The sequence below is a fragment of the Pectobacterium sp. PL64 genome (assembly GCF_022477975.1).
GTDB lineage: Bacteria > Pseudomonadota > Gammaproteobacteria > Enterobacterales > Enterobacteriaceae > Pectobacterium > Pectobacterium jejuense.
The window spans coordinates 4,031,889-4,262,574 of record NZ_CP092070.1 but is presented as its reverse complement, the minus strand read 5'-3'; the positions used below and the strand labels follow the sequence as shown (position 1 = coordinate 4,262,574).

Sequence of the window (230,686 nt, the reverse complement as noted above, 5' to 3'; positions counted from 1 at the left end):
TTGGCGGATAATGCGCTGAATTTCTTCGCTGCTCATGTCCGGGCGTAACGTATCGCGCTCCAACGGCTGCTTGCTCATCGGTGCCATCGGCAGATGGATCAGGACTTCTCGCCCTTGCTGGTGGGCTTTGGTCGCCATTTCACGGGCGTACGGCGCGTTGGGTAATACCGCGATGGAAATCGCCGTCGGCATCGCCAGAATCTGATTCTCATTATGCGGGCGATAGCCGAAATCATCGATGACGATGGAAAGTTTCCCGGCCAGTGCCAAAGGAGACAGGGCGAGCAGACTCAACGCCAACAGCGGTGTTTTGGTTAAATAAGACAAGACTACCTTCCCAGCCAAGGTTGTGGATTGACCGCCTGACCCTGGCGACGGATTTCAAAATACAGTCCAGGCTGACTCTGCCCACCGCTGGTGCCGACCAGCGCAATGGGTTGCCCTGCCTTGACCTGAGCGCCAACGGAAACCAATGCGCTCTGGTTATAACCGTACAGGCTCATATCGCCTTTACCATGCTGCACAACCACGACCAGGCCGTAACCCTGTAGCCAGTCGGCCATCAGTACGGTTCCGTCGGCGATCGCCTTCACTTCCGTTCCTTCCGGTGCGGTAATCACCATGCCCTTCCAGCGCAGTTCGCCCTGCAACGGCTCCCCGAAACGATGCTCAATACGTCCGTTAACCGGCCAGATGGCTTGACCTGAAGGTCGCCCTAAACCGCCGGTTCGGGCCATGAGTGAGCGTTCACCTTCAGTCGGTTTGTAGCTGCTGCCGCTGCGTTTGGCCTGCTCTTCTTTCGCGCGAACTTTAGCGGCCTCGCGCGCTTCCCGTTCAGCACGGGCTTTCGCTTCTCGCTCAGCGCGGGCGATCTGATCGCGTAACCGAGTTTCATTCTGGCGCAGTTCTGTCAACTGTTGCTGATCTTTTTCCAGCGAGCTTTCCAGCGTCGATAGCGTTTTCTTCCGATCGGACTGTGCCTGCTCCAGCGTCTGCTGTTGTTGCTGTTGGTCGCCCAGCAGCGTTTTTTGCTGTGCCTGCTTTTGTTCCAACTGACGCTTTTGGTCAGCCAGTTCTACGCGCGTTTGCTGCAATTCGTGGATAGATTTCTGCCGCGCTTCATTCAGGTAGCCGAAGTAGGCGAGGATGCGCTCGTTGCGCTGACTTTCTTCTCCGCTCAGCATTAATTGCAGTGCGCTGTGCTGCCCTTGCCGGAAGGCGGCGTCAAGCTGACGGGAAAGTAACGTTTGTTGCTTATCCTGCTGAGATTGCAGTTTTGCGATAGAGGCGCTGAGGCTGGTTAATTCTTTATTGAGCGTGGACAGCGTATTGCGCGTTTCATGCAGTTGACGACTGGCCTGAGAGATGGATTGCTCCTGCTTTTTCAACTGCTGGACTAAGGCACTACGCTGCTTTTGTTGTTCTTGAACGCTTTTTTCTTTCGCGGCGATATCTTGTTGCAGGGTCTTAAGCTGTGCCTGATTATCTTCAGCCTGGCTGAGCGCGGGCAACAGCAAAACGCCAACGCAGAGTGCGCTGACGCAGCGGGTGAGCAGCCTTTGTAATGCGGATAAATGGCAATCGGCGCTACATGCCACTCGACTCTGTACAAATAACGCGTTTTTACTCATAGCGGTGAATTATTCCACGATGAACAGCGGCTTACCAGTTGTCTGTTGTCTGATTTCTATTTCCAGACGTGACAAGCATGGCACAAAGGTGGGCGTCTGGGCGCATCAATATATAGATAAATGGAAAGCTCGCCGCAGATTCGATACGCTATATTGGCTTACTGGCTGTAATTGCCGTATCGCGCAGGTATACTCAGGAACCTTATATTTTTGTTGCTTAACTGATCCGGGAGTCGTTACACCCCATGCAAGAGATTATGCCATTCGTTAGCAAGAACCCTATTTTGAGCATCGCCTGGGTTGCGCTGTTGGTTGCGGTAATTGTACTTACTGTGAAGCGAGTAAACTGTCGAACGTAAAAGAAGTGGTTCGCGGTGAAGCGATCCGACTGATTAATAAAGAAGATGCTGTCATCGTTGATATCCGTAACCGTGACGACTATCGCCGTGGCCATATTGCCAACGCATTTAACCTGTTGCCGAACGACATTAAAAACGGCAGCGTAGGTGAACTTGAAAAACATAAATCGCAGCCGATTATCGTGGTATGCGCCAACGGTCTCTCTTCACGCGAAGCCGCCGAGAATTTGCACAAAGCCGGTTTTGAGCGTGTGCAGGTACTGAAAGACGGTCTGGCTGGCTGGAGCGGTGAGAATCTGCCTTTAGTCCGCGGCAAATAAAACAGTTTGTGGTAAAACTATCCGCATCGTGCCAAGTGTATCAATCATACACAGCGAAAATGGCGGCGATTTTGCAGGATAACCAACAGGCTGATTGCAGTACTACCGTTATTGCAACTACAGTGATTGCAGTATGACAATGACAGAAATGTGCTGACGTCCGCCCACTTATGACGACGGAAGACGTCAAGAGAATCTAACAAAAGGGTATTACTTAACATGTCTGAACAAAACAACACAGAAATGGCTTTCCAAATCCAGCGTATCTACACCAAAGATATCTCTTTTGAAGCGCCGAATGCGCCTCAGGTGTTCCAGCAGGAATGGCAGCCGGAAGTAAAACTGGATCTGGATACGGCCTCTAGCCAACTGGCTGATGATATCTATGAAGTCGTACTGCGTGTGACCGTAACGGCTTCTCTGGGTGAAGAAACTGCATTTCTGTGTGAAGTTCAGCAAGGTGGTATCTTTACCGTTGGCGGTATCGAAGGAACTCAACTGGCGCACTGCCTGGGCGCATACTGCCCGAACATTCTGTTCCCTTACGCGCGTGAGTGCATCACCAGCCTGGTTTCTCGCGGTACCTTCCCGCAACTGAACCTGGCACCGGTTAACTTTGATGCACTGTTCATGAATTACCTGCAGCAGCAGACCGAAGGTGAAGGCGCTGCGCAGCATCAGGATGCCTGATGAACGCGTCTGACGCTTCAATGACCGTCATCGGTGCCGGTTCGTACGGCACCGCGTTGGCCATTACGCTGGCGCGTAATGGCCATCGAGTCGTGCTGTGGGGTCACAACCCTGTGCACATTCAGGCGTTACAGGCCGCTCGCTGTAATCAGGCATTCCTGCCGGATGTGCCTTTCCCCGATTCGCTACAGTTGGAAACCAACCTCGCGCAGGCGCTTGCTGCCAGCAGAAATGTGCTGGTCGTTGTGCCGAGCCATGTGTTCGGTGATGTCCTGCGTCAATTGAAACCTCACTTGCGTGCCGATGCACGTATCGTGTGGGCGACCAAAGGGCTGGAAGCGGAAACGGGACGCTTGTTGCAAGATGTCGCACGCGAAGCGTTGGGCGAAACCATCCCGCTTGCGGTGGTATCCGGCCCGACATTTGCCAAAGAATTAGCGGCGGGTATGCCGACGGCGATTGCGCTGGCATCAACGGACAGTGAATTCGCTGACGACCTACAACGGCTGCTGCACTGTGGGAAGAGCTTCCGCGTTTACAGCAACCCCGATTTTATCGGCGTGCAGTTGGGCGGCGCGGTGAAAAACGTCATTGCTATCGGTGCCGGGATGTCTGACGGCATTGGGTTTGGCGCTAATGCGCGTACTGCATTGATCACCCGCGGGCTGGCGGAAATGACCCGGCTTGGCGCGGCGCTGGGTGCCGATCCTACTACCTTCATGGGGATGGCAGGGCTTGGCGATCTGGTGTTGACCTGTACTGATAATCAGTCCCGTAACCGGCGCTTCGGCATGATGCTGGGGCGGGGAATGGATGTACAGAGCGCGCAGGATAGCATTGGTCAGGTTGTTGAAGGGTATCGCAATACGAAAGAGGTGCTGGCATTAGCACAGCGCTACGGCGTTGAAATGCCGATTACTGAGCAACTCTGGCAGGTGCTGTATTGTGGGAAAGACGCCCGAGAGGCGGCGCTGAGCCTATTGGGGCGTACGCGTAAAGACGAAACCGCCAAGTTATAAAACACGTCGTTCCATATTCTAAATAATTCGAGTTTCAGGCAGGCGGCAAGGGAAGGAATCCCGATGAGCTTACTCAGGTAAGTGATTCGGGTGAGTGAACGCAGCCAACGTACATGAAACTTGAAGTATGACGAGTATATGCTGAGCTTCCTAATCTGGGAGGCTCATAGTATCTTCATTTTCTTGTATACGAGCAGTGGTGCTAATAAGCCCACTGTTTGAGAACAGATATACGTTGTGGTGTGTGGTATCTCGGAGAGTAAGGCAATGTCGACAGAAGAACTGGAACTGGTCTGGACCAATATCAAGGCAGAAGCGCGCAGTCTCGCGGACTGTGAACCGATGCTGGCCAGCTTTTTTCATGCCACATTGCTGAAGCACGAGAATCTGGGCAGCGCATTGAGCTACATGCTGGCGAACAAGCTGGCGAATGCGATCATGCCTGCGATCGCCATTCGTGAAGTCGTGGAAGAAGCCTATCGCGCCGATCCGCAGATGATCGTTTCTGCCGCGCGTGATATTCAGGCCGTCTGCCTGCGCGATCCGGCGGTAGATAAATACTCGACGCCACTGCTCTACCTGAAAGGGTTTCATGCATTACAAGCTTACCGCATTGGCCACTGGCTTTGGTCGCAGGATCGTAAAGCGCTGGCGGTCTATTTCCAGAATCAGATCTCGGTTTCTTTCGGTGTCGATATTCACCCAGCGGCGAGAATCGGCTGCGGGATCATGCTCGATCATGCGACGGGCATTGTGATCGGCGAAACGGCTGTCGTTGAAAACGACGTTTCCATTCTGCAATCTGTGACGCTGGGCGGTACAGGTAAAACGAGCGGCGATCGTCACCCTAAAATTCGCGAAGGCGTGATGATTGGCGCAGGCGCGAAAATTCTGGGGAATATTGAGGTTGGCTGTGGCGCGAAAATTGGCGCTGGTTCTGTCGTGTTGCAATCGGTGCCTCCACATACGACGGCAGCTGGTGTTCCTGCTCGTATCGTCGGCCGCCCGGAAAGTGATAAACCTGCTATGGATATGGACCAGTATTTCAACGGGATCAATCGCGGCTTCGAATATGGCGATGGTATCTAATCCTACTTCGTAGGCGATTCACCGTTCTGTTTATCTATCTGGAACGTGTCCCAATCAGAATATAAGCCACCGATAAATAAGGTGGTTTTTTGTTATTTCGGCTAAGAAACATCTGAAAGCACCTCTGAACCCACTATCTATTTAAGTACAGTTACTGTTTATCCCTTCATAATATACCCGTCATACTTCAAGCTGCATGTGTGTTGGCTTTCCTCGCTCACCCCAGTCACTTACTGGAGTAAGCTCTTGGGGATTCGCTGTGTCGCCGCCTTCATGCAACTCGAATTATTTAGTGTATAGGCTGCTTTAGTTTCCCATCTATATGGGCAGATTACGTAAACTGAACTATATATTTTGGTAACAACCAAAACAGTTTTGTTTGGATCACCTTTGTTTGAATGGAATCGTGACGCTGTTACAGAGAACCTTATATGTATTTTAAGCGAATTTTAATCACGTTAAGTTTGATTACACTACCCATTGTTCCTTTTTTAAGCTACGCAGCAGAAAGCATAAATAATGTAGGGATAAATAATACGAGTAGCACGGCAAATCTCGCACCTGCCGCGGTTGATTCCAGTGAGTCGGCGTCGGATAAGCAGGATGAAAGCTGGTGGCAGAGAAGTAAAAATAATCTGTCTACGACCTGGAATTCGCCGCAGAGCCACGATATTTATATCCCGACGATCACCTGGCATAACCGCTGGACGTACGATAAAGAAAAGACCGACAGATATAATGAAAGGCCATGGGGGGCGGGCTATGGCGTTTCCCGTCTGGATAAAGATGGGGATTGGCACGGGCTCTATATCATGGCGTTCAAAGACTCCTATAACAAATGGGAGCCTATCGGTGGCTACGGCTATGAAAAGCGCTGGCGGCCAACCAGCGATCAGGATTTTCAATTGGGTCTGGGTTTTACGGCTGGCGTAACGATGCGTGATAACTGGAATTACATTCCGATTCCAGTCTTGTTGCCTATGGCATCAATAAGTTACAGCAAGCTCTCTTTCCAGGCGACTTACATTCCCGGAACATACAATAACGGTAATGTGTTCTTTGCCTGGTTTAGATGGCAGATTTAATTATTTTTCCATCTCTAAGTATTTTGGTGGATAGACGAAAGTCCTAATTACGTTATCAACGATCCCATACTTTGGGATCGTTGTTGCTGCGTTGATGGTCTGCATATTGATGATATATATTAACACGAAGAGCCAAATTATCCCCTCAATGCTTCCCTAACTATTTATATCTAATAATACTATTATTATTTGCATTATAAGACTCAACCATTGTATTGATTATATCAATGAAACTATAATCAAAAATTAATTTTTGTATTTTATAATGATAAATATCATGCTATGAGTTGGTTTTATTCACGTTAATACGATTTTCCTACGTGGACGGATAACGTAGTTATGTTACTTATAATGATATTTATTTTTATGATCTCATGGACTAAGTTAGATAAAAGGATTTTATATGGCGAATAATATTTACTTAACGTTAACGGGTAATCAGCAGGGGAAAATCTCTGCTGAGTGTGGCACTGTTGACTCGATTGGGAATAAGTATCAGATAGGACATAAAGACCAAATTTTTGTGTTGCAATTTGATCACGCTATCAGCCGAAACCAAAATATTAATCATCAACCTATAACGTTTTGTAAGCCTATCGATAAGTCCTCTCCGCTTTTGGGAAATGCCATCTCAAACAACGAAAAACTCGAACTTTTGTTCGACTTTTACCGTACGGCGCAGACTGGCACACAGGAGAAATATTATTCTGTCAAACTCATTGGGGCAGTGATAAGGAACATCGCTGTTTCCTATCCACATGCTTTGACCCATGCAGAGAACCAGCCAGAAGAAATGATATCTGTTGCGTATCAAAGCATCGATTGGCAACACCATATCGCAGGAACGGGTGGTTACAGTTTATGGGAAGAGCAAGTGTACTAATATAAAGGGTACGATTATGGCAGATGATAGTATCGTACGAAATAAATTTTGTGATCTTTCTAAGATTAGATTTAGAAAATGGGATGAGATTGACGTTATTTTCTGGAAGTTTGGCAAAAGTAATCCTGAAAGGAAGAGTGGAGGGTATTACTTAAACGAATATAAAGATGCCTATATTCAGTACAACAAAGAAAGAATAATAAAGTATGCTAATCAGGCTGGCATTCTTCCTGAGTTGCTCGGTGGTGTTGCCTGGATTGAGTCAGGCGGAATGCCAGAAGAATATAAGTTTCAGGTTTTTGAGATAAAAAGGTTTCTGGGACTAAAGTCGTCTCCCGAAAATAAAACCTCTTTTGGCTCTGTTGCTATGCAAATTCAGGTTGCCGCTAGAACGTTGGGATTAGACCCTGATATTTTGACAACGCGAGATCAACTTGAATTAGCAACTTGCTTGATGGAGGACGATTTTAACCTCTGGCTTGTCGCACAGCACCTAAGAGATATGATTCTCTATGATTATCCGAGTGTAGCTGCACTTTACTTGACTGATGAACAGTACATGATGGCGGGAATTCGTTACAACCGGGGTATACAAAGAAAGCTGAGTGAGTTTATTCATTTTATCGACGCTAGGCCGGAACGTGGTTCTATAGAATTCGACTACATTTCTTATGGCGTACGGTTACTACAGATTAGAAACCATGTAAGAAAACTGCTGGGACTGAATACCTGAATGAATATAAGCAAGGAAAAGATCGTCGATGCTATCTCTATGGCGGGGTATGTTGTATTCGCCTATTTTGCGATGGGCTTACTCTCGATCAACAAATACGACTGGATGATGGAGTCGGGAGACTCTATCTGTAGCATTCCCCATCAGTCTCTCAGTAACCGTATCTTACAGGCGGGTGTGGCGGCTTTATTTTTACTAACGCCCTTATTCATTGCCTTGGCACGCAATATTTACATGAAAAATCGCTATAAAACAGTCTACTACACGGCTGGGATACTGTGTGTCACGCTGTATGGTGGGTGGATTTTCTTTGGTCAATTCGCTTTATGCTAATTGACTGATTCCATCAAAATGGCCGATATCATTGTAATTAATGACCATTTTAAAATCAGTGTTCAATGCCTTATAAATATCAAGGTAATAGCGGTTTACTCTCAGAAGATAAATGTATGAGTATCTGATGCTTTCATTTGTCCATTATTCACCCTCATGTAAACCACATTGACTGAAATTCATTCAGTCATCTCCGTTACAATGGCGATACTTTTTTCCTAAGCGGATGTTGTTGTGCCATTACTTACTATCACCACTATTTTGTGGGCATTTTCATTCAGCCTGATTGGCGAATATCTGGCGGGTCAGGTTGATAGCTGGTTCTCTGCGATGTTCCGTCTGACGGCCGCAGCCGTGGTGTTTTTGCCATTCTTACGCCTGCGGGGTTACACGCCGCGCGTCATTTTCTTGTATATGTTAGTGGGTGCTTGCCAACTGGGTATCATGTACCTGTTCGTATTCCAGGCTTACCTGTACCTGACCGTACCTGAGTTCTTACTCTTCACGGTGATGACGCCGCTGTACGTGACGCTGATTTACGATCTGCTTGCCCGACAGCGCCTGCGCTGGGGTTACGTGATGAGCGCACTGCTGGCAGTATTCGGGGCGGCGGTGATCCACTATCACGGTGTGAGTGAACATTTCTGGTGGGGATTCCTGCTGGTCCAGGCGGCGAACGTGTGTTTTGCCGCGGGTCAGGTGGGTTATAAGCGCCTGATGGAGCTCTATCCGGTGCCGCAGCACTGTGCGTTTTCCTGGTTTTATCTGGGGGCGGCGATCGTGACGATAGCCGCGTGGCTGCTCTTCGGTAATCTGGATAAATTACCCACTACAACCTTGCAGTGGGGCGTGCTGGTCTGGTTGGGGATTGGCGCTTCTGGCCTGGGCTATTTTATGTGGAACTACGGCGCAACTCAGGTCGATGCCGGAACGCTTAGCATAATGAACAACTTTCACGTGCCGACTGGGTTACTGGTCAACTTCGCTATCTGGCATAAAACGCCAGACTGGCTGAGCTTTATCGTGGGGACGATAATTATTACGTCCTCACTGTGGGTACACCAGCGTTGGGTCGTGAAGCGTCCTTTACAAAAGGTAAGTGCTCACAAGCGTGCTGACGTGCCGAACGAATAAACGCATCAATCACCGGTTGGCGCTGCTCTCCGTCACGGACGGCGGCGTACAACCGGCTCCACAGCCCGTCACCCAGCGATTTAGTCACAATCAGACCCTGACGCTCGAAGCTTTCCACCACCCAGTGCGGTAGCGCGGCGATGCCCATGCGGGCTGCGACCATCTGAATCAGCAGCAGCGTATTGTCCACGCTTTTCAGTGCAGGGCTGACGCCTGCCGGTTGCAAAAAGTGACGCCAGACGTCCAGCCGTTGCCGCTGTACCGGATAAATCATCAGGGTCTCGGCGGTGAAATCCTCCGGTTCGATCTTCTCTTTTCCTGCCAGCGGATGCTCAGGAGCCAGCACTAGCCTGACTTCAAAATCAAACAGAGGCGAATAGTGCAGTCCACTGCGCGGCATGATGTCGGAGGTCATGACCAGATCCAGCTCGCCTTGTTGCAGTGCTGGCTGAGGATCGAACGTTACGCCCGATTTAAAGTCCATCGCAACCTTTGGCCAGTGCTGATGGAACTCATCTAGCGCAGGCGTCAGCCACTGAATACAGCTATGACACTCAATGGCCAGGCGCAGCGTGGTTTGGTGCGGTTCATGGCACGACTGCAACGCCTGCTGGATTTGCGGTAACACCTGCTCTGCCAGCTGCAACAGAATTTCTCCCTGAGGCGTAAAGCGCAACGGCTGGCTTTTACGCACGAATAGCCTGAACCCAAGGCGCTGTTCCAGATCGCTGAACTGGTGGGATAACGCCGATTGAGTTTGGTGAAGTGCAGAGGCAGCGGCGGCTAACGATCCGGTATTGCGCAGTGCTTGCAGCGTTCGCAGGTGTTTGAATTCGATCATGAGAGTCCTTCACAGTGACAGTGAATAAATTGCGCTTGTGCTTACTACACTACCTGCGGATTATGGATGTGTAAACATCTGGACGGCTAAATGAGGAATTAACGATGGCGATTGTGAATCACACACTGGGTTTTCCGCGCGTTGGATTACGCCGTGAACTGAAAAAAGCGCAGGAAAGCTACTGGGCTGGTAACGCGACACAGGAGGAGTTGCTGACCGTTGGCCGCGAGCTACGTGCGCGTCATTGGCAACAACAGAAGGATGCTGGCGTTGATCTGCTGCCAGTGGGTGATTTTGCCTGGTACGACCATGTGCTGACGACGAGTCTGCTGCTGGGTAACGTACCTGCACGCCATCAAAATGAAGACGGCTCGGTCGATCTGGATACGCTGTTCCGTATTGGGCGCGGACGTGCGCCAACCGGTAAACCTGCTGCGGCGGCAGAAATGACCAAGTGGTTTAACACTAACTATCACTATATGGTGCCGGAATTCACCAAAGGGCAGCAGTTCAAGCTGACCTGGACACAGTTGCTGGATGAAGTTGATGAAGCACTGGAGTTGGGCCATAACGTGAAGCCTGTTCTGTTAGGCCCGGTTACCTACCTGTGGCTGGGCAAAGTGAAAGGCGAGCAGTTTGACCGTCTGTCGCTGCTGCAGGACATTCTGCCGGTTTACCAGCAGGTGTTGGCTGAGCTGGCGAAGCGCGGTATTGAGTGGGTGCAGATTGATGAACCTGCCTTGGCGCTGGAACTGCCGCAAGAATGGCTGGCCGCATTTAAACCCGCTTACGATGCACTGCAAGGTCAGGTGAAACTGCTGCTGACGACCTACTTCGATAGCGTTAGCCAGAATTTGGAAACGATCAAAACGCTGCCGGTTCAGGGGCTGCATATCGATCTGGTTCACGGTAAGGATGATGCCGCGACGCTGAGCGCCCAACTGCCTGCTAACTGGGTCCTGTCTCTGGGTGTGATTAACGGTCGTAACGTATGGCGTGCTGACCTGAGTAGCTGGTTCGAGCGTCTACAACCGCTGGTGGGGACGCGCGATCTGTGGTTGGGCAGCTCATGTTCACTGCTGCATAGCCCTATCGATCTAAGCGTGGAAGTGCGTCTGGATGATGAAGTGAAGAGCTGGTTTGCCTTTGCCATCCAGAAATGCGCGGAGTTGTCACTGCTGTCTCAGGCACTGAACAGCGGCAACGGGCAGGCACTGGAAGCCTACAGCGCGCCGATTCGCGCTCGCCGTACCTCGACGCGTGTGAATAACGCGGCTGTGACACAGCGTCTGGCGGCGATTACCGCGCAGGACAGCCAGCGTCAGAACGTGTATTCGGTTCGTGCTGATGCTCAGCGCGAGCGCTTTAATCTGCCAGCATGGCCGACGACTACGATTGGTTCTTTCCCGCAAACCACCGAAATCCGTGGCCTGCGTCTGGACTTCAAACAGGGTCGTCTGGATGGCAATAACTATCGCACCGGCATTTCCGAGCACATCAAGCAGGCCGTGGCTGAGCAAGAGCGTCTGGGGCTGGACGTGCTGGTGCACGGTGAAGCCGAGCGTAACGACATGGTGGAGTACTTCGGTGAGCATCTGGATGGGTTCGTCTTTACCCAGAACGGTTGGGTGCAGAGCTACGGTTCTCGCTGTGTGAAACCGCCAGTCATCATTGGTGATGTGAGTCGTCCTGAAGCGATCACCGTTGAGTGGGCGAAATACGCACAGTCTCTGACCGACAAGCCAATGAAAGGCATGCTGACAGGTCCGGTGACGATCCTATGCTGGTCTTTCCCGCGTGAAGACGTTACGCGTGAAACCATTGCTAAGCAGATTGCACTGGCGCTGCGTGATGAAGTGGCAGATTTGGAAGCCGCAGGCATTGGTATCATCCAGATTGACGAACCGGCGCTGCGTGAAGGTCTGCCGCTGCACCGCTCTGACTGGGATGCTTATTTGGCCTGGGCGGTGGATGCCTTCCGTCTGAACGCCGCGGTGGCGAAAGATGATACGCAAATCCATACCCACATGTGTTATTGCGAGTTCAACGACATCATGGACTCTATCGCGGCGCTGGATGCCGACGTGATTACGATTGAAACCTCGCGCTCCGATATGGAATTGCTGGAGTCGTTTGAAGAGTTCGAATACCCGAATGAAATCGGCCCGGGCGTTTATGACATCCACTCCCCGAACGTACCGAGCGTGGAATGGATGGAAGCCCTGCTGAAGAAAGCGGCGCAGCGTATCCCCGCTGAACGCCTGTGGGTGAACCCAGATTGCGGTCTGAAAACCCGTGGCTGGCCAGAAACGCGTCAGGCTCTGGCGAATATGGTTCAGGCAGCACAGCGTCTGCGTGAAACCCAGTAATGTTTCATTCCTGATGGCTTAGGGGTTGTGGTCTAATGCCGATCGTTTAAGGGTCGGTTGACCGCTCCTGTCATGGGTATAAAAAAGGTTCATGACCATCATGAACCTTTTTTTATGCAACTTTTTTCTGTTGATTCGTCTCAGCCACTTTCTTCTTTAACTGACTTTTCGTACACAACGAAAAATCACGATAGATATTTAAGTTGTATTTAAAGTGAAACTTATTATAAATTCTACGTGAAATGCGTCTTATTACTATTCTTGTAACGATTAGCTTGCTTCTCCTGCGCTAAGTTTCATCACTAGACCTACTACAAGGAAATACACTATGAGCCAGAGTCTTGATTCCACCAAACTTCTCGCGGCGCTTGACAACGTAATGGTCATCTCCACCACCGACCTGCAAGGCACCATTACCTATGTCAACGACTTATTCTGTAAGCTGACGGGTTACAGCCGTGAGGAATTGCTGGGCCAGCCGCATAGCATCGTGCGTCATCCTTCTGTACCGAAAGCGATCTACAAAGATATGTGGGATACCATCAAAGCCGGTAACATCTGGACAGGCATCATTCCTAACGTCGGTAAAGGCGGAGTACTGTATGTGGTTGACACGACGGTGCAACCGTTATATGACGCGCAGGGCAACATCAATTCCTATATCAGTATCCGGCGTGTGATCAATGATTTGATGGATGACTTCGAATCTGTGGAAGCTTCCAAAGAGCAGTATGACGATTACTACGCTAAGTAAAAGTTATGGCTGATCTCATCGAACGTATCTTGATTGGTTACGGTTCGGAATCAGGCAACGCCCGGGCGCTGGCCATAAGCCTGGGCGAGCAAGGAGCCTTGCAACCCTTCCGCCCACAGGTGATGGAACTGAATGACGTTCTGCAGGAACAACCGGGCGAACGTGATGTTCTGCTGATTGTTTCCAGTTCCTTTGGCGATGGCGAACCGCCCGCTAATGCTGAACGTTTCCTCGAACAACTCGACCATTATTCCTCTGTCGATACCTTGTGTTACGCTATTTTTGGCCTCGGCGATACCGCTTATCCGCGCTTCTGCGGCTTCAGTAAACTGCTGGATTCGACGCTGGCGGCACGTGGTGCGCGTGCCATTATTAATCGTGTTGATGCGGATGCCAACTATCAAGGCTTCTTTAGTAACTGGTTGTCGGTGGTGGAGAAAGTATTGCACGGTGATGAGCAGGCCGGGCGCGATCTGCTACTGCAAGTTACCGCTTATGGCGAAGACAATGCGTTTAGCGCCCCCGTGTTGGAACGTCGTCGCCTGAATATTGATGCACCGTACGCCTGGCATGTGCGGCTGAGTATTGCCGACAGTGGTATTCGCTATCGCGCCGGCGATACGCTCTATTTGCAGCCGGAAAATGATCCTGCATTGTTGTCGCAGCTGGCCGCATGGTTTGACTGTGCCGATGCGGCTGAGGCGCTACGCGACAAAGAACTGCGCCAGATTAGCAAAACTGTGCTGCGTGAACTGGCGCGACTGTCTGCTAACGACGAGCTGAAAGGAATGCTGAAAATCAGCCAGCGCAAGGCGCTGGAAGCGTACTTGTACGGTGCCGATTTGTTGGATGTACTGACGGATTTTTGCACGCCAGAAGCCGTATCGCTGGAAGCGTTGGCGGGGATCCTCTCACCCTGCATGCCGCGCGCCTACTCGATTGCCTCGTGCGCTGATGAGCAGCGGGTGGATTTATGTGTACGAGAAGTATGCTACGAACGTGGCGGCCGTAGGCGCAAAGGGGTTGCGACCGGCTGGCTGTTGGGTGAGCACCAGCAGATGCGTATTTTCAGCCGTGCGAATCCTGGTTTCTGGTTACCGCCGGACATCAGCACCCCAGTACTGATGATTGGTACTGGTACCGGAATCGCGCCGCTGCTCGCACTGCTGTGTGAGCAGGCCACACTGGAAACCTCACGCGAAACCTGTCTGATCTTTGGCGAAAAACATCGTGAAGGGGATTTCCTGTACCAGGATGAACTGGAGTCACTGTGCGAACGCGGCGTGTTGGGAAAACTGTTCACCGCGTTTTCACGCGACAGTGCCAGTAAATACTATGTGCAACATGCCATCCTTGAGCAGGCGGAGTATATTGGCGATATGCTGCGTCGTGGGGCGCACATCTATCTCTGTGGTAACCGGCAACATTTAGAAAGCGCAGTTGAGGAAGCTCTTACAGAGGTCTGTACGCGCGAAGGGTTAACGGCCGAGAGGTTGTGGTCGACGCTGACACAGCAAGGTCGCCTCCATCTGGAGCTTTACTGAGTTCGCTGCGTTACTAGCATACCGAACAACATACATCATGCTTTATCAGGCCAGCTCGCCCCTTAATCGCAAGAGGCGCGTTGGTCGTGAGCAATTGTGGAAACTGAGAAATGATTAAACCCGAACCGATTAGTTTTTCTGAGGCTGAACGCTTGAGCCAGATTTTCGACGCTGAAAACCGCGAAGAATGGCAGCGTACCTCACGTATTCTGGATAAGCTCGCGTTACAGCCGGATACGGTGATTGCCGACATTGGTGCGGGAACCGGCTATTTTTCACAACTGTTTGCTGAACGCGTGCCGCAGGGGAAAGTGTATGCCCTCGACACTGAACCCAATATGCTGGCCTATATGGAACGCCGTTTTGCGCAAGAAGCGTTCACTAATATCGCGATTCAGCCTAGCCAACACGGTAATCCGCAGTTACCGGCAGGGCTGGATGTGGTCTTTCTGGCAAATGTTTATCGCTTTATTCGCGATCGTCAGGCATTTTTAGCGCAGTTGTACCAGCAGTTTGAGGCGCGCACGCGCGCTATGTTTGTCGATTTAAAACATGAGCAGGCGCAGGTATCGCCGCCGCAGGTAGTGACGGAAATAGAGGCGGCTGGATTTAAGGTGATCGAGATGGATTTGGCTTCTTGTCCTAACCACTATATTTTGCAGTTCAGTAAGTGATTAGCTTTCAATTCAGCGGGCGCTGTTTTGATGAGATCGTGAAGAGTGTACATCTTGCGTCTACGGAGTTAAGTGTCGCTAAGCGATCTCTGGTGGTAACTGCATTATCGAACTGAAATGACTTTAGACCACCAAATTTTCCCGATGCAGAGGGGAAACTAAAAATGCATCGGGAGGCGTTTTCACATTAATGTATTGTCCTGAGCATTGAATTATTTTAAGTCTATTTACCCTTCCTTTAATAAACCCTCCCCCTTGTTTATCTGCATCAGTAGGTAGGCTATTCATCGAGCATGAATGTTTTTTCGTAGGATTAAAATTTCATATTTGAAATATTTAAATGACTCAGTCATAAAGCTAATAAATCTTGTGCCGATAAGGTAAACGGCATGGAAGCGGCTCTGGGTTTATCAATAGAGCGAGGTTGTTTGTATTTTTTAACGTTTTACTTATGTTGAAAGTGCACCTGCAATTACCCTCTTATGGGTATATTTAAAATACTCATAAAGCATATTTAATTTCCCGAAAAAAAACGATTATTCCCCACTCTGCGGCGTCATTAGACGATAGCTGTGCGCAGTAGTCATTATTATGTATTACCTAAAAGGAGTAAGACATGAGTTTAGCGAATTGGCGTATTGGCTATCGATTAGGTGGCGGGTTTGCCATCTTGATTCTGATGTTATTTACCGTGAGTATTTTTTCTTTGTCTAAACTGTCCTCTTTCCAGGATGGTGCCAGAGATATTGTCAAAGAGGTTTATCCGCAAACGGTAGATGCGAATGATCTCATCGATAACGTGAATGGGCATTTTGTCGCTTATTTACAGATGCTGCTGGTATCCGGTCAGGAACAGCGTCAGGGATATGTCGATCGGATTATGGCGTACCGCAAGGAAATTAGCCGTCTGCTCGACAATCTGGAAAACAATGCCTCAGGTGAGCTTTCCCGCAAGCAAGTGGGGGTTGTCCGTGGGTTTCGTGCCGAGTTCATCAAGTCTGGCGATAAAATTATTAGTGATGCGCTGGCGGGTAATAACGACGTCGCTGTCGCGGAATTCAATAACACCCTGAACGTCATTCAGCGCAATTACCGTGACTCGGTGAAGCAGTTGGTGAATTACCAAAATGATGCGATGGATAATTCTGTCGAGACCATGGCTGAGGTATACAGCAACACCCGCATGATTTTGCTGCTTATTTTGGCGCTGGGTGCCGTATTTGGGGCGCTGATTGCCTGGGCTATCACGCGCAGCGTAACCCGCCCAATAGATCAGGCTTTGCAAGTCGCGGACAGAGTGGCGCAGGGCGATCTGACTTCACGTATCACGGTGAGCAGCAAGGATGAAACTGGGTTGCTGCTGCAATCGCTGGATCGCATGAACACCAGCCTGAGCACGATTGTCGGGCAGGTGCGTGATGGCGCGGAAACGATCTCGACAGCGGCGTCACAAATCACGGCCGGTAATCAGGATCTGTCATCGCGTACCGAAGAGCAGGCCAGCTCGCTGGAAGAAACCGCCGCCTCAATGGAGCAACTGGCATCTACCATTAAAAACACCGCGGAAAATACCCAGCAGGCAACGGAGATTGCCAATAAGGCGACCGGTGCTGCGAAACAAAGCGGTGATGTCATGCTTTCCGTGACGCAAAAAATGCGCGGCATTCGTGATTCATCCCAGCGTATGGCGGAAATCATCGGCGTGATCGACGGTATCGCTTTCCAGACCAATATTCTGGCGCTGAACGCAGCTGTTGAAGCCGCGCGTGCAGGCGAGCAAGGGCGTGGTTTTGCTGTGGTGGCGGGGGAAGTCCGTTCACTGGCACAGCGCAGTGCGACTGCCGCGCGGGAGATTAAGGATTTGATCGACGATTCCGTGAGTAAAATTCGTGAAGGCATGGAGCTGGTTGATACTGCTGAAGAAACGATGGGTGGATTAACGGCCCACGTGAAGGACGTACACGACATTATCAGCGAGATTTCGCAGGCCAGTCGTGAACAGAGCGACGGGATTAACCAGATGAATCTGGCGATTGGGCAGATTGATGCTACGACCCAGCAGAATGCGGCTCTGGTTGAAGAATCGGCCTCTGCGGCGCTGTCTCTGCAATCACAAGCTTCCGTTCTGGCAGAAGCGGTGAGTGCATTTAAAATACAGTCGTACAGCAGTCACGCTGGGTCTTATGCGCCGATGTCGATGAGCACACCTAGGCTGTCTCTGGCGTTGGCGAGCAAAGAGTAAATGACTGCCATCATTTGACGGCGTTGTAACGTAGCGCCTATTGCCACAGGGAGGCGACAGCCTCCCTGATTCTTTTCATGTGCTACGTAGCGTAAATACATTTTTTCCCCTTCTTATTCAGTTTGTTATCCTTTACTAAGAAATATTCCCACCTCTTTATTTCTAATATCAACTATATCTGACTATCCTTTTATGTAATTGGGGCGTTATTTCTGTTAATGGCTCGTAGATTAATATGTGTTTTTTTCGATCGAAATTTACTATTTGATAGTCAGTGGCTATTTATTATTTATTTTTGAATGATTTAAACGATCAAATGATAAAGATCATGGGCGGTGTGCCGATAAGATGGATAACACAGGAGCGGCCATGTCTGCATGAGTGTGGAGAGGGAAGACCATTATTATCACCTCAATAACGTCTCTGCGGTCTTATCCGTTGTATTTGTAGCACTGTTAGATTTATTTCCACTTTTGCACCTCAACACCCGAGGGAAACTATTTGATTTTTGATAGCGCCTCTCATACTGAGAGCGTGCGTAAAATGCCTACCTCAAGGTATCTCTGGCGCGTCAGAAGGTCTGTTCGCCTTCGGATCGCCAACCATTCTCCGCCCTGTGGTTCCATCAATCTGCGACATGTGCGCAATTGACATTGCTATGCATTATCTAAAAGGAGTGAGACATGAATTTAGCGAATTGGCGTATCGGCTATCGACTGGGGGCTGGGTTTGCCGTCCTGATTTTGATGTTGTTTGTCGTGAGTATTTTTTCCCTGTCCAAGCTATCCGGTTTCCAGGATGGTGCCAGAGGCATTGTGAAAGAGGTTTATCCACAAACGGTTGATTCAAATAGCCTTATCGATAATGTAAACAGCATTCTGGTGGCCTATCAGCGGCTGATGCTGGTTTCAGATGAGGATAAAATCAAGGAAAACGTCGATCGTGTGAACACATTCCGCCAGGAGATTGGCCGCCTGCTGGATAAGCTGGAAAGCCAGACGGTTGAAGAGCGTTCAATCTCTCAGCTGCGTGCTATCCGCACGATCCGTGCCGAATTTTTGAAATCCGGTGACAAAATTATCAGCGAAGTGGTAGCAGGCAATCGAGAAGCGGCGATTGAGGAGTTCAACAACAACCTGAATGTTGTCCAACGTCAGTACCGTGATGCGGTAAGACAATTGGTTAACTATCAGGATGATGCGATGGATACCTCTGTTGAAGCCATGGCTGAGGTGTACAGCGACACCCGCATTATTCTACTGCTCATTCTAGCGCTGAGTGCCGTGCTTGGTGCGCTGATTGCCTGGTCAATTACGCGTAGCGTAACCCGACCGATACAGCAGGCTTTGCAAGTGGCAGACAGAGTGGCACAGGGCGACCTGACCTCACGTATCACTGTTACCAGCAAAGATGAAACCGGATTGCTGCTGCAATCGTTGGATCACATGAACACCAGCCTGAGCACGATTGTCGGGCAGGTGCGTGACGGGGCGGAAACGATCTCGACGGCGGCCTCGCAAATTGCCGCAGGTAATCAGGATTTGTCATCGCGTACCGAAGAGCAGGCCAGCTCGCTGGAAGAAACGGCGGCGTCGATGGAACAGCTGACGTCTACCATCAAGAACACGGCGGAAAATACCCAGCAGGCAACCGACATCGCGAATAAGGCCTCTGGTGCGGCTAAGCAAAGCGGCGACGTTATGGTTTCTGTGACGCAGAAAATGCGCGGCATTCGCGATTCATCCCAGCGTATGGCGGAAATCATTGGCGTGATTGACGGCATTGCGTTCCAGACCAATATTCTGGCGCTGAACGCCGCGGTTGAAGCCGCGCGGGCGGGCGAGCAAGGGCGTGGTTTTGCAGTGGTGGCAGGGGAAGTCCGTTCTCTGGCACAGCGCAGTGCGACCGCCGCGCGTGAGATCAAGGATTTGATCGACGACTCTGTGAGTAAAATTCAGGAAGGCATGTCGCTGGTGGATACCGCTGAAGAAACGATGAGCGGATTAACGGGCTATGTGCGGGATGTGAATGAGATCATCAGCGAAATCTCGCAGGCCAGCCGTGAACAGAGCGATGGGATTAACCAGATGAATCTGGCAGTGGGACAGATTGATACCACGACCCAGCAGAATGCGGCGCTGGTTGAAGAGTCGGCCTCTGCGGCGCTGTCTCTGCAATCACAGGCCTCTGTGCTGGCGGAAGCGGTAAGCGCGTTTAAGTTGCAGTCATATGGCAGCGGCAAAACTGCGTCTTATGCATCGGCACCAACGCGTACGCCAACGCTGTCTTTAGCGCCTGCATCGGCGAAAAATAAGGGCAATGACGGCGACTGGACGACGTTCTAAGGCTGTCTGTCTCTGTAAAGTCGTCAAAAGGTAAAATACCAACGCCACCGTTATTCGGTGGCGTTTTAGATCGTGGAATAAGATGTAAAACGAGTGACGGCGTTACGCCACGCCGTTTTTCTGGAACCATGCCAGCATACGCTGCCAGCCGTCGCGTGCGGATTCTTCATGGTAGCTGGGGCGATAATCGGCATGGAAAGCATGCCCGGCATCGGGGTAGACGATGATGTCTGCCGCCGCGTTGGCGGCACGCAGCGCCTGCCGCATAATATCGACCTGTCCTAACGGAATTCCTTCGTCTTTCGCGCCGTACAATCCCAGTACCGGGGCTTCTAATTCCGTTGCGACATCGACCGGATGTTTAGGGCTATTCAGCGTTTTCTCACCTGTACACTTGCCGTACCAGGCAACGGCCGCCTTGAGCTGTGGGTTGTGTGCGGCGTAGAGCCAGGTGATGCGTCCGCCCCAACAGAAACCCGTTATCGCCAGTTTACTCGCGTCGCCGCCCTGTTTAATCGCCCAGTTGGCCGTGTGATCGAGATCGGACAGTACTTGTGTATCGGGCACCTTATACACCAGCTCGGTCAGGATTCGCTGAATATCGTTATATTGGCTGGGGTCGCCCTGACGAAAATACAGCTCTGGCGCAATGGCCATGTAGCCCTGCTTGGCCAGCCTGCGGCAAACGTCCTGAATGTGTTGATGAACGCCGAAAATCTCCTGGACCACCAGAACGATAGGAAGTGGCTTCTCATGATTTTCCGGTCTGGCGATATACGCGGGTAGCTGCTCACCCTGAGAAGAAATGGTGGTTTCGCTGGCAATGATACCGACAGAATCCGTGGTAATGATGGAGGCGGTCTGCGGTTCTACTGCCGGGGATAGCCCCTGAGGAAGATGTTTGAAGGTCGTCTGTTCATCAGTCTTCATTACGCGCTCTCCTGTTACCGGTTAGCCGGATTTCATGTGAAAGAGGGGTTTCGAAATCGCTATGATAAATACTATCAATGATTAAAGAATCTACACTAGAAGACAATTAATCGGCAAAAATGAATTCCTTACCCAATAAATAGTGATTTAAGTCACATTTTTTATGTATGTTGATATTTGTTTCTTTTTCATCGGTGACTCTCGTCACTTAAAAAAACGTAATGATGCGCTAGAGTCTTTTTATTGAACGGACGCTGACCGGCTGCGACAGGCAGCATAGAGGAGGCGTCCGGCGCGATTTCTCTGAATACCCAATTGATTGCCCGGGAGGCAGTTATGTCTACATCTGATGTGTTCCATCTTGGTCTGGTCAAGAACGATTTACAGGGCGCGACGCTGGCTATCGTCCCCGGCGATCCTGAGCGTGTTGAAAAAATTGCTCGCCTGATGGATAACCCGGTACATCTGGCATCACACCGTGAATTTACGTCCTGGCGTGCAGAGTTGGATGGCAAGGCGGTGATTGTTTGCTCGACCGGTATCGGCGGCCCGTCAACGTCAATCGCAGTAGAAGAATTGGCACAGCTCGGTATCCGTACTTTCCTGCGCGTCGGTACGACGGGTGCGATTCAGTCCGGCATCAATGTCGGCGATGTGTTGGTGACCACCGCGGCCGTTCGCCTTGATGGGGCGAGCCTGCACTTCGCGCCAATGGAATTCCCAGCTGTTGCCGATTTCGGCTGTACCACCGCGCTGGTGGAAGCGGCTAAGGCATCGGGTGCGGCGTTGCATGTGGGCATCACCGCGTCTTCCGATACGTTCTATCCGGGTCAGGAACGCTATGACACCTTCTCTGGACGCGTTGTCCGTCGCTTCCGCGGCTCGATGGAAGAATGGCAGAGCATGGGCGTGCTGAACTATGAAATGGAATCCGCCACGTTGCTGACCATGTGCGCCAGCCAGGGGTTAAAAGCGGGCATGATCGCGGGCGTGATCGTGAACCGTACCCAGCAGGAAATCCCAGATGCGGCGACCATGAAGCTGGCCGAAACCACCGTCATCAAGGTGTTGCTGGACGCGACTCGTCGTTTGTTAGCTGCTGAATAAGCACAAAAATTGATGGTATTTTGGGCTGGTCATCATCGATGCCAGCCCGTATCCTGATATACCCGTCATTCTTCAAGCTGCATGTGCGTTGGCTGCGTTCACTCACCCGAATCACTTACTTGAGTAAGCTCATCGGGATTCCCTCGCTTGCCGCCTTCCTGCAACTCGAATTATTTAGGGTATACACTGAATAACTCAAGTTGCCTTGCTCGCCTTTCAACCTCGCAAGGAGATGTATGACCGAACCAACGTTGCTTCATCCCTCTTTATTACCGCTGGACGGCGGAATCAACTTCCGCGATTTAGGCGGCAACCGCGCTGCTGATGGGCGGCTTATCCGACACGGTAAACTTTTTCGCTCCGGTTCGCTGGATCTGCTGAGTCAGGCTGACTGCGAACACCTTGCTGGCGTGCCGATTTCTCACGTGGTGGACTATCGGGATGCCGATGAAATTGCGCAGAAGCCCGACGTCTTGTGGACGGGGGCTAATTATCACGCTTACCCAGCCAACCCATTGCGCCATGAAGTGACGGCTAATCTGGATTCATTGGGATCCGATGTGCTGGCAGCGTTTGATTCCCGTGCGTTTATGTTGGAACTCTACCGCCGTCTGCCTTTCAATAACTCAGCCTATAAACAGCTGGTATCACTGCTATTGCGGCCGGATGAGGGCGGGCTGGTACAGCACTGCGCCGTCGGTAAAGATCGCACCGGTATTGGTTCGGCGCTGGTGATGTTTGCGCTGGGGGCAGATGAGCAGACGGTGATGGAAGATTACCTGCTCACCGAGACGACGCTGACGCCGTTCCGCCAGCAGCTACTGACACATCTGTCGGCAACGCTGAATGAGAAAGCGCTGGGACAGTTCTCTTATGTGCTGTCGGTGCAGGAAGAGTTCATCGTGACGGCGCTACAGGCCATCTACGAACGACACGGCTCAATTGATAGCTGGCTTGAAGTGGAATACGGTCTGGATAATCGTGCACGGAATTATTTGCAGGATAAATACTTGGTTGCAGGATAACTATCTGGCGTAAGGTACTCACAGCGGCTTTACGATCTATCCATTATCACCGCGTGACTGATTTTTCCACAAAAGAGGCCGGTCAGTTGACCGGCCTTTGTTTTTGCTGTGTATAGTTTTGCTGTCTGTGTAGTTTTTGCTGACTGCGCAATTAGCCCGTATTACGCATACCTGCGGCGACACCCGCAATAGTCACCATCAGCGCCAGCTCCAGATCGGCATCCGGTTTTTCCTGCTGACGTGAACGATGCAGCAACTCGGCCTGCAATACGTTCAGGGGATCGGTATAGACGTTACGCAGGGCGATCGACTCGGCGATCCACGGCAGATCTGCCATCAGGTGATCGTCGTTGGAGATCGCTAGTACAACGTTAATATCGGCGGCCAGCTGATCGCGCAGCTGTTTCCCTAACGGCCACAGCTTCTCTTCGACCAGACGCTGATCGTAATACTCTGCCAGCCACAGGTCGGCTTTGGCGAACACCATCTCCAGCATGCCGATACGCGTTGAGAAGAACGGCCAGTCGCGACACATGGCTTCCAGCTGTTCCTGCTTACCGTCATCCACCACTTTCTGCAATGCGGCACCCGCACCCAGCCACGCTGGCAGCATCAGGCGGTTCTGCGTCCAGGCGAAAATCCACGGGATAGCGCGCAGGCTTTCCACGCCGCCGTTCGGACGACGCTTGGCCGGACGGGATCCCAGCGGCAGTTTACCCAGTTCCAGCTCCGGCGTTGCGGCGCGGAAGTAAGGGACGAAATCCGGGTTCTCACGCACGTAGCCACGGTACATATCGCAGGACACGCGGGACAGCTCATCCATCACCTCGTGCCATTCCTGTTTTGGTTCCGGCGGTGGCAGCAGGTTTGCTTCCAGAATTGCACCGGTATACAGCGCCAGGCTGCTGATGGTGACTTCCGGCAGGCCATACTTAAAGCGAATCATCTCGCCCTGTTCCGTCACGCGCAGGCCACCTTTCAGGCTACCCGGCGGTTGTGACAACAGCGCAGCATGAGCCGGTGCGCCACCGCGACCGATGGAACCGCCGCGTCCGTGGAACAGCGTCAGTGCGATACCCGCTTTCTCACAGGTTTTGATCAGCGCGTCCTGTGCACGGTATTGCGCCCAGGAAGCGGCCATCACGCCCGCGTCTTTTGCGGAGTCGGAATAGCCGATCATGACCATCTGCTTGCCTTGAATAAAGCCGCGATACCAGTCGATGCTCAGCAATTGCTTCATGACATCATCGGCGTTGTTCAGGTCGTCCAGCGTTTCAAACAGCGGCGCGACCGGCAAGGCAAACGGGCAGCCTGCTTCTTTGAGCAGTAGGTGAACGGCCAGCACATCGGAAGGCGTACGCGCCATTGAAATAACGTAAGCGGCGATAGAGCCCTGTGGCGCTTTGGCGATAACTCGACAGGTATCCAGCATTTCTTTGGTATCCGCACTCGGTTCCCAGTAGCGCGGCAGAAGCGGGCGCTTGGAGCTCAGTTCACGGATCAGGAAGGCTTGCTTGTCGGACTCTGACCAGCTTTCGTAGTCGCCCAGACCCAGATAACGGGTAATCTCAGCCAGTGCTTCGGTGTGGCGGGTGCTTTCCTGACGGACATCGATGCGGACCAAAGGCACGCCGAAGCAGCGCACGCGGCGCAGCGTATCCAGCAGGCGACCGTCGGCGATGATGCCCATGCCGCAGGTTTTCAGTGATTGGTAGCAGGCGTGGAGCGGTTCCCAAAGCTGTTCGTTGGTAATCAGCAGATCTTTCGGCGGCAGACGTTCTTCGCCCGTCAGGCGCGCTTCCAGGTAGCTCAGCGTACTGCTCAACTGCGAACGCAGTGATTTCATGATGGCACGGTACGGTTCCTGCACCTCGCTGCCACCGGCCAGTTCCAACAGCTCCGGCGTACATTCGGACATCGACAGTTCGGAAACGAGCACCTGGATATCACGCAGGAACAGATCGGCCGCTTTCCAACGGCTGAGTAGCAGAACATGGCGAGTCACTTCTGCCGTGACGTTCGGGTTACCGTCACGGTCGCCGCCCATCCAGGAGGTAAAACGCACCGGAACGGCGTCAACGGGCAGACGGTAGCCGAAAGCCTGTTCCAGCTGTTCATCCAGCTCGCGTAAAAACGCGGGTACGCCTTCCCACAGACTGTTTTCCACCACGGCGAAGCCCCATTTGGCTTCATCTACCGGGGTAGGACGAATTTTACGGATTTCATCGGTATGCCAGGACTGTGCGATCAGCTGGCGCAGGCGGCGCATGATCTGATTACGTTCATAATCAGCCAGATCGTTATGGTCGAGCTGCTTGAGGCAGGTATTCACTTCCACCAGCTTGTGGATCAGCGTCCGGCGGGTTAATTTCGGTTGGGTGTGCGGTCAACACCAGTTCGATCGACAGCGACTCCACGGCATCGCGGATATCGCGTTCGGTCAGATCTTTGCTTTCCTTCAGGCGCTCAAAGGCGTTGGAAAGCAGTGCCGGGTTACTCGCCGCTTCACCATGCGGTGAAATCGTATGGTATTGCTCGGCGGTATTGGTCAGGTTAAGGAACTGGCTGAATGCGCGGGCAACGGGCAACAGTTCATCGTTAGACAGGTTTTGCAGCGTGGTCAGCAGCTCCTGACGATGTTTTTCATTACCTGCGCGGGAAGACTTTGACAACTTGCGGATTGTTTCGACTTTATCAAGGATGTTCTCACCCAGTGCTTCCTTGATGGTATCGCCGAGAAGCTTGCCGAGCATACTGACGTTACTGCGCATTGCGGAATATTGTTCGTTCATAGTTACCCTGACCATCCCTACTATTTTTGTAAGTTTATTTCACTTGACATATTTTGACGCACTGCCTCCATCTAGCCACGATAAGGCGGGTTCGTCAATTGACGATTCTTTCTTCTCCTTATTCTTTGTACTTGCATTGAGGCGGGCTTGGCAATTTGTGAAATTTAATTACAGGGGCGCGGATATTAGGGCAACTAATACACTCGTCATACTTCAAGTTGCATGTGCGTTGGCTGCGCTACTCGACACACTTGAGTGTGTCTCGCCCCGTTGGGGCCGCTGCAAGCAGCGTTCAAACCTGCCTCTGGCAGGTTTGTCAGTCACCCGAATCACTTACCTGAGTAAGTTCATCGGGATTCCTTCACTTGCCGCCTTCCTGAAACTCGAATTATTTAGAGTATCGCGGAGGGGGGATGGCGGGGCGCAGCGGCCCCGCAGGTGCGGTTACGCCTGTTTGGACGCTCTGACGACCAGAATATAAGTCAGCGTGAAAGAAAGCACGATGGCGATGGCCATGCCGGATACCGCGTAGCTAAAGTACGGACCGATATAGGCTGGCAGGCTGAAAATACTCGACAAGATATAGCCATACAGTCGGACACCGAAGTACGCGATAAAGGCCGACGCGATGGAGCTGGCAATAGTTGCGGAGATAAACGCTTTTTTATACTTGGTCAGTACGCCGAAGAGTGCAGGTTCGGTAATACCGAGCAGCGCGGAAACCCCAGCAGACAGCACGACAGATTTGTCCTGACGGGTTTTGGCATGGAAGTAGATGGCAAACGTGGAACCCGCAATCGCCATATTAGCCATACACATCATTGGCATCAGCATATCAAAGCCCTGATTGCTGAAATTTTGCAGCGCAATGGGCGTCATCGCGTGATGCATGCCAGTCAGAATCGCGACAGGCCGAATCGCACCGACCACGAAACCAGCAAAAATAGACGACACATCGAACAGGCTCTGAATAAACAGTGCCAGCAGTTTACCGAGGTAGATCCCGAATGGCCCGATAACGGTGAGCGACACCAGTGCGGCGATAAACAGCGTCAGCGTTGGGGTAAACACGGTTTTCAGCACCGAAGGCATGATGCGGTCGACCCAACGATGGATATAGCTCAGTGCCAGCACGGAGAAAATCACCGGGATGACGCTGGCGGCGTAGTTAAACACTGGAATGGGTAGCACACCGATGAAGTAAAAGGCGCTGACTGCATTAGGGCTATTGCTGGCTAGTGCCTTCGCCGCTTCTATCAACGACGGGTACATCAGGCAGGCTGCAACGGCCGCTGCCAGATATTCGCTTGTTTTAAATATCCTGGCTGCGGAGATGGCGAGGAAGAAAGGTAAGAAATAGAACACACCGCTGGCGATCAGGTCGAGGACGATCACGGTATCGGTTTTGGCAGAGACCACTTTCAAGGCGATCAGCCCTGCCAGCAGCCCTTTGATCATCCCGGCACCCGCGATGGCAGGGACGATCGGACCAAATACGCCGGAAACGGTATCCATGAACAGCGAAATCAGACCCTTCTTCTGCTTCTGCACGTCTGGCTGCGATGTCGCTGTAGGCGAAAGCGTTGTGGAGGAAAGCTGGGCGTTCAGCAGTTCGTAATACTCATTGACCTGCGGCCCGATAATAATCTGAAACTGTTCACTCTGGTGTTGTGCACCTAATATACCGGGCAGATTTTTTATCGCCTCGGTTTGCACTTTACTTTCATCAATTAAATCAAACCGAAGCCGCGTCATGCAGTGCCAGGCTTTATTAATGTTTTCGCTTCCGCCAACCAGTTTAATGATTGACTGAATAACGTCATTTTTTCCCATGAAATAAACTCCCCGCATAGCCTTATGTTATTTTTGGCCGAATTATTTCCACCGATAGTAAAAACTTAAAGAAGAAAAAACAAACCAATAAAACATGAAGTTCGTCACATGGTTAGTCTATAATGGGATGTTTGTTGCCATTATTCGATAATTGGTCTGGTTTTTTTATCAATTAGATGGCTTTTTCAAACCAAAATAAATCTTTTAAATAAGAGGTTTACAATAAAAGAAAAAATAAGTAGAAAACAAAAAAAGAAACTGATTTTAGACTGTGTTTTTGCCGGGTGACGTTATTCCGGTAAATGCTCTGGAGGATATTTTTGTGTTGCCGACAATCATTACTGACATTGAATGTCTTGTTACCCGCCCCGACCGCCATAATTTAGTGACGGTGGTGGTTCACACGGATAAAGGCGTGACGGGTTATGGATGTGCGACCTTCCAGCAGCGCCCGCTGGCCGTCAAAGCGATGGTGGACGAATACCTCAAACCGCTGCTGCTAGGACGAGATGCTAACCACATTGAAGATCTGTGGCACATGATGATGGTCAACGCCTATTGGCGTAACGGGCCGGTGATCAACAATGCGGTGGCGGGCGTCGATATGGCGCTGTGGGACATCAAGGGCAAGCTGGCGGATATGCCGCTCTATCACCTGTTTGGTGGGAAATCCCGCGATGCCATTGCCGCTTACAGCCATGCAGCCAGCGATACGCTGGACGGGCTGTATCAGGAAGTGGATCGGCTGTATGCGCAGGGCTATCGTCATATCCGCTGCCAGCTAGGATTTTATGGCGGTAATCCCGATGCGCTGCACAGCACGCGTCAGCCAACGGAGGGTGCCTATTACGATCAGGAACAGTACATGGCTAACACGCTCGCCATGTTCCGTGCGCTGCGTGAGAAATACGGCGATCGCTTCCACATCCTGCATGATGTCCATGAGCGTCTGTTCCCGAATCAGGCCGTACAATTCGCCAAAGCGGTAGAAGTGTATCGCCCCTATTTTATCGAAGACATTTTGCCACCTGCGCAAAATGAGTGGCTGGCGCAGATCCGTAGCCAGAGCGCGGTGCCGCTGGCGACCGGAGAACTATTTAATAACCCCGCCGAGTGGCAGAATCTGGTGATTAACCGTCAGGTTGATTTCATTCGCTGCCATGTCTCACAGATTGGCGGGATCACACCAGCGCTGAAGCTGGGCGCGTTCTGTCAGAACTTTGGTGTGCGGCTGGCGTGGCACTGCCCGCCGGATATGACGCCCATCGGCGCGGCGGTCAATATTCATCTGAATATCCATTTGCACAATGCTGCCATTCAGGAATTTGTCGCTTACCCGGAAAATACCCGCAAGGTCTTCCCGCAGGCGGTGGAGCCGGAGAAGGGCTATCTGTATCCTATTGAGCGCCCCGGTATCGGCGTTGGGATCGATCTGGACGCGGCGCGGCAGTTTCCCGTCGTCTATCGTCCGCACGAGTGGACGCAGAGCCGCCTGCCGGATGGCACGATGCATACGCCTTGAGTCTTACGGCGACTGGCGGAAGGTTAAGTTATCGCGGTTGAAGGGGATGACATAGGTGCAGGCGTAGTTAATGTCGATGATATCGCTCGATTCGTACACGCGACCACCCTGTAAAATGCCGCGATTAAGAATATGCATCGCCGCCGTGCCTTTCTTGCAACCCAGCAGCTCAGCCTGTGCTTTGGTGACGTTAACCGCCTGATAATGCGTCAGGTAGTGTGAAATCGCATAGCCCTTGCTGAGCACATACTGCTGAATCGAGCTTTCAATAATCTTTTGGTTCATATCCGGGAAATCCGCGGCGGGCATCTTCGATATCTCGATCTGTACCTTACGGTTATCGACGTAGCGTAATCGGCTGAATTCCCAGATGAACGTATTTTCGCTAATAGCAAAAACCTGCTGCTCTTCCCGAGTCGGCAGCCGCTTATGCAGGCTAAGCAGACGGAATGAAATCTGATTAAATTTCTTTTCGGTGATTGAGTTATACACCAGCGGATTGCTGCGTACGCCCTGATTAATGAAGTTACCCGAGCCCTGCACCATATGGATCGCGCCGATGCTGGCGAGCTTTTCCAGCGCCTGACGGATGGTAAAGCGCGACACGCCGTATTCTTCCGCCAGTTGGCGTTCCGGCGGCAGCTTTTCCGGCAGCGGATCGGTGTGCTGATAGATTTTGCTCAGTAAATCCTGCGCGATGAAGTCTTTCTTTTTCATGAGCTATCTCAACATAGCCTTGCCAGCGTGGCTGACAAGGCCGCTTGCATCGGATCAGTGGTGACAGAAGTGATGAATCACCTGCGAGATCAGCTCCCGCGTCGGTTTGATAAACTTGGTATCAATATATTCATCCGGCTGGTGCGCCTGTTCGATCGATCCCGGCCCCAGAACCAGCGTCGGGCACAGTGTCTGAATAAACGGTGCTTCAGTGCAGTAGTTCACGATTTCCGTTTTCGTCCCCAGCAGCTTCTCTACGACTGACACCAAACGGTGATCGGGCGGGCACTCATAGCCAGGAATCGGAGGATGCAGCTCGCTGATGGTCAACCGACCCGGCCAGCGCTGGCTGACGGGCTCAAGCGCTTCTGACAGCAGTCCGTCCAAATCGTTAAGCGTAATGCCCGGCAGCGGACGGATATCCATATGCAGCTCACAGCAGCCGCAAATGCGGTTAGCGGCATCGCCGCCGTGAATATGACCGAGGTTCATGGTCGGGTGAGGAATGTGGAAAATCGGGTTGTGATAGCGTTCCTGTAGCGTGTTACGCAGCACCAGCAGGTGAGAGATGGCTTCGTGCATCAGCTCAATCGCGTTCACGCCGCGCGAAGGGTCGCTGGAGTGACCAGACTGCCCCTGAATGCGGATCGCGTTGGACATATGGCCTTTGTGGGCGCGCACCGGTTGCAGCGACGTCGGTTCGCCGATGATGGCGCAGTCCGGGCGAATCTGCGTGGATTCGGAGAAATACTTGGCACCAGCCATTGTCGTCTCTTCATCTGCCGTTGCCAGCACATAGAGCGGTTTCGTTAGCTTGGTCGGATCGATATCGCGTAAGGCATCCAGAATAAAGGCAAAGAAGCCTTTCATATCCGCCGTACCTAAGCCGTACAGCTTGTTGTCATGTTCGGTCAGCGTGAACGGGTCGCGTGTCCAGCGGCCGTCGTCGAACGGGACGGTGTCGGTGTGGCCTGCCAACAATAAGCCACCTTTTCCTTCACCAATCCGCGCCAGCATATTAAATTTATTGAGGGTGCCGGGGACCGGTTGGACTTCCACGTGGAAGCCAAGATCGCCGAACCAGCCTGCCAGCAGGTTGATTAACGTATGATTACTTTGATCGAGCGCGCTGTCGGTGGCACTGATGGACGGTGTGGCGATCAATGCCCGATATAGCTCAATAAAAGGGGGTAAATTCATCTTCACTGTTGACAGCCTCTGGTTAGGATAGTATCAATATTCATGCATTTATTTTGAATAAAAATACAATAATGCTCGGCGAAAGGAAACCCAAAGGTACGGCGATGGCGATTCGTCACTTTCACTGAGTTTCGCGGGTGAACAGCGTACCGACGCTGGTGAGCCCTGTTACCTGTTCCATAGATAAGTAAGAAGGTATACGGATCCCATGCTGAATACGCTGATTGTTGGTGCAAGTGGTTATACCGGCGCTGAGCTTGCGCTCTACCTGAACCGTCACCCACAGATGAACATAACCGCTTTGATGGTTTCTGCGCAAAGTGTCGATGCAGGAAAATTGATTTCTGATTTACATCCGCAGCTCAAAGGCATCATCGATGTTCCGGTAAAACCGCTGACCGATGCGGAAGAAGCGGCGAAAGGCGTGGATGTCGTTTTTCTGGCGACCGACCACAAAGTCAGCCACGATCTGGCCCCTGTTTTTCTGGCGGCAGGCTGCACTGTTTTTGATTTGTCCGGCGCGTTCCGCGTACAGGATGCCGAATTTTATCGTCGTTACTATGGCTTTGAGCATCAACACCCTGACTGGCTGGCAAAAGCGGTTTACGGACTGGCCGAATGGCGTGCTGAAAGCGTAAAACAGGCGCAGCTGATTGCCGTGCCGGGCTGTTATCCAACAGCTGCGCAGCTGGCGCTGAAGCCGCTGCTGGACGCTCAACTGCTGAATCCGGCGCAGTGGCCGGTGATTAACGCTGTAAGCGGCGTGAGCGGGGCGGGACGTAAAGCGTCTATGACCAACAGCTTCTGCGAAGTCAGCTTTCAACCGTACGGCATTTTCAACCACCGTCATGAACCTGAAATTTCAACGCACCTCGGCACGCCAGTGATCTTCACGCCGCATTTGGGCAACTTCGCTCGCGGTATTCTGGAAACCATCACCTGCCGCCTGCAACCGGGCGTCACCCAGCAGGATGTCGCCGAAGCCTATCACAATACCTATCACGATAAGCCGTTGGTTCGCCTGTATGAGAAGGGTGTTCCGGCGCTGAAATCCGTTGTCGGCCTGCCGTTCTGCGATATCGGTTTCTCCGTCGATGGTGAGCACCTCATCGTGGTGGCAACCGAAGATAACCTGCTGAAAGGCGCGGCGGCACAGGCTGTGCAATGCATGAACATTCGTTTTGGTTTCCCTGAAACCCAATCGTTAATTTAATGACTACTGGTCCCGACATTTCGAGGCGCGAAGCATAATGAATCCGTTAATTATCAAATTAGGTGGCGTTTTACTGGATAGCGAAGAAGCGCTGGAGCGTCTGTTCACCGCGCTGGTGGCTTACCGTCAGGAACATCAGCGTCCGCTGGTGATTGTGCACGGCGGTGGCTGTCTGGTGGATGACCTGATGAAGAAGCTGGCGCTGCCAGTCGTGAAGAAAAACGGCCTGCGCGTCACGCCAGCCGATCAGATCGACATCATCACCGGTGCGCTGGCAGGTTCCGCCAACAAGACGCTGCTGTCATGGGCGAAGAAGCATGATATCAACGCAGTCGGCCTGTGCCTGGGTGATGGCGGCAGCACGACGGTCACGCAGCTCGATGAGTCTTTGGGCTTTGTGGGTAAAGCGGAAGCGGGATCGCCTGCGCTGCTGAACACGCTGCTGTCTGCGGGTTACCTGCCTGTCGTCAGCTCCATCGGTATTACGGCGCAGGGCGATCTGATGAACGTCAACGCCGACCAAGCGGCGACGGCACTGGCGCAAACGCTGGGCGCGGATTTAATCCTGCTGTCTGACGTGAGCGGCATTCTGGATGGTAAAGGCCAGCGTATTGCCGAAATGACGGCAGAGAAAGCCGAGCAGCTGATTGCTCAAGGCATCATCACCGACGGCATGATTGTTAAGGTTAACGCTGCGCTGGATGCTGCACGTGCGCTGGGGCGTCCGGTTGATATCGCCAGCTGGCGTCATGCTGAGCAGCTACCTGCGCTGTTCAACGGCGTGTCGATTGGTACACGTATTCTGGCGTAAGTCGTTTCTGGGTATGGCATGATGCGATACCAACATGAATTAAATTCTGGGAGTAATCGTTATGGCTTTGTGGGGCGGTCGGTTTAGTCAGGCAGCAGATCAGCGTTTTAAACAATTTAATGACTCACTGCGGTTTGATTACCGTCTGGCGGAACAGGACATCGTAGGCTCGATCGGCTGGTCGAAAGCGCTGGTGACGGTCAATGTGCTCAGCGAGCAGGAGCAGCAGCAACTGGAACAGGCGCTGAATGCGCTGCTGGTTGAGGTGCAAGCTGATCCTGAGATGATCCTGCAAAGCGATGCAGAAGACATTCACAGCTGGGTTGAACAGCGCCTGATTGAGAAAGTCGGCGATTTAGGTAAAAAGCTGCATACCGGTCGTAGCCGTAACGATCAGGTCGCGACTGACCTGAAACTGTGGTGCAAAGCGCAGATTGCAGAACTGCTGCTGTCGGTACGCCAGCTGCGTCAGGCGCTGGTCACGACGGCGGAAGCCAATCAGGATGCGGTGATGCCGGGTTACACTCACTTGCAGCGCGCACAGCCGGTGACGTTTGCACACTGGTGCTTGGCTTACCACGAAATGTTAGCGCGTGATGAAAGCCGTCTGGAAGATACGCTGAAGCGTCTGGATGTCAGCCCGCTGGGCTGTGGTGCGTTGGCGGGAACGGCTTATCCGATCGACCGTGAGCAACTGGCAGGCTGGCTGGGATTTGCCTCGGCCACGCGTAACAGTCTGGACACGGTTTCCGATCGCGATCATGTACTGGAACTGCTGTCCGATGCCTCGATCGGCATGATCCACCTGTCGCGTTTTGCCGAAGATCTGATCTTCTTCAACAGCGGTGAAGCGGCGTTCGTTGAGCTGTCTGACCGTGTGACATCCGGTTCTTCCCTGATGCCACAGAAGAAAAACCCGGATGCTCTGGAGCTGATTCGCGGTAAATGTGGTCGCGTACAGGGTGCGTTGACCGGCATGATGATGACGCTTAAGGGCTTGCCGTTGGCGTATAACAAAGACATGCAGGAAGACAAAGAAGGGCTGTTTGACGCGCTGGATACCTGGCACGACTGCCTGATGATGGCGGGTCTGGTGCTGGAAGGCATTCAGGTTAAACGTCCGCGCTGTAAAGAAGCGGCCGAGCAAGGCTACGCGAACTCAACAGAGCTGGCGGATTATCTGGTCGCGAAAGGCGTTCCGTTCCGTGAAGCGCACCATATCGTAGGTGAAGCGGTGGTTGAAGCCATTCGTCAGGGCAAAGCATTGGAAGCGTTGCCGTTGGCCGATCTGCAAAAATTCAGCGCTGTGATTGGCGAGGATGTGTACCCGATTCTGGCGTTACAATCCTGCCTGGATAAGCGTGCTGCACAAGGTGGCGTGTCACCGCAGCAGGTTGCTAAAGCGATTAGCGATGCGAAGCAGCGCTTAGCTTAAGTCGCCCATCTCTGTTCTGTTCCCCCAACGTGGTGTTTCGCGTTGGGGGGATTTCTGCGTTACCGATCTGATTCTTCTGCAAATTATCATCTATCCATTTTCATATGGAATACGGCTCGCATTTTTCTGCTCAGCGTCTTCCCCGCCAGAATTGTTTCTGGACATCCATACAGTATCATTTTACCTTGACCGACAGCGTGAAAGGCCTGCGGAGGCAAAGTGGATATCAGCATATTTTATGGTCTGGGCGGCAGTGCAGTGGGTCTGTTGGTCGGGTGGTTAATTGCCAGCCTGATTCATCAGCAGAAGCTGTCGCGGCATGACACCGAACAGCAGTTGCTGGCGCAGACATTGCAGCAGGCTCAGCAATCGCTCAGCGAACAGCAGCAGGCAAAGCAGCAGGACGAACAGCGGCTACGGCAAAATGAGCTGGAGCTGCGCACGGTTCACGCTCAGCTCTCTGCCAGCCATGAAAAGCTGCAACAGCTTAATGAACTTCGCGCGGAGTGCGTGCAGCTCAATCAGGAACTGCGAACGCTACGTGAAATCAACAGCGCACAGGAAGCGGAATTGCGGGAAGTTACCATTCGGCTGGAAGAAACCCGTATGGCGGCGGAAGAGAAGCAGCGTCTGCTGGCAAACAGCGAACAGCGGTTGACGACGCAGTTTGAGAATCTGGCGAACCGGATTTTTGAACACAGCGGCCGCAAAGTGGATGAACAAAATAAACAGAGTCTGGATAAGCTGCTGATGCCGCTGCGTGAGCAGCTTGATGGCTTCCGCCGTCAGGTGCAGGACAGCTTTGGCGCGGAAGCGCGCGAGCGGCACACGTTGGCGCATGAAATCCGCAATCTGCAACAGCTGAACGCGCAGATGGCACACGAGGCCATCAATCTGACGAAAGCGCTGAAAGGCGATAACAAAACGCAGGGTAACTGGGGCGAGGTGGTGTTAAGTCGCGTACTCGAAGCCTCCGGCCTGCGTGAAGGATATGAGTACCAAACACAGGTCAGCGTGCAGACGGGGGCAAATAGCCGCCTGCAGCCGGATGTCATCGTGCGCTTACCGCAGGGCAAAGATGTCGTGATCGATGCCAAGATGTCGCTGGTGGCTTACGAGCGCTATTTCAATAGTGACGATGACGCAGAGCGTAGTGTGGCGTTGAACGAGCATTTGCTCTCGGTTCGCAGCCATATTCGGCAGTTGAGCAGCAAAGATTATCAGCAGCTTCCGGGCTTGCGTTCGCTAGACTACGTGCTGATGTTTATTCCGGTCGAGCCTGCTTTTCTGGTTGCTATCGATCGCCAGCCCGAATTGATCAACGAGGCGCTAAAGCACAATATTATGCTGGTCAGCCCGACCACGCTGCTGGTGGCTTTACGCACCATCAACAATTTATGGCGCTATGAACAACAGAGTCGCAATGCACAGCAGATCGCTGAAAAAGCGTCGCGGCTGTACGATAAACTGCGGTTGTTTGTCGATGATATGGAAGCGCTGGGGCTGAGTCTGGATAAAGCTCAGGGCACTTATCGTCAGGCGATGAATAAACTTTCCTCTGGGCGTGGTAACCTTATTGGCCAGGCTGAGGGGTTCCGTGCGCTGGGTGTAGAAATCAAACGCACGATTAGCCCGTCATTAGCAGAAAAAGCAACGGCCCATGAGCACGCTGAACGCGATGAATTACTGGATTCCGTAGCACCCGACGCTGTTTCGCCCACCGTGAAAACGGAGGGCGAAGAAGGGGAAATCCCTTTCGCTACCCGTACTGATTCGTACTAAATAGGTATGAATTTCGTGGGCTTGGGCACCATGCTATGCGAAATTAGTGCAGTGGGGTTTTTATACGGGTCTGGTACACTCTCACCATTAATGGGTAGACCCGAAATTTGACTGAAATAGTAGGCGGATAAGATGGCAAGTGAGCAGGAGAAAACGGCCGACTTTGGTTTTCGGACTGTCGCTAGGGATGAAAAAGAAGTCATGGTGGCTGAGGTTTTTCATTCTGTAGCAGCAAAGTATGACTTGATGAATGACCTGATGTCCTTTGGTATCCACCGTGTCTGGAAGCGTTTCACTATCGAATGTAGTGGCGTAAGACGTAACCAGCGAGTTCTGGATCTTGCCGGAGGCACAGGGGATTTAACCGCCAAATTCTCCCGCATGGTTGGCGAAGGCGGTGAGGTCATTCTGGCGGACATCAACGCATCCATGCTGAAAGTGGGCCGCGAAAAACTGCGTAACAAAGGCATTATCGACAACATCAACTACGTGCAGGCCAATGCTGAAGCGCTGCCGTTCCCTGATGACTTCTTCGACTGCATTACTATCTCCTTTGGTCTGCGCAACGTGACGGACAAAAACAAAGCGCTGCGCTCAATGTACCGCGTGCTGAAGCCGGGTGGTCGCTTGCTGGTGCTGGAGTTTTCCAAGCCGATCATTAAACAGCTGAGCACCGTTTACGATGCGTATTCATTTCATATCCTGCCGAGGATTGGCGAAGCCGTGGCGAGTGATGCCGGGAGCTACCGCTATCTGGCGGAATCTATCCGCATGCACCCCGATCAGGAAACGCTGAAAGGGATGATGATCGATGCTGGTTTTGACAGTGTTAACTATTTCAACCTCACCGGTGGAATCGTTGCGCTGCATCGTGGGTTTAAATTCTGATTGGAAACGCCAATGCTGATAACGTCTTTTCTGACTGCTACGCTGGAAACCGCGCTGAATCAGCTGCTTTTTCACGATACGGTTTCTTGCGATCGCAGCATGAAGTCCGCTCGCCAGCGCTTACAGGGAAAAACACTCCAGATCGAGCTGGCTGAACTGGATATGCCCTTGGATGCTGGTGTTTAACGAACAGCGGCTGGACGTGATCAGCCAATGGGGCGAGCCAGCGGATTGCTGCCTGAAAACACGCGTTCCGGTTCTGATGAAATTACGCGATCGTCAACAGCTATCGTCGCTGATGCGCAGCGGCGAGCTGGTGATAGAAGGCGATATTCAAGTTGTTCAACAGTTCATCGTGCTAGTTGATCTGGCGGAGTTCGATCCGGCGGAGTGGTTGTCCCCCTATCTGGGCGATATTGTTGCTCAGGGGCTTACCCAAACGGCACAGAAAACCCTGAGTTTCCTGAGACGCTCATTACATCAGCAGCAACATTTCTTGTCTGAGACGCTAACGGAAGAGTGGCGACTGGCTCCGGGAAAACTCGAAAACGCCTGGTTCCATGAGGAAATTGTTGCGCTGGATAAATCCGCCGATACGTTGTCCGAACGGCTGGCGAAGCTGGAGGCTTTACGATGACGCCCAGTGAATTACGCCGCCTTTACGGCATTGTGCGTGTGCTGTTGAGTTATGGTCTGGACGAACTTATTCCTAAAATGCGTTTGACGCTACCGCTACGTGCGGGCCGTCGTCTGCTGTTCTGGTTACCCAATCGTCACCGCACTAAGCCTTTAGGGGAACGTCTGCGTTTGGCGCTTCAGGAACTGGGGCCCGTGTGGATTAAGTTCGGACAGATGATGTCTACACGCCGCGATCTGTTCCCACCGGCTATCGCCGATCAACTGGCGATGTTGCAGGATAAGGTTGAGCCGTTTGATGGCAAATTGGCGCGCGAGCAAATTGAGCTGTCGATGGGCGGAATCCCTCTTGAAGAGTGGTTTGATGATTTTGACATCAAACCGCTAGCTTCTGCCTCGATTGCACAGGTGCATACCGCATGCCTGAAAAGCACGGGGAAAGAGATCGTTATCAAGGTTATTCGCCCGGATATTTTGCCTGTCATCAAGGCGGATATGCGCCTGATGAAACGTCTGGCGGGGTGGTTGCCCCATTTGTTGCCGGATGGTCGTCGCCTGCGTCCGCGCGAAGTGGTGCTGGAATATGAAAAAACGCTGCTTGATGAGCTGAATTTGCTGCGAGAAGCGGCAAACGCTATCCAGCTGCGGCGTAATTTTGAGAACAGCCCGATGCTGTATGTGCCGGAAGTTTATTCGGATTACTGTAGCGAAGGCATGTTGGTGATGGAGCGAATCTACGGCATTCCTGTTTCTGATGTCGACGCGCTGACAGCCAATGGCACGGATATGAAGCTACTGGCAGAACGCGGCGTTCAGGTTTTCTTCACACAGGTGTTCCGCGACAGTTTCTTCCACGCGGATATGCATCCCGGCAATATCTTTATCAGCTACGAGCACCCGGAAGATCCGCAATACATCGGTATTGATTGCGGTATCGTTGGTTCGCTGAATAAAGAAGATAAGCGCTATCTGGCTGAGAATTTCATTGCCTTCTTCAACCGCGATTATCGCAAAGTTGCCGAACTGCATGTGGATTCGGGCTGGGTGCCTCCAGACACCAATGTTGCAGATTTTGAGTTTGCTATTCGTACGGTCTGTGAGCCGATCTTTGAGAAGCCGTTGGCAGAAATTTCGTTCGGCCATGTATTATTGAATCTGTTTAATACGGCGCGTCGCTTCAATATGGAAGTACAGCCTCAGCTAGTGCTGCTGCAAAAGACGCTGTTGTATGTCGAAGGCGTGGGTCGGCAGCTTTATCCGCAGCTCGACCTGTGGAAAACCGCCAAGCCGTTTCTGGAAAACTGGCTGAAACAACAGGTTGGTTTGCCCGCGGTTTTCCGTGCGCTCAAAGAAAAAGCACCGTTCTGGGCTGAAAAATTGCCGGAAGTCCCTGAATTATTTTATGACGGGTTACGTCAGCATAAGATGTTAAAGCAAAGCGTCGATCAGCTGGCTTATGAGTTGAAGACGCAGCAGTCTCGTCAAGGGCAGTCACGATATCTTTTGGGTATTGGCGCAACGCTGCTAATCAGTGGTAAACGTTGTTACTGATCAGCCGTGTTGAAGCCGATATGGTTCCCGCGGGGCTGATGGCAGCAGGAATTGTTGCCTGGATTATCGGCTGGCGTCGAACTCGTTGAAGCAGATCATGATGCACGCCAGAATTACCCGATATAATTACGGGAATTCTGTCGTTCCCCTTTTTGAAAAGAGGTAAATGTTATGGGTGGTATTAGTCTCTGGAACCTGTTGATTATCGCAGTCATCGTCATCTTACTGTTCGGAACCAACAAGCTGAGAACGCTGGGTTCGGACCTGGGTGCATCCATCAAAGGCTTTAAGAAAGCGATGGGTGACGATCAGCCATCTACTGGCGCAGACAAAACGCAGCCAGATGCCGATTTCTCTACCAAGTCTATCGCTGACAACCAATCGGACGTCAAGCCGGGCGAAACGAAGAGCCAGCATAAAGAGCAGGTGTAATCTGTGTTCGATATCGGTTTTGGTGAATTGCTATTGGTGATGGTTCTCGGCCTGATTGTTCTTGGGCCGGAGCGTTTGCCTGTGGCAGTCAGAACGGTTGCAAGCTGGATCAGGACGCTGCGTTCGCTGGCGTCTACGGTTCAGAATGAGCTGTCGCAGGAGCTGAAACTCCAGGAGTTTCAGGAAAGCCTGAAGAAAGTCGAAAAAGCCAGTTTGCAGAATCTGTCGCCTGAGTTGAAAGCCTCAATGGATGAACTCAAAGAAGCGGCAGAAGCGATGAAACGTGGCTATACCGAGACAGTGTCGCCGCAAAAGCCAGATGACCATCAAACGTCCGAAGGGAATCGCGCGACGGTGGAACCACAGCACAACACCCCGCTGAGCGATCCCGAAGCGGCCTACGATGGGGTGATTGAAGCGGAAACCGCAGTACGTCCGGCAGCCAGTCAGCCTAAACCTGAAAGCGCTACTGTGGCTGAACATCACCATGATGGTCACAACGCCGCGAGTGATGACGCTGTCAGCAGCGATAATGTCAAACCTGAGCAGTCCCAGTCTTCTGCTGTTTCTGCCCGTCAACCGAGTGATAGTCGTTAGTTTATGGCCGATGAAGAGACTCAACCGCTAATTAGCCACCTGATTGAGCTACGTAAGCGGCTACTGAACAGCATTATCTGTGTGCTGGCGGTATTTATTGCGCTGGTGTACTTTGCCAACGACATTTATCAACTGGTTTCCGCACCGCTCATTGAGCAATTACCTGTGGGTGCCAGCATGATCGCGACCGATGTCGCCTCACCTTTTTTCGCACCGATAAAACTGACGATGATTGTCTCAGTGTTTGTCGCTGCGCCGCTGGTGCTGTATCAAGTGTGGGCATTTGTGGCTCCAGCCCTGTATAAACACGAGCGTCGCTTAATGATGCCGCTGCTGGTCTCCAGCAGTCTGCTGTTTTATATGGGCATGGCGTTCGCGTACTTTGTTGTGTTCCCGCTGGCGTTTGGCTTTTTTGCGAAAACCGCCCCCGTTGGCGTGCTGATTGCGACGGACATCAATAACTACCTCGATTTTGTTATGGCGCTGTTCATGGCGTTCGGGATATCGTTTGAAGTGCCAGTTGCCATTGTGCTGCTCTGCTGGAGTGGTGTGGTGACGCCGGAAGAGCTGAAAAGAAAGCGCCCTTATATTTTGGTCGGCGCGTTCGTTGTCGGTATGTTGCTAACGCCACCGGATGTTTTCTCGCAGACGCTGCTGGCGATTCCCATGTATCTGCTGTTTGAAATCGGAGTCTTCTTCTCGCGGTTTTATGTTGGCAAAGGCCGACGCGCTGAAACCGAAGAGCCATCGCAGTAACGAACGGTTTCCTGCGGTAGGACGGTAAAATGACCTCTCTTTGAGAGGTCTTATTTTTTTATTCGCCGGCGTGAAATCGGCGAACGGTCACGGGCAGGTGAGAGTCATGTTTGATATCGGTGTCAACCTAACCAGTTCTCAGTTTGAAAAAGACAGGGAGCAGGTCGTCCTCCGGGCAAAGGAAGCGGGTGTCAGTGGCATCTTGATCACCGGAACAAACGCTCAGGAAAGCCATCAGGCCATGTTACTGGCGCAAGCCTATCCCAATTACTGTTGGTCAACGGCGGGCGTTCATCCGCATGATGCCAGCCAATGGAATGACGCTATTGCCGAACAGATTCATCATATGGCAAGCGCCGACTGCGTGGTTGCCATCGGCGAATGCGGGCTGGATTTCAACCGTAACTTTTCGACGCCAGAAGAGCAGGAACGGGCATTCAGTGCGCAGCTAGCGATAGCGGCCGAACTGTCCATGCCCGTTTTCCTTCACTGTCGTGATGCCCATTCTCGCTTTATCTCTCTGCTGACGCCGTGGTTGAGCCAGTTACCTGCCGCTGTCGTTCACTGTTTTACCGGCAATCGTCATGAGTTGGATGAGTGTCTGGCTGCGGGGCTGATGGTCGGCATTACCGGCTGGGTTTGCGATGAACGTCGCGGGCTTGAGCTGCGTGCCTTACTGCCGCATATTCCTGCCGATCGGCTGTTGGTGGAAACCGACGCACCTTATCTGTTACCCCGGGATTTACGCCCTAAACCGGCTTCCCGCCGTAACGAACCCTGTTATCTGCCTCATATTATTCGCCAGATTGCGGAGTGGCGTGGAGAAGATGCCACATGGTTGGGACAGACAACAGATGAAAATGCCCGCCGGGTATTCCGGCTGGCCTGATTCAGGAGAATAATGACATGAGCACTGCTTTTCCCGGCACTTTCCCCGGCCGACGTATGCGTCGCATTCGCCGCCATGATTTCAGCCGTCGTCTGGTTGCTGAAAATCAGCTGACGGTGAATGATTTGATTTATCCCGTTTTCGTGATGGAAGGGACAAATCATCGTCAGGAAGTTCCCTCAATGCCGGGGGTATACCGGATGACTATCGACGTGCTTCTGAAAGAAGCCGAAGAGATCGCTAAGCTAGGCGTTCCGGTACTGTCGCTGTTCCCCGTTATTGAAGCGGATAAGAAATCGTTATATGCCGAAGAAGCCTATAACCCAGATGGTCTGGTTCCTCGCACAATCCGCGCGTTGAAAGACGCGGTCCCAGAACTGGGTTTGCTGACGGATGTGGCGCTCGATCCCTACACCACGCACGGGCAGGACGGGATTATCGATGCGGATGGCTATGTGATTAACGACGTTACCAAGGAGATTTTGGTGCGTCAGGCGCTGTCCCACGCAGAAGCCGGAGCCGAAATTATTGCGCCTAGCGACATGATGGACGGTCGCATCGGTGCTATTCGCGACACCCTTGAAGCGCAAAACCTGATCAACACCCAGATCATGGCGTACTCGGCTAAGTATGCGTCGTGCTATTACGGGCCTTTCCGTGACGCCGTGGGCTCAGCGGGCAATCTCAAAGGTGGCAACAAGAAAACCTACCAGATGGACCCGGCCAACAGCGATGAAGCCTTGCAAGAAATTGCGCAGGATTTGCAGGAAGGTGCGGATATGGTGATGGTTAAACCGGGGATGCCTTATCTGGACGTGGTGCGTCGCGTCAAAGACACCTTCGGCGTGCCGACGTTTGCTTATCAGGTATCTGGTGAGTATGCGATGCACATGGCGGCGATTCAGAATGGCTGGTTGCAAGAACAACCGGTGGTGATGGAGTCTCTGCTGTGCTTTAAACGCGCGGGTGCCGATGGGGTGCTGACCTATTTTGCTAAGCGTGTCGCACAGTGGTTGCACGATCAGCATATGCAGCGCTAAGCTTGTTCTCATCCGGCGCGCTGTAAACGCGCCGGGTAGGGCAAACAGACAAGGAAGGTCGGACTACGTTTTTCGAAGGGCTATGTTTTCAACGGATTAGGCTTTGCGAAACTCGCGGTTATCAATGCTCTGTCTGACCTGTTTATTCAACATATTCAGCAACAGCATTGAGCGGGCTTCGCCGTCAGGTTCGGTGTAAATAGCCTGAAGACCAGAGAAAATACCATCGGTAATGACCACGCTATCGCCGGGCTGTGGCGTCAGTGGGTCAATGATTCCCTGAATAGGGCGAAGTGACAATTCATCGATAACCTGCTGCGGAATGGTCGCAGGCAGTGCACCGAATCGCACAAAGTTGCTCACCCCACGCGTCGCGCTGATGGTGGTGGTGTGGATGCGTTCGGGGTCGAACTCCACAAACAGGTAGTTCGGGAACAGCGGCTCACACACTTCCGTTCGTTTACCACGAACGATCTTATCCAGCGTGATCATCGGGCTCACGCAGGTGACATCCTGACGTTCCAGATGCTCTTTCGCTCGCAGCAGTTGACCACGTTTACAATACAGTAAGTACCAGGCTTCCATAATTTCGCAGACTTATGATTCCGACGAGCAAGCATAACAAAAGCGAGCACGGATAAAAAATTTTCGGCAGATATTTTTGTTACCACATTTTGGCGATCGGATTCTTGATAGTGAGCAGATTCTTACCATAAATAGGCGCTGCGGGAAGCGACAGGTTGGCGAAGAGACTTTATAATAGCCAGAACGATAGACTGCCCCCGATGAATAGCATGAAATACCGTGACTTACGCGAATTCCTCTCACTGCTGGAAGAGAGAGGGGAGTTGAAACGCATTACCCAGCCCATCGATCCCTACCTTGAAATGACGGAAATTGCCGACCGAACGCTGCGTGCGGAAGGCCCTGCGCTCCTGTTTGAAAACCCCAAAGGCTATGACATGCCAGTGCTGTGCAATTTATTTGGCACGCCGAAACGTGTTGCGTTGGGAATGGGGCAGGAAGACGTCAGCGCATTGCGTGAGGTGGGCAAGCTGTTGGCGTTTCTGAAAGAGCCGGAGCCGCCCAAAGGGTTTCGCGATCTGGTAGATAAAATGCCGAAGTTCCGTCAGGTACTGAATATGCCGACGAAACGCCTGTCTTCTGCGCCGTGTCAGGAACAGATTTGGCAGGGGGATGACGTTGACCTGCGCCGGATTCCGGTGATGCAGTGCTGGCCGGAAGATGCCGCACCGCTGATTACCTGGGGGCTCACCGTAACGCGCGGGCCGCATAAAGAACGGCAGAATCTGGGGATCTATCGCCAGCAGGTGCTGGGTAAAAACAAACTGATCATGCGCTGGCTATCTCATCGCGGCGGCGCACTGGATTTTCAGGAGTGGTGTCAGGAAAATCCTGGGCAGCGATTTCCCGTGTCTGTCGCATTGGGCGCTGACCCTGCGACGATCCTCGGTGCGGTGACGCCTGTCCCTGATACGCTATCGGAGTATGCCTTTGCGGGTTTGCTGCGCGGGCATAAGACTGAAGTGGTGAAATGTCTATCGAACGATTTGGAAGTTCCCGCCAGTGCGGAAATTGTTCTGGAGGGCTATATTGAACCGGGAGAAATGGCAGCGGAAGGGCCGTATGGCGACCATACTGGCTATTATAATGAAGTCGACCATTTCCCGGTCTTTACCGTCACGCATATTACTCAGCGCCAGAATGCCATTTATCACTCGACTTATACTGGCCGGCCACCGGACGAACCTGCTGTTTTGGGCGTGGCGTTGAACGAAGTTTTCGTGCCGATCCTGCAAAAGCAGTTTCCTGAGATTGTTGATTTTTATTTGCCACCGGAGGGTTGCTCTTACCGTCTGGCGGTCGTTACCATGAAGAAACAGTATCCGGGCCATGCTAAACGCGTCATGATGGGCGTTTGGTCTTTTTTACGCCAGTTCATGTATACGAAATTTGTCATTGTCTGCGATGATGACGTTAATGCGCGTGACTGGAACGACGTCATATGGGCGATCACGACGCGTATGGATCCGGCGCGCGATACGGTATTAGTAGAAAATACGCCGATAGATTACCTTGATTTTGCCTCGCCGATTTCTGGCCTTGGCTCCAAAATGGGTCTGGACGCCACCAATAAATGGCCTGGCGAGACGCAGCGCGAGTGGGGTCGCCCCATCAAGAAAGACCCACAGGTTTGTGCCCGTATTGATGAAATATGGGATGAACTGGCCATTTTTAGTGACAGAGAGCCTCGGCGTTAAGGGCTGCTGCTCTGTTCTCAGTTTTGCTTTTATGACCCTATAGAGGGAATGCATGACAACATTGAGCTGTAAAGTGACTTCGGTCGAAGCCATAACCGATACGGTTTATCGCGTTCGTTTGTTACCTGAAGCGCCGTTTTCCTTTCGGGCTGGCCAGTATTTGATGGTGGTGATGGGCGATCGAGATAAACGTCCTTTTTCACTGGCATCAACCCCGATGGATAAAAACTTTATTGAGTTGCACATTGGGGCGTCCGAACTGAATCTTTACGCGATGGCCGTGATGGAACGCATTCATAAGGAAAAATCCCTGACGGTCGATATCCCGCACGGCGAAGCCTGGCTGCGGGAAGAGAGCACGCGCCCTTTGGTGTTGATCGCGGGCGGAACCGGATTTTCGTATGTGCGTTCTATTCTGCTGACCGCGCTGGCGCAGCAACCCGAGCGCGATATCGCTATTTACTGGGGTGGACGTGAATCCCAGCATCTGTATGACTTAACCGAGCTTGAAGGCTTTGCGGCCAAGCACCCGAACCTGCGCGTAGTGCCGGTAGTCGAGCAGCCGGAAGCTGGATGGGATGGCAGAACGGGGACCGTTCTGAGTGCGGTATTACAGGATTACGGCTCACTGGCAGAGCAGGATATCTATATTGCCGGTCGCTTTGAAATGGCGAAAATTGCACGTGAGCGTTTTTGTAACGAGCGCGGCGCGCTGACAGCACATATGTTCAGCGATGCGTTTTCGTTTATTTAAAGCCGTCGATAGCAGTAAGACATAAGCAGTAAAATAAAAATCCCACGGCTGTGGGATTTTTGGTTTCTAGTCGTGCTCTGCCAGAGCTTTCCTGTGTTTAGGCGCGCTCAAATACTGTCGCAATGCCTTGTCCCAGCCCGATGCACATCGTCGCCACGCCAAATTGAACGTCGCGGCTTTCCATCAAATTAATCAACGTAGTAGAGATGCGTGCGCCTGAGCAGCCAAGCGGGTGACCCAGCGCAATCGCACCGCCATTGAGATTGACCTTTTCATCCAACTGTTCCAGCAGCCCCAGATCTTTAATACAGGGTAGCGTCTGGGCGGCAAATGCTTCATTCAGTTCAAAGAGGCCAATATCGGCCAGACTGAGTCCTGCCCGTTTCAACGCCAGTTTGGTCGCTGGGACGGGGCCGTAACCCATAATCGAAGGATCGCAGCCAACGACGGCCATCGCCCGAATGCGAGCCCGTACGGGTAAGCCTAATGATGCCGCGCGGGATTCGCTCATGATCAACATGGCTGCGGCGCCATCTGACAACGCCGAGGATGATGCGGCTGTCACCGTACCGTTAACCGGATCGAATGCCGGTTTGAGTGTGGCAAGGCTATCGACGGTGGTGTCCGGGCGAATGACCTCGTCATAATCGAAGCGTTGCAATGTGCCGTCTGCGTCATGTCCCGCCGTGGGGACGATTTCATGGCGGAATGCTCCTGACTGGGTGGCGCTGTGGGCGCGTTGGTGTGAGCGCGCGGCGAACTGATCCTGCATCTCACGACCAATATTGTGCATACGCGCCAGCATCTCAGCCGTCAGCCCCATCATACCTGCAGCCTTCGCCGTGGTGCGACTCAGTCCCGGATGAAAATCGACGCCATGATTCATCGGCACATGCCCCATATGCTCGACGCCGCCAATTAAGCAGACATTTGCGTCGCCCACCATAATGGCACGGGCGGCATCGTGGAGCGCCTGCATGGAGGAACCGCACAGCCGATTAACCGTGGTCGCAGGGACATTCATCGGAATTTCTGCCAGCAACGCGGCATTACGGGCTACGTTGAAGCCTTGCTCCAGCGTTTGCTGCACACATCCCCAATAGATATCGTCGATCTCACGGGCGTCCAGCGCCGCGTTACGGCTGAATAGGCTACGCATCAGGTGTGCGGACAGGTCTTCGGCTCTCACCTGACGGAAGGCACCACCTTTGGAGCGTCCCATCGGCGTACGTACGGCATCAACAATCACTACCTTTTCCATATTTCCTGTCCTCATGCCGGTTGACCGTAAGAAACGTCCGCGTGTGGCGCGACCGATGGGTAATAGCCTTCATTGCTTTTGGCTTTTTGCTGCAAGCCGTCTGGCACCTGATAGATGGCGCCGAGGTGAGCCAACTGCTGTGCCATCTCGACATAGCGTTCGCTACCTAAGGTATCCAGATAGCGACAGGCGCCGCCGTGGAAGGGAGGGAAACCTAAGCCGTATACCAGCGCCATGTCCGCTTCGGCGGGGCTGGCGACGATACCTTCTTCCAGACAGCGCGCGACTTCGTTAATCATCGGGATCATCATGCGAGCGATAATCTCTTCTGCGCTGAACGTTTTTTTCGGCTGGCTGATGTCCTGAAGGATCGCATCTACAGCCTCATCCTGTTCTTTACGTAGCTTCCCCTTGCTATCGGTTTGATAACGGTAGAAGCCGTGACCATTCTTCTGTCCGAAACGCTGGTGTTCAAACAGCACATCAATCGCATCGCGATAGTCTTTCGCCATGCGCTGTGGGAAGCCCTCTGCCATCACGGCCTGAGCGTGGTGAGCGGTATCAATACCGACAACGTCCAGTAGATAGGCCGGACCCATCGGCCAGCCGAATTTTTTCTCCATGACGTTATCGATATCGCGGAAATCGGCACCGTCTCTGAGCAATAGGCTGAACGCAGCAAAGTAGGGGAACAGCACCCGATTCACGAAGAATCCGGGGCAGTCGTTCACGACTATCGGCGTTTTGCCCATCTTGCTGGCGTAAGCCACCACGCTGGCGATGGTGCTGTCGCTGGTTTGAGGGCCGCGAATAATTTCGACTAGTGGCATGCGGTGTACCGGGTTGAAGAAGTGCATCCCGCAGAAATTTTGCGGTCGTTTGAGCGATGCAGCCAGTGAAGCAATCGGGATTGTTGAGGTATTCGAGGCCAGAATCGTATTCTCACTCACGTGCGATTCGGTTTCTGCCAACACGCTGGCCTTAATTTTCGGGTTCTCAACCACGGCCTCAACGACGATGTCAGTGCGCTCGAACCCGGCGTAATCCAGCGTTGGCTGAATACTGGCCAGAATCGTCGCCATTTTCATTCCGTCCAGCTTGCCGCGCTCCATTTGTTTATTCAGGAGCTTAGCTGCTTCATTCATCCCCAGCGCGAGCGGCTTCTCGTTGATATCTTTCATCCGAATCGGCACGCCTTTGAATGCAGATTGATAGGCAATGCCGCCGCCCATAATACCGGCCCCCAGCACGGCGGCCTGCTTCGGTACGGATGTCTCGCCAATCAGCTTCTTCGCTTTGCCTTTAACATATTGGTCGTTGAGGAAAATGCCAACGAGTGCGCGAGCTTCGTTTGAACGCGCCAGTTGAACGAAGTGTTGCGTCTCAAGCTGCAATGCGTCGTCGCGCGTCATGGTTGCGGCGGCTTCGATGGTTTTTACCGCTAACATCGGTGCCGGATAGTGCTTACCCGCAGTTTGTAGCACCATCGCTTTAGCGGTGGTAAAGCTCATCATGGCTTCGATCTTATTGAGCTTCAGCGGTTCAAGTTTCGGACGTCGGTAAGCCTGCCAGTCCAGTGAGCCGTTAATCGCCTGTTTCAACATCTTGATGGCGGCGGGAACCAGCTTGTCATTGGCGACAACGGCCTGCACCAGCCCCACTTTTAAGGCATCGGCTGCACCGATGTCTTTGCCTGCGGCGATAATCTCCAGCGCGCTGTCCGCACCCAGTAGGCGCGGCAGCCTGACTGTGCCGCCAAAGCCCGGCATGATCCCCAATTTGGTCTCAGGCAATCCGATACGGGCATCCGTCGTCGCTAAACGAAAGTCGGTTGCCAGCACACATTCACACCCGCCACCCAACGCATAGCTATTAATCGCGGACAGCGTGGGAACGGGCAAATCTTCAAGGCGGCTGAAAATACGGTTGGCGAAGACAAGCCATTCATGCAGCTTTTCAGCCGGTGCGGCAAAAAGAGAAAGGAATTCTGTGATATCGGCACCGACAATAAATGCCGGTTTATCAGAACGTAGCAGTAAGCCCTTCAGGTTCGGCTGTTCTGCCAGAACGTCCAGCGCTTTACCCAGGCTGGCAACCGTGCGGGTATCTAGCTTGTTTACGGAGCCAGGGGCAGAAAATACCAGCTCGGCAATGCCGTCCTCAAGCCAGTTAAGGTAGAGGGATTCACCTTGATAAAGCATGTTTATCTCCGCTGTTTGTGTGAGTGATCTGGTATGACCAGATAATCGAATTGTGGTTTTAATGTTAACGTTTTGCAAACGAGAGATTAATTTTTTGCCGAATCGATCACAAAGCACCGGACGCTGCCCTTGGGGAATGCCTGTGTTAAAATGGAGAGATCATGTCGTGACGTACAAGGATACTCATGGAAAAGCTGGCTTCTTTATATCATCACCATCTGGCTACGCTGCAAGCGCGTGCTCAGACGGTTTTAGCGCGCCATCAGCTTGACGCATTACTGATTCACTCTGGTGAGCTGTTGACCGTTTTTCTGGACGATCACGACTATCCTTTTAAAGTTAACCCGCAATTTAAAGCCTGGGTGCCCGTCACGCAGGTGCCGAACTGTTGGCTATGGGTTGACGGCGTTAATCCGCCGAAGCTGTGGTTCTACTCGCCGGTGGATTACTGGCATAACGTTGCGCCCGTCCCCGAGAGTTTTTGGACTGAAGACATCGATATTACCGTGCTACGGAATGCCGATGATATTGGGCAACTGCTTCCCTCGCAGCGTGAGCGTGTTGCCTATATCGGCTATGCCCCGCAGCGTGCACAGGATTTGGGGATTCGTGCAGACAATATTAACCCTCAGGGCGTGCTGGATTATCTGCATTACCATCGGGCTTATAAAACCAATTACGAGCTGGCCTGCATGCGTGAAGCGCAGAAGACTGCCGTTATTGGTCATCGGGCGGCGCATGAAGCGTTCCTGTCCGGGATGAGCGAATTTGATATTAATCTGGCGTATCTGACGGCCACCGGTCATCGGGATATCGATGTTCCTTACGGTAATATCATTGCGCTAAATGAGCACGCCGCGGTGTTGCACTATACCCAGCTCGATCACCAGGTGCCTTCCGATGTCCGCAGCTTCCTGATTGACGCGGGTGCGGAATATAACGGCTATGCCGCCGATCTTACGCGTACCTATTCCGCACAGAGCGATGGCGCGTTTGCTCTGCTGATTAAAGATCTCAATCAGGAAATGCTTTCATTGATTGATACCGTTAAGACGGGCGTGCGTTATACCGATTACCATCTTCAGATGCATCAGCGGATTGCGAAGCTGCTGAAATCACATCAACTGGTGCGGGATATCAGCGAAGAGGCCATGGTGGAGCAGGGGATGACATCGCCTTTCCTGCCGCACGGTCTTGGCCACCCGCTGGGCTTGCAGGTGCATGATGTCGCCGGATTTATGCAAGACGATTGCGGCACACATCTGGCGGCACCGTCGCATCATCCTTATCTGCGTTGTACTCGCGTGCTTGAACCGGGCATGGTCATGACGATCGAACCGGGCATCTATTTCATCGAATCCTTGCTTGCTCCGTGGCGTGAGGGAGAATTGAGTCAGCACTTTGACTGGCAAAAAATCGATGCGTTGAAACCGTTTGGTGGTATCCGTATCGAGGATAATATTGTCATTCATGACGGGCGCGTGGAGAACATGACGCGCGACCTGAATCTGGCCTGATGCAAGCGTATCCCATTCCTGCTGCGCCAGTGAGCTTCAGCGAGGAGATCAAGAAAAGCCGCTTTACGACGATCCTGGCGGCAACGCCAGGAATCGACGCGGCGAAAGCGTTTATCCAGCATGTCAGGGAAGAGCATGCTTCGGCGGGTCACCACTGTTGGGCGTTTGTTGCGGGTGCGCCTGACGATTCCCAGCAGCTTGGTTTTTCTGACGATGGCGAGCCTTCCGGCACGGCGGGTAAGCCGATGCTGTCGCAACTGATGGGAAGCGGTATTGGTGAGATTACGGCCGTGGTCGTACGCTACTATGGCGGAATCCCGCTGGGCACGGGTGGGTTAGTGAAGGCGTATGGTGGTGGTGTTCAGCAAGCGTTGAAGCTGCTATCGCTGCAAGAGAAAGTATTGCAACAAGAGTATGGCTTACAATGTGACTATGCACTGTTGCCCCAGGTGGAATCCCTGATCTTCCAGCTTGGTGGAAAAGTTCTGCATAGTGAGTATGGCGTGGACGTCGTATTGCGCTTCTCTATCCCCGTTAGGGGAACCGAGGAGGCGGCAATGAAATTACGTGATTTAAGCCGCGGCGCGTTGCATTTATTGCCGATTCCATAATAATCCCAGCGCTTTTTATGAATCATTGAGGAATTCCCTGCGATGCACTTGCGCGCCATAACCCGTATTGTCGGCCAGTTGGTTATCCTGTTTTCCGGGACAATGGTTATTCCCGGACTGGTGGCATTAATTTACCGCGATGGCGCAGGCCGGGCGTTTACGCAGACATTTATTGTCGCGCTGGCGATTGGCATCATGCTGTGGTTACCAAACCGAAAACAGAAGCATGAACTGAAATCTCGCGAAGGGTTCCTGATCGTTGTTCTCTTCTGGACGGTGCTGGGAAGCGTCGGTGCGCTGCCTTTCCTGTTTGCGGAACATCCTAATCTGGGCGTAACGGATGCTTTTTTCGAATCGTTCTCTGGCCTAACGACAACGGGTGCCACTACGCTGGTCGGGTTGGATTCTCTGCCTAAAGCCATCCTGTTTTATCGACAAATGCTGCAATGGTTTGGCGGGATGGGGATCATCGTACTCGCCGTTGCCATCCTGCCGATTCTTGGTGTTGGTGGGATGCAGCTTTATCGCGCGGAGATGCCGGGGCCGTTGAAGGAAAACAAAATGCGCCCGCGTATTGCCGATACGGCAAAAACGCTATGGCTGATTTATCTCTTACTGACGATTGCCTGTGCCGTCGCGCTTTGGCTGGCTGGAATGCCAGTATTCGATGCGATTGGCCACAGCTTCTCAACGGTGTCCGTCGGCGGGTTCTCTACCCACGATGCCAGTATCGGCTACTTCAATAGTCCAACGATCAACACCATCATCGCGATATTCCTGCTGATTTCCGGCTGTAACTTTGGCTTGCACTTTGCCCTGCTGAGCGGTCGCAGCCTGAAGGTATACTGGCGTGACCCGGAATTCCGCATGTTCATCTTTGTTCAGCTGTCGCTGGTGGCCGTGTGTACGATTGTCCTGTGGTTCCACCACGTTTATGACAGCGGGATGCAGACGATCAATCAGGCGTTTTTCCAGGTTGTCTCTATGGCGACAACGGCAGGGTTTACCACGGATAGCATTGCATCGTGGCCGCTTTTCCTGCCGGTTTTGCTTCTGTGCTCTGCATTTATTGGCGGGTGTGCGGGCTCAACTGGGGGCGGCTTGAAAGTGATTCGTATCCTGCTGCTTTTCCTGCAGGGATCGCGTGAGCTTAAGCGTTTAGTGCATCCGAATGCGGTTTATACGATTAAGCTGGGTCATCGGGCGTTGCCTGAACGCATCCTTGAAGCCGTGTGGGGATTCTTTTCCGCATATGCGCTGGTTTTTATTGTCAGCATGCTGGCTGTCATTGCGACAGGCGTTGATGATTTCTCCGCGTTTGCGGCGGTCGCGGCCACATTGAATAACCTGGGGCCGGGGCTGGGTGTTGTCGCTGAGAATTTTACCTCGATGAATGATACGGCGAAATGGATTCTGATACTGACAATGCTGTTCGGTCGTTTGGAAGTCTTCACGCTTTTAGTGCTGTTTACGCCAACCTTCTGGCGGGAATAGTCTCCATAAGGATAAAGAACAATGAAAGCTTTGATCGTGTTTTCGAGTCGGGATGGGCAAACAAGAGCGATTGCCTCCTATATTGCGAATACGCTGAAGGGAACCCTGGAGTGTGATGTTGTTAACGTACTCAATGCGAATGATATCGATCTGAGCCAATACGATCGGGTTGCGATTGGGGCATCGATTCGATACGGGCGCTTTCATCCGGCGGTAAATCAATTTATCCGTAAGCATCTGACTGCTCTACAGCAGCGACCCAGCGCATTCTTCTCCGTGAACCTCACTGCGCGTAAGCCAGAAAAGCGCACAATACAAACCAATGCTTATACGCGTAAGTTCCTGCTGAATTCTCCCTGGCAGCCAGATTTGTGCTGCGTATTTGCTGGCGCCCTACGCTACCCACGCTACCGCTGGTTTGATCGGGTAATGATTCAACTCATTATGCGTATAACTGGGGGAGAAACAGATAGTACTAAAGAGATTGAATATACAGACTGGCAGCAGGTTTCCCGTTTCGCTCAGGATTTCGCTCAATTAGCGGCGAAAAATCCGGCATAACGGCGTCTTTTAATTCGCTTTGCTGAAAAAATCCCCACTCGGTAATTTTTTTGCATTTAGCACTTGTCAGTGGCCGAGAAGTCCCTATAATGCGCCTCCACTGACACGGCAACAGCGACACGCGGTTGTGGTGACAGGAAAAAGATTCAACGAAGGCGGTCAGTAATGACTTGACTTCACAGCGGAAAAGCATAGTATATGCAGCCCGCGCCACCGATGAAGTGGCACTGCTCTTTAACAATTTAATCAGACAATCTGTGTGGGCACTCACAAGACCGTATCTTAACGATATAAAAAAGTCTTGAAGAGTGAACAACAGTAAAATTCATTACGAATGAACAGTTTTAATTCTTTGAGCATCGCTGACGAGTTCAGCAAATCAAACAAATCTTAAATTGAAGAGTTTGATCATGGCTCAGATTGAACGCTGGCGGCAGGCCTAACACATGCAAGTCGAGCGGTAGCACAGGGGAGCTTGCTCCTTGGGTGACGAGCGGCGGACGGGTGAGTAATGTCTGGGAAACTGCCTGATGGAGGGGGATAACTACTGGAAACGGTAGCTAATACCGCATAACCTCGCAAGAGCAAAGAGGGGGACCTTCGGGCCTCTCGCCATCAGATGTGCCCAGATGGGATTAGCTAGTAGGTGAGGTAATGGCTCACCTAGGCGACGATCCCTAGCTGGTCTGAGAGGATGACCAGCCACACTGGAACTGAGACACGGTCCAGACTCCTACGGGAGGCAGCAGTGGGGAATATTGCACAATGGGCGCAAGCCTGATGCAGCCATGCCGCGTGTGTGAAGAAGGCCTTCGGGTTGTAAAGCACTTTCAGCGGGGAGGAAGGCGATAAGGTTAATAACCTTATCGATTGACGTTACCCGCAGAAGAAGCACCGGCTAACTCCGTGCCAGCAGCCGCGGTAATACGGAGGGTGCAAGCGTTAATCGGAATGACTGGGCGTAAAGCGCACGCAGGCGGTCTGTTAAGTTGGATGTGAAATCCCCGGGCTTAACCTGGGAACTGCATTCAAAACTGACAGGCTAGAGTCTTGTAGAGGGGGGTAGAATTCCAGGTGTAGCGGTGAAATGCGTAAGAGATCTGGAGGAATACCGGTGGCGAAGGCGGCCCCCTGGACAAAGACTGACGCTCAGGTGCGAAAGCGTGGGGAGCAAACAGGATTAGATACCCTGGTAGTCCACGCTGTAAACGATGTCGATTTGGAGGTTGTGCCCTTGAGGCGTGGCTTCCGGAGCTAACGCGTTAAATCGACCGCCTGGGGAGTACGGCCGCAAGGTTAAAACTCAAATGAATTGACGGGGGCCCGCACAAGCGGTGGAGCATGTGGTTTAATTCGATGCAACGCGAAGAACCTTACCTACTCTTGACATCCAGAGAATTTGCTAGAGATAGCTTAGTGCCTTCGGGAACTCTGAGACAGGTGCTGCATGGCTGTCGTCAGCTCGTGTTGTGAAATGTTGGGTTAAGTCCCGCAACGAGCGCAACCCTTATCCTTTGTTGCCAGCGATTCGGTCGGGAACTCAAAGGAGACTGCCGGTGATAAACCGGAGGAAGGTGGGGATGACGTCAAGTCATCATGGCCCTTACGAGTAGGGCTACACACGTGCTACAATGGCGTATACAAAGAGAAGCGACCTCGCGAGAGCAAGCGGACCTCATAAAGTACGTCGTAGTCCGGATTGGAGTCTGCAACTCGACTCCATGAAGTCGGAATCGCTAGTAATCGTAGATCAGAATGCTACGGTGAATACGTTCCCGGGCCTTGTACACACCGCCCGTCACACCATGGGAGTGGGTTGCAAAAGAAGTAGGTAGCTTAACCTTCGGGAGGGCGCTTACCACTTTGTGATTCATGACTGGGGTGAAGTCGTAACAAGGTAACCGTAGGGGAACCTGCGGTTGGATCACCTCCTTACCAAAAAGATGTGTGTTGCGTGAAGTGCTCACACAGATTGTCTGATGAAAATAACGAGCAGAAATACCTTAATAGGCTTGTAGCTCAGGTGGTTAGAGCGCACCCCTGATAAGGGTGAGGTCGGTGGTTCAAGTCCACTCAGGCCTACCAACTCTTCCGTGAGTGGTATCTAAGGTATCTGTAAGCAACGATGGGGTTATAGCTCAGCTGGGAGAGCGCCTGCCTTGCACGCAGGAGGTCTGCGGTTCGATCCCGCATAGCTCCACCATCACTACCTGCTTGATAAAAAATTTCAGAGTGTACCTGTATAGGTGCACTGCGAAGTTTTGCTCTTTAACAATCTGGAACAAGCTGAAAATTGAAACATGACAGCTGAACATGCATTGATGCCTGCGGGTATGAATGGCGTGTCAGTATGTTAATGAGTCTCTCAAATAATCGCAGCGCGAACAGTGACTTTGAGTTATCAAAGACACCTTCGGGTTGTGAGGTTAAGCGACTAAGCGTACACGGTGGATGCCTAGGCAGTCAGAGGCGATGAAGGGCGTGCTAATCTGCGATAAGCGTCGGTAAGCTGATATGAAGCGTTATACCCGACGATACCCGAATGGGGAAACCCAGTGTGTTTCGACACACTATCATGACATGAATACATAGTGTACATGAGGCGAACCGGGGGAACTGAAACATCTCAGTACCCCGAGGAAAAGAAATCAACCGAGATTCCCCTAGTAGCGGCGAGCGAACGGGGAGGAGCCCAGAACCTGAATCAGTTTGTGTGTTAGTGGAAGCGTCTGGAAAGTCGCACAGTAAAGGGTGATAGTCCCGTACACAAAAATGCACAAGCTGTGAGTTCGATGAGTAGGGCGGGACACGTGACATCCTGTCTGAATATGGGGGGACCATCCTCCAAGGCTAAATACTCCTGACTGACCGATAGTGAACCAGTACCGTGAGGGAAAGGCGAAAAGAACCCCGGCGAGGGGAGTGAAATAGAACCTGAAACCGTGTACGTACAAGCAGTGGGAGCCTACTTGTTAGGTGACTGCGTACCTTTTGTATAATGGGTCAGCGACTTATATTCTGTAGCAAGGTTAACCGTATAGGGGAGCCGCAGGGAAACCGAGTCTTAACTGGGCGTTAAGTTGCAGGGTATAGACCCGAAACCCGGTGATCTAGCCATGGGCAGGTTGAAGGTTGGGTAACACTAACTGGAGGACCGAACCGACTAATGTTGAAAAATTAGCGGATGACTTGTGGCTGGGGGTGAAAGGCCAATCAAACCGGGAGATAGCTGGTTCTCCCCGAAAGCTATTTAGGTAGCGCCTCGTGAACTCATCTTCGGGGGTAGAGCACTGTTTCGGCTAGGGGGTCATCCCGACTTACCAACCCGATGCAAACTACGAATACCGAAGAATGTTATCACGGGAGACACACGGCGGGTGCTAACGTTCGTCGTGAAGAGGGAAACAACCCAGACCGCCAGCTAAGGTCCCAAAGTCATGGTTAAGTGGGAAACGATGTGGGAAGGCATAGACAGCCAGGATGTTGGCTTAGAAGCAGCCATCATTTAAAGAAAGCGTAATAGCTCACTGGTCGAGTCGGCCTGCGCGGAAGATGTAACGGGGCTAAACCATGCACCGAAGCTGCGGCAGCGACACGTTAGGTGTTGTTGGGTAGGGGAGCGTTCTGTAAGCCGTCGAAGGTGGCCTGTGAGGGCTGCTGGAGGTATCAGAAGTGCGAATGCTGACATAAGTAACGATAATGCGGGTGAAAAACCCGCACGCCGGAAGACCAAGGGTTCCTGTCCAACGTTAATCGGGGCAGGGTGAGTCGACCCCTAAGGCGAGGCTGAAAAGCGTAGTCGATGGGAAACAGGTTAATATTCCTGTACTCGGTGTTACTGCGAAGGGGGGACGGAGAAAGCTAGGTTATCCGGGCGACGGTTGTCCCGGTTTAAGCGTGAAGGTGGATGACTTTGGTAAATCCGGGTCATTGTTAACACTGAGGCGTGATGACGAGTCACTACGGTGATGAAGTAACCGATGCTACGCTTCCAGGAAAAGCCTCTAAGCTCCAGGTAACATCAAATCGTACCCCAAACCGACACAGGTGGTCAGGTAGAGAATACTCAGGCGCTTGAGAGAACTCGGGTGAAGGAACTAGGCAAAATGGTGCCGTAACTTCGGGAGAAGGCACGCTGATGGTAGGTGAAGTGACTTGCTCATGGAGCTGAAATCAGTCGAAGATACCAGCTGGCTGCAACTGTTTAATAAAAACACAGCACTGTGCAAACACGAAAGTGGACGTATACGGTGTGACGCCTGCCCGGTGCCGGAAGGTTAATTGATGGGGTCAGCCGCAAGGCGAAGCTCTTGATCGAAGCCCCGGTAAACGGCGGCCGTAACTATAACGGTCCTAAGGTAGCGAAATTCCTTGTCGGGTAAGTTCCGACCTGCACGAATGGCGTAATGATGGCCAGGCTGTCTCCACCCGAGACTCAGTGAAATTGAACTCGCTGTGAAGATGCAGTGTACCCGCGGCAAGACGGAAAGACCCCGTGAACCTTTACTATAGCTTGACACTGAACCTTGAGCCTTGATGTGTAGGATAGGTGGGAGGCTTTGAAGCGTGGACGCCAGTCTGCGTGGAGCCAACCTTGAAATACCACCCTTTAATGTTTGATGTTCTAACGTGGACCCGTGATCCGGGTTGCGGACAGTGTCTGGTGGGTAGTTTGACTGGGGCGGTCTCCTCCCAAAGCGTAACGGAGGAGCACGAAGGTTAGCTAATCCTGGTCGGACATCAGGAGGTTAGTGCAAAGGCATAAGCTAGCTTGACTGCGAGAGTGACAGCTCGAGCAGGTGCGAAAGCAGGTCTTAGTGATCCGGTGGTTCTGAATGGAAGGGCCATCGCTCAACGGATAAAAGGTACTCCGGGGATAACAGGCTGATACCGCCCAAGAGTTCATATCGACGGCGGTGTTTGGCACCTCGATGTCGGCTCATCACATCCTGGGGCTGAAGTAGGTCCCAAGGGTATGGCTGTTCGCCATTTAAAGTGGTACGCGAGCTGGGTTTAGAACGTCGTGAGACAGTTCGGTCCCTATCTGCCGTGGGCGTTGGAAGATTGAGAGGGGTTGCTCCTAGTACGAGAGGACCGGAGTGAACGCACCACTGGTGTACGGGTTGTGATGCCAATTGCATTGCCCGGTAGCTAAGTGCGGAAGAGATAACCGCTGAAAGCATCTAAGCGGGAAACTTGCCTCGAGATGAGTCTTCCCTGGGCACTTGATACCCCTGAAGGGCCGTTGAAGACGACGACGTAGATAGGCTGGGTGTGTAAGCGTAGCGATACGTTGAGCTAACCAGTACTAATGACCCGAGAGGCTTAACCTTACAACACCGAAGGTGTTTTGTGGGCGACTCATAGAAACGTGTTTTGATTTTAGCTTGTTCAGAGATTGGTTCTGATGGTTGTGTGCACTAAAAAAAGTGAAACATAACGGTTGGAATGAAACAGAATTTGCCTGGCGGCGATAGCGCGGTGGTCCCACCTGACCCCATGCCGAACTCAGAAGTGAAACGCCGTAGCGCCGATGGTAGTGTGGGGCTTCCCCATGTGAGAGTAGGGAACTGCCAGGCATCAAATTAAGCAGTAAGCCGGAGCAATCTGGTGGTTGTAGAGAAATTCGGTGGAGCGGTAGTTCAGTTGGTTAGAATACCTGCCTGTCACGCAGGGGGTCGCGGGTAAGCGTAATTTAGGGGCGTAGCTCAGTTGGTAGAGCACCGGTCTCCAAAACCGGGTGTCGCGAGTTCGAGTCTCTCCGCCCCTGCCAAATAAGACCCTTCACGTTATCGTGAAGGGTTTTTTTTTGATCTGTACTTTATGCTCGATCCTGTCTCGTCTCCCTCTTTTCAATTTCTCCGTTATTTCTCCCCTGTAGATATCTAATTAACCTAACGTGTTGTTATTTAATAGATAAAATTCTCTGATGTGCTGTTGATAGATCGTGCTGATTTAGCTGTAAATATGCACAAAATCACCGTAATACCAGGTTGTGAACTTGCTCATTCATCTTGTTCGATATTTGAACTAAAACTATCTACAACCTGAGTGGAGGGAAATTATTTTTCATAATGATCCTTCAGGTTGCATTCACTTGTTAGTGATACCTGCCAACATCACATCGGTAGCGCTACAGCAGAAATTCTTAGCGCTATGCTGTACCTGAAATCTGACTAAGTAGCTGTAAGACTACACAGAAGGAGTTTAAGTATGTACAGACGTTTACTGGTAGCTGTTGCTGTAAGCACTGCGTTATGTGGTGCCGTACAGGCAAAACCCTTAACGGTTGGGTTTTCCCAGATTGGTTCAGAATCAGGATGGCGCTCTGCGGAAACTAAAGTGTCAAAGCAGGAAGCCGAGAAGCGTGGGATAACGTTAAAAATAGCTGATGCTCAGCAGAAGCAGGAGAATCAGATTAAGGCTGTGCGGTCATTCATCGCTCAGGGCGTAGATGCCATATTTATTGCGCCAGTTGTCGCGACAGGTTGGGCGCCAGTCTTACAGGAAGCTAAAGAAGCAAAAATCCCAGTGTTCCTGCTTGATAGAACGATTGAGGTTAGCGATCCATCGTTGTACACCGCTGCTATCGCCTCTGATAGCGTCTATGAAGGAAAAGTGGCAGGGGAGTGGCTTGTGAAAGAAGCCGCTGGCAAACCTTGTAATGTTGTTGAGTTGCAGGGAACGGTTGGGGCTAGCGTTGCGATAAACCGTAAGAAAGGATTTGCTGACGGTATAGCTTCAGATCCACAGATAAAAATTATTCGTTCACAGTCGGGAGATTTTACTCGCAGTAAGGGTAAAGAAGTCATGGAAAGCTTTATTAAAGCTGAGCAGAACGGAAAAAATATCTGTGCGGTTTATGCACATAATGATGACATGGCAATAGGTGCTATTCAGGCAATTAAAGAAGCAGGTCTGAAACCTGGTTCACAAATAAAGGTTGTCTCCATTGATGGTGTCCCTGATATTTTCAAAGCTATGATGAATGGTGAAGCTAATGCCACCGTTGAATTAACACCCAATATGGCTGGGCCTGCTTTTGATGCTTTATTAGCGATGAAGAAAGACGGGAAACAGCCTGAAAAATTCATTCAAACCGAATCGCGTTTATTACTACCTGACACGGCAAAACAGGAATATGAAACCAAGAAAGACCTTGGTTATTGATATTTATATTGTGGATTTATCATTGATATAAATTTTGCTAAATACCTGGCAGAAATATGAATATGGGAAAGTGGGCTTGCGATGTTTTCTACACCGTTTCATCACGGGGCAGTGAATATTGTCAGCCTACTTACCATAATATTGCTCAGGTGTGATGTAGCCTTGTTAAGTTGTCGCATAGGTGATGCTGATGGAAACGACACGGTTGTTAGATATTCGGGGCATGAGCGTTGAGTTTCCGGGAGTAAAAGCATTAGATCAAGTGGACTTCACGCTTAATCGCGGCGAAATAGTGGCGCTATTAGGTGAGAATGGTGCAGGAAAATCAACCTTAATTAAGGCGTTGACCGGCGTTTACCATCGCTCAGCGGGTGAAATTATCCTCGATGGTATGGCGATTAATCCTGTAAATACGGCCCATGCTCAGTCATTGGGTATTGGTACTGTCTATCAGGAAGTTAATCTATTACCGAATCTGTCAGTGGCGGCAAATCTATTTATTGGCCGTGAGCCCACACGTTGGGGCATCGTGGATCAACATAAAATCCTGCGTCAGGCTGAAGCCCTCTTATTGAATTATGGACTGATGATCGATGTTAGCCACCCGCTTGGTAATTACTCCATCGCAGTTCAGCAAATTGTCGCTATCGCCAGAGCTATCGATCTTTCCGCTAAAGTTTTAATTCTTGATGAACCGACCGCAAGCCTTGATGCAAAAGAAGTTGATATGTTACTGGATATATTGCGGAAGTTGCGCGATCGCGGAATCGGTATGATATTTGTGACGCACTTTCTGGATCAGGTTTATCGCATTAGCGACAGAATTACCGTTTTGCGTAATGGAAGGTTAGTGGGGACATTGCCTGCCGCAGAATTACCACGTATTGAATTAGTCCAAATGATGCTGGGACACAGTTTTGATGAAACGTTATTGAAGCGTGGCGAACATAGTGACGTCTCAGGTGAGCCCATCGTGCAGTTTAAACACTATGGTCGGCGTGGCTCGATTAATGACTTCGAGCTTTCCGTGCGCCCGGGAGAAATTGTTGGCCTCGCTGGTCTACTGGGTTCCGGCCGGACAGAAACCGCGCAGCTGATATTTGGTATTAACGTGCCTGATGCCGGCGAAGCCAGAGTGGATGGCAAACAAGTCAGCATTCGCACGCCGCGTGCAGCAGGAAAGCTCGGCTTTGGCTATTGCCCTGAGGATCGCAAGACTGACGGCATTGTCGGTGCGGCAACAGTACGAGAGAACATCATTCTGGCACTTCAGGCGCAGCGCGGCTGGCTGAAGCCTATTTCCTTACGTGAACAAACCCGTATCGCTGAAAAATTTATCAGCCTATTAGGGATTCGTACGCCCAGTCCAGAGCAGGAAATTCAGTATCTATCGGGTGGAAATCAGCAAAAAGTCCTGCTATCGCGCTGGCTGGCAACAGAACCACGCTTCTTAATTTTGGATGAGCCAACGCGAGGAATCGATGTTGGTGCGCATGCTGAAATCATTCGCCTGATCGAAAAACTGTGTGAACAGGGGATGGCGTTACTCGTGATCTCTTCTGAACTGGAAGAACTGACTGGTTATGCGGACCGCATCATTGTGCTGCGTGACAGGCAGCACGTTGCACATCTTGAACATCATGAGATCTCGGTTGCCGCAGTGATGCAGGCAATCGCAGTACAAACGGGAGCAGCTGATGACAGACAATAACGTCAAACCTGCCAAAAAAGTCCGCCTAACGTTCACCAAAGGAGTGCCACAGCTTCTGGCGCTCGTTGCCATCTTGCTGATTGATAGCATGGTCGCGCCCAACTTCTTCTCCCTCCATATTCAGGATGGGCGCTTGTTCGGTAGCCTTATCGACATCCTTAACCGCAGCGCGCCCGTTGCGCTGCTGGCATTAGGTATGACGTTAGTGATTGCAACTGGCGGAATCGATTTATCAGTTGGCGCGGTAATGGCGATTGCAGGCGCGACGGCCGCAACGCTGACTGCTGCTGGTCATCCGCTGCCTTCTGTATTGCTGATTGCGCTATTGGTTGGCGCACTGTGTGGGCTATGGAACGGCTTTCTGGTTGCGGTGTTACAGATTCAGCCGATTGTGGCGACGTTAATGCTGATGGTTGCTGGGCGAGGCATTGCTCAGCTGATTACCGAAGGTCAAATTATCACGTTTGATAATGCCGGGTTGGCTAAGCTGGGCAGCGGAACCCTGTTCTATCTCCCCATGCCAGTGATTATTGCCAGCGTGATGCTGCTGGCGTTGTGGATTTTGACGCGTAAAACGGCGCTTGGGCTATTTATCGAATCTGTCGGTATTAATTTGCGATCGGCTCGCAACGCTGGCGTGAGTACGAAGCTGGTATTGGTCGCAGCTTATGTCATATGCGGCGTGTGTGCGGCCGTAGCGGGCGTTATCGTGACGGCAGATATCCGTGGGGCGGATGCGAACAACGCGGGCCTCTGGCTGGAATTAGACGCGATTTTGGCTGTGGTGATCGGTGGCGGCTCTCTACTTGGCGGCCGTTTTAATTTGCTGCTCTCTGTCGTCGGTGCCTTGATTATTCAGAGTATGAATACTGGCATCCTGCTGTCTGGCTATCGGCCGGAATTCAACCTGGTTCTAAAAGCACTCGTTGTTCTGCTGGTTTTGGTTATGCAATCTCCGCGTATTTCGTTACATCACCTGTTCAGGAGGAAAACATAATGTTGAAACGCCACTTCCCCCTGTTGATGACGATTCTGGTCTTTATTGCTGGCTATTTATTCTGTCTCAGCCAGTTTCCCGGCTTTGCTTCGACGCGAGTGTTCTTTGATTTACTGACGGATAACGCCTTTCTGGGGATCGTGGCAGTGGGGATGACGTTTGTCATCCTGTCCGGTGGGATCGATCTCTCTGTAGGGTCAGTCATTGCATTTACCGGTGTGTTACTGGCCAAATTGATCGGTACGTATGGCATTGATCCTTTCTTTGCGTTCGCAATAGCGCTGGTGATGGGCGCCATGTTTGGTGGGTTGATGGGATGGATTATCGACACGCTCAAATTGCCTGCCTTTATTATCACGCTGGCGGGGATGTTCTTTGTCCGAGGAATGAGCTTTATCGTTTCACAAGAGTCGATTCCGATCGATCATCCGGTCTATAGCCAACTGGCGGGTTTAGCATGGCGCATGCCGGATGGGGGACGATTTACCTTTCTAGCGCTAGTGATGTTGATTGTGGTGCTGTTGGGGATTGTGATAGCGCATCGAACTCGTTTCGGTAACCGTGTTTATGCGATTGGTGGTAGCAGCTATTCAGCAGAACTGATGGGGGTACCCGTCAGGCGGACGACGATTCATATCTACATGCTTTCCAGTACGTTAGCGGTGTTGTCAGGTATTGTTTTCTCTCTCTACACCTCAGCGGGTTATGCCCTGGCGGCAAGCGGTGTGGAATTGGACGCCATCGCTGCCGTTGTCATCGGCGGCACACTACTGACCGGCGGTGTCGGGACCGTATTGGGCACCCTGTTTGGCGTACTGATTCAAGGGCTGATTCAAACGTATATCACGTTTGATGGCACCTTGAGCTCATGGTGGACAAAAATCGTCATTGGTTTCCTGCTGTTTGCTTTCATTGGGTTACAGAAGGCGTTAAGCACATTCTGGTTGGCCAGACGTGCTTAAGTTGGTTGTGAGCAAAATAGCTCATGGATTAATCACAATAGGTGTTTTCAGCAACTGACGAATCATTGTCTGCTGATCGCTGTTTTGTAACCAAACGGCATAAAACGGGCGCACGACGGGCTGGCTGTCGCCGACTATCCGCAGGTTAGAATAGGTTTGTAACCAATGGCTGGGTAAAAACGCGCAGCCGCCAGTTGTTTCAAGCAGTTGGCGGGTCAACTGGGCCGATGTTGTTGTCAAAACGGGAAGCTGATCGCTGGCTAATAGGCGATGTTCCTGCTGATGAAAGTCTGCGCCCCACTCCAATTTTATATAAGGCAGTTCCTGTCCAGGTGGGTGCGCTTCTGCTGCAAACAGCGAAAGGGAGAAGTTGCCCAGCAGCTGGCTTGCCAATTCTTCCATTTTTGGCTGTTCGGTCGTAATCAACAGATCCAACTGACGCTCATGGAGTTGTTTTACCAGCGAGTGACGTAAGGCAATGCGCGCTTCTAGCTGGAGCAACGGGCGCTGTTGATACAGCGATTGTAGCCAGGGCGTCAGATAGGCCTCCCAGAGTGACGCAGTTGCTCCAACCGAAAGCAGGCTGTGTTGCTGCGAGCGTGCGACCTCCTTTTTAGCAATCTGCCAGGTACCGATAAGGCTTTCCGCATAGGGCAGAAGCCGTTCACCGGCGGGGGTCAGGCGTATGTTGTTACGATGGCGTGTGAACAGGTTGGCACCAAGCTGCGTCTCTAACTGGCGAATCCGAAAACTCACCGCTGACTGTGTGAGATACAGGGATTCTGCGGCACGGCCAAAGTGTCTTGTCCTGCTGACTTCCAGAAAGGTTTTTAGTAATTCGGTATCCACGCCCATCTCCAAAAAAATTTTGTCGTAATGATTTAAATGTTTTGTTTTACACAATGTCAAGCCTATCTAATACTCCGCGCCATAAACAACACGACCATAGAAGAATTAGGAGCGTGTAAGATGGCAGAAAGCTTCTCTACCACTAATCGTTTTTTTGATAACAAGTTCTACCCGCGTGGTTTTTCCCGACATGGCGACTTTACGATTAAAGAAGCACAATTGTTGGAGCGCCACGGTTACGCGTTTAACGAGCTGGATTTGGGTAAACGTGAACCGGTGACTGAGGAAGAGACATCGTTTGTTGCAATGTGCCGCGGCGAACGTAAAGCGGAGACGGAACTGGAAAAAATCTGGTCCAAATATCTGGATCGTATCCGTCGTCCTAAACGCTTCCATACGTTGTCTGGTGGTAAGCCGCAGATGGATGCAGTGGAAGAATACACTGAAAGCGATGATTAATTAAGAATGGGGCTAGCGCCCCATTTCCTTTTGTGGCGAACAAATGTCATGCTCTCGCTATTCAAGGCTTTTGTGGAGTTGGATGAGCAATCGATCCATACAGCGATAGCTCAGCGCTTCGGCAAGGTGTTTTCTTTCAATATTATCCCGACCGCCGAGGTCAGCGATCGTGCGCGCGACTTTCAATATCCTGTGCCATGCACGTACGGATAAGCCAAGTTTGTTCATCACCTCTTCCAAATAGGTCGCATCAGCCATCTCCAATCCGCAGTGTTTTTCTATTTCACGTGAAGTGAGTAGTGCGTTGATTTTATTTGCCCGCTTCAGCTGTATCTGCCTTGCAATCAGCACGCGATCGCGAATTGTCGCGCTGCTTTCGCCTTGATAATGCTGCTGAGATAAAACCCCTGGTGGTAGCAAAGGGACTTCGATTGAAAGGTCAAAGCGATCCAAAAAGGGACCGGAAAGTTTGCTGAGATAGCGCAGTATTTGTTGTGCTGGCAACCGGTTATGAACGCCCTGATAGTGTCCTGAGGGACTGGGATTCATTGCGGCGACGAGCTGCACCCGTGCTGGGTAACACACTTTAGCCCGAGTACGGGAAATGATAATTTCACCGGACTCCAAAGGCTCTCGTAGTGAGTCCAGTACGCGTCGCTCAAACTCCGGTAATTCGTCCAAAAATAGTACACCGTTGTGGGCGAGCGAGATTTCTCCCGGTTTGGGCAGCGACCCTCCGCCCACGAGCGCCGCCATGGAGGAACTATGGTGAGGCGCTCTGAATGGTCTGGCTCGCCAGCGCGTCATGGTGGCATCAATGTTGATTAGGCTATTGATGGCGGCGCTTTCCAGCGCTTCTTCATCGCTTAATGGCGGCATCAGATTGCCTAATCGGCTCGCCAGCATGGTTTTCCCGGTTCCCGGTGGCCCCAGCAAGAGCAGGTTGTGACCGCCTGCCGCCGCGATTTCCAACGCGCGTTTAGCCTGCTCCTGACCGATGATATCTTTCAGATCGAGCGTATCTTCCTCGATCGGTGGAATGGGCATTATGTCAGAGCAACTGAGCAATTCCTCTTCTCCACTGAGAAAAGCACACACGTCCAACAAATGCCCGGCCATCAGCGCTTCGCCCTGCGGTATCAGCGTCATCTCCCGTTTATTATCATCTGGCAGGACAAGCTGACGGCCTGCTTTTATGGCTTCCAATGCGGCGGGAATTGCGCCATTGACGCCACGTAAGGTGCCAGACAGGCCGAGTTCGCCAAGAAATTCGTAGCGGCTTAGCTTTTCACCATCGATTTGTTCTGAGGCCGCCAGAATCGCCAGAGCAATCGGCAGATCGTAGCGTCCTCCTTCTTTTGGCAGGTCTGCGGGGGCGAGGTTGACCGTGATGCGCTTTGCTGGAAACGTAAATCCGCAATTGATAAGTGCGCTGCGCACGCGATCGCGTGCTTCCTTGACGGTGGTTTCTGGTAAACCCACCAGCGTTAGGGCCGGTAGCCCGCTGCTGATGTGAACTTCGATATAAACGTCAGGCGCTTGTACGCCAATCATTGCCCGAGTATAGGTAACTGCCAATGACATGCTATTTCCCCTTTGCTGATGGCTTGCATCATGTCTGGCAAGGGAGAAGAAGTAGAGGCTGTCGTCGTCAGTTTGCGTAACGGCGTCATGGAATAATGCTCTGTTTCAGTAATGAGTAAAATTTGTGCGCGATGCGCCGCAATTATCTAAGGTGAACCGATCGCTTAACGCTATCCGCCGATCGACGACTCTCGTTTCCATCTGTCACGTTTCTTGTACAACGCTCATTTTTACGCCAACAGGCGAAAATAATTTGATGCGCTTCTACCTTATGATTACGTTGTATTTTTTCTCGTATCATAGGTAATCCTTACGGGTGGCAATGAAAAAAAATGGTTGTCAGGCTATGTCTTACTGTGATAACTCTGTAGGCATTCGTTCGACAGAAGATTAATGAACAACCTATTATGAAAGCCCTATCCCTAGTGATTAGCCTAGTCGTGATTAGCGTGGTGGTGATTATTATCCCACCGTGCGGGGCTGCACTTGGACGAAGAATGGCTTAGAAATCAAGGCCTAATTCAAGAAAACCCCCGCACCGAAAGGTCGGGGGTTTTTTGTTGGGCGTAATCTATAACGGAAAGGAACAGAAAATGAACATCAGCATAAAATTCTGTTATTCCCATAAGATGTCGGGGAAATAACTATGAATGGAGCACAGTGGGTGGTTCAAGCGTTGCGAGCGCAGGGAGTGGAAACCGTTTTTGGTTATCCAGGGGGCGCGATAATGCCAGTCTACGATGCACTTTATGACGGCGGCGTTAAACACCTGCTGTGTCGCCACGAGCAAGGCGCGGTGATGGCGGCGATTGGCTATGCCCGCTCCACGGGTAACGTGGGTGTCTGCATTGCGACATCCGGCCCGGGGGCAACGAACCTGATCACCGGTTTGGCCGATGCGCTGCTGGATTCTGTGCCTGTGGTCGCGATCACCGGACAGGTTGGATCGGCACTGATTGGTACCGATGCTTTTCAGGAGATCGACGTGCTGGGGCTGTCGCTGGCCTGTACGAAACACAGTTTTCTGGTTGAGTCTCTCGAATCACTGCCGGAAGTGATGGCAGAAGCGTTCGCGATTGCCAACAGCGGCCGCCCAGGTCCTGTTCTGGTCGATATTCCTAAAGACATTCAACTGGCGGTGGGGGATTTCACTCCGAACTTTGCGCCTGTTGCTAACGATGTTGATTTCCCCGATCAAGATATCGCGCAGGCATATGCCCTGTTGGCGAAAGCGCAAAAACCGGTGCTGTACGTTGGCGGTGGTGTTGGTATGGCGAATGCGGTTCCGGCACTGCGTGAATTCCTGAGCGTAACGGATATCCCGTCCGTTTCGACGCTGAAAGGGCTGGGTGCCGTGGATGCCAATCATCCCTATTACCTCGGTATGATTGGTATGCACGGCACGAAGGCGGCGAACCTGATTGTGCAGGAGTGCGATTTGTTAATCGCGGTCGGGGCGCGTTTTGATGACCGCGTGACGGGCAAGCTGAACGCCTTCGCACCTCATGCCAGCGTTATTCACATGGATATCGACCCAGCGGAATTGAGCAAATTGCGTCATGCTAATGTGGCGCTGCAAGGCGATCTGAACGCGATATTACCGGCGTTGCAACAGCCGCTGAACGTCAGTGCGTGGCGTGAGCAGGCGACCATGATGAAGGCGGAATACCCGTGGCGTTATGATCATCCCGGTCAGGCGATTTATGCGCCTGCACTGCTGAAAACGATCTCTGAACGAATGGATGCGGACACGGTGGTTACGACCGATGTGGGCCAGCACCAGATGTGGGCTGCACAGCATATGACGTTCAGCCGTCCTGAGAATTTCATCACCTCCAGCGGCCTCGGCACGATGGGCTTCGGCGTACCCGCTGCGGTAGGCGCACAGGTTGCGCGCCCGGATGACATGGTTATCTGTATTTCCGGCGACGGTTCTTTCATGATGAACGTTCAGGAGTTGGGCACCATCAAACGAAAACGGCTGCCGTTAAAGATCGTGCTGCTGGATAACCAACGGTTAGGTATGGTGCGTCAGTGGCAGCAGTTATTCTTTGATGAACGCTACAGTGAAACCGATCTCTCCGATAACCCTGATTTCCTGACGCTGGCAAGCGCGTTTGATATCCCCGGCCAGCGCATCACCCGCAAAGATCAAATTGATGTCGCGCTGGATGCCCTGTTTAACAGCGAAGGACCCTATTTATTGCACGTATCGATTGATGAATACGAAAACGTTTGGCCGCTGGTTCCGCCGGGGGCGGGTAACGAAACGATGCTTGATAAAACCAAGTAAGGCTCGATAAAACCAAACAATGGCCGACTTACACAGAATAAGTGCTGGAGACAACAGAATGACACACCATCAACTTTCGATTCAGGCGCGCTTTCGTCCCGAGGTTCTGGAGCGTGTATTGCGTGTTACCCGCCATCGCGGTTTCAAAGTTTGCGCGATGAATATGGTGCAAACCACCAATGCCGATCACATTAATATTGAACTGACCGTTGCCAGCCATCGCTCGGTGGATTTATTGTCAACGCAATTGAGCAAGCTGTTGGATATTGCCTGCGTTGATATTCAACCGATGACGACATCACAGCAGATCAGCGCCTAACGCAAAAGAATAAGGAAAAAAAGAATGACAAAAAAAGCGGATTACATTTGGTTCAATGGCGAGATGGTTCCATGGGCTGAAGCAAAAGTACACGTGATGTCGCATGCCCTGCATTATGGCACCTCCGTCTTTGAAGGCGTTCGTTGCTACAATTCACATAAGGGCCCGGTGGTTTTCCGTCACCGTGAGCACATGCAGCGCCTGCGTGATTCGGCAAAAATTTACCGTATGCCCGTCGCGCAAAGCGTAGATGAGCTGATGGAAGCCTGTCGTGAAACGCTGCGTAAAAATAACCTGACCAGCGCGTATATTCGTCCACTGGTGTTCATTGGTGATGTGGGTATGGGCGTTAACCCGCCAGATGGTTATCAAACCGACGTCATCATCGCGGCCTTCCCGTGGGGCGCGTATCTGGGTGAAGAGGCGCTGGAAGCCGGTATTGATGCGATGGTGTCGTCCTGGAATCGTGTGGCGGCGAATACCATTCCAACCGCTGCGAAAGCGGGTGGCAACTATCTATCCTCCCTGCTGGTGGGTAGCGAAGCACGTCGCCACGGCTATCAGGAAGGGATCGCGTTGGATGTCCACGGCTATGTTTCCGAAGGTGCGGGCGAGAACCTGTTTGAAGTGAAGGACGGTATTATCTTCACGCCGCCGTTTACCTCTTCGGCGCTGCCGGGCATTACACGTGACGCCATCATCAAGCTGGCGAAAGATGCGGGATATGAAGTGCGTGAGCAGGTGCTGTCCCGCGAGTCACTGTATCTGGCCGATGAAGTCTTCATGTCCGGTACTGCGGCAGAGATTACCCCCGTGCGCAGCGTAGACGGCATTCAGGTCGGTGTTGGCAAACGCGGCCCAGTTACCAAAGCCTTGCAGCAGGCGTTCTTTGGCCTCTTTACGGGTGAAACCGAAGATAAATGGGGCTGGTTGGATCCGATCAATCAGTAAGCAGTCAAGACAGACAGTCAGGCGGTGATACGTTCCGTCATCGCCCAATTCGTAATTTTTGGAGTAACAGAGCATGCCTAAGTACCGTTCAGCCACAACCACTCACGGCCGTAATATGGCTGGTGCCCGAGCCTTGTGGCGCGCCACCGGGATGACCGACGACGATTTTGGTAAACCGATTATCGCGGTGGTCAACTCCTTCACCCAATTCGTGCCAGGCCATGTGCACTTGCGCGATCTGGGTAAACTGGTTGCCGAGCAGATCGAAGCCTCCGGCGGCGTCGCGAAAGAATTTAACACCATTGCCGTTGATGACGGTATCGCGATGGGACACGGCGGCATGCTCTATTCTCTGCCTTCCCGTGAGCTGATCGCCGACTCCGTGGAATACATGGTCAATGCCCACTGTGCGGATGCCATGGTGTGTATTTCCAACTGCGACAAAATCACTCCGGGGATGTTAATGGCGTCGCTGCGCCTGAATATTCCGGTGATTTTTGTTTCTGGAGGCCCGATGGAAGCAGGGAAGACCAAGCTTTCTAACCAAATTATCAAGCTCGATCTCATCGATGCCATGATTCAGGGTGCAAACCCTAACGTCAGCGATGCCGACAGTGAGCAAATTGAACGCTCTGCCTGCCCGACCTGTGGTTCCTGTTCAGGGATGTTCACGGCGAACTCCATGAACTGCCTGACCGAAGCCTTGGGGCTCTCTCAGCCAGCCAATGGTTCCTTGCTTGCGACACATGCCGATCGTAAGGAGCTGTTCCTGAACGCGGGTACGCGCATCGTAGGTCTGGCGAAGCGTTATTACGAGCAGGATGATGCAAGCGTATTGCCGCGCAACATCGCTAACAAAGCCGCGTTTGAAAACGCCATGATTCTGGATATCGCCATGGGCGGTTCCACCAATACCGTATTGCACCTGCTGGCCGCGGCGCAGGAAGGTGAAATTGATTTCACCATGTCAGATATCGACCGCCTTTCACGTAAGGTGCCACACCTGTGTAAAGTCGCGCCTAGCGGTCAGAAATACCATATGGAAGACGTACACCGTGCTGGTGGGGTTATCGGTATTTTGGGCGAGCTGGACAGAGCCGGCCTGCTGAACCGTGAAGTTAACAACGTGTTGGGTAAAACGCTGCCGGAAACGCTGGAAGCCTACGACGTGATGCTGACGAAAGATGAAAGCGTGAAACGTATGTATTCTGCTGGCCCGGCGGGTATCCGTACGACCAAAGCGTTTTCTCAGGATTGCCGCTGGGATTCACTGGATACCGATCGTCAGGAAGGCTGCATCCGCTCGCGTGAATATGCTTACAGTCAGGATGGCGGGTTGGCCGTGCTGTACGGCAACATTGCGCTAGATGGTTGCATCGTGAAAACCGCAGGCGTTGATAAAGATAGCCTGATTTTCCGCGGCCCGGCAAAAGTCTATGAAAGCCAGGATGACGCGGTAGAAGCGATTCTGGGCGGAAAAGTTGTCGCGGGCGATGTGGTCGTTATCCGTTACGAAGGACCGAAAGGTGGGCCGGGCATGCAGGAAATGCTGTATCCGACCACTTACCTGAAATCGATGGGCTTGGGTAAAAGCTGTGCACTGATCACGGACGGCCGCTTCTCTGGTGGTACGTCGGGGCTGTCTATCGGCCATGCGTCTCCTGAAGCCGCAAACGGTGGCACCATTGGTCTGGTGCAGGATGGCGACATGATTGACATTGATATCCCGAACCGCAGCATCGTGCTGGACGTCGCCGATAATGAACTGGCAAGCCGCCGCGAAGCGGAAGAGGCGAGAGGCGAGCAGGCCTGGACGCCACATAATCGTGAACGTCAGGTGTCTTTTGCGCTGCGTGCGTACGCTAGCCTGGCAACCAGCGCAGATAAGGGCGCTGTGCGGGATAAAAGCAAGCTGGGAGGCTAATGCTGATGGCTGTGTCACAACCTCTTCCTGCCGCGCCGGGAGGCGCGGAGTACCTGCGGGCGATCTTGCGCTCGCCAGTGTATGAAGTCACACAGGTCACTCCGCTGGAGAAGATGGAAAAGATCTCTTCGCGGCTGGGTAATGTCATTCTGGTAAAACGTGAAGACAGGCACGCGGTGCACAGCTTCAAGCTGCGTGGCGCGTACGCGATGATGGCCGGTCTGAGCGATGAGCAAAAATCCCACGGTGTGATAACGGCGTCAGCCGGTAACCATGCGCAAGGTGTTGCGCTCTCTTCCACCAAGCTGGGGATTAAATCGCTGATTGTGATGCCGGTGGCGACGGCTGATATCAAGGTCGATGCGGTGCGCGGTTTTGGCGGCGAAGTGCTGCTACACGGTGCCAACTTTGATGAGGCTAAGGCGAAGGCGATTGAGCTGTCACAACAGCAACATATGACCTTTCTGCCGCCGTTCGATCACCCTGCGGTGATTGCGGGACAGGGCACGCTGGCGATGGAGTTACTACAGCAGGATGCGCATCTGGATCGCGTGTTTGTGCCGGTCGGCGGTGGTGGTTTGGCGGCGGGGGTTGCCGTACTGATCAAGCAGCTGATGCCGCAGATTCAGGTGATCGGCGTAGAAGCCGAAGATTCCGCCTGTCTGCGTGCGGCGCTGGATGCCGGGCAACCGGTCGATCTGCCGCGTGTCGGGCTGTTTGCCGAAGGCGTGGCGGTGAAGCGCATTGGCGATGAAACGTTCCGCCTGTGCCGGGAATATCTGGATGATGTGATTACCGTCGACAGCGATGCCATCTGTGCGGCAGTGAAAGATCTGTTTGAGGATGTTCGCGCAATCGCTGAACCGTCCGGTGCGCTGGCGTTGGCGGGGATGAAGAAATACATCCAACAACATCAGATTCAGGGTGAACGTCTGGCGCATATTCTGTCCGGCGCGAACGTCAACTTCCACGGGTTACGCTACGTTTCCGAACGCTGCGAGCTGGGTGAACAGCGCGAAGCCTTGCTGGCCGTGACGATCCCCGAGAAACAGGGAAGCTTCCTGAAGTTTTGCCAACTACTGGGTGGTCGTTCCGTTACCGAATTCAACTACCGCTATGCGGATGCCAAAGATGCCTGCATTTTTGTCGGTGTGCGTCTGACGCGTGGTTATGCGGAGCGGCAGGAGATTATCGCCGAGCTGTCCGCGGACGGTTATGAAGTGGTGGACTTGTCCGATGATGAAATGGCGAAGCTGCACGTTCGCTATATGGTCGGCGGACGCCCTTCCAAACCGCTGCAGGAACGGCTGTACAGCTTTGAGTTCCCAGAATCACCGGGCGCGTTACTGAAATTCCTGCATACGCTGGGGGCGCACTGGAATATTTCTCTGTTCCATTACCGCAGCCACGGCACGGATTTTGGTCGCGTGCTGGCTGCGTTCGAGTTAGATGCAGGCGATCGGGAATTCGAGCAGCACCTTCAGGCGCTCGGCTATGAATGTCACGATGAAACCAATAACCCTGCGTTCCGCTTCTTTCTGGCGGGTTAAGCGCTGAGTGTTCCCCTAACGCCGCCGATGGTGTTTCACCGTCGGCGGCGTTATCTTTATGTCATCTGACAGCAACAGGAATAGCATTTCTTTATGGCAACGCAGTTCACGGGTTTTTCTCAAGCGGGTTTAACGTTTCTTCAGCAGGTGTCTCAAGACGTTGTTGAATAAATCTAATTATAGTTTGTTATTATTATTTTTAAATTAATTGTTTATTTTCCTAATTTCTTTAAATCTTGCTAATAATTATTTTCTAGGTATATTTGGTGAATAGTGGAATAACACATGGAGACCGAGTATGAAAAATAAAAAAACTTGCCATTCAGTTAAATGAACAATTAAAGAATAGCCTTATTAATAGTTCGTTACCTCCTGAAGAAATACTCGCATTGATGATGAAACTATGCCTTTCTTTGATGCAGGTGACTCAAAGTAATTTGGTGGAAATGAAGACGTCAGACGGGCGAAAGCTTTCACTCAAGCTTGATACACCATCGGTGCATTGATCATATTTATTCTTAGAGGCTGCTAAAAATGTCGAGTATTATCTATTTAGAGTTGACGGGTGATAAACAGGGGTTAATTTCTTCTGGCTGTTCAACATTACAGTCAATTGGTAATAGAAGCCAAATTGGTCATGAAGATCAAATTCAAGTATTAAGTTTAAACCATTCAATGAGTCATGATGATAATCTATCTTGTCATCCCGTTGAAATAGTTAAGCTTATCGATAAGTCGTCACCGTTGCTTGGTGTTTCGACCTCTTCCAATGAAAAGCTAAGTGCAAATTTTTTTTTGTATAGGATAAATGCTGCTGGGCAATTAGAGCTGTTTTATGTCATTAAATTAACCGATGCCCGTATTGTTGATATTTCTTGTAGCTATCCGCATTCGATTAATGATAATGACGTCATGCCATATGAAAAAGTTTTATTGAAGTATGGCTCTATATCATGGGATCACAAGGTTGCGGGAACATCAGGTTATAGTATCTGGAATGATAGTGGCATTTAGTTTTATTTGGAAATAAAACATACAGCCATTGATAATTATGTTATTTGTGGCTGCTTTTATTAGCTAATTCATCACTAACCGAAAGATATGCTAATTAACTTCGCACATTGATGCTTCGTATTAATAAAAAGGAATTTGCTCAATGCTAAGAGTACCTCAAGGACAAATAACCTTTGATGGCGAAGGGGATGATATCCCTGGTAGCCGTTTTTTTAGCCGAGTCGTTCATTGGCCAGGAAATGCCAAATCTGGTGTGACGCTGGGGCGAGGCTATGATATGGGGAAGAGAACCAAGGGCGAAATTTATTCGGATATGCTCAGAGTTGGTATTGGGAGTGAAAAAGCGAGTTTAATAGCGACGGGGGCTGGGTTAAAGGGCGGTGCCGCCGCCACTTTCGTGAAAGAGTACAAAGAAAAAATTGGCGTGATTACACATCAACAGCAGGTGGATTTGTTTAATATTATTTATGGTGGGTATATAACAATAGCGAAAAATCGATACGCAGATCGTTCCGCTAATATACCTGATAGGGCGAATTGGAATGAGCTTCACCCCGCTATCAGAGATATTCTGGTGGATCTGGCCTATCAAGGGATGGAGGGGAAGAAAACTATCCCTGTGGCGGCAAAGAATGATATCGAACTGTTAATAAAGTTAATAGAGAGTGAGCCTGAGTTGCTAAAATATGAGGTTGGAAGAAACCGAGCGGGTTATTTAAGGATGAGGAAATGAAAAATATCTACTTCTGTCTGTTGATGTTATTTGCTGTAAACGGTATATCCCCTGCATTTGGTGAGATTTATTGGAGTAAACTGGAATTAATGGAGAAAACGTTATGTAAAGATATAATGAAAGGGGAAAACTATCATGAACTTTATATTTGTACTGACCGAATGCTTGCTGATTCGACGGAAAAACTAGAGAAAAAAAATAAAGAAGCAATAGACTTTCTCTCAACACTCATAACTATAGAGGGTGAGGACGATGCCGTTAAGCTTTTCAAAGCAGATCAAGCCGCGTGGAAAAATTATGTTGTCCATCGTTGTGCGTATAGAGGGCACCCATATATTAAAGATAGCCCCGTTTATTTATCAAATAAAGATCTTTGCGAGGCGGTAGAAAACTACAGACGGATCGAGTCGATAGACGGTGAGCTCAATTTCCCTTAATTACTCATCCTTTGGATAAGTGTGTCACGCCGCCGATGGTGTTTCGCCGTCAGCGGCGTTATCTTTATGTCATCTGACAGCAACAGGGATAGCATTTCTTTATGGCAACGCAGTTCACGGGTTTTTCTCAAGCGGGTTTAACGTTTCTTCAGCAGGTGCGTCAGTACAACGATAAAGCGTGGTTTGACGAGCACCGTGCGGTTTACGATGAGCAACTGGTTGGGCCGTTTCGCACGCTGGTGGATGAGCTCAGTTTGACCATGTTGCAGATTGACGACCATTTTGAAACGCGTCCTGCCATCGGCAAAACGCTCTCCCGTATTCACCGCGACACGCGTTTTTCTCACGATAAATCCCGCTATCGCAGCCAAATGTGGCTCACTTTCAAACGTACTCGCAAAGATTGGACGGACGCGCCGGTGTATTTCTTTGAGATCACGCCGGATACCTGGCGTTACGGGCTGGGCTATTACAGCGCGACGCGTAATACGATGGACCTGTTCCGTCAGACGCTGCGCGGTAATCCGTCGCAGTTTCTTGAAGTTGCAAGCTGTCTGGGAAAGACCTTCACGCTGGAAGGCGAAAGCTACAAACGCCCGCTGATTAAAGGTCAGGAGCCGGAGTTGGCTGATTGGTATAACCGTAAGTCGTTTGCCGCGATAGATACCCGACAGGATATGGACGCGCTGTTTTCCGGCGATCTGGTGAAGGTTCTGTCACAAGGTTTTACCCAGCTTGAACCGCTCTATCATTACCTGATGAACGTCGAAACCATGAAGAAAGCCGCGCAGGAAACGGAGTCCGATACGCGGGCCTTTTCGGCGGATAAGTGGTTTGAACGCTAGAACCAGAGCTAGTCAACACTACGGCGTTTTCTGCGGCTCCAGTGGCGTTTTATCGCGCTCTAACAAATAGTTAAACAGGTAACCTTCTTCCCGATTGCTGCCGAAGGTGGCGATTTGCAGATGATCATCGTCAATGCAGGTGAGCAGTATTTTCACCTGCTGGCCGAAGCTGCTTTCGCCTTTGCCAATCGCCTGGATATCGCTCATCTGACGAGCCGTGAAGGTGGAATCATCCAGCTTGTTTCCGTAGCGGAATGCAATGGATGCGCCGCCTTCAATCTTGCCGCGCTGGTTGGTCATCGTCAGGCTGACGGCGTGGTAGGGTGCTTTCTGATCGTACATTTCCCGAAAATATTCCCCCAGATCGCGGTACTCCTCGGCGGAAAGCCCTGACATCACATACTCATAGCTGAATGAGCCGTGGAAACAAGCGGTGCTTTTCACGGGCGTAATCGGCGATGGGAGTGCGTGCTGTGCGATGTCATTCAGATAGCGCAGCCGGTTTAACTGCTGCTGATAGCGTTGGCGCAAACAGTCTTCGTCTTTGCACTGGTCGCGTGTGGTCAGCCAGCTGCGCTGAAACTGGTTGAGCGTTTTTTCCCACGGTGCGCTGTTGTCGTACGCCGTCAGGAACGCGCGGGAGGTCTTCCAGGCCTGTGCCAGTTCTTCATCGAGCTGCCCGAGCAATGGGCTGGCACAAATCAGCTTTTCCTGAACTGAAGCTGCTTTGTCGCAGGAGAAGCTGGCGGCTTGCGCATTGTGGCTGATGGAAGCAAACGTCACCCCTGCGGCGATGAGGGCAGTGAAGGCTATCTTCATGGCGTGTCCTGTAATATGTCCCAAAAGGCGGCAATCAGCGGTTCGCTAAGCCGTTTTTTCTGTACGCACACGCCGAGTTCAAGCGGCTCCATCACCTGTTCGACAAAGACGGACACGCGGTTGCGTACCGGTTCCGGGCTGTTTTCCAGCACGACGTTGGGTATCAGCGCGATGCCGCAACCTAGGGCGACCATCGATACCATCGCTTCATGCCCGGAGATGGTGGCGTAAATTTGCGGGTTGGTGATGTGGTTGCGTCGAAACCACAGATCGATACGTTTACGCACCGGGCCGTGTTCTGGCAGGATGAACGGAATCTGTGACCAGTCTGGGTCTGCCTGCCGTACCAGCGACTGCACGGGACAGGGAAGTGCCGGGATAATCAACGCCAGAGGCAGTTTATCGAGCGGCATGAAGTCAACGCTTGCCGGGAGTGCTTCCGGGCGTCCCGCTATCCCCAAATCCCCATCGTTCGACTGAATTTTCTCAACAGCATCGGCGGCATCGCCCGTCGTCAGCTTAATTTCTACCAGCGGGTGCAGTGCCCGAAAGCGATCCAGAATCGGCGGCAGGTGGCTGTAGGCGGCGGTGACGGAACAGAAGATCCGCAGCTCGCCGCTTAATGATGGTCCATGCTGGTCTATCGTGTGGCGTAGCTGCTGGTATTGCAGCAGCGTTTGCTGGGCGAACTGCTTCAGATGTTCTCCGGCATCGGTGAGCTGCACGGTGCGGTTATCGCGTAGAAACAGCGTCTGTCCTAAATCCTCTTCCAGCCGCTGAATTTGCCGTGACAGCGTGGACGGGCTGATGTGCATCGCCTTGGCGGTACGGCCAAAGTGTCGACTTTCCGCGAGGTGCAGGAATAATTTGAGATCACGTAAATCCATGCGATACAGGCCCCGTTTTTTATCTTGCAGATAGTGCAATGTGACGTTGTTAATATATCAATTTAAGCAACGCAATTCCTGTCATATGATGGGGTCATAGTGAATTCCCATCTGGTGGGAATCCTTTCTCGAATAATAGACAAACAAAACCGTATACGGAGCACGACATGGCTAACTATTTCAACACATTAAACCTGCGTCAGCAGCTGGATCAATTGGGCAAGTGCCGCTTCATGGGGCGTGATGAATTTGCCGATGAGGCGAGCTACCTGAAAGGGAAAAAAGTGGTGATCGTCGGCTGTGGTGCTCAGGGTCTGAACCAGGGTCTGAACATGCGCGATTCCGGTCTGGATATCGCTTACGCCCTGCGTGCTGAAGCGATTGCCGAAAAACGCGCATCATGGCGTAAAGCGACCGAAAACGGCTTCACCGTTGGCACCTACGAAGATCTGATCCCACAGGCTGACCTGGTGGTTAACCTGACGCCGGACAAACAGCACTCTGCAGTAGTTCAGGCGGTACAACCGCTGATGAAACAGGGCGCTGCGCTGGGCTACTCTCACGGTTTCAACATCGTTGAAGTGGGCGAGCAAATCCGTAAAGACATCACCGTTGTGATGGTGGCACCGAAGTGCCCGGGTACGGAAGTACGTGAAGAATACAAACGTGGTTTCGGCGTACCAACGCTGATCGCGGTTCACCCGGAAAACGATCCGAAAGGCGAAGGCATGGCCATCGCTAAAGCGTGGGCTGCGGCTACCGGTGGTCACCGCGCTGGCGTTCTGCAATCCTCTTTCGTTGCAGAAGTGAAATCTGACCTGATGGGTGAGCAGACCATTCTGTGCGGTATGTTGCAGGCGGGTTCTCTGCTGAGCTTCGACAAACTGGTTGCTGAAGGCACCGATCCAGCTTATGCAGAAAAACTGATTCAGTTCGGCTGGGAAACCATCACCGAAGCACTGAAGCAGGGCGGGATCACGCTGATGATGGATCGCCTGTCTAACCCAGCAAAACTGCGTGCTTATGCACTGTCTGAGCAGTTGAAAGGCATCATGGCACCGCTGTTCCAGAAACACATGGACGACATCATCTCCGGCGAATTCTCCAGCGGCATGATGGCTGACTGGGCGAACGATGACGTGAAACTGCTGACCTGGCGTGAAGAGACCGGTAAAACGGCATTCGAAAACGCACCGCAGTTCGACGGTAAAATCGCTGAGCAGGAATACTTTGATAACGGCGTGCTGATGGTTGCGATGGTGAAAGCGGGCGTTGAGCTGGCGTTTGAAACCATGGTGAGCTCTGGCATCATCGAAGAGTCGGCTTACTACGAATCACTGCATGAGCTGCCGCTGATCGCCAACACCATCGCGCGTAAGCGTCTGTATGAAATGAACGTGGTTATCTCCGATACCGCAGAATACGGTAACTACCTGTTTGCTAACGCTGCCGTGCCATTGCTGAAAGATGCGTTCATGGCATCCCTGCAGCCGGGCGACCTGGGTAAAGCGGTAGCGGGTACCGAAGTGGACAACGCGCAGCTGCGTGATGTTAACGAAGCGATCCGTAACCACCCAATCGAAACCGTAGGCCACACGCTGCGCGGTTACATGAAAGACATGAAGCGTATCGCCGTTGCGGGTTAATTTCCGTCGGTGATCGAAATAGAAGAGGGCACAGCATTAGCTGTGCCCTCTTTTTTTATCAACGAATGCTTTTATCGCCGGGCTTTTGTAGCAATAGCAAACGTATGTGTTTTATCAAACGGACTTGTATTCGGCTTCCGCCTGATTGAAGCGGTCAGTAATCGCTTTTGATGGCGCTTTACCCAGCAGGCTGACGATGAAAATGGTCAGGCTGTTGAAGATGAAGCCAGGGATGATTTCATACAGACCCAGCCAGGCGTAATGTTCCCAGATCAGCACTGTAGCCGCACCTACGATCATACCGAATAGGGCACCGTTGCGCGTCATGCGCGGCCACAGCAGAGAAATCAAAATCACCGGCCCGAATGCGGCACCGAACCCGGCCCAGGCATAGCTCACCAGACCCAGCACGCGGTTTTCAGGATTAAACGCCAGCGCGATGGAGATGATAGCCACTAACAGCACCATGGCGCGTCCCACCCAGACCAGCTCTTTCTGGCTGGCATTTTTGCGCAGGAAGGGTTTGTATAAATCTTCGGTGATGGCGCTGGAACACACCAGCAACTGGCAGCTTAGCGTACTCATCACGGCGGCCAGAATCGCAGACAGCAGCACCCCGGCAATCCACGGATTGAACAGCAGCATCGACAGCTCGATAAAGACGCGCTCGCTGTTTTGCGTCACGTTACCTGCCTGATCCGGGTTGTTGTGGAAGTAAGCAATGCCGAAGAAGCCTACCGTCACGGCACCGGCCAGACAAAGAATCATCCAGGTCATACTGATGCGGCGTGCGCTGTGGATTGTGTGGTGTGAATCGGCGGCCATAAAACGCGCCAGAATGTGCGGCTGACCGAAATAGCCCAGACCCCAGCCCATCAGCGAGAGGATAGCGACAAAATTCAGCCCTCTGAACATATCCAGGTTGGCCGGGTTTTTCGCTTCAATCACCATCAGTGAGCTATCAATTCCTCCAAGAGACAGGATGACGATCACTGGCGTCAGAATCAGGGCGAAAATCATCAGGCTGGCCTGAACGGTGTCTGTCCAGCTCACGGCCAGAAAGCCGCCGATGAAGGTATAGGCAATGGTGGCTGCTGCTCCGGCCCACAACGCGGTGCCGTAACTCATACCGAAGGTACTTTCAAACAGGCGTGCCCCCGCAACTACGCCGGATGCACAATAGATGGTGAAGAAAATCAGGATCACTAACGCGGAAATCACACGCAGTAATTTACTGTTATCTTCAAAGCGGTGGGTGAAATAGTCAGGCAGGGTGAGCGCGTTGTGGTTTACCTCAGTGTGTACTCGCAGGCGTCCGGCGACCCATTTCCAATTCAGGTACGCGCCTAGCGTCAGGCCGATCGCGATCCAGCTTTTAGAAATCCCGGCGATGAAAATAGCGCCTGGTAATCCCATGAGCAGCCAGCCGCTCATATCGGAAGCGCCAGCCGACAGTGCGGTGACCACGCTGCCCATCCGACGTCCGCCCAGAATGTAATCGCCAAAGTTATTGGTGGCGCGGTAGGCAAACAGGCCGATGAGGACCATCCCGAAAATATACAACAGAAACGTCACCAGCATAGGTGTGCTTATTGTCATTCAACTCTCCACATTTTTTTCGTGCCGCTATCGCGGCGACGCTGTGTTTTATTGTCATCACTCAGGCCGGAACGAGGTCTGCCGGTGATGATGGTCTGCAACCGATCCATTTGTTAACAAGGTTGCACAAAGTTGCAACATGGTTGATATTGACGTTATCCCAATGTGCATCTTTGCATGACAGGAGTGGACGCTATGGGCTCTACCACGATGGGTGTAAAACTCGATGAGGAAACGCGCGAACGTATCAAGGCGGCAGCACAGCGTATTGATCGTACACCGCACTGGCTGATCAAACAGGCTATTTTCCATTACCTCGAACGCCTCGAAAGCGGCCTCGACACTCCTGAAACACCGCAATGGGCGAATGTCAGCCACATTGAAGCGGAAGAGATTATGCCGCAATCTCAGGAAGAAGAAACCCACCTACCCTTTCTTGATTTCGCCGAGCACATTCTTCCGCAGTCCGTTATCCGCGCAGCCATTACTTCTGTTTACCGCCGACCCGAAAGTGAACTAGTGCCTATCTTGCTCGAACAGGCAAGACTTACCGATGAAATGTCGCAGTTAACGCAGAAACTGGCTTATCAACTGGCAGAGAAATTACGCGGCCAGAAAGCCGGAAGTGGGCGTGCGGGCATTGTGCAAGGGCTGCTACAGGAATTCTCACTTTCTTCTCAGGAAGGGGTGGCGCTGATGTGCTTAGCCGAAGCGCTGCTGCGTATTCCTGATAAATCCACGCGCGATGCGCTGATCCGCGACAAAATCAGTCGGGGAAATTGGCAGGCGCATCTTGGTCACAGTCCGTCACTTTTTGTGAATGCTGCAACCTGGGGGCTGCTGTTTACCGGAAAGCTGGTGGCGACGCACAACGAAGTGAACCTCTCTAATTCGCTGAACCGTATCATCGGGAAAAGCGGTGAGCCGCTTGTCCGCAAAGGTGTCGATATGGCTATGCGGCTGATGGGGGAGCAGTTTGTCACCGGAGAAACTATCGGCGAAGCGCTGGCGAATGCCCGTGAACGGGAGGGTAAAGGCTTCCGTTACTCTTACGATATGTTAGGTGAAGCGGCGCTGACAGAACATGACGCTGCCGCGTATCTGACGGCCTATCAGCAGGCGATTCATGCTATCGGCAAAGCCTCAAACGGGCGCGGGATTTACGAAGGGCCGGGCATCTCCATCAAGCTATCGGCGCTGCATCCCCGCTATAGCCGGGCACAGTATGATCGCGTGATGGAAGAACTTTATCCGCGTTTGTTGACGCTGACGCTGCTCGCGCGCCAATACGATATCGGGATCAATATTGACGCGGAGGAAGCCGATCGGCTAGAGATCTCGCTCGATCTGCTGGAAAAACTCTGCATGGAGCCGCAGTTGGCGGGGTGGAACGGCGTTGGGTTTGTCATTCAGGCTTATCAGAAACGCTGCCCGTATGTGATTGATGCACTGATTGAGCTGGCACAGCGCAGCCGTCGACGGCTGATGGTTCGTCTGGTGAAAGGGGCGTACTGGGACAGTGAAATCAAGCGTGCGCAGGTTGACGGGCTGGAAGGCTACCCGGTCTACACGCGTAAGGTCTATACCGATGTGTCGTATCTGGCGTGCGCTCGGAAGCTGCTGGCCGTACCGAATCTGATTTACCCGCAGTTCGCCACGCACAACGCGCAGACGGTAAGTGCGATCTACCACATGGCGGGCAACAATTATTATCCCGGTCAGTATGAGTTCCAGTGCCTGCACGGAATGGGCGAACCGCTCTATGATCAGGTGGTGGGCGCGGTTGCTGATGGCAAGTTGAACCGTCCGTGCCGTATTTATGCCCCGGTCGGAACCCATGAAACGCTATTGGCTTATTTGGTGCGACGCCTGCTGGAAAACGGCGCGAATACCTCGTTTGTTAACCGCATTGCAGATACCTCAATGGCGCTGGAAACGCTGATTGCCGATCCGATTCGTGGCGTAGAGGCGCTGGCAAAAGTGGAATGGATCATGGGCGCACCGCATCCTAAGATTCCTCTGCCGCGTCAGCTATATGGGCAGGAACGGCAAAATTCGAGCGGACTGGATCTCTCAAACGAGCACCGGCTGGCTTCGCTCTCCAGCGCGTTGCTGAATCATGCGTCACAGCCGTGGTATGCCGCGCCAATGATTGAGGGGGAAAGCGAGGCGAGTGAAGAAAGGCCTGTCGTGAATCCCGCGGATGTGCACGATGTGGTGGGCTACGTTCTAGATGCCTCGGTGGCGGATGTTGAGCTGGCGGTAGATGCCGCGGTACATGCTGGCACCATCTGGTTTGCGACGCCACCCGCAGAGCGTGCCGCGATATTGAATCAGGCCGCCTCGCTGATGGAAGCGCAGTTGCAAAGCCTGCTGGGGCTGCTGGTGCGGGAAGCGGGTAAATCCTTCAGTAACGCGATTGCGGAAGTACGCGAAGCGGTGGACTTCTTACGTTATTACGCGGCTCAGATTCGGGACACGTTCACTAACGATACCCATCGTCCGCTGGGGCCGGTGGTTTGCATCAGCCCGTGGAATTTCCCGCTGGCGATCTTCACCGGTCAAATTTCTGCCGCACTGGCGGCAGGAAACAGCGTGCTGGCGAAACCGGCTGAACAGACGCCGCTGGTTGCGGCACAGGCGGTACGTATTTTACATGAAGCGGGCATTCCTCTGGGCGTGCTGCAACTGCTGCCCGGACAGGGAGAAACGATTGGTGCCGCGTTGGTGAACGATGAACGAGTACGCGGCGTAGTGTTTACCGGGTCGACTGCCGTTGCCAAAACCCTGCAACGCAGCATCGCGGGCAGGCTCGATCCACAGGGGCGTTTGACGCCGCTGATTGCCGAAACGGGTGGCCTGAATGCGATGATTGTCGATTCGTCTGCGCTGACGGAGCAGGTGGTGAATGACGTTATCGCCTCTGCGTTCGACAGCGCCGGACAGCGTTGCTCGGCGCTGCGTCTACTGTGTCTGCAAGAGGATATTGCGGATCGCACCTTGGATATGCTGCGTGGCGCGATGGCGGAATGCCGAATGGGGAATCCTGAACGGTTATCGACCGACATCGGCCCGCTAATTGACGCGGAAGCGAAAGAGAACGTGGAGCAGCATATTCAGACGATGCGGGCAAAAGGCCATACGGTATTTCAGGCCGCGTATTCGCAGGATGAGGAGACGTGGCGGCACGGGACGTTTGTGAAACCGACCCTGATCGAACTGGGCAAGATAGACGAGCTGAAAAAAGAAGTTTTTGGTCCAGTTTTACACGTAGTTCGCTATCAAAGCCAGCAGTTGGATGCAGTGATTGAGCAGATCAACGCGGCGGGATACGGTCTGACGCTGGGTGTGCATACCCGTATTGATGAGACTATTCAGCGTGTGACGGGCAAGGCGAAGGTGGGTAATCAATATGTGAACCGCAATATGGTTGGTGCCGTTGTTGGTGTTCAACCGTTTGGTGGGGAAGGTTTATCAGGAACCGGACCAAAGGCGGGCGGGCCGCTTTATCTGTACCGCTTGCTGACACATCGGCCGGACGACGCGCTTGCGGCAGAATTCTCACAGCAGAACCGCGAGCAGGCGCTGGATGCGTCTGCCCGATCGTCGCTGCTAGCGGGGCTACAGGCGCTGGAAGACTGGGCGATTGCTGGGGAACGTGACGGGCTCGCGACGTTATGCCAGCGCTATAGAGAATATAGCGTTAGCGGGACAACCCGACTGCTGCCCGGCCCGACAGGGGAAAGTAATTCCTATGCGCTGCTACCGCGTGAGCGGATTCTGTGTCTGGCGGATAATGAGGACGATCGCTTGATTCAGACGGCGGCGGTGCTGGCAACCGGCGGGGCGTTGCTATGGCCGGAAGGTGAGCAGGAGAAAACGCTTTATGGCCGTTTACCCGCAGGCGTGCAGTCGCATATTCAGTTCACGCCTGACTGGCAGCGGCAAGACGTGTCTTTTCATGGCGTCATTTATCATGGGGACGCCGATCGGTTACGGCAACTGAGTGAGGTGCTTGCAGAGCGCGATGGCCCAATTATCCAGCCGTTAGGCTATGCGCAGGGCGATACCCATGTTCAGTTGGAACGTCTGCTGACCGAACGTTCTCTGAGTATCAATACCGCGGCCGCGGGCGGCAATGCCAGCCTGATGACGATAGGCTAATCAGGCAGTTAATAGAAAAAACGCGCCAAACCAGAAGGTCGGCGCGTTTTTCATATTCGGGGCGTCGGCGTGGCGACTGAGTTACGGTACAACTTAATTGCGGTACAACACCTTGATTACATGGTAACCAAACTGGGTTTTCACCGGACCAAACGGCTTCAGCAATTCGCAGGAAAACACTGCCTTATCGAAAGCGGGCACCATGTCACCTTTACGAAACTCACCTAAATCGCCGCCGTTGCGTTTTGACGGGCAGGTCGAGTGCTTCTGTGCCAGTTTCTGGAAGTCTGAACCTTTTTCCAGTTGCGCAAGAATGTCATTAGCTTCCTGCTCAGTGTCTACCAGGATGTGTAGGGCTGCTGCGGTATTTGCCATGTTGTTACCTTTTTTGCAAAAGAGATTCCGACGCGCAATGTAACATTTGCAATGCAAGATGTGGACTGCGACATGCTTTCCTTAATAACAAATCCCTGGTCAAGATCGATACGGCTTTCTGCTACAATCGCCTTCCGTTTTATGAGTGAGCAAGATCGTTATGCGCTTAAACCCCAGCCAACAACACGCCGTCGAATTCGTCACCGGACCCTGTCTGGTGCTGGCGGGCGCAGGTTCAGGCAAGACCCGCGTTATCACCAACAAAATCGCGCACCTTATTCGCCAGTGTGGCTATCAGGCTAAGCACATTGCCGCCGTGACGTTTACCAACAAAGCGGCGCGAGAGATGAAGGAGCGCGTGGCGCAGACGCTGGGGCGTAAAGAAACGCGTGGGCTGATGATTGCGACCTTCCATACGTTGGGGCTGGAGATCATCAAGCGTGAATACGTCGCGTTGGGAATGAAATCTAATTTTTCCCTGTTTGACGATCAGGACCAGATGGCGCTGCTGAAAGAGCTGACGGAACAGTGGCTGGAAAACGATAAAGTTCTGTTGCAACAGCTGATCTCGACGATCTCAAACTGGAAAAACGATCTGATCGATCCTGCCGGAGCGGCAGCAACCGCTCGCTCCGAACGCGACAAGCTGTTTGTGCATTGCTACTCGCTCTATCACGACCACCTGCGTGCCTGTAACGTGCTGGACTTCGACGATCTGATTTTGCTGCCCACGCTGTTGCTGAAGCAGAACGCTGAGGTGCGTGAACGCTGGCAGAACCGCTTACGCTACCTGCTGGTGGATGAATATCAGGACACCAACACCAGCCAGTATGAGCTGGTTAAGCTGCTGGTTGGCACCCGCGCGCGTTTTACCGTCGTAGGCGATGACGATCAGTCAATTTACTCCTGGCGTGGTGCGCGGCCGCAGAATCTGGTGTTGCTACAGCAGGATTTCCCCGCGCTTGACGTGATCAAGCTGGAACAAAACTACCGCTCGTCCGGGCGCATTCTGAAAGCCGCCAATATTCTCATCGCCAATAACCCGCACGTTTTTGAAAAGCGGCTGTTCTCGGAACTGGGTTACGGCGATGAACTCAAAGTGATTACCGCCAATAACGAAGATCACGAAGCGGAGCGGGTCGTTGGTGAACTGATTGCCCATCACTTTATTAAAAAGACCCAGTACGGCGACTATGCCATTTTGTATCGTGGTAACCATCAATCGCGTCTGTTTGAAAAGATGCTGATGCAGAACCGTATTCCGTATCGTATCTCCGGCGGCACGTCGTTTTTCTCCCGACCTGAAATCAAAGATTTACTGGCTTACCTACGCGTACTGACCAACCCAGAAGATGACAGCGCATTCTTACGTATTGTGAATACGCCCAAGCGTGAGATTGGCCCGGCGACGATGAAGAAGCTAGGTGAGTGGGCAGGGCAGCGCAATAAAGGCCTGTTCAGCGCGAGTTTTGATCTCGGGCTAAGCCAGTCTCTGACCGGTCGTGGGCTGGAATCCCTGCAACGATTTACTCAGTGGCTGGCGGAAATCGCCCGTCTGGCAGAGCGTGAACCGGTCGCCGCCGTGCGGGATCTGATTCATGGGCTGGACTACGAAAGCTGGCTGTATGAAACCTCGCCGAGCCCAAAGGCTGCAGAAATGCGGATGAAGAACGTCAATCAGCTATTTAGCTGGATGACGGAAATGCTGGAAGGGTCCGATCTGGATGAGCCTATGACGCTGACGCAGGTGGTGACGCGTTTCACGCTGCGGGACATGATGGAACGTGGAGAAAGTGAAGAGGAACTGGATCAGGTTCAGCTAATGACGCTGCATGCGTCCAAAGGCTTGGAATTCCCGTATGTCTTTCTAGTTGGGATGGAAGAAGGTCTGTTGCCGCACCAGAGCAGTATTGATGAAGATAACGTCGACGAAGAGCGTCGTTTGGCATACGTGGGAATTACGCGTGCTCAGCGTGAACTGTTCTTCACATTGTGCAAAGAACGTCGCCAGTATGGCGAGTTGGTGCGCCCCGAACCGAGTCGTTTCCTGCTTGAACTGCCGCAGGATGATGTGGTGTGGGAAACAGAAAGAAAAGTGGTTAGCGCACAAGAGCGTATGCAGAAAGGTCAGACGAACGTTGCCAATATTCGAGCGATGCTAGCGAAAGCAAAAGGGGAGTAAAGCGCGCTCCCCTATATGTTCGTTAAGCTGGGGTTTCTTCCAGCATCAGCGGCCAGTGTACGTAGCTTTGCCAGCGACTTTCCTGTTCCAGCATTTCTGCCCGTAACGGATGCTGAGCCAGCCAGCCAGCAGGCAGAATCAAACGTAACGCTTCGCTTTCTACGCGCAACCGTACGGCTGGCAGCGTGTCATCGCGGCGGCGGCTGGCAAAAATAATTGCCAGACGAAGCAGACGGCACAGGCGCTGTGCCTGACTGACCGGCAGCGCATTTTGCTGACTGAGCGGCATTAGATCGACAGGGTTAATCTGGTTTTGCAGGAGTGTGGCTAACAGTTTCTTCTGGGCGGGCGTAAAGCCGGGGAGATCGCTATGGCGAATCAAATAGGCTGCATGCTGGGGCGACTGGCGAAAATCGATGCTCAAACCGATTTCGTGTACCAGACAGGCGCTGCGCAGTAACTCGCGACATCTGCTATCTAACTGCCAGTCACGGGCAACCTGTTGTAGAAAGTTGTCCGCCAACGCACTGACGCGTTTCGCCTGTTCGGTATCCAGCAGATAACGGCGTTGCAGGGTTGCTAATGTACGGTGACGAATATCCTGGTCGACGGGCAGATGCAGCATGCCATAGACCAGTCCTTCACGCAGTGCGCCTCCGGCCAGCGTCATCGTTTTGATGTCGAGCTCCTGGAAGATCGCCAGCAGAATGGCTAATCCGCTGGGGAAAACCAGCGCGCGTTCCAGCGTCAGGCCTTCAATTTCCAATTCTTCCAGCTTATCGCATTGAATCGCATGCTCTTTAAGCTGTCTGAGCTTCGGCAGAGTAATGTATTCATCCATTCCCTGCGCGACCATAATTTCCTGTAGCGCCTGGACTGTGCCGGAAGCACCAACGCAGATTTGCCAGCCCTGTTCGCGCAGAGAGGCCGCGACAGGACGCAACATTTCACGCGCCGCCTGTTCAGCGCGTTCAAAGTTACCGGCTTCCAGATTGCGGTCACTGAAATAGCGATCCAGCCACGTTACGCATCCCATCGGGAGGCTGATCAACTGCGTTGTTTTTGCACCGATTCCCGTTGCCAGTTCGGTACTGCCACCGCCAATATCCACGACTAAACGCGCATCCGGGCCGCCTGTCGTATGTGCCACGCCTTGATAAATCAAGCGTGCTTCTTCTTCACCGCTGATAACCTGAATCGGCAAGCCCAGAATTTCCTGAGCCCGTTGCAGGAACTCGTCAGCGTTCGTTGCCAGTCGCAGGGTTGCGGTAGCGACGACGCGCACCTGATCCTGCGGAATGTCCTGCAACCGTTCGGAGAACAGTTGTAGACACTGCCAGCCACGCTGCATCGCTTCCTGCGAGAGCCGATTCTGTTTATCCAGCCCTGCCGCAAGGCGGACTTTACGCTTTATTTTCGCCAGCGTCTGAATGCTGCCTGCGGTTTCCCGGGTGACCAGCATATGGAAGCTGTTCGAGCCGAGATCGATGGCAGCGTAAAGTGAAGAAGAGCTCAGCATCGACGGTTAGTCCGCTCGTTTACGGTTATTACGGGGCGCTCCGCTGCGGCGTGGCGCATTGTGTCGGCGCGGGCCATTATTGGAACGCGGTGGACGTGTTAAACGCTTCGGCGCAGGTAAATCACTCATCAGCGCGTCGCTGTTGTATTTGCTGACCGGGATACCGTGACCGATATAGGTTTCGATAGCCGGGAGATTCAGCGCGTACTCTTCACAGGCCAGACTGATAGAGAATCCGCTTTGCCCCGCACGACCCGTACGGCCAATACGGTGAACGTAGTCTTCACAGTCATCCGGCAGATCGTAGTTAAAAACGTGGGTCACAGAAGGAATATGCAAGCCGCGTGCTGCAACGTCCGTTGCCACCAGAATATCCAGATTACCCTGGGTAAATTCTTCCAGAATACGCAGACGTTTTTTCTGTGCGACGTCGCCCGTCAGCAGCCCAACGCGATGGCCATCGGCAGCCAGATGGCCCCAGATGTCTTCACAGCGATGCTTGGTATTCGCGAAAATAATGCAGCGGTCCGGCCACTCTTCTTCCAGCAGTGTCTGGAGCAGGCGCATTTTTTCTTCGTTGGATGGATAAAACAGTTCTTCTTTAATGCGGTGGCCGGTTTTCTGTTCCGGTTCAACTTCCACGTACTCGGCGTTATTCATCTGTTCAAACGCGAGTTCACGCACCCGGTAGGAGAGCGTAGCGGAGAAGAGCATGTTCAGGCGCTGTGCCGCTGCGGGCATGCGGCGGAATAGCCAGCGAATGTCTTTGATGAAGCCGAGATCGTACATGCGATCGGCTTCGTCCAGCACGACGACTTGAATCGCGGCCAGATTGATGTGGTTCTGCTTGGCGTAATCGATCAGACGGCCAGTGGTGCCGATCAGAATATCAACGCCGCTTTCCAGCACTTTAAGCTGTTTGTCGTAGCCGTCGCCACCGTAGGCTAAACCTAATTTTAGCCCAGTTGCATGAGACAGCGCTTCTGCATCAGAGTGAATCTGGACAGCCAGTTCACGAGTTGGTGCCATAATTAAAGCACGTGGCTGATTCGTCTGACGCTCTGCGTTTGCAGGGTGTGAAAGCAGATAATGGAAAGTAGACGCGAGAAAAGCCAGCGTCTTGCCGGTACCGGTTTGCGCCTGACCCGCAACATCACGCCCTGACAGAGCCAATGGCAGAGCTAACGCCTGAATAGGCGTACAGTTATGAAACCCTTTACTTTCAAGAGCTTCAATAACCTGCGGGTGCAGGGCGAAGTCGGAAAACTTCTGTTCAGTTAAGTGTGTTTTGCTCATAGTGTGGTAGAATATCAGCTAACTATTGCTTTACGAAAGCGTATCCGGTGAAATAAAGTCAAGCCGTTGTTGGTTAATGCTACACCAACACGGTAGAAATAATCCTGCGGAGTAAAATATGAGCGATAAAATAATTCACCTGACTGATGACAGCTTCGGCACGAAAGTATTGCAAGCTGAGGGCGCTATCTTGGTTGATTTTTGGGCTGAGTGGTGTGGTCCTTGCAAAATGATCGCTCCTATTCTGGATGAAATTGCTGAAGAGTTTGAAGGTAAACTGACGGTTACCAAACTGAATATTGACGAAAATCCGGCTACTGCGCCGAAATATGGTATCCGTGGTATTCCTACTCTGCTGCTGTTTAAAAACGGCGAAGTCGCTGCGACGAAAGTCGGCGCACTGTCGAAAGGGCAACTGAAAGAGTTCCTGACGGCGAATCTGTAATTAGCTTGATACCCTAAAAAGGGTGTCGCCGGCGGGCGCAATTGGGCAATATGTAATTCTCATATTGACTGCTTGCCGCTCGTCGGGAAGCGTGTTAGATTCTTCATCACTGCATATCGTACTTGCCTATGTTTAAGCCCTTAGGCTTAAGCCTGAAAGTTAGAGTCTAAAGCATTATTCTGTGTCGAAATCGAAAAAATCGTTGTTTTACAAGGTAATTGTTCTACAAGACGATTGTTTTACAACACGTTTGTAATCCGATTTGGGCAGTCTGCTAGTTTTACAATAATTGGTTTTATGTGTCTTCGATCTCCTGCCGTTGATTTATGCGGATATCGTTTATGCGGATGTTGTTTTGCGCGGATTTAATGCGCTTCAGGTGTGAAACCAGACAGGAATCCGGTGGTTGAAGGCTGTTATAGAGGCACGGATGATCCTGCCATACCATTCACGTTATAGTTCGAGATTTACCCCGAGTTAAAGAACCCACCACTATGAATCTTACCGAATTAAAGAATACGCCAGTTTCTGAGTTAATTACTCTTGGCGAAAATATGGGACTGGAAAACCAGGCCCGCATGCGCAAACAGGATATTATCTTCGCTATTCTGAAACAGCATGCCAAAAGCGGCGAGGATATTTTCGGCGATGGTGTGCTGGAGATATTGCAGGATGGCTTCGGCTTTCTCCGCTCCGCAGACAGCTCCTACCTCGCAGGCCCCGATGATATCTACGTTTCTCCCAGCCAAATCCGCCGTTTTAACCTCCGCACTGGTGACACCATTTCTGGCAAGATTCGTCCGCCGAAAGAAGGTGAACGCTACTTTGCGCTGCTGAAAGTTAACGAAGTCAACTACGACAAACCCTGAAAACGCCCGCAACAAGATCCTGTTCGAAAACTTAACGCCGCTGCACGCAAACTCTCGTCTGCGTATGGAACGGGGTAACGGTTCGACAGAAGATCTGACGGCGCGTGTGCTGGATCTGGCTTCGCCGATCGGCCGTGGTCAACGTGGTCTGATCGTTGCACCGCCAAAAGCGGGTAAAACCATGCTGCTGCAGAACATCGCACAGAGCATCGCTTACAACCATCCTGACTGCGTGCTGATGGTGCTACTGATTGACGAACGTCCGGAAGAAGTTACCGAGATGCAACGTCTGGTGAAAGGTGAAGTGGTAGCGTCAACGTTTGACGAACCGGCTTCCCGTCACGTTCAGGTTGCCGAAATGGTGATCGAAAAAGCGAAGCGTCTGGTTGAGCATAAGAAAGACGTTATCATCCTGCTGGACTCAATTACTCGTCTGGCACGTGCCTACAACACCGTGGTTCCGGCTTCGGGCAAAGTGTTGACCGGTGGTGTGGATGCCAACGCCCTGCATCGTCCGAAGCGTTTCTTCGGTGCGGCGCGTAACGTTGAGGAAGGCGGTAGCCTGACCATCATCGCCACTGCGCTGGTTGATACCGGTTCTAAGATGGACGAAGTGATTTACGAAGAATTTAAAGGTACAGGTAATATGGAACTGCACCTGGCGCGTAAAATCGCAGAAAAACGCGTGTTCCCGGCGATTGACTACAATCGTTCCGGTACGCGTAAAGAAGAACTGCTTACCACCTCTGAAGAATTGCAGAAGATGTGGATCCTACGCAAGATCATCCACCCAATGGGTGAGATCGACGCGATGGAATTCCTCATCAACAAGTTGGCGATGACGAAAACCAACGATGAATTCTTCGATATGATGAAACGTTCATAAATCCGGGCGTTCATCCATTACGGATAACTCGGGGAACGCCACGCTGGGTCGTGGCGTTTTTTTATCCCCTGATTGATCGGATGTGAAGGGGCTTTCTACTAAGAAGTCTCGGTTATCACTCAATTTGTACTGGCGATCAGCGTGGGCGATAGGATATAAGGCGTAAACCGAGTCTATACTGAACAGCTACAGCGCAGCTGTTAACGGTGAACTTACTCACTATGAGTACCGAACTACTATTTATTTTCTTGTTTTCTCTGGGCTTTCTTTTTTTTGCTCGCAGCATTGCGGGTAAAATAGGGCTTGTCGATCGTCCTAACTACCGTAAACGCCATCGGGGTCTTATACCTCTGGTTGGTGGTATCTCCGTGTATGCGGGTATCTGCTTTACCTACTTCATTACCGATCAATATATTCCCAATTTTCGTCTTTACCTGCTGTGCGCGGGTGTGCTGGTGTTTATCGGCATGCTGGACGATCGTTTTGATATCAGTGTGAAAATTCGTGCCGTTGTGCAGGCGTTTGTTGCCGTGGTGATGATGTCTTTCGCTGGCTTGACGATACACAACCTGGGATTCATTTTCGGTCCGTGGCAGATGGGGCTGGGGCCGTTTGGCTATCTGGTCACGCTGTTTGCGGTTTGGGCAGCGATTAACGCGTTCAATATGGTGGACGGGATCGATGGGTTGCTCGGCGGGTTGTCCAGCGTCTCATTTGGGGCGATGGGCATTTTGCTGTACCTGAGCGGCCACACGAATCTGGCATTGTGGTGTTTCGCCATGATTGCGGCGACGCTGCCTTATATTCTGCTTAACCTCGGCATGTTTGGGCCACGCTACAAGGTTTTCATGGGCGATGCGGGTAGCACGATGATTGGCTTCACAGCCATCTGGCTCCTGATTCAAACAACGCAAGGCCCGCAGCATCCGATTAATCCGGTTACGGCACTGTGGATCATCGCTATCCCGCTGATCGATATGATCGCCATTATGTATCGGCGCTTGCGTAAAGGGATGAGCCCGTTCTCGCCTGACCGACAGCATATCCATCATTTAATGATGCGTGCTGGCTTCTCTTCCCGTCAGGCGTTTGTGCTGATTACGCTTGCTGCCGCCTTGTTGGCCGCGGTCGGTGTGTTGGGAGAATATTTCTTTTTCATACCAGAATGGTTAATGTTGGCATTATTCTTGCTTGCATTTCTACTGTATGGCTACTGCCTGAAACGAGCATGGCGGGTCGCCCGTTTTATCAAACGAATCAAACGCCGTATGCGGCATTCTGATGAGCAAAAGCAGTCATCCTGACCAAATAATTTTGGGGAAGTAATGAAATCAGAGAACTTGTCTACCGGGAATGCGTTGATTGATAACGAATTAGATATCCGTGGGTTATTTCGCCTGCTGTGGCGTGGAAAGGTATGGCCGATAGCAATCGGCCTGCTTTTTGCCGTTGTGGCACTAGGCTATTCCTATCTTGTTAAACAGGAGTGGAGCGCGACAGCGATTACCGACAAGCCGACGGTCAATATGCTGGGTGGGTATTATTCGCAGCAGCAATTCCTGCGTAACCTCGACGCCCGCTCTTTTTCCGCGCCTCAGCCAGAACAACCGTCTATTTCGGCCGATGCTTATGACGAGTTCATCATGCAATTAGCGGCTTACGATACCCGCCGCGATTTCTGGTTGCAGACTGACTATTATAAGCAGCGTCTGGAAGGCGATGAAAAAGCCGATGCGGCTTTGCTAGATGAATTGGTTAACAACATTCAGTTTACGCCGCGCGACGACGGGAAAAAGACCAATGATTCCGTGAAGCTGGTGGCAGAAACCTCTAAAGATTCCAACACGTTGCTTCGTCAGTATGTGGCTTTTGCCAGCCAGCGTGCAGCAAGTCACCTGAATGAAGAGATTAAGGGTGCCTGGGCGGCCAGAACCATTTTCATGAAGTCGCAGATCAAGCGTCAGGAAGCGGTAGCAAAAGCGATTTACGATCGCGAAGTCCGCAGCGTTGAACTGGCGCTGAAAATCGCCCAGCAGCAAGGTATTAGCCGCAGTCAGACTGATACGCCCGCAGACGAAATCCCCGCATCGGAAATGTTCCTGCTTGGCAGGCCGATGCTTCAAGCCCGACTGGAAACATTGCAGACCAGCGGCCCGCACTATGAACTGGATTACGATCAAAATCGCGCGATGTTAGCGACGCTGAATGTTGGCCCAACGCTTGAGGCCAGTTTCCAGACGTATCGTTATTTACGTACCCCGGAAGAGCCGGTGAAGCGTGACAGCCCACGCCGGGCATTCCTGATGGTGATGTGGGGTGCGATTGGTGCGCTCGTCGGCGCGGGTGTTGCCTTGGCTCGCCGTCCGCGCTAACCAGCTTGCTGATTCGCGTCTGATGCTCAGCGAGCGTCTGCGTCTAACCTGATTAAAGAGATTCAATGTGAAAGTATTGACTGTTTTCGGCACCCGGCCGGAAGCCATAAAAATGGCACCGCTGGTTCATGCCCTGGCTCAGGATGGAGCCTTTGAATCGAGAATTTGCGTAACAGCCCAGCACCGGGAGATGCTGGATCAGGTGCTGCGTTTGTTCGATATTACGCCGGATTACGATCTGGATATTATGCGGCCGGGACAGGGACTCAGTGAGATATCCTGCCGGATTTTATCAGGACTTGAACCCGTTATGGCGGAGTTCAAACCGGATTTGGTGTTGGTACACGGCGATACCACCACGACGTTGGCAACCAGTCTGGCTGCTTTTTATCAGCGTATCCCCGTCGGCCATGTAGAAGCGGGATTGCGTACTGGTAATCTGTACTCGCCCTGGCCGGAAGAGGCTAACCGCAAACTGACCGGGCATTTGGCGATGTACCATTTCGCCCCGACGGAAAATTCTCGCCAAAATTTACTGCGTGAACACCTGTCTGACCGACATATTTTTGTGACGGGTAATACGGTGATTGATGCGCTGTTCTGGGTGCGCGATCGTATTCTCGGGGACGCCGTGCTACGTCGCAGCCTCGACGAGAAATATGCTTTTTTAGACGATAACAAGAAGCTGATTCTGGTTACCGGACACCGCCGTGAGAGTTTTGGCGGCGGTTTTGAGCGCATTTGCAGCGCGCTGGCGGATATCGCCCGTCGACACCCTGAAGTACAAATTGTGTATCCGGTTCACCTGAACCCTAATGTCAGCGAGCCCGTGAATCGTATCCTGAGCGGCATTGATAATGTGATGCTGATTGCGCCGCAGGACTATCTGCCTTTCGTGTATTTGATGAATCGTTCTTACATGATTTTGACCGACTCAGGCGGTATTCAGGAGGAAGCGCCGTCGTTAGGCAAGCCTGTATTGGTGATGCGTGATACGACAGAACGGCCGGAGGCGGTGGAAGCCGGTACGGTCAAACTGGTAGGAACAGAAGTAACCAGCCTTGTTGAGGCGGTATCTATGCTGTTGACGGATGAAGAGGCGTACCAGGCAATGAGCCGTGCCCACAACCCTTATGGTGATGGACAAGCCTGTCAACGCATCGTTGATGCTTTAAAAAATCGCCAGGAGCGATTTTAAACGCCGTCCCGCGGCGACCCGATTTACAGAATGCAAACGGTGATAATGGAATAGAAGAGTAAAGCGTTTGCGCCAGGGACAAAAACGTCAGGAACGTTTTTGAACGTCGCTAGCGACGGCCCTGAAAGGGTGAATCTCAGGATGAGATTCATATCTGCGCAAGCCGAGCGTACAGGGATGTATTCACAGCGTCTTTACGATCTATCCATTATCATCGCTCAATGCATCTCTCAGTATCCGAGAAATAATTATGGTGACACTATGAGCTTTACTACCATTTCCGTAATCGGTTTAGGCTACATCGGTTTACCCACTGCTGCGGCGTTTGCGTCGCGCCAGAAAAAAGTCATCGGTATCGATGTGAACAAACTGGCGGTCGAAACCATCAATCGCGGCGAAATCCATATCGTCGAGCCCGATCTGGATGCGTTGGTCAAAGTGGCAGTGGAAAATGGTTACCTCCAGGCGCTGACAAAGCCTGTGCCAGCCGACGCTTTCCTGATTGCCGTTCCTACCCCCTTCAAAGGCGATCACGAACCCGACCTGGCCTACGTTCAGGCGGCTGCGGCGTCTATCGCGCCTGTTCTGAAGAAAGGCGATCTGGTGATTCTGGAATCGACATCCCCCGTGGGTGCAACCGAGCAAATGGCCGAGTGGCTGGCCGATGCACGAGCGGATTTGACGTTTCCGCAGCAGGTTGGGGAAACGGCGGATATCAATATAGCCTATTGTCCTGAACGCGTGCTGCCAGGGCAGGTCGTGGTCGAACTGATTAAAAACGATCGCGTCATTGGCGGCATGACCCCGGTGTGCTCTGCACGCGCCAGTGAATTATACAAAATCTTCCTCGAAGGTGAGTGTGTGGTTACTAACTCCCGCACCGCCGAAATGTGCAAGCTGACTGAAAACAGCTTCCGCGACGTCAATATTGCTTTCGCCAATGAGCTCTCGCTGATTTGTGCCGAACAAAACATTAACGTATGGGAACTTATCCGATTGGCAAACCGCCATCCTCGCGTCAATATCCTGCAACCCGGCCCTGGCGTCGGTGGGCACTGTATTGCGGTCGACCCCTGGTTTATCGTGGCACAGAACCCGCAGCAGGCCCGGTTGATCCATACCGCCAGACTGGTGAACGATGGCAAACCGCTTTGGGTGGTGGATCGCGTAAAAGCGGCAGTGGCGGATTATCTGGCGCAAACGGATAAACGCGCCAGCGAAGTCACGGTGGCCTGCTTTGGGCTGGCGTTCAAGCCCGATATTGACGATTTGCGTGAAAGCCCAGCGGTAGGGATTACGTCCATGATCGCACAGTGGAATACCGGCGTGACGTTAGCCGTTGAACCGAATGTCAAACACCTGCCGTCCGTGTTGGCCGGACAGGTAAAACTGGTCGATACCAGCAGTGCATTAAAAGAGGCCGATGTGCTGGTAATGCTGGTCGACCACCGTCAGTTTAAAGCGATTAACCCAGAAGATGTGAAACAACAGTGGGTTATTGATACCAAAGGAGTATGGCGTTGAAACGTATTTTAATTACCGGTGGTGCAGGATTTATTGGTTCGGCGTTGGTCAGATATATTCTGACGGAAACGCAGGACAGCGTCGTCGTTGTCGATAAGCTGACCTATGCAGGGAACCTGTCTTCGCTCGCTCCCGTTGCTGATAGCTCACGCTTCGCGTTCGAGCAGGTTGATATCTGCGATCGTGCCGAGCTGGATCGTGTCTTTACGGCTTACCAGCCTGCGTTGGTGATGCATCTGGCGGCAGAAAGCCACGTCGATCGCTCTATCGATGGCCCAGCGGCATTTATCGAAACCAATATTGTCGGCACCTATACGATGCTGGAAGCGGCACGTCACTACTGGCAAAATCTGGCTGATGCGGACAAGCGTGCGTTCCGTTTTCACCATATCTCTACCGATGAAGTGTTTGGTGACCTGCACGGGACGGAGGATCTGTTTACAGAAACCACGCCTTATGCGCCAAGCAGCCCTTATTCCGCATCGAAAGCCTCCAGCGACCATCTTGTTCGCGCCTGGCTGCGCACCTACGGGTTCCCAACCGTTATCACCAACTGCTCGAACAACTACGGTCCTTACCATTTCCCAGAGAAGCTGATTCCGCTGGTGATCCTGAATGCGGTCGCGGGCAAACCGTTACCAGTTTACGGTGACGGCGCGCAAATCCGTGACTGGCTGTTTGTCGAAGACCACGCTCGCGCACTGTACAAAGTGGTGACGGAAGGCGAAATCGGCGAAACGTACAACATCGGTGGTCACAACGAGCGCAAAAACATTGAAGTCGTGCAGACCATTTGTGCGCTGCTGGAAGAGCTGGCGCCGAATAAGCCCGCTGGCGTAGCGCATTACCGCGATCTCATCACCTATGTGAAAGACCGCCCAGGCCACGATATGCGTTACGCGATCGATGCCGGGAAAATTGAACGTGAGCTGGGCTGGCGTCCAGAAGAAACGTTTGAGACGGGCATGAGAAAAACCGTCAGCTGGTATCTGAATAACGAAAAATGGTGGCGCAGCGTGCAGGATGGTTCTTATACCGGTGAACGTTTAGGGCTGAACGACTAAGCTCGTGCCAGACGTTGAAAAACTAGAAGTTGAAAAACCGAAAGTTGGAAAACCAGATGGTGGAAAAGAAAGGAGCGACACGATGACCCATCCGATATCAATTGGAAAGGGAGAGATTCGCGCCACGGTCGAACCGCTGGGCTGGGAGAGCGAATTCTTCCAGATTGACAGCGGTAAGCTGAATTTTTCGCCATCTGCGCCTGCGTTGACGCTCGATGCGCTGAACGCATTTACGCTGACACAGGCTAAAATTTCAGCGGACAATCTGGTGCTGGCAGATGCGCTTGCCGATCTTGGGTTTCGATTGGTGGAAGGCGAGGTCGATCTCAGTTTGCCGCTGCAACGGACTACGGTTGTTACGCCGCTACCGCGCTGGCGTGAAGCCACACCCGACGATATCCCTGCACTGAGGGACGCAGCGTCACGTGTTTTTGCGCTGAGCCGTTTTCGTTCTCCGTGGTATCAACCGGAGGATAGCGGACGTTTCTATGCGCAGTGGATTGAGAATGCCGTGCGCGGTACGTTCGACCACTGCTGTTTGCTGGTGGAAGATGCCGCTGGCAACCCACAGGGATGGGTCACGCTACGCAGAGTGAATGACGTGGATGCCCGTATCGGCCTACTGGGCGTGTGGCCGGGCGTTATGGTACGGGGCATAGGTTCACAGCTGATGGCGCTGGCGGAAGCGTGGTGCCGACAACAAGAGTTGATATGTCTTCGGGTCGCGACACAGGTTAGCAATGTGGCGGCGCTTCGTCTTTATCTTCGCCGTGGTGCCACGATTGAGAGCACGGCGTATTGGTTATACAGGTGATCACATGATTCCATTTAATGCGCCACCAGTTGTTGGTACAGAACTCGATTATATGCAGGCTGCCATGAGCAGCGGTAAATTGTGCGGTGATGGTGGGTTTACCCGTCGCTGTCAGCAGTGGCTGGAACATTATTCCGGTAGCAAAAAAGTCCTGCTCACGCCTTCCTGCACCGCGTCGCTTGAGATGGCCGCTATTCTGCTGGACGTTAAGCCTGGTGATGAAGTGATCATGCCGAGCTATACCTTCGTGTCTACCGCCAATGCCTTTGTACTGCGCGGTGCGAAGATCGTGTTTGTCGATATCCGCCCGGATACCATGAACATTGACGAAACGAAGATCGAAGCGGCCATTACGGAAAAGACGCGCATTATCGTGCCGGTTCACTACGCAGGTGTAGCCTGCGAGATGGACACGATTATGGCACTGGCGAAGAAATATGATTTATATGTCGTGGAAGATGCCGCGCAGGGCGTGATGTCGAGCTACAAAGGCCGTGTTCTGGGCTCTATCGGCCACATCGGCTGCTTCAGCTTTCACGAAACCAAGAACTACACCTCGGGCGGCGAAGGCGGAGCCACGCTGATTAATGACGCAAGGCTGGTGGAGCGTGCGGAAATCATTCGTGAAAAAGGCACCAACCGCAGCCAGTTCTTCCGTGGGCAGGTGGACAAATACACCTGGCGGGATATCGGTTCAAGCTACCTGATGGCGGATATTCAGGCTGCCTACCTCTGGGCACAGCTGGAATCGGCGCGGCCGATCAACGAGCGTCGCCTGAAACTGTGGCAGAACTACTACGCGGCATTCAAATCGCTGGCCGATGCCGGGCGAATTACCCTGCCGACCGTGCCTGCCAATGGGATTCACAACGCGCACATGTTTTATATCAAACTGCGCGATCAGGACGACCGCAGTGCGTTTATCAATTACATGAAAGAAGCCGAAATCATGACGGTCTTTCATTATATCCCGCTGCACAGTTGCCCGGCCGGTCTGAACTTCGGCTGTTTCTCCGGTGAAGACCGCTACACCACGCAGGAAAGCGAGCGGCTGGTGCGTTTACCGCTGTTCTACAACCTGTCAGACGTTAATCAGCGGACGGTGATCAATACCATTCTGAGCTTCTTCTCCTGATATGTCGTTGGCGAAAGCATCGATATGGACGGCAGGCTCCACGCTGATAAAAATCGGCGCGGGGCTGGTTGTCGTCAAACTGCTGGCGGTCGCTTTTGGCCCTAGCGGTGTGGGAATGGCAGGGAATTTCCGTCAGCTTATTACGGTTCTAGGCGTGTTAGCTGGTGCGGGGATCTTCAACGGCGTCACCAAATACGTGGCGGAATACCAGCAACAGCCGGAACAGCTCAGGCCGCTGCTCGGTACGTCAGTCACGCTGGTGCTGGGGTTCTCCACGCTGCTGGCGATTCTCTTTCTTTCCGCTGCAACGCCTATCGCCAATCTGCTGTTTGGGCATGATGACTATCGCGATGTGGTGCGTGCGCTGGCGTTTATCCAAATGGGTATCGCCTATGCCAACCTGTTTCTGGCGATTCTCAAGGGCTATCGGGATGCGATAGGCAACGCGCTGGCTGTGATCGGCGGCAGCTTGATCGGGCTAGCGGCCTTTTGGCTCTGCCTGCAACTGGGCGGTTATGTTGGCGCACTGGCAGGGCTGGCGCTGGTGCCCGCGCTGCTGGTGATTCCAGCAGGCATCATGCTATATCGGCGCACTCCGCTGTCGCTGACATCGCTGAAACCCGCGTGGGATCGCGCGATCGCTGGGCAGTTGGGCAAATTTACGCTGATGGCGTTGATGACCGCGGTGACGCTGCCCGTTGCGTACATCATGATGCGTAACCTGCTGGCGGCACATTATAGCTGGGATGAAGTGGGTATTTGGCAGGGCGTCAGCAGTATTTCCGATGCTTACCTGCAATTCATTACGGCCTCTTTTACCGTGTATTTGTTGCCAACACTCTCGCGTCTGACGGATAAAGCCGCATTGTCGCAGGAGATTGTCCGCTCGCTGAAGTTTGTGCTGCCCGTTGTGGCAGGCGTCAGCTTTTGCGTGTGGCTGCTGCGAGATTTTGCCATCTGGCTGCTGTTCTCCAGCGAGTTCACGGCAATGCGAGATCTCTTCGTTTGGCAATTGGTAGGCGATGTAATGAAAGTGGGCGCTTACGTCTTTGGCTATCTGGTCATTGCGAAAGCGGCGTTGCGCTTTTATCTGCTCACGGAAGTGAGCCAGTTTCTCCTGCTGACCGGGTTTTCCCACTGGCTGATTCCGCTTTATGGCGCACAAGGTGCGGCGCAGGCCTATATGGCAACCTACCTGGTCTATTTTTTGCTTTGTTGTTGCGTATTCATTATTTACCGTAGGCGAGCATGACGACACTGATTCATGTATTGGGATCTGACATCCCGCATCATAACCAGACCGTTTTACGTTTTTTTAACGACGTACTGGCGACGGAACTCCCCGAACAGCAGATTCGGCATTTTATCGTGGCTTCTCGCGACGGCATTTCATCGGCTGATTTTCCCGCGCTGCGTATCGAAACCTGCGTGGATAAGAAAACGCTGGCTGAGGCAGTCATTGCCAGAGCCAAAGCGAACCGCAAGATGCGCTTTTTCCTGCATGGGCAGTTTAATCCCACGCTGTGGCTGGCGTTGCTGAGCGGAAAAATCAAATCCGAGCAAGTTTACTGGCACGTCTGGGGCGCGGATTTGTATGAAGAGGCGAGCAGCCTGAAATATCGCCTGTTTTATCTGCTGCGGCGTATGGCGCAAAAGCGTGTCGGACACGTGTTTGCTACGCGTGGCGATCTGGCGTGGTATCAGCAGCGTTCACCTCGCGTGCCGACGTCATTGCTGTACTTCCCAACGCGAATGAATCCGGCGCTAACGGACATGCTGGTGGATAAACCGCTGGCAGGGCCGATGACGATTCTGGTCGGCAATTCTGGCGATCGCACAAATCGCCATCAGGAAGCGCTGCGGGCGATTCACAAGCAGTTCGGAAAAAATGTGCGGGTGATTGTGCCAATGGGCTACCCCGCGAATAACGACTCCTACATCGCGCAGGTGGAAAAGGACGGTTTGGCGCTGTTTGGCGTGAAAAATTTCCAATTGCTAAAAGACCAACTGGCATTTGATGATTATCTCAACATGCTGCGCACCTGCGATTTGGGCTATTTTATTTTCGATCGCCAGCAGGGAATCGGGACGTTATGTCTGCTGATTCAGTTTGGCGTGCCGTTCGTGATCAGCCGACAAAACCCGTTCTGGCAGGATCTGACGGAACAAGGGCTGCCCGTGCTGTTTTACGGTGACGAGCTGGATGAAGCGCTGGTGCGTGAAGCGCAGCGCCAACTGGCATCAGTCGATAAGCACCAGATTGCGTTCTTTAATCCCAATTATCTGCAAGGCTGGCGCGATGCGCTGGCGTTGGCGACGGGAGAACCAACATGACGCTGGGGCAATTTGGTGGGCTGTTTGTCGTCTACCTGATTTCAGTCATCTTTATCCTGAGCCTGACCTGGATGGAGTTTCGGCGGGTGCGTTTTAATTTTAACGTGCTGTTTTCCCTGCTCTATTTACTGACGTTCTATTTTGGTTTTCCGTTTACCTGTGTGCTGGTATTCCGGTTTGGCGTCGAAGTGGTTCCCGTACAGTTTCTGCTTCAGGCGATGCTGTCTGCGACGGCGTTCTATGCGATCTATTACGTCAGCTATAAGACGCGGTTACGCCAGAAAACCTCCGCGCCACGTGCGCCACTCCTGACGGTGAACCGGGTTGAAGCCAATCTGACCTGGCTGCTGCTGGCGTTGATTGCGGTCGCCACCGTCGGTATTTTCTTCCTCAACAATGGTTTCTTGTTGTTTAAGCTGCGTTCTTACAGCCAGATATTCTCCAGCGATGTATCCGGTGTGGCGTTGAAACGCTTTTTCTACTTCTTCATTCCGGCGATGCTGGTGGTGTATTTCCTGCGCCAGACGCAGCGTGCGTGGATAATGTTTCTCATCGGAACGGTCGCGTTTGGGATGCTGACGTATGTGATTGTTGGCGGAACGCGCGCGAATGTGATTATCGCCTTCGCCCTATTTCTGTTTATTGGCATTGTGCGTGGCTGGATTACGCTCTGGATGCTGGTTGCGGCTGGCGCGTTCGGGATTGTCGGGATGTTCTGGCTGGCGCTGAAACGCTATGGGCTGGACGTCAGCGGTGATTACGCCTTTTATACCTTCCTCTATTTAACCCGTGACACCTTCTCGCCTTGGGAAAATCTGGCACTGCTGTGGCAGAACTACGACAAGATTGATTTTCAGGGACTGGCGCCGATTGCCCGTGATTTCTACGTCTTTATTCCCTCCTGGCTATGGCCGGACCGTCCGAATCTGGTGTTAAACAGTGCGAACTATTTCACCTGGGAAGTATTGAATAACCGCTCTGGGCTGGCGATCTCCCCCACGCTGTTGGGCTCGCTGGTGGTGATGGGCGGGGTGCTGTTTATCCCGCTCGGCGCGATTGCGGTAGGGCTGGTTATCAAGTGGTTCGACTGGGTGTACGAGTTAGGTAAGAACGACAGCAATCGCTATAAGGCCGCTATTTTACAGGCGTTCTGCTTCGGGGCGGTGTTCAATATTATTGTGCTGACGCGTGAAGGCGTCGATTCTTTTGTTTCACGTGTGGTGTTTTTCTGTCTGGTATTTGGTCTGTGTCTGCTGGTTGCCAAGCTGCTCTATTGGCTGCTGGAAAGCGCCGGACTCATCCGGCAGCGTCTGATGCGTATGCGAGCCACGCCGATCGCGCCGACATCCAACACCGTGGATCCTGTAATAAAGGAGCAGGTATGACAGCGTTAAAAACCACAGAGACTATTCCTCTGTATACCATTCGTGGTTTGCCCATTCACGGCTTTCGCAATATGGCGCAGTTTGTTGATTACCTGTTTGCAGGCGAGCGGGTTGAAACGGGCACGCTCGTCGCGATTAATGCCGAGAAAGTGCTAACGGCGGAAAAAGACGTGGCGCTGCGCACGTTGCTCGATCGCGCAGAGTACAAGTATGCGGACGGCATCAGTATCGTGCGCTCCATTCGTCGCAAGTACCCGCAGGCTGACGTCACCCGAATTGCAGGCGCAGACCTGTGGGAAGCGCTAATGGAGCGAGCGGGCAAAGAAGGAACGCCGGTTTTTCTGGTGGGCGGCAAACCTGATGTGTTGGCACAAACGGAAGCGAAGCTGCGTGCGCAGTGGAACGTGAATATTGTCGGCAGTCAGGATGGCTATTTTGCGCCAGAGCAGCGCGATGCCCTATTCGAACGTATCCGCGCTAGCGGTGCACAGATTGTTACCGTCGCGATGGGGTCGCCACGACAGGAAATACTGATGCGCGACTGTCGTCACCACTATCCCGATGCGCTGTATATGGGCGTGGGGGGAACCTATGATGTCTTTACCGGACATGTGAAGCGCGCCCCGCTCGTGTGGCAAAACTTAGGGCTGGAATGGCTGTATCGTTTGCTGTCCCAGCCGAGCCGTATTTTTCGGCAGTTTAAGCTGTTGAAATATGTCGCCTATCACTATAGCGGTCGTCTGTAGTTTTATTGCATTGGCGCGTTAAACGCGCCAACCTTTCCCCGCAGTATATAAATCCGATTTCTTATTCCTATTCGATTTTAATTGTCTGTTTGCCAGCCAATCAGAAATACAGAATTCTATCTTTGGCGTATTCGTCATCCCTGATGTGTTATTCAAACCCACATTACGGTATTTTCATGCCGCTAATTTGGGGCAGGGGTACGTTCTTTCTCATCGGTAGTCGGCAGTATTTCTGAAATAAGAACAATAATCGGCAGCAGCCGGGATAAACACAACATAAAGACAGAGGATATATGGCAGAAGATGTAAAGCAGGAAAAACTCCATCGAGGGCTAGAAGCCCGGCATATTGAGCTGATTGCGCTGGGTGGCACGATCGGCGTCGGGCTGTTTATGGGCGCGGCTAGTGCGCTGAAGTGGGCGGGGCCGTCAGTATTGCTGGCTTATATTGTCGCTGGGATCTTCGTTTTTTTCATCATGCGCTCAATGGGCGAAATGCTGTTTCTGGAGCCGGTTGCGGGATCGTTTGCCGTCTACGCGCATAAATACATGAGTCCCTTTTTCGGGTATCTCACCGCATGGGGCTACTGGTTTATGTGGATGGCGGTCGGGATTTCGGAAATTACCGCCATTGGTGTGTATGTCCAGTATTGGTTCCCCGATTTGCCGCAATGGTTACCGGCTATTGCCGCGGTTGCGCTGGTTGCGGGGGCAAACCTTGCGGCAGTGAGGCTGTATGGCGAAATCGAATTCTGGTTCGCGATGATAAAAATCACCACTATCGTCGTGATGATTGTCGTCGGTGTCGGCATTATCTTCTTCGGCTTTGGTAACCACGGTCAGGCGACCGGATTCAGCAACCTGACCGAACACGGCGGTTTCCTCGCGGGAGGCTGGAAAGGTCTGCTGTTCGCACTCTGTCTGGTCGTGGCGTCTTATCAGGGCGTGGAACTGGTCGGCATTACGGCGGGCGAGGCGAAAAATCCGCAGGTGACGCTGAAGCGCGCGATCAACAACATTCTGTGGCGCATCCTGATTTTCTATGTGGGCGCGATCTTCGTTATCGTCACGATTTTCCCCTGGAATGAAATCGGCACGTCCGGTAGTCCGTTTGTGATGACATTTGCGAAAATTGGTATCACCGCGGCGGCAGGAATCATCAACTTTGTGGTGCTGACGGCTGCGTTGTCTGGCTGCAACAGCGGCATGTATAGCTGTGGACGTATGCTGTATTCGCTGGCCAACAACCGTCAGCTCCCTGCCTGGTTAGGTAAAGTGACAGCCAGCGGCGTACCCGCTGCAGGCGTCATGATTTCTATTCTTTGCCTGATGGCTGGGTCGGTGTTGAATTACATCATCCCTAACCCAGAAAAAGTGTTTGTGTATGTCTATAGCGCCAGCGTGCTGCCGGGTATGGTGCCGTGGTTTGTGGTGTTGATTAGCCAACTGCGTTTTCGTGAACAGCATCGCGCAGCGCTGGCCACACACCCGTTTAAATCGATATTGTTCCCGTGGGTAAACTACCTGACGATGGCATTTTTGCTGTGTGTGCTGGTGGGCATGTACATCAATATCGATACGCGGATGTCTTTACTGGTCGGTATCGCCTTTTTAGCCGTGGTCAGCCTGTGTTATTTCGCGCTGGGACTGGGCAAAAAAACGTCGCTGACAGGGAGTAAGTCGTAGTATTTGGGGGCGGGAAGGGCGGAACTGTGTGTTATTTAGCTTGGAATGAGCAAATCCTAATCAAACGCATCATTTCGATAAAAAAGCACTAGACAGCCAGTCGCTAAGCCCGTAATATCCCGCCCCGCAACGGCGCTAAGCGCCCGTAGCTCAGCTGGATAGAGCGCTGCCCTCCGGAGGCAGAGGTCTCAGGTTCGAATCCTGTCGGGCGCACCATTATATTTTTATGAAGTATGTTGTGTGCAAGAGCTGCGGTGGTACACTTTTTTTCGTAAAGAAAGTATCCCGTAAAAAGGAAGTACCGCGTAATAAGTAGTTGATGTAAAGTGTGGTGATGGTGGCTATAGCTCAGTTGGTAGAGCCCTGGATTGTGATTCCAGTTGTCGTGGGTTCGAGTCCCATTAGCCACCCCAGATTTTGCAGCTAGAGTAGTTGATTGACGGTTTGTGAGTTATGCGAAGGTGGCGGAATTGGTAGACGCGCTAGCTTCAGGTGTTAGTGTTCTTACGGACGTGAGGGTTCAAGTCCCTCTCTTCGCACCACACAAACGAGAACATCAGTGATGTTCAAAAAAGCAGTACATTCGGCGAGTAGCGCAGCTTGGTAGCGCAACTGGTTTGGGACCAGTGGGTCGGAGGTTCGAATCCTCTCTCGCCGACCAATTACAAAAAAAAGCACATCGAAAGATGTGCTTTTTTTTCGCCTGTACTTTGTCTTCCCTTGTGAAAGCCTTGTCGGATTCATCAACCCGACAAGACGTTGTTGTTCCCTGCGGTATCGTGCGTTACGGCGCGTAATGCACTGGCGCTAGCGCGCTGCTATCGATACTTTTTCGCATTGATTTCAGTGCGGTATCAAAAGGGCACAGCGTGCCTTTTTCTGTCTGCTGGCAGCCCTGAGAAGTCAATTCCTCTTTCAGTAACGGCTGCCGATCGTCAAGCGGCGTCAGTGAACGAATCTGATCCAGCGACTGCGTCTGGAAATAGATACGCAAGAAACGCTGCTGAGTGGTGGTATCTCGCCAGCGTTCGAATACCAGACTACCTGCGGGCGGAATGTTATCGGCGGTATCGCCGGGTAGCTGCCAATGAAACTGCAATAGCGTGCGCAGATAGGCGATGTTGGTGTCGTGAGCGACATACAGCAAGTAAGGGGTGGCTGGTGGCTCGCCTTGTGACGTGTCCTGCTCTTCTGAAGTCCCCTGTGCCAGAGCCTGTGCGATTTGCTGCATGAATAGCGAACCGCCGCGCTGTGCAATATAAGGAACATCATTGGTGAAGTCGTATTTAGCGATCATCGGCGCCATCAACGGGGTGAGATCTTGTGTGTTGCTGACGTGACCAAAAACGACCTGTGTCTGCGGCAGATTCTCGCTGTATTCCAGCAGGAAAACCTCACTCATATTCGCCAACGTATTCAGGCCGCTGATAGAAATTGAACCGTCTTTATCCTGTTTTATCGCCCACGGCTTATCGAATACCGGACACGGTTTATCCGCTTCGCATACGACCTGCTTCAACAGCTCGATACTGGGCTTAAGACGCTCATAGGCGATATTCAAATCACCTCCTATGGCTTCCAGCACCGCAGCCTTTGCCCGTTCGGGGTCAAGCGTGCCAATGCCCATTTTATCCCCGTGGAACAGCGGATCCTGCTTTTCATCCTCAACGGCATGTGTTGCAACGCCGCAGCCCGGAAACATGCCATCCATATAGGCTTGTGCCGTTGCGCGGGTGCGTTGTAGCGGACTCGCGAGCACATAAATCTGCTGTTCCGTCGGGCAGCCTGACGCGAACAGATGCTGTTGACGGTAATAGTCACCCTCGTAGCGGCCTTTTAATACGGTGGCGGCATAGCCATGTCCGGTTAATTCACCTTCCCGCGTGACCCACTGAGGCCATTGCCGCGCCGTGCCGGACTCCAACGCCGTCGTGTTGGATTCTGTTGGAGGACGTACGCCATGACGGCTGACTTCAACGACCTTTTCCAACTGGTAGCGATCCTGCGCCTGAGCCTGAGTAGAGAATGCGGAAATAATGATCATGGTAATCAATAAGCTACGGGGAGTACGTAATGTCGTGTGGGAAAGCATGATAATCCTTTGGCTGCGCTCATACGGATAAGGAGTTTCATTGTAGGAAGAGGAAAGTGACAAATGGGTTTTTCAGCAGAAGGGAGAGTGTTAGCGAACATTTCTACATGCATAGTTTGCAATCAAACTTTTTGATCTAAGATAGATCCCAAAGGTATAAAGCGCATAATTTCCGCATGTTATATTTTTAAAAATTAAAAAGACGACATAAATCCCGCCTGATAAATCCAACACTAACGAGTTAACTATGGCATCACATCTTATTGATTTTCTTCTTATAGGGAATAATTTTGGCACGCCTGAAATGCGCGGCGTCTGGTCCGAGCATAACCGCCTGACTAAACAGGTCGAAGTCGAAGTTGCCCTGGCGCTTGCCGAGGGTGAACTGGGTGTCATTCCGCTGGATGCGGCAAAAACCATTGCAGAAAACGCTGACGCAAGTGCGCTTAACGTTGAAGAGATTGCAAAAGATGCTGCGCGCATGAAGCACTCTCTGATGCCGACGATTGCCGCGATTCAGAAACAGTGTGGTGCCGCAGGTGAATTTATTCACTATGGTGTGACCACGCAGGACATCGTTGATACCGCGACAGTGTTACAGCTGAAACAATCTTTTGATATTGTCGTTAGAGATACACAACTGCTGGCCGTTGAGTTGAAACGTCTGGCAAAGAAACACCAGCATACGCTGATGGCCGGTCGTACCCACGGTATGCAGGCGTTGCCCACCACGTTTGGCTTCAAATTAGCCGTCTGGTTGGATGAATTTATCCGTCACCTCGAACGCCTGAGTGAAATCAAAGAACGTGTGTTGGTTGGCAACATCAACGGTGCTATCTGCACCTATGCCTCTTTTGGCGAGAAAGGGCCGGAAATCGAGCGTCTGACGCTGGATAAACTGGGGCTGAATACGCCGAATATCGGCTGGCAGTCTGCCCGCGATCGCTTCTCCGAATATGCTTCTGCTACGGTTCTGATCAGCGGTACGCTGGGCAAAATCGGTAATGAGCTGTACAACCTGATGCGCACCGAGATTAACGAAATCGAAGAGCCGTTCTCCGAAGGGAAAATCGGTTCTACCACGATGCCGCATAAACGCAATCCAGCTGCGCTGGAAGGGCTGGCGAGCCTGACGGCTCCGCTGTTTAAGAGCGCTGCACTGATTCATGAATCGATGAAAGTTGAGCATGAGCGTGATGCGATGAGCTGGCGTGCGGAGTGGATTGCACTGCCGGAGATCAATATCTATCTGTCCGCTCAGCTTCAGAATGCGCTTGGCATCCTGCGTGGCATGTCCGTCAACGAGAAGCAGATGCTGGCGAACCTCGATCTGCAAAATGGCCTGCTGCTGTCTGAGAAAGTGATGTTCGAGATTGGCAAACGTCTCGGCAAGCAGACTGCTCACCATCTGGTTTACGAGTGCTCGATGCAGGCATTTGAGCAGAATCAGTCCTTTAAATCGGTACTGCTGGCCCATCCGGTGCTTTCTGAACAGGTGACCGCCGCCGATCTGGACGAGTGGCTGAATCCGGCTAACTACGTTGGCAGTGCGCCGCAGAAGGTTGATGACGTGATTCGCTATGCGGATAACTCCGGCCTGCTGCCAGCATAAGGTGACATCATGAGTATCGTATTTCGTCAGGCTACGCTTGCGGACGATGAAACCTATCTGGCACTGGCGCTGGCGGCATTTGAGCCAATTCGCCAACTGGGTATCAACTTTTCCGCCGCCCATGCGGATATCGACATGGTGCGTACGCATATTGCCTCACACGGCGTTTATGTGATGGAAAAAGACGGTGAGATGGTGTCGTCATTTACCATCCGCTATCCGTGGGGGCCGGAGCCGGGCCCGTTCGGTCTACCGCATCTGGGCTGGTTTGCGACGCACCCTGGCTATAAAAAACAGGGGCTGGGTAAGCAAATGATGAGCTGGCTGGAGGAAGAAATTCTGATTAACCAGCTCAAAGCGCCTGCCGTGTCGCTTGGTACCGCGCAAAACCACCCGTGGCTGATTGAGATGTACAGAAATTATGGTTTCAAGGAAGTCGGGCAGACGAATCTGGGAAAAGGACACCTGACAATCTGGATGGAAAAAATCCTTGATAACCAATTGTATGACCAGTGGAAAGATAAAAAATTAAAAAGAGAGGCAGTAAAATGATGAAAAAAGTAACGTTGTCTGTTCTGGCGCTGACGACCGCCTTTCTTGTTGCTGGCTGCGATTCTGGGAAGAGCGGCTCTGAGCAGGAAAAAGTATTGAAAGTGGGTTCAACAGGCCAAAGTTATCCAAGTGGCTTCAAGCAGGATAACAAGCTGGTCGGGTTTGACGTTGAAGTCACGGAAGCCATCGCGAAAGATCTGAACTACAAAGTTGAGTGGGTCACCGCCGATTTCAGCGGCCTGATGGGTCAACTGGAAGCGAGAAAACTGGATACCGTGGCGAACGTGGTAGCGATTACTCCAGCGCGTCAGGAAAAATACAACTTCGCTCAACCGTACAGCTTCTACGGCAGCCAGATTGTGACGCACAAAGACAACGCGGACATTAATACACTGGCTGACCTGAAAGGGAAGACGGTTGCCGGGGTTCTGGGTTCTAATCACGTTAACAACCTGAAAAAAGCGTTTGCTGACGGCAGCGTGAATATTCGTACCTATGAAACACGCGATGGCGCGATGAACGATGCGCTGTCTAAACGTGTTGAAGGCTACGTGAATTCACGTCCGATTCTGTTGGCAGAAATCAATAAGCGTAACCTGCCGTTCAAACTGGTCGGCGAGCCGCTGGTGATTGAAGAAGTAAGCTTCCCGTTCCATAAGGACGAGAAAGGTGATGCATTGCGTAAACAGTTCGATGCGGAATTGACGAAAATGCGTGCAGATGGACGCCTGAAAGCGTTCTCCGAAAAATATTTTGGTGAAGACATCACGGTATCACCGGCTAAATAACCTCACGCCGTCATTCTGGCGAGCCGTTATGTAGCCAGATGATTTGTTATGTAGCCAGATGGTTCGTTATATAGCAAATAGTCATAACCCTGTTCCACCGGCGCAATATGGCCGGTGGATGCATTAATGGTATTACTCATGAATATCGATCTTGCCTACCTGTTAAAGGTCTTTCCCCAGGTATTAATGTATTTGCCAACCACGCTGTTCCTCGCCGTGGTTTCGATGTTTTTTGCTATGGTTCTCGGCCTTCTCCTGGCGTTAGTGCGTGAAAGCAAGATCGTCGTGGTAGTAAAAATCGTCGAACTGTATATCTCGCTGTTCCGCGGTATTCCGTCGCTGGTTCAGCTGTTTATCATCTACTTCGGTCTGCCGCAGCTATTCCCTGGCTTATCCAATCTGGATGCGATGACGGCCGCGATTATTGGCTTTAGCCTGAAAACCTCCGCCTATATGGCTGAGATTTTCCGTGCGGGCTTGTCCTCGGTGGATTTCGGCCAGACGGAAGCGGGCTTATCCATCGGCATGAGTAAAGCGCAGGTTTATCGCCGCATCGTGTTGCCTCAGGCCATGCTGAATGCGCTGCCCGCGACGGGGAACACCTTCATTTCCCTGATTAAAGATACCTCGGTGGCGTTTGCGCTGGGCGTCTCCGAACTGTTCGCGGAAGGCAAGATGATTGCCGCTGAATCTCTGCGTTTCTTTGAGACCTTCCTGGTTGTGGGTCTGATTTACTGGATGGTGATTGTTGTTTACGCCTGGCTGCAAAAACAGCTGGAGAAGAAACTGAATCACTCGCTACAGCGATAAGGGGCTGACATGATCAGTGTAAAGAATCTTTCTAAACGCTTTGGCGATCAGGTGGTGTTGGACAACATTAGTCTGGATATCGCGAAAGGCGAAGTCGTGGCGATTATCGGTCCATCCGGTTCGGGTAAATCCACGCTGTTGCGCTGCCTGAACCTGCTGGAAACGCCAGAGTCGGGCACGATCGAAATTGGTGAACAAACGCTGGATACGCGTCGTTACTCCACTAAAGAAGCCTATGCGCTACGCCGTCAGACGGCGATGGTATTCCAGAGTTACAACCTGTTTAAGAACAAGACGGCGCTCGAGAACGTGACGGAAGCACTGATTGTCGTGAAAAAAATGCCGAAGCAGCAGGCGAATGAAATCGGCCTGGCTTTGCTGGAGCAGGTCGGCCTGCTGCCGCAGGCGGCACAGTATCCGGTGACGCTATCCGGCGGACAGCAGCAGCGCGTGAGTATTGCGCGTGCGCTAGCGGTGGATCCGAAGGCGATTTTGTTTGATGAACCGACCTCGGCGCTTGACCCAGAAAGGGTCCACGAAGTGCTTCAGGTAATTCAGAAGCTGGCGAAAAATGACACCACGATGGTGATCGTCACCCATGAAATGCAGTTTGCGAAAGAAGTGGCAGACCGGGTGATCTTCATGGCAGACGGTCATATCGTTGAGGAAGGTCCGGCGGAGCAGGTGATTAGCTTCTCGGATAACCCGCAAACCCAGCGTTTCCTGCGTCAGTTGACCAAGCTGCCTGAGCCGCTTGAGTACGATATTTAACGCATACGTAGACACACCTGCACGCCTGAACAAGGCAGCCCTGTCAGGCAGGGCACGATAATGTGGAGCAAGTATTCATGAGAACAGCACCTCAGCACGAGCCTCTGGCTCAGTTTATTCAGGCGTTTCGCCACGATTTACACCGCAATCCTGAACTGTCGAATCAGGAGTTCGAAACCACGAAGAAAATTCGTGCGGTATTGGAAAAAGAGGGGATTCGTATCCTCGACCTGCCGCTGAAAACTGGTCTGGTTGCAGAAGTCGGCAGCTTACAGGATGGCCCACTGGTCGTGGTACGTTCTGATATCGATGCCCTGCCGATTGAAGAAGAGTCTGGCGTAGAATTTACCTCGCTCAACAAAGGCGTGATGCACGCCTGCGGTCATGATTTTCACTCTTCCGCTGCGCTTGGCGCGGCGATTCTGCTGAAGAAAATCGAGCCGGAGTTGAAAGGCACCGTGCGAATTTTGTTCCAGGCCGCTGAAGAGACCGGGCTAGGCGCGCCGGAAGTCATCGCTGTTGGTGCGTTGGACAATGCGGTAGCGATTTTCGGCATTCACAACGATCCGACGCTGCCCGTTGGCGTCATCGGTGGGAAAGATGGTGCATTGACGGCGGGCGTTGACCGCTTTGAGATCAAGATCGCAGCGAAAGGCTGTCATGCCGCGAAGCCGCATGAAGGTAACGATCCGATTATCATTCTGGGTCAGCTGATTTCTGCGGTACAGACCATTATCAGTCGCACGGTATCGTCCGACAATAACGCGGTGGTGTCGATTACGCAGGTTCATAGCGGCAGCACCTGGAACGTTATTCCGGACACTGCCTATGTAGAAGGCACGGTCAGAACGTTCAATCAGGACGCGCGTGATTTGATTGAACAGCGTTTTCGTCAGATCGTGGCGGGTATCGCCAGCACCTTTGGCGCAGAAATTGAGTTCCTGTGGCATGCAGGGCCGCCGTCGGTGATCAACACGCCAGAGTGGGTTGAGTTTGCGCTGAATGTGGCGAGTGACGAAGGGTTTGAAGCGCGCCGCGTGGAAGCCAGCCCTATTGGTGAAGATTTCGCGTTCTATCAGCAGAAACTGCCGGGTACGTTCATGATGGTCGGCTCCGGCGGACCGTATGCGCTGCACCACCCGAAATTCCGCGTCGATGACAGCGCGCTGTTCCCGACCGCGCACTATCTGTATCAGGTGGCGAAGCAGAGCTTAGAGCAGCTGTCCTCCCGCTAATCTCCTCTCATTAAATTAACTCTGTCCGCGTCGGGAAACCGACGTGGACATTTTTTTGCCTATTAATGGCTCAGGATCTGATCCAGAAACTGGCGCGTGCGGGGGTGTGATGGCGTGTTGAAGAAGTCCTGCGGCGGGGCGGATTCAACGATGCTGCCGTCTGCCATCAGAATCACCTTGTCTGCGACCGTTTTAGCAAAACCCATCTCATGGGTGACGACGATCATCGTCATGCCGGATTCCGCCAAATCGAGCATCACATCCAGCACCTCTTTAATCATCTCCGGGTCCAGCGCAGAGGTGGGCTCATCAAACAGCATGATTTCCGGCTGCATACACAGCGCCCGGGCAATGGCCACACGCTGCTGCTGGCCGCCGGAGAGCTGTAGCGGGAATTTATGCGCCTGATTGGCAATATGCACCTTTTCCAGATAGTGCATCGCTAAATCAATGGCTTCCTGCTTCTTACGCTGTTTGACCAATGTCGGGCCAATCGTCAGATTATCCAGCACGCTCAGGTGGGGAAACAGGTTGAACTGCTGGAACAGCATACCGATGCCTGAGCGCACGCGGTTGATGTTCTTGATGTTGTCATTGACCTCAATGCCATTCACGCGGATGTGCCCGTCGTGGTGCTCTTCCAGTCGGTTAATGCAGCGGATAAGCGTAGATTTGCCGGAGCCGGAAGGGCCACAAATCACTACACGCTCGCCTTTCTCCACGTTCAGCGTCACGTTATTCAGCGCCTGAAACGCACCGTACCATTTGCTGACGGCGTCGATCTCAATAATAACGTCGTTGTTTGTCACTATGCTGTTTATAACTGTATTGCCTGTAACTAACGTGTCTGCGGCTAAGTTCATGATAACAAAGCTCCTGTCGGTGTTTTCATCAACGGCTATCGCTTAACCGCGATACGTTTCTGGGTTACGGCTGGCATCGATGCGTTTTTCCACCCACAGCGCGTAGCGTGAGAGCAAAAAGCCAAACAGCAGATAGATAGCCGAGATGAAAAGGTACGTTTCAATGTAATAGCGCCGCCATAGCGGGTCTTGCATCACTGAACTGGTGGCGGTGAGAATGTCGAACAGCCCGATAATGATGACGAACGAGGTATTCTTCATGGCGGCGATAATATGGTTGGTCATGGCAGGCAGGCAGATACGCAGCGCCTGCGGCAGGACGATTTTGGTGGTCGTGTGCCAATAACCGAGATTGAGCGCCATCGCCGCTTCGTATTGCCCGCGTGGTACAGACTGTAAACCGCCGCGAATCACCTCAGCCTGATAACAGGCGAAAAACAGCGCGATACCAATGATGATGCGCAGCAGTTTGTTGATTTCCATCCCGGCGGGCAGGAACAGCGGGAATACGTTAACGGCGACGAACAGGATCGTGATAAGCGGTACGCCGCGCAAACCTTCGATAAAAATAACCGACAGGCCGCGTAGAAAAGGCAGCGGTGAGCGCCGCCCCAGCGCCAGCAGAACTGAAACCGGCATACCGATGACGACGGTTCCGCTAAACAGCAGAATCGTCAGCGGCAGTCCGCCCCATTCGCTGGAAGGTACGTAAGGTAGGCCAAACACGCCGCCGGACATCAGGATGGCGATGCCGACTACCGCGACGATCCACAGCGGTAAAAGGATGCGCGAGTGCCAGAAGCGCGGCATCAGCGACAGGCCAAGAGCCAGAAACCAGATTCCCATCGCCAGCACCAGACGCCAGTGTTCATCGTAAGGATAAAGGCCAAACAGAATAGGGCGATGTTTTTCCACGATCACCGCCCAGCAGGCGCCAGCGGCCGCACGGCAGATGTCCGGGTCAGCGGCGTACCACACGGCATCGAGAATACCCCAGTGCAGCAAATTATTGCCGACGTTCCACATCAGGACTGCCAGTAATAGCGTGAGCACCGTTTGCGGTACGCTGCTAAACAGGTGGCGACGCAGCCACAGCAGCGGCGTACGCAGTCGGCTGGGAACGGCGGAGAGTGACAGGGCCGGAAATAACATACGGTGCTCCTCAGCGCTCTTTGATGGCGACGATGCGGTTAAACAGGTTCATCAACAGCGATGTCACGATGCTGACCGTCAGGTAAACCACCATCATGATGGCAATCACTTCGAGCGCCTGACCGGTCTGATTCATCAGCGTATTGCTGATGTTCGCCAGTTCCGGATAACCGACCACGACCGCGATCGAGCTGTTTTTTGACAGGCTGACATATTGGCTGGTCAGCGGTGGAACGATGACGCGCATGGCCTGTGGGATAATGATGTGGCGCATCATGTGCCACGGCGAAAAAGACAGCGCACGTGCCGCTTCCAACTGGCCTTTAGGGATAGACTGAATCCCCGCCCGCACGATTTCTGCGATAAACGCGGAGGAATAGAGCGCAATGCCGAGCAGCAGCGCTGTAAATTCAGGGCTGACGGTAAAGCCGCCGCGAAAGTTAAAACCGCGCAAGATCGGGCGATCGAGCTCTGCTGGTGCGCCGGAAAGCCACCATACCAGCAGCGGTAGCCCGATAAGGGCTGCCAGCGTCAAACGGCCTGTCGGCAGAGAACGTCCTCGACTTTCCCGAACATAGCGCGCTACACGGGTCAGAATTAGGCTAATCAGTACGGCGGCGAGCAGGGCGATTCCCGTCCACAGCCAGCCGTGGTGTGCGGCGGGAATGGCAAAAGACAGCCCGCGATTGGTCAGGAATCCCAGATTACCTAGCTCAATAGCATCCCGTGGTGAGGGTAAGTTGCGGATCACCACTGACCAGAAAATCACCTGCAAGATCACCGGAATATTGCGCATTAGCTCGATGTATCCTCCGGCGAGCCGCGCCAGCAACCAGTTGCGAGATACACGGGCGATGCCGACGGAGAAACCCAGCAGCGTGGCGAGCACGATGCCGCACAGCGTGATGTACAGGGTATTCAGTAACCCGACGCTCAGCGCGCGCAGGTAACTGTCGCGTGGGGTAAAGGCGATGAGCTTTTCACCGATCTCAAACTGCGCGGTGTGGTCAAGAAAGCCAAATCCAGTTGCGATATTTTGCGAGCGCAGGTTTTCGACCACGTTGGCATACAGCCAGTAGCTGAAAGCGATAATCAGGAGGCCGAGCAGGCACTGATAAATCCAGGCGCGCAGCGACTTGCTGTCAAACGCATTCAACAGGCGGCGTGCATGAGATGGCGTTCCCAGCCACGATGGTGCAGAGGCTGACGGCAGCGTTGGGTGTGGTGATTTCATTACCGGCGGTCTTTTCTTCTGATCATTACCGATTGCAGCGCGCTATCCGAGGGGATCTGTGCGTGAATGCGGTGTTATGGCGTCAGCCCGGATGTTCTCGGGGGTGACGCCGATGATTGGGTGAATTAACGAATGGGCAGACCGTAGAGCAAACCGCCTTTCGTCCAGAGATTATTCAGGTCGCGCTCTAGCGGTGCTGGGGTATCTGGCCCGAAGTGGCGGTTATAAATATCGCCGTAATTCCCGACCTGCTTAATCACGTTGTAAGCCCACTGGTTATTCAATCCCAGTTTCTGACCGTAATCGCCAGTGACCCCAAGCAGCGCCTGTATATCCGTGTCTGTCGACTTAAGCTTGCTGTCCACGTTCTGTTGACCGATTGCCATCTCTTCCGCGTTAAACGTGGCATAAACCACCCATTTCACAATGTCGTACCACTGGTCGTCACCCTGACGAACCGCCATCGCCAGCGGCTCTTTTGAGTAAATCCCCGGCAGAATCACATGGTCGGACGGTTTTTCCGCATCAAAGGTGCGCACGCCGGGCAGGGCGACTTTATCGCGGGCAATGACGTCACAGCGTCCAGACAGGTAGGCCGCGACATACTCTTTATTGTTCTCGATAACCACCGGGGTGTAATGCAGGTTGCGTGAGGCAAAAATCTGCGCGACGTTACGTTCGGTGCTGCTACCCGGTGTGATGCAGACGGTCGCGCCGTCCAGATCTTCCACCTTTTTCACGTTGGCGCTGGTACGCACCATGAAGCCCGTACCGGTATAGAAGGTCGGCGGTGCGAAGTTCAGCCCCAGCGACGTATCGCGAGACAAATCAGCGGTGATATTGCGTGACAGCACGTCCACTTCACCAGACTGAATCGCGGGGAAGCGCTGTGCGGTAGAAAGGGCGGCAAAGCGTACTTTGCTCGCATCGCCAAAAACAGCGGCAGCTAACGCGCGGCAATAATCGACGTCCAGCCCGGTCCACTGTCCTTTGCTATCAATCGCGGAAAAGCCGTGGCGCGCCGGGTGCACGCCGCACACCAGTTCACCGCGTGCTTTGATCTTTTTGAGCGTTTCGCCATTTCCTGCATCAGCGGCATTAGCGTGTGCGACGGGCAGTAGAAGCCCCCCTAAAGTCAGCGCTGTGGCGGTCGTCAACGAGAGTAGTTTTCTCAGCATAAGTATCCTCAGAATGATTGGTGTTGTTTTAATTTGTTGTAATTAATGATTTTTATTATGGCGCGTTCTTTTGTATACAAATGTTCTCAATGTTGCATCTAAATGGCAAATAGCATATTTCTCTATCTAAATCTGAATATTGGATATAGCCATTTTGGGGATAACATGAAGGGGAAAAGAGAACTGCGCCTCGCACGGTAAGCAAGGCACAGAAGGGAGAGATTAGCGGGCGAGCAGGCCTTGTACGCCTTGCCACATGAGCTGGGCGCTGAGAACTAACATGGTGAGGCGAAACGTGGTGCGGAAAAGTTTTTCGGGCAGATTATCCAGCAGGCGTGTGCCCAGCCAGGTGCCTAATACGCCGCTGACAATCATCGCAGCCAGCATCGGCAGCCAATCGTGATAGGCAAACCCCATCATCCCAAATGCCAGTATCTTCAGGCCGTGTTGTAACACCATGCAGAGCGCATGCGTGGCGATAAGCGGCCGTTTGGTGACCCCTTGAGAACTGATAAGCCCGGCGACCATTGGACCCGTTGCGCCGACAATCATGGTGCCGAGGCTGGGTGAGCGCACCGCCGAGAATGAAGAACAATCGATTAACCGGTTTTGGCGCGGTGCGTTTACGGAAAACCGACCACAGAATGAAACTGGCCAGCGCAATTTTTGCCACGCTGTCTGGGATCCAAACGACGACGGGCGCGCCCAGTGCGATGCCGATGACGCTGCCGATAAAAAACCACAGCGCCAATGGCCAGACGATATACAAACGCTGAATCAGGCTGCGGCTGAGGTTGGAGCCTAGTTGTACGATGCCGTGTACCGGCAGCAGGCTGCTGACTGGCATCCCGATGCCCATGATCGCAAGCAAGGTGACGCCGCCGCCCAGCCCCAGCGCGGCCGTTAGCGCTGACGTCAAAAAACTGCAAAAAATCAGGATACCGGCAAAGAGCGGTGAGATGTCGGGTGGAACAAGATCTAGCATGGTGGAACCCATCGCGTGGTAGAGCAAATGATAATGCCTGATACGATTAAGGCGTATCAAGCATCCTTCCTACTGTTAACGATAATCGTCGCGTAACAGGCGTTGGTATAACGCCAGCGCCTCGGTGCGCGGCAACGTCTGACTGGCGCAGTCGATAAATTTCTCCGCAATCAGATTATCCGGCAGGGGGTTCTCTGCGCTGGAGCCTCGCGCGCCTGCCACGCGACGGTGATAGGTGTGGCCGTCACGAGTGATTAGCGTAACGTGCGCCGTGTGTGTGGTAGGTTCGTCATGACAGATGAGCTCAACGCGTGCCATCAGCGACTGCGTAGTTGGGTCGTGTAGTGCTGCATCGTCAATAAAATCGTCCAGCGTCAGCTTTCCCTGTACCCAGGCTCGGGCAATACAGTAGTGCAGGCTGAATTTCCCCGCCAGCGGCGTATCCGGCGTCGGGATGTTGATGTGCGGGAAGCGAATAGGGTGGATGGCAATCTGAATGTGTTCCAGCGATTCTGGGGACAGCTCGGTTTCCTCGCGTAGCGTCAGCAGGCCGTCCAGCGGTGCCAGAATGGCGTAGCAGCAGGGGAAATATTTAAAATTATTCCCCTTTACGGGATCCAGAATATGAGACGGTGCGGACCAGATCTCGGTTAGCGGCGTGGTGTCGACGTTTTCGGCTGCACGGTTGTAGACGTTGAAATACCCGTGGTGATGTTCAAACGCGGTATCCCCTGCGCTGTATCCCTGACGCGCCAATAATACCGCCATGACGGCGCTGCGGTTGGCGTGGCCGACTGCCAGCGATTTCGTCTGACTGCCGAAGTTGGATTTGATGCCGGAGGCGAGTGACGCCGTGATTGCAAAGGCGGTCGCCGTTTCTTCTTCACTAAGCTTCAGCAGCACCGCGCAGGCTGCCACGCCCGCGAAAATGCCGACGGACGTTGTGGGGTGCCAGCCGTTGCGATATTGAAAAGGGCTGACGGCTTTGCCCATGCGTACCGCTGTTTCATAACCACACAAATAGGCATGCAGGATCGCTTCTCCGTTGGCTTCCTGCTCGTCTGCCAGCGCCAGCAAGGCAGGGAGTACAGCAACGGAAATATGCCCGTGCAGCCAGGAGTTGGAGTCGTCGAAATCAAGTAAATGTGCGGATGTGCCGTTCAGCAACGCCGCATCCAGCGCGTTAAGTTTGAGATCGGTACCGAAAATACGGCTCTTTCCCACGGCAGCCGAGGGAGCTATCACCTCCCTGAGTTTTTGCGCCCCGTCCTGAATTCCCCCGGCGAGCGTGACGCCCAGCGTGTCAATCACAGCGGTTCGTGCGTGTGCCAATACGTCGGCAGGGAACGTCTGGCGAGAAAATTCCAGCAGATTATGGGCAAGCTGGCGGGCAATGGTCATAAAAGTATCCTGTCGTTATCGTGAAATTTTTTATATCGAATCGTTTATGTCGAACGGCAACGTGTTAGCCCGCTAATAGCTCGGTGAGTGCAGCGAGTGAACCCGGCTGCTCAAAGTGAAAAGCTGCCTGATAGAGTCGATCGCTACGGGCTGCTCCTAACACGGGAATAGTCAGGGCGTCGAACTTGGCACGCAGCTCGGCGTCGGTCAGTGGGTTTTGCGGATGGCCGCGATAAACATCGGTTTCCGCATGCAGTGTTTCGCCATCTTCCAGTTCGATATCGATAAACGCGGAACTGGCCGATTGTCCCTCGACTGCATCGATTTGTAGGCGTGACAGCAACTGGCGTGCAGCAGGGTCGTCAACGGTTTGCTGCGTGAAATCGGTATCGTTGAGGCGATAGCCGCTCAATGCCAGCGCAATGCAGTGCGGAATACTGAATTTGCTCTCCAGCGGGGTTTGCGGGTTGGCGATCCCCGCGTTCACCATCCCCATCGGATGGACTTTGGCATGAATACGGGCGATGGCACGTCCTTTCAACTGCGGGTAGAGCTTAAGTGCCGTTTCGATTGATGCATGGGTTCCCCGACAGCTGGCATACAGCTTGTAGCCATTACCCAGTAGCTCCCAACTGTCGCCAAAATCGAGCGGCGGGATAACGGCACTGCCGTCCTGCACAAAGGTTTTTACCCAGCCATCGGTTTCATAAAAGTGATGGGCGGCGATAAAACCTTCCTCAGCCAGTTCTGCTGCCGTGATGCCGTCCATTGCCGCTTTGCCAGCATGAAACGGTTTGCCATGCGTACCGGATGATTTCTGCAATCCTCCCATCATGGTTGCGGCCGCCCCCAACGCATTGGCAATGGTGTTGGGTTCCAGACGCAGAATGGAAGCGGCAACGGCTGCTGCCCCTGCACGCCCGACAATCGACGTTGGGTGAAAGCCTCGACGTTGCAGGCTGCGACCTACGCCAGGCACCCAGCCGCCCCCCAGTCTGGCCATGACTTCAAATCCGGTGATGAATGCGATAAGCGTCGTGCGTTCGTCCGCACCGTAATGCTGTGCTATTGCCAACGCGGTTGACCAGCAAGGGCCGCTAGGGTGCCCCGCACCAGCCGGATGCGTATCGTCATAATCGGCCGCATGAGACAGCGTGCCGTTGATTAGTGCCGCCAGCGCCGGTGTGGTTTTCGCACCAAGAATGATTTGCGCCTTCCCCTGAGCCTGCCAGCGTTGCGCCACGCGTTGAACCGCGCTGGCCGCATCGTCTCCTGTCGCACCAATGGAGACGCCCAGGTAGTCAATGAGCGCCCGTTTGGCTTCGTGCCAGACGGCATCGGGGATCGTCATTGTGGGCGCGGTGTGAATAAACTGGCTGAGCGCGTTGCCGCGAGGAAACGTCGGGGTGGCAGACATCGTAGGAGCTCCTTAAGCAAAAACGCGAGGAGATTGGCAGTACACCGAACGGTGCTAAGATTCGCGTTTTGTATTGTTGAATGCATTTGTATACAGTGTTTGACGAAAAGCATATGCAATCGCCCATTCAGTGACAAAGACGCTTTTTCGCTAAGCTAAGTACAAAATATGCGATGCGATATCTTGCTAAAGGCAGGGCGTCGGGCAAACTTGAATTTTTCTCAATGCATGACGATCCGTAACGTGAAGGTGCGAACCGCTATAAAAGGCGAGGTGTTTGTCCATCTGCACGCGGCCTTATTCCGACCGTCACACGATATATCAAGGGACTATGAACTTAACACTTAACGACAAAGCGCCGGCACTGTCGCCGTTCGAGATATTGATTAACGCGATAGAGAAAGGCGAGCTGCTGCCTGGTGAACGTTTGCAGGAAACACGGTTAGCGAAGCAGTTTGGATTGAGCCGAACGCCGATTCGTGAGGCGCTGCACCGTCTGGAAGCGTTGGGGCTGGTGGAGCCGGGTCCACAGCGTGGACTGATGATCGCGCAGATCAGCTATGAGCGACTGCGTCAGCTTTTTGCCGTGCGTGAAGGGTTAGAACGGCTGGCGATGGAGCTTGCTGTCGCCTCTGCGTCGGCAGAAGAACTAGAACTGCTGCAGGATATGGTCGACGTGGAGAAGACCCTCACCGACAGCCGACAGCTGCACGATCATAATCGGCTTTTTCATCGCCAGATTTACCGGTCGACTCATAATCCGTATCTGAATGAGATGCTGGAAAACCTGCGTATTCATCTGTCGCTACTGCGCGGAACCACCTATGAATCGACGGAACGTACCGAAGAGGCGCGGCGTGAACATCAGGCCATTGTGGAAGCGCTAGTGCGGCGTGATAAGGATGCGGCACAAGAGGCTGCTTGCCAGCATATTCGTAACGGCTATCGTGCCCGACTAAGCATGTTAAATCAGCAGCTTTGATAGGGTTGTCGGAAAAACACGACACTCTAGGGGTTCTGCTGTCGCAGAAAAGAGACATTTAATACATTGATTATTAATGATTAATATTTTACGCGACAAATTCGTCTCTGAATGGCGACAGGTTTTGTGAGCGCGATCTCGTTTTCGTCGCCTATCGTGTCTTGGCTTCCCTTCCGGCGGATAAATAAAAATAGTATTTGTTATTAGTGTTTTATCAATGATTAATGAGGTTGCGATAATAAAATTATGCATGTTGGCATAATTTATGCTTAAATAAGCGGGTAGATGCTCATTCCACCTTCTATGCTTGCTTCGGCTTCATAATCCTGGGAATGACGCAGAGCCAATTTGAGGTGCCTATCGTCCAACTCCAGATGAAGATGCAAATCTCCATCGGGCCTTCCGGACATAACGTTGAGTGAGGCACCATTCTGTTGTCTGACAGACCTGATATTTTCAACGCTTACCGTTTATCGGTAAGCGTTTTTTTTCGTCTGAGGAAAATGTTCGGTAACTGCCTTCTGTCGCGCTATGCAGGACGGGTCACACAAAAGAATAAGGCTCCAAAAGGAGCCTTATGAAAGGAGTAGCGTAGCGATTAGTCGGTAGGCTGCTGTAGCGTGAGCAACAGCCCTTCGCGTCGCATTTGGGCCGCTTCATCCGGCAGACGTAACCGATCGAGTGCGTCAGCACGCCAGGCATAATCATAAGCGTCTGGGCGTAATTCCAGTGCTGTGCGGAAAGCATCGCTGGCCTGCTGCCATTCGCCGTGTTTCATCAGCAATTGGCCTAACGTGCTGCTCAACAGCGGTGTTGCCCCCTGCTGCTTGATGTACTGGTGCAGCACTTTTTCCAGCTGTTCTGGATTACCAGCTTTGAGGCGTGGCATGAGCAGGATCAAGCGTTCGTCATACTGGCGTTTGAGACCGTCGAGAATGATCTTCTGAGCGGTATCATGATCGTCACACTCGATCAGATGCTCAGCCATCGCGACCTGAAGCGGGATCTCATGGCGTACTTTGCGGCTCTGATTATTCCACCATGACTTCAATCCTTCGCTGCCGCCATCCGCCATTGCCTGATTCATCAGACCGATATAGGCCTGCTGCTGTAGATCCAGCAAACGTTCTTCAGGGTACAGATTGATCTTGCGCATCGCAGGCAGAATATCCAGCAGTGCGCTATAGGCGTGAGTACGCAGGAAAGCCTGCTCCGCTAAACGCAGCACCTCAGGGTGGCGGGGTGCGACCTCCAGCAGTTTGTCCACGCCGTGACGTGCTGCATGATCTTCATTACGCGCTAGCTGAATACGCACGCGCGTAATATCCACCGGAAGCTGATCGGTATCTGCAACCTCGGCGGCACGCTCCAGATATTGCTTGGTGCGGAATTCGTCGCCGCGTTGCTGAGCGGCTTCGGCTGCCAGCAGGTAGTTAACCACGGGCTGCTCGGCATGATCGGCATTGCGCGTCAGCAGCTTCTCTACCTGTAAATAATCTCCCTCGGCCAGCTTGAGCAGCGCGGCTTTGGTCTGTTTTCTGGCGCGGGTGCGTTTGCGGCCGAGGAACCAGCCGCGCGTGCGGGACCCGGTACGAAAGATCCGGCGGAGCACCCATTCCACCGCCAAAAAGGCGAGAAAGAACAGTATCAGCATGATGACCAGACCGGTCACGCTGGTTTGAATGTCGTAGTTATCCGTTTGGATCAGGACGTAGCCTTGGTGACCCGCGACGATCGGGCCGATCACGATGCCGGCGATCAGGATCAGGAACAGCAATAAGACTTTTAGCATGCTCATTCCCCTTGCTGTGTGGCTGGCGCGGGTGCCTGAGCCAGTAGGTTACGAACGCGCGTTTGCATCAGTTTTTCCAACAGCGCCTGACTTTGTAGCTCCGTTGGGACATCCAGTGAAACCGACTGCTGGCTTAAAGCATCAAGCTGATCTAAAAAGGCCTGCGTCGTGGGGTCGGTGGTATCGAAGTAGGCGCGAACCCAGGTTGCTGCCGTTTCCAGCGACTGTTTGTACACTTCATTCTGGTGGCGAGGAATCGCCTGTGCGGCAACCAGCAGACGTGAGCGGATATTCTCGCGCAGATACACATCCTGATTCGGTGCCAGCAGCGGTTCGGCGGCGCTGTCGCGGCGGCGAATGGTGATAAAATCAGCCAGGAAATTGTGCCAGCTCTTGCTCAGATTTTGTCGCCACTCGCTCAAGGAAGCGGACAGCTCTGTGCTGTTGGCGTCCATCGGCGCTTCATCGGTGTTGTTGTCGGCGAGCTGTAAGTTATCCAACTGATCGGTGAGCTGATTTACCTTCAGGATAATGCCGTCAAAATCGACCTGGCTGACGCCTGCCAGCGCACCGATGTCGCTGGTCAGCGCGCGGCGGATTTCTATCAGGCTGGGATCGTTCATTTCTGCCAGACTAGCGTCCGCGCTTTTCAGCAACGCGCCTGCGGTGGTGACGTCTTTGTCGCTCCACAGCTTACGCCCCGCCAGTTTCACCAGAAAATCGGCCTGAGCGATCAGCCAGGTATTGGTGTCATGGCTGGACAGTGCCGCCAGCTTATCGCGCAGCTCGTCTGATTGACGCGTTAGCGCCTCAAGACGCTGTGCGGCAGTCTCCTGCGCTTTGCTTTGCTGCTGTTGAGCGTCCAGCCACTGCTGCTGCTCTTGCTTATGCTGCTGCTGCAATGTGTTGAACTGTGCTTCCAGACGTTGAAGCGCGGCAGTTTCTTTCTGCGCCTGCTGGTGGCCGTGGTAATACAAGCCCGCGCCTATGGCCAGCGCAATCACAATCGCGATCGCCCCGAGCACGGCACCGCTACGTTTGGGCTGCGGTGCGGGATCCTGCTGCGGATGCGCGGGTTCAACCCGTTCAGCAACCTCGTCGGATGGAGCTGTGGGGGTATTGTGTTCCGTCATAATGGTACATCCCATGATCAGGTTTATTGTAGTGCGCGCACGAGCGCATCGTTATCGGCGTTATCAGCCACTCGGATATCACGCCAGCCAAGCTGACGAGCCTGTTCTGCCAGCCGTTCGCTGACGACGATCAGCTGGCAGCCGAGTAACCAGGAAGCCCGATAGTAATCAGGTACTAAAGTATAGATCCGTTGTAGCATTTCTCCGCTGGTGATCACCAGTTTGTCGATGCCTATTTGTTGCCAATGGCGGCTTTGCTCTAGCCCGTCATAGTGAACGTCTCTGCGCTGATAACATTCACAGTAGGTCACCTGTGCGCCGCGTTCGGTTAGCGTTTCTCCCAGCAGTTCCCTGCCGCCGTTGCCGCGCAGCAATAATGCGCGCTTACCCGAAACATCTTGCAGGTCAGGCAGTTGCAGGAGTGTTTCGCTGGTTTCGCGCTCAGGCGGATAGGTTACCGGGTGTGCGCTGATTTTATGCAGCGCCAGCGCGGTGGTACGGCCGATGGCGTAATACGCGAGATGGGCAGGCCAGCTAATGCCCGTGCGTGCCAGCATCGGATCGGCGTAATGAATGGCGTGTTGTGAGAGCGCAAACACCAAATCGTCGGCGCGCAGTGCCTGTAATAGTGAAGGCAGGCTGGCGAGTTCTCGTCCGGGTGAAAACTCGATCAGCGGGCTGTGCCAGGCGTTATAGCCGAGCTTTCTTAAACGGGTCACCAGTTGTTCGCCAGTTGGTGACGGACGGGTAACCAGAATCGTCATGATGAGCTTGACCCTTGATAAACGGCTTGAAGGATGGCGCTGGCTCCTTTTGCTAACAGCTCTTCAGCCAGTGCAATGCCGAGTTGTTCGGCATCGGAGACGCTTCCTTTACGTTCACCGACGATCATTTGGCTGCCGTCCGGCGCGCCAACCAGCGCACGTAGCCACAGCGTATCGCCTTCCAGTTCTGCGTAGCTGCCAATCGGTACCTGACAGCCGCCTTCAAGGCGTACATTCATGGCGCGTTCAGCCCGTACGCGAGCTGCGGTAGCAGGGTGATTGAGTGGGGCAAGGAGTTGGCGGACATGTTCGTCATCCAAACGGCATTCGATGCCGATAGCACCTTGTCCGACGGCAGGCAGAGACTCTTCCGGGCTTAACGCACAGCGGATGCGCTCTTCAAGGCCAAGACGTTTCAGGCCTGCGACCGCCAGAATAATCGCGTCATACTCACCGTTATCCAGTTTTGACAGGCGAGTGCCGACATTGCCGCGCAAATCTCGAATCACCAGATCGGGACGTCGGGCGCGCAGCTGGCACTGGCGGCGCAGGCTGGAGGTGCCGACACAGCTGCCTTGCGGCAATTGATCGAGGCTGTCGTAATGATTGGAAACAAAAGCGTCGCGCGGGTCGTCGCGTTCGCAAATGGTGGTCAGGCCAAGGCCCTCTGGGAATTCGACGGGCACATCTTTCATGGAGTGGACGGCAATATCGGCGCGCCCTTCAAGCAGCGCCAATTCCAGTTCTTTAACAAACAATCCTTTACCGCCGACCTTTGCCAATGGCGTATCGAGGATGATGTCGCCGCGGGTTACCATCGGCACCAGCTCCACGTGTAAATCCGGGTAGAGGTGGTTCAGACACTGCTGAACATATCGTGCTTGCCACAGGGCGAGCGGGCTTTGTCGGGTGGCAATTCTAATAATATTGGCTAACATGCTTGATACCGTTTTTATCATTTTCCGCCATCGTATCATTGATGGTGCGTTGGTGTCAGGTTGTGGGCATTAGCGGTGCGCCTTTTAAAACGGTCTGAAATTCGGGTGCCGCAAGTCGAGTAAAAGAAGCCGTGCTGATGCAGTCGGGTAGGTAAATTCGTAATAAAGCAAGATAGATAAGTCTAACTTTCTTTACTTTCTTTACGCCCATTCAGCAAGGTGTTAAATTGATCACGTTTCCAGCAATAATTCGCTAAACATTCTTCTAATTTCATCATGCGGATTTGGAACACGGGGTTTTTCTAGGCACTGGGATAAATCAGGCGAAACGTCTTGTACTTCTACATCGAGACTTTGAAGCAAAGACTGGATGCGATCAACCAACTGCGTGTTGACCGTGCTCTGGGAGCAATGAAACCCGCTTTTCAGCAGGTTTACAGTCTTCTGCCCATTTTATTACATCATCATCACCCGTTGATGCCCGGCTACCTTGAAGGCAAGGTGCCTCACGGTATCTGCACTCACACGCCTGATGAAAAGCAGCAACAGTACCTTGATGGCATCGCGTTGCGCTGGGGTCAGTTTGACTGTTCTCATCCGCAGGGTGAACTGCCGATCACGGGCATCTATTCAATGGGAAGCACGTCGTCTATCGGGCAGAGCTGTAGCTCCGATCTCGATATCTGGGTGTGCCACCAATCCTGGCTGGATAGCGAAGAACGCCAACTCCTACAGAAGAAATGTACGCTGCTTGAGCAGTGGGCTGCGGCGCAGGGCGCTGAGGTGAGCTTCTTCCTGATGGATGAAAGCCGTTTCCGCCACAATGAAAGCGGTAGCCTGAGCGGTGAAGACTGCGGCACCATGCAGCACATTCTATTACTCGACGAATTCTACCGTACCGCCGTGCGTATGGCGGGTAAACGTATTCTGTGGAATATGGTGCCGGTCGAAGAAGAATCTCACTACGACGAATATGTGCTGTCGCTGTACTCGCAAGGGGCACTGGCGCCGAACGAGTGGATGGATTTAGGCGGCTTGAGCACGCTGTCGGCGGAAGAGTATTTCGGCGCGAGTCTCTGGCAGCTCTATAAAAGTATCGACTCCCCTTATAAAGCCGTACTGAAGACGCTGCTGTTGGAAGCCTATTCCTGGGAATACCCGGACACCAGCCTGCTGTCGACCGAAATTAAAAAACGTCTGCATGACGGCGAGATCGTCTCTTTCGGTCTTGATCCTTACTGCATGATGTTGGATCGCGTGACGCACTATCTGACGGCGATCAACGATCCCACGCGCCTCGATCTGGCGCGTCGATGTTTCTACTTAAAAGTCTGTGAAAAACTCTCCAGAGAAAAAGCCTGTGTCGGCTGGCGTCGCCAGATTCTGAGCCAGCTGGTGCAAGAATGGGGATGGAGCGACGAGCATCTGGCTATGCTGGATAACCGCGCTAACTGGAAAATCGAACAGGTACGCGAAGCACATAATGAGCTGTTGGATGCGATGATGCAGACTTATCGCAACCTGATTCGTTTCGCCCGCCGCAATAATCTGAGCGTCAGCGCCAGCCCGCAGGATATCGGTGTGTTGACCCGTAAACTGTACGCTGCGTTTGAAGCGCTGCCGGGTAAAGTTACCCTGCTGAACCCACAAATTTCGCCCGATTTGTCGGAGCCGAATTTAACCTTTATCTATGTTCCTGCGGGTCGCGCGAACCGTTCTGGCTGGTACCTGTACAATCAGGCACCGTCGATGGATGCGATCATCAGCCACCAACCGCTGGAATATAACCGCTATCTGAACAAGCTGGTGGCATGGGCATATTTTAATGGCCTGCTGACACCAAGCACGCGCCTGTACATTAAAGGCAACGAACTGTGCGACATCACGCGCCTGCAAGCGCTGGTGGACGACGTAGCCAGCCACTTCCCGCTGCGCCTGCCTGCCCCCACGCCGAAGGCGCTGTACAGCCCGTGTGAAATTCGTCATCTGGCGATTATCGTCAATCTGGAACACGATCCGACGGCGGCCTTCCGCAATCAGGTGGTGCATTTCGATTTCCGTCATCTGGATGTCTTTAGCTTCGGCCAGCAGCAGCAGTGTCTGGTCGGCAGTATCGACCTGCTGTATCGCAACTCGTGGAACGAAGTCCGTACGCTGCATTTCAGCGGCGAACAGGCGGTGTTGGAAGCGCTGAAGACCATTCTGGGCAAAATGCATCAGGATGCGGCGCTGCCGGAATCGCTGGAAGTCTTCTGCTACAGCCAGCACCTGCGCGGGCTGATTCGTACCCGCGTGCAGCAACTGGTGTCCGAATGCATTGAGCTGCGCCTGACCAGTACGCGTCAGCAGGAGCCAGGGCGCTTCAAAGCGGTGAAAGTGGCGGGTCAAACCTGGGGCTTGTTCTTCGAACGGCTGAGTGTATCTGTGCAGAAGCTGGAAAATGCGGTCGAGTTTTATGGCGCGATTTCCAACAACAAACTGCAAGGCCAGCCAGTTCAGGTTGAAACCAACCATGTACATTTACCGCCGGTAGTCGATGGCGTCGCCAGCGAAGGGATCATCCAGTTCTTCTTTGAAGATCTGACAGAAAATCAGGGCTTTAATATCTATATTCTGGATGAATCGAATCGCGTTGAGGTGTATCACCATTGTGAAGGCAGTAAAGAAGAGCTGGTGCGCGATGTCAGCCGCTTCTATTCGTCCTCGCACGATCGCTTTACCTACGGCTCCAGCTTTATCAATTTCAACCTGCCGCAGTTCTACCAAATCGTACAGCTGGACGGCCGCACGCAGGTGATCCCGTTCCGCAGCAGCGCGCTTTCTCATCTGTGCATTACGCCCGTAGTGGATGATGAGGTGATGACGATGAAGCAGCGGCTACAGATTCTATAACGTTCTGACACTCGGCTTTCCGCGTATTCAGAAAGGGATGTACTGATGGATTCGTTGCAACGCCGAAACCTGATACTGCTGGCGCTCGGACAAGGGCTGACCGGCAGTATTATTTCCCTGATGACGCTGTGTTCTACGCTGGTTGGCGTATTGATGACGCCGGTTCCACTGTTGACCACGCTACCGATTACTGCAACGGTGTGCGGTGCGGCGCTCATGATCTACACCGTTTCGTCGCTGATGACAAAATATGGCAGGCGCAATGCGTTTATCATCGGCACGCTGCTGGGGCTGGTAGGCGCGCTTTTGGCGGCGCTGGCGATTCTGCTACACAGCTTCTCCCTCTTTGTGTTTTCGACATTTATTCTGGGGATGTCCTGCGCCTTCAATCAGTATTATCGATTCGCCGCGGCTGAGATATTTACCGACAATCAGCAGAAAAATCGTGCGATTTCATGGGTGATCAGCGGCGGTATCCTCGGCGGTTTTCTTGGCCCGTTCGCGGCCAGCCAGTCTTCTCAGGTTTGGGCGTCGTATCCGTTTCTCGGCAGCTTTATCGCAGCGGGCTGCATCTGTGTTGTCACGTCTCTGCTGTTGCTTGGCCTGAAACTGCCTCCAATATCCGTTGCCACGGCCAGCACTCAGCGTAGTGAACCGCTGGCGTCAATCCTGAAAAGCCGGGCGTTTGTATTGGGAACGGCAAGCTGTTCCGTCGGGTTTGTGGTGATGACGTTATTAATGAACTCCGTGCCGCTGGCGATGCACCAGCACCACTTTTCCGTCAGCCACAGCGCGACGGTGTTGCAATGGCATTTTGTAGCCATGTATGCGCCCGCGCTGCTGTTAGTGCTGCTGGCGAAGCGACTGACGCCGATTCAGGTCGTGGTGATTGGCATGGTGTGTAATGTCGTCGGTGTAGCGGTCGCGCTGAGCGGTTTGACGTTCTGGCACTTCCTCTTTGCGCTGATGCTGTTCGGCGTCGGGTGGGCGTTTATGTTCAACGGCGGGACATTCATGCTGAACGCGTTTACCCATTCAGTGCATAAATCCCGTTTGCAGGGGATTAACTCGCTGGTGATTTACGTGCCTAACGCGCTGGCTTCGTTGTCTGCCGGTAGCCTGATGGCGCTAACCAGCGGCTGGCCGCTGGTCAATATGGTGGGTATCGGCATGCTGTTGTTGCTGGTTCTGGGGCTGATCATTCTGGGACGGCGCTGATGTGTGGCGCGCCGTGAGGCTGTTGAAAAGACGGTTACCCGAAGTGAACGGTTTCCCCGGCCTGATCCGAGCAGGCTGCTGACAGCAGCGCGATAAAATCTTCACCGCTGCGATCGCATACCCAGCGTTCCGCTTGACGGTTGAAGTGGTAACCGCCCGTTTTGGTCGCCAGCCAGATTTGGTGCAGCGGTTCCTGCCGATTGATCACGATTTTGCTGCCGTTCTCAAAACTCAGCGTCATCACGCCGCCGTTAGTTTCGTAATCAATGTCGGCATCACCCTCAAACCGATCCAGCGTTTCTTCCAACTGAAGCATGAGTTCGTCGGCTAATTGGTGGAACTCGCTATCGTTCATTTTCGATTCCTATTGATTTTCATGATCCACCTGCGATTATAGAGAGCATACGAGTATTAATGACAGGTCTTAACGTGATGAAGAACGTATTTCGCCAGTTTTTTCTGGTGTTAGCCGCAGTGAGTTTATTCGGCTGTGGTCTGAAAGGGCCGCTTTATATGCCTGCTGATGGCAAATCCGGTGCGTCAAACGACTCAGCAAAATGAGAATCAGCCGCCGCAAAAGAAAACGTCAATGCGTCCTTAATGCGTGACGACAGTAATAAATAACAGGTCACGCGCCCGGTTAAGCAAGCGGGGGAGTCAGGATAATGCAGTTCGCTAAGATGCACGGGTTAGGCAACGATTTCATGGTTGTTGATGCCGTTACGCAAAACGTTTATTTTTCACCCGAATTGATTCGCCGTTTGGCGGATCGACACTGTGGTGTAGGGTTCGACCAATTGCTGGTCGTCGAGCCGCCCTACGATCCTGAACTGGATTTTCATTACCGCATTTTTAACGCGGATGGCAGCGAAGTGGCGCAGTGCGGCAATGGCGCGCGCTGCTTTGCTCGTTTTGTGCGCCTGAAGGGGCTGACCAACAAGCGTGATATCGCCGTCAGTACGCAGACTGGCCGGATGGTGCTGTCGGTGACCGATGACGAACTGGTGCGCGTCAATATGGGCGAACCCAATTTCGAGCCGCAACAGGTGCCTTTCCGCGCGGTCAAAGCGGAGAAAACCTACATCATGCGTGCCGACGAACACACGGTGCTGTGTGGCGTGGTGTCGATGGGCAACCCGCACTGTGTGATTCAGGTTGAGGATGTGGACACGGCGAAGGTGGAAACGCTGGGGCCGCTGCTGGAAAGCCACGAGCGTTTTCCCGAGCGTGCCAACATCGGTTTTATGCAAGTGGTTGATAGCCACACGGTCCGTCTGCGGGTGTACGAACGCGGTGCGGGAGAAACGCAGGCGTGCGGTAGCGGCGCGTGTGCTGCTGTGGCGGTAGGGATCCAGCAGGGATTATTGTCCGCGAACGTTCGCGTATCTCTGCCGGGCGGGGAGTTGGATATCCAGTGGGATGGGCCGGGACATCCGTTATTCATGACCGGGCCTGCAACGCATGTCTACGATGGATTTATTCATTTATGAAGAATGTCGAGGAACAGGCAGAGCGCGAGATCGCACTCAGTGACGAGATGGTTTTGCAGTTCCTGCAACAGAATCCCGATTTTTTTATCCGCAATGCGCGTCCCGTCGAGCAGATGCGCATTCCTCACCCCGTCAGGGGAACCGTGTCGCTGGTGGAATGGCAGCTAGCACGTCAGCGTAACCACATTACTCAGCTTGAGGAAGAAATCACGCTGTTGATGGAACAGGCGGGGGCGAACGAAGTGCTGTTCAATCGCCTGCTTGGGTTACAAACTGAATTGGCGTCGGCGGATAGCCTGACTGACATGTTGGATCGCTTGCAGCGCTGGGCGCGTCAGCTTGGTCTGGCGGGCGCAACGGTGCGCCTGTTCAGCGATAAATGGCGCCTTGGCGCGCCTTCTGGTTTTACCCACCTTGGGCTCAACCGCTCCACCTTTGAGCCGCTGCGCATTCAGCGCTTCGGACAACATAACCACTATCTTGGCAGTCTGAACGGGCCGGAGCTGTTGCTTCTGCTGCCGCAGGCCAGACAGGTTGGGTCGGTCGCGCTATCTCTGATGGGAAATCATCACGATTTGGGCGTGCTGATTTTCAGCAGTCGCGACAGCCACCATTATCAGGATGGCATGGGAACCGTGCTGCTTCAGCAAATGGCCATGATGCTGCCAGCGATGCTGGCGCGCTGGGTTGAGCGGGTATGAGCCGGCAGCCTGCGCCAGCGGAGGCCCCTTCCTCTTCGCCGTTACAAGCAGATGTCGATGCGTTCCTGCGCTATCTGAAAGTAGAGCGTCAGCTAAGCCCGCTGACGCAGACCAGCTATTTACATCAACTGTCCGCGGTTATCACGATACTCTCCGCGGCGGGGGTGGCTGACTGGCGCAAGCTGGACGCCTCTGGCGTGCGTTCCGTGGTGTCCCGCAGTAAGCGCGATGGGCTACATTCCAGCAGTCTGGCGCTACGTTTATCGGCATTGCGCAGTTTTCTCGACTGGATGGTGTCACGCGAGGTGCTGGCGGCGAACCCCGCTAAAGGGGTATCCACGCCGCGAGCTGGGCGTCCACTACCCAAGAATATGGATGTGGATGAGACGAATCGCCTGCTGGAGATCGATTTGGACGATCCCCTTGCGGTGCGCGACCGTACGATGCTGGAAGTGATGTACGGCGCGGGGCTGCGTCTGGCTGAGCTGGTCGGCATGGATTATCAGCATATTGATTTGGCCAGCGGTGAAATTTGGGTCATGGGGAAAGGCAGTAAAGAGCGCAAATTGCCGATAGGAAAAACGGCGGTAACCTGGCTGGAACGCTGGCTGGCGCTGCGCGAGTTGTTTGGCCCGCAGGATGATGCCGTGTTTATCTCCAATCAGGGGCGACGCATTTCGATGCGCAACGTGCAGAAGCGTTTTGCCGAATGGGGGATTAAGCAGGGCGTGAATAGCCATGTCCATCCGCATAAGCTGCGCCACTCCTTTGCGACGCACATGCTGGAATCCAGCGGTGATTTACGAGCGGTACAAGAGTTGCTTGGCCACGCTAACCTGACTACGACGCAGATTTACACCCATCTTGATTTTCAACATTTAGCCTCCGTGTACGATGCCGCGCATCCACGCGCCAAACGAGGGAAACCCTGATGCATTTTTACCGATCTCTTGGCCCGATCCGGGCGATCACGTTCGATCTGGATGACACGCTGTACGATAACGCGGACGTCATTCGGCGCACGGGGCAAGAGTCAATCCACTTTCTACAACAGTACCATCCGGCGCTTCGTGATTTTCAGGCCGATGACTTTCAGAACTTACGCCAGACCTTGCTTGAACGCGAACCGGACATCTATCACGACGTGACCGAATGGCGTCGCCGTGCGGCTGAACTGGCGATGTTAGAGCGTGGCCTGAGTGCGGCAGAGGCGAAGGATGGCGCAAAAGCGGCAATGGAAAACTTTGCCCACTGGCGTAGCCAAATTACGATTACCGAAGAAACGCACCAGACGTTGGCGGCGTTAGCCGAGAAAGTGCCGCTGGCCGCCATCACCAACGGTAACGCTGAGCCGCACCGCTTTGGCCTCGATCGCTATTTTTCGTTTATCCTGCGCGCTGGCCCGCACGGTCGCGCTAAACCGTTTGATGACATGTACCATCTGGCGGCGCAAAAGCTCAATTTGCCTGTGCATGAGATTCTGCACGTCGGTGACGATCTCACGACCGATGTGGCGGGGTCGATCCGCTGCGGTATGCAGGCCTGCTGGATTAACCTGCGTGAAGGCAGCCTGACGCAGATTGGCGACGCCCGACTACTGCCGCATATCGAAATTTCGCGGTTGGCATCGCTGTCGGCATTGCTATAATCACGGCATTAATCTGTATAAATCACCAGTGGAAACGTCCTCTCATGCACGGCGTTTCCCTCACCGGATAACCCGTACCTATGGACGTTTCTGATCTGCTCGATGGCCTCAACGACAAACAGCGTGACGCGGTAGCCGCGCCGCGCAGCAATTTATTGGTGCTGGCGGGGGCAGGCAGCGGCAAAACTCGGGTACTGGTTCATCGCATTGCCTGGCTTTTGTCCGTCGAAAACTGTTCGCCGTACTCCATCATGGCGGTGACGTTTACCAACAAAGCGGCGGCGGAGATGCGCCACCGTATCGATCACCTGATCGGCACCAGCCAGGGCGGCATGTGGATCGGCACTTTCCACGGGCTGGCGCACCGCCTGCTGCGTGCACACCATATGGACGCCAATCTGCCGCAGGATTTCCAGATTCTGGACAGCGAAGATCAACTGCGTCTGCTGAAACGTCTGATTCGGGCACTCAATCTGGATGAGAAACAGTGGCCGCCGCGTCAGGCGATGTGGTTCATCAACGGGAAGAAAGATGAAGGCCTACGTCCGCAGCACATTGAAAGCTACGGCAACCCTATCGAACAAACGTGGCAGCGCGTGTATCAGGCCTATCAGGAAGCGTGCGATCGCGCCGGGCTGGTGGATTTCGCCGAACTGCTGCTACGTGCGCATGAACTGTGGCTGAACAAGCCACATGTGCTGAACCACTATCGCGAACGGTTTACCAACATTCTGGTAGACGAATTCCAGGACACCAACCGCATTCAGTACGCCTGGATCCGCATGCTGGCGGGCGACAGCGCCAAGGTGATGATCGTCGGGGATGACGATCAGTCGATTTACGGCTGGCGCGGGGCGCAGGTCGAAAATATTCAGCTGTTCCTGAAAGATTTCGCTGGCGCAGAGACGATCCGTCTGGAGCAGAACTATCGCTCAACCAGCAACATCCTGAAGGCGGCGAATGCGCTTATTGCCCACAACGGCGGGCGACTCGGCAAGAACCTGTGGACCGATGGCGCAGAAGGCGAACCCATCTCGCTGTACTGCGCGTTCAACGAACTGGATGAGGCGCGTTACGTCGTCAACCGGATTAAAGCCTGGCAGGAAAATGGCGGGGCGCTGAGTGATAACGCCATTCTGTATCGGAGCAACGCCCAGTCGCGCGTATTGGAAGAGGCGCTGTTGCAGCAGAGTATGCCGTACCGCATCTACGGCGGCATGCGCTTCTTCGAACGGCAGGAAATTAAAGATGCGCTGTCTTATCTGCGCCTGATCGCCAACCGTAACGACGATGCGGCGTTCGAGCGTGTGGTGAATACGCCGACGCGCGGCATCGGCGATCGCACGCTGGATGTGGTGCGCCAGACGGCGCGCGATCGTCAGTTGACGCTGTGGCAATCCACGCGGGCGCTGTTGCAGGAAAAAGTGCTGGCTGGGCGGGCGGCGGCATCGCTGCAACGCTTTATCGAACTGATCGATGCGCTAGCCTACGAAACGTCTGAGCTGCCGTTGCATATTCAAACCGACCGGGCGATTAAGGATTCCGGCCTGTGGAGCATGTATGAACAGGAAAAAGGCGAGAAAGGGCAGGCGCGGGTAGAAAACCTGGAAGAACTGGTGACGGCGACGCGCCAGTTCAGCTATCAGGAAGAAGATCAGGATTTGATGCCGCTGCAGGCTTTCCTGTCGCATGCCGCGCTGGAAGCGGGCGAAGGTCAGGCGGATGCTAATCAGGATGCGGTTCAGCTTATGACGCTGCACTCGGCGAAAGGGCTGGAGTTCCCGCAGGTCTTTATCGTCGGCATGGAAGAAGGCATGTTCCCTAGCCAGATGTCGCTGGATGAAGGCGGACGTCTGGAAGAAGAGCGTCGTCTGGCTTATGTCGGCGTCACGCGTGCGATGGAAAAGCTGACGATAACCTACGCAGAATCCCGCCGTTTATACGGCAAAGAAGCCTATCACCGACCTTCCCGATTCGTCGGCGAACTGCCGGAAGAGTGTGTTGAAGAAGTGCGCTTACGTGCCAGTGTCTCCCGTCCGGTTAATCATCAGCGTCTCGGCACGCCGATAACGCAAAACGACAGCGGCTACAAATTAGGGCAGCGGGTTCGCCATGCGAAATTCGGCGAAGGTACGATCGTGAATCTGGAAGGCAGCGGCGATCACGCCCGTCTTCAGGTCGCGTTTCAAGGGCAAGGCATTAAATGGCTGGTTGCCGCTTATGCCAGACTGGAAACGGTGTGATCGTCACGATGCGGCTTGAAGTATGACGGGGTTATATAACTTATAAAAACCCTGTCTTAGTCTTTATCGTCATTTTCGACAATGCTAGGTGGCCTGCCGCGTATCCATGGATGTGTGGTATCACAATAAAAAAGGAGCATGCCCATGACGCTAGACCAGATTATTGCCGAGCTACAGAAGAAGAAATGGGTCGATCTCACGCATACGGTGACGGAATCGATTCCTATTTTTAGCGCGTTTGAAGGCGTGTTGCAGCGCAAGACCTTATTCAACGTCGAAGATCATGGGTTTTATGCGCAGGCGGTGACGTTTGCGACGCAGACAGGGACGCATATTGATGCGCCGGGGCATTTTGTCGCGGGTAAGCGCTATCTGGATCGTATTGATAATAAAGAGCTGTTGCTACCGCTGGTAGTGCTCCACAAGCAAGACGCCGTCGCACACGATCCCGATTACCGCCTGTCGGTTGACGACATTCTGGCGTTTGAGCGTGAACACGGAGAAATCCCGTCAGGCAGCTTTGTCGCGTTTGCCAGCGGCTGGAGCACGCGCTGGCCCGATATTGACGCCTTCGCCAATAAAGATGAAGACGGCAACAGCCATACGCCGGGGTGGTCGCTTGAGGCGCTAACGTTCCTGTTTGAAGAGCGCGGCATTAGCGCGGTCGGGCATGAAACGCTGGATACGGATTCCGCCGCGGATTTCCGTCGCAACAACGGGCTTATTGGCGAGTTCTTCGTGCTGAACCAAAATGCCTGGCAGGTTGAGGTCCTGAATAACCTGCATCAGCTGCCGTCTACCGGCGCTTATATTCACGTCAGCTATCCTAATTTCGCTGGTGCGCCTGGCTTCCCCGTCCGTGCCATCGCCTATTTACCCGACAACGCTTAATCGATAAACGCAGTTCTTTTTTACTCTGAGGACTGCGTTTTTTACCACTTTCCGCGCCGAATTTATTGGATAAACCTTATCCATTTGACCAATCTTTTACAGCGTGTTTCAGCCGCGGTTTTAAAGTTGAAGTCTTTTTCATCTCGGCGTAACATGCGCGCATCATTATTCTCGGAGGACTAACGCCTTGGACACACCCAGTCGATACTGGCTCACTAACCTGTTCATTAGGTACAACTTCTAAGGCTATCTTCCTCTGCTGATAGCCTTCGTGGTTGTCAGCGACGCTGTTTTTGTCGCTACGAGTCAGATCCGTCGAACGGACTGAAACCTGCTGGTGACACCTCACCTTTGTTTCTGTGCTTCAATCGCGTTGTCCATCTCTGCTACTGAAAGGGGAGCTATGGCCCATGCTGAGCGCATTTAAACTGGATAATTGCCGTTTATCTCGTCTGGAACTGGATGACTCCGATGATCTCACCACGTCAGTTTGGGTCGATTTGATCGAGCCGGAAGACGATGAGCGTGAAAAAGTACAAAACGAACTGGGACAAAGCCTGGCAACCCGTCCGGAACTGGAAGACATTGAAGCATCAGCACGTTTCTTTGAAGATGAAGACGGCCTGCACATTCACTCCTTTTTCTTTTTTGAAGACGCTGACGATCACGCCGGTAACTCTACCGTGGCGTTTACCATTCGCGATGGTCGCCTGTACACCTTGCGTGAGCGTGAGCTGCCTGCGTTCCGCCTGTATCGCATGCGTGCCCGTAACCAAACGCTGGTGGACGGCAATGCTTACGAACTGCTGCTCGACCTCTTTGAGACCAAAATTGAGCAACTGGCGGACGAAATCGAGAACATCTACAGCGATCTGGAATCGCTGAGCCGCATCATTATGGAAGGGCGGCAGGGCGAAGAGTACGACGACGCGTTGTCTACGCTGGCGGAACTGGAAGACGTGGGCTGGAAAGTGCGCCTGTGTCTGATGGATACCCAACGTGCGCTGAACTTCCTGGTGCGTAAAGCCCGCTTGCCATCCGGCCAGTTGGAGCAGGCGCGCGAAATTTTACGCGATATCGAATCTCTGCTGCCGCACAACGAATCCCTGTTCCAGAAGGTTAACTTCCTGATGCAGGCGGCGATGGGCTTCATCAATATTGAACAGAGCCGGATTATCAAGATCTTCTCGGTGGTCTCCGTGGTGTTCCTGCCACCGACGCTGGTGGCATCCAGCTACGGGATGAACTTTGAATTTATGCCGGAACTGAAGTGGTCGTTTGGCTATCCGGGCGCGATTGTGCTGATGATTCTCGCTGGACTGGCGCCGTACCTCTATTTCAAACGTAAGAACTGGCTCTAAATCTGCCGTATGCGCCTGATGGGGTTTAACCGTCAGGCGCGTCAATATTCCTTCCTTTTTATCGTTCTCCGACTCGCTATTCCTGTTTATTCTTCCGCGCCTGTTCATTCTCCGGCCATCTTGTTTAGAATGGCGAATAGCCTTTCTATTTACTTTCTATGATTAAAAACAGGTCGTGTGCATGAAAGGGATGTCTCCTTGGATGCAATGGGGAATATTGCTGTCGGTTTCATTATTCCTTGGGTTTGGGCTACAGATTTATCACGTTCCCGCCGCGTTGTTGCTAGGGCCGATGATGGTCGGCGTCGTCATGGGGCTAAACGGTGCGACGATTCGCATCCCGCCCGTCTGCTTTGCGGGCAGCAATGCCGTTCTGGGCTGTCTGGTGGCACAAAGCCTGTCATTTTCTATCCTGACACCGTTGATGAGCGAATGGCCGCTGGTGCTGTTCATTCTGCTGGCGACGCTGGCTGCCAGCGGGCTATCCGGTTGGCTGCTGGTCAAATTTAGCGAGTTGCCCGGAACGACCGGAACCTGGGGCGCATCGCCGGGCGGTGCGTCGGCGATGGTCGCGATGTCTGGGGAATTTGGCGCGGACGTGCGGCTGGTCGCCTTCATGCAATATTTACGCGTGCTGATGGTCACCGCGTCGGCGGCGTTCGTAGCGCGCTTGAGTTTGGGTGACGAAGCGGCGGAAAACAGCGCGATGCTGGTCTGGTTTCCTCAGCTGGACTGGCGCTTTCTGGCGACGCTTTGCGTGGCGTTTGGCAGCGCCTGGCTGGGAAGACGCCTGCGTATTCCATCTGGGGCGCTGTTGGGGCCAATGATTATCGGTTCGATGCTGCATGCCAGCGGCACCTTGCATCTGCAAACGCCGGAATGGCTGTTGGCGTTGGCCTATGCTTTTATCGGCTGGAGCGTCGGGCTCTGCTTTACCCGCCCCATCTTTTTACTGGCGATCCGCACGTTGCCGCACATGATGACGTCGATAGTTGGATTGATGCTACTGTGTGGCGGAATGGCGTGGATGGTGACGAAAATGATGCCGGTGGATATGCTGACCGCCTTTCTGGCGACCAGCCCCGGCGGGCTGGATTCGATTGCGATTATTGCCGCAGGCAGTCGGGTCGATATGGCATTTGTGATTGCCATGCAGACGCTGCGGCTGTTTTCGACACTGCTATTCAGCCCGATCTTATCGCGCTTTATTTCCCGTCGTGTTGAGGCTGGGAAACTGTAGCTGGCGTGCGCCGTAGCTTACGCTGCGTATACAGCGCATCCAGAATAAACAGCGCCAGTGCACCCCAGATAAAGCCAAACGTCACCAGCTTGTCGCTGCTGAACGTTTCACCGTAGAACACCACCGCCAGTATGAACATGATGGTAGGGCCGAGATACTGGAAGAAGCCGAGCGTCGACAGGCGCAGGCGCATCGCCGCCGCGGTGAAAAACAGTAACGGCACCGTGGTGACGATACCCGCCGAGAGCAGCAGCAGGTTCAGCGACCAGGGATTGGCTGTCAGATGGCTGCTTGGCGTGTCGGCAATAAAAAACAGATAAATGATCGCGACCGGCAGCAGCCACAGTGTTTCGATCAGCATGCCAGTTTGCCCGTCGATACCAATCTTCTTACGCAGCAGACCGTATAACGCGAAGCTGAAGGCCAGCCCGAGTGCGATAACCGGCAGCGATCCGAACGTCCAGAGCTGAACCAGTACGCCCGTCACGGCGAGCAGCACGGCCAGCCATTGCAGACGGCGAAAGCGTTCGCCCAGGAAGATCATGCCTAACATGACGTTGACCAGTGGGTTGATGAAATACCCCAGACTGGCTTCCAGCATGTGATGGTTGTTGACCGCCCAGATGTACAACAGCCAGTTTCCGCCGATAAGCACCGCCGTTAATGCCAACAGAAACAGATGCTTGACGTTGCGGCAGGCATAGCTCACCTGACGCCATTTCCGGCCGATGGTCAGCAGGATCAGCATAAAGAAGAATGACCAGATAATACGGTGCGTCAGTATTTCATTGGGTGGAACGTGCTCAAGCAGCTTGAAATAAACGGGAGCAATTCCCCAAATAAAATACGCACCGAGGGCGAAAAATATCCCCTCACGGGTTTGTTGCGCGTTCATGGATGACTCGATAAGGACGGCGGGAAAACGCTAAGTCTACCCAAAACTGTGAGCGCTTTCACGTAAAGTGTTAATGACAACATGACCCGGCAATCATGTCTGCCCACGAGAAAGGCTACCCGACAATATAGGTTGCGGTGGCGCTGGCCAGATGCGAGCCCTGTTCGTTATGCAATTCGGCGCGTGCAACGGCGATTTTATTGCCGCCGCGCAGCAGCGTGCTGGTAATGGTGAAGTGTTCTCCATAGCCCGGACGCAGATAATCGACCCGCATATCAATGGTTCCCATGCGGGCGAGTCGGTGATGAAACTCCTGATCGCTAATCGTCTCATGACGCAGCAGCGTGTTGCCGACGCACACCAATCCGGCAGCGACGTCCAGTCCGGCGGCAATCACGCCGCCGTGCAGAATTTTTTGTGCCGCATTGCCGATGAGTTTCTCTTGCCGGGCGAATGTCAGGACGGCTTTGTCGGCTTCAAACTGCTGTAATTCAAGACCTAATTCGATGTTAAACGGCATTTTGTAAATGAAAATCTCACCAACAAGCTGGCGCACGGTATCTCTGGTTAATGTGGTTCCCTGAAATGGGGGGATGCCCTGAAATGATGGTACGTCAGCCATAGTCGTTTCCCGTCCAAGCAATAAGAGATACGCATTAAGTGTGGTTAATTTGATGCAATAAGGTTATGCAAGTGTTTATTTTATGCATTGATTTTGTTTCTTTCCAGAAAAGGCCGATAAACGAGGGAGCGCTAATTCAAACGTTGCTGAACTGTGTAGAATGGCGGGCTTGAGTGGGGAATGGCCGATTAGATAAACGAGTTTATTTAGATAAAAGACTTTATTTATAAAAGAATGCTGGAGAAAAACATGTCGGAGAAAATAAATGCATAAAATAGGATTCGTACTGGCAGCATTACTGATGGCGCAGGCTCATGCTGAAGTCACAACAAACGCGCCAGCGCCAAATCAACCGGCGGTACGCGGCAGCATTATCGCCAGTCTGTTACAAGAGCACGATACCCCGTTTGTCCTCTATCCTTATGAAAGTAACTACTTACTCTACACCTATACCAGCAACATCAATAAAACCGCGATCCAGAGCTATAACTGGGGCGATGAAGCACGTAAAGATGAAGTGCATTACCAACTGAGCCTGGGGTTCCCGATCTGGCGTGGCATTCTGGGCGATAACTCGCTGCTGGGCGCTTCCTATACGCAGCGCTCATGGTGGCAGTTGTCGAATAAGAGCGAGTCTTCTCCGTTCCGTGAAACGGACTATGAGCCACAGGTCTTTTTGGGCTGGGCAACGAGCTACGACTTTGCGGGCTGGACGCTGCGGGATGTAGAAGTAGGCTTTAACCACCAGTCTAATGGCCGTTCCGAACCGACGTCACGCAGTTGGAACCGCGCTTATACCCGCCTGATGGCGCAGAACGGCAACTGGCAGGTCGATGTGAAACCGTGGATACGTTTCTCCGATAGCCAGGACGATAACCCGGACATCACCAAATACATGGGCCATTACCGCTTACGTGTCGGCTATGTGTGGGGCGATAGCGTCTTTAGCGCGGAAGGGCGTTATAACTGGAACAGCGGCTACGGCGGTGGTGAACTGGGCTGGAGCTACCCGCTGACGCGTCATGTTCGCTTTTACACCAAGGTCTTTAGCGGCTATGGCGAATCTCTGATTGACTACAACCACCGCCAGACCCGCTTCGGCGTTGGGGTGACGCTGAACGACATGTTCTAATGATCGTGTTTTTTAGCGATTGCCGTTTTTAGCCATCGTCGTTTTACCAAACTTAACCATTGCAGTTTTACCAAACGGCGCTGAAAATAGCGCCTGTTTGATTTCATTGAATTGGGGAAGGCGTGTCTACGGCGGAAGTATTGAATAAGGAAGCGCTGGCGGTTCAGGTTCTGCGGGACACGTTCGGCTACCAGCAATTCCGACCGGGTCAGCAGGAAATTATCAGCGCGACGCTCAGTGGGCAGGACTGTCTGGTTATCATGCCGACAGGCGGCGGCAAGTCGCTGTGCTATCAAATCCCCGCGCTGGTGATGGACGGGCTGACGCTGGTGGTGTCTCCGCTGATTTCGCTGATGAAAGATCAGGTCGATCAGCTTCAGGCCTACGGTGTGTCGGCTGCCTGCCTGAATTCGACGCAGACGCGTGAACAGCAGCTTGAAGTGATGGCGGGTTGCCGTACCGGTCAAATCAAACTGCTGTATATTGCGCCCGAACGCCTGACGACGGACAGCTTCCTCGATCATCTCGCCCACTGGCAGATCGCCCTGATCGCGGTGGATGAAGCGCACTGCATTTCCCAATGGGGCCATGATTTCCGCCCTGAATACCGCGCGCTGGGGCAGATTAAACAGCGTTTTCCCCATCTTCCTTTCATCGCTTTGACGGCCACCGCTGACGAGACCACGCGCAACGATATCGTTCGCCTGCTGGATCTGCGGTCGCCGCTTATTCAGATCAACAGTTTTGACCGCCCGAATATTCGCTACACGCTGGTAGAGAAATTCAAACCGCTCGATCAGCTCTGGATGTTCGTGCAGGGGCAGCGTGGGAAAAGCGGTATCATCTACTGCAATAGCCGTTCCCGCGTGGAAGATATTTGCGCGCGTTTGCAGGCCCGTGGCCTGAGCGCAGGGGCTTATCACGCCGGTCTGGATAATGAACGGCGTGCGCAGGTGCAGGAAGCGTTCCTGCGTGACGATCTTCAGGTGGTGGTGGCGACCGTCGCATTTGGTATGGGCATCAACAAACCTAACGTGCGATTTGTGGTGCACTTTGATATTCCGCGCAATATCGAATCCTACTATCAGGAAACGGGGCGTGCCGGGCGTGACGGCCTCGCGGCTGAAGCCGCGCTGTTCTACGATCCGGCGGATATGGCGTGGCTGCGCCGCTGTCTGGAAGAAAAACCCGCTGGGCCGCAGTTGGATATCGAGCGTCATAAGCTCAATGCGATGGGCGCGTTTGCCGAAGCACAGACCTGTCGGCGTTTGGTGCTGCTGAACTATTTCGGTGAAGGACGCCAACAACCCTGCGGTAACTGCGATGTTTGTCTCGATCCGCCGAAGCGCTACGACGGGCTGGTTGAAGCGCAAAAGGCGCTGTCCTGCGTGTATCGGGTCGGGCAGCGCTTTGGTTTAGGGTATATCGTCGAGGTGCTGCGCGGCGCAAATAACCAGCGTATCCGAGACTTTGGTCATGACAAGCTGCCGGTTTACGGCATCGGTAAGGACAAATCGCAGGAGCATTGGGTCAGCGTACTGCGCCAACTGATTCATCTGGGTTTGCTGAACCAGAACATCACGATGCATTCCGCTGTACAGCTTACCGAATCGGCGCGTCCGGTATTGCGGGGAGAAATGCCGCTACAGCTGGCCGTGCCGCGTGTGATTAACCTGAAACCCCGCGCGAATCAAAAATCTTACGGCGGAAATTACGACCGCAAGCTGTTCGCCAAATTGCGCAAACTACGTAAATCCATCGCGGATGAAGACAATATTCCGCCTTATGTGGTGTTCAGCGATGCGACGCTGCTGGAGATGGCGGAACTGATGCCGATCACCGCAGGTGAACTGCTGAATATCAACGGGGTAGGACACCGTAAACTCGAACGTTTCGGTGCGCCTTTCATGAACATGATTCGCGATCATGTCGATAATGATGACGAGTAACGCTCGTCTTGTCTGACTGCATTTAAAAACAGGAAAACCAACATGCTGATGCTATTTCTGACGGTGGCGCTGGTGCATTTCATTGCGCTGATGAGCCCGGGGCCGGATTTCTTTTTCGTTTCACAAACCGCGGCCAGCCGTTCCCGCCGTGAAGCGATGATGGGCGTGTTGGGTATTTCTCTGGGCGTGGTGGTCTGGGCGGCGATCGCGCTGCTGGGGTTGCATCTGCTGTTGCAAAAAATGGCCTGGCTACATACGGCCATTACCGTCGGCGGCGGGCTGTACCTGTGCTGGATGGGCTGGCAGATGCTGCGCTCCGCACGGCGTAAAGCGCAACTGGAAACCACACAGGAAATGGCGGTGGTCTTGCCTCAGCGTGGCAAAACCTTTATGCGCGGGTTATTGACGAATCTGGCTAACCCGAAGGCGCTGATCTATTTCGGCAGCGTGTTCTCGCTGTTTGTTGGCGATAGCGTCGGCAGCGGTGCCCGCTGGGGACTGTTTGCGCTGATCTCGATTGAAACGCTGATCTGGTTCAGTCTGGTCGCGATGGTTTTCGCCCTACCGGCCATGCGTCGCGGCTATCAGCGTCTAGCAAAATGGGTGGATGGCGTAGCGGGCGTGCTGTTTACCGGATTTGGCCTGCACCTGATTTTTTCTCGCTAATCTTTCCCTGTGAGGATGTCTCTCTCTGCGCACGTTCTGTGGAGAAAAAGCGGTAGGGAAAGCATTTCTTCAAGAAAAAAGCGCGCCGCCATTCACGACGGCGCACTCTTTCATCAGGCCTTTCTCGCCGTGGCGAGTAACGCGCCAACCAGCACAAACAGTGAACCGAATATCCGGTTGAGCATCTTCATCTGCCGTGGGCCTTTTAGCCAGCCGGCGATGCGCGTGGCTAGCGTGGCATAGCCAATCATCACGATAATATCGACCACAACGGTGGTGACGCCCAACACCAGATACTGTGCGGCCTGCGGCTGGTGGGGGATAATGAACTGCGGGAACAGCGCCGCCAGAAACACGATGCTTTTCGGGTTGGTCAGATTCACCAGCACCGCGCGTTTAAAGAGTCGGCGACGCGGCATCGCGCTGGCGATTGCCTGAAGGTCCAGTGCGCCTGCGGCGCGCCATTGCTGAATCCCCAGCCAAATCAGATAAGCCGCGCCCAACCATTTCAGCATATCGAAAGCCAGTACAGATTGGTTAAGCAACGCGCCTAATCCAATGCCGACCAGCACGATATGAATCGCCAGCCCGACCTGCAAACCACAGATCGAAGCCGCCGCGCCGCGATAGCCGTGGCTAATTCCGGTGCTCATGGTGTTGATGGCACCAGATCCGGGTGACAGGCTGAGAATAAGCGTTGTGAGTAAATAGGTTAACCACCAATCCAATGTCATGAAGTATGCCCCTGAATCACGTTCTGTATTACGAGAGTCTGTCTGTTTTTTATGTCACAATACGCTGGTGCTCCACTGCTTGTCATGTTCTTCCGCTAGCTTTGTTTTCCCGCGTCACCGGAGAGGTGTGATGATTCGACGCCACAATACGTTGTTTACGTCGGAACGGTTAACGCCTGAAGGGTTAACCTCGAACCTGTTAACGCGAGAAGCGCAGTTTGCCGCTTTTGCTACCGGAGAATTACTGGATTTCTGGCGTCAGCGCGAAGAGGGCGAATTCTCTGGCGTTGACGATGTACCGATCCGGTTTGTTCGCTTTACCGCGCCCCAGCACGACAAGATTGTCGTTGTCTTTTCAGGCCGTATCGAAAGCTATGTCAAATATAGCGAAGTCGCTTATGACCTCTTTCACAGCGGCTATGATGTACTCATCATGGATCATCGTGGGCAAGGGCGATCGGGACGGGTGCTGCAAGACGGCCACCGTGGACACGTCGTGCGCTTCAGTGATTATGTCGATGATGCCGAAACGCTGTGCCAGCAGCATATTGGCCCGAAGCACTATACCCGCCGGTTTGCCTTAGCGCATTCAATGGGTGGGGCGATTTTGGCGCAGCTTCTGATTCGCCAACCTGAGACGTTTGATGCCGTAGCGCTGTGCGCGCCGATGTTTGGTATTCGTTTGCCGCTTCCCCATTGCGTGGCTGGCTGGATTGTCGATTGGGCAGAGCGTCGCCCGGCGATTCGTGATTACTACGCCATCGGCACCGGACAGTGGCGTCCTTTGCCTTATCGGATGAATGTGTTGACGCACAGCCGTGAGCGCTACCAGCGCAGCATTCGATTTTATGCGGATTCGCCGGATTTGCGCATTGGTGGCCCGACTTACCATTGGGTGCGTGAGGCCATACAGGCGGGGAAACAGCTACTGGCACAGGCCAGCGCCATCACTACGCCGCTTCTGCTGCTACAGGCGGGAGAGGAGCGCGTGGTGGATAACCGTAGCCAGAATGCGTTTTGCCAGATACTGGCACAGAACGGTAACGCCAATTCAAATGGCGTTTTGCAGGTTATCCCCGGTGCGCGGCACGAAATTCTCTTTGAAACGGATAACCTCCGCGCTCAGGCATTTGCGCTGATTTTGGCGCACTTTGCGCGTTATCATTAATTTTAGACTGTTGGCAGGTCGTTCAACGGACGCTGCCAGCAACCTCGTTAATTTTTTGCGGCGCGTGCCGCCACAACACACCAGAAGTGAGATCTCATCGTTATGTACCATGTCGTTGCTTCCGATTTAGATGGCACACTGCTGTCACCTGACCACTCGCTGTCCCCCTATGCGAAAGAAACCCTCAGGCTGCTGACGGAGAAAGGGATTCACTTTGTGTTCGCTACCGGACGGCATCACATGGATGTCGCGCAGATCCGCGATAACCTCGGTATCAACGCGTTTATGATTACCTCGAATGGTGCACGCGTGCACAACTCGCAGGGCGAGCTGATTTTCAGCCACAACCTGGATCAAGATATCGCCCGCGACCTTTACAGCGTCGTACACAATAACCCCGATATGCTGACGCACGTTTACCGCGATGATGAGTGGTTTATGAACCGTCCGCGCGCGGAAGAAGAGCGTTTCTTCAAAGAGTCGATCTTTAAATACAAGCTGTTCGAACCTGCACTGCTCGAAACCGATGGCGTCAGCAAGGTGTTCTTTACCTGTGATTCCCATGAGCAGCTGTTACCGCTGGAAGAAGCGCTTAACGCGCGCTGGGGCGACCGCGTCAACGTGAGTTTTTCGACGCTTACCTGTCTGGAAGTGATGGCTGGCGGCGTGTCTAAAGGCCATGCGTTGGAACAAGTGGCGAAGATTATCGGCTTCTCGCTCAAAGAGTGTGTGGCGTTTGGTGATGGCATGAACGACTACGAAATGCTGTCGATGGCGGGTAAAGGCTGCGTGATGCAGAACGCGCATCAGCGCCTGAAAGATATGCTGCCAGATCGCGAAGTGATTGGGTCTAACGCGGACAGCGCGGTGCCGAATTACCTGCGTGAACTGTTTCTGAAGTAATCGATATGATTGAGTCAGTGCATCATCGGGCACATCGTGCCCGATGGCAACGCTGAGACTCAGCGCGGTTTTTTCAGGAAATCGACCGCTTTGTCGGGAAAATCGGTGAACAGGCCGTCAACATTCGCCTGATAGTAGAGAATGTCGTAGAGCCGATCGATATCGCTAGCGTACGCCGGTAGCCTGTCGGCCCTTGCCGTGAACGGATGAACCTGAAGTTTATGCTGGTGGACTTCCTTCACCATGTCGGTAAAGGTGATGTGGCCAGGCGTCGATCCTTTCTGGATGAGCATGTGATAGTCCGGGCCGATACCGTCGGCATAGGTCGCAATCTGCTGCATAGCGCCGGGCTTTTGCATCCAGTCATAGTTGTAATTCACCCACGTCCCATCGGCCTGCTTCTCGTAGGTTTCATGCCAGTTGGTATAGGCAATCAGTTGAATCAGGTTCAGATCCATCTTCATCTGCGGCTGCAATTCGGTTTTGATGCGTTTTAGCTCCGCGACGTCAAACGATTGCAGGAAGACCTTATCGCTCTTCTTCGTATAGCCATACTGCTTCAGCACGGTCAGCGTTTCGCGCGCGATGTCTTTCCCTTCCTGATGGTGAAACCACGGCGCTTTGATTTCGGGGTAGAGTCCGATGTTTTTGCCGGTTGAGTGGTTCAGACCCTGAATAAACTCAATTTCTTCCTGAAAGGTATGAATACGGAAGTCGGATTTCCACATCGGAAAACGGTTCGGGTAACTCTGTACCTGCTTGCCGTCTTTGATGTCGAATCCTTCGGTAAATTTTAGCGATTTGATCTCTTGTAGCGTGAAGTCGATAGCGTAAAAGCGTCCATCTTTACGGGCGCGTTGTGGAAAACGTTCTGCCACGTCGGTCACGCGATCCAGATAGTGATCGTGCAGGACAATGAGCGCGTTATCTTTGGTGAGTACCAGATCCTGCTCCAGATAATCGGCACCCTGAGCGTAGGCCATCGCTTTTGCAGGAAGCGTATGCTCAGGCAGATAGCCGCTGGCACCGCGGTGGGCAATAACGATTTTGTCGGTTGATGAAGCGAAAGTACTAGTACTAAAAGAAACGGAGAGCGCGAGGGCGGAGAGTAGGGATGTTACGGTAACGTTCATGCGATCAAACCTCTTTCTGTTGAGAGAAAGGCGGCGTCATCATGACGCCGCCAGAGGGATGCTTACAAGAGCGGGTTAGGCGCGATGGGCTAACTCTGCTTTATGCTTTTTCTCATTCAGCATAACAACAACCAGAAGAATTACAGCCAGAATGCTGCCGCCGATCATGACCATGAAGCCGCCGTCCCAACCGAAGAAGTCAACGGTGTAGCCGACGATGGCGCTAGCGGCAACGGAACCGCCCAGGTAGCCGAACAGACCGGTGAAGCCCGCTGCGGTACCCGCTGCTTTTTTCGGTGCCAGTTCCAGTGCATGCAGACCAATCAGCATGACCGGGCCGTAAATCAGGAAGCCGATGACGATCATACAGGCCATGTCCACACCTGGATTGCCGGCTGGGTTCATCCAGTAAACGATGGTTGCTATTGTCACCAGCGTCATGAAGAACACGCCCGTTGCACCACGGTTGCCTTTGAAGACCTTGTCGGACATCCAACCGCACAGCAGCGTGCCCGGAATACCTGCGTATTCGTAGAAGAAATAGGCCCAGGAAGACTTATCCAGTGCGAAGTGTTTAACTTCCTTCAGGTAGGTCGGTGACCAATCGAGGATACCGTAACGCAGCAGGTAAACGAAGACGTTGGCAATCGCGATGTACCACAGCAGTTTGTTCGGGAAAACGTACTGCATGAAGATCTGCTTAGCCGTCAGTTCTTCTTCCGCTTTTTCATTGTAATCAACCGGATAATCGTTTTTGTACTCTTCAATTGGCGGCAGACCACAGGATTGCGGCGTGTCACGCATCAGTGCAAAAGCGATCATGGCAATCAGAATGGCGGCGAAGGCCGGCATATAGAGTGCTGCTTTCCAGTCGTTGAACCAGGCCATACCCAGCAGGAACAGCAGAGGAGGAATACCACCGCCGACGTTGTGAGCACAGTTCCATACGGACACGATGCCACCACGTTCTTTCTGCGACCACCAGTGAACCATGGTACGTCCGCACGGCGGCCAACCCATACCCTGGAACCATCCGCACAGGAACAGCAGGACAAACATAATCGCAATGCTGGACGTTGCCCACGGCACGAAGCCCATGAACAGCATGACCGCACCAGACAGAATCAGACCCGCAGGCAGGAACACGCGTGGGTTAGAACGGTCGGATATCGACCCCATGATGAATTTAGAAAAGCCATAGGCGATGGAAATGCCGGACAGCGCAAAACCCAGATCGCCACGCGAGAAGCCTTGCTCAATCAGGTAAGGCATGGCGAGTGCGAAGTTTTTACGCACCAGATAGTAGGCGGCGTAGCCAAAAAAGATCCCCATGAAAATCTGCCAGCGCAGGCGGCGATAGAGCGGATCGACGTGTTCTTGCGACACGCGCGGCTGGTGGGCGGCGGGCCTAAAAATACTCAGCATAGAGATCTCCAATGCGAAAAAAAACGATAGCTTTTTTGTTCTATTACGAACGTTATTGTAAGGGGATAGCGTGCAAATGAGTGTGATTCATGACGCTGATGTTACACTTTTATGAAACTGTGACGATTTTTGCGCTCATGTTAACAGAATCGGAAAATTCCACAGTGCGGTTTTAGTGACCTAAATCACACTTATTGTTTTTAAACCCCGCTTTATTTTCGTTTAGTGTTCGTTTTTGCTCTTTATCAAACATTAACCCTTCTTTCTGTGTCCCAATAGCAACATGTATACCATCCGCCTGGAGCGAGACATGAAGCAAAATACGGGGAACTGGCGTGAAACTGACGTGGTTGTCATCGGCGGTGGTGCGACGGGAGCGGGAACGGCACGGGACTGTGCTCTGCGTGGACTGCGCTGCCTGCTGCTTGAACGTTATGATATTGCGACCGGAGCGACCGGCCGTAATCACGGCTTATTACACAGCGGCGCCCGCTATGCGGTAACCGATGGCGAGTCTGCCCGCGAATGTATTGAAGAAAACCAGATTCTCCGGCGGATCGCTCGCCACTGTATTGAACCTACCGACGGTCTGTTTATCACCTTGCCCGAAGACGATCTCGGCTGGCAGGCACAGTTTATTACCGCCTGCCAGCAGGCGGGGATTCGCGCGCAGGCGTTGGACCCGCAGGAAGCGTTACGACTGGAACCGGCAGCAAATCCGACGCTGATTGGCGCGGTGCGCGTGCCGGATGGGTCGGTCGATCCTTTTCGCCTGACGGCGGCCAACATGATCGATGCCTGCGAGCACGGCGCGGAAGTCTTGACCTATCACGAGGTCATTGGTCTGATTCGCAAGGGCGATCGTATTACCGGCGTGCGCGTTTTCGACCATAAAAAAGGTGTAGAAACAGAAATTTATGCACAGATAGTAGTCAACGCGGGCGGTATTTGGGGGCAGCACATTGCGGAATATGCCGATCTGCGCGTGCGCATGTTCCCGGCAAAAGGCGCGCTGTTGATTCTTGGACACCGTATCAACAACATGGTGATCAACCGCTGCCGAAAACCAGCAGATGCCGACATTCTGGTGCCGGGCGATACCATTTCGCTGATTGGCACCACCTCAACCCACATCGATTACGATCAAATCGACAATATGCTGGTGACGCCTGCCGAGGTGGAAACGCTGATGCGGGAAGGTTCGATGCTGGCACCGACGTTGGCGAGCACGCGTATTCTGCGCGCCTATGCGGGCGTCCGACCGCTGGTTGCCAGCGATAGCGACCCGAGCGGCCGTAGCGTGAGCCGCGGCATTGTGCTGCTCGACCATGCCAGCCGCGACGGGCTGGAAGGGTTCATTACTATCACTGGCGGCAAGCTGATGACCTACCGGCTGATGGCGGAGTGGGTGACAGACGCCATCTGCAAAAAGCTGGGTCATGACGTGGCCTGCTCGACGGCACAGACGCCGCTGCCCGGTTCTGAATCGCTGGAGGAGGTGAAATCCGCTCCTCACGCCCTGTCTGCTTATCCTGCGGCAAAACCGCTCTCTGCGCCGCTGCGCGGTTCGGCGATTTATCGCCACGGTGAACGTGCCGGAAGAATGCTGTCCGGTGAGCGTCTGGACCGCAGCCTGGTGTGCGAGTGTGAGGCGGTGACGGCGGGGGAAGTGCGCTACGCCGTGGAATCACTGCAGGTGAATAACCTGATTGATTTACGCCGGCGCACCCGCGTGGGTATGGGCACCTGTCAGGGTGAACTGTGCGCCTGTCGTGCGGCGGGTTTGCTGTGCCGTCTGGGCACCGCGACGCCGGAGCAGTCGCTCACGCAGCTCAGCCAGTTTTTGAACGAACGCTGGAAAGGCATTCGCCCGATTGCGTGGGGCAATGCGCTGCGCGAAAGCGAGTTTACCAGCTGGATTTATCAGGGATTGTGCGGCCTGTCGGCCAGCGACAGCCAGGAGGATCGTCATGCGCTATGACGTTGTGATTATCGGTGGCGGACTGGCGGGATTGACCTGCGGCATTCGCTTATCGGAGCAGGGGAAACGCTGCGCGATTGTCAGCGCGGGGCAGAATGCGCTGCATTTTTCTTCCGGCGCGCTGGATTTACTCTCCCATCTGCCTGACGGGCAGCCCGTGAGCCAGCCGCTCGATGCGCTGGATGAATTGGCGCGTCAGGCTCCTCATCACCCTTATTCCCGCATGGGCGCGGCGGCAGTTTCGGCACTGTTGCCACAGGTTGAAGCATTGCTGGAACGCAGCAATATCACCTTGCAGGGCAATCATCAGCAGAACCACTGGCGCATGACGCCGTTAGGTAAGTTTCGCGCCTGCTGGCTGAGTCCGGTTGATGGCGTAACGCGTGGTCTGCCGGATTCCCGCTTTGGCGACAATCCGCTGATTGCGGGAATCGAAGGCTTTCTGGATTTTCAGTCCCGTATTGTGGCCGGTACGCTTCAGGCGCAGGGGATCGCGGCACGCAGTGATGAGCTCAAGCTGCCCGTGCTGGATCGGTTGCGTCAGAACCCCAGCGAATTCCGCGCGGTCAACATCGCCCGCGTGCTCGACCGACCGGAAAATCGTTCGGCACTGGTGGAAGAGCTGTCGCTTCTGGCTAACGGGAACGATGCCATCATCATGCCCGCCTGTCTGGGATTGGACAGCCCTGAAATCATCAATGAACTCGCTTATGCGTTAGGTAAACCGGTGCTGCTGTTACCGACATTGCCGCCGTCATTGCTCGGGTTACGCCTGCATCAGGCGCTGTCGCAGCGCTTTCGCCAACTGGGTGGCATGGTGATGCCGGGCGATCGCGCGGTGCGTGCCTCGCTGTCGCCGCAGGAGATTGCCGTCCATAGCCACCATCACCGTGATATTCCGCTGCGGGCGAAGCACGCGGTGCTGGCGAGCGGTAGCTTCTTCAGTAACGGGCTGGTGACGCAGTTTGATCGGGTGACCGAACCGGTCTTTGGGCTGGATATTCGATTCGCTGACCAGCGCGAGGGCTGGAGCCAGCAGGATGTGTTTGCGCCGCAGCCTTATATGCAATTTGGCGCGATGGTCGATGAACATCTGCATCCGCGCATTGGGGGCGAAACGGTCAACAACCTGTATGCGATTGGCGCGGTGCTGGAAGGCTTCGACCCGATTGTACAGGGATGTGGAGCCGGGGTTTCCTTGCTCAGCGCACTTCATGTTGCCGAACAGATTTTGAAGGAGGGCAACCCATGAGCCTGCTTAGCGATAACAGTTTTGAAGATTGCATCAAGTGTACAGTCTGTACCACGTACTGCCCGGTTTCGCGCGTGAATCCGCTTTATCCCGGCCCGAAACAGGCTGGGCCGGACGGCGAACGCCTGCGGCGTAAAGATCCGGCGCTGTATGATGATGCGCTGAAATACTGCACCAACTGCAAACGTTGTGAGGTCGCGTGCCCGTCGGATGTTAAAATTGGCGACATTATTCAGCGTGCAAAGGGGACGCACAGCACCCACAAGCCGACGCTGCGCGATGCGATTCTGAGCCATACCGATCTCATGGGATCGATCGCCACGCCGTTTGCGCCGCTGGTGAATACGGCGACCAGCCTGAAGCCGGTGCGCCACCTGCTGGATAAAGCGTTGAAAATCGATCATCGTCGCCAGTTGCCGAAATATTCATTCGGCACCTTCCGGCGCTGGTATCGCCAGCAGGCAGCAAAGCAGCAGGCTTATGATGAGCAGATCGCTTACTTCCACGGCTGCTATGTGAACTACAACCATCCACAGCTGGGTAAAGATCTGGTTCAGGTCTTCAACGCGATGGGCATTGGCGTCCAGTTGCTGAATAAAGAGAAGTGCTGCGGCGTGCCGCTGATCGCCAATGGTTTTCACGACAAAGCCAGAAAGCAGGCACATGCGAATATCAAATCGCTGGATGAGGCAATCAATCAGAAATCCCTGCCGGTGGTCGCGACGTCCTCCAGCTGTACGTTCACGCTGCGGGACGAGTACCCGCATCTGCTGGGCGTGGATAACGGCCATGTGCGCGACGGCGTCGAACTGGTGACGCGCCAGCTCTACCGCCTGCTGGAAGAAGAAGGGCGCACGCTGCCGCTGGGTAAATTGCCGCTGCGGGTGGCGTATCACACGCCTTGCCACCTGGAACGTATGGGCTGGACGGCGTATACCCTGGCGCTGCTGCAACGCATCCCCGGTCTTGAGCTGGTGATGCTGGATTCCCAGTGCTGCGGCATTGCGGGCACCTACGGCTTTAAGAAAGAGAATTACGCCACGTCGCAAGGCATTGGCGCACCGCTGTTCCAGCAGATTGAAGAGAGCGGGGTCGATATCGTGGTGACGGACTGCGAAACCTGTAAATGGCAGATTGAGATGTCGACCAGCAAACGGTGTGAACACCCGATCACCTTGTTGGCGAGGTCACTGGCGCAGCCAGAATAACAAACAGAAGGGGAGCAAAACGGGCTGTTCCTCAGTCCGTATTGAGAATAAGAATTTATCGCAAAAAGCACTTTACAAGTGCGAATGATAATGATTATTATTGCTGTGCGTTCCGGGGAACGATGTCATGCGCCTGTGTTAATTACCGATGGTGTTCATGACGATCCGGCTTCCCTGTGAAGGCACGACATTGCTCACATTGCTTCCAGTATTATTTAGCCAGCTCGGGTGCTGGCTTTTTTTTTGCCTGTCGGAAATTAGCGTGAAAAGGTAGAAAACGGCAGTAATAGCGTATAGGTAGCTAAATCTCACACCAAATTTAAGGCGAGATAAACCCTTTCAAGTCCCTCAAGATCCCCGCAATTTCCAATTTACGCCGATGGATTTTATTTTTCCTGTGTTGTAGCGCGACTATGAAAAATAAAATTAATTTCGTGTCGGGATTTAATAATAAATATATTCGATAAGTTGTTTATTTTATTATGATAAGTTTCATTTTTTGAAAACATGAAGTGTTAGCGCTTCATTATTCCCTGTTGTGTTGGGGTTAAGTGTGATTATTATATTATCCATCAGTGTGAATGTGCTGCTAAATTTAATTTTTACCATTGTCTCATATTTGAGATTTTTTGTCTTATATGTGGATCTTGATAATGCATTTTACGAAGAATAATATCCTGCGAAGTTATTATCAGGATTAATTACATGCAAGACGAAAGAAGCGAAAATAAAAAGTCAGGAAAAAAAACGGCTTTATTCATTTTACCTGCGGCCCTCACTATTTGCCTGGTCACATTTTTTTTATGGACCTATGTGGGTAGTCATACAGCAACAACAGAGGATGCCTACGTGGAGGGTAATCTTGTTCAGGTTACTAGCCAGGTGGGAGGCACTATCACCGATATCAAAGCTGACAATACGGATTATGTTAAGCAGGGTGATGTAGTCGTTGCAATAAACCCAATTGACACCAAAGTTCAACTTGATAAAGCCAAAGCTCAGCTCGCCAGCACAGTACGAGCTGTCCGAAATCAGTTTTCCAATTTGCAGCAACTTGCCGCAGCTATCGAAGTGAAAAAAGCTGACTATAACAAGGCTACTGCGGATTATCGCCGTCGTTCAGGTCTAAGTAAAAGTATGGCTATTTCTGTCGAAGACATGAACCATGCTAGCGACGCTGTTAATGCGGCAAAAGCAGCAGTTAAAGTTGCAGAAAGCCAATATAATGCAGCACTGGTATATACATCCAATACCACACCGGATTCTCACCCTGATGTGCTGGCCGCCGAAGCTGTTTTTCGACAAGCCTGGCTCGACTGGAACAGAACGAATGTCATTGTACCCGTCAGTGGTGTTATTGCTCAGCGTAGTATTCAGGTTGGACAGCATATTTCATCTGGAAGTACCTTGATGTCAATTATCCCTCTGGATTCAATCTGGGTTACAGCCAACTTCAAAGAAACACAACTCGGAAATATCAAAGTAGGCCAGAATGTCACGCTTACGTCTGATGTATACGGAAGGGGCGTTCAATATAAAGGAAAAATTCTGGGGATCGAGCCAGGTACTGGCAGTGCTTTTTCATTGCTGCCTGCCCAGAATGCTACAGGTAACTGGATTAAAGTCGTGCAACGCATTCCTGTCAGAATTGAGTTAGATAAAAACCTGTTAAGCCAATATCCTCTGCGCCCTGGTCTATCAATGAAAGTAAAAGTAGACACCAGCAGTGTCGGGACTGGGGAAATTCGACCTTATAACGTGAAGACTCAGAAATGGAAGACTGATGTATATAACAATGAAGATGTAAAAATTGATGAGTTAATTAAAAAAATTGTGAAAGAAAATGAATAATGAAAGTTGGTTTGTCACCCATCCAGTAAGGCAAAAAGTGCTGTTGGTTACTATATTTTTGCTGACAACCTTGGAGTTTCTCCAGGCTGGAATGATCGCATTTGCGGCTTCGCCAATCATGGGCGAAACCGGTACGTCACCGGAAGAGTACAGCTTTATTACAGCCACCTATGCCTGTGTGGCGATTATGATGATCTCAAAACAACGATGGATCGTTGAAAGAACCGGATGGCGTCTCTATATATGGTCTTCACTGATTGTTTTTATCACTGGAGCCCTATTCTGTGCTGAGAGTAGTACATACCATGCTTTCATGACGGGACGAGTTATAATGGCAATAGGTGGAGCCTCTTTTATGACGGGGGCCAGAGTGCTTGTGAATTTATTACCTCCCAGCCCATTACGTTTTAGCGGTATTAAATACTTTGCAACTGGCTTAGCTGTTGGTACTGCTTTATCACCCTGGCTTGCATCACTGTCAGTGAGCGAGGATACATGGGGTGCCATATTTTACATACTGATTGCAGTCGCAATTTTAACGTTTATTACATCGTCATTCTGTTTACCTGATTCATCTCCACCAGACAAGATGAAAAGCGATACCCATCCATTCCTCTTGATGTGGTTAGCTGGGGGGACGTTCAGCATTTTGTGGGTTTTTCAACGATCTAATTATAATTTCTTTAGTGATTCAATTATATTAATAACAATTCTTTGTACAGGGTTTACAGCACTTTTTTATTTTTTTAGAAGCATGTCTAAATATAATGGAAAACCGCTTTTAATGGTCAGGTTACTTTTTAGTAATAAAAAATATATCGCTGGAGTTGGTGTTTTTTCACTCTGCTACCTGGTGTTGGGTGCTAACAATTATATCATTCCACAGATATTACAGGCTGGGCTCGGTTTCTCCTGGATAACGATTGGAAAATGGCATGCAATAGGATTGTCTTCAGCATTGATTGCCTGGTTTGTTATGAGTTGGCTAATGCCAAAGAGGCCTTCATCTAAAAAATTCTTTGTCATCGGATTTCTGGCGTTGGCTGTCTATGGATGGATGATGAGGGGATTAACACCGACAGCAAACCTTATTACGGATATCTTGCCGGCACTACTGTGCAATGGCATTTTCATCATGCTAGTTATGGCGACAACGGCTATGCATACTTTCAGAGAAGTACAACATGATGAAACGGTTTTCTCACATGCACAGCAAGTTAAAAATATGATAGCTCAGTTCTTTATGGCTTTGGGTATAACCTTTGCCACACTGATGATGCAGTGGAGAACGACAATTCATTATGCTGTTCTCAACACCGATATAAAGAAGGATAATCCACTCTATCAGGATGTCCTGTTCCGTATTACGAATTTATATCAACATCATTTTTCGCTCAGTAAATCACAATCAATTGCATTTTCATGGATAGCCCAAGCAGTAAAACAGCAGGCAACAATACTTGCTGGTATGGATTATTTTACAATCATTACGGTTACGGGCATCGCGGGAATGCTTATCATGATTAAGCAGAATATTATGAAGTAGGAAAAAATGATTATTTATAACCCTGAAATTGTGTCGAAATGGATCGTTATTCTTGTGTTTTTAGTTGGAGGTATATTGAATACGATTGGAATTCAGTCTGTCAGAGATGAATTTTCCCGATGGGGATTAAATTCATGGATTAGGATAGGAGTAGGGCTTTGTGAACTGGTCATCGCAATTTTATTAATTATGAATGTTTGGGTTTCTCAAAACCTGATTTTTGCTGCATTAATTATGATTTTCGCGGTTCTTATTATCGCATATAATAGAGAGTATGCAAAAACATGCCTTCCTGCCGTTGTGTTGCTTGTTATCATGATATCTCTGTCATTACAATAATATAATGGTTTTTTGTTATGCCTTATGTCTCCCTATGTTTTATAAAATAAATAAAATTCTATATGTTTTAATTACATATTTCCATTCCTGTATTTTTCAAGAATAGAATTGATTTGTTCCTGGGAGTTCATGGCTAAATAACCTAAGAGGATAGATTTTTCATTTATTTCTTTTGCTCTGAGAATAAGCACTTGTGCACGTTTTTTTGTGTCAATTTTAAAATAACTCTTACTGGAGTGAGATAATGCGATGAAATATTTTTCACTCAGTCGATTGTTCTTTCCATAAAACTCAGTGATTATTTCTCCTGACAGAACGTAAATGAAAATTCGTTCGTTACTCTCGATGCCGAATTTTTTTATTTCTGTTAATGTGAAAATGTCTAGTCTGAATTCACCGAGGCCATTTTTTTGACCATCAATACATAATGTCTCATTGTTACTTTTAGGATGGCATTGAAATTTTTCAGTCCTGTAAGACATTTTTTTTAATGTTGAATGTGTGTTAAGCAGGATAGAAATTCCATGGACATAGCAATTTACAGAACTTACTCTCTCCTCATAAACAACGCCAGATCCTGAATTCATGCAAAATAATTCTCCTGGTGTTAACAACTGGGTGTCCTCACCGACACAGATAGACAGTGAACCCGTTGAATCTGGCAACAGTAAAGTAAGGCGGAGAACGCCAGCATGTGGTGAGGGCTGAAAAACTGGACCGGAAATGATAAATTCTTCGAATTTTATCAATGGATTAAGGTCGCATGCATCGTTCTTCAGGTCTATTAAGGCAGTCTCATAATGAGCGCTGTGGCGTTGGTTTTCAATATGAGTTATGGATACGATATCTTTTATCATAAAATAAGCCATGGGTAATTGTAGAATAATTATATATCCCAGCTTATTATTCTAAATAGTGTAAATTGAGATGCAGGGTATTATTTTTAGGACAGCATATGGATTTTAACGACCTTTATTTTTTTTACTTGATAGCTGAACATGGTGGCTTCACTGCTGCAGAAAGAGTTTCTGGGGTGACAAAATCCTTACTAAGCCGGCGCATTGCTAAACTCGAAGAAAGGACAAATGTCAGGCTAATTCAGAGAAACAGCCGTAGTTTCAGTCTAACCAGTGCAGGTAAGGTTCTGTTTGAGCATGCCGCGCAGATGGTTAAGGATGGCCAGTTAGCCTATGAATCTGTAAGCGAGCTCATTGCCGAGCCAAGTGGAACCATCAAGGTAAGTTGTCCTACCGTTCTGGCACAGTATAACCTTGCTCCTATATTACCTGGTTTTATGGCCAGGTATCCGAAAGTCAATGTTATCATTGATGCAACAGACCGGCATGTACAGATTATCGAAGAAATGTTCGATTTTGCGCTAAGAGCTAAGGCTAGCCTGGATGACGAACCTGGATTAATTGCCAGAACATTGGCAACATCGAGGCTTATTCTTGTCGCCAGTCCTGGTTTTTTAAATCATTATACTCTTCCTGAGTCACCTGATGATTTAGGAATGATGCCCACTATCAGTTCCGTGCTGGATCGTTACGAAGGTGAGCAAAAATGGAAACTCGTTAATACAGAAGGTACGGCTGTCATTATTAAACATCGGCCCGTACTTTATTGCTTAAATCCAAGAGTTCAGCTTGAAGCCGTCCTTCATGGCATTGGTGTAGGCCTAATCCCCGAATCGATAGCATTTCCTTCTGTTCGTGAAGGCAATCTCGTACAGATTCTAAATGAGTGGACTATATTTGACCATATTATTCATGCTGTATATCCCAGCAGAAAACATATGAATCCTGCTGTACGCGCATTTCTAGAATACCTTCTGACTCACCTACCAACTAATATGAAAAACGCACATTATGGTTCATCCTAAATTTGAGATGTAGCCTTCTATTTGTGATTATTGATCTAATGCGTTAGCTATTATAAATTTTACTCCGTAACGTAGTGTTACGAAGGAAAAGTTACTTTCTCGTTTGGTATTATTGATTGCCGGCGCCAGAGCCGGCTTTTTTTAATTCAAAGTGTATTTATACTGTTTTAAAGTAAGGAATAATTATGTTGAGATCTTTGGCTTTAGTTGGCTTGACGTTTGTTTCATCTATGTCTTTTGCTGCAGAGTTAGTGACGCATGAAGAAGTAGCAAAACTAAATCTTGTGAAAATTGAGACCATTTCAGTCGGCTCACGAGTCGGTGAGGATATAAAATCGCCAAGTGATGTCCGCAATAATGTTTTTTCTGAGAAAGCGGATGCCAAGGGTGGGAGTTATTACGAAGTCGTGTCCGTTCGTGAGCAAGGTCAAACACTAGTGGCAACAGCGATTGTTTATAAGTAACATATAAATTAATGCCTGAGGGCCATATTTATATTTTAAATCCCTCTACCTACCCTCAGGTACTATCTCATTTTTAATTAATATCTCTCTGTGTTTAAATTTAATATTTTTAGATTCTGTGGCTTTGTTGAATAAATCGAAATTTTGGTCAGCAAGCTGAACCAAGCACACCGCATTCCTGACGATACTCTGGTATCCCGTGGCAAAGAAAAAATTCAAAATTACCAGTTGAGCAACCTGCATACGCCATCCTGTTCTGATTTTTCGAACAGAGCGGTGAGTTTTTTGCGCTATCTTATTTGCCGCCGCCCGTTACACTTTCCTTATCAAAAACGCGGGAGGAAATAACATGATCTATTTACGTCAAGCGCAAGATCGCGGACATGCGAATCACGGCTGGCTCGACAGCTGGCACACGTTCTCATTTGCCGATTATTACGATCCTGATTTCATGGGATTTTCGGCACTGCGCGTCATTAATGAGGATTTTATTGAAGGCGGTCAGGGCTTTGGCACGCATCCGCATAAAGATATGGAAATTCTGACCTATGTATTGTCCGGTGCGGTTGAACATCAGGACAGCATGGGAAATAAAGAGCAGGTGCCAGCGGGCGAGTTCCAGATTATGAGTGCGGGCACGGGCATTCGCCACTCTGAATACAATGCCAGCAAAGACGAACAGCTGCACCTGTATCAAATCTGGATTATCCCGGAAAAAACTGGGCTGGCGCCGCGCTACGAGCAGAAGCGCTTTGATGTGCAGCAGGGGCGTCAACTGGTGCTGTCTCCAGATGCGCGTGAAGGCTCGCTGAAAGTCTTTCAGGACATGACGCTGTGGCGCTGGGCGCTGAAAGCGCAGGAGCAATCGGTGTACCAGATTCAGGCTGACCGCCGCGTCTGGGTTCAGGTAGTGCGCGGTACGGTAGAGATTAACGGCCAGAAAGCTGAAGCCAGCGATGCGTTTGCAGTGTGGGACGAAACGGCGATCTCCGTGCACGCCAGCGAGGACAGCGAAATCCTGCTGTTTGATCTGCCGCCAGTATAACGGCGAGTGAGAAAAGTGAAGAAGCCCGCGTAGGAAAGGACGCGGGCTTTTTATTTATCGCGGCCTGACGTCATCATTCAGATTCTGCCCCTTTGCCTTTACTTTCTTTATGCTTTTTTTGATAGACTTAGATTACTGTTTTTCAGGCATTTTAGTCGACGATGAAGAAAAAAAGACCCGTTCTCCAGGACGTTGCTGACCGCGTTGGAATTACCAAAATGACGGTAAGCCGTTATTTGCGTAATCCCGCTCAGGTATCCGCCGCGTTGCAGGAAAAGATCGCTATTGCATTGGATGAGCTGGGCTATATCCCCAACCTCGCGCCGAATATGCTCGCCAGCTCCACCAGCCGGGCGATTGGCGTGCTGCTGCCGTCATTAACCAATCAGGTTTTCGCCGAAGTCTTGCGCGGGATTGAACGCACGGCGGAAGCGCACGGCTACCAGACCATGCTGGCGCACTATGGCTATCATCCTGACAGAGAAGAACAGCGTCTGACCTCACTGCTGTCGTATCACATTGATGGGCTTATTCTGGCTGAACGTACCCACACGCCGCGAACGCGCCAGATGCTGGACGTTGCTGGTATTCCGGTCGTCGAGCTGATGGATTCCGTCTCTCCCTGTCTGGATATGGCCGTCGGCTTTGATAACGTTGAAGCTGCCCGGCAGATGACGTTGCGTATGGTCGCGCTGGGGCATCGTCATATCGTCTATCTCGGCGCGCGTCAGGATGAGCGTACGATTATGCGCAGCCAGGGCTACGAGCAAGCGATGTGGGAAAGTGGGCTCAAGAGCTATTGCGTGATGAGCGAGCGGGCGTCTTCCTATTCGCTCGGTGGCGAACTGCTGCGGCAGACGCAGGCGGAGTACCCACAGGTCGATAGCGTATTTTGTACCAATGACGACTTAGCCGTCGGTGCGATGTTCGAATGTCAGCGGCAGGGGCTGCGCGTGCCGGATGACATTGGCGTAGCCGGTTTCCACGGGCACGACATTGGTCAGGCGATGGTGCCGAAGCTGGCTAGCGTACTGACACCGCGTGAACACATGGGACGCGTCGGCACCGAACAACTGCTGGCTCGTCTGCGTGGCGAGCCAGTTACGCAGGATAGAGTCGATGTCGGCTTTACCGTGCTGGACGGCGAAAGCCTCTAAGCCGCTGTGTTAGCCTACCGCGCGTAGTGCGTCAACGCAGCGCTGCACGACCTCTTCCCGGGTGCCGTCAATATCGACTTTCAGGACATCCGGCTCATCGCTACCTGGTTCTTCCAGCGCATCGAACTGGCTTTTCAGTAGGTCTGTCGGCATGAAGTGGCCTGCTCTGGCTTTATGACGCTCCAGAACCAGCTCAAAGCTGCCTTTCAAATAGATAAACACCATCTTTTCGTTGCCTTCGCGCAGGCGGTCGCGATAACGCTTTTTCAGCGCGGAACAGACGATGATGCCGGTCTCGTTTTTGTGCGCCAGGCTGTAGGCAACATCGCTGAGTCGCTCCAGCCACGGTGCGCGATCGTCGTCATTCAACGGCGTACCGCTGGCCATTTTCTGGATATTCGCGCGCGGATGCAGATCGTCGCCGTCAATAAATTTTGCCTGAATGGCGCGGCCAAGTTCAGCGCCAACTGAGGATTTTCCACTGCCTGATACGCCCATCAGAATAATGCTTCGACCTGACATAATTTGATCTCTATCTCAAAATGTAAATTAAATGGTGTTTGATAGTTCCTGATTTTAACATGTTACCCGTATCATGTTACCGGTATCAAATGATGATGTGATGCATCTCACAAACAATTAGCCAACCCAGACCGAGTGCCCTAAAGAGATTATTAACGATGACAGAAATCACCTCCGCCTATAGCGCCAGTGTGTTGTTGACCATTGCCGCTGGTGCAGTCGCACTGTTACTGGTGCTGATTATGCGCTTCCGCGTCCACGCGTTTTTGGCGTTGACGTTGGTGAGCCTGATCACGGCGCTAGCGACGAAAACCCCTTTTGAGAAACTCGTTCCTACGCTGCTCAGCGGTTTCGGCAGTACGTTGGCATCTGTTGCCTTGCTGGTTGGTCTGGGGGCAATGATTGGTCGCCTGCTGGAAGTGACTGGTGGCGCAAATGTGCTGGCGGATACGCTAATCAATAAATTTGGTGAGAAACGTGCTCCTTTCGCGCTGGGTCTTGCCTCTCTGCTGTTCGGCTTCCCGATCTTTTTCGATGCTGGGCTGATCGTGATGCTGCCAATTATTTTCAGCGTGGCGAAACGTTTTGGCGGCTCAACGCTGACCTATGCATTCCCTGCTGCGGGCGCGTTTGCTGTTATGCACGCCTTGCTGCCGCCGCATCCCGGTCCGGTTGCGGCCAGTGAACTGCTGGGTGCCAACATTGGCCTGCTGGTACTGGTTGGTGCCGTGATTGCTTACCCTACCTGGTATCTGGGCGGTTATCTGTTCGGCCTGTGGGCAGGTAAGAAATTCCATTTGCCGTTGCCGTCTACCTTCCTGACCGAAGTCAAAGCGGATGAGAAGCATACGCCGCCGGCGTTTGGCGTGGTGATGTGGGTGCTGTTGCTGCCTCTGATCCTGATTTTCCTCGATACCGGGTTGAATACCCTGACAGTAATGGGCGTTATCAGCGGTGATAGCGGTCTGGTGCAGTTCCTGCGTATGTTAGGGAAAACGCCGATTGCGCTGCTGATTACGGTCTTGTTCGCCATGATTATGTTCAGCGGCCAGCATAGCCGTCGACACCTTGAGAAGATCTGTGAAGGCGCGCTGGGGCCGGTTTGTTCGATTATTCTGGTCACCGGTGCGGGCGGGATGTTCGGTGGCGTTCTGCGTTCCAGCGGCATCGGCGATGCGCTGTCTGGCGCGCTGGCGGATACCGGTATGCCGGTGATTGTGGCGGCGTTTGTGGTGTCTGCTGCACTGCGTGTGGCGCAGGGTTCTGCAACCGTAGCACTGACGACCACGGCGGCGCTGATGGCGCCGGCGGTAGCGGCGACCCCTGGCCTCAGCCAGTTCGATCTCTGCTTTATCGTGGTAGCGATTGCGGGCGGGGCGACCGTGCTGTCGCATGTGAACGACTCAGGCTTCTGGCTGGTTGGCCGTTTCCTCGAAATGGATGAGAAAACGACCCTGAAAACCTGGACGGTGATGGAAACGCTGCTCGGCAGTATCGCGTTCCTGATTGCGTTAGTGGGGAGTATTTTCCTCTGATGTGTTTAATCCCCCTCCTTATGGAAGGGGCTTTTAGTCACATTTTTTATGCCGATTAAGAGACAGTTTCGTGCGCGATAATGTCGTTATTTTCATGCTACTTCGTAGCACGCGCCCGACATGGGGCGGCTCAAACGCCGCTCGCCCCATGACCCCCTGGCTTTTGGCTAAATTATGCCGCTAGCGGTGCCATCGGCGTTCATGACCACTTTTCGAGCCGACTGTGACGCGCTCCCGGCGCGGCACAGTCTTTCGCGGCGTCCCTGCCGCTCACTCGGTGGTCATGCCCACCGCTGCATAATTTTCACGCCAGATAACGTCAACCCCATAATAATTTGCGCATTTATGTATAAGATACAAGGGGCACCGGAGCGGCTATAACTTCATGTAAGCACGCACGCCGTCGAGGAACATCTGCGTCGATAGCATCACCAGAATCAGGCCCATCAATTTCTCCAGCGCACTCACGCCTTTCTCACCCAGCAAACGCAAGAACACATCTGACATCAGCAGGATGATGAACGAAATCGTCCAGGCGATAAACAGCGCCAGCGTCAGGTGGGGTAGCTGATTGGGGTACTGGTGAGACAGCAGCATCAGCGCGGCGAGGATCGATGGCCCCGCTACCAGTGGAATCGCCATGGGCACCAGAAACGGTTCCTCTCCGGCAGGCAGGCCGCTGCTGTTGCCTTCCTGCGAAGGAAAAATCATACGAATCGCGATAAGGAACAGCACGATACCGCCGGAGATCGACACAGTTTCGGTGCGCAGATTCAGGAACGCCAGAATGTGTTCACCGGCGAACAGGAAAATCAGCATCAGTCCGAGTGCGATCAGCATCTCACGGATCAACACCACACGTCGGCGTTTGGGGTCGAGGTGTTTGAGTACGGACATGAAAATCGGCAGATTGCCGAGTGGATCCATAATGAGCAACAGCAGCACTGTTGCGGAGATCATTTCTGTCATTTTGGTTTTTTACTCCCGAAACCTTGTTTCCTGACCTGGGCCATCTTTACGGGCTGACCAACGTGATTATCCTGCGTCAGGTTGATGATATTAGAATGACTGCTGAAAAAGGGCGTACTATCGAATAAATTCACTTGCGACTTTATGTACATTTTGTAAGGTTGAATGACACGATTATTTACAGGTTTACGACACGACGCGCGCGACCTCTGCGGAAGATCACCGAGTCAGCAATCACTGAGCGCTATCGACGTTAGCCAGAATTCTTTTTGTTACCCCCAAAGCAGGACAGTTACCATGAAAAATGTTGGTTTTATTGGCTGGCGCGGTATGGTCGGCTCGGTTCTCATGCAGCGCATGGTGGAAGAACGCGACTTTGATGTGATTCACCCGGTATTCTTTTCGACTTCTCAGCACGGCGAACCTGCCCCGGCGTTGGGTGGTCATAAAGGCGTGTTGCAGGATGCTTATAATATCGATGCACTGCGCGCGCTGGACATCATCATTACCTGTCAGGGCGGCGATTATACCAATGAAGTTTACCCAAAGCTGCGTGAAAGTGGCTGGCAGGGTTATTGGATCGATGCCGCATCCTCGCTGCGTATGAAAGATGACGCGATTATTATTCTGGATCCGGTTAACCACGGTGTGATTCAACAGGGTCTGGATAAAGGCATCAAAACCTTTGCCGGCGGCAACTGCACCGTCAGCCTGATGCTGATGTCATTGGGCGGTCTGTTTGCGAACAATCTGGTGGAGTGGGTTTCTGCCGCGACGTATCAGGCAGCTTCTGGCGGCGGTGCGCGTCACATGCGTGAACTGCTGGCCCAGATGGGTTCGTTGCACGGTGAAGTGGCGAAAGAGCTACAGGATCCGGCCTCTGCGATTCTGGATATCGAACGTAAAGTGACAGCGCTGACCCGTAGCGGTTCGCTGCCGACCGATAACTTCGGTGTGCCATTGGCAGGTAGCCTGATTCCGTGGATCGACAAACAGCTGGATAACGGCCAGAGCCGTGAAGAGTGGAAAGGTCAGGCGGAAACCAACAAGATTCTTAGCACCAGCAGCGTCATTCCTGTTGACGGTCTTTGTGTACGCGTCGGCGCACTGCGCTGCCACAGCCAGGCGTTCACCATCAAACTGAAGAAAGACGTGGCGCTGCCGGAAATCGAGCAACTGCTGGCAACCCACAACGACTGGGTGAAAGTGGTGCCGAACGATCGCGATATCACCATGCGTGAACTGACGCCTGCTGCGGTAACGGGCACGCTCTCCACGCCGGTGGGTCGTCTGCGTAAGCTGAACATGGGGCCGGAATACCTGTCCGCCTTCACGGTCGGCGATCAGCTGCTGTGGGGAGCCGCTGAACCGCTGCGCCGTATGCTGCGCATCCTGCTGTAGTTATCTTGATGTAGTTATATTGCTATAGTTCTCGTGCTTTTCTGGCGCAACATCGGTTGGTGTTGCGCCACATTTCTAAGATTGGCTCCCTTCTATTCGTCGCGTCTTCGGCAATTTTTACTCGCTTATTTTATCTCTATCAGAGCTTGGTTTTGAGGGATTGCCGTATCGCGTTTATTGCTGAAATTAACGCCACATTGCTGTCGAATGACAGTAAATAAATCTATAATATTGGGTGTTAAGTGCGTTTATACGGGATAACTCACAATATGATAGATTTATCCATGAGTAAATCTGACGAGATCGTCAAACTGCTCTGTGAGCGACTGCGTAAGGAGCGGTTATCACAGCAGATGACCCAGTCAGACGTGGCTGCTCGGTCAGGCGTTGGCGTCAACACCGTGTCCAATCTGGAGTCTGGACGTAATGTCGGGTTTGAGAATGTGGTCAGAGTGGCGATGGTTCTTGGACGAGGCAATGAGCTAGCGACTCTGTTTATGCCAAAAATAGACAGCCTTGATGACTTGCTTCGCTACGAAAAAAACGCCACCCGCCAACGTATAAAAAGGAGTTCTAACGATGGTGAGTAAAGTTGACGTGTACTACGAGGGATGGGGGGAGCGCTGGCAATGGGGAACGCTGGTCTCTTCTACCGCGCTGACTGGTCGCCCACTGATTATGTTTGAGTACAGTGAGGAGGCCATGCGTCGTGGGCTAGAGTTGTCGTCCTTAAGATTGCCCCTGAAAGGACCAAAGCTATCCCGAGACTTTCCCTCACATCAACTGGGTTTGCCGGGACCTGTCTATGATTCGCTTCCTGACGGTTGGGGCATGTTACTGATGGATCGTCTGTTCAGGCTCCGTGGCCTCAATGCTGCGCGTATCGGTCCTTTGGAACGGCTGACCTATATCGGCAGTAATGCGATGGGAGCGATGTCGTTCGACCCTTCCCAGCCTGAAGCTGCTGCGGTGGTTGAGGATATTCCGCTTGCTCAGCTGTCTGCAGAAGTTCAGGAAGTGCTAGAGGGGGAAGGCGGGGCGTTCCTGCAAAGGCTATTGCAGATGGGGGGATCGCCTCAAGGAGCGAGGCCCAAAGCGCTGTTGTATCGTGACCCAGGAGCCAAAACATTTACGACATCTGCTGCATCGGATCTGGAGGCCTGGCTGTTTAAGTTTCCGGCAAGACAGGAACATCCGGAAGTTTGTGCTATCGAAGCGGTCTATGCGCAATGCCTGCGAGAATGTCATATCCACACGCCAGACACAGAATATTTTGAGTTGCCCAACGGACAGGCGGCGTTTGCCAGCAGGCGATTTGACCGACAAAATGGCTTACGTATCCCGATGCAAAGTCTGGCTGCTTTCACTGGGGCAAACTACCAGAGTCCTGGCTCGTTGGACTACACGAATTTTCTGCGCGCAACTCAGCTATGCACCAATGATGTAAGGGAAAAAGAGCTGGCTTTTGAACGGGTTGTCTTTAACGTTATTTTCAATAACCGGGACGATCATCCGAAGAATTTCGCTTATATCATGTCATCGACCGGTCAGTGGCAACTAGCACCAGCCTATGATGTCACCTACTGCGAAGGTCCGGGAGGATATCATCAAATGGACGTGATGGGAGAAGCGTTAGAAATCTCTCGGAAATCGCTCCATAAACTCGGTGTGCAGGAAGCTGACCTGACATCCTCACAGGTGGATCTCATCATAGAGAAATACGGCGAGGTCGCCGCCAGTTTCGCGAAGAGAGCTGCAGATAGCTTCCCTGGATGCATCACGCAGGATACGCTCCGTACTATTCAGGATCGTATCAACGACAATATTCGTTGCTTGCAGAAACGTTGACGTTATGGCTTGTTGCAGATTCATGCTGTGTTTAATCTGCAACATCCAATCCGCAACGCCTTTATGTCCCCATCACGCCACGCTATCCAACTGTTTCAATGCCTGACGGGGTGAGATCAGTGGGACGCGCACTTCGACCCGAGTGAATTTATCCGCTTCGCTGACTACCGTGATGCCATAGCGGTTGCCGTAGCGTGCTTTGATGCGACGGTCGACCAGATTCATACCTAGCCCATCGCCACCGCTGCGGGGCTGATAGGTGCCAGCGTTATCTTCTACGGACAGTTCCAGCGTGTTGGCGTGCAGGCGTCCGCTGATATGGATGTGCCCGCTTTCAATCATCTGTGAGATGCCGTGCTTAATCGCGTTTTCGACGATGGGTTGCAGGGAAAACGCGGGTAACCGCGCCTCACGCAGCTCTTCCGGCAGCGAAATGTCTACGGTCAGGTGATCGGCAAAGCGCGCCTTTTCGATTTCGAGATAGGCGTTAACGTGCTCCAGCTCGTCATTAAGCGACACTTCATCGTTGCTGCGCTTGAGGTTTTTACGGAAAAACGTCGATAGAGACAGCACTAACTGGCGAGCGTGGTCAGGATTGCGTCGTATCACGGCGGACAGCGTATTGAGCGCGTTAAACAGGAAATGCGGGTTGACCTGCGCGTGTAGCAGCTTGATTTCCGACTGGGCCAGCAGCTGTTTCTGCTGTTCAAAACGGCCCGTCAGAATCTGTGCGGAAAGCAGGTGCGCGATCCCTTCCCCGAGCGTACGGTTAATGCTGGAAAATAGCTTATTCTTGGGCTCATAAAGCTTGATCGTGCCGACAACGCGCTGATCTTCGCCACGCAGCGGGATCACCAGCGTGGAGCCGAGTTTGCAGTGTGATGAAACTGAACAGGTATAAGACACCTCGTTGCCGTCGGCGTACACCACCTGATTGTTGTCTATCGCCCGACGGGTGTGTGATGACGTGATAGGTGCCCCGACATTGTGGTGGTCGTCGCCCAGTCCGATGAAGGCTAGCAGTTTGTCACGATCGGTAATGGCTACAGCACCCACGCCTAACTCTTCATACAAAATACGGGCGACGCGCATACTGTTTTGTGGGTTAAACCCCTGACGCAGCGCCCCTTCAGCGCGGGCGGCGATTTGCAGCGCCTTGGCGGAAAACGCGGAGGTGTATTTTTCAAAAATGGCGCGTCTGTCGAGCAGGATGCGCATGAACATGGCGGCACCGATGGTGTTGGTGATCATCATCGGTAAGGCGATATCTCGAACCAATTCAACGGCATTATCAAACGGACGGGCGACCAGCAGGATAATCGCCATTTGCAGTATCTCCGCAACCAGCGCGGTCAGGCCGACGGCGAGGGGTTGAAACAGCAGGTCGATGCGGTTGCGGCGTGCCAGATAGCGGTGTAACAGCCCGCCGAGCAGGCCTTCGGCAATCGTCGACAGCATACAGGCCAGCGCGGTCATGCCGCCCATCGAATAGCGGTGTAATCCGCCCGTTAATCCGACGAGAAAGCCGACGGAAGGGCCGCCCAGCATGCCGCCGAGCACGGCGCCCGTCGCGCGGGTATTGGCAATAGAATCGTCTATATGCAGGCCGAAATAGGTTCCCATAATGCAAAACACGGAAAAAACTAGATAGCAGACCAGCTTGTGCGGCAGGCGGATGGTGACCTGCATCAGCGGGATAAAAAGCGGTGTTTTACTGAGCAGATAGGCGATAACCAGATAAACGCACATCTGCTGTAAAAGGGAAAGAATCAGATCAACCTGGCTAACCATGGGCGGGGTCTCTTCACGCACAATTTGCAACATACATAATCGCCAAATTGTACTGCTTTTTGCTCGCGGACGAATCGATCTTTAAACAAAAGATGCTAATTATCCCGTGTCATAACTTATTCATATAAATATAAACGGAAAAATTTCATCCGTTCTCGGATATTTCTGCGTTCTTTGACTACGCTGAATTAGGGGGCGTGGTTCAAGAACTCTTTCATAGTATTCATTATTTTTACACGTCGCCGTTATTCATTAGCAAGCTAATAACCCGTTATTTTTATTGGTTTTTTGTTAAAAATAAGTAACGGGAGAATATAAGCGCAACGTAATGCGTTTTTTATATTACTTATTTATTTAATTCAAATGGTTAATCAGAGGATGGATACCATGTCAGCGTTTTCTGAGGCGATTAATTCACTTATTTCCGGGCACTATGCCGACCCGTTTTCGCTGTTAGGTATGCATCATTCCTCCAAAGGTCTTGAAGTTCGTGCACTGCTGCCGGATGCGCAGGCAGTCTGGGTTGTGGATGCCAGCAATGGACGAAAAATGTGTCGAGCTGGAACGTATAGACGAACGCGGTTTTTTTTGTGGTCTGGTGCCGCGCCGGAAAAATGCCTTCCGTTATCAACTGGCCGTGACCTGGGGTGAAGAAACCTGGGTGATTGAAGATCCTTACCGTTTTGGCCCGCTGTTGCAGGATATGGATATTTGGCTGTTGGCTGAAGGTACCCACCTGCGACCTTACGAGCGGCTAGGTGCCCATCTGGAAACGCTGGACGGCGTTGAAGGCACGCGCTTTGCCGTCTGGGCACCGAATGCTCAGCGCGTTTCCGTGGTGGGGCAGTTCAACTTCTGGGATGGCCGACGTCACCCGATGCGACTGCGACAGGAAAACGGTATTTGGGAACTGTTTCTGCCCGATGTGAAAGCGGGACAGCTCTACAAATACGAAATGATCGACAGCCACGGCAACATCCGGCTGAAGGCCGACCCGTATGCGTTTGAAGCGCAGATGCGCCCGGATACCGCATCGCTGATTACGCCGCTGCCTGAGAAAGTCCCGACCAGCGACGCCCGACGTGAGGCGAACGGCCTGCGTTCACCGATCTCCATTTATGAAGTTCATCTCGGTTCCTGGCGGCGGCATACGGATAACAATTTCTGGCTGAGCTATCAGGAATTGGCGAATCAACTGATTGATTATGTGCAGTACATGGGCTTCACGCACGTGGAGCTGATGCCGATTAACGAACATCCGTTCGATGGTAGCTGGGGCTATCAACCGCTGGGGCTGTATGCGCCAACGCGCCGTTTCGGCACTGCATCGGAGTTCAGAGCCTTTGTTGATGCGCTCCATGAGGCGGGCATCAACGTCCTGTTGGACTGGGTGCCGGGGCATTTTCCCGGCGACGAATACGGTTTGGCACAGTTTGACGGCACTGAGCTGTATGAATACGCCGATCCGCGCGAAGGCTATCATCAGGACTGGAACACGCTGATTTATAACTATGGCCGCCATGAAGTGCGTAACTATCTGGCGGGCAATGCGCTGTTCTGGATGGAGCGCTATGGCATCGACGGCCTGCGGGTCGACGCCGTGGCTTCCATGATTTACCGCGACTACAGCCGCAGCGAAGGCCAGTGGGTGCCGAACCATTACGGCGGCAAAGAGAACCTCGAAGCCATCTCGTTTCTACGCTACACCAACCACATGTTGGGTCATGCCGCGCCCGCGGCGATCACGCTGGCTGAAGAGTCCACCGATTATCCGGGCGTCACGCTGCCGCCGGACTGCAACGGTTTAGGGTTTAACTACAAGTGGAATATGGGCTGGATGCACGACACGCTGGCCTATATGCAGCTCGATCCGGTTCACCGTAAATACCATCACGATTTGCTGACATTCGGCATGTTGTACGCCTATAGCGAGAATTTCGTGCTGCCGCTGTCTCACGATGAAGTGGTGCACGGCAAGCACTCGCTGCTGGATCGCATGCCGGGCGATGTCTGGCAGAAATTTGCCAATTTACGCGCGTATTACGGCTTTATGTGGGCGTATCCCGGCAAGAAGCTGCTGTTTATGGGCGGCGAATTTGCGCAAGGGCGTGAGTGGAACCACGATGCCAGTCTGGACTGGCATCTGCTGGATGAACCGGAAGGCTGGCACCGCGGCGTGCAGACGCTGGTGCGCGATCTCAACCACTACTATCGGCAGCAGCCGTCGCTGTATCAGCTGGATTTCCAGCCGCAGGGCTTTGAATGGCTGGTGGTGGATGACCGGGAAAACTCAGTCTTTGCCTTTGTCCGGCGTGATGAGCAAGGCAATGAAGTGCTGGTGGTCAGCAACTTCACGCCGGTGCCGCGTTACGGCTATCGGATTGGCATCAATCAGCCGGGCGGCTGGCGGGAAGCGATCAACACGGATTCGGTTCACTACAACGGTAGCGATGCGGGCAATATCGGGACGATTTACAGCGAGGAGCAGGCCAGCCACCAGCGCCAGCATTCTCTGGTTCTGACCATTCCGCCGCTTGCCACGCTGTATCTGGTGAAGGAGACGTAAATGGCAGAATTGCAGACGGGCAAACCGACGCCGCTGGGAGCCAGTTTTGATGGACAGGGCGTGAATTTCGCCCTGTTTTCGGCAGATGCAGAGCGGGTTGAGCTGTGCGTGTTTGATGAACGTCAGCAGGAACAGCGCATCGAACTGACCGCACGCAGCGGCGATATCTGGCATGGCTATCTCCCCGATGCACGGCCGGGGCTACGCTACGGTTTCCGGGTCGATGGGCCGTTTGAACCGTCGCAGGGTTTGCGCTTCAATCCGCATAAACTGCTGTTGGATCCGTGCGCGCGCCAGCTTGACGGCTGGGTGGTGGATGACGTTTGCCTGCAAGGCGGGATTGATCAACGTGATGAGCGCGATAGCGCTGGCATCATGGCGAAGTGCGTCGTTACGGCTGAGGATTACGACTGGCAGGATGACCAGCATCCACAAACGCCCTGGAATCAGACGGTGATTTATGAGGCGCATGTTCGCGGGCTGACGCAACTGCATCCCGATATCCCCGAAGATATTCGCGGTAGCTATGCGGCGTTAGGCCATCCGGTGATGATTGATTATCTGACGTCGCTGGGTGTGACAGCGCTGGAGCTACTTCCGGTGCAGCAGCATGCCGATGAACCTCGGCTTCAGCAACTGGGGCTGCGTAATTACTGGGGCTATAACGTGCTGCTGCCGTTTGCCGTAGATAACAGCCTGGCCGCGGGTGACGATGCGTTGAATGAATTTCGCGATGCGGTGAAGGCGCTGCACAACGCGGGTATCGAGGTCATTCTGGATGTGGTGTTTAACCACAGCGCCGAGCTGGACGTTGAAGGGCCAACGCTGTGCCAGCGCGGTATCGACAACCGTAGCTACTACTGGCTGGATGACAACGGCGAATACCATAACTGGACCGGCTGCGGCAATGTGCTGCGCCTGAATCATCCGGCGGTGATGGATTGGGTGATGGACTGCTTGCGCTTCTGGCGCGAGGTCTGCCACGTTGATGGTTTCCGCTTCGATCTGGCAACGGTGCTGGGGCGTACCCCGGATTTTCACGCCGATGCGCCGCTGCTGTCTGCCATGAAAAATGATAGCCGCTTACAGGGCTGCAAGCTGATCGCCGAACCGTGGGACATCGGGCATGGCGGTTATCAGCTCGGTCAATTCCCGACACCGTTTGCCGAGTGGAGCGACCGCTACCGTGACGATATGCGCCGCTTTTGGCTGCATGGTGACATTTCTCTTGGCGCATTCGCCCGCCGTTTTGCTGCCTCCAGCGACATCTTCCAGCAGCGTGACCGCCTGCCTTACGCCTCTATCAACAAACTGACGGCCCATGACGGCTTTACGCTGCGCGATCTGGTGAGTTTCAACCACAAGCACAATGACGCCAACGGCGAGGGCAACCGCGACGGCACAGGTAGCAATTTCAGCAATAACCACGGCACGGAAGGGCTGGAAGCCGATGACGACATCCTTCAACGCCGACTGGCCAGCCAGAAGGCACTGCTGACGACGCTGATTCTGTCGCAGGGAACGCCAATGCTGCTGGCGGGCGATGAACTGGGACACAGCCAGCAGGGCAACAACAACGCCTACTGTCAGGACAACGAATTGACCTGGCTGCACTGGGAAAATGCGAATAGCACACTGCGTGAGTTTGTCGCCGGATTGATCCAGTTACGCCGCACGATTCCGGCATTACAGCAGGAAACGTGGTGGCAAGAAGGGGATGGCGCGGTGCAGTGGCTGAACCGAGAAGGGCAGCCTTTGACGCCGCAGCAATGGGAGCAAGGGGAGCATCAGCTACAGATTTTACTTTCCGGTCGTTGGCTCGTGTTGTTTAACGCCAGCCTACATGCCGGTGCATTCATTTTGCCAGAAGGCCACTGGCAGGTTTCACCGCCGTTTGATGAGACGAATCCGCCTGAGGGTGGAGTTTGGCACGGACAAGCGCAGGCGGTAGGCGTCTTGATAAAACAGACCGCCTAAGCGCAAGCCATTAAAAGAATAATCAGGAGATAGCCATGGTGAATAACGACAAGCATGACCCTCTGATGTTGGCAAGACAGCTCCCTTTGAAATCCGTGGCATTAATTTTGGCCGGAGGCCGTGGAACGCGACTGAAAGGGCTGACGGCGTTGCGTGCCAAGCCCGCCGTCCATTTTGGCGGCAAATTTCGCATTATTGATTTCGCGCTCTCTAACTGCCTGAATTCCGGCATCCGCCGTATTGGCGTGATTACGCAATACCAGTCGCATACGCTGGTGCAGCACATTCAGCGCGGCTGGTCATTTCTGAACGCAGAAATGAACGAATTTGTCGATTTGCTTCCTGCGCAGCAGCGCCATTCGACCGATCACTGGTATCGGGGAACGGCGGATGCGGTTTGTCAGAATCTCGACATCATTCGGCGCTATCGTGCGGAGTATGTGGTGATCCTCGCAGGCGATCACATCTACAAGATGGACTACTCACGCATGCTGATCGATCACGTGGAGAAGGGGGCGGAATGTACCGTCGCCTGCTTGCCCGTACCGATAGAAGAAGCCAGCGCCTTTGGCGTCATGAGTGTGGACAAACAGCATCGCATCCTCGATTTTGCCGAAAAACCGGATAACCCGACGCCGATGCCGGATAACCCCGATATGGCGCTCGCGAGCATGGGGATCTATGTTTTTAATGCGGACTATCTTTATCAATTACTGGAAGCGGATCGTAACGCGACGGATTCTGCCCACGACTTTGGGCAGGACCTGATTCCGAAGATTGTCTCGCAGCGTCTGGCCTGGGCGCATCCTTTTACGCTGTCGTGTGTCACGTCGGGCGAAGATGAACACCAGTATTGGCGGGATGTCGGCACGCTGGAAGCCTACTGGCGCGCCAATCTCGATTTGGCGTCCGTTACGCCGGAGCTGGATGTGTACGATCGGCACTGGCCGATTCGTTCCGCGATTGAATCGCTGCCGCCCGCCAAATTTGTTCAAGACCGTTCCGGCAGTCATGGCATGACGATGAACTCGCTGGTATCCGGGGGCTGCATCGTCTCCGGTTCTGTGGTCACGCATTCCGTGCTGTTCCCGCGCGTGCGGGTGAATTCGTTTTGCAGTATCGATTCGACGGTGATCCTGCCGGATGTCAACGTGGGGCGCTCCTGCCGTTTACGCCGTTGTGTCATCGATCGTGCCTGCCACTTGCCGGAAGGCATGGTGATTGGTGAAAACGCGGAAGAGGATAGCCGCCGTTTTTACCGTTCAGAAGAGGGGATCGTGCTGGTCACGCGATCAATGTTGGAAAAGCTGTAAACACCATCGGAACAAAACGGGAGTAATAATGCGGGTCTTACATGTTTGTTCGGAGCTATTTCCACTATTGAAAACCGGTGGACTGGCGGATGTGGCTGGTGCGTTGCCCGGCGCGCAGATTGCGGCGGGTATGGATGCCCGTGTCATCCTGCCTGCCTTCCCCGATCTGAAAAAAGGCATCGCCAACCTACAGGTCGTGCGTGAGCTGGATACCTTCGCGGGACACGTCACGCTGCTGTTCGGCCATTTTAACGGCGTTGGTATTTATTTGATTGATGTGCCTGAGCTGTATGAACGCGCGGGCAGCCCTTATCACGACCCGGCGCTTTATGCGTATGCCGACAACTACCTGCGGTTTGCGCTGCTGGGGTGGATGGGATGCGAAATGGCAGGCGGGCTGGATCAGTATTGGCGACCTGATGTTGTGCATGCCCATGACTGGCACGCGGGGCTGACCTGCGCCTATATGGCGGCGCGCAACCGTCCGGCGAAATCGGTCTTTACCGTTCACAACCTGGCCTATCAGGGGCTGTTTGATGCCCGGCATATGCCGAATCTCCAACTGCCGAGCGAGTTCTTTCAGGTGTACGGGCTGGAGTTTTACGGCCAGATTTCCTATCTCAAGGCGGGGTTGTACTACGCTGACCATATTACGACCGTGAGCCCAACCTACGCGCACGAGATTACGCTGCCGGCTTATGGCTACGGTATGGAAGGCTTGCTGAAAACGCGGGAAGAAGAAGGACGGCTGTCCGGCATCCTCAATGGTGTAGACGAAACGATTTGGAATCCGGCACACGATCCTTTACTCACCAGCCATTACTCCCGAGATGCTTTAGCGGACAAAGCCGCAAACAAGCGGCATCTCCAAACGGCGATGGGCCTGAAGGTGGACGACAAGGCACCGGTTTTTGCCATCGTCAGTCGCCTGACCAGTCAGAAAGGGCTCGATATCGCGCTAAGTGCGGTGCCGGATCTGCTGGAACAGGGCGGACAGTTGGTGGTGCTAGGCGCAGGGGATGCGGATTTACAGGAGGGCTTTCTGGCGGCTGCGGCGGAATATCACGGTCAGGTTGGCGTACAGATTGGCTATCACGAGTCCTTCTCGCACCGCATTATTGGCGGCGCGGATGTCATCATGGTGCCGAGCCGATTTGAGCCTTGCGGGTTAACGCAGCTCTACGGCCTGAAATATGGCACGTTGCCGCTGGTGCGCCGAACTGGCGGGCTGGCGGATACGGTATCGGACTGTTCGCTGGAGAATCTGGCGGATGGGCTGGCAAGTGGGTTCGTCTTTAACGATTGCAGTGTGGGATCGCTATCCCGCGCGATTCGTCGTGTGTTTGTGTTGTGGTCCCGACCCACGTTATGGCGCTATGTGCAGCGTCAGGCGATGGCGATGGATTTTGGTTGGCAGGTTGCTGCTCAGGCTTATGGTGCGCTCTATCAACGCTTGTATACCCACTAGTTTTCCTGCTGCGCGTCATCCTCGTGCAATCTGAAAACGACAGGGTAGGGTAACACTCACTTGGGAATGAATATTATGAACTCGCCGTTTATCTATACTTCACCAACGCTCAGTGTGGAAGCGCTGAAACACTCTATTGCTTACAAGCTCATGTTTAGCGTGGGGAAAGATCCCTCCATTGCGAATAAACATGACTGGCTGAACGCCACGCTGCTGGCCGTGCGTGACCGGATGGTGGAGCGCTGGCTGCGCTCAAATCGGGCACAGCTTTCGCAGGATGTGCGGCAGGTCTATTACCTGTCGATGGAATTTTTGCTTGGGCGGACGCTGTCGAACGCGCTGCTGGCGATGGGATTGTATGACGATCTGAAGGCCGCGCTGGATGGCATGGGGCTGGAGCTGGACGATCTGTTACAGGAAGAAAACGATCCCGGCTTAGGGAACGGTGGTCTGGGGCGTCTGGCGGCCTGTTTCCTGGATTCGCTGGCGACGATGGCGCTGCCGGGGCGCGGCTACGGTATTCGCTACGAATACGGTATGTTCAAACAGAATATTGTTAACGGCAGGCAGGCGGAATCGCCGGACTACTGGCTGGAATACGGCAACGCATGGGAATTCCCGCGCCACAGCACGCGCTACAAAGTGCGCTTCGGCGGCCGAATCCAGCAGGAAGGCAGCAAAATGCGCTGGCTGGAAACGGAAGAAGTCATTGCCTGTGCCTACGACCAAATCATTCCCGGTTTTGATACCGACGCCACCAATACTTTGCGTCTGTGGGGCGCGCAGGCCAGTAACGAAATCAATCTGGGTAAATTTAATCAGGGCGACTACTTTGCGGCGGTGGAAGATAAAAACCACTCGGAAAACGTGTCGCGCGTGCTGTATCCCGATGATTCCACCTATTCAGGCCGCGAGCTGCGTTTGCGTCAGGAATACTTCCTGGTTTCCGCCACGGTGCAGGACATTCTCAATCGCCACTGGATGATGCATAAAACGTACAGCAATTTGGCGGAGAAGTTCGCTATTCACTTGAACGATACGCATCCGGTGCTGGCTATCCCTGAGTTGATGCGTTTGCTGATTGATGAGCATAAATTTAAATGGATAGAGGCGTGGACGGTGGTGAGAAAAGTCTTCTCCTACACCAACCATACGCTGATGCAGGAAGCGCTGGAAACCTGGCCGGTTGATATGCTGGGTAAAATCCTGCCGCGCCATCTGCAGTTGATTTTCGAAATTAACGAACATTTTCTGGAGTACGTTCAGAAAGAAGCGCCTGATGACAACGATCTGTTGGCGCGGGTTTCCATCATTGATGAAAACAACGGGCGTAAGGTGCGGATGGCGTGGCTGGCCGTGGTCGCCAGCCATAAGGTGAACGGCGTATCGGAGCTACATTCGGATCTGATGGTGCAGTCTCTGTTTGCTGATTTCGCCCGCCTCTTCCCTAATCGGTTCTGCAATAAAACTAACGGTGTGACGCCGCGGCGCTGGCTGGCGCTGGCTAACCCGTCGCTCTCCAAACTGCTGGATGACACCATTGGGCAGACCTGGCGCACCGACCTGAGCCAACTGAGCGAGCTGAAACAGCACATCGATTATCCAGCGTTTGTGCAGAAAATCAGTAAGGTGAAGCTGAAGAACAAAGTGCGCTTGGCGACCTATATGGCGGAAACGCTGAATATTGTGGTTAACCCTGAGTCGCTGTTTGATGTGCAGATTAAGCGTATTCACGAATACAAACGGCAACTGCTGAACGTGCTGCACGTTATCACACTCTATAACCGCATTAAGGATGACCCCGAGGTCGAGCGTGTGCCGCGTGTCGTCATTTTTGCGGGCAAAGCCGCATCCGCCTATTACATGGCGAAGCACATTATTAACTTGATCAACGACGTCGCGAAGGTGATCAACAACGATCCGACCCTGCACGATCGGTTGAAAGTCGTCTTCATCCCGAACTACAGCGTGAGCTTGGCACAGTTGATCATCCCGGCAGCCGATCTCTCTGAACAGATCTCGCTGGCGGGGACGGAAGCATCCGGGACCAGTAATATGAAGTTTGCTCTGAACGGCGCGCTGACGATTGGCACGCTGGATGGGGCGAATGTCGAAATGCTGGAACACATTGGCGAAGAGAACATGTTTATCTTTGGCAATACGGCTGAGCAGGTCGAAGCGCTGCGTCAGAGCGGCTATAACCCGCGACAGTATTATGATCAGGATGAAGAACTGCGCCGTGTACTGACACAAATTACTACAGGCGTCTTCAGCCCTGATGACAGCCGACGCTACAGCGACCTGTTTGATTCACTGGTGAATTTTGGCGACTACTACCAGCTACTGGCAGACTACCGCAGTTATGTGGATACGCAGGATCGGGTTGATGAGCTGTATGAGAAAAAGGACGAATGGGCACGCTGTGCCGTCCAGAATATTGCCAACATGGGTTATTTCTCGTCTGACCGCACCATCGGCGAATATGCAGAAGATATCTGGAATATCAAACCGATACGATTGTGATGAGAGAAGACCTCTTGAGGGTTAATTTTTAAAAAGACAACAGGCGCTCAATGAGCGCCTGTTTATTATCGTTAGTCCTCATGATGCATGTATTTTTTATGCAGATATCTCAAAGTCAATGAGCCAAAGATTGGAATAGTGAGCAGAATGATAAAAAATAAAAATGAATCTATGTAATCCAAATCTATGGCTGTAATGATAAATAAAAAAATAAAGCCCGCCATCGTGACCATAAAATACTTTTTCATTATGAAATGTAAGCAAATAGAAACAATCCCAACAAGTATGATGTAACCGGATATAATAATTCCTGCCGCAAAATCCCAGCTATTAAAAAAATTAGTATCACTATATCGATCACCGCAAAAAAAAGCATATAAGAATGATAAAAAACACCAAAGAAACGTTGGTGATAAAAAAATATAAATAACAGATGACTTGTTTATCTTTACCCTATTATTACCTGCTTCTAACGATGTATCCTGGTTCATCATCATCCTTAATTGTATTACTCATAACATTAAAGCCAATATTGATACTGTATCATCCTGATATATTGAGACAACTTCAAGCTGCATTGGCGTGCTTGATATTCCCCGTTGCGCTGCTGCCAACATGGGCTATTTCTCGTCTGACCGCACCATCGGCGAATATGCAGAGGATATCTGGAATATTAAACCGATACGGTTGTGATTGCGCGTTGATGATATGAAAAAGCGCCGTAGGCAAAAACCTACGGCGCTTTTGTATTTGCACTAAAAGGCGCTTGTGATAACCGCTGATTAGCCCGCTTTTGCTATCTGCTGGTAATGGTTTTCCAGCCAGTCGCTGATGCGTTGTTTCTGTGCGTCATCGAAGCGCATGCCCAGTTTGGTGCGGCGCCAGATGACGTCATCAAGCATAACGGCCCATTCTTTTTCGACCAGATAGCGCAGTTCTGCTTCATACAGGTCATGACCGAAATCTTCACCCAGGTCGCTGAGGCCTTTCACGTTTGCCAGAATCAGTTCGCTGTTTGAACCGTAGGTGCGGCTGTAACGGCGCGTCAGTGATTCAGGCAGGTTGAAGCGGCGACGCAGTGCGGCGGCGTAGTCATCACGCGTGCCAGCGATATCTCCACCCGGCAGTACTGCGCCTTTCGTCCAGGCTTTACCCGCTTGCGGGTAGTATTTGTGCAGCTTATCCAGCGCGTGCTCTGCCAGCTTACGGTATGTCGTCAGCTTGCCGCCAAACACGGAAAGCAGTGGAGCCTGACCGTTATCATCATCGACCGACAGCGTATAGTCACGGGTAATCGCCTGTGGAGAATCGGACTCGTCATCACACAGAGGGCGCACGCCAGAGTAGGTCCAGACGATATCGTCACGCGTAAGCTGCTGTTTGAAATGGTCGTTATACACGTCCAGCAGGTAGGCGACTTCGTTGTCATCGATCTTCACATCGTGCGGATTGCCTTTGTACTCCACGTCGGTCGTGCCGATGATTGAGTAGTCATCCTGCCACGGGATCACGAACACAATACGGTGATCTTTGTTTTGCAGAATATACGCCTGCGGCTGGTTATGAACTTTTGGCACCACGATGTGGCTGCCTTTGATCAAACGGATGCCGTAAGGCGATTTCAGTTGCAGGCCGTCATCAAAGAATTCTTTCACCCACGGGCCCGTGGCGTTCACCAGACCTTTGGCGCGCCAGGTGAAGGTTTCGCCAGTCAGTGAATCAACCGCATCCACAATCCATACGCCTTGTTCACGGCGAGCGCGGGTCACTTTAGTGCGGGTACGGACTTCTCCGCCGCGTTTTGTCACTTCCTGCGCGTTTAACACCACCAGACGCGCATCGTCCACCCAGCAGTCAGAATATTCAAAGCCCTGCTTCAATTCAGGCTTAAGCACAGAATCTGCGCCGAATTTCAGCCCTTTACTGGCAGGCAGGCTGACGCGTTTGCCGATGTTGTCGTACATGAACAGGCCGATACGAATCATCCAGGCCGGACGCAGGTGCGGCTGATGGGGCAAACGAAAGCGCATGGGGAAAATAATGTGCGGGGCCATTTTCAGCAGCGTTTCGCGCTCAGACAGCGCTTCGCTGACCAAACGAAACTCATAGTGCTCAAGGTAGCGCAGGCCACCGTGAATCAGCTTGGAACTGGCGGAGGACGTGGCACAGGCAAGATCCTGCGCTTCCAACAACAGGACTGATAACCCTCGCCCAGCCGCATCTGCGGCGATGCCTGCACCGTTAATTCCGCCGCCGATAACGATTAGATCTTTGGTTTCCACGTTTCTTCCTCCACCCTCGAATAAATCAAAATGTTCGTTTTCGAGCATTATGATAATCGAAAACAAACAAACCAGCCAATGGTTAACCAAATAAAAACATTTATGCGTGACGAACCTAACAATATGATGATAGTTGTCACATTAAAAGAAGGGATATTCGGCTGGAATTGTGCTGTTTTGTCGTTACTCTCCACACTAGTGAAGCACTGTTTTTATAAATAACCTTATAATCAGATGGGTTTTATGCCGTTGAAGGCGGGTTACAATGACGCCTCGGGTTGCCATGACGTCAGTGGTTACTAACATCCTGTCCATTATTAACAAGGTTGTCACTTTCGATGGAACAATTTGAAGCTATCAGTATTGATCAAGCCCATTCCCGCTGGCAGGAAGGGGGCGTTGTTGTTGATATTCGCGATCCACAGAGCTTTGCCGCAGCCCATGTTCCCGGCGCGACGCACCTGACGAACGAGACGCTGTCTGACTTCGTGCGCGGCGCTGACCTCGAAGCACCGGTCATGGTGATTTGCTACCACGGCATTAGCAGCCGCAATGCCGCACAGTACCTGATTAGCCTGGGGTTTGATTCGGTGTACAGTATCGATGGTGGCTTTGAGGCCTGGCAAAACCGCTACCCGCAAGACACGCAGGCGCAAGCCTGATCGCATGACGATTAAAGAACCTTTATTATCATGTTCCTAACTCAACCTACTCACTGGCGCTTCCCGCTATGATGATTCGCGTTATTGCTCTCTCCAACCCGCGTCTGGCTCAGGCATTTGTTGACTACATGCGTACACAGCAGGTCCATCTGGAAATGCGGCCTCAGGGGCATGAAGCTGAACTGTGGCTGGAAGATGAAGCCCAACTGAGCAAGGTTCAGGGAGAACTAGAGGTTTTTCTGCGCGACCCGACAAACCCGCGCTATCTGGCGGCCAGTTGGCAAACGGGATCGATGGATACCGGCATTCAATACCAACGCTACTCTTACCTGCAAACGCTGAAGCAAAAGGCAGGCCCGCTGACGCTATCCCTGATGGTCGTGACGATCGCGGTGTTCATCCTGATGCAGATTTCGGGCTATGAGAGCGTGATGGTGTGGCTGGCGTTCCCGGCTGAGGGGCAACAGATAGAGGTGTGGCGCTGGTCCAGTCATGTTTTGTTGCACTTTTCCCTGCTGCACATTTTGTTCAATCTCATGTGGTGGTGGTATCTGGGCGGCCCGGTTGAGAAAGTGCTGGGAACCGGAAAATTGCTGGTCATCACGCTGGTTTCCGCGCTGGTGAGCGGCTGGGCGCAGTCCTGGTTTAGCGGCACCCATTTTGGTGGCCTGTCGGGTGTGGTTTATGCCCTGATGGGCTATGTCTGGCTGCGAGGGGAACGAGAGCCTGACGGTTATTTATCCATGCCGCGCAGCTTGATGGCCTTCGCTTTACTGTGGCTGGTCGCCGGATATTTCGATATTTTAGGCATGTCGATCGCGAATGCGGCGCATGTGGCTGGTCTGGTTGTCGGGCTATTGATGGCCTTTTGGGACACGTATAATAAAACAAACCCCCGGTAAATCGGGGCGTCTTAGGGGATAAATGTGAAGCAGACACAACGGCATGACGCCATTATTGAGCTGGTGCGCCAGCAGGGCTATGTCAGTACTGAAGAGCTAGTGGAGCATTTTGCGGTGAGCCCGCAGACCATTCGTCGCGATCTGAACGATCTGGCCGAGCAGAATAAAATCCATCGCCACCACGGCGGCGCGGCATTGCCGTCCAGCTCGGTTAACACGGCCTACCATGACCGTAAAATGATGTGGTCGGATGAAAAAGCGCGCATTGCCCGTCGGGTGGCGAGCCAAATTCCAGACGGCGCGACCTTGTTTATCGATATCGGTACCACGCCCGAAGCCGTGGCCTATGCGCTGATGCAGCATAAGGATCTGCGCGTCGTCACCAATAACCTGAATGTGGCAACGCTGCTGACGGCAAAAGAGGATTTTCGCCTGATCTTGGCCGGTGGCGAAGTGCGTACCCGCGACGGCGGTATCATGGGTGAGGCGACGCTGGATTTTATCTCTCAGTTCCGCTTGGATTTCGGCATTTTGGGCATCAGTGGTATTGACATGGATGGGTCATTACTGGAGTTTGATTACCATGAAGTGCGCACAAAACGGGCGATTATTGAAAATTCTCGCTGCGTCATGCTGGTGACGGACCATTCCAAATTTGGTCGTAATGCGATGGTGAATTTGGGTAACATGGATTTGATAGACTATCTTTTTACCGATCAGTCACCACCACCCAGCGTACTGAAAATCATTGAACAACATAAGGTACAGTTGGAGTTGTGTTGAACCCGATGTGCCTTTTCCATGATGGACAAAGGAGGAGGCACGATGTCAGATTCTTCAAGAAAGTCGGGTTCTGCAAAAGTATCAGGATCGTCAAAACGTTCAGAGGCTTTAACGCAGCCCGTTTCCTCCGCCCGTCCCGCTATTGCCTTTGATGCATCAGAATTTACCGCCGCGCTGCGCCGCCAACAGCGGCTCGGTGGCGTCGCGTCCCTGAACGCGATGACGCCAGTGCAGTGCTGGCGCGCCGTCAGCCTTGCGCTGTCTGAACAACTGCTGATGCACTCCGTTTCGCCAACGTCTCCTGCTGCCAATACGCCTCAGCGCCATGTGAATTACCTGTCGATGGAGTTTCTGCCCGGCCGTCTGACGGGCAACAACCTGCTGAATCTGGGCTGGTATGACGCAGTAGCCGCCGTGCTCGCCGAGCAGGGGCTGAACCTGAGCGATATTCTGGAACAGGAAACCGATCCTGGTTTAGGCAACGGCGGATTAGGTCGGCTGGCGTCCTGCTTTCTGGATTCGATGGCAACGGTGGGGCAGCCTGCCACGGGTTACGGCCTCAACTACCAATACGGCCTGTTCCGTCAGCATTTTGCGCAGGAAAAGCAGCAGGAAACGGCCGATGACTGGCAGCGCGATACCTATCCGTGGTTTTTACCGCGTGCGGAGCTGGCGGTGGATGTCGGGTTTGGCGGGCGTCTGCAACCCCAAACTGACGGAACCTTGCGCTGGCTGCCGGATACCGTTTTCAGAGGTGAAGCCTGTGACCTGCCGGTGATTGGCTATCACAACGGTGCCGCGCAGCCGCTGCGTTTGTGGCGTGCGACGCATCGCGATCCGTTTGATTTGACGCTATTCAATGAAGGGCACTATCTGCGGGCGGCACAGGCGGGGATTTCCGCCGCCAGCCTGACCAGCGTGCTGTATCCGAATGACAATCATGCGGCGGGCAAACGCCTGCGCCTGATGCAGCAGTATTTCCACTGCGCCTGTTCGGTGGCCGACATTCTGCGCCGTCATCTTAACGCGGGGCGCGCGCTGTCGACATTGCCGGATTATGAAGTCATCCAGCTTAATGATACTCACCCGACGCTGGCGATCCCCGAAATGATGCGACTGCTGCTGGACGAGCATCAGATACCGTGGGATGAAGCCTGGTCGATAACCGGACGCACCTTTGCCTATACCAACCACACGCTGATGCCGGAAGCGCTTGAGCGCTGGGACGAACGGCTGCTTGGTCGCCTGCTTCCGCGCCACCTGTCTATCATTCGGCAAATTGATACGCAGTTTAAGGCGCAGGTCGAAAAGCAATGGCCCGGCGATCGACAGGTATGGGCGAAGCTCGCGATTCGCCACCAGCGCCAGATTCGCATGGCAAACCTGTGCGTCGTCAGCTGCTTTGCGGTCAACGGCGTGGCGGCGCTGCATTCGGAACTGGTGGTGAAAGATCTGTTCCCGGAATATCACCAGCTGTGGCCGACCAAATTCCATAACGTCACCAACGGCATTACGCCACGCCGCTGGCTAAAGCAGTGCAATCCGGCGTTGTCCGCGCTGATCGACGACACGCTGCACACGCCGTGGGTGAATGATCTGCCCGCGCTGCAAGGGTTGGAACCCTATGCTGACGATGCTGGCTTTCGTGAGCGCTATCGACAAATCAAGGCTGATAATAAAACGCAGCTGGCGACCTATCTCCGCCAGCAGTATGACATCGTGATCGATCCGCAGGCGCTGTTTGATGTGCAAATCAAGCGATTGCATGAGTACAAACGCCAGCATTTAAATCTGCTGCATATCCTCGCGCTATATCGTCAATTGCGTGACAATCCGCATCTGGATATAGTGCCGCACGTCTTTTTGTTCGGTGCCAAAGCGGCGCCGGGCTATGTATTAGCGAAAAACATCATTTACGCCATTAACCGGGTCGCCGCGGTCATTAATCAGGATCGCCGCGTTAACGATCGCCTGAAGGTTGTCTTCCCGCCGGACTATCGCGTCTCGCTAGCCGAACGGATGATTCCTGCTGCGGATGTGTCTGAACAGATTTCAACGGCAGGTAAAGAAGCGTCCGGCACGGGCAATATGAAGCTGGCGCTGAACGGGGCGCTGACCGTCGGCACGCTGGACGGGGCGAATGTAGAAATGGCGCAGCAGGTCGGTGAAGACAATCTGTTCATTTTCGGTCACACCGTTGAACAGGTAAAAGCGCTACAGGCGCAGGGCTATGAGCCGTCTGACTGCCTTGCCGTGACGCCGCTGCTGCGTGAAGTGCTGAATGAGCTAGCGAGCGGCGCGTTCAGTCAGGGGGATAAAAATGCGTTTGCCCCGCTGTTGGATAGCCTGCTGAAGCTGGGCGATCCCTATATGTTAATGGCCGATTTTGCACCGTATTGCGAGGTGCAGCAGCGTGTTGATGCGCTTTACCGTGAGCCGGATGAATGGACGCGCCGCTGTGTGCTGAATACCGCCAGAATGGGGATGTTCAGTTCGGACCGGGCGATTCATGATTACCAGACGCGCATTTGGCAGGCGCATCTTTAGGAAAAGGAGAGGGTGTTCAAGGTGGATAAACTGGCAAGCCAGCAGACAGGCATCGCGGAAAGCTATACCGATGCATATGGCAAAGAGCACATGGTTGCGGCCGCAATCAGAGACCAGATTCAGGCAATGATGGACGTTTCTGATAGCGATAATGCACCTTTGCCGCCTGTTCGGGTCTTTTTGCAAGGCCGGGATGCGGTCATCGAGCTTGCTGGTCACGGTGAATTCCTCTGGACGCTGATGTATGAAAACGGCGGTCAAATTCAAGGACAGATAACGGGCGGCTCAACGCTGGCTCTGCCGGGCGTGCTGCCGCTGGGTTACCACTATCTGACGCTGACGCAGGCCGATCAGCGCTGGAGCTGCAGGATTATTGTCGCACCGCACCGCTGCTATGAACCCGAATCCTTACTGCAGGGAAAACGCTGGTGGGGCGTGACCGTCCAGCTTTATACCTTGCGCTCGCAGAACAACTGGGGCGTCGGGGATTTTGGCGATCTTCGCCAACTGATTGAGCAAATCGCCCGACGCGGCGGTGCCTTTGTGGGACTGAACCCGCTGCATTCGCTGTATCCCGCGCTGCCAGAAGCCGCAAGCCCTTATAGTCCTTCCTCTCGGCACTGGCTGAACATTATTTATATCGATGTGAATCGGATCGATGATTTCCAGCAGAGCAGTGAAGCGCAAGCATGGTGGCACCGTGAGGATACGCAAAGCGCGGTTTCTGCGCTGCGGGCAGGGCGCTGGGTCGATTATGAACCGGTGACGGCGCTTAAGCTGACGGCCTTGCGGCTGGCTTTCCGCTACTTTACGACGCGCAGTGCGCTGGATCCACGCATTAGCGCCTTTCGCCAGTTTGTCGTGAGCGGCGGGCAGAGCCTGCAACTTCAGGCGACGTTTGATGCGCTTCAGGCCTACCTGAAAAAACAGGGTGAGAATTACGCGGACTGGCACCAATGGCCTGCCAGCTACCATGATGTGCACAGCGAAACCGTGAAGTCATTCCGCCGTGAAAACAGCGATGAGATTACGTTCTACAGCTGGCTGCAATGGGTGGCGCACGAGCAACTTGCGGAGTGCTACGCGCACAGTAAACAACTTGGTCTGCCGCTCGGCCTGTATCGCGATTTAGCTGTTGGCGTTGCACAGGGTGGCGCGGAAACCTGGGACGAACGGCAGCTCTATTGCCTTGATGCCTCTATCGGCGCACCGCCGGATCCGCTCGGGCCGCAGGGACAAGATTGGCAGCTGGCGCCAGTGAATCCTACTATGCTGCAACTTCGTGGCTATCAACCGTTTATCGACGTCCTGCGCAGCAACATGGCGCACTGTGGTGCGCTGCGTATCGATCACGTGATGGCGCTCTTGCGCCTGTGGTGGATACCCAAGGCGGAGTCGGCGGGCAACGGGGCTTACGTACATTATCCGGTCGACGATCTGCTGGCGGTGTTGGCGCTGGAAAGCCAGCGTCATCGCTGCCTGATTATCGGTGAGGATTTAGGCACGGTGCCGCCGGAAATTGTCAGCAATGCTGCACGACTACGGTATCTATTCTTACAAGGTGCTGTTCTTTGAAAAGGACGAAGAAAACCACTTCCGCGCACCGCAAGACTATCCGCGTCAGGCGATGACAACTATCACCACGCACGATCTGCCAACGCTGCGCGGCTACTGGCAAACCGTGGATTTATCGCTGGGGCGGGAATTGGGGCTGTACCCGACGGAGGCGCTACTGCAAGAACAAATGCAGCAGCGTGAGAAAGCGAAACAGGGGCTGCTAAACGCGTTGCATGAGTTTGGGCTATTGCCACAGCGGGTTGGCCGCAACTCGGCGCTGACGACGATGGGCGCACCGCTAAGCCGTGGCGTTCACCGCTATGTCGCCGATAGCGCAAGCGCACTGGTGGGATTCCAACTGGAAGACTGGCTGGACATGGCGACACCGGTTAATGTGCCGGGCACCAATCGTGAATACCCCAACTGGCGGCGCAAGCTCACGCGTCCGCTGGAGTCGATCTTCACTGATCGCTGCCTTGAACGACTGGTTCGGGATATGGATTTGCGTCGTGGCGCGCCGATGAAAGCGCAGAAAGCCGAATAACAGAATGAATACTCTTCCTCCCCTGAGTCGGGGGAGGAAAAGCAAAGATTAATCAGTAGGGGAGAGGATTAATAGTAGGAGTGCTCGCCGCGCTGGTGTTCGGTGAGGTCTCTCACGCCTTTCAGCTCAGGGAATGTTTGCAGCAGCTCCTTCTCAATCCCTTCTTTCAGCGTGACGTCAACCATAGAACAGCCGTTACAGCCGCCGCCAAATTGCAGAATCGCCAGACCGTCATCGGTAATTTCCATCAGCGTCACACGGCCGCCGTGGCCAGCCAGCTGTGGGTTGATCTGTGATTGCAGCACATACTCAACGCGTTCCATCAGCGGGGCATTGTCGTCCACTTTACGCATTTTGGCGTTCGGCGCTTTCAGCGTCAGCTGAGAACCTAACTGGTCGGTCACGAAGTCGATTTCAGCGTCTTCCAGATAAGGTGCGCTGAGTTCGTCCACGTAAGCGGAAATCTTTTCAAACTTCAGTACGGTATCGCTGGCTTCTACGGCATCCGGCGGGCAATACGACACGCCACACTCGGCGTTTGGCGTACCTGGATTGATAACAAATACGCGAATCTGTGTGCCTTCTTCCTGTTTTGCCAACAGTTTCAGGAAATGCTCCTGAGCAGCATCGGTAATACGGATCATAAGAGTAAGCTCGATAGTTGACTGCACTTATCGGTTATAATACGCCCATCCTCCCCCTGACTACAAGGTTCGGCACAAACACCAGACCTGAACGCCCGCTGCACCTTGAGCCAGCAGCAGCCTGCTGATTTCGGCGGCGGTACTGCCCGTCGTGACCACATCATCCAGTAAAACCACCTGTTGCCCAGACAGTGAGACATCACAGGAAAATGCACCCCGCAGATTTCGCCGTCGCGCGCTGGCGCTGAGCGTCTGCTGTAGCGGCGTGCGGCGGGTGCGCTGCAATTCGCGTGGCTCGTAAGCACAGTTCAACCAGCGGGCGAGAGGCCGAGCGAGCAGCTCGGTCTGGTTGAAGCCTCGCCGCCACTGGCGATTCCGGTGTAGGGGAACGGTGAACAGGCGATCGGGGCGGAACAGGGGAATCTGCCCGGTGAGCTTTCGCTCGCGGTAGGTCATCTGCCAGCGCAGCAACAGCTGTCGGGCGAGCACCGTTGCCAGCTCGGTTTTACCGTGAAACTTAAAATGCTTCAGCAGCGTGTTGAATGGCGGCACGTAGTCGCTGATAAAAGTTATCGATTGCCAGGGTGGCGGGTTTTGCAGGCAGCGTCCGCACGGATGCGTGTTATCGCCGGAGGGCAAGCCACAGCGCGGGCAGCAGAGGGGCAAACGCGGCAGATGGCGCTGGCAGTACGAACAAATTCCCTGCTGGCTGTGATGAAGTGGCAATAAGCATAGCCAGCAGCGTGCGGAGATGGTTAACATGGTTTTCCTTAACGATCGTTTTCCCTAAATACTGGTTTTCCCTGAAATATATTGACCCCATGCAAGCGTGAAGGGGTTTCCTGAGGAAGGAAGATAACGGATGGCAGCGTTGTATTGGCAGACTGAAGGCGCAGGAAATACGGATCTTGTGTTGCTGCACGGATGGGGATTGAATGCGCAGGTATGGCAAAGCATTATTGCGCGACTCGCCCCGCATTTTCGTCTGCACTTGGTCGATCTGCCGGGCTATGGCAGAAGTCAGGGGTTTGGGCCGATGTCGCTGAGCGATATGGCGGATTGCGTACTGGCGCAGGCACCGAAACGCGCCATCTGGTTAGGGTGGTCGCTGGGTGGACTGGTTGCCAGCCAGATTGCGTTGAGCGCCCCTACGCGGGTGGAAAAGCTGATTACCGTGGCGTCATCTCCCTGCTTCAGCGCACACGACGGCTGGCCGGGAATCAAGCCAGATGTCTTGCAGGGGTTTCAGCAGCAGCTTAGCGAAGATTTCCAACGTACGGTCGAGCGGTTTCTGGCGCTGCAAACGCTGGGAACGGAGAGCGCACGGCAGGATGCCCGACTGTTAAAAAGCGTGGTGCTGGAACAGCCGATGCCATCAGTCGAGGTATTAAACGGCGGGTTGGCGATTTTGCGTGAAGCGGATTTACGCCAACCGTTGGCCGACTTGACCGTGCCATTCCTGCGGCTTTATGGTGCCTTAGATGGGCTGGTGCCGCGCAAGGTTGCCGGATTGCTGGATGACCAGTGGCCGAACTCAACCTCGGTGGTTATTCCAAAGGCTGCGCATGCGCCGTTTATCTCGCACCCTGATGCCTTTACCGAGCAGGTGATCGCGTTCGCTCAGGCCTAGCCGACGATAATTTACATTTTCTCCTCAATTTCTCCACGATTTAGCCGACGTCGACAGTTAAGGTAACTTGGCACCCTGTGCGCAGGGTTTCTCTGGGTTGAATTCTGTTCGAATATAAATAGGCTGCTCGTGAAGCAGCCACGTTAAAATATGGCTGAGGAGTGTTGGAGAGATGGCGAACTTTTTTGTCGACCGTCCCATTTTTGCGTGGGTGCTGGCTATCCTTCTCAGCCTGTGCGGTATGTTGGCCATCAAGTCATTGCCGCTGGAACAGTATCCCGATCTGGCTCCGCCCAGCGTGCGGATCACCGCGAGCTACCCCGGCGCGTCGGCGCAGACGCTGGAAAATACCGTCACACAGGTTATCGAACAGAGCATGACCGGGCTGGATAACCTGATGTACATGTCCTCGGACAGCAGCAATACTGGGCAAGCCAGAGTCATGCTGACCTTCGAGGCAGGTACCGACCCCGATGAAGCCCGCCAGCAGGTGCAAAACCAGCTTCAATCCGCTATCCGCAAGCTGCCACAGGAAGTCCAGCAGCAGGGCGTCACCGTGAGCAAAACGGGCGATACCAATATCCTGATGGTCGCGTTTGTTTCTACCGATGGCAGCATGGACAAGCAGGATATCGCTGATTATGTCGCGACGAATATTCAGGAGCCGATCAGCCGTATCAGCGGGGTGGGCGAGGTTTCTGCCTATGGGTCGCAGTATGCGATGCGCATCTGGCTGGATCCGGCCAAACTGATGGATTATGGGCTGACCACCAGCGACGTGGTGCGGGCCATCGAATCGCAGAACAGCCAGGTCTCGGTAGGGCAGGTTGGTGGTGTACCGTCGGTGGATAATCAGGCGCTGAACGCCACGATCAACGCGCAATCGCTGTTAGAGACGCCGCAGCAGTTTCGCGATATCACGCTGCGCGTCAATCAGGATGGCTCTGCTGTGACGCTCGGCAATGTTGCGGAAGTTGAGCTTGGTGCCGAGCGCTACGATTTTCTCAGTCGTTTCAACGGTCAGTCCGCCTCCGGTCTGGGGGTGACGCTGGCGTCAGGTGCGAATGAGCTGGAAACCGATAAGCGTGTCAGAGAACGTATCGAAGAGCTGTCGCAATACTTCCCGCACGGGCTGGAAGCCAAAATCGCCTTCGAAACCTCCCCTTTTGTTAAAGCCTCTATCACCGATGTGGTGAAAACCCTGTTCGAAGCGGTGCTGCTGGTCTTTCTGGTGATGTACCTGTTCTTGCAGAATTTCCGCGCCACGTTGATTCCTACGATTGCGGTGCCGGTGGTGTTACTCGGCACGTTTGCCGTGCTGTATGCCTTCGGTTTTAGCCTGAATACGTTAACGATGTTCGCGATGGTGTTGGCGATTGGCCTGCTGGTCGACGATGCCATAGTGGTGGTGGAAAACGTAGAGCGGGTGATGAGCGAGGAAGGGCTCTCGCCACGCGATGCGACGCGGAAATCGATGGGGCAGGTGCAAGGGGCGCTGGTCGGGATTGCGCTGGTGCTGTCTGCTGTGTTTGTGCCGATGGCCTTCTTTGGCGGCACCACGGGCGCGATCTACCGCCAGTTCTCCATCACGATTGTGACCTCAATGATCCTGTCGGTGCTGGTGGCAATGACGTTGACGCCTGCGCTGTGCGCGACGCTGCTCAAGCCGCTCGCTAAAGGCCAACATCATGGCCGCAAAGGGTTCTTCGGCTGGTTTAACCGGAGCTTTACCCGCACGTCGCTGAAGTATGAGCGCGGTGTCGGCAAGATATTGATCAGCAGCGGGCGCTGGCTGCTGCTGTATATGGGCATCATCGGGATTATGGCCTTTCTGTTTTTCCGGCTGCCGACCTCGTTTCTGCCGCAAGAAGATCGTGGTGTATTCACGACACAAGTGCAGCTCCCGCCGGGTTCGACGCAGCAGCAGACCTTACAGGTGGTCCACAAGATCGAGCAATACTATCTCACGCAGGAAAAAGACACCGTGACGTCTGTGTTTTCCACCATTGGCTCGGGGCCGGGTGGAAACGGGCAAAATGTGGCGCGGCTGTTTGTACGCCTTAAAGACTGGAGCGAACGCACCACGCCGGAGAGCAGCTCGTTTGCCGTGATCGAACGTGCGACTAAAGCCTTTCGTCATATTCAGGAAGCGCGCGTGTTCGCCAGCAGCCCGCCGTCGATTAACGGACTGGGTAGCGCCGCGGGTTTCGCCATGCGGTTACAGGATCGCGGTGGAGTAGGGCACGATGCGCTTATGGCGGCGCGGGATCAGCTGTTAAACATGGCCGACAGCAATCCCGAACTGACGCGCGTGCGCCACAACGGTCTGGATGACAGCTCGCAGTTGCGCATTCATATCGATCAGCGCAAAGCACAGGCGCTGGGTGTATCGGTAGATGATATTAACAGTACGTTGAAAACGGGCTGGGGCTCGACCTATGTGAATGACTTCCTCGACCGCGGTAGGGTGAAGAAAGTCTACGTTCAGGCGGCGGCGAAGTTCCGCATGCTGCCGGACGATGTCAGCAAATGGTATGTGCGCAACAACAGCGGCGGTATGGTGCCGTTCAGCGCGTTTGCGCAAACCGTCTGGGAAACTGGATCGCCACGCCTTGAGCGTTACAACGGTTATTCCTCGCTGGAGATTGTCGGTGAAGCGACGCCGGGCGTCAGTACCGGCACGGCGATGAATGTCATGGAGTCACTGGTTGCGCAACTGCCGGAAGGCTTTGGGGTGCAGTGGACGGGCATGTCGTTGCAGGAGCGATTGAGCGGGGCGCAGGCACCGGCGCTGTATGCCATTTCGCTGCTGGTGGTGTTCCTGTGTCTGGCCGCGCTGTATGAAAGCTGGACGGTGCCGTTCTCCGTCATGCTGGTGGTGCCGATGGGCGTGCTGGGGGCGCTGGTGGCAACCTGGGCACGCGGTCTGGAAAACGATGTCTATTTTCAGGTTGGGCTACTGACGGTGGTCGGGCTATCGGCGAAGAACGCCATTCTGATAGTGGAATTCGCCAACGAAATGAACCAGAAAGGGAAGGATTTGGTTGAGGCCACGCTGGAGGCTTCCCGTCAGCGGCTGCGGCCGATATTGATGACGTCGCTGGCGTTTATTTTCGGTGTCTTACCGATGGCGACCAGCAGCGGTGCAGGCTCGGCCAGTCAGCATGCAGTGGGAACGGGCGTGATCGGCGGTATGTTAGCCGCCACCTTCCTTGCCATCTTCTTCGTGCCGCTGTTCTTTGTCGTCGTGCGCCGCCGCTTTCCGCTGAAGGAAAAGGTACCGCAACAGGATTAGATACAGATGCAATAATTTATGGGGAAATTCATCAAACTGTAAAAAAAGGTAACTACGTTATGTCCAGCTCAATGACGCAACCAAGGACATAACAATGAAAGCTCGCTGGTTACTGCCTTTACTGATTTCTGCTGCTCTGCCGGGAATGGTGCAGGCTCAGGCTATTTATCCCATTGACCGCGCCACCATGCTGGCAGGCGGAAAATTCGATTTTAAAGTCGAGTTTGATGAAGTACTTAAGCCGGAAGATATTCGCATTCTGATCAACGGCAAGGATTACCAGCAGGTGCTGGGCAAAACGGCATCGTTTGTTGAGCGTGAAGACGGCGGTAACGCGTCCACGATCTGGCTGCGAGACGTGAACTTGCCGGAAGCGGGCAAGTATGTGGTAGAGGCGGAAGCCAAAGGTAAGAAGACGCTGGTGAACTGGGAAGTTTATTCAGCGTCCGGCACGCGTAAAGCCAAAAACGTGATTCTGTTCATCGGCGATGGCCTGTCCGTTGCGCACCGTACTGGCGCGCGTATCCTGTCTAAAGGGGTGACGGAAGGGAAAGCCGACGGTCGTCTGGCGATTGATGATCTGCAATACATGGCGTTTGCCGGTACGTCCAGTACCGACTCTATCGCAGCGGATAGCGCCAACACCATGAGCGCCTACATGACCGGTCACAAATCCGGTGTGAACGCGCTGGGTGTGTACGTCAGCCGTAGCAAAAGTTCACTGGATCACCCGAAGCAGGAAACGCTGGGTGAGCTGTTAACCCGTTCTACCAAGATGTCTGTCGGCGTAGTCAGCGACGCTGAACTTCAGGACGCGACGCCAGCGGCAGTCGTCTCTCACACGCGTCGTCGTGCGGATAAAGCTGAAATCGTTGAGATGTTCTACAACGTGCAGCCTACGGTCATGCTGGGTGGCGGTTCTGCCTACTTCCTGCCGAAAAGCACGCCGGGTTCTAAGCGTAAAGACGAAACCAACTACGTTGAGAAATTCCAGCAGGCGGGCTATTCACTGGTTACCGATGCTGATTCACTGAAGAAAAATGCTGCGCAGGCGACCAAGCTGCTGGGGCTGTTCCACACTGGCAACATGGATGGCGTGATGGATCGTCGCTTCCTGAAAAACGACGTTGCCAAGAAATTCCCGAACCAGCCTGACCTGACCGACATGACGCAGGCGGCGCTGGATGTGCTGTCCAAGAACAAGGACGGCTTCTTCCTGGTGGTGGAATCTGCGCTGATCGATAAAGCATCCCACCCGCTGGATTGGGAACGTGCTTTCACCAGCACCATTATGCTGGATCAGTCTGTTGCCATCGCCAAGCAGTTCGCGGAGAAAAACCCGGATACGATGATTATCGTGACGGGCGACCATACTCACGGCCTGTCTATCATCGGTACGGTGGACGACAGCAAGCCGGGCACCGAGATGCGTGAGAAGATCGGCGTGTATGAAGATGCGGGCTATCCGAACTATAAGGATGCCAACAAAGACGGCTACCCGGATGACCTGAACGTCTCTAAACGTCTGGCCGTGTTCTTCAACAACTACCCAGACTATTACGAAACGTTCCGTCCGAAGCTGGATGGCCAGTTCGTTCCTGCTATCAAGAACGAAAAAGATGAATACGTTGCCAACAAAGCCTACGAGAAAGTGCCGGGCGCGGTATTCCGTGAAGGGATCCTGCCACGCTCTTCCGATACGGGTGTTCATGCCGTTGACGATATGGTGATTCAGGCGAGCGGCCCAGGTGCAGAGCGTATCCGTGGTTACATGGAAAACACCGATCTGTTCCGGGTGATTGTTGATGCACTGGCGGTGAAACCGCAGGACAAAAAGTAATCCTACGACGCTATGAATAATGCGAAATGCAGCAAAGCGGGGGCGACCCCGCTTTTATTCTCTTGGCTGCGCGCGGTGCTGGTGCTCCTCCTCCTCGGTGGGATCGCCCCGGTGAAAGCCGCGCAGTCTGAACTCTCCTTCGACAAGCTGTACGCCTCTTACGGCGTGCTGGGTCTGGAATTCTCCAATGAAGTCAAAACGCTCTCCGGTAAACGGGTCAAGATGCGCGGCTTCATGGCACCGCCGCTCAAGGCGGAGTCACAATTCTTTGTCTTAACCAAAATGCCAATGGCGCTGTGCCCCTTCTGTTCGTCTGATGCGGACTGGCCTGAAGATATCCTCGTCGTTTACCTCGCCAAACGTCAGACCTTCGTACAGAACAACACCATGATTGAGGTGGAAGGCGTGCTGGAACACGGATCGTGGACCGACCCTGAAACGGGTTTTGTCAGCCTGCTGCGACTGCGTGAAGCCACGTTCGATACCCTTTAGGAGCGCTGATGGCTGAGTTATTGATTCAACACCTGAGTGTGACCTTCCCCGATACGTCCGAGGCCGTGCTGGCTATTCCCGCGCTGTCTATTCGTTCTGGCGAACGGGTCGCGGTGATGGGGCCTTCCGGCTCCGGTAAGACCACGCTGGTGAATGCCATCACCGGGATGGATCACAGTGGAACCGGCTGCGTGCAGTGGGAGAAGCAGGATATCTGGCAGATGAACGAAGCGGAACGTGACCGCTGGCGGGCTCTGCATATCGGGCTGGTGATGCAGGATTTCCACCTGTTCCCCGGTCTGAGTGCAATAGAGAACGTCTTACTGCCTGCGCAGTTTCACCACTGGCGGATCCCCGCGGCGCTCAGGCAGCGGGCGGCAGATTTGCTGGCACAGGTCGGGCTGAATACCGCGAAACGTCCGATTGAAGTGCTATCACGCGGCGAGAAGCAGCGTGTGGCGGTCGCAAGAGCGTTGCTCAGCAAGCCAGACATCATCATCGCCGATGAGCCAACGGCCAGTTTGGATGCGCAGAGCGGCGAGCAGATCGCCGACCTGCTGGTGACGCTGGCGCTCGATAGCCGGGCGACGCTTATCGCGATTACGCACGATGCGCGCCTGGCTTCACAGATGTCGCGCTGTATTCAACTGGAAAAAGGACGCCTCGTGGCGGACACGCTGTATCAGGAGGATCGCGCATGATTCCTTGGCGTCTTATCTGGGTCGACTGGCGTCGGCTCTGGCCGGGTGTGCTGGTCGTGGTGTTGCTGATCGCCGTGGCGACAGCGTTAAGTATTTCGGTGAGTTTGCAGGAAAGAGCGCTGCGCATGGGCAGCGCCAAAGCGGCTGACCGTTTCGATCTGGTGATTGGCGCACCGGGGAGCGAAACCCAACTGGTGCTGTCGTCCGTGTTCCTGCAACCGTCGGCGCTGACGCTGGTTCCTGCGCAGGTGCTGACCGATCTGGAGAAGAATCCGCTGGTTGCCTGGGCGGCACCGGTCGCGTTTGGTGATTTCTATCAGGGCATGCCCGATTGTTGGCACTACGCCACCGCTGGTCACCGATAACGGTAAGCGGCAGCTCACCGCCGGACGCGTGTTCAACGACGGCTTTGAAGCCGTGGTAGGCGCGCAAACGGGGCTGACGGTGGGGAGTACTTTTAGCCCAATTCACGGTCAGGTGGGGACGGAAGGGGCGCATGCGCACGATGACGTCATCTACACTGTTGTCGGTGTTTTACCGGCTGACGGCAGCGCGTGGGATAAAGCGATTCTGGTTCCGGTGAACGCGGTGTGGCGAGTACACGGCATCCATCCACCGCATGGTGCGGACGATGCGCACCACGATGATCACGACCATAACGAGCATGCCGATCATGATCATGGCGCACATGAGCATGAGGGTGAACATGATGGCCATGATCATGATCACGATGAAGCCGCGCAGGCGGAAGGTGAGCCGCATACCGATGAGCATCACAACGACGCGCATCCAGCGGAAGGCGCGGAAAGCGGTGACCATCATGATGCTACCGCTCAGCCGGTAACGGCGTCACACGATGATGAACACGGCGAAGCCGAAGCACACGGTCATGCGCATCAGGCTGGTTTGCCCGCTATCGTCGTTAAGCCAAAAACGATCGCGGGTGCCTATCAACTTCGTTCGCTGTATCGCAGCAACACAACACTGGCAGTGTTCCCCGGCGAAGTGCTGGTGAAGCTCTACTCGATGTTGGGCGATATTCGTGAGCTGTTGACCTATATCTCGCTGAGTACGCAGGGATTAGTCGGCGTCGCGGTGGCGATGGTAGCGGTTATCCACCTGCGGCAGCGGCAGAAACAGATCGGCGCACTCCGTGCCTTTGGCGCACCGCGCTACGGCATTTTCACGCTGATTTGGAGCGGGTTGATGTCGCTGGTAAGCGTCGGCGTGCTGCTAGGTGTTGGCTTAGGCTACCTTGCTGCCCGTGCGATTGCGGTGGTGATGAGCGAGAAAAGCGGCTTTGTCCTGCCGGTGACGCTGGAATGGGAAGACATCCACTTCGTCCTGCTCCTGTTGCTGGTTGCCGCCGTGGTGCTCACGATTCCGGCGATGCTGTCCTACCGTCAATCTCCTGCAACGGCGCTGCGTGGTGAGTAAGTGTGGTTAGTAAGTGTGGCGACTAAGCCGCGACGCTAGTCATATTAGCATCGGGCGCGTAGTTTCTGCGTCCGATGCAGTCCTTCGCTGTCTTACCGTCGTGACATAAAAAAACAGGGTGAACGTGGTTCACCCTGCTGTATTTTACTCTCTTGGCGTGACGCCAGGGGGGATTAGCGTAAATCCAACATTGCGATATGGTCCATATCGTCAAACGTCAGGTTTTCGCCGATCATGCCCCAAATAAAGGCGTAGTTTTTAGTGCCGACGCCGGTGTGAATCGACCAGCTCGGAGAGATCACCGCCTGTTCGTTATGCATCACCAGATGGCGCGTTTCATGCGGCTCACCCATCATATGGAAAATAATGGTGTCTTCCGCCATATCAAAATAGAAGTACACTTCCATTCTGCGCTCATGGGTATGCGTCGGCATTGAATTCCAATTGCTGCCTTCCGCCAGACGCGTTAATCCCATGCTCAACTGGCAGGTTTCCACCACTTCCGGCACCAGATATTTGCAAATCGTCCGCTTGTTACAGGTTTTGACGTCGCCCAGCGGCGCTTTGATCGCCTGATCCTGCGTAATGATGCGTGTCGGGAAAACGGCATGTGCTGGTGCGCTGTTATAATACAGTTTCGCCGGTTTGGCTTTGTCCAGGCTGCTGAATGCTAAGGCTTTGGCTCCTTTTCCGACATAGAGCGCTTCCTCATTGCCAACCTCGTAACTTGTGCCGTCGATGACGATTTTTGCCGGACCGCCGATATTGATAAGCCCCAGCTCGCGACGCTCAAGAAAATAGTTCACGCCAAATTGTTTGCCGATGCCGTCATCAAACGTTATCTCGCCATCCACCGGCATGATCCCGCCCACCACGATACGGTCGATGTGGCTGTAGGTCATGGTGTATTGGTTTGGCGTAAATATCTGCTCAATAAGAAATTTCTTTCTCAGCTCAGTGGTATCAAGCGTTTTCGCATGTTCACTGTGTACACTTTGTCGTACGTCCATTTTGCTACCTTCTTATGCGGTTTTAGGTGAAAAGCGTTTTGCCCATACTGCCGTAAGGATGGGTACCAGTACTGATGTCACGATCACACTGGTGGCGACTAACGCTGTTGCCTGTTGAGCGACCGGAGCGAATTCCGGAGCCATATTCGCGATCAACAGAGGAGTGGCGACGGCGGCACCCGCGCTGCTGGATGCGGCCACGCCTGCGGTTCCATTACCACCGCCGATAAATTTATCCGCCAGAATCAACGGGATACCTGTAACAACAATCACCAACAGGCCAAGGAAGATACCTGCGAAGCCCGTCTGGAGGATCACTGCCAGATTAATGGTGTTACCTAACGCAAAGGCAAAGAAAGGGATCAGCGTTTGTACTGAATTACCGAACAGCTTTCTCAAGTCCGGGTCCAGGTTGCCCAATGCAAAACCAATCAGGAAAGGCAGCACGGCACCGACAAATAACTGAGGTTCAAAGGTCGCGATACCGCTGGCACCCAGAATGACCATGGTCATCAATGGGCCGGATTCCAGAGACATCAGTACGAAGGCACCCGCTTCTTCTTTCGAACCGTATTGGTTCATCAGTGCGGCGTACAAACCACCGTTAGTCATGTCCATTGCCGCGACCAGCGCCAGCACGGAGATCCCAGCCAGCATACCGTTTTGGATGCCGTCACCCGGCAAGAATGTGCCTGCGATCAGCGCCACAACCCAGGCAGTGGCGATTTTGGTGACCACCAGAACGCCTGATTTTCTCAGCATCGTTCCCGTTGCTTTAAATTCAATGGACGCGCCCATGCAGAAAAACCATACCGCCAGAATAGGGATTGTGCCAGTAATCAGGCCGTTACTGAATGAACCTAAGTATTTCCCAGCGCCTGGCGTAAAGGTATTACAGAGTGCGCCCAAAAAGAGCGGCACCAGCATTAATCCCCCAGGGATTTTATCAATAGCTTGTTTGATTTTCATAAAAGACCTCATTAAAAGATAAAAGCATGTTCAGCCCGCTTTCAGTGAAAGCAGATGGAGTATTGGTATAAAGTAATAAATAAGGGGGAATAAAACCCAAGGGGTTATTACCCGATTTCATTAACTAGTGAAGATGGTTGTCCCCATTATAAAATTGATAATTAATATTTTTCGTCATCTTAATGATGGCTTATGTCATGTTTTTTTAGTTATAGTTGGTCTCCCCGCAATGCTTAATGAGCGTTTGCAGGCCATTATGTCGTGATATATCCGTCGCGCCATTTTTACGCGACTATGATGAATTTCAATAAATTATAAATTGAAATTCATTAGGGTTATTTTCAATAAATAGATTATCTAATATCAATATTCCGGCTGTTAATATGTGCAGTAATTGCTTTGCTGGTTTTAATCAGGCTTGCCAGATGCTTTTCTTTTTTTCCGTTAGCATATTGCGACTGCATACCGTTAACGCCGATAGCAGCGATGACTTCACCATTTTGGTTAAAGATCGGCGCGGCCATGCAGCAGATCTCTTCTATATCTTCGCCGTCGTCTATGGCCCAGCCCTGTTCTTTGACGGTTTTCAGGTGTTGTAGGAAATCTTCTTTATTGGTAATCGTCCGGGGCGTCAAATATTCAAAGGTGCAATCGGCAATCAGTGATTCAATTCTTTCCTGCGGCAGCCAGGCGACGAGCACTTTTCCCAGAGACATACGGTTAAATACAATTTTCTTACCTTCCCAGGATGTTTTTACGATGGCCTTGGGCGATTCGACTTTACTCAGGAAGAAACCGTTATCGCCATCCATAATACCAAGATGGCAGGTCAACTCCGTCTCTTTGACCAATTCATGCATAAAGTTAATTGTGTCTTTACGCAGATCAATATTCTTTATTACCAAACCGCCAAGCTCAAACAGTCTTAATCCCAAAACATAACGACCGTCAGCGCGCTGACGTAATAATTGCGTCACCACCAGCACTTCTAATAGATGATGTACGCTGCTTTTGGGTATAGACAAATCAGTGCAAATCTCAGTGAAGCTGGCTTCGTCATGTTTGGCGATGTAGTCAATAATCATCACTAAACGGACGGCTGCCGGTGCTTTACTGTGTTCGAGCTGTTGGAATATATTCATGGTTGTTCTATATATAAAACTATGGTTTCCTATATAGAACAATAATAACGCAACGGTAATTTATTTACCTAGATGCAGATCACAAAATAATCGCGAAGTGGTTGAATATTTCAATATAAATGAAACGTAGTTTTATTAGGGAAACAAAATGGCGGTATTTTGGCAGGAAAGATGCCTGACCCCGTCAATAAGGTCAGGCATGATGTAAATGACAGAACGGCGGTTAACGCTTTTTAAAGGCCGCGGCCAGCGCATCGCCCATCGCGCTGTTGCCAGCGACAGGGGCGCTAGCAGGACGAGGACGTGATTTACCGGCTGGCTGACGCGATGAAGTATTGCTATCGCCACGCGCATTGCCACCGCCACGGCGTGATGCCGTCTCGCCCGGTTGTTCATCAAGGCGCATAGTCAGCGCGATACGCTTACGTTGCAGATCCACTTCCATCACTTTCACTTTGACGATATCGCCCGCTTTCACAACCTTGTGCGGATCGTCGACAAAATGGTCGGCCAGTGACGAAATGTGTACCAAACCGTCCTGATGGACGCCGATATCCACAAATGCGCCAAAGTTGGTGACGTTGGTGACGGCACCTTCCAGAATCATGCCTGGCAGGAGATCGTTTAAGGTCTCCACGCCGTCGGCGAAGCTGGCGGTTTTGAACTCAGGACGTGGATCGCGGCCCGGTTTTTCCAGCTCTTTGATGATGTCGGTTACCGTCGGTACACCGAAACGCTCATCGGTGAAATCCGAAGGTTTCAGGTTACGCAGCGCGTTGGGGTTCCCCATTAGCTCCTGCAACGCCTGCTCGGTTGCAGCCAGAATACGCTCCACGACTGGATAGGCTTCCGGGTGAACGGTAGAGGCATCCAGCGGGTTGTTGCCGTGGTTGATGCGCAGGAAGCCCGCACACTGTTCAAAGGCTTTTGGCCCCAGACGGCTGACTTTCAGCAGCTGTTCGCGGTTGTGGAAGCGGCCATTCTCATCACGCCAGGTCACAATGTTTTGCGCCATCATGCGCGTCAGCCCGGCGACACGGGTTAACAGCGCCACGGACGCGGTGTTCAGGTCAACGCCGACGGCGTTTACGCAGTCTTCGACCACCGCATCCAGTTTCTTCGCCAGCAGGCTTTGGCTTACGTCATGCTGATACTGACCCACGCCGATGGATTTCGGGTCGATCTTCACCAATTCCGCCAGCGGATCCTGCAAACGACGGGCGATAGAGACTGCGCCGCGCAGCGAGACATCCAGATCGGGGAATTCCAGCGCCGCCAACTCGGACGCGGAATACACCGATGCGCCAGCTTCGCTGACGATCACTTTCTGTGCTTTGATATCCGGGAACTGTTTCTGCGTGTCGAGGAAGAAGCGCTCGGTTTCACGTGAGGCGGTGCCGTTGCCAATTGCCACCAGCTCAACCTGATATTTGAGGCACAGTGCGGCAATTATCGGAGCGGCTTTCGCTGCTTGACCGGTATGCGGATAAATCGTATCGGTCGCGACCAGCTTGCCGGTGGCATCTACCACCGCGACTTTTACGCCAGTACGCAAGCCGGGATCGAGCCCCATGGTCGCGCGCATACCCGCCGGAGCCGCCATCAGCAGGTCGTGCATGTTACGGGCGAAAACGTTGATTGCTTCGTCTTCCGCTTTCTCACGCACGCTGCCCATCAGTTCGGTTTCAAGGTGCAGCAGCACTTTAATACGCCACGTCCAGCTAATGACGGCGCGTCGCCAGCTGTCCGCTGCCGCATTCCCCAAACGCAGGTTCAGGTGGTCGATAATAATCTGTTCGCAGTAGCTCTCACGCGGCGCTTCTTCATGTTGCGGATCGGCGTTCAGTGCCAGTTGCAGCACGCCTTCGTTACGGCCACGGAACATGGCCAGTGCGCGGTGTGAAGGCACCTGAGCAATTGGTTCATGGTGATCGAAATAATCGCGGAACTTCGCACCTTCTTCCTCTTTCCCTTCCACGACGCGGGAAACCAGATGGGCGTTTTTCCACAGATAGTGACGCACTTTTGCCAGCAGCGTGGCGTCTTCGGCAAAGCGTTCCATGAGGATGTAACGTGCGCCGTCCAATGCGGCTTTCACGTCCGCTACGCCTTTCTCGGCATCGACATAAGCCTGTGCCGTCAGCTCCGGCTCCTGGCTCGGATCTTGCCACAGGCCATCGGCCAGCGGTTCCAGACCGGCTTCAATCGCGATCTGCCCGCGCGTGCGGCGCTTCGGTTTATACGGCAGATAGAGATCTTCCAGCTCGGTTTTGCTCAGCGTGCCGTTAATGGCGGTGGCGAGCTGCGGGGTTAGTTTCCCCTGTTCGTCGATGGATTTCAGAATAGTCTGGCGTCGGTCTTCCAGTTCACGCAGGTAGCCGAGGCGCGTTTCGAGCTGGCGCAACTGGGTGTCATCCAGCCCGCCGGTCACTTCTTTACGGTAACGGGCGATAAAAGGGACGGTGTTTCCTTCGTCCAGCAGGCTGACGGCGGCGTCTACCTGCTCCGTACGCGCCTGCAATTCGCTGGCGATAATGTGGCTTAATGAATCATTCATAGGTCTGATATCAATCGTCATCAAGTTAGTGGAGTAAATAAGTAGTGGGTGAAATAAGTGAGGACAGTTATACGGATTGAGCGTGCAAAATGCCAGCCGCCGCCGTCTGGAATACGGGGACGATGATGGTGCTGTTCGTCGGATTACGATCGGAGAAGGGGAAAGAGATGCGGCAAAATTTACCTACATCAATATTCCGTCAGATTCTTGCAACCCACTCACGATTTTAGCGTATGACATACGTTGGCCTTGTGTAGCTATAAATTGAGCGCCGCACGGGATGACCGATCCAGAAGCCCGTAAGAGCGGACGAGGACAACATCATTAATTCGGGCAGGAGAAAGGTTCATGACAGTCAGAACGTCCACGTTGACGGCAGAAGGGCAGGCGGATATCACGTTGAACATGCGTTCCGGCGTGCTGGGGAAAACAGCGGTGGATATTCGCCCACTCGGTGAACACGGGCTGTGCAGCTATGACCCCGGTTTTGCCAATACGGCAGGGTGCGAGTCGGCGATTACCTATATAGATGCGGTGAATAGCGTGCTGCTGCATCGGGGCTTCCCTGTCGAACAGCTCGCCGAGCAGTGTGACTTTACTGAAGTTTGTTACATCCTGCTGCATGGTGAAGCGCCTTCGGCGGAAGCGTATGCGAAATTTGCTGACAACATCACCCGCCATACGCTGGTTCATGAGCAAATTACCCGGATGTTCAGCGGCTTTCGTCGCGACTCTCACCCAATGGCGCTGATGTGCGCGGTGGTGGGTGCGCTGGCCGCGTTCTATCACGATGTATTGGATATCCATAACGCGGAGCATCGTGAGCTGGCGGCCGTGCGGCTGCTGTCGAAAATGCCGACGTTGGCGGCGATGTGCTACAAATATTCCATCGAACAGCCGTCCGTGTATCCCCGCAATTCGCTCTCCTATACCGGCAACTTCCTGCATATGCTGTTTTCGATTCCGGCGGAGAAATATGAAGTGAATCCGGTGCTGGAACGAGCGATGAACCGCATCCTGATTCTGCATGCCGATCATGGTCAGTGCCCGTCTACGATGGCGGTCAGAGCGTCGGGTTCTTCCGGCGCTAACCCGTTTGCCTGCATTGCTGCCGGGCTGGCATCAATGTGGGGGCCGCTGCACGGCGGGGCGAACGAAGCCTGTATGCGCATGCTGGAAGAGATCAAAACGGTCGATCGCGTTCCTGAATTTGTACGACGCGCGAAAGACCGCTGCGATTCATTCCGCCTGATGGGATTCGGTAACTCGGTCTATCAGCATTTCGACCCACGCGCGGCGATTCTGCGCAAAACCTGTTATGAAGTGCTCAATGAACTCGGCACGGAAGACAGCCTGTTGCAGGTGGCGATGGAGCTGGAACATATCGCGATGACCGACGCTTATTTCCTGGAGAATAAACTCTACCCGAGCGTCGATTTCTATACCTCGGTCATTCTCAAAGCGATGGGGCTGCCGCCGTCAATGTTTACGGTTATTTCCACCGTTGGCAGAACGATCGGCTGGATTGCACATTGGGATGAGATGCATAAGCAGGATGAAATCAGCATCTACCGTCCGCGCCAGATTTATACCGGACAATCGCGTCGGGACTATGTTTCCGCGCTGAAAGACTGATGCGATTTTCACCATGATGCCTATGTCATGGCATCATGGTGATCACGGGCAGGATAAGCCTAGAATTTTTCCCAGTTATCCTGTGCGTTGCCGACTGGCGCGAGCGCTAAACGAGCGGGTTGGGTTTTCTTCGCCGTCGGCGCTGGGCGGACTGCTGGCGTGCCTCGCAGATGGAAATGGTTCATAAGCGTAACCAGATGAGAGGACTGTTCGCGCAGGCTGGTTGCCGCATTGGCGGATTCTTCCACCAGCGTCGCGTTCTGCTGGGTGACCTGATCGAGCTGGTTCACGGCATCATGAATTTGCGAAATACCGGATTCCTGCTCCTGCGTTGTCGTCCCGATCTCACTGATTAAATCCGCCACGCTGCGCGCCTGACTTACCAGCTCCTCAATGGTGCTGCCGGTGTCTTCAACCAGACGATTTCCCGCTTCCACTTTTTCGACGCTGGTGTTAATCAGTACCGCGATCTCTTTAGCGGCGGAGGCGGAGCGCTGCGCCAGCGAGCGTACTTCCCCAGCCACCACGGCGAAACCGCGACCTTGCTCACCCGCGCGTGCGGCTTCGACTGCCGCATTCAGCGCCAGAATATTGGTCTGGAAGGCGATACCATCAATGACGCTGATGATGTCGCGGATTTTGTGTGAACTGGTGGAGATCTCTTTCATCGTAATGACCATGTTGCTGATGGCATCACCGCCTTTGGTCGCTGTTTCGCTGGCCTGGCTGGCAAGTTGAGTGACGCTACGCACGGTATGGGCATTCTGACGAATCGCCTGGCTCATCTGCTCCATTGAGGCGGCTGTTTGTTGCAGGCTGGCGGCCTGTTCTTCCGTACGCTGGCTCAGGTTTTCGCTGCCTGCGGCGATTTGGCTGGAACCGGACGCGATGGCTTCGCTGCTCTGCCGCACCTGCTCGACGATATCACCCAGGTTATGGCTCATATGACGCATGGTGGCTAACAGGCTGCTGTGGTCGTTCGGCTTGATGTTGATATCGACGGCCAGATCGCCATCGGCGACCTGCCGGGCAATGTGGGTAGCGTAGAGCGGTTCGCCACCCAGTTGGTTTTTCAGCGTGCGGGTAATCAGCCAGGCCACGACCGCGGCCATGGCCGCGGCAGCAAGTGCGAGAATCAGCATGATAACGCTGCCGGACTGCGCATCCTGCTGCGCCCCGCTGACAATCTCGTTGGTATCCTGCTGCTGCGAGGCCATCATCGCGTCCAGCACTTTAAACAGTGCGTTTTGTGCCGTCTGCATCTCATTGAGAATAATGGTGTTACCTTGCAGACGCTGCTGTGGATCGGTGGACTGCACCAATTCCATCGCTTTCAAAAAGGCCGCAAGGTAGGGCGGACGAGTGTCCTGAAACTGTTTCAGTAGCGCACTGGTGCCTTCGGTGTCGAGCTGTTGCCCCAGCTTTTTCAGGTTGGCGGTATTGCGGGCGATTTGCTCGTCGACGAACTGTTTTTCCTGCCTGATTTGCGCAGGATCGGTGCTGAGTGCCATGTTACGGATCAGACGAGCATTGGCGTCAAAGCCAGCTTTAACTTCCTGAATCAATAACATATTCGCCAACGTGGTACCGGAAAGCCGGTTGATGTCGTTACCCAGCCCAACCAGTTGGAGTCGTCCGAAGAATGCCACCATCAGGCTGATGATAATAACCAGAGAAAATCCCATACCCAGCATCTTGCCGAGTTTGATTCTGTTCAGCATATTCATAAACATCCTTAATTTTTTGACATGCTATGAAGGCATAACGGAGGGGGCTTGCTATCGTAATCGATGCAAGTAATGACAAGGCATTATAGCTATGTTTCGTATTTTCGGGATACATCGGTCACTCCCGTCCTCAAAAACATATCGATAAGAATATCTGTAATATCGGCAAGAAAAGCGTTCTGTTGATCACGTAAATTACGGCGAATGGGATTTCGTATGAAATGTGTGATCTGAGAGACAAAATGCGCGCGGGTACGGCGTTGGCTAATGGGAATAATGAGAAAAACGTGGGAGAGTGGTGCGTTAACCCCTTTAGACGTTAACGCACCGATCGATCACGACGCTTTATCGCTAACAAAAGGGGCGATATAGCGCTGATAGCGTGATTCTTTCAGCTGTTGCAGATCGACCAGCACCAGACCGTCGATGCAGTTATTGAAATCAGGGTCGATACCGAAGTCGATAAACCGCACGCCGCCCGGCTCACACAGCTCCGAATACTGCTTGTAGAGCGTGGGGATTGCGCAACCCATGTTGCTGAGCATGCTTTTCAATCGCGTGAGATCCTGCTGGTAGTCCGTTCCTTCAAACTGTTTCAGCACGTCAGGCAGCGAGGCCGGATAAGGGCGACGCGACGTAGCCAGCGGCTGATCGGGCGTGAAGTGCAAGCGATAAAACGCAACCAGCAAATCGCGTGCATGCGGCGGCAAAGTACCGGAAAGCGACACCGGACCGAACAGATAGCGATGTTCTGGATAGCGCGCCAGATAGGCACCAATACCCAGCCAGAGATAATCCAGCCCGCGTTTACCCCAGTATTTGGGCTGAATGAAACTGCGGCCTAGCTCAATGCCTGATGCCAGTATCGGATCCATTTCGTCGCCGTACTGGAACAGACTGTGGCTGTAGAGGCCGCTTTTCCCTTTTTCTGCGATCAAACTGGCCGTCGAGACAAAGCGATAGGCACCGACAATCTCCAGTTCGCGGTCATCCCACAGGATCAGATGCAAATAGTCATCGTCATAGCTGTCCAGATCGCGACGTTGGCCAGATCCTTCGCCCACGGCCCGGAAGGCGATTTCGCGCAGGCGTCCGAGTTCGCGCAACAGCGGCACGTAATCTTCCTCACCGCGTCGATACAGATAGACAATCTTGCCATCCGGCGTGGTGCCCAGCGTTTCGCACTCTGACAGCGCGCGCTTCAGCAGCACGCGGTCTTCGGCCAGTGCAATGGGCTTTTCACCGGTAAAACAGCCGGGCTTTCCTTGTCCCAACCGATAAACGTGACGACGGAAACGGGCCGCCAGATCGTTAGCGTTCCATTCGCCCTGACTCCAGGACGCATAGGGAATTCTGGCACCGATACGCAGCTTGAGGGTTTGATCGCGTTGGCCGAACATTTCTCTCACCAGCAGCAGGGTGGAGAGCGGGCGATAAACCATGGAAGAGAGATAGAACAGCGCACTGTTGCGTCCGCCGATATGAATCGGAACCACGGGCGCGCGGGCTTTGCTCGCCATGCGGATAAAACCATTATGCCAGTGACCGTCGCGAATACCTTGCAGGCTAGCGCGTGAAACCTCGCCCGCGGGGAAGACGATGATCGCGCCGTCGCCTTCCAGATGCTGCTGGATGGCGCTGATTTGCTGGCGTTTGGTGCGGTTATTGAAGTTATCGACGGAAAAAAACAGATTTTTGAGCGGGGCGACATAAGAGAGTAGCTGGCTGGCGACGATGCGGACATCGGGCCTGACGCTGGCGACGGTACGCAGTAGCGCCAGACCGTCCAGTGAGCCAATGGGGTGGTTGGCAACCAACACCACTGGCCCCTGACTGGGGATGTTTTCTAAATCCCCTTCGACCATTTCACAATTGAAGTTGAAGTAGTCAAGAATCTGTTCGACCAGATCTAAGCCTTTCAAATGCGGGTAACGCCGCGCAAATTGGTGCATTTCATTTTCAAATAGCAGAGAACGCAAAACCGTTTTCTGCCAGGGTGGCGTATGGCGATGCGGGGCAAGATCTTGCAGAATGGCGTCTAAGCTAAACATAAATCGTTCTCCGTAGCTCTCCGTGGCTAAAAGTACGGGATAGAAATGACATATTTATGTCTGTTGATAGATTATTAGCCAAAACTGTAAATCTGTGTAATGAACGCGCGATTTTTGCACGTGGGAATAGCGAAGCATGTGGTACGCACTAAGAGCCTAACGGGGTTACTGACTTGAAAACCAATCTGATTACCCGCGAGGGGTATGACAAACTGCGGGCAGAGCATGACCATCTCTGGAATGTAAAGCGCCCGGAAATTACGAAAATTGTCTCCTGGGCGGCGAGCCTGGGGGATCGTTCAGAAAATGCGGACTACACCTATAACAAGCGTTTATTGCGCCAGATCGACAGGCGTGTGCGCTACCTCAGAAAATGCCTGACGGAATTGAAAATCGTTGATTATTCGCCGCAGCAGGATGGCAGCGTATTCTTTGGCGCCTGGGTAGAGATCGAGAATGAACAAGGTGAGGTGAAGCGTTTTCGGATTGTCGGCCCGGACGAGATCTACGGCGACAATAAAGACTATATTTCGATCGATTCCCCGATGGCGCGCGCCATGCTGAAAAAAGCGGTTGATGAGGAGTTCACCGTGAACACGCCAGACGGCCCGCGTGAGTGGTTTGTTAATTCGATTGAGTACGTTAAGTCATAAGCGGCCCGGCAGCGGCACGTAGGGGAAACACACCGCAAGCCGGGCGAGCGTATCCCCCTTCGTGTCCTATTGGCGCAAGAGGTTTAGTCATCTACATTTTGCGCCCGCAATAGCTGCCTGGCTTGCTCAATGACGGGTAAGTCCACCATCTCACCGTTTATCTGGAAAGCGTAGCTGTGTTCGGCTGCTTTCAGAACCTGCTTTGCCCAGTCTATTTTGCTGCGATCCGTCGCGAATGCCTGCTGAACGGCATCGATCTGCGAGGGATGAATACAGAGTTTGGCTGAGAAGCCGAGCGAGCGCGCATGTAATGCGTCAGCTAACACCCGGTCGTGATGCGTGAAGTCAGGATTGACGCAATCTATCGGTGGTGGCAAGTCGGCCAGTCTGGAGGCTAATACAATGCGGCTTCTGGCATACAGCAAGGCATACAAGGATTGATCGCAATGAATATCGAGTGAGAAATCCAGTGAGCCAAATGCGACTCTTTCTACCCCTGCAGCACAAATCTCTTCTGCATGATGCAACCCCTGCGCGGTTTCAATTATCGCAATAATATGAACCGCTTCCGATCTATTACGATTTATCATTTCCCGCGCATCATGCAGCATTTCTGCGGATTCTATTTTAGGTAAAACAATTTCCCATTTGGCTGTTTTATGTTTGGATGGGGCGTTATTTCTTAATTTTTCTTTATTATTAAGCCTATTCAGAAATTCGATATCTTCACTGAACTCCACTGAACCAAATTTGTTTAAACGTATATATCTTTTGCAATTTATTTCAGAGACGGGCGTATCGTTTTTATCCCATTGGATAATATTTTCTCTAGCCTGGTTTTTTTCATCAGGATGAACAGCATCTTCTAAATCAAATATCACGGCATCGGCACCGCAGCAGATGGCTTGTTGAAAGCGGTGGGGCGCATTACCAGGCACAAAGAGATAGGTTTTAGCGTGTTCCATGCTGCTCTCCTTCTATTAATTCATTGATTAAATGATATTTTATTAAAATGTAACTAATTAGTTGCGAATAAGAATGATACCTATTTACATTCTCGTGGTTGATATGCTAGCTTTCCGTTCATTATTTTTCAATCCATCTATCACGACATTTTTATTAAGTTTCGGGACGTGTTAACCCGAGATTTAATGACACCCTTTTATACGTTACTGCAATCGGTTTTTACTTGTTTTATCGGTATGAGGAGTGGTTATGAATATCAAGGCTGACGAAGTTAAACACAGGGATATACATCGGGATGTAGATGATTTTCTCTCTGATTACTCAAATAAAAACGCGTTAAGGCGATTGATTCGCTGCTTTTTCGCAGAAGGGATTTTGAATAAAAATGACCTGAATTTTATTAAGGGTAATTCTGGGGGAGCAACGCTAATCTTGCAGGGGGGCAAAGGTATATTGAAATTTGATGATATTTCCGCATCACCGGCAAACACGTATATTAATAATGGAAATATTTATCTCATTCATTCCGATGGGACGTCTTTTCCCGTTACCAGCCACGAGCGATTGATTGATTTACTTCGCGATAATTTCGATTTTCATCCTGAAGAAAGCGGCATCAGTGGCCTGAAAAAAGACGTCGGTAACAGCATTCGTAATGATACCAACGCCCGGCGCTATCGGTGCCAGTGGCGTGCTGAGGTGGCAGATGCGATGCAGCGGGACGGGCAGAACGCTTTCACGCCGTGGCTGCGTCGGCAGCTAAGCATTCGCGATGCCGCCATGTTTCTCGATCAGTGGGGGTCGCTGGAAGGGCACCCTTACTACCCGACCTGGAAATCCCGCCCCGGCCTGAGTGACGAAGACGTCCAGCAGCTGTCACCCGAATTTAACGCCCGCGTACCGCTGCGTATTACCGCGCTGCGCCGCGATATGGCGTATGTAGAATCCATGCCGCACGTCGATGATTTTCATGCGTGGTTTGCTCAGGCATTCCCCGCGCTCTGGCAGGACTGGAAGCAGCGCCTGAATCAACAAGGGCTGGATGAGACGCAGTGGCTCCCGCTGCCCATCCACAGTTGGCATCTGGAAAACTGGGTGAAATCCCACTACGCGGATGAAATTGCCGAAAGGATTCTGCTTACCGACGGCCCCGATCTCATCACGTTGCCGGGTATGTCGTTCCGTACCGTTTTGCCTGTTGAACCGCCTGCGTCCCCTTTCATCAAACTGCCCGTCGCCATCTGGATGACCAGCGAAATGCGCAGCCTACAGGCGAAATCCATCCACATGGGGCCACGTATCAGCACCATTATCGAAGCGATTCTGGCGCAGGAAGGCGGGTTCGAACAGCGGCTGGAATTTTTCCGCGAAGAGACGGCGTTCCACTACAAACACGCGATTCATCAGGATGACGCGCCGGGCAAACACCTCTCCGTCGTGTTCCGCGATGCACGAATTTATGAACGCACCGACGGCGCGCTGCCCGTGACCGTCGCGACGCTGTTTACGGCGCTGCCTCACCGTGACCAACCGCTGTTCACCGAGCTGGTGACGCTGTCCGGGCTTGGCCCCGAAGCGTGGTTCCGCCAATACGTCCGCGCCGTAACCCGACCTGTTATCGCTATCTATCTGCTGTACGGCATCGGGCTGGAAGCGCATCAGCAGAACAGCCAGATCCTCTTTTCACCGGAAGGTGTCGCGCAGGGATTATTAATCCGTGATTTCGGCGACGGGCGTACCTATGCGCCGCTGCTGCGTCAGCGCGGTCATCATCTGCAACCCTACGTCTGGCCCGGCATTCTGCCCACGGTATTTGAAGACGACATCGAGCCAGTGCGGATGTTTGTCGTCGATGCCTGCTTTGTCAGCCACTTGCACGAACTGGCGCTGGCGCTCAGCGCGGAGTACGGCTTTACCGATTCCCGGCTGTGGCAGGTGATGAAAGAAGAAACCGCCGCGGCGTTTGACGCGGTGAAATCGCGCGTTGATGGCGAGCTGTGGCAGACCGAACGCGACATGTTTTTGACCCAGCCCTGGTATACGCGTTCGCTGCTGCGCATGCACATCCAGGAATATCGTGACTACCGGATTCAGCACGGTCTGAGCAATCCCTTCCTCATTGAAGAGGAATCAACCCGCATCGGATCGTGATGTATGGCGATGCTCCCGCCTCACAGGCTGAAAAACGGGAGCATCTTTTTCACTCCTCATTTTGAGATGGATAACTTTGTTGATGAACGCCAGGAAGAACTTCACTCCACCTACCGGGAAGACTCGTTTTCCTATTCCCTCCGCGTTGGCCATCGCCGTCACGGCTGTGCTAAGCGGCATCGCGATACCCGCGCAGTCTGCAACGGGCGAGCGCGATGATTCCACGATCGTGGTGGAAGCCAAAGACGCGGAAGCCGTGCAGGGGCTGGTTGCGGGCGGCATGTCGGCGCGGTCGTCCAGCACCGGGCTGCTTGATTAGAAGTGAGATAAATAACACAGAGTCTGCGAGATAATTGTGGGACTGAGTGGGCTGAGCCGGGAAGAGATTGGATGGTAATTGTAATTCTCTTACAGTATGCGAAAAAACAGGCCGGACGAAAAATTTAGTCATTCTTCTGTTCGACCTGCGAAATTTTACTCCCCTTGCTGTGGTTCGTCATCAAATTCACCATCATCAAACAGACGTCCCTGCAATCTATCTGTCTCAGCTTTTCTGACGCGCTTTATCACGCTGTAAACCCACTGAAGAGAAACTCCGTACTTGCGTGCCAGGTCATGATGATTGCGGCCATTGAAGTCGTTGAAGATATCGTGATCGCGCTGGGATATACGCCATAACGTTCCCATCGGAAAGTAGACGCTTTGCCCGCCCCAGACCTGCATCATGCGGTTGGCCACTGCCTCGCCGATTTGCTCGGCGATAGCAGAGTCGATCTCGACAACCTCCTTTATTGTGCTTGTAGTATGCTGCGCCAGTTCCACCAATAGTTCAGGCCCTTTGCTGCGGAAATTATTGCCGTTGTTCATTCTGCCTTCCTTACGCGGCGTTGCCACTGCTTCAGCTTCTCAATAATGACGCTGGCCTGTTCTGAGTTCAGCCATTGCAGGCTATCAACACCAGTTTCACGCTTCACCCAACGCGCCAGCGCGGCTTCAGAACGGTCACGAATGATGCCTGCATCAGCCATTTCTAACCATAATGAGCGGATTTTTCGGGACTGGGGAGAATCATCCAATGGACGGGTGCTGCTAGCCTTTTTTGCCGCTTTGATCTTAAACCCGCGTTTCTTCATGGCATTAAGCACATTATCTAACTGCGGGACTGTCATGTCCCGCGTAGATGACTTGCCTGTAACGGTGATTAGCAACTGGCGATAGGTATCATCGTCCAGTTGCAGATCGCGTTTGGCTATGTGGATCAACTTAATCAGTTGATTCTTTGTCATCGCTTTCCTCCCGCCAGACTTCGCCGCACAGCAAGATGGCTTCAGGGCGACGTTCATGGATAGCATCCAACACTAACTGACACGACTCTTGGTTCAGGTAGATGTCGTCTGACACAGGCATGGCATCGCAGGAATCAGCGCCGCAGGCTGATACCAGTAATATAAAGCCAATAATCACGCATCACCTCCGCAGGCAACAGTAATACCATCGCGCTTATTCGCTTTCGGCTTGCACCACTTTAACCATGCCTCTAATGCCTCCAGTGCAGCATCACCATCTGGCGCTTCGGGTACGCCAGGAACTAACAAATTTCCAGCGCTTTCTCCCTTACCGTGGCGTGCAACAACTTCCAGCCAAGTTTTTAATGTGTACTTCGGCCCCGTAGCGATCTGAATAGCGCCTGAGCCATCTGCTTTATCTGTAGGCAACATATCGCCTATCTCAATAAGACCGCTGGCCCAACACCATGCAACCTGTGGCGTTAGATCGTAATAGCTTTTGCCATCACAACGCGGACAGACCAAATCATAGATTGGGAAAGATCTATTTTTGAAATTGCGCTTTTCTAACCGTTCTGATTCCATATGCTTATGGCGGCAGCGAGTGCATTTCACCAATATATTTTTATTTGTCGCCGACATATTCCACCTCCAGCCTTTCAGCCAGTCGTTTTAATTTATTGTGCTTTGCCAGTTCGATTAACTTATCCATGCCATTCAGACGGAACTGTTCGATCATGATCTCAACGTCGGCCATTTCCTCCGCTAAAGCGACCTCGTTACCAAGGCCGTTCAGGTTACGTGATGCGGCAGCACCTAACTCCGCCGCTTCTTCGATAAGTTTTAGCGTCTGAGACTCAGGGCCAAAGTGCTTTAACGCCATGCGGTACAGCGTTGAGCGATTGTGTGCAATACCTTTAATCATGTGCTCTCCAAATAGTGGTTATGCTGAATTACGCGTGCAGGATTCCCCGGCGTTGACGCCGAAATAAAAGCAAATTTCATTTTTTAATAATTAAATGGCGGCGATATCTAACGGGATATTAACCAGTTTCCCCGAGTCGTCTTTTTTTCTGAAATTGATATATGTTTTCGATACAGCGACAAGTAATGACTCTGAAATAGCTTCCATTGCCTTTTTCCAGCGCTCGTCGTCAATTTTTACCCTGCGCAAAGACAAAATGCGGGTGGTACTGAGATTGCCTTCTTTATCGACCTGAAAGGCATCAGAAATCAGTGCCAGCAGCTTTTCGTCAGCGCCTTGTGACCACTCCTTAACACACTCATCAATCATTTCTTTTGCAATGTGCAGCTCCGGCCCGAACGTCAGTGACTCCTGCACTTTGATCGTGACCTGCTTGCTGCCGTTAAAGTTGGAAAACGTGACATTCCCTTTCACACCACCGCGAGTCCTACCATATTTTTCTGCAACTAAATCCATGAACGCATAGCATTCATCAAAAGAGCGTGTTTTAAAGTCAGATAAATCAGCGCTTTTAATTTCTGCTGCATCAACTCGTTCATTTACAAATGCATCCATTGCCAAATCATAATCAGATACTTGGCTAATTGGGACTAACCGACCTTTACGGTCAGTCATGTAATCATCTTTATTAATTTCCACGTTTATTTCCCCTCAATGTAATGACTCTGACCAAATAATACGGCAACCATGCTGTTCAAATTCCCCTTGTCGAAACCGGCCATTGTTATTCACACCAGTCAGCACATAACGCGCCACACCGTTTTCAATCAATTTTGCACAGTGGCCATTTCTGGCAATACGGATAATCGGTTGGCTCCCCTTTAGCATGACACTGTGAACCGTCGCATTCATGGCTCGTAGCGCCGTCATGACGGCTTGCACATTGGATAATTGCTCATCAATATTCAAAACAGACGTCATATATCAGTCCCCCAGAATATAAGGTGCTCAGTGCAGATCCCTGTGATTACGCATCATTTGGCTGGTGAAGTTCATTCCTGCCGCATTGAGATGTTTCATCAGCCTGGTGTTGGCCGCATTAATCGCGTTAGCCATCTCATCTTTAATCATCGTTGCCAGCAGCTGTGTCACGACGATGTCACCGGTTTCATTTTCAATTGAAACGTTAATAGACTGGCTGAGTTCCTGATCTTTCTTTACCAGTGCCGCAGGCAGTTGTTGTACAGAAATAATAATTTTCGCCATCGTTAAATCCCTTTAATTACGTCAGCATTAACCACCGGAACACCAATCTCAGCGGCCAGATTCATTGCAGCAATCACCAAGTTGGAAACGGCCAGCGGGTATAGAAGGCTGACATTCTTCCGACTACCGAGGTTGCTGCTAAGACGCCCGCGTATAGCGTCAATCGCGCTGCTATCCATAATGTCGGCTAGCTTTTTGCCTGTGCGCTCAACTTTGAATGTCAGAAACGCTTCCAGGCTGTTATCCAGTGGCAGCAGCTCGACGATTTCACAGCGCTGGACAACCTCACGTACCTCCATATTGCGTTCGCTTAACTTGACGGCTAGCTCTGGCTGGCCGATCAGCACGATAGACAACAGCTTTTTAAACCCGCTTTCCAGCTCGTAAAATCGCTTGAGGTGCTTCAGTGTGGGGATCGGCAGGCTATGCGCCTCTTCAATCACCAGAACGTGGCTGTAGCCCGCATTGCTGCTGTCTTTTAGTACCCGGTGCAGTTGGCGGTAACGTGCTTCTTGCGACCGTTTCACGCCTTCCAGCGGGGCGATGGTGTTGATGATCGCTTCGGCAATGGCGGCGGCTTTCAGCGTCTTACCTTTAACGTCGTTGTCTTCCATAGCGATGACATAGGGTTCAATCACAATCACCGGCGCGTTCTCACGATTGATGCGTTCGATAAGGTCACGGCGCAGCGTGGATTTGCCCGCCCCAGATTCACCAATGACCGCCATCAACCCGCCATGTTTCGCGGTCTGATACAGTGACTCACGTACATAACGGCTATCCGGCGTCGTAAAAACGTCTTCCGCGCCCTGCATGGCATCATCGGAAAAGGGGTCACGGAACAGTCCGAATGCCTTTTTTGTTGCTGGAAATAACACCTGTTTTTTGAGTAACATGTTTTCCTCCATTGTGAGGTCTGTTGTATCTGCTGTGCGGGATGTGCCGTCCTGCACAGCATCAAAACTACGTTGTGTTTCAATGCCATTAGCCGACAGAAAGGCTGTCAGACGCTGGCGAATTTCCCCGGTGTTGGTGCGTGGCCACTGGTCGTGATTAACAATTTGTGCCAGCGTGGCCTCTGACACAGCGATATTTCTGGCGACAACGGCCTGCGAGAGCCGTGCCTGTTTTAACTGTTGTTTCAGTACCAGCATGTTCCCCCCTTAATTCCCGTTGACGATGTTGATGACATTGCCGGAAACCGTCGTGAGCAACGCATCGACAGCGTCATCCAGTTGTTCTTCCGGCACGCCAGCGGGATAAAGTTCAACCAGTTGGCGAAAGTGTCCGGCTGTCCATGTCTGGTTACGGGCTGCAAACCGCTCACGCAGCGCCTTAGCCGCTTCAACATGCGTAAGGGGCCGCTGTTCGATACGCGGGCTGCGTACATCAGATTCCGTACCACGACGTGGCATAAATGCAGGTAATGTGGTGTCGTCAATGTGTTTGTATGGGTCAAGTCTGCCGCCGAACGGCAGCGCCTTCGCTTTACGTGCTGCTGCTGCATCCGTCGCGTTATCCGTTCCCGTCACCAGTTGTTCAATTTCTTTGGCAGCAGTTTGAGCTGGCGTATCGGCGTGCGACTTGTAGTTTTCGCCGATCACTGCGGCAGAGTCGGCAAAGCCAAATTCATTTTTGGTGACTTCATCGATCAGGAAGAAAGTGTCGTGGCCATCTTCACCTGTCAGCACCACCTGTGCGGCATCGGTGCGCCACGGATTGCGGGTGATCAGCAACTTCTCACCGACCATCACGCCGGGGACGGTAGACACATCGTATTCAATGCCACGGAACGACACGCGTAGCGTCGGCTTGACCTTGCGTTCTTCTGGTGTTGCGACGGCAAGTTCTCGGCAAACCTCAACAGACGGCGCTTTCACTAGCTGTTCGGCGTTGATTTTCAGCCAGATATCGGTGCGGGTCTGTCCGTGGCGGCTATGAACGGCGGTAGCGTTGAAGTGGGAACGCCATTTCACGGCCAGCGCATTCAGCTCTTCCAGGCTATGAACCGGTTGGAACTTCAGACCCGGCTCCAGTTTGCGTTCGATGATGTCGCGGGCTTTCTCCACGCTGCCTGTTGAGCGTGCTGCGTGGGCTTTATGCGCCTTCAGGTCAATACCCAATGCCCGGCACAAGTTTTTTGTCATGCCTGCGGTGTTGGCAGAGCCGGGGTCGAGATACAGCAGTTTAGGCACGCCGTGCAGCACGTCCGCGCCGCCACGCTCTTGCAAGGCGTTGATGAGCACAGAGCACAGGTTTTCGCCAGATTCAGCGCCCATCACATACTCGACGTAGATCCAGCCGCTGGTGTGGTCAGTGATTTCATAGCTCCAGACGCGGTCACTGGCGATACGTGCCACATTGGCTGGTTTATTCTTGTAGAACCTCGCGCTATCCATCACCTGCAAGCCCTTATGTCCGTTGCTCAGGTAATAGAGAGTGCAAAGTGAGGCATCGATTTCCCACACGTGATTAGGATGCAGACTGGCCAGCTCGGTCACGGGCGCAGGCTGGCTTAACTGATCGGGATGCAGGCCATAATTGCGCAGAGCGCGGCTGATAGTAGTCTCTGACAGGGCATAAAATTCGCCCGTGGCTTCATCAATACGCCCGGCAGCGATCATGTCGTTTGCCCGCAGTGTTTCGACTGCGTCAGCGATGGAATACAAGCGCTTGCCGTTTTTACGGGTTGCTTCCATCAACGTGGCTGAAATCATGGCGGCTTCATCCCGCGTCAAGGCGCTTTGTCCGGCATCGGCACGTTTTTTGCGTTTGTCAGTCACTGCGACCTCCTTTAACTTGCGTAGCAACGTGGCGCGAGATAGCCCCAGCTCAATACAGGCGGCGTCATAGATAGCGCCGCGTTCGCCATGCCCGGCCTGCCGTGCAGCGCGGGCTACAGCCACTAATCGTTCTGTCAGGGCAGCACTCATGGCGTCCCCTTATGCGTCGGTACGCGGAATCACAGGTTCCGGCGCATCCAGCCATGTCGGACGTTCGCTACCGGTAGGTGCTGCCTCTATGTCGTAAACGTCGCGGATATGGTGTAACGCACGCTCTATCTGGCACACCAAACCCGCCATAAAATCATACGGTGGCTCTACATCGTTATCGGATGTGAAGGTGGTCAAGGTTGAAAACGCTGTGTGAAGACGAACGGTGATGGCCGCTTCAGCCTCATACGCAATGGCACTAACTTCTTTACGTAGCTTCTCCGCTTCCTGATCTGGCGGCGGTGGCTGAATGCGGGATTTCTTATCCAGCTTTGTAGTCAGGTCATCTATCTTCTGGTTTTTGTCGGTCAGAACGCGTTGCTGGGCGGTATTGGTTTCTCGGGCTTCGCGCAGAGCGGCTTTAAGTTCGCGGCTGGTCATGCGGTCGATATCGTCGAGCGTTGCGCCCGCGATAGTGCCGCCGTCAGCCAGTTCATCTAACTCTTCGTCATCCAACACCATCAATTCGTACAGTTTGGTTTTACCTAAAACGCTCAGCGCTGAGCGTTTTGGCGCATCACCACCATTCCCTAAAAATTTCACGCTGGCCTGCATCATGCGCCGTGCGACCTGCGGAGCCAGACCCAAATCATTCTCAACAATCTCTGTAAAGTCACCATGTGGTTCATTTTCTTTGAGCATAATCAAACGCTTACCAGCCTCCAGCATAGCCTCAGCACTTTGGGCCATATAAAAGCGTGCTTCGTGAACGATGCGATCACGTTCATACGGCAGGCCGTCACCGAACTGAGCCATCACTTGCATCCGGTGCTCGGTCAATGCATTGAGTTTCACATTCAGATCACCCGCTAACGGGGCATCTTCCACTAATTCAACCGATTGGGATTTGGTGCGTGCCATTTCTTATCCTTAGCGACTGCCAGCCAGCAGGCGTTGATTCATTTCGTTAATACGGTCTTGCGCACGAGAGATTTCGTTCGCATGTGCCTGCGCGATTTGCAGCGCCTGCATCGAAAGCGCGAATCTGCCGTTATCCAGTTTTTGCGCCAGTCCCTCTTCAATCAGGGTGTTCAAGGCGCGGTTAACATTGGCCGGAGAATCATCCAGCGCCGCCGCCAGTTCACCGTTTGATACCCCGTTCAGGGTATGGCCGCGTAGCGCTTTGAGAACGCGCAAGATCCGAGCGCCTGCGCTGGAAACATTTGCCTTAGTCATGTCATTCCCCTTTTTGCGATATGTGATAATCTGTTACGCAGGCTGATAGATATCAGGCGGCACGGGCTGTGGTTTTCAGGCCGAGTTTGACGGCGATTTCATGCGCCTGGCCGTACTTGGCTTTGGTGATGCCGTTCAGTACGCGATAGACCGCTTCACGGGAATAACCATTCTCCTGTGCCCATTGGGTGACGGTCATACCGCGCTGCTGGAAGCGGCTTTTAACTTGTTCGGGTGTCATGATATGGCCTCCGGTTATGCAATGATGTTTGTAGAATACGTGATAGATTATGTGAACTTTAGTTCTCATTGTCAATGAGGTTTTTGTGAACTTTGATTCTCTTTGTGCGCCCCGTATCAAATCTGAACGTTCCCGCTTATCGCTGAAACAAGGTGAGGTGGCTGATATATGCGGGGTTTCTCGTGAAATGTGGAGTAAGTACGAGCGTGGTATAGCTGTACCTGGTGGTGAGGTTCTGATGTTGTTTGCAATGGCTGGAGCAAACGTGCAGTTCATTCTCACTGGCAGTAACCCACCATCTGTTGAGAATCGCATTACTAAAGATGAGTCAGAACTGGTACAGCATTACAGAAATGCACCATTAGCAGTGAAAGCTGCGGTTTTGGCTGCATTAACAGCAGGTACATCACCCCAACCGACAAGTTCAAGTCAGATATTCAATGGTGATATTAGTGGTCAATTCGCCGGTAATCAGATTATTAATAATGGCGTAGTCCGTAATAAAAAAAATAAATAGAACGAGTAACACAGAGTAATAAAGGAGATAGGATGCGGCAGGAGTTTAATGGAACTGCACAGGGACAGTTCTCATCCAGAGACATTATCAATATACATCCCGCTTCAGGTGAAAACCCCGCAGATGATGAATCGCTACTTCCGGCTCAGCGTCATCGCCTGCACCAATTGCTAGATGAGCTTGTTACTGCCAGCGGCGAGTCTAAAAAAGATCTGTGGCGAGCAGTTCATGCCCATATTGATGTTCACAGTATCAATGGCATTACAACCAAGAAATATCATAAAGCTGAGACGTATCTGCGACATAGACTGGCAGAGGCTAAGCTAGCAAAAGAGTGCCGCCGATTAGTCAGCGAAATCTTGCGATTAACCGTGGATACCGCAACAGAACGCGATAGATTTTGTCTGAAAAAATTTGGTACGAAAACGCTCAACGATTTATCCCGTGAACAGCTTCAAGTGGCGTTTGACCATTTTGATCGAGATGAATTGCGGCACCGTCAGCCAAAACCCACACAGCCTAAAGCAGTGGATTGGCAAGAACTTATAAAAGCACATCCTAAAGTATTTATCGGTATTTTTTTGCTGGGATTTTTGACGTCTTTTTTATTTAGATAAGGATATTGACTATGCACAAATTAAAATTTGCCATTCCTATGGTGCTGATACTAGCTGGGTGCGGCGATGAACCAGAAAACAGTGTTCAACCTGAACCAAAACAGGCCCCAGCCCCTACATTCTCAATAACAACCAATGATCCCGTTATTAATCAATTGTTACCAGCCATCCGTCATTTACTTCCTGGTCTTGATAAATACTCCGAACAATTTCAGGAAAAGGCTATTGAGCATAACCGCTTTTTAACCATCAAGTTCCGCGTCCCTGATAACGCCAACATCCCCGCTGAATATGTTGCAACTGGGCATAACTGTTTCATTGAAATCAATGATGATCGAACAGGCATAAAAATCCCCAAAAGCGCCTGTCAGGCCACCTTATTTGATCGCCAGAATGTTCTGCCCAACAGCGATTACTGGGTATATTTCTATCCAGATGACTTGACCTATACGCCGCATGATTTCGCTAACATGCCGAATGATGAACGCATTAAGACAGCGAAAAACTATCTCAATACGGTGGCTAAGACTATTGAAAGTGTTCAACAAAAAGATAGTTGGATTGGTTACGATTTCCCAAATTATGGGCGACAATTCAAATATATAGCGTATGAGGGAAGACGTTTTTTAACTCAGGATGTTATTCAGCCCTATAGCTCTTGCACAATGGTAGGATTTAGAGCAGATAATTGGTGGGGTGAGCAAATTAGCTTTGCTCACGATCCAGCCTCTAATGATCCGCAAAAGATGGCATCCGCCATGCAACGAATTAAAACGGCCTATAACGATTACAAGATAAGTGCGGCGGAATGTTCGAAGGACATCAAATCAGTACCAGAAAAGCCGAAACCGACAGAGATATTGCCACCCACCCCGGACAATAAACCACCCCGCCCAGGGTGCCTGATGGTATTTAAGGCGGATAACACGACGGAGTGGAGTTGCCCGATTAAATAAGGGTTAGAAATTACAAATAACCAGCTCCCGCCGTGGGGCTGGTTTCCCCGACATAAGTGTTTTTCATGTGCAGTTGATTGCAAGATTACAAACAGCAAATAAAGAGGGCGTCTCTGAATGAGCGATATTAAAAACTATCGAATTGAATTTTATCAGTTATCATTTAAACCATCAGCAAGGCTGGCATCGCTTGATGCAGCATTTCAATCTGCCATAGATAAAACGTCGCCCAGCTCGTCTGATCGGGAAGGCTGCACAAGGGAAATCTGGGCTTTGAAAAGGCGAGATGACGGCACTTATGCTGGTGAGGTTAGGAAATTCCGTAACTCTGATATCCCAGATAAAGGTGCGCCAGGGAAACATTCATCCCCGATCCCTTTAGAAGAAGATGAAGGAATTATTGAACGTAACTTTTTTGTATATTATTCACAGCACAATATTATTGGTTGGCATCGAAATCATTTGGCTGGCGGGATGAGCCGTTTCACTGCATTTTTATCAACAATTTTCTCAACTAGTGTAAAAGCTGCACCGCTGCTAGGGAAAGAGGCTATTGCTATGCTGATGAAAGGTGACGTCAACATGAAAAAACTCACTTTGACGCTCCCTCGACCTCGTAACCCAGAACTGTATCCCGATACGGATTTCAGTCAAAAAACGCTTCAATTACTTGGCGCGGCTGGCGCGGATACAATGCAAGTTGTAATGGGGATTAATACCAGACGTGGAGATAGTGATGGCAGACTCAAACAGGGCATTAAGTTTGCTATGCAGGAGCTGGTTGATCTAGGGGCTAGGAAGGCTGTAATTGAAGTGTTTGAAGCTGATGGTGTTGTTCACCCCATAGATCTGATAGCCGATCGGATTGTATCCAAACAATCAATATCAACCGATGCTCGTTTCCCTCCTGCAGGAACAATGTATCGCCTCATTGATACGGCGTACGATGAAAACCGGGAGAGTATTAATGCGTATATTGGATCAGAGGGTTCCGGGGCTATTGTTTAATCTGACTATAGGCGTTGCTATAGCGGTCTTATACTGGCAAAAATCCCCACAGATGCCAGAGACAGCAATCCCTAATTTGATGACAACCTTAGCTAGTGTTTTTGCAACGTTGCTTGGATTTATCATAACCTCTGTTGCACTTTTAGCTTCTTTACTCGACAAGCCATTACTCAGGAATATGCAAAAAACTGGGCACTATCGGCGTCTAATGACAGATGCTTTTGATACCTGCCTAATACTGCTGATACTGGT

Annotated in this window: 185 protein-coding genes, 7 tRNA genes, 3 rRNA genes and 10 pseudogenes (1 of these 205 running past the window's edge); 141 read left to right on the top strand and 64 right to left on the bottom strand. The window is 52.7% G+C overall.

Translation table 11 applies throughout. The features are described 5' to 3' along the window. Window positions 1-327, bottom strand: the 5' end (the start) of a protein-coding gene (locus tag HP572_RS19160; RefSeq protein ID WP_240584045.1) for a divergent polysaccharide deacetylase family protein. 621 nt of this gene lie to the left of the window's left edge; 327 of the gene's 948 nt are visible here — the first part of the coding sequence; it begins with the start codon at window positions 325-327; its stop codon lies off the left edge, out of view. A gap of 2 nt (window positions 328-329) precedes the next feature. Then, entirely contained in the window at window positions 330-1,631 is a 1,302-nt protein-coding gene (envC, locus tag HP572_RS19155; RefSeq protein ID WP_240584044.1) for a murein hydrolase activator EnvC, read from the bottom strand. Window positions 1,632-1,876: 245 nt separating this feature from the next. Here envC and HP572_RS19150 point away from each other — a divergent pair. The 9 genes and pseudogenes from HP572_RS19150 to HP572_RS19110 all read left to right on the top strand — a co-directional run bounded on the left by HP572_RS19150 (window position 1,877) and on the right by HP572_RS19110 (window position 9,276). Then, window positions 1,877-2,310, top strand: a pseudogene (locus HP572_RS19150) (rhodanese-like domain-containing protein). A 219-nt stretch (window positions 2,311-2,529) separates the two neighbouring features. After that, complete coding sequence (secB, locus tag HP572_RS19145; protein ID WP_014913761.1) at window positions 2,530-3,000, top strand: protein-export chaperone SecB; 471 nt, start codon at window positions 2,530-2,532, stop codon at window positions 2,998-3,000. Beyond that, a complete protein-coding gene (gene gpsA, locus HP572_RS19140; RefSeq protein WP_240584043.1) occupies window positions 3,000-4,019 on the top strand; it encodes an NAD(P)H-dependent glycerol-3-phosphate dehydrogenase in 1,020 nt (339 codons plus the stop codon). The genes secB and gpsA overlap by 1 nt, the downstream gene beginning before the upstream one ends. Before the next feature lie 267 nt (window positions 4,020-4,286). Then, window positions 4,287-5,108, top strand: coding sequence for a serine O-acetyltransferase (gene cysE / locus HP572_RS19135; RefSeq protein WP_010283739.1), 822 nt, complete (start codon window positions 4,287-4,289; stop codon window positions 5,106-5,108). Between the two features lie 431 nt (window positions 5,109-5,539). Continuing rightward, window positions 5,540-6,193, top strand: coding sequence for a lipid IV(A) palmitoyltransferase PagP (pagP, locus tag HP572_RS19130; protein ID WP_240584042.1), 654 nt, complete (start codon window positions 5,540-5,542; stop codon window positions 6,191-6,193). Window positions 6,194-6,596: 403 nt separating this feature from the next. Next, complete coding sequence (locus HP572_RS19125) at window positions 6,597-7,076, top strand: Hcp family type VI secretion system effector (protein WP_010300799.1); 480 nt, start codon at window positions 6,597-6,599, stop codon at window positions 7,074-7,076. A gap of 16 nt (window positions 7,077-7,092) precedes the next feature. Next, entirely contained in the window at window positions 7,093-7,809 is a 717-nt protein-coding gene (locus HP572_RS19120) for a hypothetical protein (RefSeq protein WP_240584041.1), read from the top strand. Further along, window positions 7,810-8,142: a YjeO family protein gene (locus HP572_RS19115; protein ID WP_240584040.1), complete on the top strand. Its 333-nt coding sequence runs from the start codon at window positions 7,810-7,812 to the stop codon at window positions 8,140-8,142. A 234-nt stretch (window positions 8,143-8,376) separates the two neighbouring features. Next, window positions 8,377-9,276, top strand: a complete 900-nt coding sequence (locus tag HP572_RS19110; RefSeq protein WP_240584039.1) for a carboxylate/amino acid/amine transporter — start codon at window positions 8,377-8,379, stop codon at window positions 9,274-9,276. On the opposite strand, the gene metR is transcribed toward HP572_RS19110, so the two are convergent. Beyond that, a complete protein-coding gene (gene metR, locus HP572_RS19105; RefSeq protein WP_240584038.1) occupies window positions 9,182-10,117 on the bottom strand; it encodes an HTH-type transcriptional regulator MetR in 936 nt (311 codons plus the stop codon). The genes HP572_RS19110 and metR overlap by 95 nt on opposite strands. A gap of 104 nt (window positions 10,118-10,221) precedes the next feature. Here metR and metE point away from each other — a divergent pair, with 104 nt between their 5' ends. The 6 genes from metE (at window position 10,222) to HP572_RS19075 (ending at window position 20,045) form a co-directional block, all read left to right on the top strand. Continuing rightward, the gene (gene metE, locus HP572_RS19100) at window positions 10,222-12,486 is read left to right on the top strand and encodes a 5-methyltetrahydropteroyltriglutamate--homocysteine S-methyltransferase (RefSeq protein ID WP_240584037.1); all 2,265 of its coding nucleotides are present in this window, start codon (window positions 10,222-10,224) and stop codon (window positions 12,484-12,486) included. Window positions 12,487-12,814: 328 nt separating this feature from the next. Beyond that, window positions 12,815-13,240 (top strand): PAS domain S-box protein, encoded by a 426-nt coding sequence (locus HP572_RS19095; protein WP_205552086.1) that lies wholly within the window; start codon window positions 12,815-12,817, stop codon window positions 13,238-13,240. Between the two features lie 5 nt (window positions 13,241-13,245). Then, window positions 13,246-14,784, top strand: a complete 1,539-nt coding sequence (locus HP572_RS19090; protein WP_240584036.1) for a sulfite reductase flavoprotein subunit alpha — start codon at window positions 13,246-13,248, stop codon at window positions 14,782-14,784. Window positions 14,785-14,894: 110 nt separating this feature from the next. After that, complete coding sequence (locus HP572_RS19085) at window positions 14,895-15,458, top strand: class I SAM-dependent methyltransferase (protein ID WP_205552090.1); 564 nt, start codon at window positions 14,895-14,897, stop codon at window positions 15,456-15,458. A gap of 616 nt (window positions 15,459-16,074) precedes the next feature. Then, window positions 16,075-17,700, top strand: a complete 1,626-nt coding sequence (locus HP572_RS19080; protein ID WP_240584035.1) for a methyl-accepting chemotaxis protein — start codon at window positions 16,075-16,077, stop codon at window positions 17,698-17,700. 683 nt (window positions 17,701-18,383) lie between these two features. Continuing rightward, entirely contained in the window at window positions 18,384-20,045 is a 1,662-nt protein-coding gene (locus HP572_RS19075) for a methyl-accepting chemotaxis protein (protein WP_240584034.1), read from the top strand. A gap of 102 nt (window positions 20,046-20,147) precedes the next feature. Here HP572_RS19075 and HP572_RS19070 read toward each other — a convergent pair whose 3' ends face one another. Then, window positions 20,148-20,975 carry a dienelactone hydrolase family protein gene (locus tag HP572_RS19070; RefSeq protein ID WP_240584033.1) on the bottom strand — a complete coding sequence of 276 codons (828 nt, stop codon included), beginning with the start codon at window positions 20,973-20,975 and terminating at the stop codon, window positions 20,148-20,150. Window positions 20,976-21,311: 336 nt separating this feature from the next. Between HP572_RS19070 and udp the strand changes: the two genes are divergently transcribed. Both udp and HP572_RS19060 read left to right on the top strand, forming a co-directional pair. Then, complete coding sequence (udp, locus tag HP572_RS19065) at window positions 21,312-22,082, top strand: uridine phosphorylase (protein ID WP_010283777.1); 771 nt, start codon at window positions 21,312-21,314, stop codon at window positions 22,080-22,082. Between the two features lie 236 nt (window positions 22,083-22,318). Then, a complete protein-coding gene (locus tag HP572_RS19060; RefSeq protein WP_205552098.1) occupies window positions 22,319-23,107 on the top strand; it encodes a tyrosine-protein phosphatase in 789 nt (262 codons plus the stop codon). Between the two features lie 151 nt (window positions 23,108-23,258). On the opposite strand, the pseudogene ppc reads toward HP572_RS19060, so the two are convergent. Both ppc and HP572_RS19050 read right to left on the bottom strand, forming a co-directional pair. Beyond that, window positions 23,259-25,899, bottom strand: a pseudogene (gene ppc / locus HP572_RS19055) (phosphoenolpyruvate carboxylase). A 444-nt stretch (window positions 25,900-26,343) separates the two neighbouring features. Beyond that, a complete protein-coding gene (locus tag HP572_RS19050; RefSeq protein WP_039482998.1) occupies window positions 26,344-27,732 on the bottom strand; it encodes a PTS transporter subunit EIIC in 1,389 nt (462 codons plus the stop codon). Window positions 27,733-28,054: 322 nt separating this feature from the next. Here HP572_RS19050 and HP572_RS19045 point away from each other — a divergent pair, with 322 nt between their 5' ends. After that, window positions 28,055-29,254 carry a starvation-sensing protein RspA gene (locus HP572_RS19045; RefSeq protein ID WP_039320490.1) on the top strand — a complete coding sequence of 400 codons (1,200 nt, stop codon included), beginning with the start codon at window positions 28,055-28,057 and terminating at the stop codon, window positions 29,252-29,254. Window positions 29,255-29,257: 3 nt separating this feature from the next. Here the strand turns inward: HP572_RS19045 and HP572_RS19040 are convergent, their stop codons facing one another. Further along, the gene (locus HP572_RS19040; RefSeq protein ID WP_040033247.1) at window positions 29,258-29,971 is read right to left on the bottom strand and encodes a GntR family transcriptional regulator; all 714 of its coding nucleotides are present in this window, start codon (window positions 29,969-29,971) and stop codon (window positions 29,258-29,260) included. 54 nt (window positions 29,972-30,025) lie between these two features. Then, window positions 30,026-31,177, bottom strand: coding sequence for an acetylornithine deacetylase (gene argE / locus HP572_RS19035; protein WP_131591696.1), 1,152 nt, complete (start codon window positions 31,175-31,177; stop codon window positions 30,026-30,028). 202 nt (window positions 31,178-31,379) lie between these two features. Here argE and argC point away from each other — a divergent pair, with 202 nt between their 5' ends. The 12 genes and pseudogenes from argC (at window position 31,380) to hemB (ending at window position 43,201) form a co-directional block, all read left to right on the top strand. Then, on the top strand, window positions 31,380-32,384 hold the full coding sequence (gene argC, locus HP572_RS19030) for an N-acetyl-gamma-glutamyl-phosphate reductase (protein WP_240584032.1): 1,005 nt from the start codon (window positions 31,380-31,382) through the stop codon (window positions 32,382-32,384). A 37-nt stretch (window positions 32,385-32,421) separates the two neighbouring features. Then, the gene (gene argB, locus HP572_RS19025) at window positions 32,422-33,195 is read left to right on the top strand and encodes an acetylglutamate kinase (RefSeq protein ID WP_127156635.1); all 774 of its coding nucleotides are present in this window, start codon (window positions 32,422-32,424) and stop codon (window positions 33,193-33,195) included. A 61-nt stretch (window positions 33,196-33,256) separates the two neighbouring features. Next, window positions 33,257-34,630 carry an argininosuccinate lyase gene (argH, locus tag HP572_RS19020; RefSeq protein WP_039278778.1) on the top strand — a complete coding sequence of 458 codons (1,374 nt, stop codon included), beginning with the start codon at window positions 33,257-33,259 and terminating at the stop codon, window positions 34,628-34,630. A 219-nt stretch (window positions 34,631-34,849) separates the two neighbouring features. Continuing rightward, window positions 34,850-36,412 (top strand): DNA recombination protein RmuC, encoded by a 1,563-nt coding sequence (gene rmuC / locus HP572_RS19015; protein WP_240584031.1) that lies wholly within the window; start codon window positions 34,850-34,852, stop codon window positions 36,410-36,412. A 132-nt stretch (window positions 36,413-36,544) separates the two neighbouring features. Further along, entirely contained in the window at window positions 36,545-37,300 is a 756-nt protein-coding gene (gene ubiE, locus HP572_RS19010; protein WP_010283801.1) for a bifunctional demethylmenaquinone methyltransferase/2-methoxy-6-polyprenyl-1,4-benzoquinol methylase UbiE, read from the top strand. 12 nt (window positions 37,301-37,312) lie between these two features. Then, window positions 37,313-37,937, top strand: a pseudogene (locus HP572_RS19005) (SCP2 domain-containing protein). Continuing rightward, window positions 37,934-39,576: pseudogene (gene ubiB, locus HP572_RS19000) on the top strand (ubiquinone biosynthesis regulatory protein kinase UbiB). The pseudogenes HP572_RS19005 and ubiB overlap by 4 nt, the downstream one beginning before the upstream one ends. Before the next feature lie 82 nt (window positions 39,577-39,658). Further along, a complete protein-coding gene (gene tatA / locus HP572_RS18995) occupies window positions 39,659-39,919 on the top strand; it encodes a Sec-independent protein translocase subunit TatA (RefSeq protein WP_039285211.1) in 261 nt (86 codons plus the stop codon). A gap of 3 nt (window positions 39,920-39,922) precedes the next feature. Next, window positions 39,923-40,516, top strand: a complete 594-nt coding sequence (gene tatB / locus HP572_RS18990; protein ID WP_205552111.1) for a Sec-independent protein translocase protein TatB — start codon at window positions 39,923-39,925, stop codon at window positions 40,514-40,516. 3 nt (window positions 40,517-40,519) lie between these two features. Then, on the top strand, window positions 40,520-41,272 hold the full coding sequence (gene tatC / locus HP572_RS18985) for a Sec-independent protein translocase subunit TatC (RefSeq protein ID WP_205552113.1): 753 nt from the start codon (window positions 40,520-40,522) through the stop codon (window positions 41,270-41,272). Window positions 41,273-41,378: 106 nt separating this feature from the next. Beyond that, complete coding sequence (gene tatD, locus HP572_RS18980; protein WP_240584030.1) at window positions 41,379-42,161, top strand: 3'-5' ssDNA/RNA exonuclease TatD; 783 nt, start codon at window positions 41,379-41,381, stop codon at window positions 42,159-42,161. Between the two features lie 17 nt (window positions 42,162-42,178). Further along, window positions 42,179-43,201: a porphobilinogen synthase gene (gene hemB / locus HP572_RS18975; RefSeq protein WP_010283816.1), complete on the top strand. Its 1,023-nt coding sequence runs from the start codon at window positions 42,179-42,181 to the stop codon at window positions 43,199-43,201. Between the two features lie 96 nt (window positions 43,202-43,297). Here hemB and rfaH read toward each other — a convergent pair whose 3' ends face one another. Then, entirely contained in the window at window positions 43,298-43,786 is a 489-nt protein-coding gene (rfaH, locus tag HP572_RS18970) for a transcription/translation regulatory transformer protein RfaH (RefSeq protein WP_039364226.1), read from the bottom strand. 200 nt (window positions 43,787-43,986) lie between these two features. On the opposite strand from rfaH, the gene ubiD reads away from it, so the two are divergent. Together ubiD and fre are read left to right on the top strand one after the other, a co-directional pair. Next, a complete protein-coding gene (gene ubiD / locus HP572_RS18965) occupies window positions 43,987-45,483 on the top strand; it encodes a 4-hydroxy-3-polyprenylbenzoate decarboxylase (RefSeq protein WP_095993129.1) in 1,497 nt (498 codons plus the stop codon). Window positions 45,484-45,535: 52 nt separating this feature from the next. Next, window positions 45,536-46,237, top strand: coding sequence for an NAD(P)H-flavin reductase (fre, locus tag HP572_RS18960; RefSeq protein ID WP_010283824.1), 702 nt, complete (start codon window positions 45,536-45,538; stop codon window positions 46,235-46,237). Window positions 46,238-46,334: 97 nt separating this feature from the next. Here fre and fadA read toward each other — a convergent pair whose 3' ends face one another. After that, complete coding sequence (gene fadA, locus HP572_RS18955) at window positions 46,335-47,498, bottom strand: acetyl-CoA C-acyltransferase FadA (RefSeq protein ID WP_240584029.1); 1,164 nt, start codon at window positions 47,496-47,498, stop codon at window positions 46,335-46,337. A gap of 11 nt (window positions 47,499-47,509) precedes the next feature. Next, a complete protein-coding gene (gene fadB, locus HP572_RS18950; protein ID WP_240584028.1) occupies window positions 47,510-49,699 on the bottom strand; it encodes a fatty acid oxidation complex subunit alpha FadB in 2,190 nt (729 codons plus the stop codon). A 185-nt stretch (window positions 49,700-49,884) separates the two neighbouring features. On the opposite strand from fadB, the gene pepQ reads away from it, so the two are divergent. From pepQ to yjfF, 14 genes are all read left to right on the top strand, one after another. After that, window positions 49,885-51,216 carry a Xaa-Pro dipeptidase gene (gene pepQ / locus HP572_RS18945; RefSeq protein ID WP_240584027.1) on the top strand — a complete coding sequence of 444 codons (1,332 nt, stop codon included), beginning with the start codon at window positions 49,885-49,887 and terminating at the stop codon, window positions 51,214-51,216. Then, window positions 51,216-51,827, top strand: coding sequence for an IMPACT family protein (locus HP572_RS18940; protein ID WP_240584026.1), 612 nt, complete (start codon window positions 51,216-51,218; stop codon window positions 51,825-51,827). Before pepQ ends, HP572_RS18940 begins: the two co-directional genes overlap by 1 nt. Window positions 51,828-51,869: 42 nt before the next feature. Next, window positions 51,870-53,321, top strand: coding sequence for a Trk system potassium transporter TrkH (gene trkH / locus HP572_RS18935; RefSeq protein WP_010298674.1), 1,452 nt, complete (start codon window positions 51,870-51,872; stop codon window positions 53,319-53,321). Window positions 53,322-53,342: 21 nt separating this feature from the next. Next, a complete protein-coding gene (hemG, locus tag HP572_RS18930; RefSeq protein ID WP_240584025.1) occupies window positions 53,343-53,882 on the top strand; it encodes a menaquinone-dependent protoporphyrinogen IX dehydrogenase in 540 nt (179 codons plus the stop codon). Window positions 53,883-54,274: 392 nt separating this feature from the next. Continuing rightward, window positions 54,275-55,817 (top strand): 16S ribosomal RNA (locus HP572_RS18925). A gap of 73 nt (window positions 55,818-55,890) precedes the next feature. Then, window positions 55,891-55,967: transfer RNA gene (locus tag HP572_RS18920), tRNA-Ile, on the top strand. Between the two features lie 42 nt (window positions 55,968-56,009). Then, window positions 56,010-56,085 (top strand) — tRNA-Ala (locus HP572_RS18915). A gap of 221 nt (window positions 56,086-56,306) precedes the next feature. After that, a 23S ribosomal RNA gene (locus tag HP572_RS18910) occupies window positions 56,307-59,215 on the top strand. A gap of 130 nt (window positions 59,216-59,345) precedes the next feature. Next, window positions 59,346-59,461: ribosomal RNA gene (rrf, locus tag HP572_RS18905) — 5S ribosomal RNA — on the top strand. Together the 16S, 23S and 5S rRNA genes with 3 tRNA genes alongside form the textbook arrangement of a ribosomal RNA operon. A 118-nt stretch (window positions 59,462-59,579) precedes the next feature. Beyond that, window positions 59,580-59,655 (top strand) — tRNA-Trp (locus HP572_RS18900). Window positions 59,656-60,095: 440 nt separating this feature from the next. Beyond that, the gene (ytfQ, locus tag HP572_RS18895) at window positions 60,096-61,052 is read left to right on the top strand and encodes a galactofuranose ABC transporter, galactofuranose-binding protein YtfQ (protein ID WP_010283932.1); all 957 of its coding nucleotides are present in this window, start codon (window positions 60,096-60,098) and stop codon (window positions 61,050-61,052) included. A 190-nt stretch (window positions 61,053-61,242) separates the two neighbouring features. Further along, on the top strand, window positions 61,243-62,763 hold the full coding sequence (gene ytfR / locus HP572_RS18890; protein WP_240584024.1) for a galactofuranose ABC transporter, ATP-binding protein YtfR: 1,521 nt from the start codon (window positions 61,243-61,245) through the stop codon (window positions 62,761-62,763). Next, on the top strand, window positions 62,750-63,760 hold the full coding sequence (gene ytfT, locus HP572_RS18885; RefSeq protein WP_240584023.1) for a galactofuranose ABC transporter, ATP-binding protein YtfT: 1,011 nt from the start codon (window positions 62,750-62,752) through the stop codon (window positions 63,758-63,760). The genes ytfR and ytfT overlap by 14 nt, the downstream gene beginning before the upstream one ends. Then, window positions 63,760-64,722, top strand: a complete 963-nt coding sequence (gene yjfF / locus HP572_RS18880; RefSeq protein ID WP_095700899.1) for a galactofuranose ABC transporter, permease protein YjfF — start codon at window positions 63,760-63,762, stop codon at window positions 64,720-64,722. Before ytfT ends, yjfF begins: the two co-directional genes overlap by 1 nt. A gap of 21 nt (window positions 64,723-64,743) precedes the next feature. Here the strand turns inward: yjfF and hdfR are convergent, their stop codons facing one another. Beyond that, window positions 64,744-65,571 carry an HTH-type transcriptional regulator HdfR gene (hdfR, locus tag HP572_RS18875; protein ID WP_010294681.1) on the bottom strand — a complete coding sequence of 276 codons (828 nt, stop codon included), beginning with the start codon at window positions 65,569-65,571 and terminating at the stop codon, window positions 64,744-64,746. A 120-nt stretch (window positions 65,572-65,691) separates the two neighbouring features. Between hdfR and HP572_RS18870 the strand changes: the two genes are divergently transcribed. Further along, window positions 65,692-66,030 carry a DUF413 domain-containing protein gene (locus HP572_RS18870; RefSeq protein ID WP_010283921.1) on the top strand — a complete coding sequence of 113 codons (339 nt, stop codon included), beginning with the start codon at window positions 65,692-65,694 and terminating at the stop codon, window positions 66,028-66,030. 57 nt (window positions 66,031-66,087) lie between these two features. Here the strand turns inward: HP572_RS18870 and HP572_RS18865 are convergent, their stop codons facing one another. Further along, window positions 66,088-67,614, bottom strand: coding sequence for a YifB family Mg chelatase-like AAA ATPase (locus HP572_RS18865; RefSeq protein WP_240584022.1), 1,527 nt, complete (start codon window positions 67,612-67,614; stop codon window positions 66,088-66,090). Window positions 67,615-68,021: 407 nt separating this feature from the next. On the opposite strand from HP572_RS18865, the gene ilvL reads away from it, so the two are divergent. The 10 genes from ilvL (at window position 68,022) to HP572_RS18815 (ending at window position 77,680) form a co-directional block, all read left to right on the top strand. Beyond that, on the top strand, window positions 68,022-68,120 hold the full coding sequence (ilvL, locus tag HP572_RS18860) for an ilv operon leader peptide (protein WP_071531109.1): 99 nt from the start codon (window positions 68,022-68,024) through the stop codon (window positions 68,118-68,120). A gap of 140 nt (window positions 68,121-68,260) precedes the next feature. Further along, window positions 68,261-69,907, top strand: a complete 1,647-nt coding sequence (gene ilvG / locus HP572_RS18855) for an acetolactate synthase 2 catalytic subunit (RefSeq protein ID WP_240584021.1) — start codon at window positions 68,261-68,263, stop codon at window positions 69,905-69,907. 58 nt (window positions 69,908-69,965) lie between these two features. After that, on the top strand, window positions 69,966-70,226 hold the full coding sequence (gene ilvM / locus HP572_RS18850; RefSeq protein WP_010294673.1) for an acetolactate synthase 2 small subunit: 261 nt from the start codon (window positions 69,966-69,968) through the stop codon (window positions 70,224-70,226). A 24-nt stretch (window positions 70,227-70,250) separates the two neighbouring features. Next, entirely contained in the window at window positions 70,251-71,177 is a 927-nt protein-coding gene (locus HP572_RS18845) for a branched-chain amino acid transaminase (protein WP_095700894.1), read from the top strand. A 73-nt stretch (window positions 71,178-71,250) separates the two neighbouring features. Further along, the gene (ilvD, locus tag HP572_RS18840) at window positions 71,251-73,101 is read left to right on the top strand and encodes a dihydroxy-acid dehydratase (RefSeq protein WP_240584020.1); all 1,851 of its coding nucleotides are present in this window, start codon (window positions 71,251-71,253) and stop codon (window positions 73,099-73,101) included. Between the two features lie 5 nt (window positions 73,102-73,106). Then, on the top strand, window positions 73,107-74,651 hold the full coding sequence (gene ilvA / locus HP572_RS18835; protein WP_226307974.1) for a threonine ammonia-lyase, biosynthetic: 1,545 nt from the start codon (window positions 73,107-73,109) through the stop codon (window positions 74,649-74,651). Between the two features lie 534 nt (window positions 74,652-75,185). Then, a complete protein-coding gene (locus tag HP572_RS18830; RefSeq protein ID WP_240584019.1) occupies window positions 75,186-75,665 on the top strand; it encodes an Hcp family type VI secretion system effector in 480 nt (159 codons plus the stop codon). A 142-nt stretch (window positions 75,666-75,807) separates the two neighbouring features. Next, complete coding sequence (locus tag HP572_RS18825; protein WP_240584018.1) at window positions 75,808-76,398, top strand: calcium-binding protein; 591 nt, start codon at window positions 75,808-75,810, stop codon at window positions 76,396-76,398. Beyond that, window positions 76,395-76,835, top strand: a complete 441-nt coding sequence (locus tag HP572_RS18820; protein ID WP_039535103.1) for a lysozyme inhibitor LprI family protein — start codon at window positions 76,395-76,397, stop codon at window positions 76,833-76,835. Before HP572_RS18825 ends, HP572_RS18820 begins: the two co-directional genes overlap by 4 nt. A gap of 101 nt (window positions 76,836-76,936) precedes the next feature. Beyond that, complete coding sequence (locus tag HP572_RS18815) at window positions 76,937-77,680, top strand: DUF2461 domain-containing protein (RefSeq protein WP_240584017.1); 744 nt, start codon at window positions 76,937-76,939, stop codon at window positions 77,678-77,680. An 18-nt stretch (window positions 77,681-77,698) separates the two neighbouring features. Here HP572_RS18815 and HP572_RS18810 read toward each other — a convergent pair whose 3' ends face one another. Then, complete coding sequence (locus HP572_RS18810; RefSeq protein WP_240584016.1) at window positions 77,699-78,499, bottom strand: lysozyme inhibitor LprI family protein; 801 nt, start codon at window positions 78,497-78,499, stop codon at window positions 77,699-77,701. Beyond that, window positions 78,496-79,386, bottom strand: coding sequence for an HTH-type transcriptional activator IlvY (ilvY, locus tag HP572_RS18805; protein ID WP_240584015.1), 891 nt, complete (start codon window positions 79,384-79,386; stop codon window positions 78,496-78,498). The genes HP572_RS18810 and ilvY overlap by 4 nt, the downstream gene beginning before the upstream one ends. 167 nt (window positions 79,387-79,553) lie before the next feature. Between ilvY and ilvC the strand changes: the two genes are divergently transcribed. Beyond that, a complete protein-coding gene (gene ilvC / locus HP572_RS18800) occupies window positions 79,554-81,032 on the top strand; it encodes a ketol-acid reductoisomerase (RefSeq protein WP_010283900.1) in 1,479 nt (492 codons plus the stop codon). 114 nt (window positions 81,033-81,146) lie between these two features. Here ilvC and putP read toward each other — a convergent pair whose 3' ends face one another. Further along, on the bottom strand, window positions 81,147-82,631 hold the full coding sequence (putP, locus tag HP572_RS18795; protein WP_240584014.1) for a sodium/proline symporter PutP: 1,485 nt from the start codon (window positions 82,629-82,631) through the stop codon (window positions 81,147-81,149). Window positions 82,632-82,826: 195 nt separating this feature from the next. Between putP and putA the strand changes: the two genes are divergently transcribed. Continuing rightward, a complete protein-coding gene (gene putA, locus HP572_RS18790) occupies window positions 82,827-86,795 on the top strand; it encodes a trifunctional transcriptional regulator/proline dehydrogenase/L-glutamate gamma-semialdehyde dehydrogenase (protein ID WP_240584013.1) in 3,969 nt (1,322 codons plus the stop codon). A gap of 93 nt (window positions 86,796-86,888) precedes the next feature. On the opposite strand, the gene ppiC is transcribed toward putA, so the two are convergent. Then, window positions 86,889-87,170 carry a peptidylprolyl isomerase PpiC gene (gene ppiC / locus HP572_RS18785; protein WP_240584012.1) on the bottom strand — a complete coding sequence of 94 codons (282 nt, stop codon included), beginning with the start codon at window positions 87,168-87,170 and terminating at the stop codon, window positions 86,889-86,891. A 160-nt stretch (window positions 87,171-87,330) separates the two neighbouring features. Here ppiC and rep point away from each other — a divergent pair, with 160 nt between their 5' ends. Further along, window positions 87,331-89,352, top strand: coding sequence for a DNA helicase Rep (gene rep, locus HP572_RS18780; protein ID WP_182814222.1), 2,022 nt, complete (start codon window positions 87,331-87,333; stop codon window positions 89,350-89,352). A 22-nt stretch (window positions 89,353-89,374) separates the two neighbouring features. On the opposite strand, the gene ppx is transcribed toward rep, so the two are convergent. Both ppx and rhlB read right to left on the bottom strand, forming a co-directional pair. Next, window positions 89,375-90,871, bottom strand: a complete 1,497-nt coding sequence (gene ppx / locus HP572_RS18775; RefSeq protein WP_240584011.1) for an exopolyphosphatase — start codon at window positions 90,869-90,871, stop codon at window positions 89,375-89,377. Window positions 90,872-90,877: 6 nt separating this feature from the next. Continuing rightward, a complete protein-coding gene (gene rhlB, locus HP572_RS18770) occupies window positions 90,878-92,167 on the bottom strand; it encodes an ATP-dependent RNA helicase RhlB (protein WP_205552252.1) in 1,290 nt (429 codons plus the stop codon). Window positions 92,168-92,285: 118 nt separating this feature from the next. Between rhlB and trxA the strand changes: the two genes are divergently transcribed. The 18 genes and pseudogenes from trxA to HP572_RS18680 all read left to right on the top strand — a co-directional run bounded on the left by trxA (window position 92,286) and on the right by HP572_RS18680 (window position 109,285). Further along, on the top strand, window positions 92,286-92,612 hold the full coding sequence (gene trxA, locus HP572_RS18765) for a thioredoxin TrxA (RefSeq protein WP_010283883.1): 327 nt from the start codon (window positions 92,286-92,288) through the stop codon (window positions 92,610-92,612). Between the two features lie 494 nt (window positions 92,613-93,106). After that, window positions 93,107-94,367 (top strand): annotated as a pseudogene (gene rho, locus HP572_RS18760) (transcription termination factor Rho). 206 nt (window positions 94,368-94,573) lie between these two features. Next, entirely contained in the window at window positions 94,574-95,671 is a 1,098-nt protein-coding gene (wecA, locus tag HP572_RS18755) for a UDP-N-acetylglucosamine--undecaprenyl-phosphate N-acetylglucosaminephosphotransferase (protein ID WP_240584010.1), read from the top strand. Between the two features lie 21 nt (window positions 95,672-95,692). Beyond that, window positions 95,693-96,739: an ECA polysaccharide chain length modulation protein gene (gene wzzE / locus HP572_RS18750; protein WP_039286255.1), complete on the top strand. Its 1,047-nt coding sequence runs from the start codon at window positions 95,693-95,695 to the stop codon at window positions 96,737-96,739. 67 nt (window positions 96,740-96,806) lie between these two features. After that, the gene (gene wecB, locus HP572_RS18745) at window positions 96,807-97,937 is read left to right on the top strand and encodes a non-hydrolyzing UDP-N-acetylglucosamine 2-epimerase (RefSeq protein ID WP_240584009.1); all 1,131 of its coding nucleotides are present in this window, start codon (window positions 96,807-96,809) and stop codon (window positions 97,935-97,937) included. 261 nt (window positions 97,938-98,198) lie between these two features. After that, window positions 98,199-99,461, top strand: a complete 1,263-nt coding sequence (wecC, locus tag HP572_RS18740; protein ID WP_039486689.1) for a UDP-N-acetyl-D-mannosamine dehydrogenase — start codon at window positions 98,199-98,201, stop codon at window positions 99,459-99,461. Beyond that, entirely contained in the window at window positions 99,452-100,525 is a 1,074-nt protein-coding gene (gene rffG / locus HP572_RS18735; RefSeq protein WP_240584008.1) for a dTDP-glucose 4,6-dehydratase, read from the top strand. The genes wecC and rffG overlap by 10 nt, the downstream gene beginning before the upstream one ends. 82 nt (window positions 100,526-100,607) lie before the next feature. Next, the gene (wecD, locus tag HP572_RS18730; protein WP_240584007.1) at window positions 100,608-101,339 is read left to right on the top strand and encodes a dTDP-4-amino-4,6-dideoxy-D-galactose acyltransferase; all 732 of its coding nucleotides are present in this window, start codon (window positions 100,608-100,610) and stop codon (window positions 101,337-101,339) included. A gap of 4 nt (window positions 101,340-101,343) precedes the next feature. Then, entirely contained in the window at window positions 101,344-102,474 is a 1,131-nt protein-coding gene (rffA, locus tag HP572_RS18725) for a dTDP-4-amino-4,6-dideoxygalactose transaminase (protein WP_240584006.1), read from the top strand. Window position 102,475: 1 nt separating this feature from the next. Continuing rightward, a complete protein-coding gene (gene wzxE / locus HP572_RS18720) occupies window positions 102,476-103,726 on the top strand; it encodes a lipid III flippase WzxE (protein ID WP_240584005.1) in 1,251 nt (416 codons plus the stop codon). Further along, a complete protein-coding gene (locus HP572_RS18715) occupies window positions 103,723-104,808 on the top strand; it encodes a TDP-N-acetylfucosamine:lipid II N-acetylfucosaminyltransferase (protein ID WP_240584004.1) in 1,086 nt (361 codons plus the stop codon). Before wzxE ends, HP572_RS18715 begins: the two co-directional genes overlap by 4 nt. Next, window positions 104,805-106,193, top strand: coding sequence for an ECA oligosaccharide polymerase (gene wzyE, locus HP572_RS18710; RefSeq protein ID WP_240584003.1), 1,389 nt, complete (start codon window positions 104,805-104,807; stop codon window positions 106,191-106,193). Before HP572_RS18715 ends, wzyE begins: the two co-directional genes overlap by 4 nt. Next, the gene (gene wecG, locus HP572_RS18705) at window positions 106,190-106,939 is read left to right on the top strand and encodes a lipopolysaccharide N-acetylmannosaminouronosyltransferase (protein WP_205552239.1); all 750 of its coding nucleotides are present in this window, start codon (window positions 106,190-106,192) and stop codon (window positions 106,937-106,939) included. The genes wzyE and wecG overlap by 4 nt, the downstream gene beginning before the upstream one ends. 293 nt (window positions 106,940-107,232) lie before the next feature. After that, window positions 107,233-108,624: an amino acid permease gene (locus HP572_RS18700; RefSeq protein ID WP_039320262.1), complete on the top strand. Its 1,392-nt coding sequence runs from the start codon at window positions 107,233-107,235 to the stop codon at window positions 108,622-108,624. 139 nt (window positions 108,625-108,763) lie between these two features. After that, window positions 108,764-108,840 (top strand) — tRNA-Arg (locus HP572_RS18695). A gap of 121 nt (window positions 108,841-108,961) precedes the next feature. Beyond that, window positions 108,962-109,037, top strand: a tRNA-His gene (locus HP572_RS18690). A 42-nt stretch (window positions 109,038-109,079) separates the two neighbouring features. After that, window positions 109,080-109,166 (top strand) — tRNA-Leu (locus HP572_RS18685). A gap of 42 nt (window positions 109,167-109,208) precedes the next feature. After that, window positions 109,209-109,285: transfer RNA gene (locus tag HP572_RS18680), tRNA-Pro, on the top strand. A 123-nt stretch (window positions 109,286-109,408) separates the two neighbouring features. On the opposite strand, the gene HP572_RS18675 is transcribed toward HP572_RS18680, so the two are convergent. Further along, window positions 109,409-110,716, bottom strand: a complete 1,308-nt coding sequence (locus HP572_RS18675) for a histidine-type phosphatase (protein ID WP_240584002.1) — start codon at window positions 110,714-110,716, stop codon at window positions 109,409-109,411. A 247-nt stretch (window positions 110,717-110,963) separates the two neighbouring features. Between HP572_RS18675 and purB the strand changes: the two genes are divergently transcribed. The 6 genes from purB (at window position 110,964) to HP572_RS18645 (ending at window position 116,484) form a co-directional block, all read left to right on the top strand. Then, on the top strand, window positions 110,964-112,328 hold the full coding sequence (purB, locus tag HP572_RS18670; RefSeq protein ID WP_240584001.1) for an adenylosuccinate lyase: 1,365 nt from the start codon (window positions 110,964-110,966) through the stop codon (window positions 112,326-112,328). Window positions 112,329-112,337: 9 nt separating this feature from the next. Beyond that, a complete protein-coding gene (locus tag HP572_RS18665; RefSeq protein WP_240584000.1) occupies window positions 112,338-112,880 on the top strand; it encodes a GNAT family N-acetyltransferase in 543 nt (180 codons plus the stop codon). Beyond that, a complete protein-coding gene (locus HP572_RS18660; protein WP_039486699.1) occupies window positions 112,877-113,668 on the top strand; it encodes an amino acid ABC transporter substrate-binding protein in 792 nt (263 codons plus the stop codon). Before HP572_RS18665 ends, HP572_RS18660 begins: the two co-directional genes overlap by 4 nt. A gap of 138 nt (window positions 113,669-113,806) precedes the next feature. Next, on the top strand, window positions 113,807-114,478 hold the full coding sequence (locus tag HP572_RS18655; RefSeq protein WP_205552236.1) for an amino acid ABC transporter permease: 672 nt from the start codon (window positions 113,807-113,809) through the stop codon (window positions 114,476-114,478). Window positions 114,479-114,487: 9 nt separating this feature from the next. After that, complete coding sequence (locus HP572_RS18650; protein ID WP_240583999.1) at window positions 114,488-115,249, top strand: amino acid ABC transporter ATP-binding protein; 762 nt, start codon at window positions 114,488-114,490, stop codon at window positions 115,247-115,249. Window positions 115,250-115,326: 77 nt separating this feature from the next. Beyond that, entirely contained in the window at window positions 115,327-116,484 is a 1,158-nt protein-coding gene (locus HP572_RS18645) for a M20 peptidase aminoacylase family protein (RefSeq protein WP_240583998.1), read from the top strand. A gap of 62 nt (window positions 116,485-116,546) precedes the next feature. On the opposite strand, the gene HP572_RS18640 is transcribed toward HP572_RS18645, so the two are convergent. From HP572_RS18640 to HP572_RS18610, 7 genes and pseudogenes are all read right to left on the bottom strand, one after another. After that, complete coding sequence (locus HP572_RS18640; protein WP_240346493.1) at window positions 116,547-117,347, bottom strand: amino acid ABC transporter ATP-binding protein; 801 nt, start codon at window positions 117,345-117,347, stop codon at window positions 116,547-116,549. 42 nt (window positions 117,348-117,389) lie between these two features. Beyond that, window positions 117,390-118,499, bottom strand: a complete 1,110-nt coding sequence (locus HP572_RS18635) for an amino acid ABC transporter permease (RefSeq protein WP_240583997.1) — start codon at window positions 118,497-118,499, stop codon at window positions 117,390-117,392. A gap of 10 nt (window positions 118,500-118,509) precedes the next feature. Then, window positions 118,510-119,733 carry an amino acid ABC transporter permease gene (locus tag HP572_RS18630; RefSeq protein ID WP_240583996.1) on the bottom strand — a complete coding sequence of 408 codons (1,224 nt, stop codon included), beginning with the start codon at window positions 119,731-119,733 and terminating at the stop codon, window positions 118,510-118,512. Between the two features lie 125 nt (window positions 119,734-119,858). Then, window positions 119,859-120,911 carry an amino acid ABC transporter substrate-binding protein gene (locus HP572_RS18625; protein ID WP_240583995.1) on the bottom strand — a complete coding sequence of 351 codons (1,053 nt, stop codon included), beginning with the start codon at window positions 120,909-120,911 and terminating at the stop codon, window positions 119,859-119,861. 222 nt (window positions 120,912-121,133) lie between these two features. Further along, window positions 121,134-121,896 (bottom strand): annotated as a pseudogene (locus HP572_RS18620) (sulfite exporter TauE/SafE family protein). 75 nt (window positions 121,897-121,971) lie between these two features. After that, on the bottom strand, window positions 121,972-123,297 hold the full coding sequence (locus tag HP572_RS18615) for an MmgE/PrpD family protein (protein ID WP_240583994.1): 1,326 nt from the start codon (window positions 123,295-123,297) through the stop codon (window positions 121,972-121,974). 64 nt (window positions 123,298-123,361) lie between these two features. Then, on the bottom strand, window positions 123,362-124,714 hold the full coding sequence (locus HP572_RS18610; RefSeq protein WP_240583993.1) for an MmgE/PrpD family protein: 1,353 nt from the start codon (window positions 124,712-124,714) through the stop codon (window positions 123,362-123,364). A 331-nt stretch (window positions 124,715-125,045) separates the two neighbouring features. On the opposite strand from HP572_RS18610, the gene HP572_RS18605 reads away from it, so the two are divergent. After that, window positions 125,046-125,696, top strand: a complete 651-nt coding sequence (locus HP572_RS18605) for a GntR family transcriptional regulator (RefSeq protein ID WP_240583992.1) — start codon at window positions 125,046-125,048, stop codon at window positions 125,694-125,696. A gap of 598 nt (window positions 125,697-126,294) precedes the next feature. Here the strand turns inward: HP572_RS18605 and hemY are convergent. From hemY to hemC, 4 genes are read right to left on the bottom strand one after another with little or no spacing between them, the layout of a single operon-like run. Continuing rightward, window positions 126,295-127,488 (bottom strand): protoheme IX biogenesis protein HemY, encoded by a 1,194-nt coding sequence (hemY, locus tag HP572_RS18600; protein WP_240583991.1) that lies wholly within the window; start codon window positions 127,486-127,488, stop codon window positions 126,295-126,297. A gap of 2 nt (window positions 127,489-127,490) precedes the next feature. Further along, window positions 127,491-128,621, bottom strand: a complete 1,131-nt coding sequence (gene hemX, locus HP572_RS18595) for a uroporphyrinogen-III C-methyltransferase (protein ID WP_205552217.1) — start codon at window positions 128,619-128,621, stop codon at window positions 127,491-127,493. 23 nt (window positions 128,622-128,644) lie between these two features. Then, the gene (gene hemD / locus HP572_RS18590; protein ID WP_240583990.1) at window positions 128,645-129,385 is read right to left on the bottom strand and encodes a uroporphyrinogen-III synthase; all 741 of its coding nucleotides are present in this window, start codon (window positions 129,383-129,385) and stop codon (window positions 128,645-128,647) included. Beyond that, window positions 129,382-130,323 (bottom strand): hydroxymethylbilane synthase, encoded by a 942-nt coding sequence (gene hemC, locus HP572_RS18585; RefSeq protein ID WP_240583989.1) that lies wholly within the window; start codon window positions 130,321-130,323, stop codon window positions 129,382-129,384. Before hemC ends, hemD begins: the two co-directional genes overlap by 4 nt. A 333-nt stretch (window positions 130,324-130,656) precedes the next feature. Between hemC and HP572_RS18580 the strand changes: the two genes are divergently transcribed. Next, window positions 130,657-133,215 carry a class I adenylate cyclase gene (locus HP572_RS18580; protein ID WP_205552212.1) on the top strand — a complete coding sequence of 853 codons (2,559 nt, stop codon included), beginning with the start codon at window positions 130,657-130,659 and terminating at the stop codon, window positions 133,213-133,215. A gap of 45 nt (window positions 133,216-133,260) precedes the next feature. Further along, window positions 133,261-134,433, top strand: coding sequence for an MFS transporter (locus HP572_RS18575; RefSeq protein WP_240583988.1), 1,173 nt, complete (start codon window positions 133,261-133,263; stop codon window positions 134,431-134,433). A gap of 34 nt (window positions 134,434-134,467) precedes the next feature. Here the strand turns inward: HP572_RS18575 and cyaY are convergent, their stop codons facing one another. After that, window positions 134,468-134,788 (bottom strand): iron donor protein CyaY, encoded by a 321-nt coding sequence (cyaY, locus tag HP572_RS18570; protein ID WP_010284924.1) that lies wholly within the window; start codon window positions 134,786-134,788, stop codon window positions 134,468-134,470. Between the two features lie 59 nt (window positions 134,789-134,847). Here cyaY and HP572_RS23030 point away from each other — a divergent pair, with 59 nt between their 5' ends. The 10 genes from HP572_RS23030 (at window position 134,848) to HP572_RS18525 (ending at window position 144,007) form a co-directional block, all read left to right on the top strand. Continuing rightward, window positions 134,848-134,994, top strand: a complete 147-nt coding sequence (locus HP572_RS23030) for a lipoprotein (RefSeq protein ID WP_371745286.1) — start codon at window positions 134,848-134,850, stop codon at window positions 134,992-134,994. Window positions 134,995-135,098: 104 nt separating this feature from the next. Continuing rightward, the gene (dapF, locus tag HP572_RS18560; RefSeq protein WP_014916928.1) at window positions 135,099-135,923 is read left to right on the top strand and encodes a diaminopimelate epimerase; all 825 of its coding nucleotides are present in this window, start codon (window positions 135,099-135,101) and stop codon (window positions 135,921-135,923) included. Next, a complete protein-coding gene (locus HP572_RS18555) occupies window positions 135,920-136,624 on the top strand; it encodes a DUF484 domain-containing protein (protein WP_039546718.1) in 705 nt (234 codons plus the stop codon). Before dapF ends, HP572_RS18555 begins: the two co-directional genes overlap by 4 nt. Continuing rightward, a complete protein-coding gene (gene xerC / locus HP572_RS18550; RefSeq protein WP_240583987.1) occupies window positions 136,621-137,556 on the top strand; it encodes a tyrosine recombinase XerC in 936 nt (311 codons plus the stop codon). The genes HP572_RS18555 and xerC overlap by 4 nt, the downstream gene beginning before the upstream one ends. Continuing rightward, the gene (yigB, locus tag HP572_RS18545; RefSeq protein ID WP_039504631.1) at window positions 137,556-138,272 is read left to right on the top strand and encodes a 5-amino-6-(5-phospho-D-ribitylamino)uracil phosphatase YigB; all 717 of its coding nucleotides are present in this window, start codon (window positions 137,556-137,558) and stop codon (window positions 138,270-138,272) included. The genes xerC and yigB overlap by 1 nt, the downstream gene beginning before the upstream one ends. Window positions 138,273-138,352: 80 nt before the next feature. After that, window positions 138,353-140,515, top strand: a complete 2,163-nt coding sequence (uvrD, locus tag HP572_RS18540) for a DNA helicase II (RefSeq protein WP_240583986.1) — start codon at window positions 138,353-138,355, stop codon at window positions 140,513-140,515. A gap of 144 nt (window positions 140,516-140,659) precedes the next feature. After that, window positions 140,660-141,406, top strand: a complete 747-nt coding sequence (locus tag HP572_RS18535; protein WP_240583985.1) for a cyclase family protein — start codon at window positions 140,660-140,662, stop codon at window positions 141,404-141,406. A 187-nt stretch (window positions 141,407-141,593) separates the two neighbouring features. Beyond that, the gene (gene ysgD / locus HP572_RS23025) at window positions 141,594-141,650 is read left to right on the top strand and encodes a YsgD/CorL family protein (protein WP_349814568.1); all 57 of its coding nucleotides are present in this window, start codon (window positions 141,594-141,596) and stop codon (window positions 141,648-141,650) included. Between the two features lie 166 nt (window positions 141,651-141,816). Further along, complete coding sequence (gene corA, locus HP572_RS18530) at window positions 141,817-142,767, top strand: magnesium/cobalt transporter CorA (protein WP_039466184.1); 951 nt, start codon at window positions 141,817-141,819, stop codon at window positions 142,765-142,767. A gap of 181 nt (window positions 142,768-142,948) precedes the next feature. Continuing rightward, window positions 142,949-144,007, top strand: a complete 1,059-nt coding sequence (locus HP572_RS18525; protein ID WP_240583984.1) for an AbrB family transcriptional regulator — start codon at window positions 142,949-142,951, stop codon at window positions 144,005-144,007. Here the strand turns inward: HP572_RS18525 and rarD are convergent. Continuing rightward, window positions 143,973-144,902 carry an EamA family transporter RarD gene (rarD, locus tag HP572_RS18520; RefSeq protein ID WP_240583983.1) on the bottom strand — a complete coding sequence of 310 codons (930 nt, stop codon included), beginning with the start codon at window positions 144,900-144,902 and terminating at the stop codon, window positions 143,973-143,975. The two genes, HP572_RS18525 and rarD, sit on opposite strands and share 35 nt — an antisense overlap. Before the next feature lie 115 nt (window positions 144,903-145,017). Then, entirely contained in the window at window positions 145,018-145,524 is a 507-nt protein-coding gene (locus HP572_RS18515; protein WP_240583982.1) for a thioesterase family protein, read from the bottom strand. Window positions 145,525-145,789: 265 nt separating this feature from the next. Here HP572_RS18515 and pldA point away from each other — a divergent pair, with 265 nt between their 5' ends. The 3 genes from pldA (at window position 145,790) to rhtC (ending at window position 149,271) form a co-directional block, all read left to right on the top strand. Further along, window positions 145,790-146,656 carry a phospholipase A gene (gene pldA, locus HP572_RS18510; RefSeq protein ID WP_240583981.1) on the top strand — a complete coding sequence of 289 codons (867 nt, stop codon included), beginning with the start codon at window positions 145,790-145,792 and terminating at the stop codon, window positions 146,654-146,656. Between the two features lie 122 nt (window positions 146,657-146,778). After that, on the top strand, window positions 146,779-148,605 hold the full coding sequence (recQ, locus tag HP572_RS18505; RefSeq protein WP_240583980.1) for an ATP-dependent DNA helicase RecQ: 1,827 nt from the start codon (window positions 146,779-146,781) through the stop codon (window positions 148,603-148,605). Window positions 148,606-148,647: 42 nt separating this feature from the next. Continuing rightward, entirely contained in the window at window positions 148,648-149,271 is a 624-nt protein-coding gene (rhtC, locus tag HP572_RS18500; RefSeq protein ID WP_240583979.1) for a threonine export protein RhtC, read from the top strand. Between the two features lie 113 nt (window positions 149,272-149,384). Here the strand turns inward: rhtC and rhtB are convergent, their stop codons facing one another. Further along, complete coding sequence (rhtB, locus tag HP572_RS18495) at window positions 149,385-150,005, bottom strand: homoserine/homoserine lactone efflux protein (protein ID WP_225086091.1); 621 nt, start codon at window positions 150,003-150,005, stop codon at window positions 149,385-149,387. Window positions 150,006-150,135: 130 nt separating this feature from the next. On the opposite strand from rhtB, the gene pldB reads away from it, so the two are divergent. Together pldB and yigL are read left to right on the top strand one after the other, a co-directional pair. After that, window positions 150,136-151,173: a lysophospholipase L2 gene (gene pldB, locus HP572_RS18490; protein WP_240583978.1), complete on the top strand. Its 1,038-nt coding sequence runs from the start codon at window positions 150,136-150,138 to the stop codon at window positions 151,171-151,173. A 102-nt stretch (window positions 151,174-151,275) separates the two neighbouring features. Continuing rightward, window positions 151,276-152,076: a sugar/pyridoxal phosphate phosphatase YigL gene (gene yigL, locus HP572_RS18485; RefSeq protein ID WP_039486735.1), complete on the top strand. Its 801-nt coding sequence runs from the start codon at window positions 151,276-151,278 to the stop codon at window positions 152,074-152,076. A 59-nt stretch (window positions 152,077-152,135) separates the two neighbouring features. Here yigL and glpQ read toward each other — a convergent pair whose 3' ends face one another. Continuing rightward, complete coding sequence (glpQ, locus tag HP572_RS18480) at window positions 152,136-153,209, bottom strand: glycerophosphodiester phosphodiesterase (protein ID WP_240583977.1); 1,074 nt, start codon at window positions 153,207-153,209, stop codon at window positions 152,136-152,138. A gap of 75 nt (window positions 153,210-153,284) precedes the next feature. Continuing rightward, on the bottom strand, window positions 153,285-154,634 hold the full coding sequence (gene glpT / locus HP572_RS18475) for a glycerol-3-phosphate transporter (protein WP_240583976.1): 1,350 nt from the start codon (window positions 154,632-154,634) through the stop codon (window positions 153,285-153,287). A 310-nt stretch (window positions 154,635-154,944) separates the two neighbouring features. On the opposite strand from glpT, the gene glpA reads away from it, so the two are divergent. The 6 genes from glpA to HP572_RS18445 all read left to right on the top strand — a co-directional run bounded on the left by glpA (window position 154,945) and on the right by HP572_RS18445 (window position 162,811). Then, window positions 154,945-156,615, top strand: coding sequence for an anaerobic glycerol-3-phosphate dehydrogenase subunit A (gene glpA, locus HP572_RS18470; RefSeq protein WP_240583975.1), 1,671 nt, complete (start codon window positions 154,945-154,947; stop codon window positions 156,613-156,615). Next, window positions 156,605-157,867 carry a glycerol-3-phosphate dehydrogenase subunit GlpB gene (glpB, locus tag HP572_RS18465; protein WP_240583974.1) on the top strand — a complete coding sequence of 421 codons (1,263 nt, stop codon included), beginning with the start codon at window positions 156,605-156,607 and terminating at the stop codon, window positions 157,865-157,867. The genes glpA and glpB overlap by 11 nt, the downstream gene beginning before the upstream one ends. Beyond that, complete coding sequence (glpC, locus tag HP572_RS18460) at window positions 157,864-159,075, top strand: anaerobic glycerol-3-phosphate dehydrogenase subunit GlpC (protein ID WP_127157853.1); 1,212 nt, start codon at window positions 157,864-157,866, stop codon at window positions 159,073-159,075. The genes glpB and glpC overlap by 4 nt, the downstream gene beginning before the upstream one ends. A gap of 705 nt (window positions 159,076-159,780) precedes the next feature. Further along, window positions 159,781-160,926 carry an HlyD family efflux transporter periplasmic adaptor subunit gene (locus HP572_RS18455; RefSeq protein WP_240583973.1) on the top strand — a complete coding sequence of 382 codons (1,146 nt, stop codon included), beginning with the start codon at window positions 159,781-159,783 and terminating at the stop codon, window positions 160,924-160,926. Beyond that, window positions 160,919-162,472 carry an MFS transporter gene (locus tag HP572_RS18450; protein WP_240583972.1) on the top strand — a complete coding sequence of 518 codons (1,554 nt, stop codon included), beginning with the start codon at window positions 160,919-160,921 and terminating at the stop codon, window positions 162,470-162,472. The genes HP572_RS18455 and HP572_RS18450 overlap by 8 nt, the downstream gene beginning before the upstream one ends. Before the next feature lie 6 nt (window positions 162,473-162,478). Continuing rightward, a complete protein-coding gene (locus HP572_RS18445) occupies window positions 162,479-162,811 on the top strand; it encodes a DoxX family protein (RefSeq protein ID WP_240583971.1) in 333 nt (110 codons plus the stop codon). 71 nt (window positions 162,812-162,882) lie between these two features. Here HP572_RS18445 and HP572_RS18440 read toward each other — a convergent pair whose 3' ends face one another. Continuing rightward, window positions 162,883-163,668 (bottom strand): pirin-like C-terminal cupin domain-containing protein, encoded by a 786-nt coding sequence (locus tag HP572_RS18440; protein ID WP_240583970.1) that lies wholly within the window; start codon window positions 163,666-163,668, stop codon window positions 162,883-162,885. A 98-nt stretch (window positions 163,669-163,766) separates the two neighbouring features. Between HP572_RS18440 and HP572_RS18435 the strand changes: the two genes are divergently transcribed. The 4 genes from HP572_RS18435 (at window position 163,767) to gntR (ending at window position 167,359) form a co-directional block, all read left to right on the top strand. Continuing rightward, the gene (locus HP572_RS18435; protein ID WP_240583969.1) at window positions 163,767-164,693 is read left to right on the top strand and encodes a LysR family transcriptional regulator; all 927 of its coding nucleotides are present in this window, start codon (window positions 163,767-163,769) and stop codon (window positions 164,691-164,693) included. Window positions 164,694-164,878: 185 nt separating this feature from the next. Beyond that, window positions 164,879-165,157, top strand: coding sequence for a DUF1471 domain-containing protein (locus tag HP572_RS18430; RefSeq protein ID WP_095700839.1), 279 nt, complete (start codon window positions 164,879-164,881; stop codon window positions 165,155-165,157). Window positions 165,158-165,506: 349 nt separating this feature from the next. Beyond that, window positions 165,507-166,202 (top strand): pirin family protein, encoded by a 696-nt coding sequence (locus HP572_RS18425; protein ID WP_240583968.1) that lies wholly within the window; start codon window positions 165,507-165,509, stop codon window positions 166,200-166,202. Between the two features lie 161 nt (window positions 166,203-166,363). Then, on the top strand, window positions 166,364-167,359 hold the full coding sequence (gntR, locus tag HP572_RS18420; protein ID WP_205552175.1) for a gluconate operon transcriptional repressor GntR: 996 nt from the start codon (window positions 166,364-166,366) through the stop codon (window positions 167,357-167,359). A gap of 9 nt (window positions 167,360-167,368) precedes the next feature. Here the strand turns inward: gntR and HP572_RS18415 are convergent, their stop codons facing one another. Beyond that, entirely contained in the window at window positions 167,369-167,881 is a 513-nt protein-coding gene (locus HP572_RS18415; protein WP_205552173.1) for a gluconokinase, read from the bottom strand. 158 nt (window positions 167,882-168,039) lie between these two features. On the opposite strand from HP572_RS18415, the gene HP572_RS18410 reads away from it, so the two are divergent. Beyond that, a complete protein-coding gene (locus HP572_RS18410; protein ID WP_010277889.1) occupies window positions 168,040-169,416 on the top strand; it encodes a GntP family permease in 1,377 nt (458 codons plus the stop codon). 375 nt (window positions 169,417-169,791) lie between these two features. On the opposite strand, the gene HP572_RS18405 is transcribed toward HP572_RS18410, so the two are convergent. Next, window positions 169,792-170,385 (bottom strand): YhgN family NAAT transporter, encoded by a 594-nt coding sequence (locus HP572_RS18405; protein ID WP_010277887.1) that lies wholly within the window; start codon window positions 170,383-170,385, stop codon window positions 169,792-169,794. A gap of 297 nt (window positions 170,386-170,682) precedes the next feature. Here HP572_RS18405 and asd point away from each other — a divergent pair, with 297 nt between their 5' ends. The 3 genes from asd to HP572_RS18390 all read left to right on the top strand — a co-directional run bounded on the left by asd (window position 170,683) and on the right by HP572_RS18390 (window position 173,634). Next, window positions 170,683-171,786, top strand: coding sequence for an aspartate-semialdehyde dehydrogenase (asd, locus tag HP572_RS18400; RefSeq protein WP_039277647.1), 1,104 nt, complete (start codon window positions 170,683-170,685; stop codon window positions 171,784-171,786). Between the two features lie 269 nt (window positions 171,787-172,055). After that, window positions 172,056-172,376, top strand: coding sequence for a helix-turn-helix domain-containing protein (locus HP572_RS18395; RefSeq protein ID WP_205552169.1), 321 nt, complete (start codon window positions 172,056-172,058; stop codon window positions 172,374-172,376). Beyond that, on the top strand, window positions 172,366-173,634 hold the full coding sequence (locus HP572_RS18390; protein WP_240583967.1) for a type II toxin-antitoxin system HipA family toxin: 1,269 nt from the start codon (window positions 172,366-172,368) through the stop codon (window positions 173,632-173,634). The genes HP572_RS18395 and HP572_RS18390 overlap by 11 nt, the downstream gene beginning before the upstream one ends. 72 nt (window positions 173,635-173,706) lie before the next feature. On the opposite strand, the gene HP572_RS18385 is transcribed toward HP572_RS18390, so the two are convergent. Continuing rightward, window positions 173,707-175,425, bottom strand: coding sequence for a sensor histidine kinase (locus HP572_RS18385; RefSeq protein ID WP_240583966.1), 1,719 nt, complete (start codon window positions 175,423-175,425; stop codon window positions 173,707-173,709). A 387-nt stretch (window positions 175,426-175,812) separates the two neighbouring features. Between HP572_RS18385 and glgB the strand changes: the two are divergent. The 6 genes and pseudogenes from glgB to HP572_RS23020 form a co-directional block, all read left to right on the top strand. Continuing rightward, window positions 175,813-177,991, top strand: a pseudogene (gene glgB, locus HP572_RS18380) (1,4-alpha-glucan branching enzyme). Further along, the gene (gene glgX, locus HP572_RS18375) at window positions 177,992-179,968 is read left to right on the top strand and encodes a glycogen debranching protein GlgX (protein WP_240583965.1); all 1,977 of its coding nucleotides are present in this window, start codon (window positions 177,992-177,994) and stop codon (window positions 179,966-179,968) included. A 35-nt stretch (window positions 179,969-180,003) separates the two neighbouring features. Next, complete coding sequence (glgC, locus tag HP572_RS18370) at window positions 180,004-181,281, top strand: glucose-1-phosphate adenylyltransferase (RefSeq protein ID WP_039498123.1); 1,278 nt, start codon at window positions 180,004-180,006, stop codon at window positions 181,279-181,281. Between the two features lie 28 nt (window positions 181,282-181,309). Beyond that, window positions 181,310-182,749 carry a glycogen synthase GlgA gene (gene glgA / locus HP572_RS18365; protein WP_205552160.1) on the top strand — a complete coding sequence of 480 codons (1,440 nt, stop codon included), beginning with the start codon at window positions 181,310-181,312 and terminating at the stop codon, window positions 182,747-182,749. Between the two features lie 75 nt (window positions 182,750-182,824). Continuing rightward, on the top strand, window positions 182,825-185,272 hold the full coding sequence (gene glgP / locus HP572_RS18360; protein WP_240583964.1) for a glycogen phosphorylase: 2,448 nt from the start codon (window positions 182,825-182,827) through the stop codon (window positions 185,270-185,272). A gap of 609 nt (window positions 185,273-185,881) precedes the next feature. Beyond that, window positions 185,882-185,965, top strand: a pseudogene (locus tag HP572_RS23020) (glycogen/starch/alpha-glucan phosphorylase); the annotation flags it as partial. Window positions 185,966-186,054: 89 nt separating this feature from the next. Here the strand turns inward: HP572_RS23020 and glpD are convergent. Continuing rightward, window positions 186,055-187,554: a glycerol-3-phosphate dehydrogenase gene (glpD, locus tag HP572_RS18355; RefSeq protein ID WP_205555274.1), complete on the bottom strand. Its 1,500-nt coding sequence runs from the start codon at window positions 187,552-187,554 to the stop codon at window positions 186,055-186,057. Between the two features lie 338 nt (window positions 187,555-187,892). Between glpD and glpE the strand changes: the two genes are divergently transcribed. The 5 genes and pseudogenes from glpE (at window position 187,893) to malQ (ending at window position 194,549) form a co-directional block, all read left to right on the top strand. Further along, window positions 187,893-188,216: a thiosulfate sulfurtransferase GlpE gene (gene glpE / locus HP572_RS18350; protein ID WP_010277860.1), complete on the top strand. Its 324-nt coding sequence runs from the start codon at window positions 187,893-187,895 to the stop codon at window positions 188,214-188,216. 68 nt (window positions 188,217-188,284) lie between these two features. Further along, window positions 188,285-189,118 (top strand): rhomboid family intramembrane serine protease GlpG, encoded by an 834-nt coding sequence (gene glpG, locus HP572_RS18345; RefSeq protein WP_240583963.1) that lies wholly within the window; start codon window positions 188,285-188,287, stop codon window positions 189,116-189,118. Window positions 189,119-189,142: 24 nt separating this feature from the next. Then, window positions 189,143-189,901 (top strand): DeoR/GlpR family transcriptional regulator, encoded by a 759-nt coding sequence (locus tag HP572_RS18340; protein ID WP_010277854.1) that lies wholly within the window; start codon window positions 189,143-189,145, stop codon window positions 189,899-189,901. A 42-nt stretch (window positions 189,902-189,943) separates the two neighbouring features. Continuing rightward, window positions 189,944-192,448, top strand: coding sequence for a maltodextrin phosphorylase (malP, locus tag HP572_RS18335; RefSeq protein WP_240583962.1), 2,505 nt, complete (start codon window positions 189,944-189,946; stop codon window positions 192,446-192,448). Window positions 192,449-192,460: 12 nt separating this feature from the next. Continuing rightward, a pseudogene (gene malQ, locus HP572_RS18330) lies at window positions 192,461-194,549 on the top strand (4-alpha-glucanotransferase). Window positions 194,550-194,617: 68 nt separating this feature from the next. Here the strand turns inward: malQ and nfuA are convergent. Next, on the bottom strand, window positions 194,618-195,193 hold the full coding sequence (nfuA, locus tag HP572_RS18325) for a Fe-S biogenesis protein NfuA (RefSeq protein WP_010277845.1): 576 nt from the start codon (window positions 195,191-195,193) through the stop codon (window positions 194,618-194,620). Window positions 195,194-195,253: 60 nt separating this feature from the next. Next, a complete protein-coding gene (gntX, locus tag HP572_RS18320; RefSeq protein ID WP_240583961.1) occupies window positions 195,254-195,955 on the bottom strand; it encodes a DNA utilization protein GntX in 702 nt (233 codons plus the stop codon). A gap of 100 nt (window positions 195,956-196,055) precedes the next feature. Here gntX and bioH point away from each other — a divergent pair, with 100 nt between their 5' ends. From bioH to HP572_RS18290, 6 genes and pseudogenes are all read left to right on the top strand, one after another. Next, window positions 196,056-196,823 (top strand): pimeloyl-ACP methyl ester esterase BioH, encoded by a 768-nt coding sequence (bioH, locus tag HP572_RS18315; protein ID WP_240583960.1) that lies wholly within the window; start codon window positions 196,056-196,058, stop codon window positions 196,821-196,823. Window positions 196,824-196,995: 172 nt separating this feature from the next. Further along, window positions 196,996-200,118, top strand: a complete 3,123-nt coding sequence (gene acrD, locus HP572_RS18310) for a multidrug efflux RND transporter permease AcrD (protein WP_240583959.1) — start codon at window positions 196,996-196,998, stop codon at window positions 200,116-200,118. Between the two features lie 94 nt (window positions 200,119-200,212). Further along, window positions 200,213-201,958, top strand: a complete 1,746-nt coding sequence (locus HP572_RS18305; RefSeq protein ID WP_240583958.1) for an alkaline phosphatase — start codon at window positions 200,213-200,215, stop codon at window positions 201,956-201,958. A 12-nt stretch (window positions 201,959-201,970) separates the two neighbouring features. Next, a complete protein-coding gene (locus HP572_RS18300) occupies window positions 201,971-202,450 on the top strand; it encodes a hypothetical protein (protein ID WP_109412333.1) in 480 nt (159 codons plus the stop codon). 8 nt (window positions 202,451-202,458) lie between these two features. Then, window positions 202,459-203,151: an ABC transporter ATP-binding protein gene (locus HP572_RS18295; protein WP_240583957.1), complete on the top strand. Its 693-nt coding sequence runs from the start codon at window positions 202,459-202,461 to the stop codon at window positions 203,149-203,151. Continuing rightward, window positions 203,148-204,588 (top strand): annotated as a pseudogene (locus HP572_RS18290) (FtsX-like permease family protein). The gene HP572_RS18295 and the pseudogene HP572_RS18290 overlap by 4 nt, the downstream one beginning before the upstream one ends. 173 nt (window positions 204,589-204,761) lie before the next feature. Here the strand turns inward: HP572_RS18290 and kduI are convergent. From kduI to HP572_RS18270, 4 genes are all read right to left on the bottom strand, one after another. Then, window positions 204,762-205,598, bottom strand: coding sequence for a 5-dehydro-4-deoxy-D-glucuronate isomerase (gene kduI / locus HP572_RS18285; protein ID WP_240583956.1), 837 nt, complete (start codon window positions 205,596-205,598; stop codon window positions 204,762-204,764). Window positions 205,599-205,610: 12 nt separating this feature from the next. After that, the gene (kdgT, locus tag HP572_RS18280; RefSeq protein ID WP_240583955.1) at window positions 205,611-206,567 is read right to left on the bottom strand and encodes a 2-keto-3-deoxygluconate transporter; all 957 of its coding nucleotides are present in this window, start codon (window positions 206,565-206,567) and stop codon (window positions 205,611-205,613) included. Window positions 206,568-206,920: 353 nt separating this feature from the next. Then, window positions 206,921-207,709: an IclR family transcriptional regulator gene (locus HP572_RS18275; RefSeq protein ID WP_039484681.1), complete on the bottom strand. Its 789-nt coding sequence runs from the start codon at window positions 207,707-207,709 to the stop codon at window positions 206,921-206,923. A gap of 223 nt (window positions 207,710-207,932) precedes the next feature. Beyond that, window positions 207,933-210,266: a Tex family protein gene (locus HP572_RS18270; protein WP_240583954.1), complete on the bottom strand. Its 2,334-nt coding sequence runs from the start codon at window positions 210,264-210,266 to the stop codon at window positions 207,933-207,935. A 348-nt stretch (window positions 210,267-210,614) separates the two neighbouring features. On the opposite strand from HP572_RS18270, the gene HP572_RS18265 reads away from it, so the two are divergent. Next, the gene (locus HP572_RS18265) at window positions 210,615-211,901 is read left to right on the top strand and encodes a citrate synthase (protein WP_240583953.1); all 1,287 of its coding nucleotides are present in this window, start codon (window positions 210,615-210,617) and stop codon (window positions 211,899-211,901) included. A gap of 59 nt (window positions 211,902-211,960) precedes the next feature. Here the strand turns inward: HP572_RS18265 and HP572_RS18260 are convergent, their stop codons facing one another. Beyond that, window positions 211,961-213,628, bottom strand: a complete 1,668-nt coding sequence (locus HP572_RS18260) for a methyl-accepting chemotaxis protein (RefSeq protein ID WP_240583952.1) — start codon at window positions 213,626-213,628, stop codon at window positions 211,961-211,963. A gap of 335 nt (window positions 213,629-213,963) precedes the next feature. Then, entirely contained in the window at window positions 213,964-215,679 is a 1,716-nt protein-coding gene (locus HP572_RS18255) for a lysophospholipid acyltransferase family protein (RefSeq protein ID WP_039311536.1), read from the bottom strand. Between the two features lie 173 nt (window positions 215,680-215,852). Here HP572_RS18255 and greB point away from each other — a divergent pair, with 173 nt between their 5' ends. Continuing rightward, complete coding sequence (greB, locus tag HP572_RS18250; protein WP_039288614.1) at window positions 215,853-216,332, top strand: transcription elongation factor GreB; 480 nt, start codon at window positions 215,853-215,855, stop codon at window positions 216,330-216,332. Between the two features lie 83 nt (window positions 216,333-216,415). Here greB and HP572_RS18245 read toward each other — a convergent pair whose 3' ends face one another. After that, complete coding sequence (locus HP572_RS18245; protein ID WP_240583951.1) at window positions 216,416-217,297, bottom strand: CoA ester lyase; 882 nt, start codon at window positions 217,295-217,297, stop codon at window positions 216,416-216,418. Between the two features lie 250 nt (window positions 217,298-217,547). Here HP572_RS18245 and HP572_RS18240 point away from each other — a divergent pair, with 250 nt between their 5' ends. After that, on the top strand, window positions 217,548-219,449 hold the full coding sequence (locus HP572_RS18240; RefSeq protein ID WP_240583950.1) for an IucA/IucC family siderophore biosynthesis protein: 1,902 nt from the start codon (window positions 217,548-217,550) through the stop codon (window positions 219,447-219,449). Window positions 219,450-219,531: 82 nt separating this feature from the next. Then, window positions 219,532-219,768: a hypothetical protein gene (locus tag HP572_RS18235; protein ID WP_240583949.1), complete on the top strand. Its 237-nt coding sequence runs from the start codon at window positions 219,532-219,534 to the stop codon at window positions 219,766-219,768. Window positions 219,769-219,923: 155 nt separating this feature from the next. Here HP572_RS18235 and HP572_RS18230 read toward each other — a convergent pair whose 3' ends face one another. The 13 genes from HP572_RS18230 to HP572_RS18170 all read right to left on the bottom strand — a co-directional run bounded on the left by HP572_RS18230 (window position 219,924) and on the right by HP572_RS18170 (window position 227,336). Next, entirely contained in the window at window positions 219,924-220,316 is a 393-nt protein-coding gene (locus HP572_RS18230) for a Mor transcription activator family protein (protein WP_240583948.1), read from the bottom strand. Beyond that, window positions 220,313-220,735, bottom strand: a complete 423-nt coding sequence (locus HP572_RS18225) for a gp16 family protein (RefSeq protein WP_240583947.1) — start codon at window positions 220,733-220,735, stop codon at window positions 220,313-220,315. Before HP572_RS18225 ends, HP572_RS18230 begins: the two co-directional genes overlap by 4 nt. Next, entirely contained in the window at window positions 220,713-220,913 is a 201-nt protein-coding gene (locus HP572_RS18220; protein WP_240583946.1) for a hypothetical protein, read from the bottom strand. The genes HP572_RS18225 and HP572_RS18220 overlap by 23 nt, the downstream gene beginning before the upstream one ends. Next, entirely contained in the window at window positions 220,910-221,377 is a 468-nt protein-coding gene (locus tag HP572_RS18215; protein WP_240583945.1) for a hypothetical protein, read from the bottom strand. Before HP572_RS18215 ends, HP572_RS18220 begins: the two co-directional genes overlap by 4 nt. Beyond that, window positions 221,361-221,660 (bottom strand): hypothetical protein, encoded by a 300-nt coding sequence (locus HP572_RS18210; protein ID WP_156103739.1) that lies wholly within the window; start codon window positions 221,658-221,660, stop codon window positions 221,361-221,363. Before HP572_RS18210 ends, HP572_RS18215 begins: the two co-directional genes overlap by 17 nt. Before the next feature lie 90 nt (window positions 221,661-221,750). Then, a complete protein-coding gene (locus HP572_RS18205) occupies window positions 221,751-222,335 on the bottom strand; it encodes a DUF3164 family protein (protein ID WP_336859434.1) in 585 nt (194 codons plus the stop codon). A 36-nt stretch (window positions 222,336-222,371) separates the two neighbouring features. After that, complete coding sequence (locus tag HP572_RS18200) at window positions 222,372-222,641, bottom strand: hypothetical protein (RefSeq protein ID WP_225087460.1); 270 nt, start codon at window positions 222,639-222,641, stop codon at window positions 222,372-222,374. Between the two features lie 27 nt (window positions 222,642-222,668). After that, window positions 222,669-222,926 (bottom strand): hypothetical protein, encoded by a 258-nt coding sequence (locus HP572_RS18195; RefSeq protein WP_240583943.1) that lies wholly within the window; start codon window positions 222,924-222,926, stop codon window positions 222,669-222,671. A gap of 2 nt (window positions 222,927-222,928) precedes the next feature. Next, a complete protein-coding gene (locus tag HP572_RS18190; protein WP_240583942.1) occupies window positions 222,929-224,080 on the bottom strand; it encodes an ExeA family protein in 1,152 nt (383 codons plus the stop codon). Window positions 224,081-224,089: 9 nt separating this feature from the next. Then, the gene (locus HP572_RS18185) at window positions 224,090-225,859 is read right to left on the bottom strand and encodes a DDE-type integrase/transposase/recombinase (RefSeq protein ID WP_240583941.1); all 1,770 of its coding nucleotides are present in this window, start codon (window positions 225,857-225,859) and stop codon (window positions 224,090-224,092) included. A 9-nt stretch (window positions 225,860-225,868) separates the two neighbouring features. Continuing rightward, window positions 225,869-226,780 carry a DUF3102 domain-containing protein gene (locus HP572_RS18180; RefSeq protein WP_240583940.1) on the bottom strand — a complete coding sequence of 304 codons (912 nt, stop codon included), beginning with the start codon at window positions 226,778-226,780 and terminating at the stop codon, window positions 225,869-225,871. A gap of 9 nt (window positions 226,781-226,789) precedes the next feature. Continuing rightward, the gene (locus HP572_RS18175) at window positions 226,790-227,095 is read right to left on the bottom strand and encodes a helix-turn-helix domain-containing protein (protein ID WP_011095206.1); all 306 of its coding nucleotides are present in this window, start codon (window positions 227,093-227,095) and stop codon (window positions 226,790-226,792) included. Window positions 227,096-227,147: 52 nt separating this feature from the next. Further along, window positions 227,148-227,336 (bottom strand): DNA-binding protein, encoded by a 189-nt coding sequence (locus tag HP572_RS18170; RefSeq protein WP_129705261.1) that lies wholly within the window; start codon window positions 227,334-227,336, stop codon window positions 227,148-227,150. An 85-nt stretch (window positions 227,337-227,421) separates the two neighbouring features. Between HP572_RS18170 and HP572_RS18165 the strand changes: the two genes are divergently transcribed. The 4 genes from HP572_RS18165 (at window position 227,422) to HP572_RS18150 (ending at window position 230,434) form a co-directional block, all read left to right on the top strand. Further along, a complete protein-coding gene (locus HP572_RS18165) occupies window positions 227,422-227,853 on the top strand; it encodes a helix-turn-helix domain-containing protein (RefSeq protein WP_240583939.1) in 432 nt (143 codons plus the stop codon). Window positions 227,854-227,885: 32 nt separating this feature from the next. Continuing rightward, window positions 227,886-228,470 (top strand): hypothetical protein, encoded by a 585-nt coding sequence (locus tag HP572_RS18160; protein WP_240583938.1) that lies wholly within the window; start codon window positions 227,886-227,888, stop codon window positions 228,468-228,470. An 11-nt stretch (window positions 228,471-228,481) separates the two neighbouring features. Further along, entirely contained in the window at window positions 228,482-229,426 is a 945-nt protein-coding gene (locus tag HP572_RS18155; protein ID WP_240583937.1) for a hypothetical protein, read from the top strand. A 117-nt stretch (window positions 229,427-229,543) separates the two neighbouring features. Then, a complete protein-coding gene (locus HP572_RS18150; RefSeq protein WP_240583936.1) occupies window positions 229,544-230,434 on the top strand; it encodes a DUF6731 family protein in 891 nt (296 codons plus the stop codon). Window positions 230,435-230,686 lie beyond the last annotated feature (252 nt).

Coding starts and splice junctions, on each gene's coding strand:
- envC (WP_240584044.1), bottom strand. CDS start 1,631: ATGAGTAAAAACGCGTTATTTGTACAGAGTCGAGTGGCATGTAGCGCC.
- secB (WP_014913761.1), top strand. CDS start 2,530: ATGTCTGAACAAAACAACACAGAAATGGCTTTCCAAATCCAGCGTATC.
- gpsA (WP_240584043.1), top strand. CDS start 3,000: ATGAACGCGTCTGACGCTTCAATGACCGTCATCGGTGCCGGTTCGTAC.
- cysE (WP_010283739.1), top strand. CDS start 4,287: ATGTCGACAGAAGAACTGGAACTGGTCTGGACCAATATCAAGGCAGAA.
- pagP (WP_240584042.1), top strand. CDS start 5,540: ATGTATTTTAAGCGAATTTTAATCACGTTAAGTTTGATTACACTACCC.
- HP572_RS19125 (WP_010300799.1), top strand. CDS start 6,597: ATGGCGAATAATATTTACTTAACGTTAACGGGTAATCAGCAGGGGAAA.
- HP572_RS19120 (WP_240584041.1), top strand. CDS start 7,093: ATGGCAGATGATAGTATCGTACGAAATAAATTTTGTGATCTTTCTAAG.
- HP572_RS19115 (WP_240584040.1), top strand. CDS start 7,810: ATGAATATAAGCAAGGAAAAGATCGTCGATGCTATCTCTATGGCGGGG.
- metR (WP_240584038.1), bottom strand. CDS start 10,117: ATGATCGAATTCAAACACCTGCGAACGCTGCAAGCACTGCGCAATACC.
- metE (WP_240584037.1), top strand. CDS start 10,222: ATGGCGATTGTGAATCACACACTGGGTTTTCCGCGCGTTGGATTACGC.
- HP572_RS19095 (WP_205552086.1), top strand. CDS start 12,815: ATGAGCCAGAGTCTTGATTCCACCAAACTTCTCGCGGCGCTTGACAAC.
- HP572_RS19090 (WP_240584036.1), top strand. CDS start 13,246: ATGGCTGATCTCATCGAACGTATCTTGATTGGTTACGGTTCGGAATCA.
- HP572_RS19085 (WP_205552090.1), top strand. CDS start 14,895: ATGATTAAACCCGAACCGATTAGTTTTTCTGAGGCTGAACGCTTGAGC.
- HP572_RS19080 (WP_240584035.1), top strand. CDS start 16,075: ATGAGTTTAGCGAATTGGCGTATTGGCTATCGATTAGGTGGCGGGTTT.
- HP572_RS19075 (WP_240584034.1), top strand. CDS start 18,384: ATGAATTTAGCGAATTGGCGTATCGGCTATCGACTGGGGGCTGGGTTT.
- HP572_RS19070 (WP_240584033.1), bottom strand. CDS start 20,975: ATGAAGACTGATGAACAGACGACCTTCAAACATCTTCCTCAGGGGCTA.
- udp (WP_010283777.1), top strand. CDS start 21,312: ATGTCTACATCTGATGTGTTCCATCTTGGTCTGGTCAAGAACGATTTA.
- HP572_RS19060 (WP_205552098.1), top strand. CDS start 22,319: ATGACCGAACCAACGTTGCTTCATCCCTCTTTATTACCGCTGGACGGC.
- HP572_RS19050 (WP_039482998.1), bottom strand. CDS start 27,732: ATGGGAAAAAATGACGTTATTCAGTCAATCATTAAACTGGTTGGCGGA.
- HP572_RS19040 (WP_040033247.1), bottom strand. CDS start 29,971: ATGAAAAAGAAAGACTTCATCGCGCAGGATTTACTGAGCAAAATCTAT.
- argC (WP_240584032.1), top strand. CDS start 31,380: ATGCTGAATACGCTGATTGTTGGTGCAAGTGGTTATACCGGCGCTGAG.
- argB (WP_127156635.1), top strand. CDS start 32,422: ATGAATCCGTTAATTATCAAATTAGGTGGCGTTTTACTGGATAGCGAA.
- argH (WP_039278778.1), top strand. CDS start 33,257: ATGGCTTTGTGGGGCGGTCGGTTTAGTCAGGCAGCAGATCAGCGTTTT.
- ubiE (WP_010283801.1), top strand. CDS start 36,545: ATGGCAAGTGAGCAGGAGAAAACGGCCGACTTTGGTTTTCGGACTGTC.
- tatA (WP_039285211.1), top strand. CDS start 39,659: ATGGGTGGTATTAGTCTCTGGAACCTGTTGATTATCGCAGTCATCGTC.
- tatC (WP_205552113.1), top strand. CDS start 40,520: ATGGCCGATGAAGAGACTCAACCGCTAATTAGCCACCTGATTGAGCTA.
- tatD (WP_240584030.1), top strand. CDS start 41,379: ATGTTTGATATCGGTGTCAACCTAACCAGTTCTCAGTTTGAAAAAGAC.
- hemB (WP_010283816.1), top strand. CDS start 42,179: ATGAGCACTGCTTTTCCCGGCACTTTCCCCGGCCGACGTATGCGTCGC.
- rfaH (WP_039364226.1), bottom strand. CDS start 43,786: ATGGAAGCCTGGTACTTACTGTATTGTAAACGTGGTCAACTGCTGCGA.
- ubiD (WP_095993129.1), top strand. CDS start 43,987: ATGAATAGCATGAAATACCGTGACTTACGCGAATTCCTCTCACTGCTG.
- fre (WP_010283824.1), top strand. CDS start 45,536: ATGACAACATTGAGCTGTAAAGTGACTTCGGTCGAAGCCATAACCGAT.
- fadA (WP_240584029.1), bottom strand. CDS start 47,498: ATGGAAAAGGTAGTGATTGTTGATGCCGTACGTACGCCGATGGGACGC.
- fadB (WP_240584028.1), bottom strand. CDS start 49,699: ATGCTTTATCAAGGTGAATCCCTCTACCTTAACTGGCTTGAGGACGGC.
- pepQ (WP_240584027.1), top strand. CDS start 49,885: ATGGAAAAGCTGGCTTCTTTATATCATCACCATCTGGCTACGCTGCAA.
- HP572_RS18940 (WP_240584026.1), top strand. CDS start 51,216: ATGCAAGCGTATCCCATTCCTGCTGCGCCAGTGAGCTTCAGCGAGGAG.
- trkH (WP_010298674.1), top strand. CDS start 51,870: ATGCACTTGCGCGCCATAACCCGTATTGTCGGCCAGTTGGTTATCCTG.
- hemG (WP_240584025.1), top strand. CDS start 53,343: ATGAAAGCTTTGATCGTGTTTTCGAGTCGGGATGGGCAAACAAGAGCG.
- ytfQ (WP_010283932.1), top strand. CDS start 60,096: ATGTACAGACGTTTACTGGTAGCTGTTGCTGTAAGCACTGCGTTATGT.
- ytfR (WP_240584024.1), top strand. CDS start 61,243: ATGGAAACGACACGGTTGTTAGATATTCGGGGCATGAGCGTTGAGTTT.
- ytfT (WP_240584023.1), top strand. CDS start 62,750: ATGACAGACAATAACGTCAAACCTGCCAAAAAAGTCCGCCTAACGTTC.
- yjfF (WP_095700899.1), top strand. CDS start 63,760: ATGTTGAAACGCCACTTCCCCCTGTTGATGACGATTCTGGTCTTTATT.
- HP572_RS18870 (WP_010283921.1), top strand. CDS start 65,692: ATGGCAGAAAGCTTCTCTACCACTAATCGTTTTTTTGATAACAAGTTC.
- HP572_RS18865 (WP_240584022.1), bottom strand. CDS start 67,614: ATGTCATTGGCAGTTACCTATACTCGGGCAATGATTGGCGTACAAGCG.
- ilvL (WP_071531109.1), top strand. CDS start 68,022: ATGAAAGCCCTATCCCTAGTGATTAGCCTAGTCGTGATTAGCGTGGTG.
- ilvG (WP_240584021.1), top strand. CDS start 68,261: ATGAATGGAGCACAGTGGGTGGTTCAAGCGTTGCGAGCGCAGGGAGTG.
- ilvM (WP_010294673.1), top strand. CDS start 69,966: ATGACACACCATCAACTTTCGATTCAGGCGCGCTTTCGTCCCGAGGTT.
- HP572_RS18845 (WP_095700894.1), top strand. CDS start 70,251: ATGACAAAAAAAGCGGATTACATTTGGTTCAATGGCGAGATGGTTCCA.
- ilvD (WP_240584020.1), top strand. CDS start 71,251: ATGCCTAAGTACCGTTCAGCCACAACCACTCACGGCCGTAATATGGCT.
- ilvA (WP_226307974.1), top strand. CDS start 73,107: ATGGCTGTGTCACAACCTCTTCCTGCCGCGCCGGGAGGCGCGGAGTAC.
- HP572_RS18830 (WP_240584019.1), top strand. CDS start 75,186: ATGTCGAGTATTATCTATTTAGAGTTGACGGGTGATAAACAGGGGTTA.
- HP572_RS18825 (WP_240584018.1), top strand. CDS start 75,808: ATGCTAAGAGTACCTCAAGGACAAATAACCTTTGATGGCGAAGGGGAT.
- HP572_RS18820 (WP_039535103.1), top strand. CDS start 76,395: ATGAAAAATATCTACTTCTGTCTGTTGATGTTATTTGCTGTAAACGGT.
- HP572_RS18815 (WP_240584017.1), top strand. CDS start 76,937: ATGGCAACGCAGTTCACGGGTTTTTCTCAAGCGGGTTTAACGTTTCTT.
- HP572_RS18810 (WP_240584016.1), bottom strand. CDS start 78,499: ATGAAGATAGCCTTCACTGCCCTCATCGCCGCAGGGGTGACGTTTGCT.
- ilvY (WP_240584015.1), bottom strand. CDS start 79,386: ATGGATTTACGTGATCTCAAATTATTCCTGCACCTCGCGGAAAGTCGA.
- ilvC (WP_010283900.1), top strand. CDS start 79,554: ATGGCTAACTATTTCAACACATTAAACCTGCGTCAGCAGCTGGATCAA.
- putP (WP_240584014.1), bottom strand. CDS start 82,631: ATGACAATAAGCACACCTATGCTGGTGACGTTTCTGTTGTATATTTTC.
- putA (WP_240584013.1), top strand. CDS start 82,827: ATGGGCTCTACCACGATGGGTGTAAAACTCGATGAGGAAACGCGCGAA.
- ppiC (WP_240584012.1), bottom strand. CDS start 87,170: ATGGCAAATACCGCAGCAGCCCTACACATCCTGGTAGACACTGAGCAG.
- rep (WP_182814222.1), top strand. CDS start 87,331: ATGCGCTTAAACCCCAGCCAACAACACGCCGTCGAATTCGTCACCGGA.
- ppx (WP_240584011.1), bottom strand. CDS start 90,871: ATGCTGAGCTCTTCTTCACTTTACGCTGCCATCGATCTCGGCTCGAAC.
- rhlB (WP_205552252.1), bottom strand. CDS start 92,167: ATGAGCAAAACACACTTAACTGAACAGAAGTTTTCCGACTTCGCCCTG.
- trxA (WP_010283883.1), top strand. CDS start 92,286: ATGAGCGATAAAATAATTCACCTGACTGATGACAGCTTCGGCACGAAA.
- wzzE (WP_039286255.1), top strand. CDS start 95,693: ATGAAATCAGAGAACTTGTCTACCGGGAATGCGTTGATTGATAACGAA.
- wecC (WP_039486689.1), top strand. CDS start 98,199: ATGAGCTTTACTACCATTTCCGTAATCGGTTTAGGCTACATCGGTTTA.
- rffG (WP_240584008.1), top strand. CDS start 99,452: ATGGCGTTGAAACGTATTTTAATTACCGGTGGTGCAGGATTTATTGGT.
- wecD (WP_240584007.1), top strand. CDS start 100,608: ATGACCCATCCGATATCAATTGGAAAGGGAGAGATTCGCGCCACGGTC.
- rffA (WP_240584006.1), top strand. CDS start 101,344: ATGATTCCATTTAATGCGCCACCAGTTGTTGGTACAGAACTCGATTAT.
- wzxE (WP_240584005.1), top strand. CDS start 102,476: ATGTCGTTGGCGAAAGCATCGATATGGACGGCAGGCTCCACGCTGATA.
- HP572_RS18715 (WP_240584004.1), top strand. CDS start 103,723: ATGACGACACTGATTCATGTATTGGGATCTGACATCCCGCATCATAAC.
- wzyE (WP_240584003.1), top strand. CDS start 104,805: ATGACGCTGGGGCAATTTGGTGGGCTGTTTGTCGTCTACCTGATTTCA.
- wecG (WP_205552239.1), top strand. CDS start 106,190: ATGACAGCGTTAAAAACCACAGAGACTATTCCTCTGTATACCATTCGT.
- HP572_RS18700 (WP_039320262.1), top strand. CDS start 107,233: ATGGCAGAAGATGTAAAGCAGGAAAAACTCCATCGAGGGCTAGAAGCC.
- HP572_RS18675 (WP_240584002.1), bottom strand. CDS start 110,716: ATGCTTTCCCACACGACATTACGTACTCCCCGTAGCTTATTGATTACC.
- purB (WP_240584001.1), top strand. CDS start 110,964: ATGGCATCACATCTTATTGATTTTCTTCTTATAGGGAATAATTTTGGC.
- HP572_RS18665 (WP_240584000.1), top strand. CDS start 112,338: ATGAGTATCGTATTTCGTCAGGCTACGCTTGCGGACGATGAAACCTAT.
- HP572_RS18660 (WP_039486699.1), top strand. CDS start 112,877: ATGATGAAAAAAGTAACGTTGTCTGTTCTGGCGCTGACGACCGCCTTT.
- HP572_RS18655 (WP_205552236.1), top strand. CDS start 113,807: ATGAATATCGATCTTGCCTACCTGTTAAAGGTCTTTCCCCAGGTATTA.
- HP572_RS18650 (WP_240583999.1), top strand. CDS start 114,488: ATGATCAGTGTAAAGAATCTTTCTAAACGCTTTGGCGATCAGGTGGTG.
- HP572_RS18645 (WP_240583998.1), top strand. CDS start 115,327: ATGAGAACAGCACCTCAGCACGAGCCTCTGGCTCAGTTTATTCAGGCG.
- HP572_RS18640 (WP_240346493.1), bottom strand. CDS start 117,347: ATGAACTTAGCCGCAGACACGTTAGTTACAGGCAATACAGTTATAAAC.
- HP572_RS18635 (WP_240583997.1), bottom strand. CDS start 118,499: ATGTTATTTCCGGCCCTGTCACTCTCCGCCGTTCCCAGCCGACTGCGT.
- HP572_RS18630 (WP_240583996.1), bottom strand. CDS start 119,733: ATGAAATCACCACACCCAACGCTGCCGTCAGCCTCTGCACCATCGTGG.
- HP572_RS18625 (WP_240583995.1), bottom strand. CDS start 120,911: ATGCTGAGAAAACTACTCTCGTTGACGACCGCCACAGCGCTGACTTTA.
- HP572_RS18615 (WP_240583994.1), bottom strand. CDS start 123,297: ATGACCATTGCCCGCCAGCTTGCCCATAATCTGCTGGAATTTTCTCGC.
- HP572_RS18610 (WP_240583993.1), bottom strand. CDS start 124,714: ATGTCTGCCACCCCGACGTTTCCTCGCGGCAACGCGCTCAGCCAGTTT.
- HP572_RS18605 (WP_240583992.1), top strand. CDS start 125,046: ATGAACTTAACACTTAACGACAAAGCGCCGGCACTGTCGCCGTTCGAG.
- hemY (WP_240583991.1), bottom strand. CDS start 127,488: ATGCTAAAAGTCTTATTGCTGTTCCTGATCCTGATCGCCGGCATCGTG.
- hemX (WP_205552217.1), bottom strand. CDS start 128,621: ATGACGGAACACAATACCCCCACAGCTCCATCCGACGAGGTTGCTGAA.
- hemD (WP_240583990.1), bottom strand. CDS start 129,385: ATGACGATTCTGGTTACCCGTCCGTCACCAACTGGCGAACAACTGGTG.
- hemC (WP_240583989.1), bottom strand. CDS start 130,323: ATGTTAGCCAATATTATTAGAATTGCCACCCGACAAAGCCCGCTCGCC.
- HP572_RS18575 (WP_240583988.1), top strand. CDS start 133,261: ATGGATTCGTTGCAACGCCGAAACCTGATACTGCTGGCGCTCGGACAA.
- cyaY (WP_010284924.1), bottom strand. CDS start 134,788: ATGAACGATAGCGAGTTCCACCAATTAGCCGACGAACTCATGCTTCAG.
- HP572_RS23030 (WP_371745286.1), top strand. CDS start 134,848: ATGACAGGTCTTAACGTGATGAAGAACGTATTTCGCCAGTTTTTTCTG.
- dapF (WP_014916928.1), top strand. CDS start 135,099: ATGCAGTTCGCTAAGATGCACGGGTTAGGCAACGATTTCATGGTTGTT.
- HP572_RS18555 (WP_039546718.1), top strand. CDS start 135,920: ATGAAGAATGTCGAGGAACAGGCAGAGCGCGAGATCGCACTCAGTGAC.
- xerC (WP_240583987.1), top strand. CDS start 136,621: ATGAGCCGGCAGCCTGCGCCAGCGGAGGCCCCTTCCTCTTCGCCGTTA.
- yigB (WP_039504631.1), top strand. CDS start 137,556: ATGCATTTTTACCGATCTCTTGGCCCGATCCGGGCGATCACGTTCGAT.
- uvrD (WP_240583986.1), top strand. CDS start 138,353: ATGGACGTTTCTGATCTGCTCGATGGCCTCAACGACAAACAGCGTGAC.
- HP572_RS18535 (WP_240583985.1), top strand. CDS start 140,660: ATGACGCTAGACCAGATTATTGCCGAGCTACAGAAGAAGAAATGGGTC.
- corA (WP_039466184.1), top strand. CDS start 141,817: ATGCTGAGCGCATTTAAACTGGATAATTGCCGTTTATCTCGTCTGGAA.
- HP572_RS18525 (WP_240583984.1), top strand. CDS start 142,949: ATGAAAGGGATGTCTCCTTGGATGCAATGGGGAATATTGCTGTCGGTT.
- rarD (WP_240583983.1), bottom strand. CDS start 144,902: ATGAACGCGCAACAAACCCGTGAGGGGATATTTTTCGCCCTCGGTGCG.
- HP572_RS18515 (WP_240583982.1), bottom strand. CDS start 145,524: ATGGCTGACGTACCATCATTTCAGGGCATCCCCCCATTTCAGGGAACC.
- pldA (WP_240583981.1), top strand. CDS start 145,790: ATGCATAAAATAGGATTCGTACTGGCAGCATTACTGATGGCGCAGGCT.
- rhtC (WP_240583979.1), top strand. CDS start 148,648: ATGCTGATGCTATTTCTGACGGTGGCGCTGGTGCATTTCATTGCGCTG.
- rhtB (WP_225086091.1), bottom strand. CDS start 150,005: ATGACATTGGATTGGTGGTTAACCTATTTACTCACAACGCTTATTCTC.
- pldB (WP_240583978.1), top strand. CDS start 150,136: ATGATTCGACGCCACAATACGTTGTTTACGTCGGAACGGTTAACGCCT.
- yigL (WP_039486735.1), top strand. CDS start 151,276: ATGTACCATGTCGTTGCTTCCGATTTAGATGGCACACTGCTGTCACCT.
- glpQ (WP_240583977.1), bottom strand. CDS start 153,209: ATGAACGTTACCGTAACATCCCTACTCTCCGCCCTCGCGCTCTCCGTT.
- glpT (WP_240583976.1), bottom strand. CDS start 154,634: ATGCTGAGTATTTTTAGGCCCGCCGCCCACCAGCCGCGCGTGTCGCAA.
- glpA (WP_240583975.1), top strand. CDS start 154,945: ATGAAGCAAAATACGGGGAACTGGCGTGAAACTGACGTGGTTGTCATC.
- glpB (WP_240583974.1), top strand. CDS start 156,605: ATGCGCTATGACGTTGTGATTATCGGTGGCGGACTGGCGGGATTGACC.
- glpC (WP_127157853.1), top strand. CDS start 157,864: ATGAGCCTGCTTAGCGATAACAGTTTTGAAGATTGCATCAAGTGTACA.
- HP572_RS18455 (WP_240583973.1), top strand. CDS start 159,781: ATGCAAGACGAAAGAAGCGAAAATAAAAAGTCAGGAAAAAAAACGGCT.
- HP572_RS18450 (WP_240583972.1), top strand. CDS start 160,919: ATGAATAATGAAAGTTGGTTTGTCACCCATCCAGTAAGGCAAAAAGTG.
- HP572_RS18445 (WP_240583971.1), top strand. CDS start 162,479: ATGATTATTTATAACCCTGAAATTGTGTCGAAATGGATCGTTATTCTT.
- HP572_RS18440 (WP_240583970.1), bottom strand. CDS start 163,668: ATGATAAAAGATATCGTATCCATAACTCATATTGAAAACCAACGCCAC.
- HP572_RS18435 (WP_240583969.1), top strand. CDS start 163,767: ATGGATTTTAACGACCTTTATTTTTTTTACTTGATAGCTGAACATGGT.
- HP572_RS18430 (WP_095700839.1), top strand. CDS start 164,879: ATGTTGAGATCTTTGGCTTTAGTTGGCTTGACGTTTGTTTCATCTATG.
- HP572_RS18425 (WP_240583968.1), top strand. CDS start 165,507: ATGATCTATTTACGTCAAGCGCAAGATCGCGGACATGCGAATCACGGC.
- gntR (WP_205552175.1), top strand. CDS start 166,364: ATGAAGAAAAAAAGACCCGTTCTCCAGGACGTTGCTGACCGCGTTGGA.
- HP572_RS18415 (WP_205552173.1), bottom strand. CDS start 167,881: ATGTCAGGTCGAAGCATTATTCTGATGGGCGTATCAGGCAGTGGAAAA.
- HP572_RS18410 (WP_010277889.1), top strand. CDS start 168,040: ATGACAGAAATCACCTCCGCCTATAGCGCCAGTGTGTTGTTGACCATT.
- HP572_RS18405 (WP_010277887.1), bottom strand. CDS start 170,385: ATGACAGAAATGATCTCCGCAACAGTGCTGCTGTTGCTCATTATGGAT.
- asd (WP_039277647.1), top strand. CDS start 170,683: ATGAAAAATGTTGGTTTTATTGGCTGGCGCGGTATGGTCGGCTCGGTT.
- HP572_RS18395 (WP_205552169.1), top strand. CDS start 172,056: ATGATAGATTTATCCATGAGTAAATCTGACGAGATCGTCAAACTGCTC.
- HP572_RS18390 (WP_240583967.1), top strand. CDS start 172,366: ATGGTGAGTAAAGTTGACGTGTACTACGAGGGATGGGGGGAGCGCTGG.
- HP572_RS18385 (WP_240583966.1), bottom strand. CDS start 175,425: ATGGTTAGCCAGGTTGATCTGATTCTTTCCCTTTTACAGCAGATGTGC.
- glgX (WP_240583965.1), top strand. CDS start 177,992: ATGGCAGAATTGCAGACGGGCAAACCGACGCCGCTGGGAGCCAGTTTT.
- glgC (WP_039498123.1), top strand. CDS start 180,004: ATGGTGAATAACGACAAGCATGACCCTCTGATGTTGGCAAGACAGCTC.
- glgA (WP_205552160.1), top strand. CDS start 181,310: ATGCGGGTCTTACATGTTTGTTCGGAGCTATTTCCACTATTGAAAACC.
- glgP (WP_240583964.1), top strand. CDS start 182,825: ATGAACTCGCCGTTTATCTATACTTCACCAACGCTCAGTGTGGAAGCG.
- glpE (WP_010277860.1), top strand. CDS start 187,893: ATGGAACAATTTGAAGCTATCAGTATTGATCAAGCCCATTCCCGCTGG.
- glpG (WP_240583963.1), top strand. CDS start 188,285: ATGATGATTCGCGTTATTGCTCTCTCCAACCCGCGTCTGGCTCAGGCA.
- malP (WP_240583962.1), top strand. CDS start 189,944: ATGTCAGATTCTTCAAGAAAGTCGGGTTCTGCAAAAGTATCAGGATCG.
- nfuA (WP_010277845.1), bottom strand. CDS start 195,193: ATGATCCGTATTACCGATGCTGCTCAGGAGCATTTCCTGAAACTGTTG.
- gntX (WP_240583961.1), bottom strand. CDS start 195,955: ATGTTAACCATCTCCGCACGCTGCTGGCTATGCTTATTGCCACTTCAT.
- bioH (WP_240583960.1), top strand. CDS start 196,056: ATGGCAGCGTTGTATTGGCAGACTGAAGGCGCAGGAAATACGGATCTT.
- acrD (WP_240583959.1), top strand. CDS start 196,996: ATGGCGAACTTTTTTGTCGACCGTCCCATTTTTGCGTGGGTGCTGGCT.
- HP572_RS18305 (WP_240583958.1), top strand. CDS start 200,213: ATGAAAGCTCGCTGGTTACTGCCTTTACTGATTTCTGCTGCTCTGCCG.
- HP572_RS18300 (WP_109412333.1), top strand. CDS start 201,971: ATGAATAATGCGAAATGCAGCAAAGCGGGGGCGACCCCGCTTTTATTC.
- HP572_RS18295 (WP_240583957.1), top strand. CDS start 202,459: ATGGCTGAGTTATTGATTCAACACCTGAGTGTGACCTTCCCCGATACG.
- kduI (WP_240583956.1), bottom strand. CDS start 205,598: ATGGACGTACGACAAAGTGTACACAGTGAACATGCGAAAACGCTTGAT.
- kdgT (WP_240583955.1), bottom strand. CDS start 206,567: ATGAAAATCAAACAAGCTATTGATAAAATCCCTGGGGGATTAATGCTG.
- HP572_RS18275 (WP_039484681.1), bottom strand. CDS start 207,709: ATGAATATATTCCAACAGCTCGAACACAGTAAAGCACCGGCAGCCGTC.
- HP572_RS18270 (WP_240583954.1), bottom strand. CDS start 210,266: ATGAATGATTCATTAAGCCACATTATCGCCAGCGAATTGCAGGCGCGT.
- HP572_RS18265 (WP_240583953.1), top strand. CDS start 210,615: ATGACAGTCAGAACGTCCACGTTGACGGCAGAAGGGCAGGCGGATATC.
- HP572_RS18260 (WP_240583952.1), bottom strand. CDS start 213,628: ATGAATATGCTGAACAGAATCAAACTCGGCAAGATGCTGGGTATGGGA.
- HP572_RS18255 (WP_039311536.1), bottom strand. CDS start 215,679: ATGTTTAGCTTAGACGCCATTCTGCAAGATCTTGCCCCGCATCGCCAT.
- HP572_RS18245 (WP_240583951.1), bottom strand. CDS start 217,297: ATGGAACACGCTAAAACCTATCTCTTTGTGCCTGGTAATGCGCCCCAC.
- HP572_RS18240 (WP_240583950.1), top strand. CDS start 217,548: ATGAATATCAAGGCTGACGAAGTTAAACACAGGGATATACATCGGGAT.
- HP572_RS18235 (WP_240583949.1), top strand. CDS start 219,532: ATGAACGCCAGGAAGAACTTCACTCCACCTACCGGGAAGACTCGTTTT.
- HP572_RS18230 (WP_240583948.1), bottom strand. CDS start 220,316: ATGAACAACGGCAATAATTTCCGCAGCAAAGGGCCTGAACTATTGGTG.
- HP572_RS18225 (WP_240583947.1), bottom strand. CDS start 220,735: ATGACAAAGAATCAACTGATTAAGTTGATCCACATAGCCAAACGCGAT.
- HP572_RS18215 (WP_240583945.1), bottom strand. CDS start 221,377: ATGTCGGCGACAAATAAAAATATATTGGTGAAATGCACTCGCTGCCGC.
- HP572_RS18210 (WP_156103739.1), bottom strand. CDS start 221,660: ATGATTAAAGGTATTGCACACAATCGCTCAACGCTGTACCGCATGGCG.
- HP572_RS18205 (WP_336859434.1), bottom strand. CDS start 222,335: ATGACTGACCGTAAAGGTCGGTTAGTCCCAATTAGCCAAGTATCTGAT.
- HP572_RS18200 (WP_225087460.1), bottom strand. CDS start 222,641: ATGACGTCTGTTTTGAATATTGATGAGCAATTATCCAATGTGCAAGCC.
- HP572_RS18195 (WP_240583943.1), bottom strand. CDS start 222,926: ATGGCGAAAATTATTATTTCTGTACAACAACTGCCTGCGGCACTGGTA.
- HP572_RS18190 (WP_240583942.1), bottom strand. CDS start 224,080: ATGCTGGTACTGAAACAACAGTTAAAACAGGCACGGCTCTCGCAGGCC.
- HP572_RS18185 (WP_240583941.1), bottom strand. CDS start 225,859: ATGAGTGCTGCCCTGACAGAACGATTAGTGGCTGTAGCCCGCGCTGCA.
- HP572_RS18180 (WP_240583940.1), bottom strand. CDS start 226,780: ATGGCACGCACCAAATCCCAATCGGTTGAATTAGTGGAAGATGCCCCG.
- HP572_RS18175 (WP_011095206.1), bottom strand. CDS start 227,095: ATGACTAAGGCAAATGTTTCCAGCGCAGGCGCTCGGATCTTGCGCGTT.
- HP572_RS18170 (WP_129705261.1), bottom strand. CDS start 227,336: ATGACACCCGAACAAGTTAAAAGCCGCTTCCAGCAGCGCGGTATGACC.
- HP572_RS18160 (WP_240583938.1), top strand. CDS start 227,886: ATGCGGCAGGAGTTTAATGGAACTGCACAGGGACAGTTCTCATCCAGA.
- HP572_RS18155 (WP_240583937.1), top strand. CDS start 228,482: ATGCACAAATTAAAATTTGCCATTCCTATGGTGCTGATACTAGCTGGG.
- HP572_RS18150 (WP_240583936.1), top strand. CDS start 229,544: ATGAGCGATATTAAAAACTATCGAATTGAATTTTATCAGTTATCATTT.